The sequence below is a fragment of the Aeromonas sp. R2-3 genome, from assembly GCF_040908375.1.
In the GTDB taxonomy this organism is placed as follows: Bacteria; Pseudomonadota; Gammaproteobacteria; order Enterobacterales; family Aeromonadaceae; genus Aeromonas; species Aeromonas veronii.
Genome location: NZ_JBFODP010000032.1, coordinates 55,200 through 281,053 on the forward strand (window position 1 = coordinate 55,200; position 225,854 = coordinate 281,053).

At 58.4% G+C, this 225,854-nt stretch carries 225 protein-coding genes, 1 pseudogene and 1 other annotated feature (2 of these 227 cut by a window edge); of the genes and pseudogenes, 135 read left to right on the forward strand and 91 right to left on the reverse strand.

Annotated elements, in window-relative coordinates:
* Window positions 1-23, reverse strand: partial view of a DMT family transporter gene (locus tag AB5Z02_RS17795; RefSeq protein ID WP_069528158.1) — the 5' end (the start) only. It extends 868 nt beyond the left edge of the window; 23 of the gene's 891 nt are visible here — the first part of the coding sequence; its start codon is at window positions 21-23; its stop codon lies beyond the left edge, outside the window.
* A gap of 226 nt (window positions 24-249) precedes the next feature.
* Here AB5Z02_RS17795 and AB5Z02_RS17800 point away from each other — a divergent pair, with 226 nt between their 5' ends.
* On the forward strand, window positions 250-837 hold the full coding sequence (locus AB5Z02_RS17800) for an FMN-dependent NADH-azoreductase (RefSeq protein WP_005352326.1): 588 nt from the start codon (window positions 250-252) through the stop codon (window positions 835-837).
* A 183-nt stretch (window positions 838-1,020) separates the two neighbouring features.
* Here the strand turns inward: AB5Z02_RS17800 and AB5Z02_RS17805 are convergent, their stop codons facing one another.
* The 4 genes from AB5Z02_RS17805 to AB5Z02_RS17820 form a co-directional block, all read right to left on the reverse strand.
* Window positions 1,021-1,200: a hypothetical protein gene (locus AB5Z02_RS17805; protein ID WP_075115065.1), complete on the reverse strand. Its 180-nt coding sequence runs from the start codon at window positions 1,198-1,200 to the stop codon at window positions 1,021-1,023.
* A 163-nt stretch (window positions 1,201-1,363) separates the two neighbouring features.
* The gene (locus tag AB5Z02_RS17810) at window positions 1,364-1,552 is read right to left on the reverse strand and encodes a DUF4250 domain-containing protein (protein ID WP_019445848.1); all 189 of its coding nucleotides are present in this window, start codon (window positions 1,550-1,552) and stop codon (window positions 1,364-1,366) included.
* A 2-nt stretch (window positions 1,553-1,554) separates the two neighbouring features.
* On the reverse strand, window positions 1,555-2,019 hold the full coding sequence (locus AB5Z02_RS17815) for a MarR family winged helix-turn-helix transcriptional regulator (RefSeq protein WP_005336856.1): 465 nt from the start codon (window positions 2,017-2,019) through the stop codon (window positions 1,555-1,557).
* 170 nt (window positions 2,020-2,189) lie between these two features.
* The gene (locus AB5Z02_RS17820; protein WP_368216569.1) at window positions 2,190-3,404 is read right to left on the reverse strand and encodes a UPF0149 family protein; all 1,215 of its coding nucleotides are present in this window, start codon (window positions 3,402-3,404) and stop codon (window positions 2,190-2,192) included.
* A gap of 231 nt (window positions 3,405-3,635) precedes the next feature.
* Between AB5Z02_RS17820 and AB5Z02_RS17825 the strand changes: the two genes are divergently transcribed.
* Window positions 3,636-4,496 (forward strand): S1 RNA-binding domain-containing protein, encoded by an 861-nt coding sequence (locus tag AB5Z02_RS17825; RefSeq protein WP_005336853.1) that lies wholly within the window; start codon window positions 3,636-3,638, stop codon window positions 4,494-4,496.
* Between the two features lies 1 nt (window position 4,497).
* Window positions 4,498-4,809: a DUF1289 domain-containing protein gene (locus AB5Z02_RS17830; protein WP_108614012.1), complete on the forward strand. Its 312-nt coding sequence runs from the start codon at window positions 4,498-4,500 to the stop codon at window positions 4,807-4,809.
* A 55-nt stretch (window positions 4,810-4,864) separates the two neighbouring features.
* On the opposite strand, the gene AB5Z02_RS17835 is transcribed toward AB5Z02_RS17830, so the two are convergent.
* Window positions 4,865-5,188 (reverse strand): HI1450 family dsDNA-mimic protein, encoded by a 324-nt coding sequence (locus tag AB5Z02_RS17835; protein WP_005336851.1) that lies wholly within the window; start codon window positions 5,186-5,188, stop codon window positions 4,865-4,867.
* Between the two features lie 147 nt (window positions 5,189-5,335).
* Between AB5Z02_RS17835 and AB5Z02_RS17840 the strand changes: the two genes are divergently transcribed.
* Complete coding sequence (locus tag AB5Z02_RS17840) at window positions 5,336-5,464, forward strand: hypothetical protein (protein ID WP_019445852.1); 129 nt, start codon at window positions 5,336-5,338, stop codon at window positions 5,462-5,464.
* 3 nt (window positions 5,465-5,467) lie between these two features.
* On the opposite strand, the gene mtgA is transcribed toward AB5Z02_RS17840, so the two are convergent.
* The 5 genes from mtgA to minC form a co-directional block, all read right to left on the reverse strand.
* Complete coding sequence (mtgA, locus tag AB5Z02_RS17845) at window positions 5,468-6,259, reverse strand: monofunctional biosynthetic peptidoglycan transglycosylase (RefSeq protein ID WP_162517549.1); 792 nt, start codon at window positions 6,257-6,259, stop codon at window positions 5,468-5,470.
* Complete coding sequence (locus AB5Z02_RS17850; RefSeq protein ID WP_005352317.1) at window positions 6,244-6,570, reverse strand: HI1450 family dsDNA-mimic protein; 327 nt, start codon at window positions 6,568-6,570, stop codon at window positions 6,244-6,246. The genes mtgA and AB5Z02_RS17850 overlap by 16 nt, the downstream gene beginning before the upstream one ends.
* A 197-nt stretch (window positions 6,571-6,767) precedes the next feature.
* Window positions 6,768-7,034 carry a cell division topological specificity factor MinE gene (gene minE, locus AB5Z02_RS17855; RefSeq protein ID WP_005336848.1) on the reverse strand — a complete coding sequence of 89 codons (267 nt, stop codon included), beginning with the start codon at window positions 7,032-7,034 and terminating at the stop codon, window positions 6,768-6,770.
* A gap of 2 nt (window positions 7,035-7,036) precedes the next feature.
* Window positions 7,037-7,849, reverse strand: coding sequence for a septum site-determining protein MinD (gene minD / locus AB5Z02_RS17860; RefSeq protein WP_005336847.1), 813 nt, complete (start codon window positions 7,847-7,849; stop codon window positions 7,037-7,039).
* 18 nt (window positions 7,850-7,867) lie between these two features.
* Window positions 7,868-8,587 carry a septum site-determining protein MinC gene (gene minC / locus AB5Z02_RS17865; protein ID WP_219263829.1) on the reverse strand — a complete coding sequence of 240 codons (720 nt, stop codon included), beginning with the start codon at window positions 8,585-8,587 and terminating at the stop codon, window positions 7,868-7,870.
* 107 nt (window positions 8,588-8,694) lie between these two features.
* Here minC and AB5Z02_RS17870 point away from each other — a divergent pair, with 107 nt between their 5' ends.
* Window positions 8,695-8,973 (forward strand): YcgL domain-containing protein, encoded by a 279-nt coding sequence (locus AB5Z02_RS17870; RefSeq protein WP_005360946.1) that lies wholly within the window; start codon window positions 8,695-8,697, stop codon window positions 8,971-8,973.
* A gap of 854 nt (window positions 8,974-9,827) precedes the next feature.
* On the opposite strand, the gene AB5Z02_RS17875 is transcribed toward AB5Z02_RS17870, so the two are convergent.
* From AB5Z02_RS17875 to AB5Z02_RS17885, 3 genes are all read right to left on the reverse strand, one after another.
* Window positions 9,828-11,198, reverse strand: coding sequence for an L-serine ammonia-lyase (locus tag AB5Z02_RS17875; protein ID WP_005336844.1), 1,371 nt, complete (start codon window positions 11,196-11,198; stop codon window positions 9,828-9,830).
* A gap of 275 nt (window positions 11,199-11,473) precedes the next feature.
* Complete coding sequence (locus AB5Z02_RS17880; RefSeq protein WP_159143780.1) at window positions 11,474-12,859, reverse strand: L-serine ammonia-lyase; 1,386 nt, start codon at window positions 12,857-12,859, stop codon at window positions 11,474-11,476.
* 153 nt (window positions 12,860-13,012) lie between these two features.
* On the reverse strand, window positions 13,013-13,297 hold the full coding sequence (locus tag AB5Z02_RS17885) for a pyrimidine/purine nucleoside phosphorylase (protein ID WP_005336842.1): 285 nt from the start codon (window positions 13,295-13,297) through the stop codon (window positions 13,013-13,015).
* Window positions 13,298-13,567: 270 nt separating this feature from the next.
* Between AB5Z02_RS17885 and AB5Z02_RS17890 the strand changes: the two genes are divergently transcribed.
* The gene (locus AB5Z02_RS17890) at window positions 13,568-14,809 is read left to right on the forward strand and encodes a dicarboxylate/amino acid:cation symporter (RefSeq protein ID WP_005352303.1); all 1,242 of its coding nucleotides are present in this window, start codon (window positions 13,568-13,570) and stop codon (window positions 14,807-14,809) included.
* Between the two features lie 1,625 nt (window positions 14,810-16,434).
* Here the strand turns inward: AB5Z02_RS17890 and pfkA are convergent.
* The 3 genes from pfkA to elyC form a co-directional block, all read right to left on the reverse strand.
* Window positions 16,435-17,406: a 6-phosphofructokinase gene (pfkA, locus tag AB5Z02_RS17895; RefSeq protein ID WP_005336840.1), complete on the reverse strand. Its 972-nt coding sequence runs from the start codon at window positions 17,404-17,406 to the stop codon at window positions 16,435-16,437.
* 149 nt (window positions 17,407-17,555) lie between these two features.
* Entirely contained in the window at window positions 17,556-18,311 is a 756-nt protein-coding gene (gene tpiA, locus AB5Z02_RS17900) for a triose-phosphate isomerase (RefSeq protein WP_139734732.1), read from the reverse strand.
* Between the two features lie 135 nt (window positions 18,312-18,446).
* Window positions 18,447-19,217, reverse strand: a complete 771-nt coding sequence (gene elyC / locus AB5Z02_RS17905) for an envelope biogenesis factor ElyC (protein ID WP_368216570.1) — start codon at window positions 19,215-19,217, stop codon at window positions 18,447-18,449.
* Window positions 19,218-19,318: 101 nt separating this feature from the next.
* Between elyC and cmoM the strand changes: the two genes are divergently transcribed.
* The 6 genes from cmoM to AB5Z02_RS17935 all read left to right on the forward strand — a co-directional run bounded on the left by cmoM (window position 19,319) and on the right by AB5Z02_RS17935 (window position 27,992).
* On the forward strand, window positions 19,319-20,095 hold the full coding sequence (cmoM, locus tag AB5Z02_RS17910; protein ID WP_236095562.1) for a tRNA uridine 5-oxyacetic acid(34) methyltransferase CmoM: 777 nt from the start codon (window positions 19,319-19,321) through the stop codon (window positions 20,093-20,095).
* A gap of 100 nt (window positions 20,096-20,195) precedes the next feature.
* Complete coding sequence (gene mukF, locus AB5Z02_RS17915) at window positions 20,196-21,530, forward strand: chromosome partition protein MukF (RefSeq protein ID WP_368216571.1); 1,335 nt, start codon at window positions 20,196-20,198, stop codon at window positions 21,528-21,530.
* Entirely contained in the window at window positions 21,511-22,230 is a 720-nt protein-coding gene (gene mukE / locus AB5Z02_RS17920; protein ID WP_005345759.1) for a chromosome partition protein MukE, read from the forward strand. The genes mukF and mukE overlap by 20 nt, the downstream gene beginning before the upstream one ends.
* Before the next feature lie 3 nt (window positions 22,231-22,233).
* The gene (gene mukB, locus AB5Z02_RS17925; protein ID WP_201973177.1) at window positions 22,234-26,661 is read left to right on the forward strand and encodes a chromosome partition protein MukB; all 4,428 of its coding nucleotides are present in this window, start codon (window positions 22,234-22,236) and stop codon (window positions 26,659-26,661) included.
* 258 nt (window positions 26,662-26,919) lie between these two features.
* Complete coding sequence (locus tag AB5Z02_RS17930) at window positions 26,920-27,306, forward strand: septal ring lytic transglycosylase RlpA family protein (RefSeq protein ID WP_201973201.1); 387 nt, start codon at window positions 26,920-26,922, stop codon at window positions 27,304-27,306.
* A 158-nt stretch (window positions 27,307-27,464) separates the two neighbouring features.
* Window positions 27,465-27,992, forward strand: coding sequence for a hypothetical protein (locus AB5Z02_RS17935; RefSeq protein ID WP_234923643.1), 528 nt, complete (start codon window positions 27,465-27,467; stop codon window positions 27,990-27,992).
* A gap of 36 nt (window positions 27,993-28,028) precedes the next feature.
* On the opposite strand, the gene AB5Z02_RS17940 is transcribed toward AB5Z02_RS17935, so the two are convergent.
* The 3 genes from AB5Z02_RS17940 to AB5Z02_RS17950 all read right to left on the reverse strand — a co-directional run bounded on the left by AB5Z02_RS17940 (window position 28,029) and on the right by AB5Z02_RS17950 (window position 30,877).
* Window positions 28,029-28,460 (reverse strand): heme-binding beta-barrel domain-containing protein, encoded by a 432-nt coding sequence (locus AB5Z02_RS17940; RefSeq protein ID WP_320657505.1) that lies wholly within the window; start codon window positions 28,458-28,460, stop codon window positions 28,029-28,031.
* A 492-nt stretch (window positions 28,461-28,952) separates the two neighbouring features.
* On the reverse strand, window positions 28,953-29,156 hold the full coding sequence (locus tag AB5Z02_RS17945) for a hypothetical protein (RefSeq protein ID WP_201973178.1): 204 nt from the start codon (window positions 29,154-29,156) through the stop codon (window positions 28,953-28,955).
* Between the two features lie 479 nt (window positions 29,157-29,635).
* Window positions 29,636-30,877 carry an alpha/beta hydrolase gene (locus AB5Z02_RS17950; RefSeq protein ID WP_201973179.1) on the reverse strand — a complete coding sequence of 414 codons (1,242 nt, stop codon included), beginning with the start codon at window positions 30,875-30,877 and terminating at the stop codon, window positions 29,636-29,638.
* 212 nt (window positions 30,878-31,089) lie between these two features.
* Here AB5Z02_RS17950 and AB5Z02_RS17955 point away from each other — a divergent pair, with 212 nt between their 5' ends.
* The gene (locus AB5Z02_RS17955; RefSeq protein WP_201973180.1) at window positions 31,090-32,094 is read left to right on the forward strand and encodes a Wadjet anti-phage system protein JetD domain-containing protein; all 1,005 of its coding nucleotides are present in this window, start codon (window positions 31,090-31,092) and stop codon (window positions 32,092-32,094) included.
* 41 nt (window positions 32,095-32,135) lie between these two features.
* Here the strand turns inward: AB5Z02_RS17955 and AB5Z02_RS17960 are convergent, their stop codons facing one another.
* Window positions 32,136-32,729 (reverse strand): hypothetical protein, encoded by a 594-nt coding sequence (locus tag AB5Z02_RS17960; RefSeq protein ID WP_268012138.1) that lies wholly within the window; start codon window positions 32,727-32,729, stop codon window positions 32,136-32,138.
* A gap of 610 nt (window positions 32,730-33,339) precedes the next feature.
* Between AB5Z02_RS17960 and ygeW the strand changes: the two genes are divergently transcribed.
* The 6 genes from ygeW (at window position 33,340) to AB5Z02_RS17990 (ending at window position 40,832) form a co-directional block, all read left to right on the forward strand.
* Complete coding sequence (gene ygeW / locus AB5Z02_RS17965) at window positions 33,340-34,527, forward strand: knotted carbamoyltransferase YgeW (protein ID WP_043820254.1); 1,188 nt, start codon at window positions 33,340-33,342, stop codon at window positions 34,525-34,527.
* A 137-nt stretch (window positions 34,528-34,664) separates the two neighbouring features.
* Window positions 34,665-35,864, forward strand: coding sequence for a diaminopropionate ammonia-lyase (gene dpaL, locus AB5Z02_RS17970; protein WP_368216572.1), 1,200 nt, complete (start codon window positions 34,665-34,667; stop codon window positions 35,862-35,864).
* 139 nt (window positions 35,865-36,003) lie between these two features.
* Window positions 36,004-37,221, forward strand: coding sequence for a YgeY family selenium metabolism-linked hydrolase (locus AB5Z02_RS17975; protein WP_201973183.1), 1,218 nt, complete (start codon window positions 36,004-36,006; stop codon window positions 37,219-37,221).
* A 105-nt stretch (window positions 37,222-37,326) separates the two neighbouring features.
* Window positions 37,327-38,748, forward strand: coding sequence for a dihydropyrimidinase (gene hydA / locus AB5Z02_RS17980; protein ID WP_368216895.1), 1,422 nt, complete (start codon window positions 37,327-37,329; stop codon window positions 38,746-38,748).
* Window positions 38,749-38,804: 56 nt separating this feature from the next.
* On the forward strand, window positions 38,805-39,737 hold the full coding sequence (arcC, locus tag AB5Z02_RS17985) for a carbamate kinase (protein ID WP_368216573.1): 933 nt from the start codon (window positions 38,805-38,807) through the stop codon (window positions 39,735-39,737).
* 171 nt (window positions 39,738-39,908) lie between these two features.
* Window positions 39,909-40,832 carry a DMT family transporter gene (locus AB5Z02_RS17990; RefSeq protein WP_368216897.1) on the forward strand — a complete coding sequence of 308 codons (924 nt, stop codon included), beginning with the start codon at window positions 39,909-39,911 and terminating at the stop codon, window positions 40,830-40,832.
* Window positions 40,833-40,900: 68 nt separating this feature from the next.
* On the opposite strand, the gene yqeB is transcribed toward AB5Z02_RS17990, so the two are convergent.
* Together yqeB and yqeC are read right to left on the reverse strand one after the other, a co-directional pair.
* Window positions 40,901-42,493, reverse strand: a complete 1,593-nt coding sequence (gene yqeB / locus AB5Z02_RS17995) for a selenium-dependent molybdenum cofactor biosynthesis protein YqeB (protein WP_368216574.1) — start codon at window positions 42,491-42,493, stop codon at window positions 40,901-40,903.
* A gap of 27 nt (window positions 42,494-42,520) precedes the next feature.
* A complete protein-coding gene (gene yqeC, locus AB5Z02_RS18000) occupies window positions 42,521-43,369 on the reverse strand; it encodes a selenium cofactor biosynthesis protein YqeC (protein ID WP_368216575.1) in 849 nt (282 codons plus the stop codon).
* Between the two features lies 1 nt (window position 43,370).
* On the opposite strand from yqeC, the gene mocA reads away from it, so the two are divergent.
* From mocA to xdhC, 11 genes are all read left to right on the forward strand, one after another.
* Entirely contained in the window at window positions 43,371-44,006 is a 636-nt protein-coding gene (mocA, locus tag AB5Z02_RS18005) for a molybdenum cofactor cytidylyltransferase (RefSeq protein ID WP_368216576.1), read from the forward strand.
* Between the two features lie 344 nt (window positions 44,007-44,350).
* Window positions 44,351-47,461 carry a putative selenate reductase subunit YgfK gene (ygfK, locus tag AB5Z02_RS18010; RefSeq protein WP_323935359.1) on the forward strand — a complete coding sequence of 1,037 codons (3,111 nt, stop codon included), beginning with the start codon at window positions 44,351-44,353 and terminating at the stop codon, window positions 47,459-47,461.
* Window positions 47,462-47,491: 30 nt separating this feature from the next.
* Complete coding sequence (gene ssnA, locus AB5Z02_RS18015; protein WP_368216577.1) at window positions 47,492-48,820, forward strand: putative aminohydrolase SsnA; 1,329 nt, start codon at window positions 47,492-47,494, stop codon at window positions 48,818-48,820.
* Window positions 48,821-48,900: 80 nt separating this feature from the next.
* Window positions 48,901-49,677, forward strand: coding sequence for a molybdopterin-dependent oxidoreductase FAD-binding subunit (gene ygfM, locus AB5Z02_RS18020; protein WP_201973193.1), 777 nt, complete (start codon window positions 48,901-48,903; stop codon window positions 49,675-49,677).
* Window positions 49,674-52,571 carry a molybdopterin-dependent oxidoreductase Mo/Fe-S-binding subunit gene (locus tag AB5Z02_RS18025; RefSeq protein WP_368216578.1) on the forward strand — a complete coding sequence of 966 codons (2,898 nt, stop codon included), beginning with the start codon at window positions 49,674-49,676 and terminating at the stop codon, window positions 52,569-52,571. The genes ygfM and AB5Z02_RS18025 overlap by 4 nt, the downstream gene beginning before the upstream one ends.
* A 95-nt stretch (window positions 52,572-52,666) precedes the next feature.
* Window positions 52,667-54,190, forward strand: a complete 1,524-nt coding sequence (locus AB5Z02_RS18030) for a nucleobase:cation symporter-2 family protein (protein ID WP_257696236.1) — start codon at window positions 52,667-52,669, stop codon at window positions 54,188-54,190.
* 53 nt (window positions 54,191-54,243) lie between these two features.
* Window positions 54,244-55,560 carry a guanine deaminase gene (gene guaD / locus AB5Z02_RS18035; protein WP_257696237.1) on the forward strand — a complete coding sequence of 439 codons (1,317 nt, stop codon included), beginning with the start codon at window positions 54,244-54,246 and terminating at the stop codon, window positions 55,558-55,560.
* Window positions 55,561-55,957: 397 nt separating this feature from the next.
* Window positions 55,958-57,259 (forward strand): NCS2 family permease, encoded by a 1,302-nt coding sequence (locus AB5Z02_RS18040; protein ID WP_180343373.1) that lies wholly within the window; start codon window positions 55,958-55,960, stop codon window positions 57,257-57,259.
* Between the two features lie 373 nt (window positions 57,260-57,632).
* Window positions 57,633-59,951, forward strand: coding sequence for a xanthine dehydrogenase molybdenum-binding subunit XdhA (gene xdhA, locus AB5Z02_RS18045; protein ID WP_368216579.1), 2,319 nt, complete (start codon window positions 57,633-57,635; stop codon window positions 59,949-59,951).
* Entirely contained in the window at window positions 59,944-60,822 is an 879-nt protein-coding gene (gene xdhB / locus AB5Z02_RS18050) for a xanthine dehydrogenase FAD-binding subunit XdhB (RefSeq protein ID WP_368216580.1), read from the forward strand. The genes xdhA and xdhB overlap by 8 nt, the downstream gene beginning before the upstream one ends.
* Window positions 60,819-61,304: a xanthine dehydrogenase iron sulfur-binding subunit XdhC gene (gene xdhC, locus AB5Z02_RS18055; RefSeq protein ID WP_368216581.1), complete on the forward strand. Its 486-nt coding sequence runs from the start codon at window positions 60,819-60,821 to the stop codon at window positions 61,302-61,304. The genes xdhB and xdhC overlap by 4 nt, the downstream gene beginning before the upstream one ends.
* A 108-nt stretch (window positions 61,305-61,412) precedes the next feature.
* On the opposite strand, the gene AB5Z02_RS18060 is transcribed toward xdhC, so the two are convergent.
* Complete coding sequence (locus AB5Z02_RS18060; protein ID WP_368216582.1) at window positions 61,413-61,952, reverse strand: glycine zipper 2TM domain-containing protein; 540 nt, start codon at window positions 61,950-61,952, stop codon at window positions 61,413-61,415.
* 502 nt (window positions 61,953-62,454) lie between these two features.
* Between AB5Z02_RS18060 and AB5Z02_RS18065 the strand changes: the two genes are divergently transcribed.
* Both AB5Z02_RS18065 and AB5Z02_RS18070 read left to right on the forward strand, forming a co-directional pair.
* On the forward strand, window positions 62,455-62,643 hold the full coding sequence (locus AB5Z02_RS18065; protein WP_005345660.1) for a hypothetical protein: 189 nt from the start codon (window positions 62,455-62,457) through the stop codon (window positions 62,641-62,643).
* A 234-nt stretch (window positions 62,644-62,877) separates the two neighbouring features.
* Window positions 62,878-64,500, forward strand: a complete 1,623-nt coding sequence (locus tag AB5Z02_RS18070) for an acyl-CoA synthetase (RefSeq protein ID WP_110303742.1) — start codon at window positions 62,878-62,880, stop codon at window positions 64,498-64,500.
* An 86-nt stretch (window positions 64,501-64,586) separates the two neighbouring features.
* Here AB5Z02_RS18070 and AB5Z02_RS18075 read toward each other — a convergent pair whose 3' ends face one another.
* Window positions 64,587-65,876: a diguanylate cyclase gene (locus AB5Z02_RS18075; protein ID WP_368216583.1), complete on the reverse strand. Its 1,290-nt coding sequence runs from the start codon at window positions 65,874-65,876 to the stop codon at window positions 64,587-64,589.
* A 363-nt stretch (window positions 65,877-66,239) separates the two neighbouring features.
* Here AB5Z02_RS18075 and AB5Z02_RS18080 point away from each other — a divergent pair, with 363 nt between their 5' ends.
* On the forward strand, window positions 66,240-67,631 hold the full coding sequence (locus AB5Z02_RS18080) for a P-loop NTPase fold protein (RefSeq protein WP_368216584.1): 1,392 nt from the start codon (window positions 66,240-66,242) through the stop codon (window positions 67,629-67,631).
* 170 nt (window positions 67,632-67,801) lie between these two features.
* Here AB5Z02_RS18080 and hisIE read toward each other — a convergent pair whose 3' ends face one another.
* The 8 genes from hisIE to hisG are packed head-to-tail and all read right to left on the reverse strand — an operon-like array spanning window position 67,802 to window position 75,052.
* Window positions 67,802-68,452: a bifunctional phosphoribosyl-AMP cyclohydrolase/phosphoribosyl-ATP diphosphatase HisIE gene (hisIE, locus tag AB5Z02_RS18085; RefSeq protein WP_368216585.1), complete on the reverse strand. Its 651-nt coding sequence runs from the start codon at window positions 68,450-68,452 to the stop codon at window positions 67,802-67,804.
* Window positions 68,445-69,218: an imidazole glycerol phosphate synthase subunit HisF gene (hisF, locus tag AB5Z02_RS18090; protein WP_110303738.1), complete on the reverse strand. Its 774-nt coding sequence runs from the start codon at window positions 69,216-69,218 to the stop codon at window positions 68,445-68,447. The genes hisIE and hisF overlap by 8 nt, the downstream gene beginning before the upstream one ends.
* A complete protein-coding gene (gene hisA, locus AB5Z02_RS18095; RefSeq protein ID WP_265062826.1) occupies window positions 69,218-69,979 on the reverse strand; it encodes a 1-(5-phosphoribosyl)-5-[(5-phosphoribosylamino)methylideneamino]imidazole-4-carboxamide isomerase in 762 nt (253 codons plus the stop codon). The genes hisF and hisA overlap by 1 nt, the downstream gene beginning before the upstream one ends.
* A 5-nt stretch (window positions 69,980-69,984) precedes the next feature.
* Window positions 69,985-70,626 carry an imidazole glycerol phosphate synthase subunit HisH gene (gene hisH, locus AB5Z02_RS18100; RefSeq protein WP_110303736.1) on the reverse strand — a complete coding sequence of 214 codons (642 nt, stop codon included), beginning with the start codon at window positions 70,624-70,626 and terminating at the stop codon, window positions 69,985-69,987.
* On the reverse strand, window positions 70,626-71,735 hold the full coding sequence (gene hisB / locus AB5Z02_RS18105; protein WP_216948580.1) for a bifunctional histidinol-phosphatase/imidazoleglycerol-phosphate dehydratase HisB: 1,110 nt from the start codon (window positions 71,733-71,735) through the stop codon (window positions 70,626-70,628). Before hisB ends, hisH begins: the two co-directional genes overlap by 1 nt.
* A gap of 15 nt (window positions 71,736-71,750) precedes the next feature.
* Entirely contained in the window at window positions 71,751-72,821 is a 1,071-nt protein-coding gene (hisC, locus tag AB5Z02_RS18110) for a histidinol-phosphate transaminase (RefSeq protein ID WP_209298580.1), read from the reverse strand.
* Window positions 72,818-74,143, reverse strand: a complete 1,326-nt coding sequence (hisD, locus tag AB5Z02_RS18115; protein WP_368216586.1) for a histidinol dehydrogenase — start codon at window positions 74,141-74,143, stop codon at window positions 72,818-72,820. Before hisD ends, hisC begins: the two co-directional genes overlap by 4 nt.
* Window positions 74,144-74,155: 12 nt before the next feature.
* Entirely contained in the window at window positions 74,156-75,052 is an 897-nt protein-coding gene (gene hisG, locus AB5Z02_RS18120; protein ID WP_071910208.1) for an ATP phosphoribosyltransferase, read from the reverse strand.
* A 28-nt stretch (window positions 75,053-75,080) separates the two neighbouring features.
* Window positions 75,081-75,205: a sequence feature (His leader region), on the reverse strand.
* Window positions 75,206-75,392: 187 nt separating this feature from the next.
* Here hisG and AB5Z02_RS18125 point away from each other — a divergent pair.
* From AB5Z02_RS18125 to rnd, 7 genes are all read left to right on the forward strand, one after another.
* Window positions 75,393-75,638, forward strand: a complete 246-nt coding sequence (locus AB5Z02_RS18125; RefSeq protein ID WP_231720804.1) for a hypothetical protein — start codon at window positions 75,393-75,395, stop codon at window positions 75,636-75,638.
* A 67-nt stretch (window positions 75,639-75,705) separates the two neighbouring features.
* Window positions 75,706-77,616, forward strand: a complete 1,911-nt coding sequence (locus AB5Z02_RS18130) for an ATP-dependent DNA helicase (RefSeq protein ID WP_231720803.1) — start codon at window positions 75,706-75,708, stop codon at window positions 77,614-77,616.
* Between the two features lie 90 nt (window positions 77,617-77,706).
* Entirely contained in the window at window positions 77,707-78,408 is a 702-nt protein-coding gene (tsaB, locus tag AB5Z02_RS18135) for a tRNA (adenosine(37)-N6)-threonylcarbamoyltransferase complex dimerization subunit type 1 TsaB (RefSeq protein WP_206875079.1), read from the forward strand.
* A gap of 118 nt (window positions 78,409-78,526) precedes the next feature.
* Window positions 78,527-79,042, forward strand: a complete 516-nt coding sequence (locus AB5Z02_RS18140) for a Slp family lipoprotein (RefSeq protein WP_041202708.1) — start codon at window positions 78,527-78,529, stop codon at window positions 79,040-79,042.
* A gap of 8 nt (window positions 79,043-79,050) precedes the next feature.
* Window positions 79,051-79,929, forward strand: coding sequence for an alpha/beta fold hydrolase (locus AB5Z02_RS18145; RefSeq protein WP_368216587.1), 879 nt, complete (start codon window positions 79,051-79,053; stop codon window positions 79,927-79,929).
* A gap of 198 nt (window positions 79,930-80,127) precedes the next feature.
* Window positions 80,128-81,804 (forward strand): long-chain-fatty-acid--CoA ligase FadD, encoded by a 1,677-nt coding sequence (gene fadD / locus AB5Z02_RS18150; protein ID WP_322112886.1) that lies wholly within the window; start codon window positions 80,128-80,130, stop codon window positions 81,802-81,804.
* A 108-nt stretch (window positions 81,805-81,912) separates the two neighbouring features.
* Complete coding sequence (rnd, locus tag AB5Z02_RS18155; protein ID WP_058059758.1) at window positions 81,913-83,025, forward strand: ribonuclease D; 1,113 nt, start codon at window positions 81,913-81,915, stop codon at window positions 83,023-83,025.
* A 189-nt stretch (window positions 83,026-83,214) separates the two neighbouring features.
* On the opposite strand, the gene AB5Z02_RS18160 is transcribed toward rnd, so the two are convergent.
* Genes AB5Z02_RS18160 through selD form a run of 3 tightly spaced genes read right to left on the reverse strand, consistent with a single transcriptional unit; the run spans window position 83,215 to window position 86,031 of the window.
* A complete protein-coding gene (locus tag AB5Z02_RS18160) occupies window positions 83,215-83,859 on the reverse strand; it encodes an MBL fold metallo-hydrolase (protein WP_236284471.1) in 645 nt (214 codons plus the stop codon).
* Between the two features lie 22 nt (window positions 83,860-83,881).
* Window positions 83,882-84,997: a tRNA 2-selenouridine(34) synthase MnmH gene (mnmH, locus tag AB5Z02_RS18165; RefSeq protein ID WP_368216588.1), complete on the reverse strand. Its 1,116-nt coding sequence runs from the start codon at window positions 84,995-84,997 to the stop codon at window positions 83,882-83,884.
* Window positions 84,994-86,031: a selenide, water dikinase SelD gene (gene selD / locus AB5Z02_RS18170; RefSeq protein ID WP_368216589.1), complete on the reverse strand. Its 1,038-nt coding sequence runs from the start codon at window positions 86,029-86,031 to the stop codon at window positions 84,994-84,996. The genes mnmH and selD overlap by 4 nt, the downstream gene beginning before the upstream one ends.
* 405 nt (window positions 86,032-86,436) lie before the next feature.
* On the opposite strand from selD, the gene AB5Z02_RS18175 reads away from it, so the two are divergent.
* Window positions 86,437-86,865, forward strand: a complete 429-nt coding sequence (locus AB5Z02_RS18175) for a GNAT family N-acetyltransferase (RefSeq protein ID WP_368216590.1) — start codon at window positions 86,437-86,439, stop codon at window positions 86,863-86,865.
* Between the two features lie 34 nt (window positions 86,866-86,899).
* Here AB5Z02_RS18175 and AB5Z02_RS18180 read toward each other — a convergent pair whose 3' ends face one another.
* Window positions 86,900-88,084 carry an acyltransferase family protein gene (locus tag AB5Z02_RS18180; protein WP_368216591.1) on the reverse strand — a complete coding sequence of 395 codons (1,185 nt, stop codon included), beginning with the start codon at window positions 88,082-88,084 and terminating at the stop codon, window positions 86,900-86,902.
* Window positions 88,085-88,433: 349 nt separating this feature from the next.
* Window positions 88,434-89,627 (reverse strand): class I SAM-dependent methyltransferase, encoded by a 1,194-nt coding sequence (locus AB5Z02_RS18185; RefSeq protein WP_005336736.1) that lies wholly within the window; start codon window positions 89,625-89,627, stop codon window positions 88,434-88,436.
* 292 nt (window positions 89,628-89,919) lie between these two features.
* Here AB5Z02_RS18185 and AB5Z02_RS18190 point away from each other — a divergent pair, with 292 nt between their 5' ends.
* Entirely contained in the window at window positions 89,920-91,488 is a 1,569-nt protein-coding gene (locus AB5Z02_RS18190; protein ID WP_368216592.1) for a flagellin, read from the forward strand.
* A 129-nt stretch (window positions 91,489-91,617) separates the two neighbouring features.
* Here the strand turns inward: AB5Z02_RS18190 and AB5Z02_RS18195 are convergent, their stop codons facing one another.
* A complete protein-coding gene (locus AB5Z02_RS18195; RefSeq protein ID WP_368216593.1) occupies window positions 91,618-93,048 on the reverse strand; it encodes a methyl-accepting chemotaxis protein in 1,431 nt (476 codons plus the stop codon).
* Window positions 93,049-93,130: 82 nt separating this feature from the next.
* On the opposite strand from AB5Z02_RS18195, the gene AB5Z02_RS18200 reads away from it, so the two are divergent.
* Entirely contained in the window at window positions 93,131-93,403 is a 273-nt protein-coding gene (locus tag AB5Z02_RS18200; protein ID WP_005345583.1) for an acylphosphatase, read from the forward strand.
* 15 nt (window positions 93,404-93,418) lie between these two features.
* Entirely contained in the window at window positions 93,419-94,219 is an 801-nt protein-coding gene (locus AB5Z02_RS18205) for a CHAD domain-containing protein (RefSeq protein ID WP_368216594.1), read from the forward strand.
* Window positions 94,220-94,418: 199 nt separating this feature from the next.
* Here AB5Z02_RS18205 and metG read toward each other — a convergent pair whose 3' ends face one another.
* Window positions 94,419-96,452, reverse strand: coding sequence for a methionine--tRNA ligase (gene metG / locus AB5Z02_RS18210; RefSeq protein WP_368216595.1), 2,034 nt, complete (start codon window positions 96,450-96,452; stop codon window positions 94,419-94,421).
* Window positions 96,453-96,638: 186 nt separating this feature from the next.
* Here metG and apbC point away from each other — a divergent pair, with 186 nt between their 5' ends.
* The 5 genes from apbC (at window position 96,639) to AB5Z02_RS18235 (ending at window position 101,852) form a co-directional block, all read left to right on the forward strand.
* Window positions 96,639-97,721: an iron-sulfur cluster carrier protein ApbC gene (gene apbC / locus AB5Z02_RS18215; protein WP_058057670.1), complete on the forward strand. Its 1,083-nt coding sequence runs from the start codon at window positions 96,639-96,641 to the stop codon at window positions 97,719-97,721.
* 110 nt (window positions 97,722-97,831) lie between these two features.
* Complete coding sequence (udk, locus tag AB5Z02_RS18220) at window positions 97,832-98,476, forward strand: uridine kinase (RefSeq protein ID WP_005352133.1); 645 nt, start codon at window positions 97,832-97,834, stop codon at window positions 98,474-98,476.
* Window positions 98,477-98,539: 63 nt separating this feature from the next.
* Window positions 98,540-99,121, forward strand: coding sequence for a dCTP deaminase (gene dcd, locus AB5Z02_RS18225; RefSeq protein ID WP_005336719.1), 582 nt, complete (start codon window positions 98,540-98,542; stop codon window positions 99,119-99,121).
* A 377-nt stretch (window positions 99,122-99,498) separates the two neighbouring features.
* The gene (locus AB5Z02_RS18230; protein ID WP_019445142.1) at window positions 99,499-100,968 is read left to right on the forward strand and encodes an inorganic phosphate transporter; all 1,470 of its coding nucleotides are present in this window, start codon (window positions 99,499-99,501) and stop codon (window positions 100,966-100,968) included.
* 305 nt (window positions 100,969-101,273) lie between these two features.
* Entirely contained in the window at window positions 101,274-101,852 is a 579-nt protein-coding gene (locus AB5Z02_RS18235) for a glucose-6-phosphate isomerase family protein (protein WP_270820360.1), read from the forward strand.
* Between the two features lie 32 nt (window positions 101,853-101,884).
* Here the strand turns inward: AB5Z02_RS18235 and AB5Z02_RS18240 are convergent, their stop codons facing one another.
* Window positions 101,885-102,892: a LacI family DNA-binding transcriptional regulator gene (locus tag AB5Z02_RS18240; protein WP_368216596.1), complete on the reverse strand. Its 1,008-nt coding sequence runs from the start codon at window positions 102,890-102,892 to the stop codon at window positions 101,885-101,887.
* A 211-nt stretch (window positions 102,893-103,103) separates the two neighbouring features.
* Here AB5Z02_RS18240 and AB5Z02_RS18245 point away from each other — a divergent pair, with 211 nt between their 5' ends.
* The 6 genes from AB5Z02_RS18245 to AB5Z02_RS18270 all read left to right on the forward strand — a co-directional run bounded on the left by AB5Z02_RS18245 (window position 103,104) and on the right by AB5Z02_RS18270 (window position 108,714).
* Window positions 103,104-104,870 carry a class I mannose-6-phosphate isomerase gene (locus tag AB5Z02_RS18245; RefSeq protein WP_368216597.1) on the forward strand — a complete coding sequence of 589 codons (1,767 nt, stop codon included), beginning with the start codon at window positions 103,104-103,106 and terminating at the stop codon, window positions 104,868-104,870.
* A 5-nt stretch (window positions 104,871-104,875) separates the two neighbouring features.
* Window positions 104,876-105,304: a PTS sugar transporter subunit IIA gene (locus AB5Z02_RS18250; protein ID WP_368216598.1), complete on the forward strand. Its 429-nt coding sequence runs from the start codon at window positions 104,876-104,878 to the stop codon at window positions 105,302-105,304.
* 9 nt (window positions 105,305-105,313) lie between these two features.
* Window positions 105,314-105,808, forward strand: coding sequence for a PTS sugar transporter subunit IIB (locus AB5Z02_RS18255; protein WP_041207847.1), 495 nt, complete (start codon window positions 105,314-105,316; stop codon window positions 105,806-105,808).
* Between the two features lie 12 nt (window positions 105,809-105,820).
* Window positions 105,821-106,624, forward strand: a complete 804-nt coding sequence (locus AB5Z02_RS18260) for a PTS sugar transporter subunit IIC (RefSeq protein ID WP_064336030.1) — start codon at window positions 105,821-105,823, stop codon at window positions 106,622-106,624.
* Window positions 106,624-107,472 carry a PTS system mannose/fructose/sorbose family transporter subunit IID gene (locus AB5Z02_RS18265; protein ID WP_064336031.1) on the forward strand — a complete coding sequence of 283 codons (849 nt, stop codon included), beginning with the start codon at window positions 106,624-106,626 and terminating at the stop codon, window positions 107,470-107,472. Before AB5Z02_RS18260 ends, AB5Z02_RS18265 begins: the two co-directional genes overlap by 1 nt.
* A 75-nt stretch (window positions 107,473-107,547) precedes the next feature.
* Window positions 107,548-108,714, forward strand: a complete 1,167-nt coding sequence (locus AB5Z02_RS18270) for an AGE family epimerase/isomerase (RefSeq protein ID WP_368216599.1) — start codon at window positions 107,548-107,550, stop codon at window positions 108,712-108,714.
* 15 nt (window positions 108,715-108,729) lie between these two features.
* Here AB5Z02_RS18270 and AB5Z02_RS18275 read toward each other — a convergent pair whose 3' ends face one another.
* Complete coding sequence (locus AB5Z02_RS18275; protein WP_368216600.1) at window positions 108,730-108,981, reverse strand: DUF1289 domain-containing protein; 252 nt, start codon at window positions 108,979-108,981, stop codon at window positions 108,730-108,732.
* Between the two features lie 150 nt (window positions 108,982-109,131).
* Between AB5Z02_RS18275 and mltA the strand changes: the two genes are divergently transcribed.
* Window positions 109,132-110,283: a murein transglycosylase A gene (gene mltA, locus AB5Z02_RS18280; protein ID WP_005336713.1), complete on the forward strand. Its 1,152-nt coding sequence runs from the start codon at window positions 109,132-109,134 to the stop codon at window positions 110,281-110,283.
* Window positions 110,284-110,400: 117 nt separating this feature from the next.
* Here mltA and yfaE read toward each other — a convergent pair whose 3' ends face one another.
* The 5 genes from yfaE to ubiG form a co-directional block, all read right to left on the reverse strand.
* Window positions 110,401-110,724, reverse strand: coding sequence for a class I ribonucleotide reductase maintenance protein YfaE (gene yfaE, locus AB5Z02_RS18285; RefSeq protein WP_005345363.1), 324 nt, complete (start codon window positions 110,722-110,724; stop codon window positions 110,401-110,403).
* On the reverse strand, window positions 110,721-111,854 hold the full coding sequence (nrdB, locus tag AB5Z02_RS18290) for a class Ia ribonucleoside-diphosphate reductase subunit beta (protein WP_005336708.1): 1,134 nt from the start codon (window positions 111,852-111,854) through the stop codon (window positions 110,721-110,723). The genes yfaE and nrdB overlap by 4 nt, the downstream gene beginning before the upstream one ends.
* 80 nt (window positions 111,855-111,934) lie before the next feature.
* Entirely contained in the window at window positions 111,935-114,202 is a 2,268-nt protein-coding gene (nrdA, locus tag AB5Z02_RS18295; protein ID WP_368216601.1) for a class 1a ribonucleoside-diphosphate reductase subunit alpha, read from the reverse strand.
* Between the two features lie 610 nt (window positions 114,203-114,812).
* Complete coding sequence (locus tag AB5Z02_RS18300) at window positions 114,813-115,508, reverse strand: HAD family hydrolase (RefSeq protein ID WP_204381913.1); 696 nt, start codon at window positions 115,506-115,508, stop codon at window positions 114,813-114,815.
* Complete coding sequence (gene ubiG, locus AB5Z02_RS18305; RefSeq protein WP_108571790.1) at window positions 115,508-116,224, reverse strand: bifunctional 2-polyprenyl-6-hydroxyphenol methylase/3-demethylubiquinol 3-O-methyltransferase UbiG; 717 nt, start codon at window positions 116,222-116,224, stop codon at window positions 115,508-115,510. The genes AB5Z02_RS18300 and ubiG overlap by 1 nt, the downstream gene beginning before the upstream one ends.
* 198 nt (window positions 116,225-116,422) lie before the next feature.
* On the opposite strand from ubiG, the gene gyrA reads away from it, so the two are divergent.
* Window positions 116,423-119,170, forward strand: coding sequence for a DNA topoisomerase (ATP-hydrolyzing) subunit A (gyrA, locus tag AB5Z02_RS18310; protein WP_368216602.1), 2,748 nt, complete (start codon window positions 116,423-116,425; stop codon window positions 119,168-119,170).
* A gap of 107 nt (window positions 119,171-119,277) precedes the next feature.
* Here gyrA and AB5Z02_RS18315 read toward each other — a convergent pair whose 3' ends face one another.
* On the reverse strand, window positions 119,278-120,675 hold the full coding sequence (locus AB5Z02_RS18315) for an alpha-amylase family protein (RefSeq protein WP_231720785.1): 1,398 nt from the start codon (window positions 120,673-120,675) through the stop codon (window positions 119,278-119,280).
* A 262-nt stretch (window positions 120,676-120,937) separates the two neighbouring features.
* Between AB5Z02_RS18315 and AB5Z02_RS18320 the strand changes: the two genes are divergently transcribed.
* The gene (locus AB5Z02_RS18320; RefSeq protein ID WP_162895351.1) at window positions 120,938-121,093 is read left to right on the forward strand and encodes a hypothetical protein; all 156 of its coding nucleotides are present in this window, start codon (window positions 120,938-120,940) and stop codon (window positions 121,091-121,093) included.
* A 157-nt stretch (window positions 121,094-121,250) separates the two neighbouring features.
* Here AB5Z02_RS18320 and AB5Z02_RS18325 read toward each other — a convergent pair whose 3' ends face one another.
* Window positions 121,251-122,306 carry a PA0069 family radical SAM protein gene (locus tag AB5Z02_RS18325; RefSeq protein ID WP_368216603.1) on the reverse strand — a complete coding sequence of 352 codons (1,056 nt, stop codon included), beginning with the start codon at window positions 122,304-122,306 and terminating at the stop codon, window positions 121,251-121,253.
* A gap of 173 nt (window positions 122,307-122,479) precedes the next feature.
* Here AB5Z02_RS18325 and AB5Z02_RS18330 point away from each other — a divergent pair, with 173 nt between their 5' ends.
* Both AB5Z02_RS18330 and AB5Z02_RS18335 read left to right on the forward strand, forming a co-directional pair.
* The gene (locus AB5Z02_RS18330) at window positions 122,480-123,067 is read left to right on the forward strand and encodes a tetratricopeptide repeat protein (protein WP_368216604.1); all 588 of its coding nucleotides are present in this window, start codon (window positions 122,480-122,482) and stop codon (window positions 123,065-123,067) included.
* A 386-nt stretch (window positions 123,068-123,453) separates the two neighbouring features.
* Window positions 123,454-124,692 carry a tyrosine-type recombinase/integrase gene (locus AB5Z02_RS18335; RefSeq protein WP_368216605.1) on the forward strand — a complete coding sequence of 413 codons (1,239 nt, stop codon included), beginning with the start codon at window positions 123,454-123,456 and terminating at the stop codon, window positions 124,690-124,692.
* Here AB5Z02_RS18335 and AB5Z02_RS18340 read toward each other — a convergent pair.
* The 15 genes from AB5Z02_RS18340 to AB5Z02_RS18410 all read right to left on the reverse strand — a co-directional run bounded on the left by AB5Z02_RS18340 (window position 124,620) and on the right by AB5Z02_RS18410 (window position 132,265).
* Complete coding sequence (locus AB5Z02_RS18340; protein WP_043851906.1) at window positions 124,620-124,865, reverse strand: AlpA family transcriptional regulator; 246 nt, start codon at window positions 124,863-124,865, stop codon at window positions 124,620-124,622. The two genes, AB5Z02_RS18335 and AB5Z02_RS18340, sit on opposite strands and share 73 nt — an antisense overlap.
* 10 nt (window positions 124,866-124,875) lie before the next feature.
* Window positions 124,876-125,355: a single-stranded DNA-binding protein gene (ssb, locus tag AB5Z02_RS18345; RefSeq protein ID WP_368216606.1), complete on the reverse strand. Its 480-nt coding sequence runs from the start codon at window positions 125,353-125,355 to the stop codon at window positions 124,876-124,878.
* Window positions 125,352-126,008: a hypothetical protein gene (locus AB5Z02_RS18350; RefSeq protein WP_368216607.1), complete on the reverse strand. Its 657-nt coding sequence runs from the start codon at window positions 126,006-126,008 to the stop codon at window positions 125,352-125,354. Before AB5Z02_RS18350 ends, ssb begins: the two co-directional genes overlap by 4 nt.
* A complete protein-coding gene (locus AB5Z02_RS18355) occupies window positions 126,001-126,417 on the reverse strand; it encodes a hypothetical protein (protein WP_368216608.1) in 417 nt (138 codons plus the stop codon). The genes AB5Z02_RS18350 and AB5Z02_RS18355 overlap by 8 nt, the downstream gene beginning before the upstream one ends.
* A gap of 86 nt (window positions 126,418-126,503) precedes the next feature.
* Entirely contained in the window at window positions 126,504-126,740 is a 237-nt protein-coding gene (locus AB5Z02_RS18360) for a hypothetical protein (RefSeq protein WP_368216609.1), read from the reverse strand.
* Window positions 126,737-127,582 carry an MT-A70 family methyltransferase gene (locus AB5Z02_RS18365; protein WP_368216610.1) on the reverse strand — a complete coding sequence of 282 codons (846 nt, stop codon included), beginning with the start codon at window positions 127,580-127,582 and terminating at the stop codon, window positions 126,737-126,739. The genes AB5Z02_RS18360 and AB5Z02_RS18365 overlap by 4 nt, the downstream gene beginning before the upstream one ends.
* Window positions 127,579-128,277: a hypothetical protein gene (locus AB5Z02_RS18370; protein ID WP_368216611.1), complete on the reverse strand. Its 699-nt coding sequence runs from the start codon at window positions 128,275-128,277 to the stop codon at window positions 127,579-127,581. Before AB5Z02_RS18370 ends, AB5Z02_RS18365 begins: the two co-directional genes overlap by 4 nt.
* Window positions 128,274-128,933 (reverse strand): hypothetical protein, encoded by a 660-nt coding sequence (locus tag AB5Z02_RS18375; RefSeq protein ID WP_368216612.1) that lies wholly within the window; start codon window positions 128,931-128,933, stop codon window positions 128,274-128,276. The genes AB5Z02_RS18370 and AB5Z02_RS18375 overlap by 4 nt, the downstream gene beginning before the upstream one ends.
* Entirely contained in the window at window positions 128,930-129,547 is a 618-nt protein-coding gene (locus AB5Z02_RS18380; protein WP_368216613.1) for an Nmad5 family putative nucleotide modification protein, read from the reverse strand. Before AB5Z02_RS18380 ends, AB5Z02_RS18375 begins: the two co-directional genes overlap by 4 nt.
* Window positions 129,544-129,885: a DUF4406 domain-containing protein gene (locus AB5Z02_RS18385; RefSeq protein ID WP_043851898.1), complete on the reverse strand. Its 342-nt coding sequence runs from the start codon at window positions 129,883-129,885 to the stop codon at window positions 129,544-129,546. Before AB5Z02_RS18385 ends, AB5Z02_RS18380 begins: the two co-directional genes overlap by 4 nt.
* A 125-nt stretch (window positions 129,886-130,010) precedes the next feature.
* Complete coding sequence (locus AB5Z02_RS18390; RefSeq protein ID WP_268842307.1) at window positions 130,011-130,307, reverse strand: TM2 domain-containing protein; 297 nt, start codon at window positions 130,305-130,307, stop codon at window positions 130,011-130,013.
* 47 nt (window positions 130,308-130,354) lie between these two features.
* Window positions 130,355-130,672 carry a hypothetical protein gene (locus AB5Z02_RS18395; RefSeq protein ID WP_279975890.1) on the reverse strand — a complete coding sequence of 106 codons (318 nt, stop codon included), beginning with the start codon at window positions 130,670-130,672 and terminating at the stop codon, window positions 130,355-130,357.
* 58 nt (window positions 130,673-130,730) lie between these two features.
* Complete coding sequence (locus AB5Z02_RS18400) at window positions 130,731-131,105, reverse strand: hypothetical protein (RefSeq protein ID WP_368216614.1); 375 nt, start codon at window positions 131,103-131,105, stop codon at window positions 130,731-130,733.
* A 56-nt stretch (window positions 131,106-131,161) separates the two neighbouring features.
* On the reverse strand, window positions 131,162-131,833 hold the full coding sequence (locus AB5Z02_RS18405; protein WP_368216615.1) for a WYL domain-containing protein: 672 nt from the start codon (window positions 131,831-131,833) through the stop codon (window positions 131,162-131,164).
* A gap of 15 nt (window positions 131,834-131,848) precedes the next feature.
* A complete protein-coding gene (locus tag AB5Z02_RS18410) occupies window positions 131,849-132,265 on the reverse strand; it encodes a hypothetical protein (protein WP_368216616.1) in 417 nt (138 codons plus the stop codon).
* Between AB5Z02_RS18410 and AB5Z02_RS18415 the strand changes: the two genes are divergently transcribed.
* A complete protein-coding gene (locus AB5Z02_RS18415) occupies window positions 132,264-132,539 on the forward strand; it encodes a hypothetical protein (protein ID WP_043851893.1) in 276 nt (91 codons plus the stop codon). The genes AB5Z02_RS18410 and AB5Z02_RS18415 overlap by 2 nt on opposite strands.
* An 18-nt stretch (window positions 132,540-132,557) precedes the next feature.
* Here the strand turns inward: AB5Z02_RS18415 and AB5Z02_RS18420 are convergent, their stop codons facing one another.
* Together AB5Z02_RS18420 and AB5Z02_RS18425 are read right to left on the reverse strand one after the other, a co-directional pair.
* A complete protein-coding gene (locus AB5Z02_RS18420) occupies window positions 132,558-132,986 on the reverse strand; it encodes a LexA family protein (RefSeq protein ID WP_368216899.1) in 429 nt (142 codons plus the stop codon).
* Window positions 132,987-133,034: 48 nt separating this feature from the next.
* A pseudogene (locus AB5Z02_RS18425) lies at window positions 133,035-133,310 on the reverse strand (helix-turn-helix domain-containing protein); the annotation flags it as partial.
* On the opposite strand from AB5Z02_RS18425, the gene AB5Z02_RS18430 reads away from it, so the two are divergent.
* The 57 genes from AB5Z02_RS18430 (at window position 133,309) to AB5Z02_RS18710 (ending at window position 180,655) form a co-directional block, all read left to right on the forward strand.
* Entirely contained in the window at window positions 133,309-133,515 is a 207-nt protein-coding gene (locus tag AB5Z02_RS18430; RefSeq protein WP_182951238.1) for a helix-turn-helix transcriptional regulator, read from the forward strand. The pseudogene AB5Z02_RS18425 and the gene AB5Z02_RS18430 sit on opposite strands and share 2 nt — an antisense overlap.
* A gap of 31 nt (window positions 133,516-133,546) precedes the next feature.
* On the forward strand, window positions 133,547-134,068 hold the full coding sequence (locus tag AB5Z02_RS18435) for a phage regulatory CII family protein (protein ID WP_052497104.1): 522 nt from the start codon (window positions 133,547-133,549) through the stop codon (window positions 134,066-134,068).
* A 77-nt stretch (window positions 134,069-134,145) separates the two neighbouring features.
* A complete protein-coding gene (locus AB5Z02_RS18440; protein WP_368216617.1) occupies window positions 134,146-134,376 on the forward strand; it encodes a hypothetical protein in 231 nt (76 codons plus the stop codon).
* Window positions 134,369-135,358: a hypothetical protein gene (locus AB5Z02_RS18445; protein ID WP_368216618.1), complete on the forward strand. Its 990-nt coding sequence runs from the start codon at window positions 134,369-134,371 to the stop codon at window positions 135,356-135,358. The genes AB5Z02_RS18440 and AB5Z02_RS18445 overlap by 8 nt, the downstream gene beginning before the upstream one ends.
* Window positions 135,358-136,026: a replication protein P gene (locus AB5Z02_RS18450; protein WP_368216619.1), complete on the forward strand. Its 669-nt coding sequence runs from the start codon at window positions 135,358-135,360 to the stop codon at window positions 136,024-136,026. Before AB5Z02_RS18445 ends, AB5Z02_RS18450 begins: the two co-directional genes overlap by 1 nt.
* On the forward strand, window positions 136,013-136,285 hold the full coding sequence (locus tag AB5Z02_RS18455) for a hypothetical protein (protein WP_368216620.1): 273 nt from the start codon (window positions 136,013-136,015) through the stop codon (window positions 136,283-136,285). The genes AB5Z02_RS18450 and AB5Z02_RS18455 overlap by 14 nt, the downstream gene beginning before the upstream one ends.
* Window positions 136,285-136,566 (forward strand): hypothetical protein, encoded by a 282-nt coding sequence (locus AB5Z02_RS18460; protein WP_368216621.1) that lies wholly within the window; start codon window positions 136,285-136,287, stop codon window positions 136,564-136,566. The genes AB5Z02_RS18455 and AB5Z02_RS18460 overlap by 1 nt, the downstream gene beginning before the upstream one ends.
* A 76-nt stretch (window positions 136,567-136,642) precedes the next feature.
* On the forward strand, window positions 136,643-137,092 hold the full coding sequence (locus tag AB5Z02_RS18465) for a hypothetical protein (protein WP_368216622.1): 450 nt from the start codon (window positions 136,643-136,645) through the stop codon (window positions 137,090-137,092).
* The gene (locus tag AB5Z02_RS18470; RefSeq protein WP_368216623.1) at window positions 137,089-137,793 is read left to right on the forward strand and encodes a phage antirepressor KilAC domain-containing protein; all 705 of its coding nucleotides are present in this window, start codon (window positions 137,089-137,091) and stop codon (window positions 137,791-137,793) included. Before AB5Z02_RS18465 ends, AB5Z02_RS18470 begins: the two co-directional genes overlap by 4 nt.
* Window positions 137,790-138,380: a 3'-5' exonuclease gene (locus tag AB5Z02_RS18475; protein WP_368216624.1), complete on the forward strand. Its 591-nt coding sequence runs from the start codon at window positions 137,790-137,792 to the stop codon at window positions 138,378-138,380. The genes AB5Z02_RS18470 and AB5Z02_RS18475 overlap by 4 nt, the downstream gene beginning before the upstream one ends.
* Window positions 138,377-138,577: a DUF3283 family protein gene (locus AB5Z02_RS18480; protein WP_368216625.1), complete on the forward strand. Its 201-nt coding sequence runs from the start codon at window positions 138,377-138,379 to the stop codon at window positions 138,575-138,577. Before AB5Z02_RS18475 ends, AB5Z02_RS18480 begins: the two co-directional genes overlap by 4 nt.
* The gene (locus tag AB5Z02_RS18485; protein WP_368216626.1) at window positions 138,574-139,566 is read left to right on the forward strand and encodes a DUF968 domain-containing protein; all 993 of its coding nucleotides are present in this window, start codon (window positions 138,574-138,576) and stop codon (window positions 139,564-139,566) included. The genes AB5Z02_RS18480 and AB5Z02_RS18485 overlap by 4 nt, the downstream gene beginning before the upstream one ends.
* On the forward strand, window positions 139,553-139,939 hold the full coding sequence (locus tag AB5Z02_RS18490; protein ID WP_368216627.1) for a RusA family crossover junction endodeoxyribonuclease: 387 nt from the start codon (window positions 139,553-139,555) through the stop codon (window positions 139,937-139,939). Before AB5Z02_RS18485 ends, AB5Z02_RS18490 begins: the two co-directional genes overlap by 14 nt.
* Window positions 139,936-140,439: a hypothetical protein gene (locus AB5Z02_RS18495; protein WP_159158937.1), complete on the forward strand. Its 504-nt coding sequence runs from the start codon at window positions 139,936-139,938 to the stop codon at window positions 140,437-140,439. The genes AB5Z02_RS18490 and AB5Z02_RS18495 overlap by 4 nt, the downstream gene beginning before the upstream one ends.
* Window positions 140,430-140,756, forward strand: coding sequence for an MFS transporter (locus AB5Z02_RS18500; RefSeq protein ID WP_139734811.1), 327 nt, complete (start codon window positions 140,430-140,432; stop codon window positions 140,754-140,756). Before AB5Z02_RS18495 ends, AB5Z02_RS18500 begins: the two co-directional genes overlap by 10 nt.
* Window positions 140,753-141,043: a hypothetical protein gene (locus tag AB5Z02_RS18505; protein WP_139734812.1), complete on the forward strand. Its 291-nt coding sequence runs from the start codon at window positions 140,753-140,755 to the stop codon at window positions 141,041-141,043. The genes AB5Z02_RS18500 and AB5Z02_RS18505 overlap by 4 nt, the downstream gene beginning before the upstream one ends.
* 4 nt (window positions 141,044-141,047) lie before the next feature.
* Window positions 141,048-141,572 (forward strand): N-acetylmuramoyl-L-alanine amidase, encoded by a 525-nt coding sequence (locus AB5Z02_RS18510; RefSeq protein WP_368216628.1) that lies wholly within the window; start codon window positions 141,048-141,050, stop codon window positions 141,570-141,572.
* Window positions 141,572-141,802, forward strand: a complete 231-nt coding sequence (locus AB5Z02_RS18515) for a hypothetical protein (RefSeq protein WP_368216629.1) — start codon at window positions 141,572-141,574, stop codon at window positions 141,800-141,802. The genes AB5Z02_RS18510 and AB5Z02_RS18515 overlap by 1 nt, the downstream gene beginning before the upstream one ends.
* On the forward strand, window positions 141,793-142,341 hold the full coding sequence (locus AB5Z02_RS18520; RefSeq protein ID WP_368216630.1) for a DUF2514 domain-containing protein: 549 nt from the start codon (window positions 141,793-141,795) through the stop codon (window positions 142,339-142,341). The genes AB5Z02_RS18515 and AB5Z02_RS18520 overlap by 10 nt, the downstream gene beginning before the upstream one ends.
* Before the next feature lie 138 nt (window positions 142,342-142,479).
* Window positions 142,480-143,001 carry a terminase small subunit gene (locus AB5Z02_RS18525; RefSeq protein ID WP_368216631.1) on the forward strand — a complete coding sequence of 174 codons (522 nt, stop codon included), beginning with the start codon at window positions 142,480-142,482 and terminating at the stop codon, window positions 142,999-143,001.
* Entirely contained in the window at window positions 142,994-145,036 is a 2,043-nt protein-coding gene (locus AB5Z02_RS18530; protein WP_368216632.1) for a phage terminase large subunit family protein, read from the forward strand. Before AB5Z02_RS18525 ends, AB5Z02_RS18530 begins: the two co-directional genes overlap by 8 nt.
* Before the next feature lie 122 nt (window positions 145,037-145,158).
* Window positions 145,159-145,575, forward strand: coding sequence for a hypothetical protein (locus tag AB5Z02_RS18535; protein WP_368216633.1), 417 nt, complete (start codon window positions 145,159-145,161; stop codon window positions 145,573-145,575).
* On the forward strand, window positions 145,575-147,143 hold the full coding sequence (locus AB5Z02_RS18540) for a phage portal protein (protein WP_368216634.1): 1,569 nt from the start codon (window positions 145,575-145,577) through the stop codon (window positions 147,141-147,143). Before AB5Z02_RS18535 ends, AB5Z02_RS18540 begins: the two co-directional genes overlap by 1 nt.
* Window positions 147,130-149,208 carry a phage major capsid protein gene (locus AB5Z02_RS18545; protein ID WP_368216635.1) on the forward strand — a complete coding sequence of 693 codons (2,079 nt, stop codon included), beginning with the start codon at window positions 147,130-147,132 and terminating at the stop codon, window positions 149,206-149,208. The genes AB5Z02_RS18540 and AB5Z02_RS18545 overlap by 14 nt, the downstream gene beginning before the upstream one ends.
* Window positions 149,209-149,269: 61 nt before the next feature.
* Window positions 149,270-149,599 carry a hypothetical protein gene (locus AB5Z02_RS18550; protein ID WP_368216636.1) on the forward strand — a complete coding sequence of 110 codons (330 nt, stop codon included), beginning with the start codon at window positions 149,270-149,272 and terminating at the stop codon, window positions 149,597-149,599.
* The gene (locus AB5Z02_RS18555) at window positions 149,600-149,956 is read left to right on the forward strand and encodes a hypothetical protein (protein ID WP_368216637.1); all 357 of its coding nucleotides are present in this window, start codon (window positions 149,600-149,602) and stop codon (window positions 149,954-149,956) included.
* Window positions 149,956-150,297, forward strand: coding sequence for a hypothetical protein (locus AB5Z02_RS18560; RefSeq protein ID WP_182951204.1), 342 nt, complete (start codon window positions 149,956-149,958; stop codon window positions 150,295-150,297). The genes AB5Z02_RS18555 and AB5Z02_RS18560 overlap by 1 nt, the downstream gene beginning before the upstream one ends.
* A complete protein-coding gene (locus tag AB5Z02_RS18565) occupies window positions 150,284-150,835 on the forward strand; it encodes a hypothetical protein (protein ID WP_368216638.1) in 552 nt (183 codons plus the stop codon). The genes AB5Z02_RS18560 and AB5Z02_RS18565 overlap by 14 nt, the downstream gene beginning before the upstream one ends.
* Window positions 150,832-151,509, forward strand: coding sequence for a hypothetical protein (locus tag AB5Z02_RS18570; protein ID WP_368216639.1), 678 nt, complete (start codon window positions 150,832-150,834; stop codon window positions 151,507-151,509). Before AB5Z02_RS18565 ends, AB5Z02_RS18570 begins: the two co-directional genes overlap by 4 nt.
* Entirely contained in the window at window positions 151,506-152,069 is a 564-nt protein-coding gene (locus AB5Z02_RS18575; RefSeq protein WP_368216640.1) for a phage baseplate assembly protein V, read from the forward strand. Before AB5Z02_RS18570 ends, AB5Z02_RS18575 begins: the two co-directional genes overlap by 4 nt.
* A 17-nt stretch (window positions 152,070-152,086) precedes the next feature.
* Window positions 152,087-152,545 (forward strand): GPW/gp25 family protein, encoded by a 459-nt coding sequence (locus AB5Z02_RS18580; protein ID WP_368216641.1) that lies wholly within the window; start codon window positions 152,087-152,089, stop codon window positions 152,543-152,545.
* Window positions 152,546-152,555: 10 nt separating this feature from the next.
* Window positions 152,556-154,049: a hypothetical protein gene (locus AB5Z02_RS18585; protein WP_368216642.1), complete on the forward strand. Its 1,494-nt coding sequence runs from the start codon at window positions 152,556-152,558 to the stop codon at window positions 154,047-154,049.
* A complete protein-coding gene (locus AB5Z02_RS18590; protein ID WP_368216643.1) occupies window positions 154,046-154,360 on the forward strand; it encodes a hypothetical protein in 315 nt (104 codons plus the stop codon). Before AB5Z02_RS18585 ends, AB5Z02_RS18590 begins: the two co-directional genes overlap by 4 nt.
* Before the next feature lie 2 nt (window positions 154,361-154,362).
* Entirely contained in the window at window positions 154,363-155,262 is a 900-nt protein-coding gene (locus AB5Z02_RS18595) for a baseplate J/gp47 family protein (RefSeq protein ID WP_368216644.1), read from the forward strand.
* A 7-nt stretch (window positions 155,263-155,269) separates the two neighbouring features.
* On the forward strand, window positions 155,270-155,821 hold the full coding sequence (locus tag AB5Z02_RS18600; RefSeq protein WP_368216645.1) for a phage tail protein I: 552 nt from the start codon (window positions 155,270-155,272) through the stop codon (window positions 155,819-155,821).
* Entirely contained in the window at window positions 155,821-156,921 is a 1,101-nt protein-coding gene (locus AB5Z02_RS18605) for a phage tail protein (protein ID WP_368216646.1), read from the forward strand. Before AB5Z02_RS18600 ends, AB5Z02_RS18605 begins: the two co-directional genes overlap by 1 nt.
* Window positions 156,921-157,532 carry a tail fiber assembly protein gene (locus AB5Z02_RS18610; RefSeq protein WP_368216647.1) on the forward strand — a complete coding sequence of 204 codons (612 nt, stop codon included), beginning with the start codon at window positions 156,921-156,923 and terminating at the stop codon, window positions 157,530-157,532. The genes AB5Z02_RS18605 and AB5Z02_RS18610 overlap by 1 nt, the downstream gene beginning before the upstream one ends.
* A 135-nt stretch (window positions 157,533-157,667) precedes the next feature.
* Entirely contained in the window at window positions 157,668-159,101 is a 1,434-nt protein-coding gene (locus AB5Z02_RS18615; RefSeq protein WP_368216648.1) for a phage tail sheath C-terminal domain-containing protein, read from the forward strand.
* Window positions 159,102-159,608, forward strand: coding sequence for a phage major tail tube protein (locus tag AB5Z02_RS18620; protein ID WP_368216649.1), 507 nt, complete (start codon window positions 159,102-159,104; stop codon window positions 159,606-159,608).
* Window positions 159,609-159,659: 51 nt separating this feature from the next.
* Window positions 159,660-159,944 (forward strand): phage tail assembly protein, encoded by a 285-nt coding sequence (locus tag AB5Z02_RS18625; RefSeq protein WP_368216650.1) that lies wholly within the window; start codon window positions 159,660-159,662, stop codon window positions 159,942-159,944.
* Between the two features lie 123 nt (window positions 159,945-160,067).
* Window positions 160,068-162,158, forward strand: coding sequence for a phage tail tape measure protein (locus AB5Z02_RS18630; RefSeq protein WP_368216651.1), 2,091 nt, complete (start codon window positions 160,068-160,070; stop codon window positions 162,156-162,158).
* On the forward strand, window positions 162,155-163,063 hold the full coding sequence (locus tag AB5Z02_RS18635) for a phage tail protein (RefSeq protein WP_368216652.1): 909 nt from the start codon (window positions 162,155-162,157) through the stop codon (window positions 163,061-163,063). The genes AB5Z02_RS18630 and AB5Z02_RS18635 overlap by 4 nt, the downstream gene beginning before the upstream one ends.
* Window positions 163,060-163,272, forward strand: a complete 213-nt coding sequence (locus AB5Z02_RS18640) for a tail protein X (RefSeq protein WP_368216653.1) — start codon at window positions 163,060-163,062, stop codon at window positions 163,270-163,272. Before AB5Z02_RS18635 ends, AB5Z02_RS18640 begins: the two co-directional genes overlap by 4 nt.
* Window positions 163,263-164,306 carry a contractile injection system protein, VgrG/Pvc8 family gene (locus tag AB5Z02_RS18645; protein WP_368216654.1) on the forward strand — a complete coding sequence of 348 codons (1,044 nt, stop codon included), beginning with the start codon at window positions 163,263-163,265 and terminating at the stop codon, window positions 164,304-164,306. The genes AB5Z02_RS18640 and AB5Z02_RS18645 overlap by 10 nt, the downstream gene beginning before the upstream one ends.
* 217 nt (window positions 164,307-164,523) lie before the next feature.
* Window positions 164,524-166,452 (forward strand): threonine--tRNA ligase, encoded by a 1,929-nt coding sequence (gene thrS, locus AB5Z02_RS18650; protein WP_231720782.1) that lies wholly within the window; start codon window positions 164,524-164,526, stop codon window positions 166,450-166,452.
* A 21-nt stretch (window positions 166,453-166,473) separates the two neighbouring features.
* Window positions 166,474-167,004, forward strand: coding sequence for a translation initiation factor IF-3 (gene infC / locus AB5Z02_RS18655; protein WP_196783562.1), 531 nt, complete (start codon window positions 166,474-166,476; stop codon window positions 167,002-167,004).
* An 86-nt stretch (window positions 167,005-167,090) separates the two neighbouring features.
* Window positions 167,091-167,288: a 50S ribosomal protein L35 gene (rpmI, locus tag AB5Z02_RS18660; protein ID WP_005336688.1), complete on the forward strand. Its 198-nt coding sequence runs from the start codon at window positions 167,091-167,093 to the stop codon at window positions 167,286-167,288.
* 15 nt (window positions 167,289-167,303) lie between these two features.
* Entirely contained in the window at window positions 167,304-167,660 is a 357-nt protein-coding gene (gene rplT / locus AB5Z02_RS18665) for a 50S ribosomal protein L20 (RefSeq protein WP_005336687.1), read from the forward strand.
* Between the two features lie 379 nt (window positions 167,661-168,039).
* The gene (gene pheS, locus AB5Z02_RS18670) at window positions 168,040-169,023 is read left to right on the forward strand and encodes a phenylalanine--tRNA ligase subunit alpha (RefSeq protein ID WP_005336686.1); all 984 of its coding nucleotides are present in this window, start codon (window positions 168,040-168,042) and stop codon (window positions 169,021-169,023) included.
* Between the two features lie 12 nt (window positions 169,024-169,035).
* Window positions 169,036-171,423 (forward strand): phenylalanine--tRNA ligase subunit beta, encoded by a 2,388-nt coding sequence (gene pheT, locus AB5Z02_RS18675; RefSeq protein WP_368216655.1) that lies wholly within the window; start codon window positions 169,036-169,038, stop codon window positions 171,421-171,423.
* Between the two features lie 3 nt (window positions 171,424-171,426).
* Entirely contained in the window at window positions 171,427-171,723 is a 297-nt protein-coding gene (ihfA, locus tag AB5Z02_RS18680; RefSeq protein ID WP_005300715.1) for an integration host factor subunit alpha, read from the forward strand.
* A 15-nt stretch (window positions 171,724-171,738) separates the two neighbouring features.
* A complete protein-coding gene (locus AB5Z02_RS18685) occupies window positions 171,739-175,728 on the forward strand; it encodes a transporter substrate-binding domain-containing protein (RefSeq protein ID WP_368216656.1) in 3,990 nt (1,329 codons plus the stop codon).
* Window positions 175,715-176,959, forward strand: a complete 1,245-nt coding sequence (locus AB5Z02_RS18690) for a response regulator (RefSeq protein WP_069527574.1) — start codon at window positions 175,715-175,717, stop codon at window positions 176,957-176,959. The genes AB5Z02_RS18685 and AB5Z02_RS18690 overlap by 14 nt, the downstream gene beginning before the upstream one ends.
* Before the next feature lie 3 nt (window positions 176,960-176,962).
* Window positions 176,963-177,604 carry an N-acetyltransferase family protein gene (locus AB5Z02_RS18695; RefSeq protein ID WP_368216657.1) on the forward strand — a complete coding sequence of 214 codons (642 nt, stop codon included), beginning with the start codon at window positions 176,963-176,965 and terminating at the stop codon, window positions 177,602-177,604.
* A 60-nt stretch (window positions 177,605-177,664) separates the two neighbouring features.
* Window positions 177,665-178,438, forward strand: a complete 774-nt coding sequence (gene cobB, locus AB5Z02_RS18700; RefSeq protein WP_005336680.1) for a Sir2 family NAD+-dependent deacetylase — start codon at window positions 177,665-177,667, stop codon at window positions 178,436-178,438.
* 91 nt (window positions 178,439-178,529) lie between these two features.
* Window positions 178,530-179,006 carry a hypothetical protein gene (locus AB5Z02_RS18705; protein ID WP_043820367.1) on the forward strand — a complete coding sequence of 159 codons (477 nt, stop codon included), beginning with the start codon at window positions 178,530-178,532 and terminating at the stop codon, window positions 179,004-179,006.
* Entirely contained in the window at window positions 179,006-180,655 is a 1,650-nt protein-coding gene (locus tag AB5Z02_RS18710; protein ID WP_368216658.1) for a diguanylate cyclase, read from the forward strand. Before AB5Z02_RS18705 ends, AB5Z02_RS18710 begins: the two co-directional genes overlap by 1 nt.
* Window positions 180,656-180,741: 86 nt before the next feature.
* Here AB5Z02_RS18710 and AB5Z02_RS18715 read toward each other — a convergent pair whose 3' ends face one another.
* The 12 genes from AB5Z02_RS18715 to potA all read right to left on the reverse strand — a co-directional run bounded on the left by AB5Z02_RS18715 (window position 180,742) and on the right by potA (window position 193,877).
* Window positions 180,742-181,746: a substrate-binding domain-containing protein gene (locus AB5Z02_RS18715; protein ID WP_368216659.1), complete on the reverse strand. Its 1,005-nt coding sequence runs from the start codon at window positions 181,744-181,746 to the stop codon at window positions 180,742-180,744.
* Window positions 181,746-182,678, reverse strand: coding sequence for a ribokinase (gene rbsK, locus AB5Z02_RS18720; protein ID WP_368216660.1), 933 nt, complete (start codon window positions 182,676-182,678; stop codon window positions 181,746-181,748). The genes AB5Z02_RS18715 and rbsK overlap by 1 nt, the downstream gene beginning before the upstream one ends.
* Before the next feature lie 108 nt (window positions 182,679-182,786).
* A complete protein-coding gene (gene rbsB / locus AB5Z02_RS18725) occupies window positions 182,787-183,662 on the reverse strand; it encodes a ribose ABC transporter substrate-binding protein RbsB (RefSeq protein ID WP_041207819.1) in 876 nt (291 codons plus the stop codon).
* Between the two features lie 35 nt (window positions 183,663-183,697).
* Entirely contained in the window at window positions 183,698-184,666 is a 969-nt protein-coding gene (rbsC, locus tag AB5Z02_RS18730; protein WP_236271436.1) for a ribose ABC transporter permease, read from the reverse strand.
* Window positions 184,663-186,192: a ribose ABC transporter ATP-binding protein RbsA gene (rbsA, locus tag AB5Z02_RS18735; protein ID WP_139730691.1), complete on the reverse strand. Its 1,530-nt coding sequence runs from the start codon at window positions 186,190-186,192 to the stop codon at window positions 184,663-184,665. Before rbsA ends, rbsC begins: the two co-directional genes overlap by 4 nt.
* Before the next feature lie 36 nt (window positions 186,193-186,228).
* The gene (gene rbsD / locus AB5Z02_RS18740) at window positions 186,229-186,648 is read right to left on the reverse strand and encodes a D-ribose pyranase (RefSeq protein WP_021230086.1); all 420 of its coding nucleotides are present in this window, start codon (window positions 186,646-186,648) and stop codon (window positions 186,229-186,231) included.
* Between the two features lie 233 nt (window positions 186,649-186,881).
* Window positions 186,882-187,499, reverse strand: coding sequence for a glutathione S-transferase family protein (locus tag AB5Z02_RS18745; RefSeq protein WP_019446367.1), 618 nt, complete (start codon window positions 187,497-187,499; stop codon window positions 186,882-186,884).
* A 246-nt stretch (window positions 187,500-187,745) separates the two neighbouring features.
* Window positions 187,746-189,662, reverse strand: coding sequence for an AAA family ATPase (locus AB5Z02_RS18750; protein ID WP_368216661.1), 1,917 nt, complete (start codon window positions 189,660-189,662; stop codon window positions 187,746-187,748).
* Window positions 189,663-189,983: 321 nt separating this feature from the next.
* The gene (locus tag AB5Z02_RS18755) at window positions 189,984-191,051 is read right to left on the reverse strand and encodes an extracellular solute-binding protein (protein ID WP_337072227.1); all 1,068 of its coding nucleotides are present in this window, start codon (window positions 191,049-191,051) and stop codon (window positions 189,984-189,986) included.
* Between the two features lie 81 nt (window positions 191,052-191,132).
* The gene (potC, locus tag AB5Z02_RS18760; protein ID WP_005336644.1) at window positions 191,133-191,903 is read right to left on the reverse strand and encodes a spermidine/putrescine ABC transporter permease PotC; all 771 of its coding nucleotides are present in this window, start codon (window positions 191,901-191,903) and stop codon (window positions 191,133-191,135) included.
* Window positions 191,900-192,787 (reverse strand): spermidine/putrescine ABC transporter permease PotB, encoded by an 888-nt coding sequence (gene potB / locus AB5Z02_RS18765; RefSeq protein WP_005351941.1) that lies wholly within the window; start codon window positions 192,785-192,787, stop codon window positions 191,900-191,902. Before potB ends, potC begins: the two co-directional genes overlap by 4 nt.
* Window positions 192,774-193,877 (reverse strand): spermidine/putrescine ABC transporter ATP-binding protein PotA, encoded by a 1,104-nt coding sequence (gene potA / locus AB5Z02_RS18770; RefSeq protein ID WP_042083132.1) that lies wholly within the window; start codon window positions 193,875-193,877, stop codon window positions 192,774-192,776. Before potA ends, potB begins: the two co-directional genes overlap by 14 nt.
* A 201-nt stretch (window positions 193,878-194,078) precedes the next feature.
* Here potA and AB5Z02_RS18775 point away from each other — a divergent pair, with 201 nt between their 5' ends.
* Window positions 194,079-194,816, forward strand: a complete 738-nt coding sequence (locus AB5Z02_RS18775; RefSeq protein ID WP_005351939.1) for a hypothetical protein — start codon at window positions 194,079-194,081, stop codon at window positions 194,814-194,816.
* Window positions 194,817-194,832: 16 nt separating this feature from the next.
* Entirely contained in the window at window positions 194,833-195,519 is a 687-nt protein-coding gene (locus AB5Z02_RS18780) for a DUF2987 domain-containing protein (RefSeq protein WP_368216662.1), read from the forward strand.
* A gap of 103 nt (window positions 195,520-195,622) precedes the next feature.
* Here AB5Z02_RS18780 and ttcA read toward each other — a convergent pair whose 3' ends face one another.
* The 11 genes from ttcA to ccoN form a co-directional block, all read right to left on the reverse strand.
* Window positions 195,623-196,531 carry a tRNA 2-thiocytidine(32) synthetase TtcA gene (gene ttcA / locus AB5Z02_RS18785; protein WP_005336634.1) on the reverse strand — a complete coding sequence of 303 codons (909 nt, stop codon included), beginning with the start codon at window positions 196,529-196,531 and terminating at the stop codon, window positions 195,623-195,625.
* Between the two features lie 74 nt (window positions 196,532-196,605).
* Window positions 196,606-197,553, reverse strand: a complete 948-nt coding sequence (gene uspE, locus AB5Z02_RS18790) for a universal stress protein UspE (RefSeq protein ID WP_042083128.1) — start codon at window positions 197,551-197,553, stop codon at window positions 196,606-196,608.
* A gap of 150 nt (window positions 197,554-197,703) precedes the next feature.
* A complete protein-coding gene (locus AB5Z02_RS18795) occupies window positions 197,704-198,459 on the reverse strand; it encodes an FNR family transcription factor (protein ID WP_005351934.1) in 756 nt (251 codons plus the stop codon).
* A 68-nt stretch (window positions 198,460-198,527) separates the two neighbouring features.
* Window positions 198,528-199,214, reverse strand: a complete 687-nt coding sequence (locus AB5Z02_RS18800; RefSeq protein ID WP_206876927.1) for a sulfite exporter TauE/SafE family protein — start codon at window positions 199,212-199,214, stop codon at window positions 198,528-198,530.
* Window positions 199,198-199,386, reverse strand: a complete 189-nt coding sequence (gene ccoS / locus AB5Z02_RS18805; RefSeq protein ID WP_005336630.1) for a cbb3-type cytochrome oxidase assembly protein CcoS — start codon at window positions 199,384-199,386, stop codon at window positions 199,198-199,200. Before ccoS ends, AB5Z02_RS18800 begins: the two co-directional genes overlap by 17 nt.
* Window positions 199,387-199,505: 119 nt before the next feature.
* Window positions 199,506-201,905, reverse strand: a complete 2,400-nt coding sequence (locus AB5Z02_RS18810; RefSeq protein WP_368216663.1) for a heavy metal translocating P-type ATPase — start codon at window positions 201,903-201,905, stop codon at window positions 199,506-199,508.
* 86 nt (window positions 201,906-201,991) lie between these two features.
* Window positions 201,992-202,492 (reverse strand): FixH family protein, encoded by a 501-nt coding sequence (locus tag AB5Z02_RS18815; RefSeq protein ID WP_204379776.1) that lies wholly within the window; start codon window positions 202,490-202,492, stop codon window positions 201,992-201,994.
* Between the two features lie 140 nt (window positions 202,493-202,632).
* A complete protein-coding gene (ccoP, locus tag AB5Z02_RS18820) occupies window positions 202,633-203,616 on the reverse strand; it encodes a cytochrome-c oxidase, cbb3-type subunit III (RefSeq protein ID WP_107682983.1) in 984 nt (327 codons plus the stop codon).
* The gene (locus tag AB5Z02_RS18825) at window positions 203,616-203,795 is read right to left on the reverse strand and encodes a CcoQ/FixQ family Cbb3-type cytochrome c oxidase assembly chaperone (protein ID WP_005336620.1); all 180 of its coding nucleotides are present in this window, start codon (window positions 203,793-203,795) and stop codon (window positions 203,616-203,618) included. Before AB5Z02_RS18825 ends, ccoP begins: the two co-directional genes overlap by 1 nt.
* Window positions 203,796-203,805: 10 nt before the next feature.
* On the reverse strand, window positions 203,806-204,420 hold the full coding sequence (ccoO, locus tag AB5Z02_RS18830; RefSeq protein WP_005336618.1) for a cytochrome-c oxidase, cbb3-type subunit II: 615 nt from the start codon (window positions 204,418-204,420) through the stop codon (window positions 203,806-203,808).
* 16 nt (window positions 204,421-204,436) lie between these two features.
* The gene (gene ccoN, locus AB5Z02_RS18835) at window positions 204,437-205,861 is read right to left on the reverse strand and encodes a cytochrome-c oxidase, cbb3-type subunit I (protein ID WP_005336616.1); all 1,425 of its coding nucleotides are present in this window, start codon (window positions 205,859-205,861) and stop codon (window positions 204,437-204,439) included.
* Between the two features lie 282 nt (window positions 205,862-206,143).
* Between ccoN and AB5Z02_RS18840 the strand changes: the two genes are divergently transcribed.
* The 9 genes from AB5Z02_RS18840 (at window position 206,144) to AB5Z02_RS18880 (ending at window position 219,815) form a co-directional block, all read left to right on the forward strand.
* On the forward strand, window positions 206,144-206,605 hold the full coding sequence (locus AB5Z02_RS18840) for a hypothetical protein (protein WP_005351925.1): 462 nt from the start codon (window positions 206,144-206,146) through the stop codon (window positions 206,603-206,605).
* Between the two features lie 93 nt (window positions 206,606-206,698).
* Entirely contained in the window at window positions 206,699-207,157 is a 459-nt protein-coding gene (locus AB5Z02_RS18845) for a GAF domain-containing protein (RefSeq protein WP_005336610.1), read from the forward strand.
* A 102-nt stretch (window positions 207,158-207,259) separates the two neighbouring features.
* Window positions 207,260-207,898 carry an RNA chaperone ProQ gene (proQ, locus tag AB5Z02_RS18850; RefSeq protein WP_005351923.1) on the forward strand — a complete coding sequence of 213 codons (639 nt, stop codon included), beginning with the start codon at window positions 207,260-207,262 and terminating at the stop codon, window positions 207,896-207,898.
* Between the two features lie 8 nt (window positions 207,899-207,906).
* Window positions 207,907-209,922, forward strand: coding sequence for a carboxy terminal-processing peptidase (gene prc / locus AB5Z02_RS18855; protein WP_139441338.1), 2,016 nt, complete (start codon window positions 207,907-207,909; stop codon window positions 209,920-209,922).
* Between the two features lie 144 nt (window positions 209,923-210,066).
* Complete coding sequence (pepN, locus tag AB5Z02_RS18860; protein ID WP_236292771.1) at window positions 210,067-212,691, forward strand: aminopeptidase N; 2,625 nt, start codon at window positions 210,067-210,069, stop codon at window positions 212,689-212,691.
* Between the two features lie 70 nt (window positions 212,692-212,761).
* Window positions 212,762-212,983 carry a DUF2835 domain-containing protein gene (locus AB5Z02_RS18865; RefSeq protein ID WP_033136823.1) on the forward strand — a complete coding sequence of 74 codons (222 nt, stop codon included), beginning with the start codon at window positions 212,762-212,764 and terminating at the stop codon, window positions 212,981-212,983.
* A 278-nt stretch (window positions 212,984-213,261) separates the two neighbouring features.
* Window positions 213,262-218,100: an NAD-glutamate dehydrogenase gene (locus AB5Z02_RS18870; RefSeq protein ID WP_368216664.1), complete on the forward strand. Its 4,839-nt coding sequence runs from the start codon at window positions 213,262-213,264 to the stop codon at window positions 218,098-218,100.
* A 77-nt stretch (window positions 218,101-218,177) separates the two neighbouring features.
* Window positions 218,178-219,188, forward strand: a complete 1,011-nt coding sequence (gene pyrD / locus AB5Z02_RS18875; protein ID WP_368216665.1) for a quinone-dependent dihydroorotate dehydrogenase — start codon at window positions 218,178-218,180, stop codon at window positions 219,186-219,188.
* Between the two features lie 90 nt (window positions 219,189-219,278).
* On the forward strand, window positions 219,279-219,815 hold the full coding sequence (locus AB5Z02_RS18880) for a cell division protein ZapC (protein ID WP_005336600.1): 537 nt from the start codon (window positions 219,279-219,281) through the stop codon (window positions 219,813-219,815).
* Here the strand turns inward: AB5Z02_RS18880 and AB5Z02_RS18885 are convergent.
* Entirely contained in the window at window positions 219,803-219,946 is a 144-nt protein-coding gene (locus AB5Z02_RS18885; protein ID WP_368216666.1) for a hypothetical protein, read from the reverse strand. The genes AB5Z02_RS18880 and AB5Z02_RS18885 overlap by 13 nt on opposite strands.
* 249 nt (window positions 219,947-220,195) lie before the next feature.
* On the opposite strand from AB5Z02_RS18885, the gene AB5Z02_RS18890 reads away from it, so the two are divergent.
* The 6 genes from AB5Z02_RS18890 (at window position 220,196) to rmf (ending at window position 225,476) form a co-directional block, all read left to right on the forward strand.
* Window positions 220,196-220,459 carry a type B 50S ribosomal protein L31 gene (locus AB5Z02_RS18890; protein ID WP_368216667.1) on the forward strand — a complete coding sequence of 88 codons (264 nt, stop codon included), beginning with the start codon at window positions 220,196-220,198 and terminating at the stop codon, window positions 220,457-220,459.
* Window positions 220,460-220,585 (forward strand): type B 50S ribosomal protein L36, encoded by a 126-nt coding sequence (gene ykgO, locus AB5Z02_RS18895; protein ID WP_005336596.1) that lies wholly within the window; start codon window positions 220,460-220,462, stop codon window positions 220,583-220,585.
* Window positions 220,586-220,725: 140 nt separating this feature from the next.
* Window positions 220,726-222,921: a bifunctional 23S rRNA (guanine(2069)-N(7))-methyltransferase RlmK/23S rRNA (guanine(2445)-N(2))-methyltransferase RlmL gene (gene rlmKL / locus AB5Z02_RS18900; protein ID WP_236292778.1), complete on the forward strand. Its 2,196-nt coding sequence runs from the start codon at window positions 220,726-220,728 to the stop codon at window positions 222,919-222,921.
* The gene (locus AB5Z02_RS18905) at window positions 222,921-223,151 is read left to right on the forward strand and encodes a glutaredoxin family protein (protein ID WP_139734863.1); all 231 of its coding nucleotides are present in this window, start codon (window positions 222,921-222,923) and stop codon (window positions 223,149-223,151) included. Before rlmKL ends, AB5Z02_RS18905 begins: the two co-directional genes overlap by 1 nt.
* Before the next feature lie 73 nt (window positions 223,152-223,224).
* On the forward strand, window positions 223,225-225,138 hold the full coding sequence (locus AB5Z02_RS18910; protein WP_368216668.1) for an ABC transporter ATP-binding protein: 1,914 nt from the start codon (window positions 223,225-223,227) through the stop codon (window positions 225,136-225,138).
* 161 nt (window positions 225,139-225,299) lie between these two features.
* Window positions 225,300-225,476 (forward strand): ribosome modulation factor, encoded by a 177-nt coding sequence (gene rmf / locus AB5Z02_RS18915; RefSeq protein WP_010674759.1) that lies wholly within the window; start codon window positions 225,300-225,302, stop codon window positions 225,474-225,476.
* An 84-nt stretch (window positions 225,477-225,560) separates the two neighbouring features.
* On the opposite strand, the gene fabA is transcribed toward rmf, so the two are convergent.
* Window positions 225,561-225,854: the 3' portion of a 3-hydroxyacyl-[acyl-carrier-protein] dehydratase FabA gene (fabA, locus tag AB5Z02_RS18920; RefSeq protein WP_196783564.1), read on the reverse strand. Its footprint extends 246 nt past the window's final position; 294 of the gene's 540 nt are visible here — the last part of the coding sequence; the start codon falls outside the window, past its right edge; it ends in the stop codon at window positions 225,561-225,563.

Sequence of the window (225,854 nt, forward strand, 5' to 3'; positions counted from 1 at the left end):
GAGTGCCTGCGCGAGGGTATCATGGGATCCGGGTCGCTGGAAAAAAGTGCGGCGGATCATAACGGCAATCGTTTGTTCTGCCAAGGGTTGAAGCGCGGCCGCAGGGTTGGCTGGCGAGGAAGTGGCCTTGCATCAAAAAATTTGAACAAGTTGAGCATCTATTTTCGCTATCAGCAAATAAGCACAATGTTTAGAGTGACCTCCATCGACAGCAACGCTGTTCAACCGACAACCAAATGGAGTTTCACCATGGCCAATATCCTCGTACTCAAATCCAGCATCCTGGGTCAATATTCCCAATCCAACGCCCTGATCGATGGCTTCCTGGCTGACCATCAGGATGATGCCGTCACCGTGCGTGATCTGGCAGCACTCAACCTGCCGGTGCTGGATGGCGAGCTGGCCTCCGGCCTGCGCGGTGGTGATAACCTCAATGAACGTCAACTGGCGGTGATCGCCCAGTCCGACGAGCTGATCGCCGAACTCAAAGCAAGCGATCTGGTGGTGATTGCGGCCCCCATGTACAACTTCAACATCCCGACCCAGCTGAAAAACTGGATCGATCTGGTGGCTCGTGCTGGCGTCACCTTCCGCTACACCGAGACCGGTCCGGTCGGTATGGTTGAAAATACCCGTGCGCTGGTGATCAGCCCCCGTGGCGGCATGCACGTTGGCAGTGCCACCGATCTGGTCACTCCCTACATGCGTACCGTGCTCGGTTTCATCGGTATCAAAGAGGTGGATTTCATCTACGCCGAGGGGATGGGTATGGGCCCGGATGCCCAGAGCAAGGGGATGGAAGCGGCCAAAGCGCAGCTTGAGGCTCTGGCTATCTAAGGGCTCTCTCTATAAGGGCTCTCTATCCCGTCAGGGGTTATCTCTTCAAGGAGTTGCCCAGCCAGAAACAATAACGCAGCCATCAGGCTGCGTTTGTTTTTTGGCTCGATATGATTGCGACAGACGTTGCTGCTACAGAGAGTATCGCGGCAAGTGGTTGGTATAGATGTTCTGGCGGAGTCACTACTCCATCATAAAGCGGCGACAACCACGCACCAGCAGCAATGCCACCGCGACCAGCAGGCCAAGCAAGAGGGTGGTCAGCCACTGTTCGGTACTTTGCGGCATGTGGGGCGTGAAGAGGCTGATCATCAACAGGGTACAGAGCGTGATCAACAGGCTCTGTCGGGTCATCAATATCATGGGGTCATCCTTGGTTTGCTCACCTGAAACGATTTTAATGCCCTCTTGTGACAGGGTGATGTATCCGTGCATCACCCTGTTGGGGCTCTTCAGACCATATCAGGTTTTTACCGCAGAGCCAGCGCCATCACTGGCGCTGTGATCCCGATCCCGCTAGCTCTCTTTATCTGAACTGTTTCTGCGCTGGCTGGTAGTGAAAATCGCCGCTGGCGAGCCGCGCTTCCAGTGCCGCCTGATCGATCTCCTGCGCTTTGCAGAGATCATCCAGATCGTCATAGCGATCACGCAGCTGCATATTGACGACGCTCAGCAGCATGTTGATGTCCATGGTGGCGAACTTTTTCAAATCCATGATTATTTCTCCCGATCCAGTGATTGCAACTGCTCGATGGCGGCGCTGACGCTGTGCAGATGCTGGCGGATCGCCTCGCGGGATTCGCTAGGCAAATAGTCGGTCAGGGTATGTTGCCAGCTGCCCGCTTCACTCTTGAGCTGTAGGAAGAGGGCGAGCCCGGCATTGGTGAGGGAGACCAGGCTGATGCGTTTATCCTGCTCGCTGCTCTCGGTAAAGATGATCCCTTTTTCGACCAGACGGCGGATCTCGCGGGAGATGCGCACCTTGTCCATGCCGCTCGCCTCGACCAGCTCTTTCTGGCTGATGGGGTAGTTGGGGCCGAGCACCATCATCAGGCGCCATTGCGGCACGGTCAGCTGGTAACGCTGTTCATAAAACTGTTCGAAGGTATCCCGTAGCATCTCGGCGGCATGTACCAACTGATAGGGCGGGTAGTGAGCGAGTAACGCTATGATTTTTGACATATTACACCCTGCTGTGACGGCTGCATCAGATGCAGTTTCTTTTGATACTTTGACATTGATGATACGAAACTCAAGCTGATTTGTCTGACCCGGTTGCGATGAAATGTGCGGTGGCGCACGCCCTCAAGGAAAAACCGGGTCTGACCGACGGGATTTTAAGCCAACGCTGTTCAGCCTTTACGCAACCAGATGAGGGCGTTCTGCTTGAGCCAGGCTTCGCGAGTGTGGATGGCGTAGAGTGCGGCCTCGTCTCGGCTGCCTGCTTGCCAGCTTTGTGGCTCCTGTTTGGGCAGCTTGCGCTGACCCAGCAGGCAGGCCGGAATGTGCGGGTTGGCCTCGATGGCGGCCAGCAGATGGGGCTTGGCTGCCTCGGCACCCTCGGTAGCAAAGACCATCAGCGCCTTGTTGTAGAGCAACCAGCTGGAGGCTTCATCGAAGCGCACCAGCAGGGCGGCCAACGCCTGCCAATCCCCTTGCAGTGCATAGAGGGTGGAGAGGTTGTAGCGGCAACCCAGCTCATCGGCCATGCAGATTGTCAGCAGCGCCAGATATTCGGCTTTGGCCTCGCCCAGCTTGCCAAGGCGCAGCAGGCAGTCGGCGCGGCCGGCTCTGGCGGCCAGCAGAGGACGCAGCTCGGGGGCACTCCAGCCGTGGCCGTCGATTTGCTGCCAGAAGGCTTCATCAAAGAGCGGAGTGGCATCGGCGATGATCTTCTCGAACCAGCCGAGGCGGGCCTGATGATCGCGGCAGCTGTCGGCCAGCTCGAACCAGGTCTGCCACTGTTGGGCCTGCTCGCCATTGAGGGCCACATCGGCGCTGGGGGCGGCCTGATACTGGTCGAGGTTGAGCAACTGGTTGAGGGCGGTTTTCATGTTCTGGCGCTGGCGTTTGCAGAACTCGACAAAGGGGAGTTCGCTGGCGGCTGCGCTATAGAGCATCTGGGCCATCTGCTTGTCGCGAAACAGGCTCAGCTCGGCGGCCAGACTGAAGCGGTACTGGGTGGTCGGGTCGTTCAAATCCTTCGGCTTGGGCCAGGTGGCAAAACCCATGCTGAAGCCATAACACCATTGACCGAGGGGGTGGCTCTGTTCGAACACCTGCTCGGGGTTATCGCTGGGCAGGCGGCACTGGCTGGGCAGGGCCAGCTGAGCTTCGTCGGCCTGGGATTCCAGCTCGGCGATCAGGTGGTTGAGGGCTTCTGCGCTTTTTTCATCCAACTCGGCATCCTGTTCCAGCAGACCAGCCAGCGGGCGTTGCCAGTCAGGGCTTTCCGGCCCCACCAGACGAGCACAGAGAAAACCGTGCAGGGCCGGGTAGGTCATGTCCTGATCGCTGTTGCTCTGGATCCATTGATTAAGATGGCGGGTGCGAGTGGATGGGTTCATCGACAGTTCCTCTGGATTTGAACAGCCGCGAAGTCTACCTAAAAGTGGGGTTATTTGCAGCAAATGGCCGCCTGTTTGGCGATTTAATCACCATTGGCGGATAAGATAGGGGCGAAAGGGCGGCTCGTGGTGGCTTGGGGACTAGGCCGGATCACCGCTCTTGAGGTAACATGCGCGCCCATAGGGGCCATGTTCAGTTGGCCCATCCGGGTAATGAAAAAAGAGAGCACCATGATACAGATTGGCAAGATGAACACCCTCACCGTTGTTGAACTCGAAGACCGTGGCGCCTGGCTTGCGGCCGATGAGTACGGTGAACTGCTGCTGCCCAAGCGTCAACTGCCGGAAGGGGTGAAAGAGGGGGATAGCGTGCAGGTCTTCCTCTATCTGGATGCCGATTGCGAGCCGGTGATCACCACCGACAAGCCATTTGCCATGGTGGACGAATTTGCCGGTCTGAAAGTGGTCAATGCCAACAAGATTGGTGCTTTCCTCGACTGGGGCATGAAAAAGGATCTGTTTGTGCCCAGCCGCGAGCAGAACAAGCCGATGCAGGTGGGCCACGTTTATCTGGTGCGTCTGCAACTGGATAACGAAGGGCGCATGGTCGGCACCAGCCGCATCGAGCGTTTCCTGACCCCGGCCGGCAGCAACTTCAAGGTTGGTGACGAAGTGACCGCGCTGCCGGGCGAGCACTCGCCCCTTGGCATCAAGGTGATCGTCAACGGTCAGTATCCCGGCATGCTGTTCAAGAACGAGGTGTTTGGCCGGGTGATGACCGGTCGGCCGCAAACCGCCTGGGTCAAGCAGGTGCGCGAAGATGGCAAGCTCGATCTGACCCTGCAAAAGCCGGGTCTTGCGCGGGTTGATGACGCTGGTGAGCGCATTCTGAGCCGGATGAAAAAGCAGGGCGGCAGTCTGGCGGTGGGTGACAAGAGCGAACCCGAGCTCATCTACAAGCTGTTCAGCATGAGCAAGGGTACCTTCAAGAAGGCGATCGGCGGCCTCTACAAGCAGGGCAAGATTGTCATCGAAGACAATGCCATCACTCTGGTGGCCACAGAGACCGACTCGGCAGTGGATAGCGAATAAGATGCCGAGTCCCTGTGTTGGTCTCTGCAAGGCGAAAGACGGGCTTTGCCTTGGTTGTGGCCGCACCCTGAGCGAGATCGGCCACTGGTCGGCGATGGATAGCAAGGCCCAGCTGGCGGTGATGGCCGAGCTGGATGGCTCGAAAAGCACTCACCGCTGTCCGGGTTGTGGCGAACCGGCCTATTGCGCCGTCTCTGCCGGTCAGACCATTGCGCAGTGCTGGTGCAGTCAGTTGCCGGTACTGCCGATGCAGGAGGCCAGCGCTTGCTGGTGCCGCCGCTGTCTGGCCAAGGCCATCGCAGCGCAGGATTAGCAGAGAACAGCAATAAGAGTGCACAGAAACAAGAAAGGCGCCGATGGCGCCTTTTTTATGCCTGCTGCTGGCGATGCCAGCGCACATGCACTTGATCTTCGGTCAGCAGACGGGGCAGCAGGAAGGTGGCGAAGATCACCTCAAACTCATCCTGATGATCCAGCAAACCGACCCACACTTCGACCCAGCGCTCCATATCGACCGGCTCACCCAGCTCGGTCGACCAGTCGGCATTGGGCAGAGTCGCCTCCACGGCGCCACGCTGCTCAAACTCCAGGGTGATGTCGACTATTTGTTCGGGGGCCAGCATATCGGCGGCCTGCTCAAGAAACTGATCATAGGCCCATTCGACCAGCTGATCCGGGGTACGCTGTTCCATGAAATCACTCCAGATACATCGAGGTTCGCTACTGTAACAATTATTGGCTGTGGCGGCCAGACCAGTGCGCCGGGCGTGCCTGACCTGTCCAAGTTGCCGTTGGGGGAGTATGGTTAAGGCGCGGATCATCTGGCAGGGAGTAAGGGGATGAAGCAGCGGGGACGGCGGCAACAGATCAAGCGACGGCGCGAGGCCTGGTGGTGGCACTATCTGCCGCTTCACCGCGAGACGGTGGGCGGCCATCTGGGCCCACCGGAGAAACCCGATGAGCCCTGAGGATCAGTCGGCCTGATGCACCCGATTGAGGGTGATCTGGCCCAGTTGTCCCATCTGGCGGCGGATCCAGACCGAGCGCTTCTGCACATAGGGTGACGGGGGCTTGACCCGATAACGCCACGGATTGGGCAGGGCGGCGGCCAGCAGGGATGACTCGTAGCGGGTCAAGCGGCTGGCCGGTTTGCCAAAGTAGGTGCGGGCGGCGGCTTCGGCGCCATAGATGCCGGGGCCGAACTCCACGATATTGAGGTAGACCTCGAGAATGCGGGCCTTGTCCCAACCCAGCTCCATCAGCAGGGTAAACCAGGCCTCCAGCCCCTTGCGCAGGAAACTGCGATCACTCCACATAAAGAGGTTCTTGGCGGTCTGCTGGCTGAGGGTGCTGGCACCGCGCACCCGTTCGCTGTGCTGGTTGTGCTTGAGTGCGGCGTTGATGGCATCCATGTCAAAGCCGTTGTGATCTGCAAAGCGCTGATCCTCGGCGGCGATCACCGCCAGTTGCAGCTCCTTGGAGATGGACTCCAGATCTACCCATTGATGGCGCACCTGGGTGATCTTGGCGGGCGGAAAGAGGGCCCGCTCGATACGCCAGCTCCACATCGGCGGATCGATAAAACGTAGCAAGGCGACCGAGCCGACCGAGCAGAGCAGCCCGGCCAGCGCGATCTTGCCTGCCCACCTCAACACCCGGCGCCCAAACGATGCAGATGCGCGCACTGGGGCCACGGCGTCAGGGCCAGACTCCCACTGATAGTGGCTGGGATCATCGGGATCCGGAATTATTGGGGCAGCCATTCGATGTGGCAGAACTTCTCGTCAACACGGCGGGAGAGCAGCATGCGGGCAAACAGATGCTCATACTCTTGTTCTTCATTGCCAAGGCCAACCCAGATCTCGGCATAGTCGGTGTCGCTCACCGCAAAACCCACGTCCGCTTCCCAGTCATCGGCCGGATCGGTTTCGGCCAGCAGGCCGCGATCGTTGAACTCCTGATTGAAGCGGGCGATCTCCTGCTCCGGCAGGTTGTCAGAGGCCAGCTCCATAAAGAGTTCGAGGGCGGTATCGAGCAGTTCCTCGACGCTGTGCATTTCGTCATTCATAGACATAAGCGGTCTGTTCCAGAAAAGAGAAAAAGGTGCCATCGCAGATCACAGCCTGCGGGGCGGCGCTATTCTAGCGGTCGGCAGACCCCTTGGCGAGATGAGGCGAGCCGCTGTGGCCTGTTTTTGTGCCAATAAAAAACCGGATCCAGTGACAGGATCCGGTCTTCATTGGGGGAAGGGGTCACGCATAGGGCGTCAGCTCATCCCTTCTTGTCATCGGCGAAGGTGATGTTGAGCTCCAGTACCGACAGCTCATCACTCTTCTGATCCAGTTGGACGGTTATCTTCTCCGGATCAATGTTGACGTATTTGCGGATCACATCGAGGATGTCCTGCTTGAGCTGGGGCAGGTAATCCGGCCCCCCTCTGGATGAACGCTCGTGAGCAACAATGATCTGCAACCGCTCTTTGGCCAGTTGTGCGGTGTTCTGTTTCTTGTTGGAACGAAAATAATCCAATAATGACATGTTTAACTCCCGAACAGTCGGCTAAAGAAGCCCTTCTTCTCTTCTTCCAGAAAACGAAATTCCTTGGCATCGCCCAGCAGGCGGGACACCGCATCTTCGTAGGCCTGACCGGCATCGGACTCCTTGTCCAGAATGACCGGTTCGCCGGAGTTGGAGGCGCGCAGCACCGCCTGGGACTCCGGGATCACCCCGAGTAGCGGGATGGCCAGGATCTCCTGCACATCCTGCACGCTCAGCATGTCGCCGCGGTTGACGCGGGTCGGGCAGTAGCGGGTCAGCAGCAGGTGCTCCTTGATGGGGTCTTCGCCACGCTCGGCGCGACGGGACTTGGAGGCCAGGATGCCAAGGATGCGGTCGGAGTCACGCACGGAAGAGACTTCCGGGTTGGTGGTGACGATCGCTTCATCGGCAAAATAGAGCGCCATCAGCGCGCCCGCCTCGATCCCCGCCGGGGAGTCGCAGACGATGTAATCGAACTTCATCTCCGCCAGTTGATCCAGGATCTTCTCGACCCCCTCACGGGTGAGGGCATCTTTGTCCCGGGTCTGGGAGGCGGGCAGGATAAACAGATTTTCCGAGCGTTTGTCCTTGATCAGCGCCTGATTGAGGTTTGCTTCCCCATTGATGACGTTGACGAAGTCATACACCACGCGCCGCTCGCAGCCCATGATGAGATCCAGGTTTCTCAGACCGATGTCAAAGTCAATGACCACTGTCTTGTGACCACGCTGGGCTAAGCCGGTGCTCAGGGCCGCACTGGTTGTGGTCTTGCCAACGCCACCTTTACCCGATGTAACGACTATGATTCGCGCCATTCTCGCTTCCTTGTAACTCTATTTGATACGGTCTATTCGGAGTTGTTCATTGTCCAGCCGGACGTGTACCGGTTGCTGGATCAGGCCTGCCGGCAATGCATCGCTCAGCTGGAATGTGCCCGCGATGGAGAGCAGCTCGGCCTGTAATTGCTGGCAATAGATCCGGGCCTGGGTGTTGCCCCGGGCACCGGCAATGGCTCTGCCACGCAGGGTGCCATAAATATGAATGCTGTCGTCGGCGAGCACTTCGGCTCCCGGACTGACGGACCCCAGCACCACCAGCGAGGTGCCGGCTGCGTAAATCTGCTGGCCGGAACGAACCGGTCCCACATGTACCTTGCTCGGGATCAAGGGGGCGGGTTCGGGCTCGGGAGCCACCTCAGGGGCGGTTGGCGCGGGGGCAGGCTCGGGTTCCGGTTCGCTCTTGCGACTCTTGCCCGAGGCCATCACGGCCAGTCCCACCGCCTTGGCGGCTGTCTTCATCTCTTCACTGCGCGCACCCGTGATGCCGACCAGCACAAACTCTTCGGACTCCACCAGCTCCTTGAGCTGTTCGAAATCGGGAATATGTTCCAGTCGGGAAACATTGATCACCAGCGGCGCACAATTAAAAAAGTAGGGTGCCTGGGCCACTTTTTCGGCCAACAACTGACGTATCCGCTCAGGCTCGCCATCGCTGATATGCAACACAGAAATAGTGAAGGTGGTCCCTTTCAATTCGTTATCGCGCTCAACCATGAATCTTCCCCGAGGCAGAGATGCTAATCCGTTATTGTTATTCAATTCCTGATGTTATAGTTTGCCCCCATCAGAGGCAATAAACTCGTCGGATTATATCAATTTCCATGTTGTGTGCAGTCTATAAAAGTCGCAAAAAAGCCGAGACCTACCTTTTTGTTGAAAAAAGAGAGGATTTCTCCCGCGTTCCCGAGCCACTGCTGAGCGCATTCGGGCGTCCCGAGCTGGTGCTGATGACCAAGCTGGATCCGGCCAAGCCCTTGGGGCTGGCTGATGTCGGCAAGGTGATGGCCGCGCTGACCAACCAGGGGTTCTACCTGCAGGTGCCGCCGCCTCCCGAGAATTTGCTGGAGCAGCACAAGGCCAGCCTGAAAAAACCATCCTGAATATCCAGCCCCGTTGTGCGTTCTGCCAAGCGGGGCTAATTCTTTGTGACTCTGCATGACACATTCCGGCCCCGGTGAGGTGGCCTGCGATAATCCCGTGACAGGATCTGGCCAAATTAAACCCTCCCTTTGGTGATATTCACTTTTCGCTGTTTAAATAGAAAGTCAATCTGCTCCCAACACCATATCCTCAACCTTTGCTGGCGCTCACAAAAATAGCGAGTGGCGCGTACTCATATCCGCCATTTCAACGGCTATTGGCTCATTCATCGATTATTTTCAGCCTCTTACTTGGGCGCTTTTTTGGCCTCCACTGTGCGATGAGTTATCCATCAAATGGGGTGCAAAGAGGGCGGTGATCACTGCGCTAAAACCAGTTTGAGTGATGCGCTGTGGCCAAAATGATGAGCTAATCCCCTGTTTGTGTGCTTGATTGTTTGCCTTGATCACGAAAGTGCCACATAGGTTGAAATCAATGTGGCGGCGTGATAATCCGCAGGGTGAGTGGAACCGCGTCTTGCCAAACAAGGGTATGACCAAAGGGGGGATATTGAGCTGAGGGACCATCTCGATATCGATTAGTTGTGAAATTGTGACTGGGGCAAGATAGCAGGTACAGGTTTCATGTAGGGGCGTAATGTCCCTTTCAATGCATTGAGAAGAGTGAATCAAGGTATGTAATTAGAGAGGCATTTAGATAAGGCAATCAGCATTGCTGTGGCGTAGCAGGGGTATATCCGCGACGCCATGCCGTGAAATGACTGGTATACCGGTATAAGTGCCCAGCATTCCATTCGGGCAATAAAAAAGGCGGGATATCCCGCCTTTGTGCAGATGAGGGTCGCAACCCTTATTTATTCGCAGGCAACCTGCATCACCTTGATGGCCAGACCGCCACGGGAGGTTTCACGATACTTGGAGTCCATGTCCTTGCCGGTGATGTACATGGTCTCGATCACCTTGTCTAGGGAGACGCGCGGCTTGGAGGTACGACGCAGGGCCATACGGGAGGCGTTGACCGCTTTCATGGCTGCGATGGCGTTACGCTCGATGCAAGGCACCTGTACCTGACCGGCAACCGGATCACAGGTCAGACCCAGGTTGTGCTCCATGCCGATTTCGGCGGCTTCGCAGACGTGCTCCGGGCTACCGCCCATCAGCTCGGTCAGACCGGCAGCGGCCATGGAGCAGGAGACACCCACTTCACCCTGACAGCCCACTTCGGCGCCGGAGATGGAGGCGTTCATCTTGTAGAGGATACCGACGGCACCGGCAGCCAGATAGAAACGGGTGTACTCGTCGCGGCCAACCGGCTGGATGAACTTGTCGTAGTAAGCCAGTACGGCTGGGATGATACCGGCAGCGCCGTTGGTCGGTGCAGTGACCACGCGGCCACCGGCAGCGTTCTCTTCACTCACGGCCAGAGCGAACATGTTGACCCAGTCAACGATGTTCATCGGATCGCTCGAGAGGTTCTCGTTGGTGTTGAGCTGGCGGTAGAGCGGCGCGGCACGACGGGGTACGCGCAGCGGGCCGGAGAGAACGCCTTCGGTACGGCAGCCTCGCTCGATACCTTCACGCATGGTGTTCCAGATCTTGCCGAACTTCTTGTAGATCTCTTCCGGAGTGTTGAAGCACTTCTCGTTTTCCATCATCAGGGCAGAGATGGAGAGACCGGTCTGGCTGCAGTGGGCAACCAGCTCAGCGGCGCTCTTGAACGGATAGCGTACGGACATGTCGCCGCTGTCAGCCTTGCCGAAGTTCTCTTCGTCAACGATGAAACCGCCACCGATGGAGTAGTAGGTCTTGCTGTAGACCACTTCATCTTCGATCAGAGCAGTCAGCTTCATGCCGTTTTCGTGCAGCGGCAGGGCTTCGTCGTGGAATACCATGGCGTCACGCGGGAAGCTGACGGTGTGGCAGTGCAGGCCGATCGGCAGGCGCTCGGTCTGCTCAACACGTGAGATAAACTCGGGGATGGCATCGATATCGACATTTTCCGGCAGGTTGCCAGCCAGGCCCATGATGATGGCAGTGTCGGTATGGTGGCCTTTGCCGGTCCAGGAGAGGGAGCCGTAGACATCGACATTGATCCGGGTTACATCGCGGATCTTGCCGCCCGCGCGCAGCTCGTCAACAAACTGTTTGGCCGCTTTCATCGGGCCAACAGTGTGGGAAGAAGAGGGGCCTACACCGATTTTGAAGATATCAAAAACGCTGATCATGTCACTATTACCTCAGGGTAGAAGGGGGCGGCATGCCCACTCACAGAAATTTGGGAGATCCATGGAGCGCGCTTGTCAGCGCAGGTCACAGAACCAGATAACCGTAGTGTAACGGCTCCAGACCTAAAAAAAGTTGAAATAGATCTATTTTTGTTGAATCTGAGGCGCGAGTATAAAATTTATTTTTGTGCTTATCCATTTTGTTAAGCGTTTGCCCATAAAAATACCCGGCGATGCCGGGCATTTCGGAACCAAATGGAGTCATTTGCCGTTTTTTAACATTCGGTAATGTTAACGGCGAGGCCGCCACGGGCCGTCTCCTTGTATTTGGTCTTCATGTCGTTGCCGGTCTCCCACATGGTCTTGATCACCTTGTCCAGCGACACCTTGTGCTCGCCGGTGCCGCGCAGGGCGAGACGGGCGGCATTGATCGCCTTGACCGCCCCCATGGCGTTGCGCTCGATGCAGGGCACCTGTACCAGCCCGCCAATAGGATCGCAGGTGAGCCCGAGGTTGTGCTCCATGCCGATCTCGGCGGCGTTTTCCACCATGGCTGGGCTGCCCCCCAGCAGTTCGGTCAGCGCGCCGGCCGCCATGGAGCAGGCCACGCCAACCTCACCCTGACAGCCCACTTCCGCTCCCGACAGGGAGGCATTCTTCTTATATAAGATGCCGATGGCAGCCGCGGTGAGGAAGTAGCGGATCAGCGTCTCGTCATCCACCTTGTGCACGAAGCGATCGTAGTAGTGTAGCACGGCGGGGATGATGCCCGCAGCGCCATTGGTGGGGGCGGTGACCACCCGGCCACCGGCGGCGTTCTCCTCGTTGACCGCCAGCGCAAAGAGATCGACCCACTCCATCACCATCAGCGGATCCTTGTTGAAGTTGGTCTCGCAGCTGAGCTGGCGGAACAGCCCCGGGGCGCGGCGCCGTACCTTGAGGCCGCCCGGCAGCACCCCTTCGCTCTTGCAGCCTCGCTCGACGCAGCCCTGCATCGCCTGCCAGATCTTGCGTAGCCCCGCTTTTATCTGCTCATCGCTGCGAAATACCCGCTCATTGGCGAGGATCAGCCCCGAGATGGAGAGGCCGCTCTCCTGACAGTGGGCCAGCAGTTGGGCGCCGCTGTCGAACGGATAGGGGACAGGGTGTTCGGCATCGGATTTGGCGGCCTCTTCTTTGGCGGTGGCAAAGTGGCTCTCTTCAATGATGAAGCCGCCCCCGATGGAGTAGTAGGTCTGGCTGAAGCGCAGGTTTTCCTCTTTATCAAAGGCCCGCAGAGTCATGCCGTTGGTGTGGGCCGGCAGGGTTTTGCGGCGGTTGAAGATGATGGCACCGGTGCGCGAAAAATGGCTTGGTTGCTCGCCTGCCAGCTGCAGGCTCTGCTCCTTTTCCACTCGAGCCAGAATGGCGGGAATCGCATCGATATCGACCGATTCCGGTTCAAAGCCCGATAACCCCAGAATGATCGCCTTGCCGGTACCGTGCCCTTTGCCGGTCTGGCCCAGCGAGCCGTAACACTCCACTTCGACCCGCATGACTTGTGGCAGATGCCCTTGCAGCTTGAGCTGCTGGACGAAGGCATAAGAGGCACGCATGGGGCCGACGGTATGGGAAGAGGAGGGGCCAATTCCGATGGAAAACAGGTCAAACACGCTGATCATGACATCAATCCGGTGATGGTTTATGTCTGTTTATTCTAGGATTTTTGCCATGGATAGGAAGCGGGGATGTGCAGTGCTGTGACATGGACACAGATAATGGGGCTGGGGGGGACCAAGAAAGTTGAAGGGGCTGATCCCCTTCAACCGGCCTGATCAGTCGAGAAATTCGCACAGATAAGCTGTGGGGGTTTTCACTTCCAGTTTGAAGGAGGAGTGACCGGCCACCAGGAAGGATTCACCCTGGCTGTAGGTGTGCCACTCATCTTCATCAGCCAGCTGGATGGTGAGGGCGCCCTTGATCACTGTCATCCGTTCGGGGGCGGCAGTGTTGAACAGGTAGTCACCGGCGTTCATCACCCCGACGGTTGATTTCTCCCCTTTTTGTTCGAAACCGATGGATTTTACATTTCCGTCGAAATACTCGTTAACTTTCAGCATCTTTACATCCCTGTGTGTACGTTTGTGCAGCCAAACTAGCACAATCTTTTGCCAGTTGTCATGGGGGATGAGGTAAAAATCGCCGAGACCGCTTTGAATCTTCACTTTTTCGCAAACTTATTAATAGCCAAGGTTAATGATTTGCTGATTTAAAACAGCAATTAAATGTGAGATAACACGCGCAAACAGGGGAATGGGCAGCCGCTCATTCCCCTGTTTGGTTAATTGCACTGGGAAAAGTGTGAATTTTGCTACATAAAGGAACATATTGTGTTAACTAAAGGACTCATTAAAAACATCGGCTTCCAGGTTGTGGTCGCCATGGTACTGGGCGCAGTGGTCGGCGCGTTCATGGGTGAACAAGCCACCGTGTTTGCACCGCTCGGTACCCTGTTTATCCAGCTGATCAAGATGCTGGTGATCCCGCTGGTGGCGGTTGCCATCCTCTCCGGCGCCGCCAATCTGGGCGCCAGCCCGGCTGCGGGCAAGATCGGGGCAGCGACGCTGGCCTTCTTCCTCGTGACCTCCGCGTTGGCCGTGTTGCTGGCGCTGGTGATGGGGCAGATCTTCAAGCCGGGTGTCGGGGTCGATTTCGCTTCCGTTGCCTCCATGTTTGGCGGTGACTACGCCGATAAAGGGGCGCTGCCGGATGCAGTCGCCACCTTGCTTGGCATGATCCCCACCAACGTCTTCAACTCCCTCAACGAAGCGAACATCCTGCAGATCCTGGTGTTCTGCATGTTCCTCGGCATTGCGCTGGCCAAACAACCACGCGAGCGGGCCAAGCCACTGGTCGATGGGCTCAATACTCTGGTGGATGCCTTCGTCTGGATGATCAACAAGGTGATGATCATCGCACCACTCGGGGTGTTCGGTCTGATGGCTGAGGCCATCGGTACCTATGGCTTCGACGTGCTGACCCTGGTGCTCAAGCTATTCGTGGTTTATGTGGCTGCCATCCTTATCTTCGGCTTTGTGGTCTACCCGCTGCTGGTGATGATGTTCTCCAACACGCCGGTGATGAAGTACCTATCTGCCATGAAAAAGCCGCAGATCGTGGCCTTCTCCACCGCCTCTTCCATGGCGACCCTGCCGGTCAATATGGAGACCTGCGAGCATGATCTGAAAGTGACCAACGCGACCGCCTCCTTCGTGTTGCCGCTGGGTGCCACCATCAACATGAGCGGCAACGCCATCTATTACGGTCTGGTCGCCATCTTCTTCGCGCAGGTTTACAACATCGATCTGAGCGTCGGTGCCTGGGCGGCCATCATTGTGACCTCCACTCTGGGGGCGATCGGCCAAGCCGGTGTACCGGGCCCAAGCTTCCTGGTGGTTGCCGTGCTGCTGGCGGCCGGGATCCCCATCGAAGGGTTGCCGCTGCTGTTCGCGCTGGATCGTCTGTTCGACATGATCCGCACCTCCCTCAATATTACCGGCGATGCGGCCTGTGCTGTCATTGTTGACCGCTTCAGCCCGGAATATGACCCACAGCGCTGGAACAAGGCATAACTGCTTTGAGCTGGGCTGAGATATAACAGCCTTAAGCTGACACTGCGTAACGCGAGCCCCTGCCATGATGGCGGGGGCTTTTTTATATTTGCCGGACAAGTATCAGAGCAAAGGTGTGCACAAGAGATTGCTGACGGATGTAGCTGTGTTGAATGGAGAGCACGGGAGGGAAAACATCAGTTGTGGGCATGGGCCGTATGGCGTCAACCGGCCTGTTGTAGATGCCGGGGGAGGGGATTGTCAAACGGCGGGTAACAAAAAGGGGAGCCTTGCTCCCCTCGGATATGATCTGCTGCTGGTTCTACTCCATCAGGCCATATGGTTAAACCATCCTGGTTACACCCTTGTGGCGAAAGAAACAGCGTCAACGTGATGAAATCATATCTATGTTGACCATCTCGGCATTATTACTGAAAAGCGCCAGTTGGTGGCGATTAAACAGACATGGCAAAGAGGGTCGGTCCGGATTGATGCCTCTCTATCCGGCTCAGAACTGTGACAGTGAGGGCAGAGAGACAGCAACCAGGGTGAAAAACACCGTGAAAACGGCAGTAACGACAAACTCTTTCATTTTTCTCTCCCTAAGTTGTTGGTTGATGTAATCAAGATACCATATCAAGGGGGTAAAACAAGGTGTAAATTGATAAAATAGCTGTTTTATGTGCGTGGTTGGTTGAGATGGTTATTTTTGTCATATTGAGCTGATTTTATCACCTGCTCTGGTATGTCAGGCATTCAAGGTTCTGTTTTTATGATTATTTCATTTAAATTCAATTGGTTGGTGTGCTACTGGTTGGTTTGGTGGTGGGTTTTATGTGGGGCTCAAATGGCATTTTATAAGTTTTCACCCTCGCAATAGTGTCATTGAGGCCATAAAAAGTGCGCAAGGCAATGATTTGACGATTCCTGACGTAGATAGCCCATCCAAAAGAAGTCTATGGAGAGAGTCGGGTTGCCAACCCTTGTCACACCATCACTTTATCAGTCCAGAGTCTCCGCATTTTTACAGCAATACACTGGGGGCATAGGGAGGAGAGCCGTGCATCGAGGGGATACAGAGTGGCAGCTGGCTGTTTTATCACCGCCAATTTCCCCGTCGGCCTCGGAGTAGACATGGCCGTAGCAAGAGTGAGGTGCGCAATAGGCCAGAGGCGTATTCTCTGGCTGGGTTGGGCTGGGCTGGGCTGGGCTGGGCGGGAGGGGTGAGCAGCTATTTGCGTGGGCGATGCACCAGCGTGAGTCATGTGATTGCAATACGAGATCAGAGCCGGAGTATGGTTGGGTAAGATATCTGAGTCCCTTCTACAAGATTGAGATATAAAAAGTGGCGTATGACGAGGAGGCTGAACAAGCTCGTTTCAGGGGCGACAGAGCGCAGGCCAACGCAATCCGGTTCGCAGTAATAAAACACATCCACGACGATACCGGCACTCTGTTCGTAGGCTGATGCCGGTTGGTGTGAGGAGGGGCAGGTTAGTAATCTGTCCGATGGCGCAAGGGTTGGGATCAGGCAACCCGTAAGGTGAGGGCCACACAGCGTACCGATGCACCAGTTTGTGTAAGATATAAAAAAACCCTCCGATGGAGGGTTTTTGTCATCAACAGCCGGTTAAAAGCCGCGTGGCTTAGAACAGGGTGGTGGAGAGGTTGTAAAGCTCCTGATCGAACGGACGCTTCATGTTCTCGATGCAGTCGATGATGTCGTGGTGTACCAGCTCGTTGCGCTGGATACCGACGCAGCGACCACCGTGACCAGCCAGCAGCTGCTCAACGGCGTAAGCACCCATACGGCTGGACATGATGCGGTCACGGGCAGTCGGGGCACCGCCACGCTGGATGTGGCCCAGGATGGTGGCGCGGGTTTCACGACCGGTCAGGGCTTCGATGTCTTTAGCCAGTGCGTTCACGTCGGTAACGTGCTCGCAGATGGTGATGATGGCGTGCTTCTTGCCCTTGGCTTCGCCTTCCTTGATCTGCTTGAGCAGCTTCTCTTTGTCGAAGGCTACTTCCGGCACGATCACATACTCGGCACCACCGGCAACGGCGGCAGACATGGCCAGATCGCCACAGTGGCGGCCCATGATCTCGACCACGGAGATACGGTGGTGGGAGCTGCAGGTGTCGCGCAGGCGGTCGATGGCGTCAACCACCACGTTCAGGGCGGTATCAAAGCCGATGGTGAAGTCGGTACCGGCGATATCGTTGTCGATGGTGCCCGGCAGGCCGATGCAGGGGAAACCCTCTTCGGTCAGCTTCTTGGCACCCATGTAGGAGCCGTCACCACCGATGACGACCAGCGCATCGATACCGTGCTTTTTCAGGTTTTCGATCGCTTCGGCGCGCACTGCGGGGTCTTTGAAGGCAGGGAAACGGGCGGAGCCGAGGAAAGTACCACCACGGTTCACCACGTCGGAGACGCTGTGACGCTCCAGCTTGACGATACGATCCTGGTGCAGGCCGAGGTAGCCATCATAAATACCGTAAACTTCCAGGCCATGATGCAAACCGGCGCGAACCACGGCGCGAATGGCTGCGTTCATACCCGGTGCGTCGCCACCACTGGTCAAAACACCAATACGTTTGATTTGTTTGGTCATGAGTGCCTCTGGATCTGAGTTGTCAAATACGAATGTTTAAATAGACAAGCCACTTTTACTATATCGGCTTTCATATGGGATGCGGGGGCCACCATAGGAAAAGCGATACAAGAGAGGGGACGAGCCCCTCTCTTTGCCGTAATCAGCGATTACTTGGCAGCGCCAGCGATGATCTGGGAGAAGTCGTCCACTTTCAGGGACGCACCACCGACCAGGCCACCGTCGATGTCCGGCTGACCGAACAGGTCGGCTGCAGTGGCGCCAGTGACGGAACCGCCGTACAGGATCTGTACTTTGGCAGCAACGGTGGCATCAAAACCGGCCAGGTACTGACGGATGTGAGCGTGAACGGACTGAGCGATCTCCGGCGTGGCAGTCTTGCCAGTACCGATGGCCCATACCGGCTCGTAAGCGATAACGGCGTTGTTGAAGGAGGCGATGCCGCAACGGTCGATAACGGCTTTCAGCTGGGTCTCAACCACGTTCTTGGTCACGCCGGCTTCGAACTGCTCCAGAGTTTCACCGATGCACAGAACCGGGATCAGGCCGCCTTTCTGGATCGCTTCGTACTTGGCAGCAACCACGTCGTCAGTCTCTGCGTGCAGGGTACGACGCTCGCTGTGGCCGACCAGAGAGTAGGTGCAACCAAAGGCTTTCAGCATGGAGGGGGCGTTTTCGCCGGTGAAGGCACCAGACTCGTGAACGTCAGCGTTCTGGGCACCGTAGGCAATTTTGCTGCCAGCGGTCAGTTGTTCAACCAGACCCAAAAAGATAACCGGCGGGCAGACGGCGACTTGCACAGAAGGATGAGCGGCAGCAGCCGGGGTCAGTCCTTTGATCAGAGCTTCTACAGAAGCTTTGGTGCCGTTCAGTTTCCAGTTACCCATTACCAGGTGCTGTCTCATCTTGTATATCTCCTAGGCATTTGATTGCGCGACATTATATGAATTGAACCGAGCCCAAGATAGCTGACCCGGCGGCAAATGACGTAATTTTTTTTCGCTTTCCTGATCCAAATCAGGAATGAAACGCTTGATCGCTCATTCGTTAACCTGCCCCCGCAAGCGAGCCCACCATACCCCAATCCATTCGTGGATGGCAGCTTCGGAATACATCAGATAACGCCCTTTGGGTAAATAACTGTAGAGCGGCTGGGGTACCTGGCTCTGCTTGGCGGTGTAGTCGGTGGGGGCCGGCACGGCCTTGAGTCCCTGACCCTGATAGAGGGCCATGGCACGTGGCAAATGAGTGGCCGAACTGACCAGCGCCACCTCTTTTCCCTTGAGGTGACGACTGATACTGACCGCTTCATCATGAGTGTCTTTGTTGTTTTCAAACAACGTCATCCGCGAACGGGGAATGCCGAGGCTCTCGGCCATCCGGGCATTGACCTCGGCATTAGAGAGGGTATCCCCCGATACATAGCCGGAGAAAACCAGCTCGGCGTCGGGATAGGCCTGGGCAAGGCGAACCCCCTCTAGAGTCCGTGCCAGGGCGATATTGTTTTGCCAGGAGCGCACGGGCACTGCCGGGTCGCTGACATGGCCGTTGCCGAGCACCACGATGGCCTCGATGTTGGGATGCTGGCTCACCTCGAACGGCGGGAAGGTCTGCTCCAGCCCGCGGGCCAGTTCATAGCTCATCGGCCGCATCCCCATCAGCGCCACAATGAGCAGCGAGAGGGTGGCCAGCAGCTTGCCGGTTTTCTGAAAACGGGTGAACCAGAGCAGCAGCAGGGCGACCAGTAGCAGGGAGAGGGAGAAGGGGAGCGGCATCAACAGCTGACCCAGCCACTTTTTAATCACAAACACGACAGACACTTCCTTGAGTTTTCAGCAAATTCGGGATGTGACAGAATACCTCTCTTTTTTGGGATGGCCACAACCCTGTGGCGCTAATGTTGAGTTTCTCCTTGAAGCACGATCAGAGTTTTGACGGGCGCGCCGACAAGTTCGCCCGCAACATTTACGACTCCACCAAGGGGCGCATCCGCACCACCATTGTCTGGAGCGACATCGAAGCCTGCCTGGCCCGCCTTGGCAACCGACCGCTGCGCATCCTCGATGCGGGGGGCGGTTTTGGCTATTTCGCCCAGAAGCTGGCGGCCATGGGCCATCAGGTGGAGCTGTGCGATCTGTCAGCAGAAATGCTGGAACTGGCCCGCAGCCAGATCGTCGAGAAGGGGCTGGAAGACAAAATTCGTCTCATCCATTGCCCCATTCAGGATCTGAAGCAACATGTGACCGGGACCTTTGATCTGGTGCTCTGCCATGCGGTGCTGGAGTGGCTTGCCGAGCCGCGCCAGACCTTGCTGGGTCTGTTCCCTTTCGTCAATGCCGGGGGCATACTGTCGCTGCTTTTTTACAACCGTCATGGCTTGCTGTTCCAGAGCCTGGTGGTGGGCAATTTTGACTATGTGCGCCTTGGCCTTCGCAAGAAGCGGCAGACTGCGCTTACGCCCACCAATCCCCAGTTGCCGGAGCAGGTCTATGACTGGATTGGTCGCGGGGGGCTGCGCATCATCGGCAAGACCGGGGTGCGGGTGATCCACGACTATATGCGTCACAAGCAGGATCAGGTGGAGAAGTTCGACGATCTGCTGGCCATGGAGCAGCAATATTGCCGTCAGGAGCCTTTTGTCTCCCTCGGTCGCTATATCCATGTGATGGCCCAGAAGCCGGCCAGCTGATTGCTCGCGGTTCACGTCGATGTGAACCATGTTTTCGATGCTACCGGATGTAGCCGCGCGCATGATTTTGCGCCCAATACAACAACGAGATGACAACATCATGATGAGTACATCCCGTACCCTGCCAGAGCGTTCTTTGCCGGAGCTAGTAGGGTGGGTCAGGCAGGAGGGGTTGGCGCTGAGCCTGCCGACCGACCGGCTGGCCTTTCTGATTGCAATCAAGACCCTGTCCGAAGATGAGTCGGACCTGTCGGAAGCGGCGCTGCACGATGCCTTTGGCTATGTCAGCAGCGCCTTCGGCCAGATGGACGAGACCCTCACCGGTCGCGCCAACAACGCTATCAACGATCTCATTCGCCAGCAGCTGCTGTCGCGTTTCAACACCGACATGGTGGCGGGGGAGAGCCTCTACCGCCTGTCGCGCCTGGGTGTGAGCATCGTCGACTTCTTTATGGATCAGCGTCAGGTTGACTCCATCAAGCTCTCCATCCTGCTCGAGCACCTGGCTTCCGAGCTCGACACCGCCCGCAAGGCGGCGCTTGAGACCAACACCCGCGAGCAGTGGGATGCCGAGGTGCTGCCGCGCCTCACTTTCTCGCTGGAAGAGACGCTGGGGCGGATCGATCTCACCCAGCGCGCCATGGATGAGCAGCAGAATCAGGTCAAGAGCGAGATTGCGGCCCTGCTGACCCAGAACTGGGTCGATGCCATTCACAGCTGCGAAAAGCTGCTGCACGAGACCGGCCAGACCCTGCGCGAGCTGCAAGATACTTTGGATGCTGCTGGCCACCGCCTGCAGGCGGGACTGCTCAACATTCAGGAAGCGGCGCAGGGGCGCGACGATCTGTTCCACGTCGAGGAGCTGACTCACGCCTTGCAAGGTCGTCTTGACGTCATCACCAGCTGGGGTCAGCAGTGCATCGAGCTCTGGTCCCGCTACGACAGGCACGTCCACAAATTTATCCGCAACGCCATCGACATGGACAAGAACCGCGCCTTCAGCCAGCGGCTGCGCGACTCCATCCGCAATTTCGAGCAGCACAACTGGCTGCTGCGTATCGCCGAGGAGCCCCGTCTGCTGGAGCTGCGCGACGAAACCATCGCTATTCATGACGAGGAGGTGACCGGCGAGGTGCCCCTCGAGATGGAGTACATGGAGATGGTGGACATCAACCAGGAGCTGGCGGAGCGCATCGAGCGCTATCTGGCCCGCTACCCCGAGCAGGGCCAGCAGCTGGATCTGGCCGATGTGCTGCGGGAATACCTGCTGGACTACCCGGCCCATGCCCACTTCGATGTGGCGCGTCTTCTGATCGACCAGGCCGTGCGCCTGGGCCATGCCAGCGGCGAGCGCGAACTGCATCGCCAACCCGCATGGAAACCCATTAACCAAGCTGGATCCAAGGTTCAGGCCTATGTCATTGATCAATACTGAGTTTCCCTTGCCGCTGAGGCTCGCAGAGGCGATTGCCAACCCCTTGTTTCCGCGCATCGACACCGCCTTGCGCTCCGGTCGCCACATCAGTGCCGACGAGTTCGAGCAGCACTCGGCGCTGGTCGAATATCACAGCGAGCTGGAGATCTTCTACGGCCGCTATCAGGTGGAGCTGATCAAGGCGCCGGAAGGCTTCTTTTACCTGCGCCCGCGCCCGAGCTCCGACATCGGCACCACTGTGCTCTCCGAGCTCGATATGCTGGTGGGCAAGGTGCTCTGCTACCTCTACCTGAGTCCGGATCGTCTGGCTTCGGAAGGGGTATTCGCCATGGCTGAGCTGCAAGAAGAGGTGCTGAGCCTCGCCGACGAGAAGCAGCTGCTGCGGATGGTCAACAGCCGCTCCGGCGGTACCGATCTCGACAAGAAGAAGCTGCTCGAAAAGATCCGTACCTCCATGCGCCGTCTGCGCCGCCTTGGCATGATCACCGCCCTTGGCAACGGGGATAAATTCCGGGTCAACGAATCGGTGTTCCGTTTCGCCGCCGATGTGCGCTCCGATGAAGATCCGCGCGCCGTTCAGCTGCGGATGATCCAGGAGGGTGAAGCCATCTTCCACGACGACGAAATGCCGAGCAGCGACTCGCTCTTTGATGACATCGAGGCGGATCTCGATGAAGAACAACTGGATCTGGAGGTATAACCGGTGCGAGGCAAGTTCAAATCCCTGACTATGGTCAACTGGAACGGCTTCTTTGCCCGGACCTTCGATCTCGACCAGCTGGTCACCACTCTTTCCGGCGGCAACGGCGCGGGCAAGTCCACCACAATGGCGGCCTTTATCGCAGCGCTCATCCCCGACCAGTCACTGCTTCACTTCCGCAATACCACGGAAGCGGGATCGAGCAGCGCCTCCCGTGACAAGGGGCTCTACGGCAAGCTGCAGCGGGGTCCCTGCTACTCGCTGCTGGAAGTGATGAATAGCCGCGAGCAGCGGATCTGGGTCGGTGTCCATTTAGAGCAGATTCTCAATCGTGACAGCAAGGTCAATATCACCCCGTTTGCGCTGGTTGATGTGCCAGAACATTTGGTGCCAACCGACTTGCTCATGGAAAAACTGGATGACGGTCGGGGTAAGGTTCGAGCTTTTACCGATTTGAGTCGGGCTGCGGCGAATCTTGGTGCACTGAAGGTCGCCAAGTTCAATACGGTGACCGACTATCACAACTTCATGTTCGAGTTCGGTATCACCCCGAAGAAGCTGCGGGATCAAAAAGATCGCGGCAAATTCTATCGCCTGATTGAAGCCTCCCTCTATGGCGGTATCTCCTCGTCCATCAGCCGTTCCCTGCGTGAATACCTGCTGCCGGAAAACTCCGACATGCGCAGGGTATTCAAGGATATGGAGGCGGCCATCTATGAAAACCGCCGCACGCTGGATGCCATCAAGGAGACCCAGGGTCAGCGGGATCTGTTCAAGAACCTGATCACCGAGACCACCCACTATGTGGCCGCTGACTATGTGCGCAACGCTGCCGAGAAGAGTCGCCTCTCCGAGCTGGCCCTCAAGGCGCGCCAGGAGCTGGCGGACAAGCGCCGTATTCTGGCCGAAGAGAAACAGCGCGCCATCTATCTGGCCGACGAGGTGGAGCAGCTCACCAACCGTGAAAAATTGCTGACCGACGAGCTGGAGTCTGCCTCCGAGCATCTGGCCAAGGTGATGGCGGCGGTTTCCTTGCAGAAGAAGATCGAGATGTACCGCGCCGATCTGGCGGATCTCTCTGACAAACTCGAACAGCAGCAGGCGGTGGTGGAGGAGATCCACGGCCAGCTGCTGGAGGTGGAAGAGCGCAAGGAGCTGGCACAGGCAGAAGTCGACAGCCTCAAGACCCAGCTGGCCGACTACCAGCAGGCGCTCGATATCCAGCAGACCCGCGCCATCCAGTACCGTCAGGCGGTGCAGGCCCTCGATGCTGCCCGCGAGCAGTGCGAGCTGCCGGGGCTGACCGCCGAGCAGGCGAGCGACACCCTGCACCAGTTCCGCGCAGCCGAGCAGAGCCTCACCAGCCGGGTGCTGGGGGCCGAGCAGCAATTGGCGCTGGCCAAGGCAGCGGTAGCCGAGCACGAAGCGGCGCTGGCGCTGCTTTTGAGCATCGCTCCGGAAACAGTGCGCGAGGCCGCCTGGCCCACCGCGCAGGCGCTGCTCAAGCGTCACATCGAAGACAAGGCCCGTATTGCCCAGGGGCAGGGGCTGCGCGCTGCGCTGGCTCGCCTCGAGAAAGAGAGCGAAAGCCAGAAGAGTCTCTTCAAGTTGCGCGACGAGCTGCAGCAGGCCTCTGGCCAGCTGATTGCCAGCAGCGATGAGCTGGAGATCTTCCTCGAAGCCCAGCGCACCCGTCAGGAGGAGCTCTCCGAGCAGCAGGCGGAGGTGAACCAACGCCGCGCCAGCCTCGAGCATCAGGGCACCCAGCTGGGTCGCGATATTGCGGAGCTGACCAAGCTGGCGCCGCGCTGGCTCAAATCCTTTGAAAAACTCGAGCAGCTGCGCGAGCAGAGCGGCCTGCCGCTCGCCACTGCCGAAGAGCTTTCGGCCGGTATGCAGACAGTGCTCGACATGGAGCGCGAGTTCGAGCAGGAGAGCAATCGCATCGCGGCGCAGAAACAGGCGCTGGAGCTGCAAATTCGCAACCTGCAGCTGGGTGCTGGCGAGGCGGATCCGCGTCTTGCCCGCATTGCTGAGCAGGTGGGGGGCGTGCTCCTCTCCGATGTCTATGACGACATCTCCATCGACGATGCCCCTTACTACTCCGCACTCTATGGCCCGGCTCGCAGCGCCCTGGTGGTGCTCGACCTTGAGGGCGCCATCGAGCGGCTGAAAAAGCTGGAAGATTGCCCCGAAGATATCTACCTGATTCAGGGTAACCCCGACTCCTTTGACGAGGATCTGGTGGAAGCCGACGAGCTGGGCGATGCCGTGCTGGTGCGCACCAGCAAGCGTCAGGTGCGCTTCTCCCGCTACCCGGAGCTGCCGCTGTTTGGCCGCGCTGCGCGGGAAAAACGGATCGAGCAGCTCGACCTTGAGCGCGAAGGGCTGATCGAGGGTTACGCCAAGGCCGCCTTCGAGCAGCAGAAGTACCACCGTCTCTACGGTCACTTCCGCGACTTTATCGGCCAGCATCTGGATATCGCCTTCCGCCCCGACCCGGAAGCCGAAGTGCAAGCCAAACAGGCCGAACTGCGCGCGCTGCAAGGGGCTATCGGCGAGTGCGACAAGCAGCTGAGTGATGCCAAAGCTGCGGCCGCCCAGCTGACCCGCCATATCCAGCTGGTGCAGGGGATGCTGCCCTTTGCCCACCTGTTTGCCGAGACTGATCTGGCGGCCCGCCTCGAGGCGGCTCACGCCGATGTGGAAGCCCTGAAACAGGCCGAAGCCTTTATCGCTACGCACGGCAAGTCGCTGGAAAAACTGGAAACCATGGTGCAGGTGCTGCGTCAGGATCCGCAGGATCTGGCCGCGCTGCAGGCTGCCTATGATGAGGTGAGCGACCTGCTGGCCGAGCAGAAGCGCCGTTGCTACGCCCTCGATCAGCTGGTGGCCCGTCTGCCGCACTTTGCCTATCAGGATGCGCAAGACCTGCTGGGCAAGGCCTCCGAGATGAGCGAGCGACTCAAAGAGAAGCTGAAAGCGGCCGAGCTGGCAGCCCGCACCGCTGGCGAGCAGCACAAGCAGATTGCCCAGCGCCACACCGAGGCGTTGCAGCTGCGCACCGCGCTGAACTCCAGTGTCGAGGCCAAGCGCCAGACCCTGACCGAGTTCGAGCAGGAGCTGGCGGCCATGGGCCTTACTCTCTCTGCAGATATGGAAGAGAAGGCACGAGCCCATAAGCAGGAGACAGATGAGCTACTCACACGAACTCGCAGTCGGCGTAATCATGCTGTGCAGCAGTTAGGGTTTTGCAAGAAAGATATCGAGAGTCTTACCGAGCGGCTCAAATTGGAGAGCAGGGATTACTATAGCGCTCGTAAATCTCTGGTTGGTCACAAGGCGAACTGGTCGCGGGTGGTGCGGCTGGCGCGGGAGACCGACGTCGAGAAGCGCCTCAACAAGCGCGAGCTGGCGTACCTTGACAGCGACGAGTTGCGATCCATGTCAGACAAGGCGCTCGGTGCCCTGCGGCTTGCAGTAGCGCACGACGAAGATCTGCGCGATGCGCTGCGCCTCTCCGAGGGCAACCGCAACACCGAGCAGAAGGTGGCCTTCTATGTGCAGGTCTACCGTTTCCTTAAAGATCGCATCCGCAACGACATCATCCGCTCCGATGATCCGGTGGAAGCGATCGAAGAGATGGAGATCGAGCTGGCCCGTCTGGCCGATGAACTGAAACTACGAGAAGAAAAGTTGTCGCTTTCCTCCCATGAGGTAGCAGCGAAACTCACCAACACCATACGCCGCGAGCAGAACCGTATCCGGGTGCTCAACCAGGGCTTGCAAAACATCGCTTTCGGTCTGGTTCGCGGGGTACGTCTTAGTGCTAATACTCGCGAGGCCCATACCCGTCTGCTGACGGCGCTGGCGGATCAGAGTTCCATGCATAATGATTTGTTCGCCGACAAGGAGCTCAGCTTCTCCGAGGCGCTGGCCAAGCTGTTCCAGCGCCTGAACCCGCAGATCGAGCAGGGCGATCGCAGCTATCAGGTGATGGGCGACGTGCTGCTCGACTATCGCAACTATCTGGAGCTGGAGATCGAGGTGCAGCGCGGCGCCGATGGCTGGCTGCGGGCCGAGAGCGGTGCGCTCTCCACCGGCGAGGCGATCGGTACCGGTCAGGCCATCCTCTTGATGGTGCTGATCAGCTGGGAGGAGGAGTCCCGCCGTCTGCGCGGCAAGGATATCGCCCCCTGCCGTCTGCTGTTTCTCGACGAAGCGGCCCGTCTGGATGGCAAATCCATCGCCACCCTGTTCGAGCTGTGCGAGCGGCAGGATATGCAGCTGCTTATCGCGGCGCCCGAGAACATCAGCCCCGAGAAGGGCACCACCTACAAGCTCATCCGCAAGGTGCAGGGCAAGCACGAGCATGTGCATGTGGTGGGTCTGCGCGGCTTCGGCTTTGCCGACGACAAGCTGATTGCCTGAGAGGTCTCTGGCCCATCCGACACGGGATGACCGGTAACTAGTTGAAAGGGAGGCATTTGCCTCCCTTTTTACATGGAAGATATGGCAAAGTAGCCGCACGGTCGCTGCTGCCTGACAACAAGGCGAGTAACATGGTGAGTGCCTTGGACCGATGGCAAGGTGAGAGCTCCCGCCTGCAAACGTGTCGCCAGCGTCACCGGCCGTATCGAAGAAGAAAAATTGCGCATAGCGAAAAGAAGAAGAGAGGAGAGGGGAAAGGTGCAACATTTCCAGAAAGGGCTGCTGTTATCTCTTTGCCTGCTGCTGGCGGCCTGTAGCAGCCGTTATGACGAGAGCCACGGCGGCAGCTGGCGCGGCTATAGCGAAACCGGCTATGCCAGCTATTATGCTGACCGCTATCACGGCAAAAAGACCGCCAGCGGCGAGCGCTATCGCAACAACCTCAATAGCGCCGCCCATATGGAATTGCCCTTTGGCTCCATGGTGCGGGTCACCAATCTCGCCAACGGCAAGAGTGTAGTGGTCAAGGTCAATGACCGCGGCGCTTTTAAAAGGGGACGTATTATCGATCTCTCCAAATCTGCGTTTAGTTCCATCGGCAATATTCGCGACGGGATTATCAAAGTAAAAATAGAGGTGCTCTAGGCTGGGTGAACCCGTTTATACACGAAAATGGATGTTGATGAATGATATTGGAAGGCTGACATCGACCAGTCAGCCTTTCGGTAGATAAAGATATAACATTGACATGGATCAATATTTAATTCAGCTAAAAATGGATTTGTTATCAATGGAAAAAATCGATGATCGTGATTGATATTTATTTTAGCTTATCTCGCCTGTTCGGCCTTACTATGGGGCAAACGGAGGGATTAGTGATGATTATCTATGGTAAATATGGTGGTGCAGCGCTGAGAGCTGTTCATCTGATGGTGCAGAATAATTATGGGCATGCCACCGCCTGGGATATGGCTATTGCTGAAGCATTTGGTGGTGATATCAGTACAGGAAAATTCAAAAATAATCCAAAGGTAACTTTTTTGACTCTTTGCAGTCTTGGTTGTATCAGTTGCATCATGCCAGTTCATTATGTAGCTGCGACCAAAACCAGAGAATATGTGTTGGCTGCCATTGATTTATTGTCACACAAGGATATTACCAAACCGATTAATCCCGAGCAGTTATGGCTGGAGGTGATCTCGGCCTGTAAGAGCGGCAAGGTTGTGAAGCATAACAATCAGATGGATGTCATTCTGACACTCTGGTATGCCGGTGTGCTCAATCCCGAGTGGGATAGGGATGCCATCAGGATAGACTATCGACGAATATAAAAAAGCCAAGGTAATGAATACCTTGGCTATGAAACATCAATTGGTTCTGGTCAGGGATGCACTATCGGAGTGTGCGAATGGCTTGCCATACACCATCAGGTTGGTGGTTTGACTGTATTTGAGAAGATCTTTCTCTGAGAAGTCCAGAGTCATCGAGAAATCCGTGGTGGAATCATTAATGGTCATATAATTGCTTTCCGCAATACCGCGCTTGCCCGTCTTGAACTCGATTTTGTTACCCGCTTTGCCTTCAGTGACCACACAGACTGCACGGGGTATACAGTATGAGTTGTAAACAAGCTGATTAGTCTTGTCATAAATCAGATAGCCGCGTTGGTCATGAAATTTCCCATTATCGCTTTTTCTGAATACTTCCTGTTTGTAATACATGGCTACCAGATATTGTTCGCTGGCATTTTTAGCATCGGCTGCCGGTTCAAAAGTAATGACTTCGTAAAAGGGTTCCACTGCCGCCCCCCTTTGCCAACTTTGCTACCCTCCTGGCCGGGTGCTACATCTACACCACCAGCATCGGTGCTTTTCCATGTGCCAGCCAACTGAGCTAATGGACCAAAATCCAGACCGTTGATAATAGTGCTGGACTCTGCGTGAGCGAGCGTGGCACAGGTAATTAATGCTATGGGTAAGATAACTTTATTCATTATGATAACTCCATCACTAATAATGACTTGCGAATAAATATGTTCAGCAAAGTAATTGTTATAACGCACCAAGGATGTGGTCAATGATATTGAGTGATGGTGGTTCGTTTTTGTGAGGTATGATTTGCTTTTTCGTGGCTAAATAAATTGAATTTGATATAAGACAATGTTGTATTTTTTCATCGCGCTTCCTCAGATATATCGTGATAGCGATAAAGGAACATTGACATGATGCGATGATCATTATGTCTCCGGCGTGAATATTTCACTCAGCCCCATCAATTGAAGGCGATAGCCACTAACTCTGCGGCACCCTGACCCCTTTATCGAGATAGAGGCTACTGTAGTTGGCCCTGTGGGTGACAAACATCACCTGATGGCGGCTGCCGTCGGAGAGGATAAGGAAATCGCCCGCTTGGGCAGGGCTTTGCAAGGAGACCTCCTGCTCGGGGGCGGTCAGGCGATCGACATCTTCCTTGAAGGTGAGGGTGTAAGAGAACATATGGCGCTCCACTGCTGGCTCATATCAAACACTCCGTTGAAGGTAGTTGCTGGCATGGGCGCGCGCGGCGCCCGATTGGCGCTGTTAGACCAAATATCAGCGATGAGAACGTGCGTGGCTTCAGTCGGGTTGTTCTGCCGAGGTGCGCTTGAGGCGTTTACATCAAGGCCATTGGTATCAAAACGATGGTAAAGGGGCGAAAGGGGGATGAAAAAACCGCCTATTGGCGGTTTTTCTTATGCGATGGGCCCTACTTCAGGGCCTTCTTCAGCTTCTTGATCTTGCCTTCATGCTTGGCAATTTTCTCAAGACGAGCGGCGATCTTCTTTTTGATCTCTTTCTTGCTTGCTTTGGCCATCGGTGGCGCTCCTTTGCAGTGGGGACACATGAGGTGTCAGTGTGGGTCTTCCCTTTGACGTCCCAGAGTGCCACAGGGCTCCTTTATGAACCAGCACTCTGTTGCTTTAATAGCCAGCTCGCTATAACTGCAAGGGGCTGAGCCAGCGCAGCAGTTGCTGGCCAACCTGCGGGCTGCCGAGCAGAGCCATATGGCTGGTGCGATAGACAATCAGGGTATGGGCGGGCAGGAAGGCAAGCTGATGGCGCGCCTCGCTGTGCTGACCGAGGGCGCTGCGTAGCGGCACCAGTCCATCGCCAATCAGCCGGTCGGCCAGCAGGCTGCGCTTGGCGGCAGTGGTCGCGGCGATGGCATAGCAGTTGACGCCACCGGGCAAGGGGAGTGGGACGCGGGGATCGCGCAAGGGCGCGGCGGGGTCGGGTTGGGCCACTTCATCGATCACCTTGCCGTGGCGCAGATCCTTGATGCCAGCACTGCGCAGCCGCGCCAGTCTGACGAAGGGTTCGCTGTAGGCTGTGGCGGGCAGCAACTGCTCCAGCCAGTGACCGGCATGTTCGAGCGGCGCGCCGTGGTGTGGTGTGCCGAGAAAGATCAGGTTGGCAAGGTGCGCAGGCCAGGTGAGCCCGGCCACGCCGGCATGCTGGCAGGCGCTGCGGGCAATTAGTCCCCCCATGCTGTAGCCCATTATCGTTATCTCTTTGAGCTCTCCCGGCCAGTGGGCGAGCAACTGCTCCAGCAACAGGGCAAGTTGCTGCCCGTTTTGTGTGATGGGCAGGCCCGAGTTGTAGCGCAAATAAAGAGGCTGATAGCCAAGCGCGTTGGCAAGTTGCTCTCCGTGATTGACCGGTTTGCCTTGATGCTCGGTCTGCCATTGCAGATCGTTCATGCAGAGGCCATGGATCATCAGCAGCACCCGTCCCTCGCGGGGTAGATCCTTTGGCATCGCCTGCCAATCGAGGGGCTTGCCCTGATAGCGCAGGGTCATGGGGGTGGCGAGAGCATTGTGGTGCTCAACCAGCTTGTCCCCCAACACGCCGTTGAGCGTGGCGATCAGGGCCGCGCGTTTCGGGGTTTCGGGGATCTGGTGGGGCGGCGGTGTGGCTGGCAGGCGGCTGAGCAGATGGTTGATGCCGCTGCTTAGGTTGTTGGCGGTGCCATGTACCCCCTTGTAGACCAGTCCGGTGATCCTGGATGTCTTCCCCTCATCCCGTCCCTTGAGCCCCATACCGCTCAGTACCGCCTGATGTACCGCTTCAGTGATCTCTACCGCGGCGGGCAGCGCCAGAGTCAGCAGGTGCGCCAGCTCGCGGATATCCGAAAGATGCCAGGAAGAGGATGGCGAGGGGTCTGTGGCGTCGGTCATGGCAAGCCCTTGTGAAAGCGGGTATCGCGTTGTCGTGCCGCGAAGAGCGCAGTGTATCTCTATATCAAACCAGCTTGCGCCCTTTGTGGCGGGTTTACCAGTAACGGGCCATGCATGGCGGGGCTGATAAGAACCGCTTGCGAAGCCGGTCACGGTAATGACAGGGAAAATCATCTCTACTTCGTCATATGAAGCCACATGGAGAGGTGAGGATGTCGCTGTTTAATGAGGTGCGGGTACAGGATTTGTGTGCACGGTTGCTCGATAGCCAGAACGAGAAGGGCAGCTCCCTTGAGAGTCGGCATGGCCGCGAGTTGAAGGAGTTGCTGCAGGCTGTGGGCGGAGTCGAGTCAGTTGGGCGCAGTTCCCGTCATATATTGACCGACGCGGGGCGGACTTTTCTGACCAGACAACTGGCACGGGCTGCGCCCCCCGAACCGGACAAGGGGGAGCAGCTGCAACGAATGGGAGTGAGTTTGCCTGCACGGCTCAATCAGGCCTGCTTTTATGCCCTCTGGCATGGGGACAGCAAGCATCCGCGATCAGCATCCCTTGCCGCGCCACTGCTTGCGAAATTGTCGCTAACTCAAGATGAGGTGATCCGCATCCGTACCCTCGAACCGCTCTCACTGGTCGATCAGCAGGGTCAGCAGCACGATATGACGGCAATGCTGGCGCTGCTGGGGGAATTGGCGTTGCCGGAGCGGACTATGGACATGCTGGCGGCCATCGGCTGGCAAGGGGAGCGGGTCATTACGGTGGAGAACAAGGGTGCCTTTGTCGACTACCCGCTGCAACCCGGGCAACTGCTGCTCTTTGCCCCCGGTCGCAATACTACCCTGGCCAAACAGCTGATCCCGCTGCTGCCTGCGGGCGTGCAGTGGGCCCATTTTGGTGATCTCGATCAACGGGGTATCGATATTGCCATCGAGCTGGCGCGTGAGCTAAATCGACCGGCCATGCTCTGGCTTCCCTGTGAGTTGCGGCCTTATCTGGATCACTATGCCCGTCCGGTGCGCACCTTTGCAACGGACAGTGGCAAGGTGCCCTGGCGTTTGACGACGCAGGCTGATCAGGTTGATGGTCATGGCGCGTCGGCAGGCGTTCCCTGGCTTGAGAAACTGATCACAGACGGGACTTGGTTGGAGCAGGAGGTATTGATTCTGGCCCCTCACTGGCGGATCTGGTCATTGGAAGAGATGGGCAATCAGGTGTGAAACGGGGAGCCCGCGCTCCCCGTCATTTCGTGGTCAGCTGTTTACTTCGCGTTGATGGGCCCCTTGGTGCCGGCATCATTATCGACCCAGCCATCTTCACCCTTGATGCGGCGATCCCCCTGAATGGTGTAGATGACCATGCCATCCTTGAACACCAGCGCGCCATCGGATTTCTTGGCATTGACCTTCTTGTCGTTGACCCATACCTGATCCTTGCCATCGATGCGGATATTGGCCACGGTGGCGCCGGTTTGGGGGAAGGTGGCGATCCAGTTGCCCGCATAGGGGCTGGCGCTGGTTGCCGCGGCCGGAGCATTGCCAACACCGGCAGCCGCGTTCTCAGCCTTGGTTTTGTTGATATCGCAGCCATTAAGCTCGCTCACCTGAGTGCAGCCCGAGCGCTCCAGCTTCTGCTCATAGCTCAGATCCAGACCGCCCTCCGCGGCTGGGGCGGCCGTGCCAAATCCCGCCTTGGCATTTTCCGCTTTGGTTTTGTGAATGTCACAGCCCTGCGCCTCGGTAACCTGGGTACAACCGGAGCGCTCCAGCTGCTCGGCATATTTGGCGCTGATGGCGTGGGCAGGGGTGATACCGAGCAGGGTCAGGGTGATGAGCAGAGCAGCATTCCTGGACATAGATAATCCCTCAAAGATGTAAGTCATGCAGGTTCATCCGCGCAGTTGCGGTAGTGAACGTCGGCCTCTCCTGAGCATCCGAGACAGATGCACAGCTGGCGTATTCACGTTAGCACCTTGGGCCAACCGCGCCCAGCGATGTGGCCGGAAGATAAGGCGAGAGGTGATACGGGCGGGGAGCGAAGGGGAGACGAGATAGCAGCAGTGTCAACGCTGGAGAGATCCTTCCAAGAGAAAAGGTGTTGCGGGCATTATCATAATGATAACGACAGCCCAGCTGATATCATTTCAGCCCCTGAAACTGACCTTTGATGATAATTCTCACCGATGCCGAGATATCGCCTCTGATTATTATCACCCGGCTATTTTATGGCTTGGCTGATCCGCTCACCTTTTTATTGAATAAACCGCTTAAATAGCCGCTGATTTTGTGGGTGGGATCACACACTTTCGCCATTTATTAATATCTGCCTGCATTTTATTGGTTTGGCATGGTTATTGATTGCCTCATATCGACGCTAACCGACGCGCTCACCCACAACCGGGATGCTGGTGACATCGTGAGTGAAAGGGGAGCTATCCATATCTCATCCAATGATTGGGGCGAACGATGAAAGCAGTTAACGAATTAATCAAAGAGATCAGAGCACTCAAATCCAACCTGCATGAAAAAGATTTTCTGCTGACCTGGGAGCAAACGCCTCAGGAGCTGGAGCTGGTATTGAAACTGGCCGAATCCCTCAAGACACTGCGCGCCGAAAATATCTGCACCAAACTGTTTAACAGCGGGCTCGGTATCTCGGTTTTCCGCGATAACTCCACCCGAACCCGCTTCTCTTACGCCTCTGCACTGAACCTGCTCGGTCTGGCCCAGCAGGATCTGGATGAGGGCAAATCCCAGATCGCCCACGGCGAGACCGTCCGTGAAACGGCCAATATGATCTCCTTCTGCGCCGATGCCATCGGCATCCGTGACGACATGTTCCTCGGCGCCGGCAACGCCTATATGCGCGAAGTGGGCGCCGCACTGGATGAAGGGTTCGAGAAGGGCGTGCTGCCCCAGCGTCCGGCGCTGGTCAACCTGCAGTGTGACATTGATCACCCGACCCAGTCGATGGCTGATCTCGCCTGGTTGCAGGAGCACTTCGGCAGCCTGGAGAGCCTCAAGGGCAAGAAGATTGCGATGACCTGGGCCTACTCCCCGAGCTACGGCAAGCCGCTCTCCGTGCCGCAGGGCATCATCGGTCTGATGACCCGCTTTGGTATGGATGTGACCCTGGCCCACCCGGAAGGGTATGACCTGATCCCGGACGTGATCGAAGTGGCCAAGGAGAATGCCAAGGCATCCGGCGGTAGCTTCCGTCAGGTCACCTCCATGGAAGAGGCGTTCAAGGATGCCGATATCGTCTATCCCAAGTCCTGGGCCCCCTACAAGGTGATGGAGCAGCGCACAGAGTTGCTGCGTGCCAATGACCACGCCGGCCTGAAAGATCTGGAGAAACACTGCCTTGAGCAGAACGCCAAGCACAAGGATTGGCACTGCACCGAGGAGATGATGAAGCTCACCAAGGGGGGCGAGGCGCTCTATATGCACTGCCTGCCCGCCGATATTTCCGGCGTCTCCTGCAAGGAAGGGGAAGTAACCGAAGGGGTATTCGAGAAATACCGTATCGCCACTTACAAAGAGGCGAGCTGGAAGCCCTATATTATCGCCGCCATGATCATGGCCCGTAAATTCTCAGCCCCGGCAGAAACCCTGGAAAATCTGATTAAAGAGGCGCAAAAGCGGGTGAAATAAATAACGGAAGGGCAGGGTGAATATTCATCCTGCCCACACTGTCGAACCCATTATTTCGAGTTTTCTCCCCGTGGTATCTGAATAACGGATCTCCCGGCGAGGCAGCTCTTTGTCAGGTAACGCCTAGTGAGGTAAGCATGTCCCAATTTTCGCTGAAGATGGATATTGCCGATAACCGCTTTTTTACCGCTGAGTCATCTCCGCTGTTTTCTCGCGCCGAAGCACAAAAGGCTCGCGCTTTTCATAAAAAACTGGCCGGTTATGAACCGACCCCATTGTGCGACCTGAAAGATCTGGCCGCCTATATCGGGGTGAAAAATATATTGGTCAAGGACGAGTCAAAGCGCTTTGGCCTCAATGCCTTCAAGATGCTGGGTGGCGTTTATGCCATCGCCAACCTGCTCTGTGAAAAGTACGGTGTGGCCATCGAGGATTTCTCATTCGATCTCATCAAACGCACCATCAAGGAGCCGATGACTTTCGCCACCACCACAGATGGCAACCACGGTCGTGGCGTTGCCTGGGCCGCCAAGCAGGTGGGTCAGCATGCGGTGGTCTACATGCCCAAGGGCTCCGCCCAGGAGCGGGTTGACCACATCCTCAACCTCGGTGCCGAGTGCATCGTCACCGACATGAACTATGACGACACCGTGCGCCTGACCATGAAGATGGCCGAAGAGCGCGGCTGGCACATAGTGCAGGACACCGCCTGGGAGGGTTACAGCAAGATCCCGACCTGGATCATGCAGGGTTACTCCACCCTGGCCGACGAAGCGGTTGAGCAGATGCAGGATATGGGCATCAGGCAGCCGACCCACGTGCTGCTGCAAGCCGGGGTCGGGGCGCTGGCGGGCGGGGTGCTCGGTTATCTGGTGGACTGCTTCGGGGCGAAAAACCTGCACAGCATCGTGGTCGAGCCGGATCAGGCCGACTGCATCTACCGCTCCGGCGTGGCGGGGGAGATGGTCAACGTGGGGGGCGACATGCGCACCATCATGGCCGGTCTCGCCTGTGGCGAACCCAATCCGCTTGGTTGGCCGCTGCTCAAGAGCTGTACCACCCAGTTTATCTCCTGCCACGACAAGGTGTCGGCATTGGGCATGCGGGTGCTGGGCAACCCTCTTGGCAATGACCCCCGCATCATCTCCGGTGAGTCCGGCTCGGTTGGTACCGGCGTGCTGGCGGCAGTGCGCCACCACCCGGATCGCGCGGCGCTGATGGAACGTCTGGGGCTGGATAGCAACTCGGTGGTACTCATCATCAACACCGAAGGGGACACCGATGTGAAGCACTACCGGGAAGTGGTGTGGGAAGGCAAACATCCTGCCTGCGATTAACCCCGGCTGTGAGTAATCCCTGCGAGAGCAGAGACTCGAATTGAAGCATTGATCGCGCCTCGCCAACGGGGCGCGGTAACGGGCACAGGGCGCTGCCGACGAACAGGCCGCGCACTCTCAGTTGTTATGGAGAATCACAATGAGCAAGCAAATTCCGTTTGAAATGGTGTTGGAGAAGGCCTACCAGTACAAGGCCGAGATGAGTCAGTTCCTGCGCGACATGATCGCCATCCCGAGCGAGAGCTGCGATGAAGAGCGCGTCGTGCTGCGCATCAAGCAGGAGATGGAGAAGGTTGGCTTTGATAAGGTCGAGATCGACCCCATGGGCAACGTGCTGGGCTATATCGGCCACGGCCCGCACCTGATCGCCATGGATGCCCACATCGATACCGTGGGCGTCGGCAACATGGCCAACTGGACCTTCGACCCCTATGAGGGGATGGAAGATCACGAGATCATCGGTGGTCGCGGCGCCTCCGATCAGGAAGGGGGCATGGCCTCCATGGTCTATGCGGGCAAGATCATCAAGGATCTGGGGCTGGAAGATCAGTACACCCTGTTGGTGACCGGTACCGTGCAGGAGGAGGATTGCGACGGCCTCTGCTGGCAGTACATCATCGAGCAGAGCAAGATCCGCCCCGAGTTCGTGGTCAGTACCGAACCCACCGACTGCCAGATCTACCGTGGCCAGCGTGGCCGCATGGAGATCCGCATCGATGTGCAGGGGGTCAGCTGCCACGGCTCCGCACCGGAGCGCGGTGACAACGCCATCTTCAAGATGGGCCCGATCCTTGGCGAGTTGCAGGAGCTCAGCCACAACCTCGGCAACGATGACTTCCTCGGCAAGGGTACCCTGACCGTCTCCGAGATCTTCTTCACTTCGCCAAGCCGCTGCGCCGTGGCGGACAGCTGCGCCGTCTCCATCGACCGTCGTCTGACCTGGGGAGAGACCTGGCAAGGTGCGCTCGACGAGATCCGGGCCCTGCCTGCGGTGCAAGCCGCCGGTGCCGAGGTCTCCATGTACCAGTACGACCGTCCGGCCTACACCGGTCTGGTCTACCCGACCGAGTGCTACTTCCCGACCTGGAAGGTGGAAGAGGATCACATCACCGTTAAAACCCTCTCCAAGGCTTATCGCGAGCTGTTCAACAAGGAGCCGGTGGTGGACAAGTGGACCTTCTCGACTAACGGGGTCTCCATCATGGGTCGCCACGGCATTCCGGTCATCGGTTTTGGCCCGGGTAAAGAGCCGGAAGCCCACGCCCCGAACGAGAAGACCTGGAAAGAGCATCTGGTCAAGTGTGCCGCCATGTACGCCGTGATCCCCATGCTCTATCTGGCCGAGCTGGACAAGTAAGGGGTCTGCCGGGTGGTGACTGCCATCGCCGCCCAGCTGTTGAAAGTGCCCCGTCTCCATTGAGGCGGGGCCTTGCTGTTTGAAGTGATGTTCGAGGTGGTGGGGATGAAACGGCTGATCAAAAACGGTGTGCTGGTCGATGCGCAGGGGGAATATCGTCAGGATCTGCTGATCGATAACGGGGTGATCTGCGCGCGAGCCGCCGCTATCCAGCCCGATGGCGAGACCGAAGTGATCGATGCCAGCGGCTGCTACGTGATGCCGGGTGGCATCGATGTCCATACCCACTTCAACATCGATGTCGGCATTGCCCGCAGTTGCGATGATTTTTTCAGCGGTACCCGTGCCGCCGCCTGTGGTGGTACCACCACCATCGTCGATCACATGGGATTTGGCCCGGCGGGGTGCAACCTGCATCACCAGCTGGCCCGCTATCACGACTATGCCGCCGATCAGGCGGTGGTCGATTACAGCTTTCACGGCGTGATCCAGCATGTGGATGACGCCATCCTCCACGAGATGGCCGCCATGGTGCAGGAGGAGGGGATCAGCAGCTTCAAGCTCTATCTTACCTACCAGTACAAGCTGGGTGATCACGACGTGTTGCGCGCCCTGGCCCGCCTCAAGGAGGTGGGGGCGCTTGCCACCGTCCATCCCGAGAACGACGCCGCCATCGCGGCGCGCCGGGCGGCCCTATTGGCCGCCGGTCACCATGAGCCCTGGTATCACCCGCAAAGCCGCCCGCTGGAGTGCGAGGCGGAGGCGATCGCCCGGATGATCAACCTGGCGGGGCTGGCGGGCAATGCGCCGCTCTATATCGTTCACCTTTCAAACGGACTGGGGCTGGAGTATCTGAAATTGGCGCGCCGTCAGGGTCAGCCAGTCTGGGTGGAGACCTGCCCGCAATATCTGCTTTTGGATGATTCCTGCTACTACCGGGAGAACGGAGTCGACTATCTGCTCAGCCCGCCGCTGCGCTCACGCCGCGAGCAGGACAAGCTGTGGGTCGGCATCGCTGCGGGTGACATCGACACGGTGGCGACCGATCACTGCAACTTCTCCCACGCCCAGCGCATGACCCTCTCGGGCGGGGATTTCAGCCGCTGCCCCAACGGCTTGCCGGGCGTCGAGAACCGGATGCTGCTGCTGTTTGCCCACGGGGTGTTGGGGGGGCGCATCTCGCCGTCCCGCTTCGTGGCCCTCACCAGCGCCAACCCGGCGCGCCTGTTTGGCCTCTGGCCGCGCAAGGGCAATCTGCAACCGGGGTCTGACGCCGATCTGGTGCTGATGGATCCACGTGGCGAGACCCAAATCCGTCACGCCGCCCTGCACGACAACGGCGACTACAGCCCCTACGAGGGGATGCGCTGCCCCGGCCGGCTCAGGCTGACCCTCAGTCGCGGCGAGACAGTGGCCCGCGATGGCGAGTTTCTGGGGCAGCGTGGTCATGGCCGTTTTCTGGCCAGAGCACCCTTTGATCCACTGCTGGGCGAAGCGGTCAGAGAACAGCAATCAGCACAGCAATAGACAGAACAACAGAGTCGGTATGACACCGGCCCACCCTTATCATTGGAGAGCACAAGATGAAACAGAGAATCGTACTGGCCCTGGGGGGCAATGCTCTGGGCAATAACCTGCCCGAGCAGATGAAGGCGGTGCAGAGCACGGCGGGCACTATCGCCGACCTTATCGCCCAAGGGCACGAGGTGGTGGTCACCCACGGCAACGGGCCGCAGGTGGGGATGATCCAGCAGGCGTTCGAGGTGGCGGCTCGCCATGACTCCAAGGCGCCCCATCTGCCCATGTCGGTCTGCGTGGCCCTGAGTCAGGGTTATATCGGTTATGACCTGCAAAATGCCCTGCGCGAGGCACTGCTTGAACGCGGCATCCACAAGCCGGTCGCCACTTTGGTGACCCAGGTTGAGGTGGATAAAAACGATCCCGCCTTCCTCGACCCGAGCAAACCCATCGGCGGCTTCTTCAGCAAGGAGGAGGCCGAAGCATTGATGGCCAAGGGGGAGCGGCTCAAAGAGGATGCCGGTCGCGGCTATCGCCGGGTGGTGGCATCCCCCAAACCCGTCGATATCATCGAGAAAGAGACCGTCTCTGCCATGCTGGCTGCCGGTCAGGTGGTGATCACCGTCGGTGGCGGCGGCATTCCGGTGCTGCGCGAGGGCAATCACCTGCGCGGTGCCAGTGCGGTGATCGACAAGGATTGGGCCAGTGCCAAGCTGGCGGAGCTTATCGACGCCGACATGCTGATCATCCTTACCGCGGTAGAGAAGGTTGCCATCAACTTCGGCAAGCCCGAGGTGCAGTGGCTCGATCAGCTGAGCGTGGCCGATGCCAACAGCTTTATTGCACAGGGACAGTTTGCCAAGGGCTCCATGCTGCCCAAGGTGGAGGCGGCGCTCTCGTTCGCGACCTCCATGCCGGGGCGCAAATCCCTGATCACCTTGCTGGAGAAGGCTGCCGACGGCATTGCCGGCAAGACGGGAACCCTTATCAGCCGCTAGGTGTTCCAGCTCGGGTTGAGTGTGATTGCGGGGGCCGTCGGCCCCCTTGTTCATTTTGGGGCAGTCATGGTCAGCGGAGGATGAGCGGCGTAAGATGGCCGCCTTCAAGCGCGGGCAAGACGCCGAGAGCAGACCCGGCGCAATGAGTGACAAGAGGTGAGTAACAAACAAATGAGCGGAAGGATCAATATGGCGGCGCTGGTGGGATTGATCCTGCTCACCGCTATCTGGAGTTACAGCTGGATCGTGATGAAGCAGGTGATGCTCTACGCGGGGGCCTTCGAGTTCACCGCCCTGCGCTGCCTGTGCGGTTCATTGGTGTTGTTGCTGGTGTTGGCCCTACGTGGCCGCCGTTATCTCAAGCCCACCCCGTTTCGCTATACCCTGGCCATCGCCCTGTTCCAGACCTGCGGCATGGTGGGGCTGGCCCAGTGGGCCCTGATCAGCGGCGGGGCGGGCAAGGTGGCCATTTTGAGTTACACCATGCCGTTCTGGGTGGTGATCTTCGCGGCGCTCTTTCTCGGCGAGCGGATGCGCAAGCTGCACTATCTGGCGGTCGGGGTGGCAGCCTGCGGGCTGCTGCTGGTGATCGAGCCCTGGCAGTTGCACTTGGATTCCATGAAGAGTGCGCTGCTGGGGATTGCCTCCGGCATCTGCTGGGGGATCAGCGCCATCATCGCCAAGCGGATGTATGTCCGCCACCCCGGGGTGGATCTGATGTCCCTCACCACCTGGCAGATGATCTACGCCACCATGGTGATGGCCGTGGTGGCGGCGCTGGTGCCGGAGCGACCCATCGACTGGCAGCCCTATGTGTTTGGTGCGCTCGCCTACAGCGCCATCTTCGCCACTGCCATCGCCTGGAGTCTCTGGCTGTTTGTGTTGAAAAAACTGCCAGCGGGGATTGCCAGCCTCAGTACCCTGGCGGTGCCGGTGACCGGTGTGCTGCTCTCATGGTGGCTGCTTGGTGAAAATCCGGGGCCGGTGGAGGGGAGCGGCATCGCCCTTATCGTGCTGGCGCTTATCGTCATCAGCCGCAAGGGCAAGCGCTCTGTGGTGTCGGTGGCGGGGGAGACTCGCATCAAGCACGGCTGAGTCGATTGTCGGCAACGAAATAAAAAGGGCCCGCCATGATGGCGGGCCCTTTGTGTTGGCACACAGCCTTATCTACGCTGGGCCAGATGCATCATGGCCTCCAGCACGGCGCCGCCGATGGCGCGTGCCTTGTCCGATACCGTGGTGGCGTCGGCCCGCTCGCCTCTGGGGTCGATGTCACCGATCTTGAAGCCGACCGGCACCTCGATGCCATCGCTGAGCAGACCTCGCACCATGCCGGAGAGCGGCGCGATAATGGGGGCGTCCCCCACGTGAGCGATCACATCCCCCTCCTGCACCAGATCACCGAGCTTGATAATGCTCTTCATCACTCCGGCGACGGGGGCGCGTACCACCCGGCGGGCGGAGTGTCCCTCGATCACCCCGGGAATGCCGGTATTGGGCTGGGCAGGGCCCTGATAGATGACCCGGCCCAGATGATGACCGCGGTTGGTCTCGATCACCGCATCGCAGTCGCGCCCCGCCTCAAACCCCGGGCCGAGGGCCACCGTAATGGGGGCCATCTCCTTGTGGGTGCCGAGATTCTGCTTGGCGAGGATGGCATCCACCAGATAGCGGGGCTTGAGCTCGGCGAGGGTGGCACAGTCGGGGTCAACCAGCAGCGGAATGATGCCCCGATCCAGCTGCTCGAACGCTTGCTCAACGCTCTCGACCCGCTTGGCGCGCACACCCTCGACACTGGTTTCACCATCGAACATCCCTTGCGCGAAGGCGACGGTGCGGCGGATCACCGTGGGTTTGTCGAGATCCAGCATCACCACCTTGAAGCCGGCATTGTGCAGGCGCAGCGCGACGCCGGTGGCGATGTCGCCGGAGCCGCGCATCACCACCAGTTGATCCCGCTTGAGGCGCACGTCATCCTGCATCAGCCCACCCGATTTGCCGTTTTTCACTTGCAGCAGCTCGGCGAGAATGCTGATGGCGATCTCCTCGGGGGTCTCGGCACCTATGTTGTAGCCGATGGGGGCGTGCAGCCGCTGCAGTTGTTCCTGGCTCACCCCTTGCTGGCGCAGGGCCTGGGTGAAGGTCTGCACCTTGCGCTTGCTGGCGAGCAGCCCCAGATAGGCGAGGGGACGATTGATGAGCCGATCCAGCGCCTCCTTGTCCTGATGGTTGGTGGCGATGATGACGAAGTTGGCGGGCTCGATGGCCAATGTCTCGATCACCGCGCTGATGGTATCGGCCTGTTTGAGGTGAGTGCCGGTTGGGAAGTGATCGGGGTTGAGGCTCCCTTCAAAACAGTCACCGACATGGATATCAAAACCCAGTGGCGCGGCGGCATGGGCCAGCGCCCGGTTGACGTGACCGGCACCAATGAGCACCAGTCGTGGCCGCAGGCCATAGACATCGATATAGACCGACATGGCGCCGCCGCAATCCGACCCGACCGCATGTTCGCCGTTGCGGGCCATCCGGCCGTGGAAGATGCGCGGCTTGCGCTCTGCAATGGCCGCCACGGCCTCTTCGATCACCAGCCGCTCGATCATGCCGCCGCCGATGGTGCCGAGGATCTGGCCATCGGCCATCACCAGCATCTGGGCCTGATGGCGCGGGGTGGAGCCCCGGCTCTCGATGATCTGGGCCATGGCAAACGGCGTGTTCTCCTGTTCCAGTCGGGCTGCGTGTGCAAACAGATTCATAAGGTACCTCTTCTTATCCTTAAACCATCATGGGCGAGGCGGCTGTGCCTCATCCTGAGCGAAGTAACCGAGTGCGAGGCGAATGGGTTGTGGTTCGCGAACAGCCCCCTGCCAGATGGCGTGGATCTCGGGGTGGCGGGTATGCAGCTTTATCAATTCATCGAGCCACAACGCCTCATTTTGATAATCCCCATTGATAAACCAGATCCGGCGCGCCCTGGCCGGGGTGCCTTTGAACAGCCCCTCGGGGTGGGAGAGCAGCTGGTGAAACAGCGCCCAGTCGAGGGGGTCACCGGCCTCTATCCCGCACAGGGCCTGAAGCTCTGCCCAGCGGTGGATCTGCTGCGGGTCGGCCTTGGCCCCTACCATGGCGCCGCCTGTCAGGGCGATCACCCAATCACTGTGCTGAGGAATGCAAGGTTCGTGCAAAGCGGGCACTTTCAATAACTTGTGATGGGCGCCATCCGCTTCGACCAGGATGAGATCGAAGCGCTGCTGTCCCTTGATGAGATCAATCTGCTGGGGTGTGGGGCCCGCCACCTTGCCGCTGGCCTGATCGATATGGCTGAACAGGGCGACCAGCGCCGGGCCATCCGGCAGGGCCTGACAGCGGGTAAGTTGACGAACGGGATCCGTCTCGATAATCAATTCCCGATAGTGTGACGGGGCTGGCAGAAACATCCGGGTGGTGGTGGTAATTAGCACCCTTTTACCCTGTTGATAAAAATATTCCGCCAGCCAGAACAGGGTGCTGGTTTTTCCACCGGCGCCGCAGAGGCTAATTAAGGTGGTATGGCTATCAATATTTTTGGTGAGCGAGTTTAATAGTGGAACTATATCTGGAAATGCGACAGCAACAACGTGTGGGTGCGACATAATGACGACCAAAATAAATATCGAAGGGAGTGGAAAACAACGTTGCCAGGAACAAGTGCAGTGTGACTGTATAATAACGGCGGCGGGTTTATCTTCCCGAATGGGTACTTGGAAAATGATGCTACCTTATTGCCAGGGGACAATGCTTGATGCAAGTCTCAAAAATGCCCTGGCTTTTTGTCAGCGGGTTATTCTGGTGGTGGGCCATCGTGGCGAGGAGCTTCAAGCCCGCTACGGATCACGGCCGGATATTGTTGTCGTCCACAATCCCGACTATCGGCAGGGGCTGGGCAGCTCCATCCGCTGCGCCCTGGCGGCCAGTGACGCTGACTACCTCTTTATCAGCCACGGGGATCTCCCCTGTATCCCGCGCGATGTCTATCAACAGCTCTGGCAGACACGGGGCTGTGAGACACTCTTTCCCACCTGGCAGGGGGAGGCGGGTCATCCGGTGTTGCTGCCAAAATCCATCGCAAGGGAGCTGGCTACCGCGCCGGCACAAGGTTCGGTGCGCCGCTGGTTGCAAGGGCATCCACACCGTATGGTGCCAGTTGACAGCCCCGCTATCCTGTTTGATGTGGATACCCCGGAGCGCTATCAGGCGCTGCTGGGTGGCATTCTTGAAAATGAGAGTTAGCCCACGAAATAACCCTGTTTTAAAAAGATAACGGGGAGATAAATGGCGTATCAAAGTGATATTTCTCGCACTTGATCTGATAGGGTGAGTTCTTTTTAATCAGCTCATTAAGTAAATTCCAGAGTGATTGATAACTACTCGCAATACCCATAATGGTGGCATCGTAAATTCTCATCATTAATTGGAGCTGCCTCACGCTTTCACCCTAAAAAATAGTTTTGTAACTCGTTTTGTAACTGTAGTGGCCTGATTGTTGCTCTTCTCCTTGCCAAGGGGGAACACCCGTGCGGGATACCCCATTTATTCATGCTGCCAATGGGCAGAACAGCTGCAAGGAGATAGCCATGGGCGATATTATGCGACCCGTTCCGTTCAAGAACCTGCTGACCCGTATTTTTGCGGAATATAAAGAAAGTCAGAGCATTTTCGGTATTCCCGCCGCGCAATTCTATCGCAAGCAGGACGAGCGCAAGATCAAGGTGTTCGGTGAAACCTGCGAGACCCCCATCGGCCCGGCAGCCGGCCCCCATACCCAATTGGCCCAGAACATCGTCACCTCTTGGCTGACCGGCGGGCGCTTTATCGAGCTCAAGACGGTGCAGATCCTGGACCGTCTCGAACTGGAAAAGCCCTGTATCGACGCCGAGGATGAGTGCTTCAACACCGAGTGGTCTACCGAGTTCACCCTGCCCAAGGCGTTTGACGAGTATCTGAAAGCCTGGTTTGCCCTCTATCTGCTGGAGGAGGTGTTTGACCCCCGCCTCGATGGAGAGGCCAAATCCTTCATCTTCAACATGAGCGTGGGCTACAACCTTGATGGCATCAAACAGCCACCGATGCAGCAGTTTATCCACAGCCTGATGGATGCTAGCAGCACTCCGAAATTTGCCGAGTACCAGCAGGTGCTGCGCGAGCTGGTGTCCGACGAGCAGTTTATCGCCGAGCTGGGGCTGGGGGCGCGCCGCGATCGTCTGCAACAGCTGGTGGATCGCATCCCGGCCAATCTGGTGCACGGCGTCACCCTCTCCACCATGCACGGCTGCCCGCCGAACGAGATCGAGGCCATCTGCCGCTACATGCTGGAGGAGAAGGGACTCAACACCTTCGTCAAACTGAACCCGACCCTGCTGGGCTACCCGCGGGTGCGCGAGATCCTCGATACCTGCGGCTTTGATTACATTGGGCTGAGTGAAGAGTCGTTCGATCACGACCTCAAGCTGGATCAGGCCAAAGCCATGCTGACTCGCTTGATGGCGCTGGGGGCCGAGAAGGGGCTCACCTTCGGGGTCAAGCTCACCAATACCCTTGGCACCATCAACCGCAAGGGGGCGCTGCCGGGGGATGAGATGTACATGTCCGGCCGGGCGCTGTTCCCGCTCTCCATCAACGTGGCCGCCGTGCTGTCCCGTGCCTTCGATGGCAAGCTGCCCATCTCCTATTCGGGCGGCGCCAGCAAGTTCAACATCGCCGAGATCTTCGAGACCGGTATCCGTCCCATCACCATGGCCACCGACCTGCTGAAACCGGGCGGCTACCTGCGTCAGATCGAGTGCCTCAAAGAGATCGACGCCTCTGACAGCTGGGGCATGAGTCAGGTGGATGTGGCCAAGCTGGAAGCGCTTGCCGCCAAGGCGCTCACCATGGATTACACCCAGAAGGAGTGGAAGTCCGAGGACCGCATCGAAGTGGGTGGTGGCCTGCCGCTGACCGACTGCTACGTGGCGCCCTGCGTCACCGCCTGCGCCGTGCATCAGGATATCCCCGAGTACATTCGTCTGATGGGCGAGGGAGAGTATGTGGCAGCCCTTGAGCTGATTTATCAGCGCAACGCCTTGCCTGCCATCACCAGCCACATCTGCGATCACCAGTGCCAGTACAACTGCACCCGTCTCGATTACGACAGTGCGCTCAATATCCGCGAGCTGAAAAAAGTGGCGCTGGAGCGCGGCTGGGAAGGGTACAAGGCGCGCTGGCACAAGCCGGCAGGCAGTGGTGACAAGCACCCGGTTGCAGTCATTGGCGCCGGCCCGGCTGGTCTCTCCGCCGGTTACTTCCTGGCCCGTGCCGGCCACCCGGTCACCGTGTTCGAGCGCGAAGCGGATGCCGGTGGCGTGGTCAAGCACATCATCCCCGAGTTCCGCATTCCGGCTGAGCTTATCCAGCATGACATCGACTTTGTCGCCGCCCACGGGGTCAAGTTCGAGTTTGGTTGCGATCCGGCGCTCACCGTCGACAAGCTGCACGCCCGGGGCTTTAGCTATGTCTTCGTCGGCATCGGTGCCGACAAGAACGGGGGCATGCGCCTCGATGGGGGTCATGAGCGGATTTATAAGTCTTTTAACTTCCTGCGCAGCTTCAATCAGGGCAAACCGCTGCCGCTGGGCCGCCATGTGGCTGTGGTTGGTGCCGGCAACACCGCCATGGACTGCGCCCGCGCCGCCCTCAAGGTGCCCGGTGTCAGCGATGTCACCGTGATCTACCGTCGCAGCGAAAAGGAGATGCCCGCCTATCGCGAGGAGTATCTGGAAGCGGTGGAGGATGGGGTGCGTTTCTGCTTCCTCACCAATCCGGAGCGTTTTGAGAAAGATGGCAAGCTCACCGTGCGGATGATGGCGCTGGGGGATCCTGACGAGCAGGGCCGCCGCCGTCCGGTGCCCACCGAGCAGACCGAAGTGATGCAGATGGATGCCCTGATCACCGCCATCGGCGAGCAGCCTGACTGCGAGGTGCTCAAAGCGATGGGGATTCCCCTTGGCAGCGATGGCTGGCCCGAGGTGGATAGCCAGACCGGCGAAACCAGCCGTCGCAACGTCTTCCTCATCGGTGACGTGCAGAGTGGCCCGTCCTCCATTGTCGGCGCCATCGGTGGTGCCCGCCGCGCCGCGGATCTGGTGCTCTCTCGCGAGCATATCGCCAGCCAGCAGAGTGAAGTGACCATCCAGCCGTCGGGCAAGGATGAGATCTACCGCCGCAAGGGGAGCATCGCCGTCACCATGGTTGACAAGAACGAGCGCGATGCATTCGTGGCGCAAGAGGCGCACCGGTGCCTCGAGTGCAACTACCTCTGCAGCAAGTGCGTGGATGTCTGCCCCAACCGGGCCAACATCGCCATCGCGGTACCGGGCTTCAAGGATCAGTTCCAGACCCTGCACCTGGATGCCTACTGCAACGAATGTGGCAACTGTGCCCAGTTCTGCCCGTGGCAGGGCAAGCCCTATCAGGACAAGGTCACCATCTTCAGCCTGCCCGAGGACTTCGACAACAGCCGCAACCCCGGTTTCTATCTGGCTGACGGGGGCGAACTGCGGGTGCGTCAGGATGGCGAGACCTATCGCCTGACCATAGATGCCCAGAGCCGGATCAAGGATGCGCCAGCGGCCCTTGGCGACATGTGCCGGATCATCAGCCATGTCCATGCTCATCACCACTACCTGCTGGGGGCCGTCGAGGCCTGAGCGAACCACGAATAAGCGAAGGAGCAAACCATGTTTATTCTGAAGAACGTCACCGCGGTCCAGCTGGAGCCGACCCGGGTGCTGGAAGGGGTGGATATCGCCATCGAAGGATCGCTTATCAAAGCGGTGGGGCCCAATCTGCGGGCCCTCTACCCGGAGGCCAACTATCGGGAGATGGGGGGCAAGCTGGTGATGCCGGGCATCGTCTGTGCCCACAACCACTTCTACTCCGGCCTGTCGCGGGGGATCATGGCCAATATCGCCCCTTGCCCAGATTTTATTTCCACCCTGAAAAATCTCTGGTGGCGGCTTGATCGGGCGCTCGATGAAGAGTCCCTCTACTACAGCGGCCTCATCTGCTCGCTGGAAGCGATCCAGAGCGGTTGCAGTGCGGTGATCGACCACCACGCTTCGCCCAACTTCATCAAGGGTTCCCTGAATGTATTGCGCAAAGGGTTTGTGGAGGCGGGTCTGCGCGGCATGACCTGCTTCGAGACCACGGATCGCAACGGCGGCCTCGCCGAGCTGCAGGCCGGGGTAGAGGAGAACATCCTGTTCGCCCAACAGATCGATGCGACCAAAGCCAAGGGGAGCGAGCCATATCTGGTGGAGGCCCATATCGGTGCCCACGCCCCCTTCACCGTACCTGACGAGGGGCTGGCCATGCTGCGCGAAGCGGTGCAGGTCACCGGTCGTGGTCTGCATATCCATGTGGCGGAAGATCGCTACGACATGGCCCACGGCCACCACCACTATGGCAAGGAGCCCATCGCCCGGCTGGACGAGTTTGGCCTTATCGACAGCAAGACCCTGATCGCCCACGGTATCTACCTGAGCCCGGCCGACATCGAGCTGCTCAACAGCCGCGATGCCTTCCTGGTGCATAACGCCCGCTCCAACATGAACAACCATGTGGGCTACAACATGCACCTGCCGGAGTATCGCAATCTGGCGCTTGGCACCGACGGCATCGGCTCCGACATGCTCGAAGAGCTCAAGTTCGCCTACTTCAAACACAAGGATGCCGGTGGCGCGCTCTGGCCCGACAGCTTTGCCCGCTTCCTGTGGAACGGCAACACCTTGCTGGAACGCAACTTCGGCGCCAAATTTGGCCGCCTGGAGCCGGGCTACAAGGCCGACCTCACCATCTGTGATTACGACGCACCGACCCCGCTGGCGCCGCGCAACCTCGGGGGCCATCTCGCCTTTGGTATGGGATCGAACAGCGTCAACAGCGTGATGGTGGAGGGGCGCATGGTCTATCAGGATCGCGAGTTCCCGTTCGATGTCGCGCCCATTTATGAGCAGGCCAGCAAGGTGGCGAGCCGCCTGTGGCAACGGATGGATCAGCTGGCCTAAGGCCACCTTCCACAGTTTTGGACCGGATTGCCCGCCCTGTGGATTTTCCCGGCGGCGGGCAGCAAGAGTAAGGACGACACATGATTGAGCAATTCTTCCGACCCGAGCAACTGGGTCAGGCTTTGGAACTCAAGGCCAGTTTCGGCAACGACGCCGTCTACATGGGGGGCGGCAGCAAGCTTAACGCCGCCCCGACCCGCACCGACAAGAAGGTCGCTATCTCGCTGGACAAGCTGGGACTGAACCAGATTGAGCAACAGCACGGCCAGCTCCATATCGGCGCCACCGTCACCCTGCAGACCCTGAAAGATGATCCCCGCACCCCGGCCGCCCTGTGCGAGGCGCTGGGGTTTGTCTACTCCCGCCATCTGCGCAATCAGGCCACCATTGGCGGCGAAATTGCCTGCCAGCAGCAGGACTCCCCGCTGCTGCCGGTACTGCTGGTACTCGAAGCCGTGGTCGTGCTGGAGAACAACCTGCTGCAACCCATCGATGCCTATCTGGCGGGCCAGCGCAATGCCCTGGTGCTGGGGATTGTGCTGCCGGAGCCCGAACTGCGCTGCGCCACTCGCCGCATCAGCCGCAATGCCGATGGCCTGGCGGTGATGACCGCCGCCGTGGCCCTCGACAGCATTGGTGAGATGCGGGTGGCCGTCGCTGGCGTCACCCCGCAGCCGATGCGTCTGCGGGACCTGGAGCGCCGCGAACTGCACGATGCCGCGCTGGAGGCCGCCGTAAGCGAGCTGATTGCGCCCCGTGAAGATCTGGCGGGCAGCATAAGTTACAAGCGGTATATCACCGGCGTGGTAGTGGCGGATCTGCTGGTGGATTGCCAGCAGCAGGAGGTGCAAGCATGATGGAACTCAACTTTACCCTGAACGGTGCCCTGCGCACCGTCATCTGCAAAGCCGGCGACAATGCCCAGCGGGTGCTGTTCAATCAGTGCCGGATGCACTCGGTGCGCAACAGCGACGACGGCTTCGGTTTTGCCGGCTCCGACGCCATTCTCTTCAATGGCAAGGTGATCAACGCCTCCCTGCTGATCGCCGCGCAGCTGGATGGATCAGAGGTGCGCACCGCCGAGTCGCTGGGCAGCTGGAACCAGCTCAGTCTGGTACAGCAGGCGATGGTGGATGTGGGGGTGGTGCAGTCCGGCTACAACGATCCGGCCGCCGCGCTCATCGTCACCGACCTGCTTGATCGCCATCCTGAGCCTACCCGTGATCAAATCGACGATGCCCTCTCGGGCCTGTTTCACCGCGATGGCGGTTATCAGCAGTTCTATCAGGCCATCGAGCTTGCCTGTTCACGGATGAAGGATCCCGATTACCTGTGCCAGATCGCCCCCGAGTTTCGCGACGATTTGCGCCATATCGGCAAGAGCTGTCCGAAAGTGGACGCCGCCAAGATGGTGCAGGCCAAGCCCTGCTACGTGGAGGATCGGGTTACTGAAGATGCGCTGATCATCAAGATGCTGCGCAGTCCCCATCCCCATGCTGTGATCACCAAACTCGACGTGAGCCGCGCGCAAGCGCTGCCGGGCGTCGTGCATGTCATCACCCACCTCAACTGCCCGGATGTGTTTTACACCCCGGGTGGCCAGAGTGCTCCCGAGCCGTCACCGCTCGATCGCCGCATGTTCAGCCGCAAGGTGCGCCACGTAGGTGACCGGGTGGCCGCCGTGGTGGCCGAGAGCGAAGCCATCGCATTGGCAGCCCTGAAACTCATCGAGGTTGAGTATCAGGTGCTGCCAGCGGTCATGAATATCGATGAGGCGATGGCCCCCAATGCACCGCTGGTCCACGACGAGCCCATTGTCTACATGGCCGGTGCGCCGGCGGATCTCGAGCAGCAGAACGCCTGCTCGGTACGCCGTGGCGACGAGCACATGATCATCAACTTCCCCATCGGCTCCCGCCCGCACGAGAACCTGGCCGCCAGCGTCCATGGCCAGATCGGTGATGTGGCCAAAGGCTTTGCCGAGGCGGACGAGATAGTCGAACGCACCTACGAATCGACCCAGGCCCAGCAGTGCCCGACCGAGCCGCACATCTGCTTCACCTACATGGATGGGGATCGTCTGGTTATTCACGCATCCACTCAGGTGCCGTGGCACGTGCGCCGTCAGGTGGCGCGCATTGTCGGCATGAAGCAGCACCAGGTGCATGTGATCAAGGAGCGGGTAGGGGGCGGCTTTGGCTCCAAGCAGGATATCCTGCTGGAAGAGGTGTGCGCCTGGGCGACCAAGGTCACCGGCCGTCCGGTCACCTTCCGCTACACCCGTGAAGAGGAGTTCATCAGCAACACCTCCCGCCACGTGGCCAAGGTGAAGGTGAAAGTGGGGGCCAAAAAAGATGGCACCATCACCGCCATCGACATGGATTTTCGCGCCAACACCGGCCCTTACGGCAACCACTCATTGACGGTGCCGAGCAACGGCCCGGCGCTCTCTTTGCCGCTCTACCCGTGCGACAACGTGCGCTTTACCGTCAACACCTACTACAGCAACATTTGCCCGACCGGCGCCTATCAGGGTTACGGCGCGCCCAAGGGCAACTTCGCCCTGACCATGGCCATTGCCGAACTGGCCGAGAAACTGGGGATCGATCAGCTCGACATGGTGGAGCACAACCGGGTGCACGAAGGGGACATCCTCAAGGTGCTGGGCGCCATCGGCGAGGGCAAGATGCCCACTTCTGTGCCCCACGCTGCCAGTTGCGCCCTCGAACCCATCCTCAAACAGGGTCGAGAGCTTATCGCTTGGGACAGTCCCAAACCCGCCGACGGGGATTGGCGCATCGGCCGCGGCGTCGCCATCATCATGCAAAAATCGGGAATCCCGGATATCGATCAGGCCAACTGCATGGTCAAGCTGGAATCGGACGGCACCTTTATCGTCCACTCCGGTGGCGCCGATATCGGCACCGGCCTCGATACCGTGGTCGCCAAGCTGACCGCCGAGGTGCTCGGTTGCCCGCTCAGCGATGTGCATGTGATCTCTGGCGACACCGACCATGCCCTGTTCGACAAGGGAGCCTACGCCTCGTCAGGTACCTGCTTTTCCGGCAACGCGGCCAAGATGGCGGCCGAGAACCTCAAGGCGAAGATCCTGTTCCACGGCGCCGCCATGCTGGGCGAGCCGGTCGAAGACGTAGAGCTGGTTCACCCGGGCATAGTACGCGGCAAGCAGGGGGAGGTGAGTCTCGCCAAGCTGGCCCACAAGGCGGAAACAGGTACCGGCTTCGGTATCCTGGTGGGCACTGCCAGCTACATCACCTCGGAGCTTGCCTTCCCGTATGGGGCCAACTTCGCCGAGGTGGCGGTCAACGTCAGAACCGGCGAGATCCGACTCGACAAGTTCTACGCCCTGCTCGACTGCGGCACCCCCATCAACCCGGAGCTGGCCCTCGGCCAGATCTACGGGGCGACCATGCGGGCCATCGGCCACACCATGAGCGAGGAGATCTGCTACGACAGCAAGGGCATCCCGCTAACCCGGGATCTGAAGAGCTATGGCGCGCCCAAGATTGGCGACATTCCCCGCGACTTCCGGGCCTTCCTGGTACCGAGTGATGACAAGGTTGGCCCCTACGGCGCCAAGTCCATCTCGGAGATCGGGGTCAACGGCGCGGCGCCCGCCATCGCTACCGCCATCCACGACGCCTGCGGTGTCTGGCTGCGCAAGTGGCACTTCACGCCGGAGCAGATCCTGCGCGAACTGGGCAAGCTGGAGCAAAAAGTGTCGGCATAACAAAAGAAAAGGTGAGGGGCGGGCGCCAGCTCGCCCCCAGCGCCTGACGGCGGAATGAGTACTCCGCCTACATTCTGTGTGATGGGACAAACACGATGTCTAAAACAACACGCAAGCACTCGGATCTCATTTACGAGCTGGAAGACAAACCCCCGTTCTATCAAACCCTGATGGGCGCAGTGACCCATCTGCTGGCGATTTTTGTCCCCATGGTGACTCCGGCGCTGATCGTCGGCGGCGCCCTGGGCCTATCCACCGAGATCACCGCCTATCTGGTCTCCATGGCGATGATCGCCTCCGGTATCGGCACCTGGCTGCAGGTAAACCGTTATGGCCCCATCGGGTCTGGGCTGCTCTCCATCCAGTCGGTCAACTTCTCCTTCGTCACCGTGATGATCGCGCTCGGCGGCGCCATGAAAAAAGATGGCATCCACGAGGAGCTGATCGTCTCGACTCTGCTCGGGGTCTCCTTTGTCGGTGCCTTTCTGGTGATGGGCTCCTCCTTTGTGCTGCCCTACCTCAAGCGGGTGATCACCCCGACCGTGAGCGGGGTAGTGGTGCTGATGATTGGTCTGAGCCTTATCAAGGTGGGGATCATCGACTTTGGCGGCGGCTTCTCCGCCATGAGCAGCGGCACCTTTGGCAAATACGAGCACATCGGGCTGGGGCTCTTGGTGCTCTGTGTCATCGTCGCCTTCAACTGCAGCCGAAGCCCGCTGCTGCGGATGAGCGGCATTGCCATCGGCCTGATGGTGGGTTATGCAGTGGCCCTGATGCTCGGTATGGTGGATTTCTCCGCCCTTGAGGACCTGCCGCTTATTACGGTGCCGATCCCGTTCAAGTACGGTTTCTCCTTCGATTTTCACGCCTTTATGTTGGCGGGCACCATCTATCTGTTGAGCGTGCTGGAGGCGGTGGGGGACATCACCGCCACCGCCATGGTCTCTCACCGGGATATTCAGGGCCCCGAGTTTCAAAAGCGGCTCTCCGGCGGCGTACTGGCGGACGGTCTGGTCTCGGTGATCGCCTCTGCCCTCGGCTCTTTGCCACTCACCACCTTTGCCCAGAACAACGGCGTCATCCAGATGACCGGGGTGGCGTCACGCCATGTGGGCAAGTTTATTGCCGTCATTCTGGTGCTGCTGGGGCTCTTCCCGGTGGTGGGGCGCTTCTTTACCACCATACCGTCACCTGTGATGGGGGGCGCCATGGTCATCATGTTCTCCATGATCGCCATCGCTGGTGGTCGCATCATCATCAGCCACGGCTTCGATCGGCGGGAGACTCTGATTGTCGCCACCTCGCTGGGTCTTGGGCTTGGCGTTTCCTATGACCCGAACGTCTTCAAGGTGCTGCCGGCGGGTATCTACATGCTGGTGGAGAACCCCATCTGCGCTGGCGGCATCACCGCCATCATCATGAATCTGGTGCTGCCGCAAAGCCGCAAACGCAAGGCGGCCGTCAGGGATGCCGAGGCGGTTGAAGTGATCCAGCTGAGCGACAAGCCGGATGTGAGCTTTACCGCCCGCAGTGCGGGCCAGCCATCGGCCAGCAAGGGGGAGGGTTCACCAGAGCCAGTGCCCGGGCAGGCGGTGGCGCCACAAGTGGAACGGATCTGACGGTTAAATCGGCAAAAAAACGTCAACAGAACAAGAAAAACAGGGAAACGGTTATGAAAAACGACAACTCTGTCAAAGCGGTACGCGGCAGTTTCTTCGATATCACCCGGGTGGTGGATCAGCCCGAGGAGATTGAGTCCAACGCCCGTCTTATCGAGGATGGTCTGCTGATCATTCGCAACGGCTGCATCGACTGGTTTGGTGAGTGGGAGGAGGGCAAGGATCGCATTCCGGCCGAAGTGCGGGTGCGCGATTATCGCGGCAAGATGATAGTGCCGGGCTTTGTCGATACCCACATTCACTATCCCCAGAGCGAGATGGTAGGGGCCTATGGCGAGCAGCTGCTGGAGTGGCTCAACCGCCACACCTTCCCGGCCGAGCGGCGCTACAACGATCTCGAGTATGCCCGCGAGATGTCCACCTTCTTTATCAAGCAGTTGCTGCGCAACGGCACCACCACGGCGCTGGTGTTCGGCACAGTGCACCCCGAGTCGGTAGACGCCCTGTTCGAGGCGGCCAGCCGCATCAATATGCGGATGATCGCCGGCAAAGTGATGATGGATCGCAATGCACCCGACTATCTGCTCGACACCGCCGAGATCAGCTATGTGCAGAGCAAGCAGCTTATCGAGCGCTGGCACGGCAACGGTCGACTGCTCTATGCCATCACACCACGATTTGCACCCACCTCGACACCCGAGCAGCTGGCGATGGCGCGGCGACTGCGCGAAGAGTTTCCCACCACCTATCTGCACACCCATCTGTGCGAAAACAATGATGAGATCGCCTGGGTCAAATCTCTTTTCCCGGCGCACAAGGGTTATCTCGATGTCTATCACCAGCATGGGCTGACCGGCCACAACTGCGTGTTTGCCCACTGCGTCCATCTGGAAGAGCAGGAGTGGGATTGCCTGAAGGAGACCGGCTCCACCATCGCCTTCTGCCCCACATCGAATCTTTATCTGGGCAGCGGCCTGTTCAAGCTGCACAAGGCGTGGCGCAAGCAGGTGAAGGTGGGGATGGGCACCGACATAGGCGCCGGCACCACCTTCAACATGCTGCAGACCCTCAACGAGGCCTACAAGGTGATGCAGTTGCAGGGCGAGCGGCTCTCGGCCTATCAGGCCTTTTATCTGGCGACCCTGGGCGGCGCTCATTCGCTGGGGCTGGACGAGAAGATCGGCAGCTTTGCGGTGGGCAAGGAGGCGGACTTCGTGGTGCTCGACCCGGTCGCCACCCCGCTGCAGCAGCTGCGTTATGACAACTCCACCACCCTGCGGGACAAGCTCTTTGTGCTGTTGACCCTGGGGGATGACAGATCCATCTACCGCACCTATGTGGATGGCCAACTGGTGCATGAACGGGGGTAGGGCTTGTAGTGGGCTGCCGCGGCGCAGCCCCAACGAATACGGCGGCTGGCGTGCCCCACAGGGGCGCCAGTCTTGCCGCACCACAGGGGATCTCCCCGCATAGAACGTGAAATGGCCCGGTTTTTTTGACCAGCAAGGCAAACGTTTGAGTCAAGGCTGCCTGCCCTGGTCTGTCTGTCGCATCTTCTGCCACCATCGCCTGTTTCTCATCAGACTGGCGCTCGGCAGACCCGCAGATCCTGTCGCCATTTCGTCATGGAACATTCAGGCGCGTGTGAAGGAGTTGGGTATGACCCAAGCAAACAGCAGGACAAACAGCGTGGAACAGCTGGCCAATGATGACGCCAGCCAGAGCGCAGCAAAGCAACAGCCGCTCACGGCTCTTGATCGCTACTTTATGATCAGCGAGCGGGGCAGCAATGTCAGACAGGAGGTGCTGGCGGGCCTCACCACCTTCCTTGCCATGGTCTACTCGGTGATCGTGGTGCCGAGCATGCTCGGCAAGGCGGGCTTTCCCCCCGGCGCCGTGTTTGTCGCCACCTGTCTGGTGGCGGGGTTCGGTTCGCTCTTGATGGGGCTCTGGGCCAAGTTGCCGATGGCCATCGGTTGCGCTATTTCCCTCACGGCGTTTACTGCATTCAGTCTGGTGCTGGGGCAGCAGATCCCCATTCCGGTGGCGCTGGGGGCCGTCTTCCTGATGGGGGTACTCTTTACCGCTATCTCGGTGACCGGGGTGCGTAGCTGGATCCTCGACAACCTGCCGATGGGAATTGCCCACGGTACCGGCATCGGGATTGGTCTCTTCTTGCTGCTTATCGCCGCCAACGGGGTGGGGCTGGTGATCAAGAACCCGCTCGAGGGGCTGCCGGTGGCGCTGGGGGCTTTTACCTCGATGCCGGTCATTATGTCCCTGATCGGCCTTGCGGTGATCTTCGGGCTGGAGAAGCTCAGAGTACCGGGGGGGATCCTGCTGGTGATCATCGCCATCTCCATCTTCGGCCTTATCTTCGATCCGGCGGTGAAGTATCAGGGGCTGTTCGCCCTGCCGAGCCTCTCGGACGATCAGGGCAAGTCCCTCATCTTCAGTCTGGATATCATGGGGGCCCTCTCGCCGCTGGTGTTGCCCAGCGTGCTGGCGCTGGTAATGACGGCGGTATTCGATGCCACCGGCACCATCCGCGCCGTGGCGGGGCAGGCCAACCTGCTCGATAAGGATGGTCACATAATCAACAGCGGCAAGGCGCTCAGTGCCGACTCGGTCAGCAGCATCTTCTCCAGTCTGGTGGGGGCGGCCCCCGCGGCCGTCTATATCGAATCGGCGGCTGGCACGGCGGCGGGAGGCAAAACCGGCCTCACCGCGACCGTGGTTGGTGGCCTGTTCCTGCTGATGCTGTTCCTCTCGCCGCTCTCTTATCTGGTGCCGGCCTATGCCACCGCACCGGCCCTGATGTATGTGGGTCTCCTGATGCTGAGCAACGTCACCAAACTCGATTTCGATGACTTTGTCGGGGCCATGTCCGGGCTGGTGTGCGCCGTCTTTATCGTACTCACCTGCAACATCGTGACCGGCATCATGCTTGGCTTCAGCTCGCTGGTGATCGGCCGTATCTGCTCGAAGGAGTGGCACAAGCTCAACGTCGGCACCGTGGTCATCGCCCTGGCGCTGGTGCTCTTTTATGCTGGGGGGTGGGCTATTTAGGGATAACCCTCCCGTTTGGGGTCGCTCTGGCGGCCCCATTTTTATGCCTGTTATTTTTAGCCCGCCCATGCAGGCATTATGCCTAGGCTGTCTCCGCAGTTGGGGGGCATCGCGATACCATTTTGATAAATCCCCCTACCAGATTGATAGGCTCTCGCCCTTGTTGTCCTCGCCATGCCGATTTTTTCACCGCCGACGGGCCACATTTGCTCAGGGGCTGCCCCTGGCTTGTCGCTGCGGGCCAACAAAAGCGGGCTAGATGGGATCCCCTTCACACTTCTCCCCATTCTCCTGACGATGGCGGGAAACAGGCGCATATCTTGCTGTTTTTTATGCCGGTTCCAGATTTTTCCATTCGAAAAAGGACTTGCATATGTCCATAGGATTACCGCTCAAGCGGGTGGATGCCGAGGCCAAGGTGACCGGCAGCGCTCGCTATACCGATGACAACATCATGCTCGGGATGCGCCACGCCAAGTATGTGCGAAGCAATATTGCCCACGGCAAGGTGCTTGCCATCGATGCGACCGAAGCACTGGCCCTGCACGGGGTCGAAGCCGTGTTTACCCATGAAGATGTCCCCACCACCTGTTTTCGTACCGCCGGTCACGCCTGGTCTCTCGATGAGGCGAAACGGGATGTGAAAGACCGGCGTCTGCTCACCGACCATGTACGTCACTTTGGTGATGGAGTTGCCATCGTGGTGGCCCGCGATCCGCTGGTGGCCGAAAAAGCGGCCGCGCTGGTCAAGGTGACCTACGAACCGCTACCGGTGATGACGGATGCCGAAAGTGCGCTGGCCGACGGTGCCTATCCCATTCACCCGAGCGGCAATTTGCTGCGCCAAAGTCAGCTTCGCGCCAATGACCCGGAGCATGCTATCGCTGCGGCCGATCTGCAGTTTCAGGGGCACTACCGGACGCCGGTGGTGCAGCACTGCCATCTGGAGACGGTGACCTGCTACGCCTACATGGATCAGCCGGACCACATCATAGTGGTCAGCAGTACTCAGATCCCCCAGATAGTGCGCAGCCGGGTGGCCAAGTCCCTCGGTCTGCCCTGGTCGAGCGTGCGGGTGATCAAGCCCTATATGGGCGGCGGTTTTGGCAACAAGCAGGACGTGCTGGAAGAGCCGATGGCGGCGTTTTTGAGCTACAAGCTCGGCGGCGTGCCGGTCAAGGTGACCCTGAGCCGGGAGGAGTGCTTTTTTGCCTCCCGCACCCGCCACGGCTTTGCCATCGACGGCAAGATGGGCCTCAATCGCGACGGCACCCTCAAGGGCTATCAGCTCGACGTGCTCTCCAACACCGGCGGCTATGCCTCTCACGGCCATTCCATCGCCAGCGCCGGTGGCAACAAGATCAGCTACCTCTATCCGCGCAGCGCCTTCGGTTATGACGCCAAGACCTTCTACAGCAACCTGCCCACCGCCGGTGCCATGCGCGGTTACGGCGCGCCCCAGGTGATTTTTGCCCTCGAGTGCATGCTGGATGATGCCTGCGCCGAACTGGGGCTGGATCCGCTCGATGTGCGGATCGCCAACGTGGCGCGCGAGGGGGATGTCAATCAGGTCAACCAGAAGACCATCTACAGCGCCGGGTTGCCGGACTGTCTGCTGCGTGGTCGCGAGATGTTCGAGTGGGATCGACTCAAGGCCGAGTGTCTGGGGCAGGATCCTGCCAGCCGGGTGCGGCGCGGCATCGGGGTTGCGTGCTTTAGCTACGGCTCCAACACCTATCCGGTGGGGGTCGAAATTGCTGGCGCCCGCATGCTGCTCAATCAGGATGGCACCGTCAATCTGCAGATCGGTGCCACCGAGATAGGGCAGGGGTCGGATACCGTATTTGCCCAGATGGCGGCCCAGACATTGGGCATTCCGTTTGAGCAGATCCGGGTCATCTCGACTCAGGATACCGACATTACCGCCTACGATCCTGGCTCGTTCGCCTCGCGTCAGAGCTATGTGGCGGCCCCCGCGATTCATCAGGCGGCGCTGCAACTGCGGGCCCGCATTCTGTCGCTGGCAGCCCAGCTCTGCCATCAGGATGTAGGGTCGCTGACCCTGATCGACGGCTACGTGGTGCTGGCCGGTGCGCCGGACAAGGTGCTGATCAGCGTCGCCGAGGTGTCGGTCAACGCCTACTACCACCTCACTATCGGCGGCCAGATCACCTCCGAGGTCTCCCACAAGACCACCACCAATCCGCCGAGCTTTGGTTGCACCTTTGTCGATCTCAGCGTCGATATCGATCTCTGCAAGGTAACCATCAATCGCATCATCAACCTGCACGATGCAGGCAAGATCCTCAATCCGCAGCTGGCGGAGGGGCAGGTGCATGGCGGCATGGGGATGGGGATCGGCTGGTCGCTGTTCGAGGAGATGATCATCGACGCCAAGAGCGGCGTGGTGCGCAACCCCAACCTGCTCGACTACAAGTTCCCCACCATGCTGGACTTGCCCGAGCTCGAATGCGATTTCGTGCAGACCTACGAGCCCCAGTCGGTCTATGGCCACAAATCCCTGGGGGAACCGCCCATCATCTCGCCGGGTCCCGCCATCCGTAACGCCATTCGCATGGCGACCGGGGTAGCCATCAACGAGCTGCCCATCACCCCCAAGACCCTGTTCCGGGAGTTTGTCGCGGCGGGTTTGATTGGCAAGGGAGCAGGGGAGGAGCAACACCATGTTTGATATTGCCCGTTACTACAAGGCGCACAGTGTGGCCGAGGCGGTCGCCCTGCGTCAGGCTGACCCCGAGGCGCGTTTGCTGGCCGGTGGCACCGATGTGATGATCCAGCTGCATCACCTCAACGCCGCCTATCGTCATATCGTCGATATTCACGACTTGCCCGAACTCAAAGGGGTGAGCGAGCTGGCTGACGGTTCTATCCGCATCGGCTCCGGCACCACCTTTACCGAGCTCATCGAAAACGAACTGGTGCAGCGCCGCCTGCCGATGCTGGCCGAAGCCGCTGCCACCATCGCCGGCCCGCAGATCCGCAACGTCGCCACCTATGGCGGCAATATCTGCAACGGCGCCACCAGTGCAGACTCGGCGGCGCCAACAGTGGCGCTGGAAGCGGAGCTGGAGATCGCCGGGCCAGACGGCACACGCCGCATTCCCATCGCCGGTTTTCACACTGGCCCCGGCAAGGTTGCGCTGCAACCGGCGGAGATCCTGGTGGCATTCCACTTTGCCCCGGACTCGCCCCCCCATGTGGGCTCCCACTACTTCAAGTACGCCATGCGCGATGCCATGGATATCGCCACCATCGGCTGCGCCGCCTACTGCCAGATTGAGGATGGTCACTTCAAGCGCCTGCGGCTGGCCTATGGGGTGGCGGCCCCGACCCCGGTGCGTACCCCGCACGCAGAAGCGGCAGCCGAAGGGCAACCGCTGACTCGCGCCACACTGGCCGCCATTGCCGAGGCGGTGGTGGCCGATGTGGCGCCGCGATCCTCCTGGCGGGCGGAAAAGGAGTTTCGCCTGCACCTTATCAAAACCCTGGCGCAGCGGGTGGTCGCCTGCGCAGTCGAACGTGCCGGAGGGAAGATCCTATGATGCAACCGCAAAGCTGTCCCGCCGTGGAAATCCAGTGCGAGATCAACGGCAAGCCTTACTCCTATGCAGTGCCGCCCACCATGTCGCTGCTCCACTTCCTGCGCGGGCAGGGGCTGATCAGTGTGAAAGAGGGGTGCAGTGTCGGTGAGTGCGGCGCCTGTACCGTGCGGGTGAATGGCACTGCCATCGACAGCTGCCTCTATCTGGCGGTCTGGGCCGATGGCAAATCCATTCGCACCGTGGAGGGGGAGCGCAAAGGCAATGATCTCTCCGATGTGCAGCAGGCCTTTATCGACGAGGGGGCGGTGCAGTGCGGTTTTTGCACCCCCGGCCTCGTGATGGCGAGCGCGGCCCTGCTCGACAAGACCGCGCGCCGCCCCTTGACCGATGCGGAGATCCGCCGCGGGCTATCGGGGAATCTGTGCCGCTGCACCGGTTATCAGAACGTGGTGCGGGCGGTGAAAAAGTGCTGCAAGGGGTAGCAGACTGAGCGCAAGTGCCGTTGTGTGAAAAAAGGAAATCAAGCCGCCCAAAAACCACAGGCCCGCCTCGAAAGAGGCGGGCCTGCTGCTGACTGGCGCCAGGAGCAATCACACTTTTGGCTGGTCGATCACCAGTTTGCCATCCTTGACCGGAATGGTGGCGCCGGGGGATTGCTTCATGCGGATCACCCCCTCCTGACCGGCGAGGCGATAGGTCACGTCATAGCCGATGGTGCGGGTACTGCTATCCTGCACCGTCTTGCAGCGCTGCTCGGTGGTGGTATAGGTGTCGCCCGCCTGCATATTGCCCTGCACCTGATTGCCGGCGTAGCCACCCGCAACCGCTCCGGCGGCTGTCGCCACCTTCTTGCCGCTGCCACCGCCAAACTGGTGGCCGAGCACACCACCCAGCGCGGCGCCAACCACGGTGCCGAGGATCTTGTTCTCATCCTGCACCGGTTTGCGGTGGGTGAGCGTGACGTTGTGACACTCCTGACGCGGGGTCTGGATGGTCTCTGTGACCGGCTTGCTGGCAATCACCTCGGCAAAGGTGGGGGTCGGTGTAAAGAGCGAGCCACTGGCCGCCGCCGACAGCGCCAGTGCGGAAGCGACGCCAATACCTATACCTGCCATCATGGATCTGTTCATTTTGTTGTTCTCCTGCAATGTCCATTCGAGCTGTTCCAATCTGGCGCCATCTTGTCATAACCGGTTGGCCGGACAAGGCGAGGGGGATGGGCTTGCGACAGGCACTGGCAAGGTCAAAAAACAGCCACCATGAAAAAGTGTCTGGCTTTGGCGACAACGGACTAAAAGTGACCGGTTTCCGACGTGTGGTGAACTTAGCAAGTGTGATAAGGAGCAATTCGAGTCGCAATTTGCAAGGCGGGCGGTGAGCAGAATGCCAGAGTGGCAAAGTGCTGACGGGGGCAGGTCAAGGGAGGTCTTGAGCAAGGGCTCTGTTCGTTGAGATGGCGACGCAAGTGGTTGATAAATGGCTACAGCCCCATCGGATGTTGGCCGATAAGAGATCACGGCAAGCATTTTGCTTTGATTGGGTGAAGCAGAGGGTGAACGGGTCGGCAGACAACTGCGTAAGACCTGATATGAAGACGTTCACCCGAGATCACCGGATCAACGAGGGGGAGATATGTCAATGTTACCCAGCTGGATCACCCCGGCCATCCAGGCCAACATCATCACGGTGCAGCAGGCCGAACGTCTGCTCTCATCCCTCTACCGACCCCTGGCCGAGCAGGGAGAGGAGCTTCCTGCTGATATCGCCGACATCAGCCTCAAGCTCTACTGCTTCCGCCAGCAGGGGCGGGTGCGCCACTAACGATGATTGAGGTAAAGCCTTCGCCATTGGCGGGGGCTCGCTTGCCCGTACTCGCACCGAATACCTCTTCCGCTCTTCCTCTAAGACGTTTTGCTAATACCTGCCGCCACAGGCTCACTGTTAGGCTGTCATCCCCATAAGAGACCAGTGACGGGCAGGATGCCCATGTCGCTTGCTGATCTCTGATTGATCCCGAAATAGCCCGTTTTGTGCCACCTGTGAGGAAGGAATCCGATGACAGTGCAGAACATCTATGAGCGCGACCTTGCCAAAACCGCCGCCAATTTTGAGGCCCTGACCCCCATCAGCTTTCTGGGGCGGGCGGAGCGGGTCTATCCCGACTATCCGGCGCTGATCCACGGCCCGCTACGCCAGAGCTGGGGCGAGACTGCCCGCCGTTGCCGCCAGCTGGCCTCGGCCCTGCGGCTTCGCGGTATCGGGGAGGGGGATACCGTCTCCATCGTTGCGCCCAATATCCCGGCGATGTTTGAAGCGCACTTTGGAGTGCCCATGAGCGGCGCCGTGCTCAACACCATTAATACCCGCCTCGATGCCGAGTCGATGGCCTTTATCTTCCAGCATGCCCAGAGCAAGGTGGTGCTGGTGGACAGGGAGTTTGGCCCTGTGGTGCGCAAGGCGCTGGATCTGCTGGAGCGCCAACCGCTGGTCATCGCCATCGACGATCCCCTCTACCGGGAAGGGGCGCTTGTCAGTGACCTCGACTATGAGACCTTTATTGCCACTGGTAACGGCGATGAACCCGGCTGGCTGCCACAAGATGAGTGGCAGGCCATCTCCCTTAACTACACCTCCGGCACTACCGGCAATCCCAAGGGGGTGGTCTATCACCATCGCGGCGCCCACCTCAACGCCATCAACAACGTGCTCTCCTGGGAGCTGCCCAAACATCCCGTCTATCTCTGGACCTTGCCGATGTTTCACTGCAACGGCTGGTGCTTCCCCTGGACGCTGGCGGCCACCGCCGGGGTGAGCGTCTGCCTGCGCCATGTGCAGGGCGCCGCCATTTATGAGGCGCTGCACGAGCACAAGGTGAGCCACTTCTGCGCGGCGCCCATCGTGCTCAATATGCTCAACAATGCCGAACCAGCGCTCAAGCAGGGGCTGGATCACCCCATCAAGGTGATGACCGCCGGCGCTGCGCCCCCCGCCACCGTGATCGCCGGGATGGAGGCGATGGGGATCGCCGTGACCCACGTATATGGCCTCACCGAAACCTATGGCCCCTGCGTGTTGTGCGAACCGCAAAGAAGTTGGCAAGGTCAGGATGCCACGGCGCTCTCCCGCCTCAAGGCACGGCAGGGTGTTGCGTCGCCCCTGCAGGGGGAGATGAGGGTCATCAATCCGGTCAGTGGCGAGCCGGTGGCCAAAGATGGCAAAACCATGGGGGAGATAGTGCTGCGGGGCAATGTGGTGATGAAGGGCTATCTGAAAAATCCGGCGGCCAGCGCCGAGGCGATGGCGGAGGGGTGGTTTCGCAGTGGCGATCTGGCGGTGTGGCACCCGGATGGTTATGTGGAGATCAAGGACAGATCCAAGGACATCATCATCTCCGGCGGAGAGAACATCTCCAGTCTGGAGGTAGAAGATGTGCTCTATCGCCATCCCGATGTGGACGAAGCGGCGGTGATCGCCATGCCCGATGAGAAGTGGGGGGAGGTACCCTGCGCCTTCGTGAAATTGAAAGAGGGGCGAGAGACTACCCAGGCGGAGCTGATCGCCTTTTGTCGTGAGCAGATGGCCCACTTCAAGGCCCCCAAACGCATCATCTTCACCCCGCTGCCGAAGACCTCGACCGGCAAGGTGCAAAAATTCGTGCTGCGCAAACAGCTGGGGTAGCAGCCTGTTCGTAAGGAGCCAGCACAGCCATTCATAGGAGGGAGATACAAGGGGTCTGGAGGGCTGCTGGCCCTCCCGTTGTATGGCTAGGGAGCCTTGCAAGCGACGCAGTTGCGGCCGCTCTGTTTGGCCTGATAGAGCATCTGATCGGCGCGGGCGTAGAGGCTCTCCATCAGCTCCCCTTCGCCATTTTCCACCAGTCCGGCGCTGATGGTGATGACCAGCTTATCTCCATCTGGCAGGGGGAGCGGGCTTTGCATCACCTGCAGGCGCAGCCGCTCGGCCAGAGATGCGGCGGCCGAGAGGGTGGTGTTGGGTAGCAAGATGGCAAACTCGTCACCGCCGATGCGGGCCAGCACATCTTCGCTGCGCAGCACTGATTGCATCACTCTGCCCAGATGCACCAGCGCGCTATCCCCAAGGGGGTGACCGAAGCGATCGTTGATGCACTTGAACTGATCCACATCCAGCACCATCAGCACCGAGGTGAGGTGGTGGCGCATGTCCAGACTGAGGTTCTTCTCGCACAACTCGAAAAAGAAACGGCGGTTGTAGAGACCGGTGAGGCCATCGCGCACCGACTGCTGGTGTAGCTGTTCCTTGAGCTGGTGCAGTTCGGTAATGTCGGAGGAGATCCCGATCAGGGTCGGGGTGCCATCCCCCAGCAGAAAGGGCACCTTGACCGACCAGTAGTAGTGCTGATTGCCTTCGGGATCGGTCAGCATCTCTTCCCCGGCTTGCAGCTCGCCGGTTTCGAATACCCGGTTGTCCAGTCGCCACAGCTGGCAGGCGCTGGCCGCGGGTATCACCTCATCATCTCGCCGGTTGATGATCTGCTCGGCAGGAAGGCCCAGCAGATCGGCGACCTTTTGGTTGACGTAGAGAAAGCGGTGCAGGCTGTCCTTCATATAGATATGGGCATCCACGTTGGCGAGGATGATTTCCAGCAGCTGATGCTGCTCCGCCATGCGGGCCTCAATCAGCTTGTGTTCGGTGATATCGGTGGAGATGCCGCACAGGCCGATCAGGTTGCCATCCTTGTCATGGATGGGCTTTTTAACGGTCCAGTAGCAGCGCTTTTCCCCGGTGGATTTGAGGTAGTTGATCTCCTCCTGGGCGATGGCGAGTTGTTGCTCCATTACCAACCGGTCGTTGCGTTGAATGGTGTCGGAGAATTCGAGATCAAAAAAGGCCCGATCATCCTGCCCCTGCAACTCGGCGAGGGTGCAACCAAAGAGATCCAGCACCGCCTGATTGGCATAGGTGTAACGGCCCGCCAGATCCTTGGTAAACATGTAGGCGTCCGTCTCGTTGAAGATGGCTTTGAGGTGATCCAGCTCATGCTGTAACTGGATAGAGAAGGGTTCATCCTTCATGGGGCTAGCCATCCTTGGGTCGCTACGATGGGTCGGTTGAACAAGACGCGCAACAGAGATCAACAGCTTTAAATAAAGCACCGAACAGGTCAGGTTTCGCGTTTATTTCCGCAAGTTCTGCGCCATGTCACACGGTTGTCATCGTTGTCGAGCTCAAAGGCAATCAACCGAGTCTGTGGTTGTGCAGATCACCCTGTTCCCCCCTTTATCGGCCCGGCATTATTGGTTAGCAGCAGAGAAATTAATCGGCAATCAAATACGCCACTCCGAGCGGCAGAAAGGGCAACAAACAGGTCTTTAATCAAACTATTTTCATTGTGTCCTTGATATCATCCTCAGCAACGCAATATGGAGAGATACGAGATGGCAGTGGCACCGTTTAATTGGGATGACGCAGTTCAGTGGGACGGGCCGGGGGCCATTGCGGGCAGTGAAGAGTTGGCTGGTGATCGGCTTGAACGTGCCCGCTATGCCGACTTTCTGACCAACTACCTCGCCGCCGAAGGCAAGCAACGCAACTATGTGCTTAACCTCAATGCCGAATGGGGGGCGGGTAAAACCTGGTTTATCAAGCGCTGGTATATGGAGCTGAAAGCGCACTATCCCACCGTCTATATCGATGCCTGGCAGCAGGACTTTTCCGATGATCCTTTATTGACGGTTATTTCATCGATTATCGATCAATTGAGAGATGCAACAGGAAATAAGGTTGCCATACCTGATGGCATCAAGTCCAAACTATTGGGTTTGCTCAAAGTTGGCGGGAAATTGGTGCTCAAGTCAGCCATTAAAAAAGCTGGATGGGAAGATAATGATTTTTCTGTGGAAGGCGAAGATGCAGATAAGCTGGTTGATACGCTTTGTAGCAATCACAAAGAGCGTTATGAATCTATTCAGTATCTTAAACAAGAAATTCGGCAATGGGTTGAAGCTGCGGTTTCAGCAAACTTAGACCAATTGGATGGCCAAGGTCGATTGGACTATCCCGCCTTTATTCTGATTGATGAGCTGGATCGCTGTCGCCCCTCCTATGCGGTAGAAATGCTGGAGACCATAAAACATATTTTTGATATTCGCGGCGTGGTGTTTGTACTTGCAACCGATACCGAGCAGTTACAGCATGCTATCAAGGTAATTTATGGCGATGGTTTTGATGCAGAAAGTTATCTTGGCCGATTTTTTCATAGACGATTTACGTTAGGCAGTATCTCTCGACGAGAGTTTATTCAGCAGGCAATTGTAGATAAAAAATTGCATTTTGAGCATATCAATGCATGGCCGAAAATAACTGATAGTCAAGTGTTGGTAAATGTATTAACAGCTGTCTGTGATCATTTTTCATTGAGCTTAAGAAGAACAGAGCAAGTGTTGGACCGAACGATTGCTTCCATCGTTAATTACGAAGGTTGCACATTAAATCTGATTTTTCTTGTCTATCTGTTCTCTCTATGCGAGAAAAATAATGAAGATTATCGGGCTGTAGCGGATGGCAAAATGCCTACGACAGATAACCATCCTAAGCTAAAAGGTTTCAATACTCTTACAAGTGAGTATGAAGAACAACATTTTCAATGTTTTATAAAAGCAGGGAGTGCAATAGGAAGTTATATTGAGGATGTCGTTCATGAACGATATCTAAATCCTTTTATAGATGGAATATATATGGTTTCATTAAAAAATATGTTAGCCATTTCTTATGGAAGTCTATTAAAATCGACTTCAGATGATGAGTGTTCATATCGTTTATCACGTTAGCAAAAGATTGTGTTAAGCGAATGCGAAATTTGACTGTAGAAGAAAATACTATTTTGGCAGAAAAGGAACTCTCACTATTGGAGCGACGTTTAACAACGTATAAAAATTTAGTTGAGCTGGCTGTGCATCTTGACTAAATAAAGCCGGGAAATCCCGGCTTTATTATCAGTTTATTTATTGTGCCGCTCATAAAGCCGCTGAACGACATCCTGTAACCCCAGCCCCTCGTTTTGCAGCAGCACGGTCAGGTGGTAGAGCAGATCGGCGGATTCGTTGATGAGCTCCTCCCGATCCTTGGCCATGGCGGCCAGCGCCACTTCAACACCCTCTTCACCTACCTTCTGGGCGATGCGCTTGGTCCCTTTGCCGTAGAGGCTGGCGGTGTAGCTGGTTGCCGGATCGGCCCCTTTGCGTGCCGCCAGCACCTGCTCCAGCTCTGCCAGAAAACCGAGCGGTGGCAGCGGGTGACCGTGGAAGCAGGAGGTTGTGCCCTTGTGGCAGGTGGGGCCGACGGGGTTGGCGGCGATCAGCAGGGAGTCCTGATCGCAGTCGGTGCTGATGGCGACGAGTTGGAGCACATTGCCCGAGCTTTCACCCTTGGTCCAGAGCCGCTGTTTGCTGCGGCTAAAGAAGGTGACCTGACCGGTAGTCTGGGTCTTTTCCAGCGCTTCACGGGTCATAAAGCCCTGCATCAGTACCTCGCCGCTGGCGGCGTGCTGGACGATGGCGGGGATCATGCCATCGCATTTTTCCCAGTCGAGCTGCTCGGCAAGGGGGCGCGCGCTGGCGGTGGTTGGTGCATTTTCAGAGAAGTTATTCACGGATGGCGACTCCTTCGGTTTTCAGCCAGCGTTTCAATTCGGGAATGGGGATAAGACCCTTGTGGAATACAGAGGCGGCCAGCGCCCCGTCCACATCGGCGAGGGTGAAGGCATCGCGAAAGTGCGCCATGGCACCGGCGCCGCCGGAGGCAATCAGCGGCACCTTGCAGACACTGCGCATCAGCTTGAGCTGGTCGAGATCATAACCCTGACGCATGCCGTCCTGATTCATCACGTTCAGCACGATTTCACCCGCGCCGCGTTTTTGCACCTCCTGCACCCAATCGAGAGTGTGCCAGGCGGTGGTGCGGGTGCGGCTCTCGTCACCAGTAAACTGTTTGACCTGATAGTGGCCTGTTTCGGCATCGAAGTAGGAGTCAATGCCCACCACTACGCACTGCACGCCAAAGCGCTCGGCCAGTCGGCTGATCAGAGTCGGATCGGCCAGCGCCGGAGAGTTGATGGAGACCTTGTCGGCGCCAAATTCGAGGATCTGGCGGGCGTCTTCGACGCTCTTGATGCCACCGGCGACGCAGAAGGGGATATCGATCACCTCAGCTACCCGGCTCACCCAGCTCTTGTCTACCACCCGGGCATCGCTGGAGGCGGTGATGTCATAGAACACCAGCTCGTCAGCGCCCTCTTCGGCGTAGCGGCGCGCCAGCTCGACAATGCCGCCCATCACCTCGTGGTTGCGAAACTGCACCCCTTTGACCACCACGCCATCTTTCACGTCGAGGCAGGGGATAATGCGTCTTGCCAGCATCAGTTGTCTCCTGTGGTATCGGCAGCGGGGGCTTGCCAGCAGGCGATGGCGTCACCTACCGAGAATTTGCCCTCCAGCAGGGCGCGGCCAAGGATGATCCCCTTGACGCCGGAGCCCTTGAGCGCCTCGATATCCGCGATGCCGCCAATGCCACCGGAAGCCTGAAAAGCCACGCTCGGATAGCGGGCGCAGAGATCACGATAGAGCTCGACGTTGGTGCCAGCCAGGGTGCCGTCACGGCTGATGTCAGTGCAGAGCACGTGCTTGAGACCGGCGGGGAGGAAGCGTTCGATCAGCGCTTCGATGGTCACCCCGCTGTTCTCCTGCCAGCCCGCCACCGCGATATGGCGATTGCCCTGCTTATCGATATTGACGTCCAGCGCCAGCACGATTTGCTCGGGACCATATTTCTCCATCCAGCTCGCCACCAGATCCGGGGATTTGACCGCGGTTGAGCCGATCACCACCCGGCTAGCACCGGCGGCCAGCAGATCCGCCACATCCTGTTCGGTACGCACGCCGCCGCCGACCTGCACTGGCGCTTCGGTGGCTGACAGCAGTTGGGTCAGCAGGGGCAGCTGGCGCGCCTTGGCATCCTTGGCTCCGTCCAGATCTACCAGATGGAGCTGCACCGCCCCCTGGGAGACATATTCATCGAAGCGGGCCTGCGGGCTGCTGCTGTATTCGGTCTTCTGGTCGTAGTCCCCCTGATAGAGGCGAACTACCTGACCGTTGATAAGGTCAATTGCGGGAATGATCATGCTAGTCACAGCTCCAGAAAATTTTGCAGCAAACGGGCACCGGCTGCGCCTGAGCGCTCCGGGTGGAATTGGGCGCCGAAGAAGTTGCTGTGCTCTGCAACCCCACCGACGATGGCGGTAAACGGCTGGCCGTAGTCACAGGTCGCCAGCGTTGCTTCTGTCACCTCCAGCGCATAGGAGTGAACGAAGTAGAAGTAGCTGCCGCTCGGGATCCCTTTGAGCAGAGGATGGCTCTCGTCATGCTCAATCTGGTTCCAGCCCATATGGGGCAGGCGCAGATTACCCACCTCCATCAGCCGGATCTTGCCCGGCACTATGCCAAGGCAGTCGATAAGCCGCGCTGACGAGTCATCCGTACCCATGCTCTCTTCGGAGGCCTCCGCCAGCATCTGCATGCCGAGACAAAAGCCCAGCAGCGGCTGCTTGGCGGCGCGAATAAGGGGCACCAGCCCCCGTTCGTTGAGGTTTTTCATGGCGGCCACCGCGGTGCCGACACCGGGCAGGATCAGCTTGTCCGCCTGCTCGATATCGGCCGCCTGGCTGGAGACCAGCGGCCGCACGCCGAGGCGCTCGAACGCCATTCTGACCGAGGCCAGATTGGCGCAGCCGGTATCGATAATGACCAGCTTCTGCTTGCTCACATCCATCACAGCACTCCCTTGCTGGAGGGAAGTTCGCTCCCTTCCACCCGAATGGCCTGACGCAGGGCGCGGCCAAAGCCTTTGAACAGCGCCTCCACTTGATGGTGGGTGTTGCCGCTGCCCACCTTCATCTGCAGGGTGATGGCCATGGCATCCGACAGCGAGCGGAAGAAGTGGGGCACCATCTCGGTGGCCATCTCGCCCACGTTGTCGCGACCAAAGCCGCTCGGGCAGTCAAATACGAAGTAGGGGCGACCGCTGAGATCCAGCGCTGTGCTCACCTCCTGCTCGGTCAGCGGGCGCGCATCGATCACCGCCTGTACCTCGTCCATCGCCAGCACAAAGCCGAAACGGCCGATGCCGCGCTTGTTGCCAAGGGCCTGACGCAGCGCCTGACCCAGCGCCAGCCCCACATCTTCCACCGTGTGGTGATCGTCGATATGCAGATCACCGCTGACGTTCAGCTTGAGCTGGAAACCGGCGTGGGTCGCTATCTGATCCAGCATGTGATCAAAAAAGCCGATACCGGTGGAGATCTGGTTGCCGCCGCTCTTGTCTAAGTCCAGCGCCACCTGAATGCGGGTCTCCTTGGTGTAACGCTCCACCGAGGCCGCACGCCCTTTGGACAGCAGCTGATCACGGATGGCGAGCCAGTCGTGATCCTGCGGGTGGTAGCGAATACCGCCAATGCCCATATTCTCGGCAAGCTGCAGATCGGTCTGGCGATCGCCAATCACGAAGGAGTTGGCAAAGTCGATACGACCGGAGGCGAGGTACTCCTTTACCAGCCCGAGGTGAGGCTTGCGGCAGCTGCAGCCGTCGGTAGGGAAGTGCGGGCAGATCAGCACCTGTTCCCACTTCACCCCTTGCGATTCAAACAGGTGCATCATCAGGTCGTGGGGTGGCTGGAAGTTCTCCAGCGGCAGGCTGGCGGTGCCCAGCCCATCCTGATTGGTCACCATCACCAGCGCGTAGCCAGCGGCCTGCAACTCGCGCAGCACCGGAATGACCATGGGCTCGAAGCGTAGCTTGGCGAGGCTATCTACCTGCTTGTCGGTCACCGGCTCTTCAATCAGGGTGCCGTCGCGGTCGATAAACAAAAACGGGGTCTTCATCGCTACATCCTTGTCTTACAAAGTGGGAGAGGGCAGATCACGCAGTACCGCCAGCACGGCATCCATCTCGCCCTGATAGCCGATGGTGACGCGAATGCTGTTGTCCAGACCCGGCTTGCTGGAGAAATCCCGCAGTATGATGCCGGCGGCCTTCATGGCAGCAAAGACGGCGGCGCCATCCACAAAGCGCACCAGCACGAAGTTGCCCTTGTCTTCGAATACTTCCTTCACGCAGGCAAGCGTTGTCAGCTCTGCCTTGAAAGCGGCTTTTTGCTTGTTGAGCTCTACCACTCGCTCGCGCATCAGCTCCAGCCCCATGGGGGAGAGGGCCTGCGCCGCGATCTGGGCGATGGGCTCGGGGATGGGATAGGGGGCGATCACCTTGGCCAGCATAGCGATCACCTCGGGGCTTGCCAGCGTAAAGCCGCAGCGGATCCCCGCCAGGGCAAAGGCTTTGGAGAGGGTGCGGGTCACCACAAGATTGGGGAAGCGGGTCAGCAGGTCCACCACGGACGCATCAGGACAGAACTCGATATAGGCCTCGTCCACCACCACGATGGCGCGATCCCGCGCTTTCTCCAGCAGGGCGATAAGGCCGTCGCGCCCCACCAGATCCCCGGTGGGGTTGTTGGGGGAGCAGAGAAACACCAGTTTCACGTCGGACAGGCGATCGGCGATGGCGGGCCAGTCCGGTTGGCGGCTGGCGGTCAGCGGCTGTTCGACGATGCCAACGCCACAGGTCTCGGCGCTGATGGCGTACATGCCGTAGGTGGGCGGGCAGATGAGGATCTGATCTTCACCCGCTTCGCAGAAGGTGCGAATAAGCAGCTCGATGGCCTCGTCGGCGCCACGGCTCACCAGCACCTGATCGGGATTGACTCCAGCGTAGGCGGCATAGCCGTTCACCACCTCGGCCGGTTGGCACTCGGGGTAGCGGTTGAGGCGGCTTCCCTCGATGGTGAAGGGATAGGCCAGTGGCGCCTCGTTGGCATTGAGCCAGACGTGGCCCTTGCCGCCGATGCGGCGGGCGGATTGATAGGGGGTGAGGGCCCGCACCACGCGGCGCGCCAGGTTGGCAATGCTCATGACAAATCCTTCTGCTGTGCTGTTGGTTGGGGCGCGGCGGCCAGGGCGTTCAATCTCAGCGTCACGGCGTTCTTGTGGCCATCGAGCCCCTCGGCCTGGGCGATGCGCTCGACGATGGGGCCAAGGCCCTGAATGCCGCGCTCGCTCAGTTCCTGCACCGTGTAGCGGCGCTGATAATCCGCGAGACCAAGGCTGGAACAGGTGCGGGCATAGCCATAGGTAGGCAGAGTGTGGTTGGTGCCGCTGGCGTAATCGCCGACTGACTCGGGGGTCCATGCTCCCAGAAAGATGGAACCGGCATTCTCAAGCTGGTCCAGCAGCTCGCGGGGTGCGCGGGTCTGAACGATCAGGTGCTCCGGCGCGTAGGCGTTGGAGATGGCACATGCCTCGGCCAGATCGTCACAGAGGATCACCAGACTGCTGCCGAGCGCCTGGGCGGCGATATCGCGGCGGCTCAGCTTGGCCAGCTGGCTCTTGATTTCCCCTGCGATGGCATCGGCCAGCAGCGGCGAGGTGGTCACCAGCACTACCTGACTGTCTGGGCCATGCTCGGCCTGGGAGAGCAGATCCGCCGCCACGAAGGCCGGGTTGGCGCTCTCGTCGGCAATCACTAGCACCTCGGAGGGGCCGGCGGGCATGTCGATGGCGGCGCCGCGCCAGTCGCGGGATACCTGCCCCTTGGCTTCGGTCACATAGGCGTTGCCCGGGCCGAAGATCTTGTCCACCTTGGGAATGCTCTCGGTGCCGTAAGCCATGGCGGCGATGGCTTGGGCGCCGCCAATGGCGAACACCTTCTCGACCCCACAGGCGCGGGCGGCAAACAGGATCTCGTCGCTCGCCGGGGACGGGGTGCAGAGCACCACTTCACGGCAACCGGCGATCGCCGCTGGAATGGCCAGCATCATCACGGTGGAAGGGAGCGGTGCGCTGCCGCCCGGCACATAGAGACCGACCCGGCTGATGGGCTGGGTGCGCAGCTCGCACACCACCCCGGGTTGGGTTTCCACCCGCACTACCTGCTGCAGTTGCGCGGCGTGGAAGGTGCGAATATTGGCAATCGCCGCTTCGATGGCGCTTTTGATGCCGTCATCCAGCCGCGAGCAGGCGGCTTCAATCTCATCCTTGCTAACACGCAACTGTTCACGGGGGGCACGCTCGAAGCGCTGGCTCAGCTCGCGCAGGGCCTCGTCGCCACGGCTTCGCACCGCTGCGATGATCTCTTTGACCACGGCGCCGATATCGGCCTCGTCATTGAGAGCGGGCCGGGTCAGTACATCGGCCTGCTGGGCGGGCGAGAGGGTCTTCCAGATCAAGGTCTGCATGATGTCCCTTCCTTATTCCATCATCTTTTCGATGGGCAGCACCAGAATGGAGCTGGCACCGAGCGCCTTGAGCTGCTCCATGGTCTCCCAGAACAGGGTCTCGCTGGAGACGACGTGCAGCGCCACCTGATTGGTGTCACCGGCCAGCTGCATGATGGTGGGGCGCTCGGCACCCGGCAGCAGATCGGTGATGGCATCGAGCTTGTCTTTGGGGGCGTGCAGCATGATGTACTTGCTCTCGCGGGCCTGCTGCATCCCCTGAATGCGGGGCAGCAGTTTGTCGATGAGCTTCTGCTTGGCATCGGACAAGGGGTTGGGGGCCTGTACCAGCACAGCCTTGGAGCGGTAGATCACCTCCACCTCTTTGAGGCCATTGGCTTCCAGCGTCGCGCCAGTGGAGACCAGATCGCAGATGGCATCGGCGAGACCCGCGCGCGGGGCTACTTCCACCGAGCCGCCCAGCATCACGCTCTTGAAGCCGAGCCCTTTTTCGTCAAAGAAGCGCTTGAGCAGCCCGGGGTAGGAGGTCGCGATGCGCTTGCCGGCAAGACTTTCTGGCCCTGTGTAGGTCACATCTTCCGGCACCGCCAGCGAAAGGCGGCAGCCACCAAAGTCCAGCTGCTTGAGGGTTTTGACCTCGAAGGGGAGGCCTTGGGAGGCACGAATAAGCTGCACCTCTTCCAGCACGTTCTCGCCGATGATGCCAAGGTCGACGACCCCTTCCATCACCAGACCCGGGATGTCATCATCACGCACCCGCAGGATATCGATGGGCATGTTCTCGACATGGGCGATAAGGCGCTGCTCGCGCAGGTTGATCTTGAGGCCACAGCTCTTGAACAGGGCTTGGGAGTCCTGGCTCAGACGACCGGACTTTTGCATGGCGATACGCAGACGTTGTGTTTCCATTGCTCGATTTCCTTCTAGTCAAAAACGAAAAAACCCTCGGAAGTGTGTGCTTCCGAGGGTTTATGAATCTTGCGGTCCTTTTGGAAGTCACCAGTTAAGTGTCTTCCAGCAGTCAACCTCCTGAAAGACTAGTCGGGATGATGATGGTGGTGATGAGTCTTCAGGGTGGTGAACTTCATGTAATCAATCCTTTACAAAATAAGATGTCGTAATTGACGCCTGATTTAAACTACCTGCCTTGACAGAAAATGCAACCCGAAATTTTAATTTGATCGATTAAAGTGGCGAAAACGGTTTTCTGGTCGATAACTAGACAATAACCCCTGCAGGAGTCGCCATTATGCCCAGCCAGGACCTGTTGTTCCCCATTTTGCCCCGGGCTCCCGCCGCGCCCGGCAGCGAAGAGATCAAGCGGGAAGTGAACCAGATCAGCAAGAAACATCAGCTGCGCAAGACCAGCACTGACAACAGTGACTCCCAGCAGCGCCAACAGGCGTATAACATGCCCGCCAAACGTGATCAGCCAAAGGCGGAAGAGGACGATCACAAACCGGATCCCGAGCATCAGATCGATCTGTTCGTCTAGGCAGATTATCTGTCCCGCTTTTGCCGCGCTTTTGGCATAATGGCCGCTTTTGCTGCGGGACGCCCTTTTGACCATCCAGACCCTGTTCAAGCCAGATGGCCCTCTGGCCAGCCATATCGACGGTTTCAAAGCCCGCGCTCCCCAACTGGAGATGGCCGAAGCGGTCGCGCTCGCCATCAAGAGTGGTGGTCGTCTACTGGTGGAGGCAGGAACCGGTACCGGCAAGACCTACGCCTATCTGGTCCCTGCGCTGGAATCCGGCAAGCGGGTGGTGATCAGCACCGGCTCCAAGAACCTGCAGGAGCAGCTCTTCTATCGGGATCTCCCGACCATCACAGGGGCGCTCTCCTACACCCCGCCGGTGGCCCTGCTCAAGGGGCGCAGCAACTATCTCTGCATCGAGCGTATGAACCGGCTCTTAAGCGAATCCCATCTGCAAAAGCCTGAAATCCTGAACGATCTGGTGAAGGTCAAATCCTGGTCCACCGCTACCGATAACGGCGATGTGGGGGATATTCCGGGATTGCAGGAGAACGCCGAGATCCTCGCCCATGTCACCAGCACCAACGACAACTGCCTCGGTCGCGACTGCCCCTATTACGACGATTGCCATCTGGTGGTGGCTCGACGCCGCGCCATGGATGCCCAGGTGGTGGTGATCAATCATCACCTCTTCTTCGCCGATATGGCGGTGAAAGACACCGGATTTGGCGAGTTGGTGCCGGAGGCGCAAGTCTATGTGTTTGACGAGGCGCACCAGCTGCCGGAGATCGCCACCAACTACTTCGGCAAGTCGGTAGGCAGCCGAACGATTCAGGATCTTGCGCAGGATATCCAGCTGGCCTATCGGGCCGAGGCCCACGACATGGCCCAGCTCGGCAAGGCGGCGGACCGGCTCGCTATCGCCAGTCAGGATCTGCGTCTGGCCTTCGGGGTAGATGGCGGTCGCGGCAATACCCGCGACATGCTGCGCCAGCCGCTTTGGGGGCAGGCTTTGGCTCGTCTCAACGACGCCATCGGGCTCTGCTACGAAGTGCTGAAACTGGCTCTCGGCCGTGGCGAGCAGCTGGATCACGCCTTCGAGCGCATCAGTGAACTGCGCACCCGCCTGGGTGAAGTACTGGCGGTCAACCAGACCGGTTTCTCCTACTGGTACGATTGCTCACGGCTTCATTTCACCCTCAATCTGACGCCGCTCTCGGTAGCCGAGCGATTCAGTGCCGAGGTGCAAAGACCGGAAGTGGCCTGGGTCTTTACCTCTGCCACCCTGACGGTGGATATGCGGTTTGATCACTTCAAGGCCGAGCTGGGGCTGGCGGGCAGTGCCGAGCTGATCCTCGACAGTCCGTTCGACTATGGCGAGCAGGCGCGGCTCTGTGTGCCCCGCTATCTGCCGGAGCCCAACGCCTTTGGCCGTGGCGAGCAGCTGGCCAATCTGATGATCCCGCTCATAAACAAGACGCCGGGGGGCTGTTTCTTCCTCTGCACCAGCCATCAGGTGATGCGTCAGGTGGCTGAGGTGCTGCGCCGGGAGATTGGCCGCACCGTGCTGCTGCAGGGGGAGGACAACAAGCAGCGGCTGCTCAAGGAGTTTGTCGAGAATGGCCGCGCCGTGCTGGTGGCGACCAGCAGTTTCTGGGAGGGGATCGACGTGCGAGGGGCGGCGTTGTCGTGTGTTATCATCGACAAACTGCCGTTTGCCAGCCCTGATGATCCGCTGCTCAAGGCGCGGGTGGATGATTGCAAGCTCAAGGGGGGTGATCCCTTCGCCGAGCTGCAGTTGCCCAAGGCGGTGATTGCCCTCAAGCAGGGGGTGGGGCGGCTTATTCGTGATCGCAGTGATCACGGGGTGCTGGTGATCTGTGATCCACGAATGGTCAACAAGCCTTACGGCGCCACCTTTATCAAGAGTCTGCCCGCCATCCCCCGTACCCGGGAGTTGGGAACGCTGGGGAGTTTTTTCGATCGCAGTGAATAAGTGTGCCGCCAGCTAACAGATTTGAACAACGGGTGAGCATATCTCGCTTGCCGGTTATGTAATTGACTGATTTTATAGAGATTGGAAAGCATGAACGAGTTGAAGATCCTGGCCGTTGATACCGCCACCGAAGCCTGCTCCGCCGCCTTGCTGGTGGGTGACAAGCTGTTCTCCCGCTGGGAGGAGGCGCCACGGGATCACACCCGAAAAATCCTGCCCATGGTTCAGGCTGTGTTAGAGGATGCCGGGATAAGTTTGAGTGACCTCGATGCCATCGCGTTCGGCCGCGGCCCGGGCTCCTTTACCGGCGTGCGGATCGGTATCAGTGTGGCGCAAGGTCTGGCGTTTGGTGCGGGTGTGCCGCTGATTGGCATCTCGACCCTGGCCGCCATGGCGCAAGGCGCCTATCGACTGGAGGGCGCCGAGCAGGTGCTGACCGCCATCGATGCGCGGATGAACGAGGTCTATTTCGGCCGCTATGAGCTGATTGATGGCCGCATGCAGCTGGTGGGGGACGAGGTGGTGAGCGAGCCCGCGGCACTGGTTGACGTCCGTGGCAAGCTGGCGGGCCCTGTGACCTGCGTCGGCACCGGTTTTGAAACCTATGGCGAGACCCTGAGTGGTCTGGCCGATGAGCTGGCGGAGAGTCAGGTGCGCTTCCCGGCGGCAGAGGACATGCTGCCGCTGGCCCGCGCCGCCTGGCTGGCGGGGGAGGCGGTACCGGTTGAACAAGCAACGCCGGTCTATTTGCGTGACAAGGTGACCTGGAAAAAGCTGCCGGGTCGCGAATAAGGGCAGGAGCACTGACGTCATGTCGCTCTTGCCGCTCATCAGCTGCAATAAAAGCGGATGGCCCGACGGGCCACGCCGGCAACAGGAGAGTGACATGATGCGTAATAGCAGAAGCGACATGATGAAACGCGGGATGGTGGTCGGGGCGCTGGCCCTGCTGCTCGGGGCCTGCAGCTCGGTCCCCAAAGAGCTGGCTTATGAGCCAGAAAACCAGCTGGTGGCCTATCAACCCGCCCTTGGTGGGATGGAGGGCAAACCGGCCCGCTGGAGCGGCGTTATCTCGGCGGTGCACAACAAGGCGGATCAGAGCGTCATTGAAGTGGTCTATTTGCCGCTCAAGTCCAACGGCGTGCCGGAGCAGACCGAGCAGAGCCCGGGCCGTTTTCTGGCCATCATGAAGGGCTTTGTCGACCCGACCCTCTATGCCAAGGGGCGCAGCCTGACTGTGCTTGGCACCATAGGCAAACCGGTTGATAGCCAGATTGGCGAGCACAAGTACCGCTTCTCTGTGCTCAATGTGACGGGCAGCAAGCTGTGGCCGCCAGTCAAAGAGGTGGAGGTACGCTATATGGACCCCTACTTCTATGACCCCTTCTATGATCCCTTCTGGCCGAGACGGCCGCTGCGTCGCTAAGGCTTGCCATGATCAAGAGCATCAAAAGCACTCTGCACGAACGTCTGCTCACCTTGGCAGATGGTCGGCAGGTGGCCCTGCTTGAGAATCAACTCGCGGATCAGGCTCAGCAGGGCAAACCCCTGCTGATTGCCCTGCACGGCTGGCTCGACAACAGTGCCAGCTTCTTGCCGCTGGCGCCGCATCTAGGTGATTTTCACCTCATCTGTATCGATCTGCCGGGGCACGGTCACTCCGATCACAAAACCACCCCTTATGTCTTTGTCGACTGGCTGGACGATCTCTACCAGATCGTGCAGGCGACAGGGTGGTCGCGTTTCACTCTGCTCGGTCACTCCCTCGGGGCGCTGATCGCCTCCGCCTATGCCGGGGTGTTCCCCGAACAGGTGGAGCGGTTGATCATGCTGGAGGGGCTGGGGCCGCTGAGCCAGCCCGATGAGGAGGTACCTGCCCAGCTGCGACGTGCAATTTTAAACCGCAGCCGCACCCGGGAGCGCAGTGCCAACGGCTTTGCTTCCATCGATGAGGCTGTCGCCGCCCGTTGCAAAGTGGCGGATATCACGCCGCAGGCGGCGCGTCTTATCTGTGAGCGGCAGCTTGAAGAGCGGGCAGGGCGCTGGCACTGGCGCAGCGACCCCCGTTTGCGGGATCTGTCGCCCCTGAGAATGAGCGAAGGACAAGCTCGGGCACTGATGGCAGTTATCCGCTGTCCGGTGCTGTTGATTCAGGGGGAGCAGGGCTTTGCTGCGCTTGAAGCCCAATGGCAGGCCCGTCAGGATGCCTTCCAGCAGATCGAGCGGGTCATATTGGGTGGAAACCACCATTTTCATATGGAAAATTCGGTTGATACGGCCGTTTGTATCGTAAAGTTTTGTCAAGTTCGGTAGAATCGCCAGCTTTCAATAATTCCAGGTTTGTTTTCTCCCTCACATTTTTCTGTTGTTAATTTGCTGTTAATTGATGTTGCGCTGTGTAAATATGTGCGGCATTAGAGCATCAGCTTAAAACAACCGATTAAAATGGATGTGAACCGGGACGGAGGCAACACAGTGAGCGCACAGGTGCTAGTTATGCAGGAGAAGTTTGTGGAAAAAGTCTGGCTGAAACGTTATCCGGAAGGGGTCCCCGCCGAGATCAATCCAGACCAATACAGCTCCCTGGTCGAGATGTTCGAATCCTCGGTGACCCAGTTTGCCGATCAGCCCGCCTTCGTCAACATGGGCCAAACCATCACCTACCGCCGGCTGGAAGAGCAGTCCCGCGCCTTTGCTGCCTACCTGCAAAACGAGCTGAAGCTGGAGAAAGGGGATCGGGTTGCGGTGATGATGCCTAACCTGCTGCAATACCCCATCGCCGTGTTCGGCATCCTGCGCGCCGGCATGATAGTGGTCAACGTTAACCCGCTCTATACCCCGCGCGAGCTGGAGCATCAGCTCAAAGATTCCGGTGCCAAAGCCATCGTCATCGTCTCCAACTTCGCCCATACCCTGGAAAAGGTGGTCTACGACACCCCGATCAAGCACGTTATCCTGACCCGGATGGGGGATAACCTGGGGCTGGCCAAGGGGACCCTGGTCAACTTCGTGGTCAAGTACGTCAAGAAGCTGGTGCCGAAATACAATCTTCCCCACGCCACCACCATGCGTCAGGCCCTCTCCAAGGGGCGTTTCCTGCAGTACATCAAGCCGGAGATCACCAACGACGATCTCGCCTTCCTGCAGTACACCGGTGGCACCACCGGCCTCTCCAAAGGGGCCATGCTGACCCATCGCAACATGATTGCCAACGTCGAGCAATGCCTCGGCGTCTACGGCCCCATGCTGGAGCGCGGCAAGGAGTTCGTGGTCACCGCGCTGCCGCTCTATCACGTCTTCGCCCTGACCGTGAACTGCCTGCTCTTTATGCGTATCGGCGGTTACAACCTGCTGATCAGCAACCCGCGCGACATCCCAAGCTTTGTCAAAGAGATCAAGAAGTACCCCTTCACCTGCATTACCGGGGTCAACACCCTGTTCAATGCGCTGGTCAACAACGAGGAGTTTCAGGGGATCGCCTTTGACAAGCTCAAGCTGACCATCGGTGGCGGCATGGCGGTGCAGCGCGCGGTCGCGGAGAAGTGGAAGACACTGACCGGCACCCCGCTGCTGGAAGGCTATGGTCTGACCGAGTGCTCACCACTGGTGAGCGTCTGTCCCTACGATCTGACCGATTACAACGGCTCTATCGGTTTGCCGGTCTGCTCTACCGAGATCCGTCTGGTAGATGACAACGGTCAGGTGATCCACGCCCTCGGCACCCCGGGCGAAATGCAGGTGCGCGGCCCGCAGGTGATGGTTGGCTACTGGCAGCGCCCCGAGGCGACCGCCGAAGTGATGCAGGATGGCTGGCTCTGTACCGGTGATATCGCGGTGTGCGACGAGCAGGGCTTCTTCAAGATCGTTGACCGCAAGAAGGACATGATCCTGGTCTCAGGTTTCAACGTCTATCCGAACGAGATCGAAGATGTCGTCGCCCTGCACCCGAAAGTGCTGGAAGTGGCTGCCGTTGGCGTGCCGCACAAGGTCTCCGGCGAGCTGGTGAAGATCTTTGTGGTCAAGAAAGATGCAAAATTGCAGGAGGACGAGATTATTGCCCACTGCCGCAAACATCTGACTGCCTATAAGGTGCCGAAACTGGTAGAATTTCGTGACGAACTTCCCAAGACCAATGTGGGCAAGATCCTGCGCCGCGTACTGCGCGACGAGGAGATTGCCAAGCAATAACCGGACTGCGGCTGCAGAATCTTCTGCAAACCAGCACCGTCGTTATGCAAAACCGTGGGTCATCCCACGGTTTTTTCTTTTTGGCCCTGATCAACCGCGCAGGCACAGATGCACTATCAACTTATCACTCAGCAAGACGAACTTGAGCAGTATCTCGCTTCTCTGGCCGACGTTCCCCTGGCTATCGATACTGAATTCGTTCGCACCCGTACCTACTACCCCCAGCTTGGCCTGTTCCAAATCTATGACGGCGAGCATCTGGCGCTGCTGGATCCGCTGACGCTGGATCTCTCCGCCCTCTGGCAGCGACTGGGCAGGGAAGGGCAGATCGCCATCCTGCACGCCTCTGGCGAAGATCTGGAGCTTATCCAGCATCAGGCGGGCCACCTGCCCAACCAGATGCACGACACCCAGCTTGCTACCGCCTTTCTCGGTTACGGCGTCTCGGTCGGCTTTGGTGCGCTGGTGAACGAATTCCTCGGGGTCGAGCTGGAAAAAGATCAGGCGCGCACCGACTGGCTGGCACGCCCGCTTACACCGCGTCAGCTCGAATACGCGGCGGCGGATGTCTTCTACCTGATGCCGCTCTACGAGAAAGTGATGGCCAAACTGCGTGAAAGCGGCAAGTTTGCCTGGTTCGAGCAGGAGTGTCAGAACCACTCCGCCCGCAAGACCCAGGGTAGCGATCCCCGTCAGGCATATCTTGACATCGTCAACGCCTGGCAACTGGGTCGCCGCGAGCTCGCCATTCTGCGCGAGCTGGCCGCCTGGCGCCAGCAAGAGGCGGTGCGCCGCGATCTGGCCCTCAACTTTGTGGTCAAAGAGCTGCACCTGTTCAAGGTGGCGGAGCGTCGTCCTGCCTCTCTGCGGGATCTCAACGAGCTCGGCCTCTCGCCCATCGAGATCAAGATCCACGGCAAGCGGATGCTCGATATTGTCGCCAAGGCGCAGCAGAGCGATCCTGACAGCTGGCCCGAGCCCATTCGCCGGCTGGTGGACTTCCCCCAGTACAAGGCCGAGCTCAAGCGCATCAAAGCCATGGTGGAAGAGAAGGCCAAGGCGAGCAATATTCCGCCCGAGCTGATTGCCAGCAAGAAGATCATTCACCAGTACTTCACCTGGAGCTGGCGGATGAACGACGAAGAGCGGGCTCGCAGCGACAAACCGATGCTGCTGCAAGGGTGGCGTCATGAGCTGGTCGGTCACCTGCTGGCACAATAAGCCACCAAACGGTTGCACCTATAAATCAATCCTCACCCTCGAGTGGGGATTTTTATTGGGTGAAAGAGACAAATGGGCATGCTGAAATGTGGAACGCAGGTGGGACGTGGCTGGTCGGATGGCAGGAATCGAGAATGAAAAAGAGAGCAGAGAAGGAAAGGCAGCGGCTAACACCGCTGCCTTTTTTGATCACCAGATAGGCTGGGTCAGATAGGGGTTGCTCACCTTCTCGCGACCGAAGGTGGAGCTGGGGCCGTGGCCCGGGATAAAGACGATTTCGTCACCCAGCGGCAGCAGGGTCTCGGTGATCGACTTGATCAGCGTACCGTGATCGCCACGGGGGAAGTCGGTGCGGCCGATGCTGCCGGCAAAGAGCACGTCGCCAACCCAGGCGAGTTTTTCGGCCTGGTTCAGCAGCACGATATGGCCCGGGGTGTGGCCGGGGCAGAAGTAAACATCCAGCTCGCACTGGCCAAGCAGCACCTTGTCACCCTGCTCAAGCCAGCGATCCGGCGTGAAGGCGGGGGTATGGGCGAAGCCGAACATCTGGCTCTGCTGGGGTAGCATGTCGAGCCAGAAGGCGTCTTCCTTATGAGGGCCGGTGATGGCGACGCCGGTTTTTTCCCGCAGCTCGGCGGCGGCACCGACGTGATCCAGATGACCGTGGGTCAGCAGGATATGAGTCAGGGTCAGGCCGCGCTTGGCGATGGCAGCCAGCAGTTTGTCCGCTTCGCCGCCCGGATCGATCAGGGCGGCCTGATGGGTCTCGTCACACCAGATGAGGGAGCAGTTCTGGGCGAACTGGGTGACCGGGATCACCTCGAATTTCAACATAGAGTTCCTCTCTTGGGATGGGTCAGCCGCGCAGCGCGCTGGCATGCTGCTCGGCGAAATAGTCGAGGCAGGCCTGTTTGTCACCGCGGAATACGATGCGCTCCTGCTTGTTGCCAAGTTGGTAGAGATACATGGGGTCGTAGTAGCGGGTCAGCAGCAACGTGATCCAGGCCAGATGCAGCGTGGTATCGCCGCTCTTTTCCTGCTCGGTGAGGGCGGTCTGCATCAGGGCATCCAGCTCACGGTGGGCCAGATCGCCAAGACGGCGCTTGAGGCGGGCCAGCGCATCGGTGAGGTAGGCGGCAAACAGCGGCCATCCCTCTTCTTGGCCATACATGGCTTGATAGCGCAGCCAGAGATCGTGCACGTAATCTTCGCGGATCTGCTCGGCGCGATCGATCTGCGGTACATCTACCACCACCAGCGGTGCCTGACTCATGGCCTCATGGAGGGAGAGGGGCAGGCAGCAGCGGCCGATCAGGCGACTCTCATCTTCGACCACGAAGGCATGCTCGCCCTGATGGCGGCGCTTGAGCAGTTCGATGGCCATGTTGTTTTCAAAGTTGATGTTGCTGGGCTGACCGCCGGGCAGCTGACCAAACGACGAGCCCCTGTGATGGGCGTGTCCTTCCAGATCGAGCGCCTGGGCCACATGGTCCAGCATATGGGTCTTGCCGGAGCCGGTCATGCCGGTCAGCACAGTCCAGCGGCACTCGGCAGAGGCCTTGTCCTGGGTGTCGATCAGGAAGCGGCGCAGCTCCTTGTAGCCACCGGCGACGCGGGGGCGAGTCACCCCGGCATCTGCCAGCCACTGTTGTACGGTTTGCGAGCGCAGGCCGCCGCGAAAGCAGTAGAGCATGGCATCGGGCTGCTGGCGCAACTGCGCCAGCCAGCCTTCGAGTCGTTCGGCACGTACTGCGCCCCCCACCAGCTTGTGTCCAAGCTCAATGGCGGCGGCCTGACCCTGCTTCTTGAAGCAGGTCCCCACCTGGGCGCGCTCATCGTCTGTCATCAAGGGCAGATTGGTCGAGCAGGGGAAGGCCCCCTCCTTGAACTCGATGGGGGCGCGCACATCAATCAACGGCACATCGCCTAAAAAAATCTGGGCGTAGTCCGTGGCCAGTGGCAATTCACTCATTGGACAATCTCGATAAAGCGGGAGCCCTCAAGAGGCTTGATCTGACCGATGGGCGAGAGTTCTAGCCCAGCGTCTTGCGCGATGGCGAGCAGCTCGGCTTCGCTCTCTTTACCCACGGCAACCAGCAGGCCGCCGCTGGTTTGTGGATCGCACATGATGTTGCGGGTGCGATCGTCCATGGCATCCAGCTTGTGGCCGTAGGAGTCGTGGTTGCGCAGGGTACCGCCCGGGACGCAGCCCTCGGCGAGGTAGTAATCCACCTCATCCAGCAGCGGCAGCGCCTTGAAGTCGAGGCGGGCGCTGACATTGGATCCTTCGCACATCTCCAGCAGATGGCCAGCCAGACCAAAACCGGTGACGTCGGTCATGGCGTGGACACCCGGCAGCTCGGCAAAGCGTTGACCGATCTTGTTGAGGGTGCACATGGCGTTGGGGGCCAGCTGCTCGTGTTCGGGCTTGAGCTTGCCCTTCTTCTGGGCGGTGGTGAGGATACCGATACCAAGGGGCTTGGTCAGATAGAGGGTGTCACCCACCTTGGCGGTGTCGTTCTGCTTGATGGCATTCAGAGGCACGATACCGGTGACCGCGAGGCCGAAGATGGGCTCTGGGGCATCGATACTGTGACCACCGGCTAGCGAAATGCCCGCTTCGTGGCACACCTGACGGCCGCCGTCGATCACCTGCTGGGCCACTTCCGGCGCCAGGGTATTGATGGGCCAGCCGAGGATGGCGATGGCAACGATAGGCTTGCCGCCCATGGCGTAGATATCGCTGATGGCGTTGGTGGCGGCGATGCGGCCAAAGGTGAAGGGGTCATCGACGATGGGCATGAAGAAGTCGGTGGTGGAGACAATGCCCTGACCGTTGCCGATATCGACCACGGCCGCGTCATCCTTGCTGCTGTTGCCAACGATCAGGGTCGGGTCGTTGAAGCCCGGGATCTGGCTCTTGAGAATGGTGTCGAGTACCTTGGGAGAAATTTTGCAGCCGCAGCCAGCGCCGTGGCTGTATTGGGTCAGACGAATGGAAGACATACTTACCCCTTTTATTTGCAAACAGAGCAGAGGCTCTGTGGAGCCGTCTTGGTCAATGGGCGGCCTTGTAGTGAGGAAGACAAGAAGCCGCAAATATGGGTGGCCTCGGTGCCAACAGGGGCAGCGATGACTGGCAGTTATGAAAGACCGCCAGGCCGGACGGGGAAGAAATGGGCGACAAGGTACGCCAGCGCAGCCCCGCCAAGGGCCACAGGACGGGGCATTATGCCACATTTGCCCCTTGGGGTTCGAACAGGAATTCACATAAACAGCAGGGAATTGCCCGCACTTGCCTGTCATCGGTCTGGATCCGGCGCTGGCTGATTGATTGCAGTACAGATGCAGCAAAAAGAACGCCAAAGAGACCAAAAGCACGCAACCGCCGATCTACAACAGGAGAGCTTAGTGTCCACCACATTTTTGGTTAACCACCCCATCACCACGGCGCAGTTTGGGGCGTTGTTGGCGCAGACCTCGCTGGGGGCGAGACGGCCGCTGGACCATCCGGACACCCTGCAGGGCATGCTGGATAACGCCAATTTGCTGATCACCGCTTGGCAGGGCGAGACCCTGGTCGGGGTGGCTCGCTCGGTGACCGATTTTCATTTTTGTTGCTACCTCTCGGATCTGGCGGTAGCTGAGTCAGTGCAGGGGCAGGGGATTGGCAAAGCCCTTATTCGCGAGACGTTTTTACAATTGCAGCCCGGCTGCAAGCTGATCCTGCTGGCCGCGCCGCAGGCGGTGGCGTACTACCCCAAGCTCGGATTTAGCCAGCACCCGAGCGCCTGGGTGATGAGCAGTCTGGATGAACTGGTACTGGATGAGTTGGCATAAAGCCGTCAACTCATCCAGACAGGGCGAGATTAGCTTATCCGGCTTGCTCCAGCGCCGGTTGCCGTGACTTGCCCCAGCGGCGCAGGCGCCGTTGCAGTGGCCGCTCCAGCAGGTTGTAGCTCAACGCCGAGAGTCCGATCAGCACCACCAGCATCAGCAAGGTTGCCACTACCCCCAGCAGCGGGTTGGTCTGGCCATACCACCATTCGGTGCTCCCCGGCGCCAGATAGTGGATGAGCTCGCAGCCAGTGAGCAGCACCAGCGTATGGAGCAGGTAGATGGAGTAGGAGAGATCTCCCAGCCAGTTGGTGAAGCGGTTATCCAAAAGGCGCAGCAGCGGACTCCGGCGCTCCCCCTGAGCGGTGGCAATCCAGATCAGCAGCACGTAGGAGGCGATCAGCAGCAGTGTCAGCTGCGGCGTCATGGTGAACTGCATCAGCGCGAAGGGCAGCACAAAGGCTACCAGCAGCGGCAGATCATGCTTCATCATGGGCAAGCCTTGCGCGGCCTTGACCCTTGGCAGCAGCCAGAGGCCGAGCACAAATTCACTCACCCCGCGCCCCACCGCCAGCGCGCCGCTGGTGACATCCAGGGTGCCGCGACTGTGTACGATAAAGGCCAGCACCGTCAGCGCCAGCAGGGGGGCGAGATGGCTCCAGCGACTGCGGGTCACCGCCAGCGGGATAAGCAGCGGGAACAATAGGTAGCTGATCCACTCTACGCTGAGCGACCAGGCGGCGAAGTTCCAGGTCAGCCCGTGATCGGTCACCACCTGCAGCAGCAGGAAGGCGCTTGGCAGCGCCTCGGCCGGGGTGAATGGTGAACCGAAGGGCGGCATCCCTTCCCACTCCCACATCTTGAACAGGGGGCCAGCATAGAAGCCCACCCCGTGCTGTGCCTTGTAAAGCTCCCAGCCAACCAGCAATAGCAGGGTCACCATATAGAGGGGGTATACGCGGGTCAGCCGCAGCCAGAGAAAGCGGCCATAACCGATAGTGCGGGGCGTGCGGGTGAAAGCCTCGCCATAGACATGGGCCAGCACCACGCCGCTCAAAATAAAGAACAGGTCGACCCAGAGGTAGCCGTTCTCGATGAGTTGGGTGTGGCCTGCGATCGACTCCATCCACTGAGGAAAGAGCAGCAAGCGGGCATGAAACAGCACCACCATCAGGGCAGCGATGCCCCGCAGCGGCGTTAACAGCGGCAATGATTGATTCATAACGGGATCCCTTGTGATGTTCAGCTTGGCCTGACATCTATTTTGTTGTTGTGCCGCCCATCAATCCTGACGGGACGGTTGCCCTGGCTCGGCTGCCGCAGGCGGGATCACACTACGGAAAAGAGAGTCATACGGATGTGATTTAAATCATAAATGTGCAGTTATTGTGCAAAAAAATGTAAACAGAGAAGAAGTGGGGCGCTGGCAGCAAAAGAGGAGGAGAAGGAACGCGAATAAAGCAGAGAGGGTGGTCATCGGGGCGAGCGTCAGGTTCAGGCCTATACGGCGCGAGCAAAACAATCAGGCCCACAAGGGGCCTGATTGATCACAAGGGGAGGGTGGTTGCCGATCAGCGGGCGCGTACCACCAGACCCTTGAGGTAGAAGCCTTCCGGATAGGCGGTACCGATAGGGTGATCAGAGGCCTGGGAGAGCAGCTCCAGGATCTGGGCATCGCGACCGGCATCGAGCGCCGCATCGGCAACGATCTTCTGGAACAGGCTCTGCTCCATCAGGCCGGAGCAGGAGTAGGTCAAGAGCACGCCACCCGGTGCCAGCAGCTGGAACGCCAGCATGTTGATGTCCTTGTAGCCGCGGCAGGCACCCAACAGCTGCGCCTTGCTCTCGGCGAACTTGGGCGGATCCAGCACGATGACGTCGAACTTCTCGCCCTTCTCGCGATATTCACGCAGCAGCTTGAACACGTCATGACGGACAAACTGGGTGTTGCTGGTATCCAGCCCGTTCAGCTCGGCATTCTGGCGGGCGATATCCAGCGCATTCTGGGAGAGATCGACGTTGACCACCTCTTTGGCGCCGCCCTTGAGGGCATAGACGCCAAACCCACCGGTGTAGCAGAAGCAGTTGAGCACCCGCTTGCCTTCGGTGTACTTGGCAGCAGCCTGACGGTTATCCCGCTGATCCAGATAGAAACCGGTTTTGTGGCCGTTGCGAATATCCACCAGGATCTTGACGCCGCCATTCTCCTCGATGACCACCGGTTCGTTCGGGGTCTCGCCATAGATGACGCCGGTGCGCTCTTTCAGCCCTTCCTTCTTGCGCACTGCCACGTCGGAGCGCTCATAGATGCTGCACTCGGGGTAGAGGGTACGCAGCGCTTGCGTTATCAGCTCACGCTGGAACTCGGCACCGGCAGAGAGGATCTGGCACACCAGAAAATCGGCATAACGGTCGATGGTCAGACCCGGCAGGCCATCGGATTCGGCGGCGCAGAGGCGATAGCCGGTGAGGCCCTGACGCTTGATCAGCGGATCGCGAGACTCCTGCGCATATTTGAGACGACGGATAAAGAAGTCGAGATCGACGGTCTCATCCTTGTCGAAGGTCCAGACCCGGGCACGGATCTGGGAGCTGCCTGACCAGGCGCCACGGGCGAGCCACTTGCCATCGTTGGCATAGATCTCGACGGTATCGCCGTCAATGGGGTTGCCCTGAACCCGCTCAATCCCCTTGGAGAAGATCCAGGGGTGGCGACGCAGCAGGGATTTTTCGCGGCCTTTGACGAGATAGATGGAAGCGCTCATGAATGTTTGCCGATGGTAGAAAGAAAAGGGGCCACATTCTATGTGCAATAGTGCGGCTAAGCCAGCCTTTGCTGGTATATGGCAGAGTGACGAATTGTACAACTGGACAACGCCCGAGTGTTGCATATGCAAGATTTGCAGAATCTCAATGTTGGCGTTTCACGCTGTTTATCTTATATGCCACAGTTGGTTGTGCTTTTTTTTGTTCAGCACTGGTCGCTATGTGTGCGCAATGTAGTCAATAAAGCGTTTTAACCTTACTTTATAGTGATTTTCGCTAAAGAGTCATTTGATGATGTCGATAGTGGGGGAGACCATTTTGAATCTTTCCTGTATCGAGCTGTCCATGTCCCTCTCCATCGCTACCAATATTTCTGCCCTCAATGCTTCTCGCCATCTTGGTCAATCATCCAACATGCTTGATTCGGTATATCGACGACTCTCATCCGGCTTGCGCATCAACAGTGCCGCTGATGATGCTGCAGGCTTGCAGATCAGTAATCGCCTCACCAGTGAAGTGAACGGGACCAACACCGCTATTCGCAACGCCAATGATGGGATCTCGGTGATCAACGTCGCCGATGGGGCGCTTGATGAGTCGGTGAACCTGATGCAGCGGATGCGCACCCTGGCACTGCAGTCGGGAAGCGGTGCCAATACGGCAGAGGATCGCGTAGCCCTGAATGCGGAGTTCAAGCAACTGCAGTTGGAGATGGACCGGATTGCCACAGGCACCCGGTTTGCCGGACAGGACCTGCTGGCGGGGAGTTACGAAGGTATCTTCTTGGTCGGTGCCTATGCAGGACAGAATACCGTCATTACCGATCTCAATGCCCAGACCAAAAATCTGGGGGAGATGGAGTGGCAAGCGCGCAGTCCGGCAGGAAGCAAGCCAGGGGCGTATGACATTGCTGATCTCAAGCTTTCATCTCAGCCTATCACCCTTAATGGCGTCACTTTTGACAAGGACTATTCAACCCTGGAAGCGTTCGTGGCAGATATTAATGGCACCACCTTTCCCAATAATCAGGGGCCGGTACAAGCGCAACAACTGCCATTTTCTGTCGCCTCCGCGGTCGATTTATCCGCATTACCCTCCTATATCGATGTGGCGGGTCACTCTGTGGATTTGACCACAGGCATTGATATGACCGGATGGGATCCGGTCAATCCGACAGCAAAAAATAGTGCCATCATGGCAACCGTGGTTCAACGCATCAACAGTACTGCGCAATCGGCAGGTCTAGGTTTTTATGTGAGTGCCTCCAACAACAGCAATCCCGCCAGCAATGCGCTGACCATGCATAGCGCTCAGGGCAACAGCCTTGCGCTGGCCAATGGCACAACCCCCCCTCCGCAGCCAGCACCACCGGCGCCTCCGGTGATCAGTAGTTCCTCTCTGAGCTCTCTGTTACCCGATGTTACATCGACGACGTATATCGGTCAGATGGCGCTGCGCTCATCAGGCGACAAGTATTCCAATATTGATATGCAGGGATCCAGCTTGCATGCGCTTGGCTTTTATCAAGAGGACAAGAAGAAATATACCGTTGATAATATTGATGTTCTTAGTGAAGACAACGCCAGCAGGGCCATCAAAACCCTGGATGTGGGTATGAAACAGCTGGGTGTTCAGCGCGCTCGACTCGGTGCCCAAGCCAACGCGCTGGATTCACGGGTACGCAATCTGGCCAATGCCAATGAGAACCTCAGCGCTGCCCGCTCAAGGATCCGGGATGCCGACATGGCTGTGGAATCGGCGCGCTTGGTCAGCACCCAAATCTTGCAGCAGGCGAGTGCTTCGATTTTGAGTCAGGCAAACAGTCGCCCCAATGCGGCCCTGAGTTTGCTGCAATCCTGAGCGGGACTGCCAGCCGGCATAGCAATTGGTCGCTATCATTCATGGTCACTATCCATAAAGACAAAGAGGCCACCCAATGGGTGGCCTCTTTTCTTATTGCTTCTTGTTGCCGGATGCTATTCGGCAGCGTCAGAGAGTGATCCCCTTGAGTGCCTGGGTCAGCTCGCTGGCGGTGGCTTTAAGCCCCTGCGTACCGGCTACCGAGGCGCTGGCGGACTCTTCCACCTGCGCCGCTTCATGGCGCACCTGATCGAGATTGTGGGTGATCTCGGCGGCGACCGAGCTCTGCTCCTCGCTGGAGGTGGCGATCTGGGTGCTCATCTCCAGCACCGCATCGCTATGGTTGCTCAGCTTCTCGATATCGAGCCCCACCTCGCTGATGAGCTGCTGGCTGCTGGCGGCGCGCCCTACAGTCTTTTCCATGATCTCGTTTAGCGCCCCGGTACCGGTCTGCAGCTCTTCGATCATCTGCTGGATCTCCACCGTCGCCTGCTGGGTACGGCTGGCGAGAGTACGCACTTCATCCGCCACCACTGCAAAGCCGCGACCCTGCTCACCGGCACGGGCCGCCTCGATGGCGGCGTTGAGGGCCAGCAGGTTGGTCTGCTGGGAGATGGCGTTGATGACGTTGACCACCTCGTTGATCCGGTTGGCGTTGTGGGTGAGCCGCTCGACCGCGCCGGAGGCGTTGCCAATCTCGTCGGCCAGAGTACGGATCGCTTCGATGGTGCGGGCTACCCGGTTGGCGCCATTGGCCGCCTCTTCGCTCGACTGGCGGGTCTGCTGCAGGGTGTCGTTGGCATTGCGCGCCACTTCGCGGATCGCTGCCGACATCTGCTCCATGGCGGTGGCCAGTGAATCCATGTGCTGGCGCTGGGAACGCGCCATGGTCTCGCCTTCGCGGGCATGGTCACGAAACTCGTCGGCGGCCATGGTCAGCGCTTCGGCAGACTCCTCCACCAGTTTGACGATCTGGTGCTGGCGGTCGGTAAAGTGGTCGATGCTGCCCGCCAGGGTGGAGAACTCGTCCCGCACCGGGAAGAAGTTGAGTCGGAAGGTGAGATCGCCGTCCGCCACGGTTTGCAGCGCCTTGTTGGTGGAGTAAAGCGCACCGGAGACAAAGGTCATCATGTAGTGGATCACCAGCGCCATCAGGGCGGCCAGCGCGCCGATCAGGAGTAGGGTCGAGCCCTGACCCTCCCACATGGAGAGGTTGCCGGTATCGAGATCACCGGTGACGTAGCCCGCCTGACCCGCTGGCGCGGTAAAGAGGTAATGCTCCCCTTGCTGTTGCAACCCGCTGCTGCCTTGCCCGGTCAGACGCAGATCAGCAGGCAACACCAGAGTGGGCTGCTGGCTGACCAGCTGCGCCGTGGTCTCGACCCGTTGCTGCAACTGCGCTACCCGCAGGGAGATCTCCTGCTGATGGCTGGCCGCCAGCATATACCAGCTGAGGAAGGCGATGATGAAGAGAGGTAACCAGAACGCGATATGGAATTTTTCACTGATGGTGAGGTGAATGAGATAGCGGTCAACCCACCGGAATTTAACTTCTTTCATAATGGAGCTGCATCCTGCAGAGATAGAGTGTCGGGCACATTATCGTCTCGGGAATTTTTTTCTTAAGCGGAAGGTGTGAGAAATGGGAGAGCAATCGTTTGTCATCCGGGTGTGGGGGCAGGTGCAGGGGGTGGGATTTCGCTATTTCACCCGCGAGCGGGCGCTGCAACTGGGTTTGCGGGGCCATGCCTACAACCTGGAGGATGGCTCGGTGGAGATCCTGATCAGCGGCCCCGCGCAGGGTGTGCAGATGATGCTGGGCTGGCTGGAACATGGCCCGCGCACCGCCCGGGTGACCCGGATGGAGTATGAAGAGGCACTGCCGCCCACCGGTCAGGGCTTTCACACCAACTGAAGGGGCGGAGACGAGATGGACGCTGACAAGGAAGGTCTGTTGCTGACTCAGGCAACAAGCTGGGTCGCCCGTTATCAGGAGGCGGCGCGGGCGGTGCGCGAAGAGGCCAGTGAACCGGCCGTGCATGGCTACCGTATCGCAGCGCGCCGCTTGCTGGCGCTGCTCGCCCTGTGGCGGCCACTCACCTATCATCCCGAGCTGGAGCGGCGTCTGCTGCGCTCGGTCGGGCGGCTCTCGGCGCTGCGGGATGCGCAGGTCTACGCCGAGCGTTTTGGCAAGCCGCCTGCCAGCACGGGCAATACCCACAAATCGGCCTGTCGCGTGCCCCTGTTGTCGCGGCGACTGGCCCGCTGGCTTGCGGCGGTGGCGCAGGTGCAGGATGCGTGGGCATTGGCGTTCCTCTATCAGCAGCATCTGGCCCTGCGCCTTGATGAGGCACAGAGCGCTCTCGATGAACCTATTCCCTGCGTTGGGAAATCTGCCAGCTCCCGTCAGCAACAGTTGCGCCGCTGGCATCGGCTGCGCCTCGAGATCAAGCAGGCCCGTTATGGCGTGGAACTGTTGCTGGATCTGGGGAGTGGAGATCCGGGCTGGTTGAGCACTCTGACTCACTGGCAGGAGCGACTCGGCCAGTTGCAGGATTGGCGTCAATGGCGGCGGAGGTTGCGAGCAGAGCAGGGGAACACCCGCAAGCAGACGAAACTGCGGCAGCAGTTGAAGGGGAAGATCACCGCCCGTTTGTGTCAACTGGACTGCCAGCAGGCGGAGCTGGTGGCGCTCAAACTGGCGATGCGGGCAGGCTCACAACACGGATAAGATGCCAGGTCGGGTGGTCAGGTATGCAGGACCAAACGTATCGCCCGCCAAGCCCAGTGGTGGATAACCCCTAGGCTGCAATCTGCCGCAGCCATTCGCGACCAGCATCTACAAATACAATCCAAGCCAAAGATGTGAGACAAAAAAAGAGAGGCCGTTTGGCCTCTCTATCTAGCTGTGGTCGCAGTCAGCGATACGCTTACTTGACGCGCATGCCTGGCTGGGCGCCGTCTTGCGGCTCCAGGATCCAGAGATCCTTGCCGCCCGGGCCTGCGGCCAGCACCATGCCTTCGGACATGCCAAAGCGCATCTTGCGCGGCGCCAGGTTGGCCACCATTACGGTCAGCTTGCCTTCCAGATCTTCCGGGTTGTAGGCGGATTTGATACCGGCAAACACCTGACGGGTCTCGCCACCGATATCCAGTTGCAGCTTGAGCAGCTTCTCGGCTTCCGGTACCGCTTCGGCCTTCTTGATCAGCGCGACGCGCAGGTCAATCTTGGCAAAGTCGTCATAGCTGATGGTTTCGCTGATGGGATCGTCTGCCAGCGGGCCGGTCACTTTCGGTGCCTGCTCTTTGGCCAGATCTTCCTTGGAGGCTTCTACCATGGCTTCTACCTTGGCGGGCTCGATGCGGGAGAAGAGCGCCTTGAACGGGGTCAGCTGATGGTTGGTCAATGGCTGGGCCACGCCATCCCAGGAGAGGGTTTCACCCAGGAAGGCTTCGGCGCGCTCGGCGAGCAGCGGCATGACCGGCTTGAGGTAAGCCATCAGCACACGGAACAGGTTGATACCGACGGAGCAGACTTCCTGCAACTGGGCGTCAGCCCCTTCCTGTTTGGCAATCACCCAGGGGGCCTTGTCATCCACGTAGCGGTTGGCCTTGTCGGCCAGCGCCATGATTTCACGGATGGCGCGGCTGAATTCGCGTGACTCATAGGCTTCGGCGATGGTGGTGCGGGCGTTGGCGAATTCGGCGTAGAGCTCCGGCTCGGCGCAGGTGGCCGCCAGCTTGCCGTCGAAACGCTTGGCGATAAAGCCTGCGTTGCGCGACGCCAGGTTGACCAGCTTGTTGACCACGTCGGCGTTGACGCGAGCGACGAAGTCATCGAGGTTCAGGTCCAGATCGTCGATGCGGCTGTTGAGCTTGGCGGCGTAGTAGTAACGCAGGCACTCCGGATCCAGGTGGTTCAGGTAAGTGGATGCCTTGATGAAGGTGCCCTTGGATTTGGACATCTTGGCGCCGTTGACGGTCACATAGCCGTGTACGTTGACCTTGGTCGGCTTGCGGAAACCCGCCCCTTCCAGCATGGATGGCCAGAACAGGCAGTGGAAGTAGGCGATATCTTTACCGATGAAGTGGTAGAGCTCGGCGCTGGAGTCTTTGCTCCAGTAGCTGTCAAAGTCGATGTCGCCGCGCTTGTTGCACAGGTTCTTGAAAGAGGCCATGTAGCCGATGGGGGCATCAAGCCAGACGTAGAAGAACTTGCCCGGCGCGCCGGGGATTTCGAAACCGAAATAGGGAGCGTCACGGGTGATGTCCCACTGCTGCAGGCCGCTCTCGAACCACTCCTGCATCTTGTTGGCCATCTCTTCCTGAATGGCGCCGGAGCCGCGCACCCACTCTGAGAGCCATTTTTCAAATTGCGGCAGGTCGAAGAAGAAGTGCTCGGAATCCTTCATCACCGGTGTGGCACCGGAGACGGCGGATTTCGGATCGATCAGCTCGGTCGGGCTGTAGGTGGCGCCGCAGCTGTCGCAGTTGTCACCGTACTGTTCCGGGGATTTGCACTTGGGGCAGGTGCCTTTGACGAAACGGTCCGGCAGGAACATCGATTTTTCCGGATCGAACAGTTGGGTAATGGTGCGGCCCTTGATAAAGCCACCCTCTTTCAGACGACCGTAGATCAGTTCCGCCAGCTCGCGGTTTTCGTCGCTGTGGGTGGAGTGATAGTTGTCAAAGCTGATGTTGAAACCGGCGAAATCGGTCTGGTGCTCCTTGGAGACGGCCGCAATCATCTCTTCCGGGGTGATCCCCATCTGTTGCGCTTTGAGCATGATCGGGGTGCCGTGGGCATCATCGGCACAGATGAAGTGCACCTGATGACCGCGCATTCGCTGATAACGAACCCAGATATCGGCCTGGATGTGTTCCAGCATGTGGCCAAGATGGATGGAGCCATTGGCATAGGGGAGGGCGCAGGTTACCAGCATTTTACGAGGATCAGTTGCCATATTACGTTCTTGATGTGCTTGTTGGGATGATAGAGTGCCGTGCATGTTACCCGAATTGGGGGTAGCCTGCCTAGGGTTGTGGCTGTGCCAACCTTGGCAGAACCTGCCGTGACGATGGCAGGCAAGCCACTGATTTGTGTGCGGTAACCGTTCACCTCAAGATAAAGACAAGATAATGAGGAGTTAATGGTGATTGATTCAGTAAAACAGATCCTCGCCGAATTTAAGCCAGCAGGCTGGCACAAGGATCTGGTGGATGCCGGATTCGTTCGCGAGATCATCAATCAGGGGCAGGGGCTTACTATCCGGCTGGTATTGCCGTTTGCCGGTCTCTCGCTGCTCGATCAGCTCAAAGAGAACTACGATGCCAGGCTGCGCAGCGCCACCGGCGCCGCCCGTATCGACTGGGCACTGGAGATTGACGTCGCCAGCATGCCGCGGGCGCAGGGCCTCAATGCCGTGCAGGGCATTCGCAACATCATCGTGGTTGCTTCCGGCAAGGGGGGGGTAGGCAAGTCCACCACCGCGGTCAACCTGGCGCTGGCCCTGCAAAAAGAGGGCGCGCGGGTCGCTATTCTCGATGCCGATATCTATGGCCCTTCCATTCCCACCATGATGGGCACCCTCAAGGAGCGCCCGGTCAGCCATGACGGCAAGCTGATGGAGCCGGTGATGGCCTGCGGCCTCAAGAGCAACAGTATCGGCTATCTGGTCTCCGAGCAGGATGCCACCATCTGGCGTGGCCCGATGGCGAGCAAGGCGCTGGCGCAGATCCTTCATGAGACCCGCTGGGGCGAGGTAGATTATCTGGTGGTAGACATGCCGCCGGGCACTGGCGATATCCAGCTCACCATGGCCCAGCAGGTGCCGACTTCGGCGGCGGTGATCGTCACCACCCCGCAAGATGTGGCGTTGGCCGATGCCCGCAAGGGGATCGCCATGTTCAACAAGGTCGATGTGCCGGTGCTCGGCATCATCGAGAACATGAGCTACCACGTCTGCAGCGCCTGCGGTCACCATGAGCCACTGTTCGGTACCGGTGGCGGCCAGAAGATGGCTGAGCAGTATCAAGTGGCGCTGCTTGGTCAATTACCGCTGCACATCGATATCCGCCAACACATGGATGATGGTTGCCCGACGGTGTTCGGCGCACCGGAAGGGAGCCTGGCTCAGGCCTATTTGAAGCTGGCGCGTAGGGTAGGGGCTGAACTCTTTTTCAGCGCAAAACCGATTGCGACCCCCCTCTATGCCATGGCGCTGGATGAATAATCGGCGGTCGGTCACTTGAAAGGGAATTGAGGGTGGGCATGACCCACCCTTTTTTATATAATGGATCGGTTTAAACCATCCCCACTGCTCTTCTCTTTTAGGTATTTGTCATGTCTGATACTCAACATTCGTGTGTGATCATCGGTATTGCGGGCGCATCTGCGTCTGGCAAAAGTCTTATAGCCCAGACCATTTATGAAGAGCTGGTGGCCGAACTGGGCGCAGGTCAGATTGGTGTGATCACCGAAGATTGCTACTACCGTGATCAGACCCACCTGACCATGGAAGAGCGGGTCAAGACCAACTATGACCACCCTAACGCGCTGGATCACGACCTGCTGGTACAGCACCTGAGCCAGCTGGTCAAAGGTGACGCGGTTGCCATTCCCCAGTACTCCTACACCGAACACACCCGGATGAACGAAGTGACCCCGTTTGCGCCGCGCCGGGTGATCATTCTGGAAGGTATCCTGCTGCTGACCGACAGCCGTCTGCGGGATCTGATGGATGCCTCCATCTTTATGGATACCCCGCTCGACATCTGCCTGCTGCGCCGTCTGGTGCGTGATGTGCAGGAGCGGGGCCGTACCATGGACTCCGTGCTCAAGCAGTATCAGAAGACGGTGCGTCCGATGTTCCTGCAGTTTATCGAGCCGTCCAAACAGTATGCCGATGTGATCGTGCCTCGTGGTGGCAAGAACCGCATCGCCATCGACATGCTCAAGGCGCGTATCCGCCACATGTTGATCGGTTAAGATGAAACAAGCCGGGTGATGCCCGGCTTTTTTAAAAGCACAATTTGTCAGGAGAGTCGCCCAATGCGTCTGTGTGATACCGATATTGAACGCCATCTGGATGAAGGCAAGATCGTCATTGAGCCACGGCCCGGGGTAGAGCGGATCAGTGGTGTCAGTGTCGATGTGCTGCTGGGTAACGAGTTTCGGGTGTTTCGCGATCATACCGCACCCTATATCGACCTGAGCGGCCCGAGCAGCGAGATGGCCGATGCCATCGATCGGGTGATGAGTGACGAGATCCACATCCCCGATGGCGAAGCCTTCTACCTGCACCCGGGTCAGCTGGCGCTGGCGGTGACCTACGAATCCGTCACCCTGCCTGCCGATATCGTCGGCTGGCTGGATGGCCGCTCTTCATTGGCGCGCCTGGGTTTGATGGTGCACGTGACGGCGCACCGGATCGATCCGGGTTGGTCCGGTCGTATCGTGCTGGAGTTCTACAACGGCGGCAAATTGCCGCTGGCGCTGCGTCCGAAGATGAAGATCGGCGCCTTGAACTTCGAGATGCTCTCCGGCGTCGCGGCCCGCCCCTACAACAAGCGGGAAAATGCCAAGTACAAGAGCCAGCAGGGCGCCGTTGCCAGCCGCATCAATCAGGACTGATAACTGGCAACACAGCAACGATTCAAGGGAGCACAAGGTGCTCCCTTTTTGCATCTGGAATCAAACGGATATGGGGTTGATGGTGCTGGTCTGATGAGATTGGTGAGGCTGGGACGTTTTATCACCACTTCAGCCCGTTTTTCTGTCATAAAAACGTCATAAAAATGAAATTATTGGCTTAATTGTCAGCTATTTTTGCCCTTTCCCGCAATCATTGATGGCTTTAATTAATCGATGGCAAGCCGCATGAAGGCTGGCTCTAGGATATTTTTTTCCAAAAAGCTCTTTTTTTTTATGGCTGAAATATTTCAATGGTGGCTATGGTGTTGGCCGCCATCTGGCATAATCCGCCGCAACTCATAAACAGGCTTTTTTTTATGTTTGAAATGTTTAGTGGTTTGGGTTTGTGGTGGTCAATCGGTTTGGTATTGGCCGTTTTTTTTGTGCTTGCCTATGAATTTATCAACGGCTTTCACGATACCGCCAACGCGGTAGCAACGGTTATCTATACCAAGGCGATGCCAGCTCACCTGGCGGTCGTCGCATCGGGGATCTTCAACTTTTTTGGCGTGATGTTTGGTGGACTGGGTGTGGCCTATGCCATTGTCCATCTGCTGCCCATCGACCTGCTGCTTGGGATGGACTCCACCCAAGGGTTGATCATGGTCTTCTCCTTGCTGTTTTCCGCCATCGTGTGGAACCTGGGCACATGGTTCTTCGGGATCCCGGCCTCCAGTTCACATACCTTGATCGGTTCCATTCTGGGGGTAGGCGGCGCCTATGCCTGGATCACCCATAAACCGGTGACAGAAGGGATCAACGTGGGCAAAGCGATCGACATCATGCTTTCCCTCATCATCTCTCCCACCATCGGCTTCATCATCGCGGCGCTGCTGCTGCTGGCGATGAAACGCATCTGGACCAGCAACAAGATCCACAAAACGCCGGAAGAGCGTCAGCTGGTGGATGGCAAGAAGCACCCGCCATTCTGGGCGCGTCTGACCCTGGTGGCCTCGGCCATGGGCGTCAGCTTCGTTCACGGCTCCAACGATGGCCAGAAGGGGATCGGTCTGGTGATGCTGGTGCTGATCTGTATGGCGCCCGCCTATTTCGCGCTGGACATGAACAGCCGCTCTTATGACCTGGATCGGACCCAGGATGCCAACCAGCGCATCATGGAGATATACCAGCGTAACCAGTCCGCCCTCTCTGGCGTCATCAACTTCTCTGCACCGGCAACGGCTCAGGAAGAGCTGATGACCCACTGCTCCGCAGATGGCGTGCTGCAGGCGATGGCCACCCTGGATGCCCGTCTGGGTGCCGTGCGTACTTATGATCAGATGAGCCTGACCGACCGCCGCGAAGTGCGTCGTCTGCTGCTCTGTATCGATGACACTGCCCGCAAGGCTGCCAAGCTGCCGCTGCCCGCCAAGGAGCTGACCGATCTGGCCAAATGGCGCAAGGATCTGACCGCGACCGCTGAATACGCACCGACCTGGGTGATCGTCTCCATCGCACTGGCGCTGGGTTGCGGCACCATGGTGGGCTGGCGTCGTATCGTTCATACCGTGGGCGAGAAGATCGGCACGACCGGCATGACCTATAGCCAGGGTATCGCGGCCCAGATCACGGCTGCAACCTCCATCGGAGTCGCCAGTCTGACCGGTATGCCGGTGTCCACCACCCACATCCTCTCTTCTGCGGTGGCGGGGACCATGATTGCCAACAAATCCGGCCTGCAGAGCCAGACTATCAAGACCATCCTGATGGCCTGGGTGTTGACTTTGCCGCTGACCATGCTGCTCTCCGGCGGTCTGTTCATCGTCAGCCACCATCTGTTTGGTTGATCTGCCGCGCTCATAACGCGCATCACCATGACAATGCCGCCCGGTCGAAAGATCGGGCGGCATTTTTTGTGTAATTTTCAGTGGAGTTGTATCTCCACCTGATGTTTTTTGTTCTTGAGGTAAACAGATAAGAAGGCTCTTCTTCATTATTTGATTGACGACTCGTTATGGTTTTTCTGGATGAACTTTCGTCATCGAATATCTCTTTCTAATAGTGTGCTTCTCTTGTGATTAATGGATTAACCAATTAGCGTGTTTTGGCGAGGTGCAGATGCACCATCTGATAAAGCGCCACTGAGGAGTAGATGATGAAGCTGATGATCCCGCCCATGGTGGATTTTGCGACCGGCAGCTTGTCCGGTGCCGAACTGGTGGAGAAGTGTACAAGGTTGGCTGATCTGTATGGCTTGTTTGCCGATCCTGCTTCTGAAGCAGGGGTTGACCCGCAAACTGTGCTCTATCGTGTGGCGATGTTGCCCAGCAGTGGCGTGGAGGGGGATCTCAACATGGGTGTTACCCATCTTGAGGCCGGCATGATAGGGAACGAGTTTTTTATGACCCGCGGTCATATCCATGCTCGCGCCGAGCAGGCGGAGTACTACTTCGGGTTGTGCGGAAGGGGACTATTGCTGTTGCAGGATATGGCCGGTGTTTGCCGGTTGGAGCAGGTCTTTGCCGGCAGCGTTCATCATATCCCTGGCCACGTTGCCCATCGACTTGTCAACACTGGCGAGACGCAGCTCTCGGCGTTGGCGGTCTGGCCTGCCATTGCCGGTCATGATTACCGGCTGATGGCAGAGCGGGGGTTTGGCCTGCGGGTGGTCGCAGGGAAGAAAGGGGAACCTTGTGTTGTGAGCAGCGAGGTGAGTGTCTCAATCACCTAACCATCAGCCTGCATGGGTCGTGAGCGACCCCGTTAGCGGCTGCCGCAAGATTGGCGTACCACCAGAGTTGGGGGCAGAATGATGCTCTTGGCCGGCTCGTCGTTGCCGGCAATCCGCTCGAGCAGCAGTTCACCCGCCTTGCGGCCAATCTCCCGCGCCGCCACCGAGATGGTGGTGAGCGCCGGTTCGACCAGCGCTGTCTCCGGCAGATCGTCAAAGCCCACCAGTGCAAAGTTCTGGCCGATGAGCCGCCCCTGCTTGCGCAGCGCCAGCATGGCACCGAGCGCCACCACGTCCTGATAGCAGACCGCCGCCGTCACCTCGGGGTGCTGTTCCAGTAGCGCCGTCATGGCGCGGGTGCCCTCTACCCGGCTGGCGCCGCAACCGATGATCCACTCCGGTTTGGGGGAGATGCCGTGTTCGAGCAGCTTGCTCATATAACCACCGAGGCGTTGGGATCGGCTGATGGAGGTGGGGGCGCCCCCGACAAAGGCGATATGACGGTGGCCGATTTTCAGCAGGTGCTCGGTCGCCAGCTGACAGCCCAGAAAGTTGTCGGTGCCGACAAAGTCGATCGCTACATCCGGCACCGGTCGCACCACCAGAATGGTGGGCATATGGCGACGTTGCAGGCTCTCGAAAAAGCTGTGGGGCGTAGGCTGGGCAGCGCAGATCACCATGCCGGCGGCGCTGTTGCGTTGCAGCGAATCCATAAATTGCTGCTGCCTTGCCGCCGACTCCTCGCTGTTGGCGAGAAACAGCATCAGGTCGTGGTGTTCCATCTCCCGGCTCAGGCCCGCTGTCATCTCTGCATAGAAGGGGTTGGTAATGTCGTGCAGCAACAGGCCAACCTGATTGCTGCTCTTGTTGCGCAGGTTGGCGGCAGTCTGGTTGTAGACATAGCCGAGCTCGTCGATGGCCTTGAGTACCCGCTGGCGAGTGTGGTCGGAAATGCGTCCCTTGTTGCGCAGGGTCATGGAGACGGTGGCGGTGGAAACGCCCAAGTGGCGGGCAATATCGGCAAAAGTCACATTGCTCATGGTGTGGGTCCAGTCATGATCGTGCCATCAAGATATATCGATTAACCTTGATTTCAGATGAGAGAAGGTCGCAAGTGAGCGGTTGATCACGAATTTCACCGCCCATGCCGATGATATATCCCAATGTTTGAGGTTAATCGTGTTTATCAGGTTGTGGTTAACGGGTTAATCGATTTATCTCTGTCGTAGGTGTCAACGAGAGAGCAAGCCAATGATTCATTCGAGTTACGTTTCCAACTACGACAAATATCCAGAAGTGACCGTTGTTGGATATGAGCGGTCCGCCTGTGCGGGATGGGATGAGATTGCCCATCAGTTGCAAGCCAAAGTGAACGGGCAAGACAAGGCGAAAGTGGTACTGGTGATCGACTGCTATCACGGTGTGGATCAGACCGAGCTACGCACCCAGCTGCTGACCAGATTCGGGCCTCACACGCTCATTGATGTGGAACAGGCGCGCCTGCCCGAACCCAAAGTGCTGGCGATGCTGGATCGTTTCATCACCGATGACAGGGTCTTTGGCGTGCTGGCACCCCACAAGATGGTGGAGTTTTTTGACCCGGTCGCCTTGGCGCGCCTGCAACAGCAGGTCGCAGAGATAGCCGAAGGTCTGGTGGTGGTGATGGGCTGCGGCGCCTCGTTGGTGGCGAAAGGGAATGTGCGAGTCTATGCCGATCTTGCCCGCTGGGAGATCCAGCAGCGTCTGCGCCGTAAAGAGATTGGCAACTGGGGCGCTGATAACACCGAAGAGGACATACTGCGCCGCTACAAGCGCGCCTTCTTCATCGAATGGCGGGTGTTTGACCGCCATAAATTGGCCCAGCTACCCACCATCGATTTCCTGCTCGACACCAACACCAGGGACAAGCCGACCATGGTAACGGGGGCGGCACTGCAACAAGGGTTGCATCAGGCGGCGCGCCAGCCGTTCCGGGTTGTTCCCTTCTTCGATCCTGGGGTCTGGGGCGGGCAGTGGATGAAGCAGGTGTGTGATCTGGACCCAGCCCAACCCAACTACGCCTGGTGCTTTGATTGTGTGCCCGAGGAGAACAGCCTCTACTTGCGCTTTGGCGAGGTGCGGGTAGAGATCCCGTCGCAAAACCTGGTGCTGTGCCAGCCAAAAGCCCTGCTTGGGGAGCAGGTACACGCCCGCTTTGGCGCCGAGTTCCCGATCCGGTTCGATTTTCTCGATACGGTTGGGGGGCAGCCGCTCAGTTTGCAGGTGCATCCGCTGACCGAATACATCCAGCAGGAGTTCGGCATGCACTACACCCAGGACGAGAGCTACTACCTGCTCGATGCCAAGCCGGACTCCTGCGTCTACCTCGGCACCCGTAACGGTATCGACCCGCAGGAGATGCTGGCGGATCTGGCTGCCGCCCAGCGCGGTGAGAAGCCCTTCGACGACGAGCGCTTCATCAACCGCTTCCCGGCCCGCAAGCACGATCACTTCCTGATCCCGGCTGGAACCGTCCACTGCTCGGGAGAGGGCGCCATGGTACTTGAGATCAGCGCTACCCCCTACATTTTCACCTTCAAACTGTGGGACTGGGGCCGGGTCGGGCTCGACGGCATTCCGCGCCCCATCCATCTGGAGCATGGCAGCAAGGTGATCCAGTGGGATCGGGATACCGACTGGACCCGTGAACATCTGGTCAATCGCATCGAGCTCATCGCCGAAGGGGAAGGTTGGCGTGAAGAGCGCACCGGACTGCATGAGCGGGAATTTATCGAGACCCGTCGCCACTGGTTCAGTGTGCCGGTGGAGCACGACACCGGCGGCACGGTGCAGGTGCTCAATCTGATTGAGGGACGAGAGGCGACGGTGGAGAGTCCCGACAATGCGTTCACACCGTTTGTGGTGCACTACGCCGAGACTTTCATCGTACCGGCCTCGGTCGGGCGTTATCGCATCCGCCCGAGTGGCGAGAGTGAAGGGGCGACCATCGCCACCATCAAGGCCTATGTGAGGGGGTAACCAATATGCTGAGGATCCTTATCGCAACCCATGGTTCACTGGCGCCGGCCCTGCTGGCCAGCGCCAGCATGGTCTACGGCGAGCTGCCCGCCGTAGCCACAGTCTCTCTTACCGAAGAGGGGGGAATAGAGGCGTTTCGCACCGAGTTTGAACAGACCCTGCGCCGTCATGGCGCGGGGGCTGACGGGGTGCTGGTGCTGTGCGACATGGAGTGCGGCAGCCCCTACAACGTGGCATGCCGTTTTGCATTTGACCCCGACTGGCCGCAGCCGGTAGCCGTGGTGACCGGGGTGAACTTTCCCATGCTGCTGATGAGTGCCGACTGGCTGGCGGCGACCGATGTGCACGAGGCGGCCCGCCAGTTGCTGGCCCAGGCACTGGAATCCATGGTGATCGCGGCCCCGGCGGCGCACCAGCAAGATGACAACTTCTAGGAGAGCGAGATGGCGATTTCATTTGTACGCATTGACGATCGGGTGATCCATGGCCAGCTGGTGACGCGCTGGGCCAGAGAGCTGCCCTGCGACGGCATCGTCGCGATTGATGACGAGGTGGCGGCCGATCCGCTGCTCTCCCAGGTGATGATCGGCGCGGTGCCGGACACCAAGGTGTGGCTGTTCGACGTGGCGACGGCCATTGCCAAGCTGCCCAAGGTGATCGCCAGTGACAAACGTTACTTCGTGATTGGCAAGTCGCCGGTCACCCTGCAGCGACTCTGCGCCGCCGGCATCTCTCTTGAGAACCACAATGGCAAGATCAACGTGGGGCCCATGAGTGCCCGCGAGCAGACCACCACCATAGGCCCCAACCAGTCGGTGACGGCGCAGGAGATCGCCGCCTTTGACTATCTGGCCAGCCTTGGCCACGAGATTGACTTTCGGCTGGTGCCGGACGCCAGCCACTACAGCTGGGCGGATGCCCAGAAAAAGCTGAAATAGGGAGCAGACATCATGTTTCTGGAAGCAACACTTATCGGGATACTCTGTTATCTCGGTGCCCTCAGCAGCCCCTGGCTGTTGGGATTGACCGGGGGCTGGTACACCATTACCCGCCCGCTGGTTTCGGGCATGCTGGTCGGTGCCATTCTGGGGGATATTCAGACCGGGATCCTGATCGGGGTGGCGGTGCAGGCAGTCTATATCGCCATGGTGACGCCGGGCGGTTCCATGCCGGCGGATCTCAACTTCGTCGCCTTTCCGGCCATTGCGCTGGGCATCATGTCGGGCAAAGAGCCGTCGGTTGCCGTGGCGATTGCCGCCACCATCGGCATCGCCGGGACCATCCTCTTCAACTTCATGATGGTGTTCAACTCCTACTGGAACCACAGGGCCGATGTGGCGCTGGAGCAGGGCGATGAACAGGGGGTTTACCTCAACAGCGCCATCTTCCCGCAGGCCAGCAACTTTGTGCTGCGTTTCGTGCCGACCTTCATTGCCGTCTACTTCGGCAACCAGTACATCGAAGGCTTCATGAACAGCCTGCCGGAGCTGGTGATCCGTACCATGACGGTGGTAGGCGGCATTCTGCCTGCTGTCGGTATTGCCATCTTGCTCAAGCAGATCATCAAGCAGAACAGCATGCTGATCTACTTCCTGGTGGGCTTTGTCGGCATCGTTTTTCTCAAGCTCAACATGGTGGGGCTGGTAATGATTGGGGCCCTGCTGGCGCTCATTCACTACAACTACAAGCCGGAACAACGCCCTGCAGTCGCTGCCTGTGCTGCCACCCAAACCGATGATGAGGATGAATTCTGATGAACACAGAGCTGCAATCAGCGGAGCTGGCGGCCAAGCAGCCGGTTGCTCTTACCCCACGGGATCTGCGTGCCTGCTGGCGTTCGTGGATGATGTACAACCTCTCCTCCATGAGCTTCGAGCGTCTCGAATCGTTCGGCTTTTGCCTTGGCATGATGCCGGCGCTCAAGAAGCTCTATCCCGGCAAGGCTGAACGGATGGAGGCGATGAAACGCCATGCCTCCTTCTATAACACCGAGCCCCAGATCGGCGCCATTATCAATGGGTTGGCAGTCGGGCTTGAAGAGAAGCGGGCCAATGGCGAGAAGATCGACGGTGAGACCATCAACACCCTCAAGGTTGGCCTGATGGGGCCCATCGCTGGCATCGGTGATTCCATGATCCCCGGTATGCTGGTGCCCATTCTGCTCAGTATCGGGATGGCGCTGGCGGCAGGGGGGAGTGTACTGGGGCCGCTGTTTTACATCATCAGCTTCAACGCCATCGCCATTACTGGCTCCTACATGTTGTTTATGAAGGGCTACAAGCTGGGCACTGGTTCGGTGGAGTCTTTGGTCAGTTCCGAGTCGGCCAAGCTGCGCGAGGCGCTCTCCCTGCTTGGGGTCTTTGTGATGGGCGGGGTGGCGGCCAGTTATGTCAACCTCTCAACCGGACTCGATTTTGTCACCTCGGACGGGGTCAATATCCAGGTGCAGAGCATGCTGGATGGCATCTTCCCCAAACTGATGCCGCTGGTGGTGGTGCTGGGTACCTGGTATTTGATGGCCAAGCGCAACGTTTCGCCGGTCAAAGCGATGCTCGGGCTGTTGGTGCTGGCCTTTGTCGGGGTCGCCATCGGTCTGTTCTGATGGGGTCAAGGCCATTTGGTCAACAATGGGAGAGCTTGGCTCTCCCTTTTTTATCGCCGTTGCGAGAGGTAATTTATGCATATCGAGGTGACTGAGGCCGCACAGCGTTGCCATCGCTGGCTGGTCTCCGAGGCGCTGCCCCTTTGGGGCGCGAAGGGGGTTGACCCCGAGCGTGGTCTGTTTGCCGAGGGATTGGATAGTGCTGGCCAGCCTTTGTGGCAGCCGACCCGTTTTCGGGTACAGAGCCGCCAGATCTATGTGTTCAGCCACGCCACCCTGCTGGGGTGGTACGACGGGCGCACCCTTGCCGAGCGTTCTGCTTTGGTCGGTATGGGTCATTTTGACGATGGGGCGGGGCATAGCGTTTTCTCCATTAATCGGGATGGTTCGATTGCTGACGCATCAGTCTGCAGCTATGAATACGCGTTTGCCCTGCTGGCTGAGTGTTGGCTCTATCGTCTGAGTGGCGATCCACGCTGGCAACAACAGGCCGAGTCGCGCTATCAGGCCATTGAGCAACTCTTTTTGGACCCGCTGCACGGCGGATTTCACTCCAGTTGGCCATCTTGCCCACTGCGCAGCCAAAATCCCCATATGCATCTGTTCGAGGCGCTGCTGGTGGCGGCAGACAGCTTTGATGATGTGATATGGCAGCAGCGGGCAACAGCGCTGTATCGGCTGTTTCGTCAGCGTTTTCTGGAGCGCGGTTTATTGCGCGAGTTTTTCGACGACGCGCTGCTGGTGCGTCATGCCGATTCCCGTCTCATCGACCCGGGTCATCACTACGAGTGGTGCTGGCTGCTGGCACGCTACCGGACTCTTGCCAGCAGCTGGGAAATCCAGCCAACCAGCACCGAGATTGACGAGGCAATCGGGATATTGACCCGCTTTGCCATCCGCCACGGGCACGGGCAAACCGGGCTGGTGATCGATGAGCTGACCGATGATGGGCAACCCTATCGCGATACCAGCCGGCTCTGGTGCCAGACCGAACATCTCAAGGCGCTGCTGGTGGCCTACGAGCGGCTAGGGGGAGCAGAGATTGCCCATCAGATTGGCGAGGTGGTGAGGCGGATCTTCCACTACTACCTGAAGCCAGCCTTGCCCGGCCAGTGGGTCGATCAGGTCGATGTCACCGGTCGGCCGCTGACAGCTCATGCCCCAGCCAGCACCTTCTACCACCTGTTTGTGGCATTCAGCGAGCTGGCAAGGGTGGCAGAAAGGAGAGGGGAAAGTGGGTAACAGACCAAGAGAAGGTCAAAAATCCCAGCCCGGTTGTTCTGGCTGCTCGGGTTGGGTTCCCTCCTGTGCCTTGCGCTGCGCAGCCTCGACCCTGCGTTTGCGATCCCGGCACAGGCGCATCACCTCTTGTTGCTGGGCAGGGGTCATGGTGAGCCAGTTGAAACGCTCGTCGCGGTTACGCAGGCACCCCTTGCAGTAGCCCTTGTTGTTCACTTCGCAGACCCCGATGCAGGGGCTCTGCAGCGGGAATATTTCGAGCTGTTCCATTCATCACCTCGCACATCCTGTCACCTTGTTATAACCCAGCGGATCCCCTTTGGAGAAATCCTGCTTCAAGTGATTGATGTCGTTTGCTTTCCCCCTGCAAATTTGGCATCTTCCCCGCCGAGCATGGCTCTTGGCGTTATATGAGGACATATGAACAAACACGCGTACTGGCTGACCGCCGCAGTGCTGGGGCTGGCCGGTTGTGCGGGCAACTCTGACAAAGCAGAAGTGCCCAAAAAACAGACCGACAACAGATGTTTCCTGAACTGCGAGGTGCCGGAAAATCTGGGCAAGCAGTATCTGGACGGAACCTTGCCAGAGGATCTGGTGAGGGTGGAGCGGGTCAATAGCCGTGCGCGTGCCGACTACAGCAAGTTTGGCCCGCAAAGTAGACTGGTATTGGAGCGCTCCGGCAAGATGACCCGCCGTTATGGCGAGCTCTATCACCAGCTCTCCCGCTGGGTAGCGAGCGGCGGCAATCCTGCCGATATCACTCGTTACGGTATCAGCCTAGCTCAGCTGGGCGGCGCCGATCGCATGGGCAACGTGCTGTTTACCGGTTACTACTCGCCGGTGCTGGAGGTGCGTCACCGCCCGGATGCCAAATACAAATATCCCATCTATGCCATGCCAAAATGTGGCGGTCGCTGTCCGACCCGGGCCGAGATCCATCAGGGGGCCTTGGCCAATCGCGGGCTGGAGCTGGGTTACAGCAAATCCCTTATCGACAACTTCCTGATGGATGTGCAGGGCTCGGGCTTTGTCCATTACGGGGATGACGATCGGCTGCAATATCTGGGCTACAGCGGCAAGAACGGTCACGGTTACGTCAGTATCGGCCGGGTGTTAATCGATCGCGGTGAAGTGCCCAAAGAGCAGATGTCGATGAAGGCCATCAAGGAGTGGGCCAACCGTCAACCGGAGGAGAGCGTCAAGGAGCTGGTGGAGCAGAACCCCTCCTATGTCTTCTTCGAGCGTCGCCCGACCAATGATGTGATCGGTGCGGCCGGTATCCCGCTGCTGCCGCTGGCGGCCGTCGCTGCCGACAAGACCCTGCTGCCGATGGGTACCCCGATCCTCGCCGAAGTTCCCTTGCTCGATAAAGAGGGCAACTGGACCGGCAAGCACCAGCTGCGGCTGTTGATTGCGCTGGATGTGGGCGGGGCGGTGAAGAAGGGGCACCTCGATCTCTACCACGGTATGGGTGAGAAGGCCGGTGTCGCGGCCGGTCACTACAAGCACTTTGGCCGGGTCTGGAAGTTGGGCCTGCACCACGGGCCGACCGCTGCCCCCTGGTTGTAATCCTCTGAGGGGTTGGGCGTCTGTCATCGGGCGCCCGAGTAATGTGAAGAGACAAAAAAAGCCGCCGGATTGCTCCGGCGGCTTTCTATTTTGTGAGAGTGGCAGCTGGTGGCTGCGTCAGCTCTTCTGGATATCCAGCCGGATAGCACCGACCGGTTTGCAGCAGCAGGGGAGGCACTCCCCTTGGGCGACAAATGCCAGCGGCACCGCAGGATAGTGCACCTTGCCAGCCATCAGCGGAGTGCGGCAGGCGCCGCAATAGCCGCTGCGACACTGGAACTCCACATGATGACCGTGGCGTTCCAGGGTCTCCAACACGCTTTCGCCGGGATGGGCGTGCAGCACGGCACCATCCCGGGTATGTACCCGTGGTGCCACGACCGCATGCTGTTCGGCAGGTGCGTGCGGGGCAGGGGTCAGCGTGTTGGTGGCGTCACTCACAGCTCGAAATCACCCAGGTCGTCGGCATTGACTTCGCTGTCGATCTGACCGACCAGATAGGAGCTGACCTCTACCTCTTGCGGGGCGACCTGTACGTTGTCGGAGGAGAGCCAGGTGTTGATCCAGGGGATCGGGTTTTGCTTGGTGCCGGCAAAGGCTGGCTGCAGGCCGACTGCGCTCATGCGCAGGTTGGTGATGTACTCCACATACTGGCAGAGGATGTCCTTGTTAAGGCCGATCATGGAGCCGTCCTGGAACAGGTACTCGGCCCACTCTTTCTCCTGAATGGCCGCCTCCTTGAAGATCTCGAAGCAGGCCTGTTCGCACTCGGCGGCGATCTCGGCCATCTCCGGGTCATCCTGGCCGGTGCGCATCAGGTTCAGCATGTGTTGGGTACCGGTGAGGTGCAGCGCTTCGTCGCGGGCGATCATCTTGATGATCTTGGCGTTGCCTTCCATCAGTTCGCGCTCGGCGAAGGCAAAGGAGCAGGCGAAGCTGACGTAGAAGCGAATTGCTTCCAGCGCGTTGACGCTCATCAGGCACAGATAGAGCTTCTTCTTGAGCTCGCGCAAGGTGATGGTCACCTCGCGGCCCGCGACGGTGTGGGTCCCTTCACCATGCAGGTTGTAGAGGGCGGTCGCTTCGATCAGGTCGTCGTAGAAGTGGCTGATGGAGCCGGCGCGCTTCAAGATCTGCTCGTTGGTCACGATGTCGTCGAACACCTGGGCGGGGGTGTTGACGATATTGCGGATGATATGGGTGTAGGAGCGAGAGTGGATGGTCTCGGAGAAGGCCCAGGTCTCAATCCAGGTTTCCAGCTCAGGAATGGAGACCAGCGGCAGCAGGGCCACGTTGGGGCTGCGGCCCTGAATGGAGTCCAGCAGAGTCTGGTACTTCAGGTTGGAGATGAAAATGTGCTGCTCGTGGGGCGGCAGGGCCTGATAGTCGATGCGATCACGGGAGACATCCACCTCTTCCGGGCGCCAGAAGAAGGAGAGCTGCTTTTCAATCAGCCGCTCGAACACTTCGTGCTTTTGTTGATCATAACGGGCTACGTTGACCGATTGGCCAAAAAACATCGGCTCTTTGAGCTGGTCGTTTTGGGTTTGGCAGAAAGTTGAATAGGCCATGGTTACCAGAATATGTGAATAGAGAAAACAGGAGAGCGGGAGCTTGTCGCTCCCGCCCGGTTATCAGTTCTTGCCGTGACTTAGATTTTGCAAGCCCCGCCAGCGCAACCGTCATCTTGCAGATCGGTCTGGGCATCGTCTGCACCATCACGGGTGTTGTGATAGTACAGGGTCTTGAGGCCGTATTTGTAGGCGGTCAGCAAGTCCTTGAGCAGCTGTTTCATCGGGACCTTGTTGCCTTCGAAACGGGCAGGGTCGTAGTTGGTGTTGGCGGAGATCGCCTGATCCACAAACTTCTGCATGATACCGACCAGCTGCAGGTAGCCGTCAACGCTCGGTTGCTTCCAGAGCAATTCGTATTGATCTTTCAGGCGATCATACTCGGGCACCACCTGTTTGAGAATGCCGTCTTTGGAGGCCTTGACCGACACCAGACCACGCGGCGGCTCGATGCCGTTGGTGGCGTTGGAGATCTGGCTGGAGGTCTCGCTCGGCATCAGGGCGGTCAGGGTGGAGTTACGCAAGCCCACTGACTTGATCTCTTCACGCAGACTTTCCCAATCCAGATGCAGCGGCTCGTTACACAGCGCATCCAGATCCTTCTTGTAGGTGTCGATGGGCAGGATGCCCTGGGCATAAGTGGTCTCGCCAAACAGCGGGCAGGGGCCGAACTCGCGTGCCAACTGCACGGAGGCTTTCAGCAGGTAGTACTGAATGGCCTCGAAGGTGCGGTGAGTCAGTGCCAGACCAGTGCCGTCAGAGTAGCGGGCACCGTTCTTGGCCAGGTAGTAGGCGTAGTTGATGACGCCGATCCCCAGGGTACGACGACCCATGCTGCCCTTCTTGGCGGCGGCGATCGGGTAGTCCTGATAGTCGAGCAGGGCGTCGAGGGCACGCACGGCCAGATCGGCCATCTCTTCCAGATCTTCCAGCTTCTCGATGGCACCGAGGTTGAAGGCGGAGAGGGTGCACAGGGCGATTTCGCCACTCTCGTCGTCGATGTTGTTGAGCGGCTTGGTCGGCAGCGCAATCTCGAGGCAGAGGTTGGACTGGCGTACCGGCGCCACGCTTGGGTCGAACGGGCTGTGGGTGTTGCAGTGATCCACGTTCTGGATGTAGATGCGACCGGTACCGGCACGCTCCTGCATCATCAGGGAGAAGAGATCGACAGCTTTGAGGGTCTTCTTGCGAATGGCCGGATCCTGCTCGTACTTGACGTAGAGCTCTTCAAACTTGTCCTGATCGGCGAAGAAGGCGTCGTACAGACCCGGCGCATCGGACGGGGAGAACAGTGTGATGTCACCGCCCTTGATGAGGCGCTGGTACATCAGCTTGTTGATCTGCACGCCGTAGTCCATGTGACGAACACGGTTCTCTTCCACGCCGCGGTTGTTCTTCAGCACCAGCAGGCTTTCCACTTCGGTGTGCCACAGCGGGTAGAACAGGGTCGCAGCACCGCCGCGCACGCCGCCCTGGGAGCAGCACTTCACGGCAGTCTGGAAGTATTTGTAGAAGGGGATGCAACCGGTGTGGAACGCTTCGCCGCCACGGATGGGGCTGCCCAGACCGCGGATGCGACCCGCGTTGATGCCGATACCGGCGCGCTGGGAAACGTAACGCACGATGGAACTGGCGGTGGCGTTGATGGAATCCAGACTGTCGTCGCACTCGATCAGCACGCAGGAGCTGAACTGACGGGTCGGGGTGCGCACGCCGCTCATGATCGGGGTCGGCAGGGAGATCTTGAAGGTCGAGACCGCATCATAGAAGCGCTTGATGTAGTCCAGACGGGTATCTTTCGGATACTTGGAGAAGAGGCAGGCCGCAACCAGCATATAGAGGAACTGCGGGCTCTCGTAGATCTCGCCGGTGACGCGGTTCTGGACCAGATATTTGCCTTCCAGCTGTTTGACTGCCGCGTAGGAGAAATCCATGTCACGCCAGTGATCCAGATGGGTGTTCAGCTCTTCGAATTCAGCCTGGGTGTAGTCTTCCAGCAGGTGTTTGTCGTACTTGCCCATGTCCACCAGACGAGCCACGTGCTGGTAGAGGTGGGGCGGTTCGAACTGGCCGTAGGCCTTCTTGCGCAAGTGGAAGATGGCCAGACGGGCTGCCATGTACTGGTAGTCCGGGGTCTGCTCGGAGATGAGGTCAGCCGTTGCCTTGATGATGGTTTCGTGAATGTCGGCGGTACGGATACCGTCATAGAACTGGATGTGGGATTTGAGCTCTACCTGGGAGACCGACACGTTGTCGAGCCCTTCGGCGGCCCAGTCCAGCACGCGGTGAATTTTATCCAGATCGATGGGTTCTTTGTGTCCGTTACGCTTCGTCACAAACAAGTTCATTGGCTGATGACCTTCAGTTGATTCCCGAAAAACCATCGCACAATGGCGCCACCCAGGCCCCGGCGGTGTGCGGGAGTTGGGTAGAGATTGTGCGATGAATCACAAGATGTAGTGTTATTTTAAGTTCGAGCTACAAGATAGTGAGGTCAGCCCGCCATTGCAATGTGTGGATAAGTGACGAGCTGTGGATAAATTGTGAGTCTTGCCCCATCAGTTAGTGACCGCTCACAGTGAGCGGGTTTTCATTCGTCCGCTCCGCTAAATGCAAGTCTCCCGATCGAAGATGGAAAATTTAAATAACTTTTTTTGCTTGCGAAACGGGGGGCTTTTTACTAGCAAACGGCGGCTGATTATCCCTTATGCAACAAGGGTCAAAAGCTGTCCAGTTGTCGCAGCTGCGGGCTCAGCGTGGCAAGGGCTTTGCATCAGATGACGGTGGTTTGTGGCCGCTTTGTGACGGCTGCGAGCTTGTCAAATGGGTATCCAACAGGCAGAAAGCTGCCTTTATTATCCATGAATAGACGAGTGATGGTGGCGCAGGAGGCAGGAGCGTAAAGGAAAGATGCAAGGGGCGGAGAGTCTCTTCGCCCCGTTATCGCATATCAGCGCGTTACGCCTTGGCCGTCAACTCATAGCGCAGCCAGTGGTGCAGGGCTTGCACGGTATCGAATTGCAGATCGGCGCCCCACTGGGCGGGATCTTCCTCATCATTGAGATAGCCCCAGCCAGCGACCGCGGTGCGCATGCCAGCATTGCGGCCTGCTTCGATATCCCGCACATGATCCCCCACATAGAGGCAGTGAGCCGCCTCGACCCCCAGCTTCTCACAGGCAAAGAACATAGGGGCGGGGTCGGGCTTGCGTACTGGCAGGGTATCGGCACTGACAGTGACGCCGCAGCTGGCAAGCTGTGGCAGGGCTGCCAGCAGCGGCTCGGTGAGAAAGCCCGGCTTGTTGGTGACTATGCCCCAGGGGAGCTGTTTCTCGTCGAGCCACTCGATTAGATCCACCATTCCCTCATAGGGGCGGGTACCGACGCAGAGATTGGCCGCGTAGTAGTCGAGTAGGGCATTGCGCAGGCGCGTGGCCCCCAGCTCTTCGAGCAGTTCATCGCCGAGGCCCGCTTTCAGCAGCCCGAGCGCTCCGTGGGAGGTGGTCTGACGAATAATGTCGTCAGAGAGCGGCGCAAAGCCTTCGCTGATCAGTACATGGTTGACGGCGGCCCCCAGATCCGGGGCTGTGTCGAGCAGGGTGCCGTCCAGATCGAACAGCACACCGCGCAGGGGCAGAGGGTGAGAGGCACTCATCAACCGTGCTCCGGGCGGACAAACTCCACCATATAGTTGACGTCGACATTTTTGCCGAGCTTGAACTGGTTGGTGAGGGGGGCGTAGTGGACGCCGCTCATGTCCCGCACCAGCAGGCCAGCTGCTTCCCCCATGCGACACAGTTCGGCCGGGGTGATGAATTTTTTGTGATCGTGGGTACCCTTGGGCACCATCTTCATCAGGTATTCGGCCCCGATGATCATCATCAGATAGGATTTGGGGTTGCGGTTGATGGTGGAGACAAACACCCGGCCGCCCGGGCGCACCAGGGTAGCGATGGCGCGCAGCACGGAGGCGGGGTCCGGCACATGCTCCAGCATCTCCATGCAGGTGACCACGTCATACTGGCCCGGCACTTCGGCAGCATGGGCTTCGGCGGTGATCTGGCGGTACTCGAGCTCGACACCCTGCTCCAGAGCGTGCAAGCGGGCGACGCCGAGGGGCTCCTTGCCCATGTCGATGCCGGTTACCCTGGCACCACGGCGGGCCATGCTCTCGGAGAGAATGCCGCCACCACATCCGATATCGAGCATGCGCTTGCCAAACAGACCGCCACTTTTGTCGGTGATCCAGTCAAGGCGTACCGGATTGATTTGATGCAGGGGTTTGAATTCACCTTCCATGTCCCACCAGCGGGAGGCGATGGCTTCAAACTTGGCGATTTCTGTCAGATCGACATTGGCATCACTGTTCATTTTTCGAAGATCCTGTGGCAGGGCGCCCGCTTCTGAGTCATGGGCGCAATCTATTGTCCTGGCGGGCATTATAACGGACGGACTTTGTCACACCAGCCCGATCTGATACCCGATTTGTGGCTTAAGGTATTTGGCTCAGTGTGTTACCATGTCGCGCTGTTTAAGCCAAAGAACAACTAATTAGGGATAAGGCTTTCTATGAGCGATCTGGCCAGAGAGATCACGCCGGTCAACATCGAAGAAGAGCTCAAGAGTTCCTATCTTGATTACGCCATGAGCGTGATCGTAGGACGAGCTCTGCCGGATGTGCGTGATGGCTTGAAACCGGTTCACCGCCGCGTTCTGTTTGCTATGAACGAGTTGGGGAACGACTGGAACAAGCCCTATAAAAAATCGGCCCGTGTGGTCGGTGACGTAATCGGTAAATATCACCCGCACGGCGATATCGCTGTGTATGACACCATTGTCCGGATGGCGCAGGATTTTTCCATGCGTTACATGCTGGTCGATGGTCAGGGCAACTTCGGTTCAGTCGACGGCGACAGCGCCGCGGCGATGCGTTATACCGAAGTGCGGATGGCCCGCATCTCCCACGAGCTGCTGGCTGATCTGGACAAAGAGACCGTGGACTGGGTGCCGAACTACGACGGCACCGAGATGATCCCGGCGGTCATGCCTACCAAGGTTCCCAACCTGCTGGTCAACGGCTCCTCCGGTATTGCGGTGGGCATGGCGACCAACATTCCGCCTCACAACCTCACCGAGATTGTCAATGGCTGCCTGGCGCTGATCGAAAACGGCGACCTCACCATTGACGAGCTGATGACCTACATCACCGGCCCGGATTTCCCCACCGGCGGCATTATCAACGGTCGTTCCGGCATCGTGCAGGCGTACCGTACCGGTCGTGGCTCCATCTATGTGCGGGCCAAAGCTGAAGTGGAAGTGGACGAGAAGACCAGTCGCGAGACCATCATCGTTCACGAGATCCCCTATCAGGTGAACAAGGCTCGACTGATCGAGAAGATCGCCGAGCTGGTCAAAGAGAAGAAGATCGAGGGCATCAGTGCCCTGCGCGATGAGTCTGACAAAGACGGCATGCGCATCGTTATCGAGATCAAGCGCGGCGAGTCCGGCGAGATTGTGCTGAACAATCTCTACAAGCACACCCAGATGCAGACCACGTTCGGCATCAACATGGTGGCGCTCGATAACAACCAGCCCAAGGTGATGAACCTTAAAGAGATCCTGGATGCGTTCCTGCTGCACCGCCGTGAAGTGGTGACTCGCCGGACCGTGTTCGAACTGCGCAAGGCGCGGGATCGGGCGCACATTTTGGAAGGTCTGGCGGTTGCGCTGGCCAATATCGATCCCATCATCGAGCTGATCCGCCACAGCGCGACCCCGGCCGACGCGAAAGCGGGCCTGGTTGCCAAGGGCTGGGAACTCGGCAACGTGGCCGCCATGCTGGAAAAAGCGGGCGACGACGCGGCACGGCCAGAGTGGCTGGAGCCCGAGTTCGGTATCCGTGAAGGTCAATACTTCCTGACCGAACAGCAAGCCCAGGCCATCCTTGACCTGCGTCTGCACAAGCTGACCGGCCTCGAGCACGAGAAGATCCTGGAAGAGTACCAATCTCTGCTGGATCTGATCGCCGAGCTGCTGCACATCCTGGCGAGCCCGGCTCGTCTGATGGAAGTGATCCGCGATGAACTGCTGGCCGTGCGTGAGCAGTATGGCGACGAGCGTCGCACCGAGATCAGCATGTCCAGTGCCGAGATCAACATCGAAGATCTGATCACCCCGGAAGATGTGGTGGTTACCCTGTCTCACCAGGGCTATGTGAAGTATCAGCCGCTCTCTGACTACGAGGCCCAGCGCCGCGGTGGTCGTGGCAAGTCGGCCACCCGGATCAAGGAAGAGGACTTTGTGGAGCGTCTGCTGGTGGCCAACACCCACGACACCATTCTGTGCTTCTCCACCCGTGGCAAGGTCTACTGGCTCAAGGTTTACCAGCTGCCGGAAGCGTCCCGTGGCGCCCGTGGTCGTCCGATCATCAACCTGCTGCCGCTGGAAGAGGGTGAGCGTATCACCGCTATCCTGCCGGTGAAGGAATATGACGCCGAGAAGTATGTGTTCTTCGCCACCGCCAACGGTACTGTGAAGAAGACCAGCCTCTCTGACTTCAGCCGTCCGCTCTCCTCCGGTATCCGCGCCATCAACCTCAAAGAGGGCGATGAGCTGATCGGGGTGGATATCACTGATGGCAGCAACGAGATCATGCTCTTCTCCGATGCGGGCAAGGTTGTTCGCTTCGCCGAAGGTAGCGGTCGCGCCGATGCCGATGTCAGCGATGAGGTCGAAACCGACGACGATGCCGGCAACGACGATGATGGCAGCGACAACGGTGAAGGCACCGAAAGCAAGGGTACCTTCAAGGGTGTGCGTCCCATGGGCCGTACCGCCGCCGGTGTGCGCGGCATCAAGCTGGGCGCCGGTGACAAGGTGGTTTCCCTCATCGTTCCGCGCGGCGAAGGTGCCATCCTCACCGCCACCGAGAATGGTTACGGCAAGCGGACTGCGTTGGCCGAATACCCGACCAAGAGCCGTGGTACCCAGGGTGTTATCTCCATCAAGGTGGATGAGCGCAATGGCAAGGTGATCGATGCGATCCAGGTCGAAGATACCGACCAGATCATGCTGATCACCAACGGCGGTACCCTAGTGCGTACCCGTGTTGCCGAGGTGAGCGTCATTGGCCGTAACACCGGCGGTGTCCGTCTGATCCGTACCGGTGAAGACGAGACCGTGGTTGGCCTGCAGCGTATCGCCGAGAGCGACGAAGACGAAAACGACGCTTTGGCCGTTGACGGTGAGGTATCTGAAGGTACTGATACCGCGACCGGCACTGATGCGGTCGATGCTGGGGACGCGGGCGACGAGTAATCGTCACCTGTTACCCGAGCAACGTCTCTGAGCAAAAAGAGCGGCCCTGGTGGTCGCTCTTTTTATTTGTCTGCTTTTTATGACTCTACGCTGCTCTTACGGCTGGATCACTCCTGCAGCCACATTCTGGCGCTGCGGGCAGGAATGGCGACCCGTACCCACTGGCTCTGCACGTTGACTACGGACCCTTGGTCGAGCACGTCCCGATAGTTGCGATACCAGTTCATCTCGAACCTGGCGGTATCGAGCCAGTACTCCTGCTCATAGTCGCACTTGTTGATGCCGACCAGCCCCTGTTTGCCCCGTTTGAACAGCACGAAGCAGTCACCGCTGCCGACAAGCTGCATGGGTTGGCCCTGCACCGCATTGTGGAAGCGGATCATCCCCTTGAGATCGGCACGCTGGTAGTAATCCTGCCAGCGTAGTCCATCCTTGGCCTGGGTCTCGCCGTGATCGGAGTAGACCAGCGGCGAGCCACCATCGCGGCTGAGCAGGTAGGCATAGGCCAGCTTCTCGTCAGTCTGGCTCAGGATCTGATAGCGGAAGCCGTCGTTGGTGGGGATGTCGTGGGTCACGGCAAAGGTGACGGCGCGACTGCCCGGTAGCGCCTGACCATAGGCGCCCGGATCCGCCAGCAGGTTCATGCTGCCACCGTAACTGAAGGCACCGCGCAGGGAGGCAAACAGCGGAAAGTCATAGGCTCCCTGGCCGCTGCTGTCGAGGTAGGGTTTGAGGAAGCGCTCGTAATCGGTACTGCCAGCACCCCCTGTGGTGATCACCTCGCCAAACACGTGCATCCCCTGTTTGATCTCGGGGGTGAATACGGCGTTGATCTGGTAATCGCTCATATGTTTGACCGCATCGACCCGAAAACCCTTGATCCCCATCACCTTGAGCGCCTTGAGATAGGCCTGTTGCTGGCTTACCACCCAGTTGTTGGGATCCAGATCCGGCAGCCCCTTGTCACCGGCACCGCCACAGAGTCGCCAGTACTGGACATGACCCGGATCGCTCCAGTCGCTGATGCACCCTTCCGGATGAAAATCCTGACCGGAGAGGAAGTTTTGCCCGAGATCGCCAAACAGTTTCTGGCGCTCGAAATAGGCCGGGTTGCTGGCGTAGATCTGCAGCAGCTCGTTGCCGGGATAGTTGAGGTCCTGGCGTTTCCAGCTTTCGTTGGCCATGTGGTTGAGCACCACATCGGCATAGACGGCGATGCCACGCGCCTTCATGGCGGCGATCAACTGCTCTAGATCCTGTTTGTTGCCAAGAGGGGAGTCGACAAGACGCAGATCCTGGGGTTGGTAACGAGCCCACCACTCGTTGCCTGATGACTTGAGAGGCGGCGAGATGAGTACCTGTTTGTAACCGGCCGACTTGATAAGGTCGGCTTTGGCGGTCACTTCACTGTACTTCCAGTTGAAGGCGTGCAGTATGACGTCGGCTTGCGCCAAGGGGGCGATCAGCATACCTGCGATCGCCCATATTCCCGCTGTGTGTTTCATTATTGTGTCCCTGTTTTTATAGATGCCTGAATGGGCAAGCCAGCTTTGGCGGGAACAGAGTGAGCTGCAATCCACAACCTGCAGATTTGTGACCGCTTTCAGGATGATTTCGCCGAATATGTGAACTGTTTCGGCTTTTCCTCGCCACCGCCAGTTGCCTTTTTACAAGTGATTTTTTTGTCATTTCCCTGTCATTCCCAGCCGCTATCCTGCCGGGCGAGTGGTGCGTTGTTGCTATCACCTTCACCGTCAGGAGCTGCATATGACCAGTTGGATCACGTGGGAAATTTGGTGGAGCCGGGTATGGGGCGAGTCAGAGGTGCCGCAGTATAAAGAGGATGAGCACGAAGTGGCTCATGAGCCCTCGCGACTGCCGGTTGAAATGGTGCAACAGGGTCGGGATCAGCGCGCAGGCTAAGGCGTTAACCTTCTCTTTACCGGGTAGCGCTTTCTTGTCGCGACATGGCTACTTCGTTGGCCAATTTGGAAAGCGGGATTTCCACGGGATGTGTTGCGGCATATCTTCCTCTCAACCTATTGGCACGCCTGATGTGTGAAGGGCGTGAACAGGGGGATTAGAAGAGCGACAGCTGTTCCCCGGGGCGGATAAACCCATCCAGTCTGAGCTGAATATGACGTTTGCCCAGATCGAGGCGCTTGCTGATGAGGCGAAAGCGCTGGGCCAGCAGATCGGCAAAGTGCCCCCCACCGCGCATGCGGGTACCGAAGGCGGTACTGTTGAGCCCGCCACCGCGGCTGGCTCGCAACTGATTCAAAATAGCTTCCTTCTGGCCCGGATAGTGGGTATCGAGCCAGTCATCAAATAGCGGCGCCAGTTCGTGGGGCAGGCGCAGCAGGATGTAATCGGCGCAACTGGCGCCTGCCTCGGCCGCCGATTTGATGATCTGCTCCAGCTCCGGCTCATTGAGCCGCGGGATCATGGGGGCGGCCAGTACCCCCACCTGCACGCCAGCGTTGGCCAGCTTCTCGATCACTTTCAAGCGGCCTGCACCCGTGCTGGCGCGGGGCTCCAGCTGTCGGCGCAGGGTTTCGTTCAAGGTCGTCACCGACACCATCACCTGACACAGTCCCTCTCTGGCCAGCTCGGTCAACAGATCGAGGTCGCGCAAGATCATGGCGCTCTTGGTAATGAGCCCGACCGGATGGCGGTGGGCCAGCATCACTTCCAGCAACTGCCGGGTGAGGCGATAGCGCTGCTCGATGGGTTGATAGGGGTCGGTATTGGCGCCAATGAAGATGGTCTGTGGCTGATAGGCCGGTTTGGCAAACTCCCGGCGCAGCAGGTCGGCTGCATTGCGTTTGGCAAACAGCTTGCTCTCGAAATCGAGGCCAGGGGAGAGCTCCAGATAGGCGTGACTGGGTCTGGCATAGCAGTAGATGCAGCCGTGTTCGCACCCCTGATAGGGGTTGATGGAGCGACCAAAGGGGACATCTGGCGAGCTGTTGTAGCTGATGATGCTGCGTGCATCGATCTCCCGCACCTCGGTGCCAGGCACAGAAGGAGTGAAGGTGGCATCCCAATCGGACGATTGCCAGCCGTCATCAACCGCTTCGACAAGGGGGGCGCTAAAACGGTGATCGATATTGTGGGGGCTGCCTCGTCCTGCCATGGTGTGCACCGACACTGTTTATACATACAGTTGTTTTGCTGGTGCCCCGGATAAATGACAACTACTGCTGAGCGACCGGGTGCAAAAAGGGTTGTTGCAGGGATCTCTTGCTTGATTGCGGCGCTACATTTCGTTTACATAGACGAAATGAGAACTGGATCACGGAAATTATCATGAGTCCCACTACTTCCCGTTGGCTATTTATCGGTCTGATTGCGCTGGTTATCTGGCGTCTGCTTCCGCTCTCCACCGAGCAGGAGATGGCTGCTGCCAACCGTGCTTGGCGTACCGGTCACTTTGATGAGGCGACCCGGATCTGGTTGCCACTGGCCGATCAAGGCCAACCTCGGGCACAGGCACTCATGGGCTGGAGCCATGAAGTGGGGCAGGGGAGCGAGCAGGATATCCATCAGGCCATCAGCCTCTATCGCCAGTCGGCGCAGGCAGGGGATCCCTTCGGCCAATATCGGCTGGCAGAGCTCTATCTGCGCGGTGTCGGGGTCAAGCGAGATCTGCGCCAAGCCTTTCACTGGATGGATCAGGCTGCCCGCAATGGTGATGTCCCGGCCATGCTGAAAGTCGGCGTCCTTCATCTGATGGGGGTCAGCGGCAGGGTCGATCTGCCTCAGGCGAAACAGTGGCTCTATCAGGCGGCACAAAAGGGCAACAAGCTGGCGCTTCAGGTGCTGCAAGAGCTGGCGCTGGCCGAGGAGGGGAGCAGTGACTTTGACTTCAACTGGCAATCTCTGCTTGGTGAATAGTCGGCAGGCGACTCATTTGACTGTAGAAAATATCTGCAAATCCGATACAGCACGCCCGACTTCTGGTAGCATGGGGCCGTTTTGGCTTGGTTTGTCACGTTAGACACGCTGTTTGCGTGTCAGGCCGTCTTCGCAAAGTGCTGTGGAGAACCAGAACATCACCTTTTTGAATCTCTTTTCCATCCCGCATGTGACCTTTGGTAGTAGTCACCAATCCTGATCCATCCTGTTTATTTCCATTCATTTCCGCACTCTAACTCATTGTTTTATCATGGCCTGAGTGTCATTCCTGTTCCAAGCTGTTCGCGTTGGTTCTGGCTTGTCTATTTAAAATTGTGCACCAAAGTGTGTACCATGGACACATTACACCAGACGAGAGCAGTGCAATGGCATTGAGTGACGCGAAGCTGCGCAAGATTGCAGGCAAGCCGTATGACGGTCCGACCGAGTTGCCGGACGGGCAGGGGCTGTCTGCCCGCATCAGCCCATCTGGGCACATCAGCTTTCAGTATCGGTACCGGCACGGCCAGCGGGCCCGCAGGATGTCGCTCGGTGCTTATGGTGACGTCAGCCTCAAGGAGGCGCGGGAGCGCCATGCCGAAGCGCGCCGGATATTGCAGACCGGCAGCGACCCCGCCACGGTGCGGATGATGGAGATCAGAGATCGCCATGCCGCCGTGACGGTCAGCGACTGCCTGAATGCCTGGCTGGAAAGTCCGCAGGCGATCCGGCTGGTCAAACTCAACCAGTGGCGACGGCTGTTCGATCTGCACGTTGTGCCGGTTGTCGGTCAGTTTGTCGTGGACGAGATGACTACCCAGCACTGGGACAAGGTCTTTGCCCCGATGCAGGAGGATGCCAGCACCCAAGCCGGGATCCTGCTCGGCAAGCTCAAGGAGGTACTGGATTACGCCCAGCGCCGCAGCATGATCAGCAGCAACATCCTTTCCAGCTGGAAGGTGAAGGACGTTGGCACCCCTATCAAGTCGCGCTCTCGCTACCTGAGCGATGAGGAGATCGGCCAGTTCTGGCAGGCTGTGGACATCACCGACATGACCGATGCCCACAAGATCATGATGAAGCTGATACTGCTCACCGGTTGTCGTGGGGTAGAGATCCGGATTGCCAAGAAGGCTGATTTCGATCTGGCGAAGGGGATGTGGCGCGTGAGTGATGACGATTCAAAGACGGGGATCGGGTTTGTGCGCGGCATGTCGCAGCAGGCTTGCGATCTGCTGGCGGAGGCCTTTGCATTCTTCCCTGACCATGTCTATGTGTTCCCGCCAGCGCGCAGCCTTGACGATCGGCCCATGGCGGCCAGTGTACTGCTGAGCCTGGCAAAGCAGGTCGGCAAGGTGATGGGGGTGAATGACTGGGGCAACCACGATCTGCGCCGCACCATGAAAACGGTGATGAGCCGGATCGGGGTTCACCCCCATGTGTCTGAAAAGGTGCTCGGCCATAGACTGGCTGGCATTCTTGCCGTCTATGACCAGCACGATTATCTGGATGAGCAGCGGGCGGCCCTTGAGCAATGGGCCGCACATATCGCTCAGTGCGTGGTGCTGGTGGCTGACTCCGCAGGCATCAGCCCGCGGGCAACCAGGAATGCGATCACTTCGTGACGGCGCCACAGGGTGCCGCCCTTAGCCATCCAGTTAAGCGGCTCCGGGAACGGGGTGCCGGCGGCGGCCCACTCCTGACGGCGTCGGTAGAAGGTGGTTCTGCCGATCCCGCCTAGCAGCTGTTCGATGTCACAACGGCGGATCAGTGCCGGGGTTTGGGTGTGTTGTGCCATATGTCCTCCGTCAGAACGGGATATCATCGTCAAAATCAATCGGCGGCTCGTTGTAAACGGGCGGTGCCGGTTGCTGTGATTGGCGGTTATGTCCGCCCTGTGGCTGTGATGCTGGTGGCTGTTGCGGCTGGCCCTGCTGCTGCCTGCTGCCAAGCATCTGCAGTACGCCGGTGAAGCTATCTACCAACACCTCTGTGGTGTAGCGGTCGCTGCCGTCCTGCGCCTGCCATTTGCGGGTTTGCAGCTTGCCTTCGACGTAGACCTGCGTTCCCTTCTTGAGGTGCTGGCCTGCCACCTCGGCCAGCTTGCCCATGAACACCACGCGGTGCCACTCGGTGCGCTCTTTCTGCTCGCCTGATAGCTTGTCGCGCCATGATTCGGAGGTGGCAAGAGTGATGGATGTCACCGCTCCGCCGCCCTGGTTGTAGCGCACTTCCGGATCCTGCCCCAGATTTCCGATCAGGATGACCTTGTTGATGCCTCGTTTCATTCTGCGATCCTTTTGAATTCGACTACCCACACCCACGGATTGCTGTCCCAGCTCTCCTGTCCGTAAATCCGCTCCCACAGCCTGCGGAATGCTCGGCGGGGCTTCTCAAACCACCCAGCCGCAATGGCCGCTGGTGATGTGCCATCGTCCACCCCCTCGGCGAGCGCGTCCTGCTCGTTGATGTCGTTCAGGCGCTCAACTCGAACGGAAGTGATCTCAAGCTGGATGCGGCTCGCCCAGCGCGGCATGTGGATTGATGGAGTTCCGCGCCACTCTCTGTGTAAAGTCAATCCGTTAGTTGGCTTCTCATCCGTGGCCTGATACGCAACCTTTTTACCAATTGGGTAGAAGCGCTTCCTGTAATACTCGCTCTCTGGCTGCCATCCCCCGTACACCCAGCAACTCTCCCGTACCCACAGGCGATCTCCTGGTTGGCCGAACGGGCAGAATTGCCGGTAGTATGGCTGACTGCGCTCGTCTGCCGGATCCCCGCTGTTGAGGTGGTGGCATTCGCCTACCTTCGCGGCCACATCAAACAGGTGGAGAGTCTTGGCAGTAATGGTCCGCCGTGTCTGGGTCTTCTTCCCGCTCAGGATGGCCCTGACCATCTCGCCGTTGAAAATTACAGGTCTCTCTTTCATCTCTTCACCCATGCTGTTCTGTTGTTGCGACCTTCCAGCGGTAGCCGCGGTGGTGCTTCTGCTCGCCGCGCAGGCATCGTGAGATCATCTCCCGGTCAAACCCCATCTGGCGGTGTGCCTCGTGGATGCTGCCGAACTGGACGGTCTTGCCGTTGCGATAGGTGCCGATCACCGGCTTGCACTCCCACTGTGACGGGGTGACCTTGTCCACATAGAGGCGGCGGCCTGATGCCGGTACCCCGAGCGAGTTGCAGATCTGGCATTTTTCAACCCGGGTATCGAATCTCGGTTCGCGGTGAATGGCCGCGATGATCCCGCTGGCCCGCGAGGTGCTGACGTTGAACTCGGCCGCCACGTCAGCGCTGACGACCCCCTGCGCTATGGTGTGAACCCACTCTGCCACGTCTTGAACGATGCTCATGCAGACCCCTTAAATCAGTGCCAGCGCCACGAAGGCGGCCAGTGTGTTGAGTGCCAGAATGGTGAGTCCGGCGGCTTGTTGTTTGGTCATATCTTCCATCCGTCCTGGTCTAGTGTGGGTGCAATGGTCACCATGTCTTGCCACACCCGCGCCACCTGCTCATCGCGCAGGGTAGGGGCGTTATCGTCGGCATGCTGGCCAACGGCGATCATGGTTGGCGTGGCCTGTTTCGGTACCAGCACCCAGCCTTCCGGCAGTTCAATCTCGAGCGATTCGGCATAGAACAGCTGCATGCGCATTGCCGGGGTGAGTTGTATTTTCATGCTGCCTCCACGTTGTCGATGTGCTGTTCTTCATCAGGATGCAGCAGGCGGCTGGCCATATCGGTTGCGCAGGTCAGGGTGGTGGCGTCATCGCTACCGCTGTCGATGATGTCGCGAACGTAGCCGGCCAACAGGTTGGTGTTGCTCGGGGTGAGCAGTTCAACCTCATCAACCTGGTACATCACTGCCTTGACGGCAGGAAAGTTGCGCCAGTCGGCCAGCGGCTCGATATCGGCCAGCGGGTTAACCGGTGCGCTGGTGGCCTCTGCTTCAGGTGCTTCATTGCCCCAGCAGTCCCAACCGGCGGCGGATTCGCGGGCGAACAGCTCGATGCGCGGCACTTCTCCTTCAAGTGCACCGCACATTTTCTCGATGGCAGCGCGAAACTCGTTCGGCTTCTGGCTGTGTTTTCCAACCTCTGCCTCGATGACGGCCCGCACGGCCCGATCTTTGATGAGCTGCTTCAACTTACCGCGCACCCCAATCAGGGCAGATTCAGACCCCGCCCGGGTGGTGAACCCCATACCGAAGTGCGGGTTCCAACGCTTGGTCATCTTGCGCCAGACAAAGCCGTTCATGTTGACCAGGCGGAAGCCCCACGCCTTGCACAGGTCGATGGCTTCTTGCGGCATGCTGCCGACCCACCACATCACCAGCAGGCAGTGATCGTCAGCGAGCTTGGCAACCGGCAGTGCGGCCATGTCGGCCAGACTAGTGACGGTGTATTGCGCCTCGGCAGAGCTGGTCATGCTGCCGCCGGTGTTCTTGTTGTTGAACTGCCAAGCTGGGTCGGCGTAGATGACGCGGTATTTGCGATCTGTGTTGAAGATGTCGATGTTCATGACAGCTCCTTTGCAAATGCAACTGCTGATTCGCAGTCTTCTAACCAGTCACCACAGCCGTGTTTTTCGCGAACAGCCTCAGCGCAGGTATACAGCCGATGCGGGTTGAACCCCCATGTCACCCGTCCGCATTTCGGACAGTTGCCACGGTTACGACCTGTTGTCTGACGCTCACGACGGCGTTTTGGCTTACGAACACCGGCGGCTGTCACCATTCTGCGTTCGTTGATGCGGTTAACCTGGAATGTGCGACGACTGATGGATTGCACATACTCCAGCCGATAGATGGTCACTGAATTGAGCACTCTCGCGGCCGCTTCTACTTCTGCTCTGGTTAGAACGAGTGCATCCGAAAGGTTTACAGAGCTGCCGCCTTCATCGGCTTTCCAGTAAACGTCGTTTCCGTCGAAATCGCCGATACAGCAGTGGATCACATACTGATCGCAGCCTGTTGCCAACCCTGCCATGCACTCATCAAGGTGCTGGTGATCCACCCGCACGGTAGCGAGCTCATCGACCAAGGTTTTGCTGAGCGGAACATCTGTGTGCCGACGGTCGATGTAGTACTGAGCCTCTTCCTGCGTGTAGACGTGAGCCTTATCGAGGTTTGTTGTATAGCCATTTCCATTAAGCGCCCAGAACATGCAGGAGCTTCCTACGTTGGATCTTGCGTCACGAAGGTAGAAGCTGCTCATGCTGCCACCCCCGAAGGATCAACATGACACGGCATGATGATGGCTTTGGCGCCAGCGTAGTGGCGGCTCTGCAGATCGACCTCGATAGCAGTTGTCGCACCTCGCAGGTTGACGGCACATTGCGCGTAATGGCTGCCAAGCTCCTTGCAGGCCTTGGCCACGGGAGCGCAGAAGTCGAAGTTGATCCCGATGCGGTCGGTAGGTATGGCCTCGCCAGTTGGCACAACACGCTCCCAGTCAGGGAACTTTCCATCAATCTTGTGGAAAAAGGCGCATTGCTGGTGGCCCTGACCATCAAGGACTGCTGCCGCTGTCGGTGGTACATCCTCAAACTCGCCGGTGATGCGGTTTCTCACCTTCATGTTGAATGGTGTCACTTCAACGCAGCGCGCTACACCGATATTGCTCTCATCGTCATAAAACAGTTCGAGGTTGTGAGCCTTCGCCGGGATCTTACCTTTGATGGCAATAATCATCTGCTCATCAGGGCGCAGGTCTGACTCGTATGGTGAGACGAACATCACATGACCATCGGTAGCGACGATGTGTGATTTGGTGATCATGATGCCGTTCAGGTAGTAGCGCACATCATTCTTGGCCTGAAACAGCATGGCGGCCTTGACCAGTGCGGCAGGTACGGTGGCGATGTGTTTCATGCTGCGATCTCCTTCTCACTCGGCAGGCCGATAAGCGCGTTCAGGTCTGCGGTTTGAACTGCCGGCAGTTGCACCTTCTTGATCTCTTTCGGCATCAGTTCGGCTGCTTCCGGCCACACTTTCAGCAGCTGGTTATCTGTGTTGATGCCGCTCATGGCTGCAGCCACGCTGTTTTCGATGTGCTCGCGCTTCTCCTTGATCGATTTGGCATCCTGCTCAAGCTGGTGGAACTCGATGGCAAGCGGATGATCTGCCGCCAACTTGCATGAACGGCACGGCTTTCTTACCGACTCATGGCAAGAGTCATAGCCAAAGGTGCCGTTAAAGCGCGGGCGAATGCTGATCCCGCCGCAGTTCAGGTAAAAGTCGCTATCAACGTTGATTGGTTGGTATCCGGTAGTTACACCTTCCGGCAGCGCCTTCGTGATGGCCTTGATTTGCTCGATGGCCTTATCGACAGCCTCAGCACCTTCTTTGCCACCAAGGGAATCGACACGCACCGCCTCTGCCCAATCAACGCGGCGCAGGCGCAGCGCTTCTTCTGCTGCAGGAATGCCAGCCTTGACGGCCGCGGCCTTGATGATCTGGAGCTTTATTTCGTTGGTGAGTCTCATGCTGCATCCCCTGTGTTTTCCGGATACCAGACAAAGCCATCTTCGGCTTGGCGGATGACCTTGCCGCACTTCATGGCGTAGTGAAATTCAGCGGTGGCGCCTTGGGAGTTAACCCAGTTCGGCAGCATGATCACCTCGTCAGCGATCTTGACCATCTCGATGCAGATGCCCATGTATTGTTGCTGGGTGAGGCCGTCCGGCAGGGTTGCCGGGTTGAGTACGACGTGGCCTTTTTGCTGCTGGTGGAGCGCTTCGGTGTTGAAGGCAGGGCGGTTGTATTCCGGCAGGCCAGACATTGGCCCTGCGATGTAGACGATTTTGCGTTGTTGGTTCGACATGGTTCATCCCGTTTACTGGTGTAACTGGGATAAAGATATGCGCTATGCGCAAATGCGTCAAGCGCATATTTGCAGATGTAAAAAAGCCCACCGTGCTGGTGGGCTTATCCTTGGGTGGTTACCGGTTATGCCTTGGCGTACTTCTCGGCAAACTTCTCATCAGACATGCAGATGTAGATGATGAACTCGATGAAGGCGATAAAGGCCGGGATAAACGTCCAGCAGAAGATCAGGTAGAGAAAACCCTGCAGGGCCTTGCCAAGGTAAAACTTGTGAATACCAAGCCCACCAAGGAAGAAAGCGAGAAGGGCAGCCGTGATCCGGCTCTTGCTCGCACCATACACAGCGCCACAATGCGGGCAAGACACCGCTGTTTTGTGAATTTCTTTACCGCACCCGCGACAAAAAACCATATCTGACATATTAACTCCATATTATTTGTAATATTAAAATACAAACTACTCTGCATCTATCGATTATATGTCTTTCCGCCAGTAGAAATTCCGTAGAGCCACGAGCTGTAAGGAAAGCGCCCCAAAATCGTTGCATTTTCGCCAACGGCAGCCAGAGCCATTCCCCTGCAAAGGAGGCTAACCCCACCTTGCATTCTTTCACACATAGCATCCGGGCTATCTATGAACTCAGTTTTATTCAAGCGCATCATAATAGCAGTCTGACCTTTAGGAATTGCTCCAATTGGCGGTATGACAAATATGGTTAGTTGCGTATAGCAGACCACTGCTGTCACTGCGAGAATAGCAATACCTGCGATCATCATTTTTTTCATAATTGGCTTCCATTTTTCCATATTTATAAAAAATAATGGCACTACGGCTTTACCATTACTACCAACTCAATTGTTTTTTGCTTGCCTTAAGGTTCTCGTTGTACATCATCAACAGATTGTCGTAGTTGCACATGTCAATTCCGCTATTGCAGTAATCGTTGATAACCCGATCCATTATTTTGCGATCAGTGGCCTGCGTCGCTTTCTTGAATGAGTTGAGGTTCTGATCTTCCATCATGCGCAGCATTGACGGCTGGCACATATCTAGCTGGCTTTCACAGTAGTCTTGCTGGACGCGATCCTTGATGTACTGGATTACTTCCTGCTTCTGGGCCTCTGAACCATCAAAATCCATCGGGTGGATAAAGCCAGCCATTGCAGAGATCGGGAATAACATCATCCCGAGAATTACCGATTTGTTTTTATATCCCATTGCAATCTCCATATTTTTCTGTTTTTTTATTATGTACATAACACATAAAAATAAACTCACACAAGTGAGTCTACGTCAACGCCTAGTTTTTGGTTGCACCAGTCATCAAAGTCAAATCGCTTGCTTCCTGATTTTATCTTTGTGTCTATATTAGACACCTTAAAGGTTCTGTCTTCATGCCTTACATGACAATAACCCTTTATGTAAAAACCTGAGCCATTGCCCATCAACACCTCATCAACAGTAACCCGCCTGCGAGTTCGCTCGCGCTTTTTGTTGATATAGGTGAACTCAACATCATCGGTGTCGCCAGCCCATACCGTGGTCAGCGTTGATTCCCAGCTTTTGAATGATGGATCGAACGCGGGTCGCCGAGCTGCACCACTGCCACTGCGCGGTTCCTGCCTTGGCGGTCTGCTGGCTTGCGCCTGCTTATTTGCTTCATTGGCATCAAACACCGTTTGTGCGAGCGTTTTTGGTGCTGCTTTATGGGTTGGCTTGTTTATGGTCAGCAGGGTGATGATCAATGGCAGCGCAAACCAGAAGGCATCCCAAAACATGAAGCGGCCATCAGCATACATGCCAAGGCCAATACAGCAGACCGAAGCGGTAAAACCGATAACGAGTGCGCTGATACGTTTCTTTTGCCACAAAACAGACGGTTTAAATAAGCCAACCACTGCCAGAATAAGAAACACAAACGATAAAATACCGAGAAGAGTCCCCATTGCTCCTTTCCTTTTTTATTTTAAGGCGTTGATGCCAAATCCTATGGCCATTGAAGCAAACGTTCTGACCTTATCCTGATCACCCTCATCGATAGCGGCTGTTAACCTATAACCAAGCGTCAGCGTGTACGGCAGGGCCATTGATTTGAGAATGGATATCCCTTTGGCAGACAGCACCGCCTCTTTCAGGCCGATATCATCCTGCACGTTCGCGTCGATATAGTCAGCCTCCACCAGCCATGACCATGACGCCATGATCAGTGATGCCTCTTCGGTCATCGCCTCAATCCCATCGCCCCTGTCTTCACTGGCCGATCCATGTACTGTATATTCTTCCAGTGCTATATCTATTGGCATCGGAAAGGCCTGATAGAGCGCGGCAAAGGTCTTACCGGCAATCATGTCGAACTGTTCAATATTGGAGGTTGTCATGTCTGATCCTGATGTTAAGGGTAAGGATGAAGTGCAGGGCGGGGCCACGAAACGGGATTTTTTGCGGGCCGATCTGCTGCGGGTAATGAATTACGGGGTGGTGGGTACTTGGGACAGCCAGCGGTGCGGAGAGTATTTTGCAGCCAGGCTGCCGGAGATTGAGCCAGCGCTGTTGTTTGATGTGCTGGCCGAGGTGATGGTGAGCGGGCCGAAAAAGGCCTACCAGCGTGGGCAGGATGATGCGCTGGCAATGATAAGGAAGGCGCTGAAATAAACCATCCATGGTCTATCCCTAGCGGCGCCGTCTGCGGCGGCGGTGTTCCACCATGGTGCCGATGATTTGAATGGGCTGGCGATCTGATCGCATGGTGGCGTAGTCGTCATTGAGCGGGGCCAGCTCGAAGATCTCTCTTCCATCCTCACTGAACCCGCGAGGACGGTACTTCTTGAAGGTGGCCTCTTCTTCGCCGTTCTTGGCAACTACGAAGTCGCCAGGGTGGAGTGGTTCGTCCGGGTCAATCAGCACCAGATCGCCCTCGGTGAATTCCGGCTCCATGGAGTTACCACGGATCACGATGGCAAAAGCACGATCGCCAAGCTCAAGATCGGTGGTGATATAGGCCATATTGCCATCGCACTCGCGGATCTCGTTCGGCGCTGTCCATACCCCCGCCTGCACATAGCTGATCACCGGGATCCGGTGGATATCTGGCTGGGCCATTTCCATGTTTTGGTGGGGAGAAGCGGGCGAGTCATCAGAAAAAAGCTCTGAAACAGGCACGCTCAGTGCGTCCGCGATCTTGGATAGCAACTGTGGGCTGAAGCCCTGCAGGTCACGTTCCAATCGAGAAATATTGCCAACATCACTGTCCACCTGAGTGGCCAGCTCGTTGATCGTCATTTTGCGCGCTTTTCGCAGCGCCCTGATCTTTGCTCCAACTTTCATTTGTCCATGATGGCAATTTATATGCGGTGTGCGCAAAGCGTGACACGCATATGTTTCTGTGCTTGAATATGCGTGTAGCGCATATAAGGGGGCGTTCATGCTTACACCTCTTCGAAAGCTGCGAGAGCAGCAGAAGGTAACGATCAATCAGCTGAGTCAGGCGGTAGGGATTGACGTTGGAAACCTGAGCCGCATTGAGCGTGGCCTTCAAAAGGCATCGTTAGAGCGAGCCCAACGGATTGCTGATTTTTTCTCTCAAGAAATCAGCGTTATGGAAATCATCTACCCAGAGCACCGCCAGTGATTACCGCCAGGCCTGCTCTACGGAAACCATCATGACAGAAGCCAAAAAAACAACCACGAGAGTCAAGCGGGATCACTCCCACGCATCTGACCCTATTGACGCCGCTTATCAGTTGAGTCGCCGGTACAACATCACCGAGCTGGCCAAGCTGATGGGCAACAAGCGCCCGACCACCTTGAACAACAAGTTCAACCCGCAGTGCGAAGACCATCACCTGACCCTGTCTGAGGCCATGGCTGTGACCGAGCTGACCGGTGATAACGCCATTCTGCAAGCCTGGGCGCTGTCTCGTGGTCATGTGCTGGTGGCTCTGCCGGATAGCACGGTGAGCGAGGAAGAGCTGGCCGACCAGGTGATGACTGTCACCTCAGTGGTTGGTGCTGTATTCGGCGAGCTGCATCTGGCGCGTCAGGACGGGGTGATTGACCCGATCGAGCGTCAGGCGATTACGGCGGCAGTGCATCGCGCCATCAGGGAGCTGTTGAGTTTGGAAGAGTCAGTGGCAAGTCAGGTTCGCCCGTTGCCAGTGGCTGTGCAAGGAGGAGCGAAGTGATGAACGTCGTTGAAATGAATCGGGCCCGCGCTGCGCGAACAGCCGGACCCACGGTCTATTTCACTGGAGAAAACAACATGGATAAGAGTACCGAAGCTGGCACCAAAGCGCAAGGCAAGCGCCGCAACGTGATCCCGGCAACCCTGCCGAAGCTGGTGGCCAGCCTGAGCGGCACCTTTCTGGTTTACGGCGGCATGCGTCTGCCCATCACCACCCAGCAAGCCATTTGCCATGTCACCTGGATGCAGAACCACCTGCGTGATGCCGCTATGGCTGCGCAGATGGGTCAGGGGGTGGCTCATGGGTAACGTCGTTAGCCTGGCACCGGCCAGCGCACCCACCACACAGCGAGGCTGCAACGTGAACGAGAACCGCCGCAGCGGGTTTGTGCTGCTGTACAAGAGCATCAAGGATGCCACGTTTTACCGTGACCCTGCTCGCAAGTCCCTGTGGCTGCACCTGCTGCTCGAGGTAACCCACGAGCGCACCGAGGATACCTTCAACGGCAACCGCGTCACCCTGAGCCGTGGCCAGCTGGTTGGCTCTGCTCGTTCGCTGGGTGAGGCCTGCGGCATCTCCGAAGATAGCGCCCGCCGTTCTCTGGATGCCTTCGAGCGTGACGGGATGATCACCCGCACCAGCAAGCAGGGTACCAAGGGTTACACGTTGATAACCGTTCTCAATTACGACCAGTATCAGCGCGGAGTTTCAGAACACGATGGCGCGGAGTTAGGCGCGGAGTTCAAAGCCGCATCTGATATGGGGTTGCAGGTGGTATCGCAATCTGATTGCGCGGAGTTAGGCGCGGAGTTTCACGCCGAATCTCTAAACAATATAAACAATAAAACAAAAACAAAAGATCAAAACACTAGCGCCGAGCCCGCTATCGCGGACTCCACGCCGGTGGTGATTGAATCTGTTTCTGCTGAGCCGGTTTCACTGCCAGCCAAGCAGCCAGCACCGCAAGAGCCAGTGGTGATCACCATGCCGCTCAACAGCGGTGAGCATCAGGTCACCGAGTCGTTCGCTGCCCAGATGCAAGCCCTGTATCCGGCGGTGGATGTGGCCCAAGAGCTGCGCACCATGACTGGCTGGCTGATTGCCAACCCGACCAAGCGCAAGACCAAGACCGGCATCAACCGGTTTATCAACGCCTGGCTGTCGAAGTGCCAAGACCGTGGCGGCAGCAATGGCCTGCAGGGCTTCACGCCGCGCCGCAATGATCACACCGACCTGACCCAGACCATGACCGCCGCTGAGCTCAACCAGCGCATGCAGGAGGGTTTCTGATGACCATGAAACCACTCAGCACCGTGCTGCACGAGATCGCCATCGCGCCGACCGTGGAGACCATCACCCATCAGCAGCGCCCGCTGACAGATCGGGATTCCAAGATGGTTGCCACCCTGTTCGAACAGCTGAAAGCGGTGTTCCCGGCATGGAAACAGGCATTCCCCACTGACGACCATCAGCGCCGCGCGCTGGCCGAGTGGACTCGCGCCCTGGTCGATGCCGGTTGCACCACCCGCGAGCAGTTGCAGCTTGGCATGCTGATGGCCCGCAGCCACGGCGGGGACTTCTTCCCGAGCACCAGCAAGTTCATCAAGTGGTGTGAGGTGACGCCGGAGTCACTGGGCTTGCCCACGCTGGATAGCGCGCTGGTTGAGGTGCGCACCCGCCGTTACACCCATCCCGCAGTCGAGCTGGCCGCCAAGGCGACTAGCTGGGAGCGCCAGACCCTGAGCGCAGACGCTTACCGCGCCGTGTTCGATCAGGCCTATGCCCAGCTGGTGCGCCGGATGATGGCAGGTGAAGACCTGAGCGCCGAGGTGATGAAGGGACTGCCGACCAGAGCGCAGATCCAGCACAGCCCGGAGTTTTACCAGCAGACCGGCCAGCGCGCCGTGGCAAACCTGAAAAAGCTGTTCAAGCGGGGAGGTGAGCATGGTGGCCAATAAACACGAGCTGATCGCCAATGCGGCCATGGCTCAGCTGCACAAGATGTGGCCCTGCACCTTCGATATCGAGATCCCGGAGGCGCCCGCCGGCTGGAGCTGGACCATGGCGAACAACGCCGGTGAGTTCGAGCTGGTGCTGGCCTGTGTCGGTGAAGGAGACGATTTCGAGCTGTCATCGGTCGAGGTGATCACCAAGGAGTCAGTGGCGCTGCAGGCCTCGCTGCTGAGAGCAAACATCAGTTGTCTGGGGGTGCAGTGATGGCAGTGACATTCAGTGAAGCCTGCGAGCGGGATATCAAGGCCGCCAAGCATGTGCGGGTGGCGGTGTACCCCGAGGTGCCGGATTGGCTGCCGGTACAGGTGCGCCTTGAGGTGTCGGATTGTCCGCATCAGCTGGGATCTACCTCATGGTCACACAACGCCGGTTATTACCTGGTGGTGGATGACGACCCTGCAGATGTAGTTGAGGCGGTAAACGCCCTGCGCGGCCAGCAACAGCGGCCTGCCACGTTGGAGATGATCAAATGCGCGATTTCATGAAGAGCACCCTGATGGTGGTGGTGATGGTGGGTCTGGCTGTGTATCTGGCCGCGAATGTGTCGATGGGGGTGAAGTGATGAAAAAACATGGAAACGAGCCTTGGAGCTCAGTTGAAGTCACCAATGATGAAGATCAGCTGATTAAGATCCGCGCATCAAATGGAGCAAACATCGCTCGCATCATGATTGATGCTGATGACAAGTATTTCAGTGACGAACAGCGTGAAAACGCCCGCCGAATCGTGGCCTGCGTGAATGCTTGTCGTGGTCTTACGGCTGATGAGCTGGAGCAAAAAGGGCTTGTCGCTGCCGTTGGAACCCAGCTGCTGGAGGGCGATCAACTGGGCGCTGAGCTGCTGGCGGCACTGACCTTATCGCTTGAGCAGATGGAGGTTGACGCCATATTCATTGATGGCGAATACAACTCATCGAGAGATCTGGATGAGCTTGAGCAAGATGGCGACTTGCCAAACGCAATACTGGTTGCCCGCGCTGCCATAGCCAAAGCCAAAGGCGGTGCAGCATGAACATGACCGCACTGACCAATCCGGTGATGAGCAGCATCGAGATCGCCGAGCTTACAGGAAAGCGCCACGACAACGTGTTGGCCGATATACGCCGGATGCTGGTGGAAATTCAATCTCCTGAAAAGTCAGGAGATTATCAGGATGGCCGTGGCCGCACCCAGCCGTGCCTGATGCTGGACAAGGAGGAGACCATTTGCCTGGTCTCCGGCTACAGCGCTCAACTGCGGATCCGCATCATTCGCCGATGGCAGGAGTTGGAGCAGCAGGCCCACCAGCCCGCGATGATGATCCCCCAGACGTTGCCGGAGGCGCTGCGTCTGGCTGCCGAGCTGGCCGAGCAGAATATGGAGCTCGAGCGCAAGGTGGCGCTGGATGCCCCGGCGGTGGCGTTTGCGAAGCAGATCGCCAGCGTGGAGAAGGGGATCACCCTGTCTGCATTCGCCAAGACCGTTGGCCTTGGCCCCACCAAGCTGTTTGCCATGCTGCGCGAGCGCAAGATCCTGATGAGTTGCCGCGGTGAGCGATGGAACCTGCCGATGCAAGAGTTCGTGGATCGCGGTTACTTCGCCACACGGGAGAGCACCTTTGATTCGAACGGGGAGAAGAGGATCAGCTTTACCCCGCTGATCACCGGTAAGGGCCAGCAGTGGCTGGTGGAGCGGTTGATCCGTGAAGGCGTACTGCGTGGGGTGGCGGCATGATCAAGCAAAGCCTGATTGCAGTTGTTGACCTTGAAACGCTTGGCAAAGGACCTCGCGCCGTTATCGGTGAGATCGGTGTGGTTATCGTTGATGTCGAGCAGCTGGTGGCTGTTGATGAGTTCTATTGCCGAGTATCACTCCACCAACCGCGCCAGCGAGATGATGGAACAATGACGTGGTGGGAGCTTCAAAGGAGCAATAGCCCGCAGGCGTGGCTTGAGATGTTCAAAAACACCGATCGCTTATGCCTTGCTGATGCTCTTGATGCGCTGAAAGATTTTCTGTCTCGCCACTTCCCGCGCGCTCTGGCTGTTGAACTGATGGGCAATGGCCCAGAGTTCGACAACGTGATCCTTGAGGATGCCTATTCGCAATGTGGGATTGAACTGCCTTGGTCATTCCGTGGCAACCAGTCACTGCGAACAGTTGTGCTGATGGGGCGCTTACTGCTCGACATTGACCCCAAGTTTCAGATTGAGTTTGAGGGCATCCGCCATCACGCGCTGCACGATGCTCGCCACGAAGCCGCCTACCTGATCAGCATCCTGCGTTCCTTCAAACAGGCGATCGGCAAGGAGGTGGCATGACTCACAACCTCGCCAAACTCCCCGAGCACGACCGCCAGCGTATCGAGCTGGAGAAGCAGGCTCATCTGCTTTTCTGGCGCCGTCGTCGCAACGATATCAGCCGGCAGGATGTGATCGACGCCATCGATGCGGTGGATGAGCAGCATCGCGAGTGGTTCCGCCAGCTGATGAACCAGATCCGGAGTGCCGCCTCGTGACTACCAACGCCGTTTTTGTTGATGCTATGGGGCTTGCACTGGTGCAGCTGGGTGAAAACCTGGCTGCCACCAAGCGCCATCTGGCTGGACATCCGGTGCGGCTGGTGCGCGACCATGGCGCCGATCTGCTGCGTCAGTTCCCCGAGCTGGTGGCCGCGCTGGCTTGTGCCGAGGTGGTGAATGCCGCCGGCGGTGAGTTGCTGACCGCCAATGCCGGGCACTGCGTTATCGGCCATGACTGCGCCGGTGAGTCGGTCACTGCCGAGGTGGAGGGGGTTAACCTGCCGCTGTGCTGGCACCACGACAACGAGCGCCACGATGGGCAGTTGCCGATCTCCCTCTCTGCGGTGTCGGATTGGGTTGCCCGGGTGGTGCTGCAGAAGGTGGCTGGCTGGTGCGGGGTGTCTCAGGCCGATCTGGGTGTGCGGGATCTCTGTTGGTGGGCGACCGTCTACAAGGTGCAGCACTGCCTGCCGACCTCCGTGCTGCGCGATGCCTGCCGCTTGCCACCGCTGGAGCCTGAGCGGGTGCTGGTGCCAGGGCGCGGCTACAAGGAGACCGACACCCGCTATCGCGTCAACAAGGCCGATCTGCTGGCAGATGACCCGCTGGCCGATCTGCGCGCCCGCATCAAGGCCAAACCGGCCGTTCGCCATATCAATCCTGAACCCGCCGCCCTGTTTATGGGCAAGCCGAAGCGCAAGCGCTGGGAGTGCGAGCCCTATCTGGCCTTTGTGCGCCAGTTGCCATGTGTAATTACCGGAAGCCGCGAGGGGGTGGAAGCGCACCACGTCGTGGGCCACGGCATGAGCGTGATGGGCAGCAAGGCCCACGACATCTTCACCTTTCCGCTCGCCCACCAGCCGCACGTGGAGTTGCACCAGATGGGATGGAAGGCGTGGGAGGCCAAGCACGGATCGCAGCTGCAGCACGTTATCAACACACTGGAGCAGGCCTGCTCCTTGGGAGTGTTCAATGAAAAAGCCTGAGTCATTCACCGTCACGCTGCCGTGGCCACCTTCAACCAACCGGATCTGGCGCAATGTTGCGGTGAAGGGCAAGCCGAGAACCCTGCTCAGTGAGGAAGGGCGCCGCTTTCGCACCACGGCCGCGCAGATGTGCATGCTTGGCGGGGTCAATAACCGCCAGCTGGCTGGCCGCCTTGCGGTGTCTATGGTTGCCTGCCCACCGGATCGCCGGGCGCGAGATCTCGATAACGTGCTCAAGGCCACGCTGGATGCCCTGACCCATGCCGGGGTGTGGCTGGATGACAGTCAGATCGATCTGTTGAGCGTGGAGCGCGCCCAGGTGGTGAAGGGTGGCGAACTGCGGGTGACCATTTCAGTGAAGGAGGCGGCATGAGGAGCGCGCTGGCCGAGTTGCCCCGCAGTGTGCGGGAGATTGCCGAGGTGATCGGGGTGGAGCGGGCGCTTTACCTTGTTGGCCAGCTGCCGCGCTGCTATGAGCGCGATCACCGCTACCCTGGCGCCAAGCGCTCTTGCGTGATCCTCTACGTGCCCAAGACCCTGCGCCCCGATCACCCGCTGGTGACCATTCTCGGCTGGAAGGATGCTGACAAGCTGGTGAAGGAGTTTGGCGGGGAGATCCTGCAGCCAGGCAACTGCATGGACATCTACCGCCGCTTTCGGGATCAGGCCATCGTGAAGATGCTCAAGGAGGGCACTCCATCGGCCTATATCGCTGAAATCATGGGGCTATCCGAGCGTCAAATCCGCAATCTGGCGCGGGCAGAAATCCCCCAAGAGGAACGAAAAGCCACGATTGGCAACACTCCGAAAGGTAAGAGCACCGGAGCTATGCCAATGAAAAATAACATGGGGGCCCGCACTGTATGGGCCTAATCGAGCGGATCCTCACAAATGCCGAATGGGCCCTTGCTGGCCTTATCGGCGCATTGGTGGCCGTACCATTTCAGGAGGAGCTGAGCACCTGGCGAGGTCGCTTGGTATTCATCGGTTCTGGCGCGGCTTGTGCGTATTTCACCACGCCTCTGGCGATCAGCATGTACAACATCGACCCCGGCTTATCAGGCGGGGTCGGCTTTTTGCTGGGCGCGTTTGGTGGCTCGCTGCTGGCCGCTGGCCTGCGCACCATCAGGGGGCTTGATCTCATTGAGCTGGTGAAAGAGCGCTTCAGTCGAACAGGAGGCGGTCAATGATGTTCATCAACTCCATCGCCGTGACAGTCATTGTGCTGTGGGCCTTCTGGTGCTGGCTGTCGCCAGATATCCACGATGGGCTCATCGGCAAGGTGCTGTGTTTGTTGCTGATGCTGGCTGCGTTGGGGGTGTTGAGCAATCCCGGGCAGGATGCCGAGGTGCTTCTGAATATATCTGTCGGCGCCCTCGCTATCCGCCATTGGTGGATGAAAACCTATTACCCACGGGTGCGTGATTTTGTGCTGAGCCATCTCAGGTGCAAGAACTGCCCTAATAAGCCGGAGTGATGATATGCGCGTTTTTGTTGTGAGTGCCGGGCACTCTGATGTTGACCCTGGGGCCGTGGCTAACGGGGTGAAAGAGGCTGATATCGCAGAGGACCTGCGCAATATCGTTGCCAGCAAGCTTCGGGAAGCCGGGCACACCGTGATCACCGATGGCGATGGTGACGTTAACCAGCCGCTATCTGATGCCATCAAGCTCATCAATCGCGGTGAGTTGGCTATCGAGATCCACTGCAATGCAGCGAGTGCGCCCACCGCTACCGGTGTTGAGTCTATTTCCTTGCCAAAGCTCAAGGGGCTGTCTCAGCGGCTCAGCAAGGCCATTGCGGCCGTCACCAAGGATAAGGTGCGCGGTGATGATGGTTGGATTGACCAGTCGAAGTCTGCGCGCGGCCGCCTTGGGTTCGTCAACGCAGGCGGCATCATCATTGAGCTGTTCTTTCTGAACAACAAGCAGGCGCTCGAGCAATACAACGCCACCAAGTGGTTGGTTGCCAGCGCGATCGCTAACGAGCTGGTGAAGGGGGCGTAATGCTGAAAATCAAAGCACTAGCCATTTTCATCATCGATTTACTGACTCCGAGATACATCACGGAGGATGTTGCCATTGAGCTTCGTGATGACGGTTATTACCCGGTATGCAGCATGGCTGACATCGAGGAAGGAGAGCGCTTCGATGGTGTTGTTGCCATGCGCTCATTTACATGGCTTGGCGTTGCCTGGCCTTCGAAGTTGGTGGGAGAGGTTAGACCATGGGAATAGATGCTTTGCGCCGCCTTATCCCGATCCTATTCGGTATCGCCCTGATGCTCGCTATCGGTGTTTGCGGGTGGTGGTTGCATTACTCAGGGTATCAGTCAGGCGCTGATGCCAAAGAGCTGGAATGGTCAGCTAAGTGGGATAATCAGGCCGAACAGCAGGCGACAGCCAAGGCCAAGGCAACCATGGAGGCGCGGGAAGAGGAACTGCGCCGCCAAGCCTCAATCGACAAGGTGAGAGACGATGCAGAAAAACAGATTGCCCTGGCTGAGAGTGATGCTCTTGCTGCCCGCGATGCTGCTGATGGCGTGCTCGAGCAAGCCAAGCGATTGGCAGCCAGAGCAGGTAAGTGCCCCAGCAATCCCGCAGCTACCCAGTCAGGCGCGCCAGCAGCAGAGCCCAGCGTGGTGCTCGCCGACGTGCTCGGCAGGGCTGACGCGAGAGCGGGGGAGCTGGCAGCAGCTTATGACCGTTCAAGAGCCGCAGGATTAGCCTGTGAACGAGCCTACGACGCGCTGCGCGCTGGGCGTGTGGAACCATGACTCTGCCCATGATTTTCGGCTGGGTCCTTCCTCCGCCCCCCTCCCTTGCGGGGGCATTGACTCCGCGGCATTTGATATCTGCGTGGGCCGCCAGATAAGAATTTTTAATTATAACTAAAGCCTCGATAAGGGTTCGTTATGGCAGTCAAGAACGCCGGCCAGAATGTCAACAAGGCCGCGCTGTGCGTGATCATGGGGGTGAGTCCCCCGACTGTTGACGGATGGGTGCGAAACGGCTGCCCGATCACTCAGAAAGGATCCCGTGGGGTTGCCGCCACTTTCAATACTGCAGATGTGATGAAATGGCTGCGCGACAAAGCCCGAGATGAAGGCCGCGGCACGGCGCAGGCGTCAGAGGAAGAGCTAAAGCTGCGCAAGTTGGCGGCGGAGGCTGAGAAGGCCGAGCTGGAGCTGGCGAAGGCAAAGGGGGAGGTCGCTCCCGTCCGTGAGTTCGAGCGAGCCACCGCGGCATTGATGGCGGTGATCAGGCAGAACGTGATGCAGGTGCCAGGCCGCGCTGTGATGCAGCTGATCGGATGTAGCGATGAAACCGAGTTCAAAACCAAGCTGAGAGCCGAGCTGGTGCTGGCGCTGGAGACAGCGGCAGAAGATGACCAGCTGCTCGATGATGACGAGGAGCAAGACGGGGACGATGACTAAGGCGCACCAGTTCAGCAATCCGGTTGCTGTTGCCGAGGCGCTGCGCCGTGCGACGGTAAACCTGATCCCACCTGCAGATGTGCTGCCAAGCGTCTGGGCAGAGGATAACGTCCGCATCCCGGTCGGTAACGCCAAGCCTGGCCCGATCCGGTTTGATAACGCCCCGCCACAGCGCGGGATGATCGATGTCATCAAACAACCCGGGATCCGCCGCGTCACCTACAAGCTGGGCGCCCAGATGGGCAAGACCACCATTCAGCAGTGCATCGCGGCTTACTTCATCAAGCACGAGCCGAAATCCCAGATCTTCGCCCAACCATCGCAGGGCGATATCCAGACATTTCAGGAGACCAAGCTGCGCCCGATGCTGGATGCCAACCCAGAGCTTTCCAGCGTCATGGCCAAGCAGCGCGGGCGGGAAGGGGTAAACAACAGCCGGATGATCTCCTATATCGGCGGCTGGCTGATGTTCTGCTGGTCAGGCTCACCGAAAACAGCCCGCGGCCGATCTGCGCCGGTGATCCATCAGGACGAGATCGATGGCTATGACCCGCTGCCAGAGGGTGATTTCAGTGAGCTGCTGGCCCAGCGGGCGGCATCGTTCGGGGATGAAGCGCTGCGCACCGAGTCAAGCACCCCCACCATTGAAGGCTCGAGCCGGATCTCCATCGCCTACGAAGAGGGGGATCAGCGCCGCTTCTATGTGCCGTGCCCGCACTGCGGCCACGCCCAGGTGTTGAAGTGGGAAAACGTCACCTGGCAAGGTCGCCTCTCCACCGGTATTGATGATGCAGAGGAGGATATCGGCAAGGAGCACCTGCCTGAGACGGCTGGCTATGCCTGCGATGGATGCGGCGCGATCTGGACTGATGGCGAGCGCATCGCCTCGATCCGGGATGCAGAGAAGAACGGGGGAGGGTGGCGCGCCGCCAAACCATTCAGGGGGCATGCCTCATTCCACGGCCCCGAGATGCTGAGCACCTTCCGCAAGATGCGGGATATCGTCCAGTCCTACCTCGACAAGCTGTCAGTGGGGGATATGCAATCCTTCGTCAACGTCTCGCTGGCAGAGGTCTATGCCGAGAAGGGAGAGAAGGCTGATCCATCCGGGCTGCAACTGCGCGCAGAAGAGTACCGCGCCGATGTGCCGATGGGCGGCCTGTACCTGACCGCCGGGATCGATATGCAGATGGACCGCCTCGAGTGCGAAATCGTGGCATGGGGCGAGGCAGATGAAAGCTGGTCTGTCGCCTACTACGTGCTGTGGGGTGACCCGCTGCAGCAGGATGTCTGGGACGATCTTGATGATGTGCTGGCCGGCACTTATCAGCACGAATCCGGCGCGATAATGTCGATCAGCTCTGCCTGTCTTGATACCGGCGGTACCAACGGTATGACCCAGGCGGCCTATGACTACGCCAAGGGCAAGACGGGACGCCGCCTGTTCGCCATAAAGGGGATCCCGGGTTGGGGCCGCCCCATTGTTGAAAAGCCGCAGCGCAAGCAGTCAGGCAAGAACTCCCGCAAGGTCGATCTGTTCAGGGTTGGCGTTGATGAAGGCAAGCTGATCGTGATGCGCCGACTGGCCGCCACTGTCGGTGCGGGTGAGAGAACCAGCGGCCCAGGCTACTGCCACACCCCGACAGATCGTGATGCTGAGTGGTACAAGCAGATCACCGCAGAAAAACTGGTCACCAAGTATGTGAAGGGTCAGCCATACAGGGAGTGGCACAAACCGGATCGGGCCCGCAACGAGGCGCTTGACTGCCGGGTGTATGCCTATGCCGCGCTCAAGATCATGAACCCGTCATTCAAGCGGCTGGCCGAGCGCTTCGCCAATCCGGATGAAGACTCTGCGCCAACCCATAAACCCACCGCCAAGCGGCCATCGCAGGGCGGCCACATCAAGCCGGAAGGGCCAAAGGAAATCCCCCAAGAGGAAGCAAAACCACCACAAACCCAGACTAAACCCACGATCAAGCGCTCCAAATCCGTCTCGGGGCGCAATAAAGGCGGATGGGTGAGGGGCTGGTGAGCTGCAATTTTCCTGCAAAAATCGGAGCCGGGTTAACGTTTAACCTGTTGCTGACATTAACCGCATACCCTGCTCCCGCGTGGAGCGTCTTTGTATCCCTGCGCGGCCCCGGCGCGATGACCATGACTGCCACCTCGGAAGGGTCGCAGCATCGCTTTCGTGCCGAAGTCACCGAAACTGCAGGCTGGGTGCCCGGTGATTACTGGTACACCCTGCGCGCCGTTGATGCCGCGACCAGTGAAATGGTCGAGGTGGAGTGTGGGCAAGTCACCATCACCCCTGATCTGATCAATGCCCCTGTTGGTTTTGATGGCCGGACACCAAACCAGATCGCCCTCGATGCCATCGAGGCGGTGATCGCCCAGCGGGCCACGCTGGATCAGGAGCGGTACCGCATCAACAACCGCGAGCTCTATCGCACCTCTATCCCCGATCTGCTCAAGCTGCGCGACCACTATGTTCGACTGGTCAAGCGTGAGCAGGATCTCGCCTGCGGCCGTAACCCGTTCGGCAACACCGTCAGAGTGAGGCTTCGCTGATGACCACCATGGTTTTCAAATGGCAGCAACGGCTGATGGAGCAGCAGGCTGCTGAATCGCCGCCAAAGCGCCACTTTATGCGCAACCGCACCGGCGCCCGCATGTTTGCCGCCGCCAGACAAGACCGGCTCGGTACCGCATGGGGTGGCACCCCGCTCACCGCAGATGAAATTGTTGATCGCAATCAGGTTGTGCTGGTGGCCCGCTCCCGCGAGCAGTCAGCCAATAACGATTACGGCCGCTCGTTCCTGCGGATGTGTCGGCAAAACATCGTCGGTCCGAAAGGGGTGATGCTGCAGGCCCAGAGCATGACCGCCCGCGGCAAGCTCGACAACGCCGCCAACCAGGCGATCGAAGATGGTTGGCTGGAGTGGGGAAAGCGCCAGAACTGCGATGTGACCGGCCGCCGCTCATGGCGCGCCATTCAGAACAACTGCATCACCAGCGCCGCCAAAGATGGCGAGTTCATGGTGCGACTGGTGTTTGGTGCCGATGGCGGGCCGTGGGGCTTTGCCCTGCAAGTGCTGGATCCGCAGCGCTGCCCGATCAACCTGAACGACCAGCGCCCGCGCACTGGTGCCTTTATCCGGCAAGGGGTCGAGTTCAACCGCTACGGCCGCCCGCTGGCTTACTACTTCACTACCACCGACGAAAGCGAGGCCGGTTACCACTGGGGCGGCAAAAGCTATGTGCGGATCCCGGCGGAAGAGATAGTTCACGGCTTTCTCGAGGATATGGTGGGCCAGAAGCGCGGCCTGCCGTGGATGGCGACCGCCCTGTTCCGTATGCGCCAGCTCAGTGCCATGGAAGAGGCGGCCATCATCAAGGCCCGCACCGGCGCCAACCAGATGGGCTTTATCGAGTGGGATGATGGTTTTGGCCCAGAGACAAAAGAGAAAGACGATGAAGATCTGACCATCGAGAGCGAGCCCGGCGAATGGCGAGTGCTGCCGTCAGGTGCTCGCGTCAAAGAGAGCAATCCGCAATACCCCACTGGGGAATATGCCCCCTTCTACAAGCAGGCCCTGCGCGGCATGGCCGCCGGATTCGGCGTGCTTTACAACAACCTCGCCAGCGATCTGGAGGGGGTCAACTTCTCCAGCATCCGGCAGGGCACCCTCGATGAGCGGGAGCATTGGAAGGATCTGCAGGAGTGGCTGATCGAAAGCCTGATCGAACCGGTGTTCGAGGCGTGGCTGCCACGCGCGCTGCTGGCTGGCCTGATCAAGGTCAAAGGCAAACCGTTGCCCGCCGAGCGCATCGATCAGTATCGGGTGGTGGAGTGGCAAGCCCGCCGCTGGCAGTGGATCGACCCGCGCGCCGATGTGAACTCCGCCGTCGAGGCCAAGAACAACATGTTGACCAGCCCGGGCAAGATTATCCGCGAGCAGGGTCAAGACCCGCAAACAGTCTGGCAAGAGTCGGCCCGCGATGTCGCCGCGATGATCGAGGCCTACAAATCGGAAGGGATCGACGAAGCCACCGCCAAAGAACTGGTATTGCTCTCCATGGGCAGGCCACAACCGAAAGTTGCACCCACCGGAGGGAACACCAATGAAGCCGCGTAGCCTGAGTAGCCTGATCGGCGCATACATGACCCGCGATGGCGGCCAAGGCAAGGCACTGCCTGACTTCAACGCCAAAGGCTCCATGCACCGCGACATGGAGGTTGACAGCTTTGACGTCGATAAACGCACCGTGTCGCTGGCTTTCTCTTCCGAGCTGCCAGTTGAGCGTTGGTTTGGCTTTGAGGTGCTGGATCACTCTCCGAGCAGCATCCGCCTTGACCGCCTGCGCGATGGCGCACCGCTGCTGCTTAACCACGACTGGGATGACCAGATCGGCGTGATTGAATCGGTAACTATCGGAGATGACCGCCGTGGCCGTGCCATTGTTCGATTCAGCCGCAACAAGGATGCCGACGAGATTTTTCAGGACGTGATGGACGGCATCCGCCGCCATGTGTCCGTTGGTTATCGGATCCTGGCTGCGAAGCTGGAAGAGATCGAGGGAGGGGATGACACCTATCGGATTATCGATTGGGAGCCCTACGAAATTTCCATCGTCAGCGTTCCTGCAGATCCCTCTGTTGGCGTGGGCCGCTCACTGGAAATCCCCCAAGAGGATGGGAAACGGCGCATTGGTGAAACTGCAATCACTGAAAGTGGCGCGACCGCTAAAGACTCAACTACTGAGGAAGTCAGAAAGATGGAAAAAACACTGCGTGACGGCAAGGGCAATCTGGTACGCGCCCTGGTTGATGCCGAAGGCAAGATCCTCGAAGTGCTCGAGGTACTGGAAGAGGCTGGCGCAGATGTTCGTGCGGCCCAAAACAACGCGGCCAAGGCAGAGCGCGAGCGTACCGCATCCATTCTGCAAATGGGTGAGCAGTACGGCTGCCGCTCCATTGCTGATAAGGCTGTTGCCGAAGGCAAGACCGTTGATGAGTTCCGTGCCGAGGTGCTCGATTACATCAACACCCGCGACGCGCGGGCCATTGTTGGTGTTCTCGGTGGCCGAGGCCAACCGGCCCGGCCTTCCCAGCGCTCCGGCACTCCGCTTTCCGAGATGCCCAGCCCGCTGATCGGCTTGTCTGATCAGGAAGTGCGCAACTACTCCATTTTCCGCGCGGTGCGCGCCCTGCAACCGAACGCCTCCAAGGCTGATCGTGATGACGCAGCATTCGAGATCGAGTGCTCAGAGACCGCCCAGCGCCAGCTCGGCAAAACAGCCAAAGGTATTTTGATCCCGCAGGACGTACTGAACTCCCGCGCTTTCAATGCTGGCGGTGCAGCCAATACCCCGAACGGTGCCCAGTCCGGCCAGAATCTGGTTGATACCACCTTTATGGGCGGCAGCTTTATCGAGATGTTGCGCAACCGTACCACCATCATGCGCCTGGCAACCACCATGGGTGGGCTGGTTGGTAACGTGGATGTGCCACGTCAAACCGGAGGCGCGACCGCCTACTGGCTGGGTGAAGGTGAGGATGCGCAAGAAGGCACCCCGACCATCGGCCAGCTCACTCTGTCTCCCAAGACCCTTGCCGCCTATACCGATATCACCCGCCGTCTGCTGATGCAGTCCAGCATGGATGCCGAAGGCATCGTGCGCCGCGATCTGGTCAATGCCATGGCGCAGGCCATCGACTTTGCAGGTTACTACGGCAGCGGCGCAGGCAACCAGCCGCGTGGCATCAAGAACTACACCGGGATCAACGCCGTTGATTTCGCCGCGCTGTGGCCAACCTATGCCGAGCTGGTGGCAATGGAATCCGAGATCGCGGCTGACAACGCCGATATCGGCCAGATGGGTTACATCGGTAACGCCCGTTTCCGCGGCAACTGCAAGTCAACTGCCAAGTTTGGCACCGGTACCGAAGCGACCATCTGGGAGCCTGGTAACACCGTCAACGGCTACCAATGCGAGATCAGCAACCAGATCGCCCAAGGCGATGTGTTCTTCGGCAACTTCGCCGACATGCTGATCGGTATGTGGGGCGGTCTGGATCTGACCGTTGACCCGTACAGCCTGAGCAAATCCGGCGGCCTGCGCATCGTGGTGTTCCAGGACGTTGACTTTGTCCTGCGCCGTGTGGAGTCGTTCTGCTGGGGCAGCCAGAACGTCGCGTAATTAATAGGTGGCCGCCTTTCATTCGATAGGGCGGCCATCTTCCATCCAAGAGGGTGACTGGATGAAAAGTTATGTATTGAAGCTGACCTGTGCGATCGCCATCGATGGCCAGATCCACAAGGCCGGTTCGCTGGTTGAAGTAAGCGAGGCGGAGGCCAAAAACTTCCTCCATCGCGGCAAGGCGGTATTGGCCACCGAAGAAGATGGCGTGGAGCTGCAGGAAGAGCAGACCAGCACGGATTACTCCAGCTGGACCAAGCCTGCCCTGCTCGAGTATGCCAAGCAGCGCGGTCTGGAAGTGGCCAGCGGCATGACCAAGGATCAGATCATCGATGTTATCGAGGCGGCCCCTGCTGCTGGTGATGACACCGACAAGAAAGAGGGCGAGTAAATGCGCGGTGTAACCCGAATCGTACTGGCCGTATCGGCCTCCATCACTGCCACCGGTAACGGCGCGGCGGTCAACGTCAGTGATTTTCAAGGCATCTGCCAGATCATCATGAACTCTGGCCCCACCAACGCTGGCACCAGCACCACCAAGCTGCAACACAGCGATGATGGCTCGACCAACTGGACTGATGTGCCCAACGGCGCATTCCCGGCTGTCGGTACCACTGCCGCCGCCCCGTCGATCACCATGAACTCGGACGCACTGAAAAAGTTCGTGCGGGTAGTGGATACCCTGGCTGGCGGCGCCAACGCCGTGGTGCGCGGGGTGTCGCTGGTCGGCCGTAAGCAGTACACCTGATGCGCGGGCCGTCCTGGGAGAACCTGGACGCCTTCCTGCAATTGGATAGTAGCGGCGGGTTTGCAACACCCGCCGTTGTTCATTTTGGGGATGGCAGCACCAGAACCATTTCGGTGATCTTCGATGATCCCTATCTCAACGCCCAGCTCGGCGAGTATGAGGCCGATACCAGCGAGCCGCGCATCAGTGGCAAAGAGGTGGACATGGTCGGCATCAGCCGGGGTGATGAAGTGGTGGTGGCCGGAGAGCGGTTTGATGTGATGACCAGCCCGCAGGCAGACGGCACCGGCTGGGCGCTGGTCACCATGGCACGGCAGGGGCCGCAGCATGCTGCACTTTGATATTGATTGGCAAGACCTGCTGCGCATTGGTGAAGAGCTGCAGGCCAGCGACAAGCAAATCAAATTCGCGCTATCCAGAGCGCTGCGCCGCACCGAGGCCAGCTTGCGCAAACTCTCATCAAAAGGCTTGCCGAAAGTGCTTGGCTTGCGAGTGGCAACGGTTCTGCGCAAGCGGTTGCGTTCCATCAAGCTGAGAGCGACGCCTGGATCTGATGGTGTGGCGCTCTGGTATGGGCTTAATCCACTGCCTGTCAGCAGCTTCAAGGGGCGCATTCAGCAGGACGACGGCGGGGCATGGAAGAAGGATTATTACTTTGACGATGCCTTTGTTGCCAAAAGCAGCAAGAAAGGCCAGAACACCATTTTCAAGCGCAAAGGCAAGGATCGGCTACCTATCGTTGAGCAGTCGATAACCATTGAAGATGCCGCATTTGTCTATATCGAGGATGATGTTTTCGAGCAGACCCTCGATATTTTTTGGCGCCACTTTCAGCGCGACCTCAAGGCCCGCGTCAAATTCCAGATAGGTGAGCGATGAACGCCAATACCAATATCGATCTCTCTGTGGTGCACGATGCCATCGTGGCAGATATCAAGGCTGCTTTCCCCAACCTGCAAACAGTCGAGTTCTACCGCGAAGATCGCAAATCACTGGTCACCCCGGCATGCCTGCTGGAGCTCACCGAGCTGGAAGCCGATCCAGATAACGACCCCGGCACCGAGCAGCTTGCCGTGCTGGCAAAGTTCGAGGCTGAGCTAGTGATCGGGTTCAGGCCGCAGGCTGGCAGCATGGCCAAGGCCAAACTCTCCATCCGGATGCTTGCCGCCGCATTGGAGGCGTGGCTGCGGATGCGCCGCTGGACCAATCCTGCCGACCCCACCAAGAAGCTGACGACTGGCGAGGCGATGGTGATCGGCGCCTATCAGGATGACTTCTCGGTGATGGGCCGTCGGCAAGATCAGGATCTCTCCCAGTTCGAGGTGTGGCGGGTAGAGTGGCAGCAGCGGCTGCACCTTGGCGAAACCGTCTGGACTGATGAAGGGGTCACCCCTGGCCGCGTCTTTGTACGTGAGGATGTCAGCGCAGACCTTGACGGCACCGCTGTCTATTTCGACTTCGAAGAGTGGGCCGGTGATGTGGCCTGTATCGGTGGTCAGCTTGGCTTTGGCGATTGCCAGCCTGGTGATGACATCACGGAGATTACCCCATGAGCGATTACAGCCTGGGCGAGCTGTCGCGCCAGATTGCCAACCTGATCAGAGTAGGGGTGGTCGTAGATAAAGATTTCTCAGACCCTGATGCGCCGCGGGTCAAGGTGGCTGTCTCCGGTTTCGAGTCTGATTGGTTGCCGTTCGGTGCAGATCGGGCAGGGCACACCAAGACGTGGAGCCCGCTCAGCGTTGGCGAGCAGGTGCTAATCCTGTCGCCATATGGCGATCTTGGTCAGGCGGTCATCGTCTGCAGCTTGTACTCGGAGAGTAATCCCGCTCCGTCCAGTGGTGGAAACGTTGAAAAGACGGTCTTTCATGATGGCACCACCGTCAGTTATGACAGCGTCAGCCATACCCTGAACGCCACCATAGGCGGCACTACCATCACCGCCGATCGCGGCCAGATTGCCCTTGGCGTGGGTGGTGTGACCTTCGTCATCACCGCTGGCGGCATTGATATGCAAGGCGGGCAGCTTACCCACAACGGCAAGAATATCGGGTCAGATCACGCCCACAGCGGCATTCAGCGCGGCAGCGAGAACTCATACGGCCCAATCTAACGGAAATCCCCCAAGAGGTGCTGCACGTGGTGGCTGGCAACAATGCAACCATGAACGGCACCAATTCATTCACAGGCAAGCGCCTGAGCGGGATCCAGCACCTGCGCCAAAGCATCACAGATATATTGGGGACCCGTATCGGCACCCGAGTGATGCGCCGCGCCTATGGCAGCCGGATCCCCAGCCTGATTGATGCCCCCATGAATCGCGCCACGCTGATCGACATCTACGCCGCTACGGCGGAGGCGCTGCAGCAATGGGAACCACGTTTCAGCCTCGAGCAGGTGCAGGCTGTCGTCGCATCCCCAGGTTATATCGAGCTGGATCTGTATGGCGAGTATCTGCCAGGCGGCCAGAAGGTAACCATCGACGGGATTGTGATCGACAAGCAGGCCCAGCCAGAGGCGAACGTCTGGAACTTTACATCGTGGGCTGCGCAAGTCGAACGCTGCTGCCTGCTTGGATTCGCAAGCTGAGGTTTTATCTATGACCACCACTGCCGCCGGGGATGCCGCCGTTGCCCGCCTGAACAAGGCGACAGAAGCCTTTGAGAAGATCATCACTGGCGCCAGCAATCAGGTGGTTGATGTACCTGGTTACGGCAACCAGCCAACACTGGCCGCCCGCGTTGATCAGCGGCTTGATGAAACCACCGCCACCGCCGCAGCGGAGGCAAACCGCTCCCGCGATGAAGCCGACCGCGCCACCACTCAGGCAAATGCCGCCGCCAACTCGGTGACGCTTGCTACTGCAGAATACAACAAAGCCAAAACCCAAGCAGACCGTGCGCAGTCTGAGGCGGATCGCGCCGCGCAAATCACCGGGCTGGAAGACGTATCTGATGCAGTAGCTCTAGCAGCGCTTCCCCTGCCGGATGTGTGGGCGCCGCTCTCTGATAGCCTGCGACTGATCACCGGCTATGGGCGGGATGTCAAAGTTGGTGATGATGTTGTGGCCAGCTATGTGACTTTATCCCGCTCCACCCCAGCGGCGTACATGGATAAGAACGGCTATCCGCAGCTCGCTCAAATTAACGCCCCCAGATTTGAGAGAGAGGGGCTGCGAATCAGTGGGCAGAGCACAAACCTGAATATAAATGGCAGCGCATTTTTAAACTGGTTCTCAGCAGGCGCGCTCATATCAGCGACCCAAGAAATCGTGTTAGGGCGTCCGGTTTTCCGTGTGAATTTTGATAGTGCATCATCAGATAGCCGAATTGAGAGCAACATAGATGTAAGCGTCACGGGTGCTATTACGTCTTCGGTGTTAGTACGGGGGGCGCGTGGGCGAACTATCGCGACATCTGTACAGGTGGTCGGCAGAGATTTGATCACTGTTATTCATACGCTAACCGGTGAGTGGCAACAATTGCCGGTCACTGCGCAGGGTGTGACACCAGGTCGAGTTTATTTCCATATTCGAGGTACTGGCGCCGCCGACTCTGCCCTTAGCGTCGATGTGGCCGTGCATCAGCTGGAAAATTTGCCGTATGCCACACCACCGATCCCGACAGATGGCGCTGCCGCCACCAGAGCGGCCGACATTGCCTCGCTTCCTCAATCGCTCAACCTAGGCGAGAGCCAGCTGGGGTTTAGTCTGGCCGTGGAGTTTGACTCTGTTAACCCGGGCTCGTACCGAGTTATCAGTCTGAGTGATTATTCCGGTGTGCAGGGGGGCGGCGGCACTGTTTATATCCGACATGCGGGTCGAGAGACTGGGCCGTTTCCGGCGCCGCTGGGGAAACGGCATCGGATAGCCTACACAGTGGATTACAGTGGCGCGATCACAGTGTGCATTAACGGTCAGCAGATGACAGCCACATCATGGGACGCTGGATCAGCAACTAGTACAGAGAAAATCACGCTGGGAAACCGCTGGGATGGCGCCAATAACATGGCGCTAGAGGGGCATCTGCGTGATCTGAAGATCTGGACTAAAAACCCCCTCACTACCGATCAACTCAAGGTGGCATCAGCATGAACTTCATAGACCTTAACTTAAAGGCGGCCGATAAGGCCGCCATGACCAAGGCCCTGATCGCCGCTGGATTTATCAAAGATGGCGAGACAGGAACTATCTATCACCCCACCGCATCGTTGCAGCTTCTGCCGCCCGGCATGGTGACGCGACCGACTGGCGAGGTGCAGGTTGTCGATGGGGTGGAGATCGCCGTGCGCGAGCCAGTCCTGGGCTATCACGCCAACGTTCGCACCACTGACGCCGAACTGGCCGCCGCGCTGGCGCCGGTGACAGTTACCGTTGCAACCCCACAATACGTCTGGGCGGGGTGACGATGGCCAACGCATTCACCGCCGTCAATCTGTCGCAACTGCCGCCGCCGGTGGTGGTGGAGCAGCTCGACTTCGAAACCATCTTTTCAGAGATGCTGGCTGACCTGATCAGTCGTGACCCGTCTTTCTCTGCGCTGGTGGAGAGCGACCCTGCATTCAAGATCTTAGAGGTTGCCGCATATCGTGAGCTGCTTATCCGCCAGCGGGCCAACGAATCCGCCAAGGCGGTGATGTTGGCGTTTGCCAAGAAGGCTGACCTCGATCAGATCGGAGCCAACTGCAATGTACCGCGCCTGATTATCACGCCTGGCGATCCAACCGCCATCCCGCCAACTGATGATGTGATGGAGGAGGATGAGGATTACCGGCTGCGCATCCTGTTGTCGTTCGAGGGTTACACCACGGCAGGCCCGATCGGGAGCTATGTCTATCACGCCATGAGCGCATCCGGTGATGTGCTGGATGTGGGGGTTGATAGTCTGGTGCCTGGCCGCGTCAATATTGCAGTGCTCTCTCGCACCGGATCCGGGGTGCCGCCACAGGCCACGCTGGATGCAGTGATTGCAGCTACAAATGCAGAGGAAGTGCGGCCGCTGTGCGACACGGTGGAGGTGTCTGGCGCTGATGTTGTGAATTACCAGATCACCGCCGCGCTCGACTTCTTCCCGGGGGTTGGGCAACAGCAGGCGCTGGATGCAGCCACCTCCAGCGCGCAAGCCTATGCCGCAGAGATGCACAAGCTCGGGCTGGATATCACCCTCGATGGGGTCTATGCCGCGCTGCGCCGCCCGGGGGTGCAGAAGGTAAACCTCTCTTCACCGGCTGCTGATATCCCTATCCAGTGGAATCAGGCCCCGCACTGCACCGCCATCAACATCACTGCCGGGGTGATCCGTGAGTAGCGGATCCATGCTGCCATCCAGCGCCAGCGCCCAAGAGGTTGCGCTGGCGATGACGGTCGCGCGGCTTTCTGATGTTCCGATCCGCACCCGCGAGATATGGAGCCCTGACAACTGCCCATCCGATTTGCTGCCGTGGTTGGCGTGGGCGTTCGGGTGTGATGAGTGGTCACCAGATTGGTCTGATGAGGCCAAGCGCCAGACCATCCGCGAGGCTGTATCGGTGCAGCGCCGTAAGGGGTCGGTGTGGTCGGTGCGCCGCGCGCTGTCAAACGCTGGTTATGGCACCGCCCAGATCATCGAGGGTGTTTACGGCTCAACCTATAACGGAACCCTCAAATATAACGGCCTTTCAACGTTCGGCTCGCCGGATGAGTGGGCCAAGTATCGGGTCATTCTCGATCGCCCAATTACCAACCAGCAGGCCGAGCAGGTGCGCCGCATCCTGAAATATACCGCGCCAGCACGCTGCCACCTGGTATCACTGATTTTCACCGAGGCTGCCAACCTGTATGACGGGGCACTTCGTTATGACGGCACCTATAACTACGGGACTGCATAATGGCAAACGTACCAGAGACCCCCAGCTTTGATGCTGGCATCTATCAAATCGAAACCACCGATCCGGTGCTGGGCGGGGTAAATGGCATTGCCAACGCCCAGGCCAAGGGTTTGGCCAACCGAACTGCCTTTCTGAAACAGCAGATCGATCAGCTAAATTCAGGCCAGTTCAAGCCTAGCTGGATTGCATCAACTGACTATGTGCAGGGTGAGCTGCAGAAGCTGGACGCCAAACAGAGCGTGCGCGCGGCCACCGTGGCAAATATCACCCTATCCGGCGCCCAGACCATCGACGGCGTGACGCTAACGGTTGGCGATCGGGTGCTGGTAAAAGATCAGACTACCGCCGCCCAAAACGGCATATACCTGGTTGCTGCTCAAAGCTGGACCCGCGCCTCAGATGCGGATAATGGCACCAAGCTGAGCAGCGGCGCCCGTGTGGTGGTAGAGGAGGGGACGGTTAATGCTGGCAAGGTGTGGTATCTGGCCACTGTCGGTGCGATCGCTGTTGGCACCACATCGTTGATGTTTGTGGATGAGCATCCATCTGCGACTACCGCTGTTGCTGGTGCTGTCATGCTGGCAACAAAAGCGGAAGCTGGTGCAGGAACAAACACCAGCAAGGCCGTCACTCCTGAGGGTGCTGCCGAGGCTGCTTTTATGGCGTATCCGATAGGCGCCCCCATCCCATGGCCTTCTGCAGTACCTCCAGCTGGGTTTATCGTCATGATTGGCCAGTCATTCAGCGCCGCTACTTATCCAAAGTTGGCGCTTGCCTATCCAGGTCTTGTATTGCCAGACATGCGTGGTGAGTTCATTCGCGGCTTTGATGCTGGCAGAGGAAAGGATGCTGGGCGCACCATTATTTCAGCACAACCAGGATCAATCGCAATTGCTGAAACAGTTGACAGAACTGTCTCTTTTTCTCGGATGCAAAACATCAAGTCAATATTTTTTGATTCTTCAAATGATACATCTACATCACTAAATTCCGGTGGTATAGCCTCAACACTGAATACTGTGATTACGCCAAACTCGCCATATGTTGGCGTCGTTCGTCCCACCAATATCGCATTTAACTACATAGTAAGGGCTCTGTAATGATGAATGAACCGCGCGTTGTTTGGGGTAATGATGGATTTGCCTCCGCTGATGGATGGGCAGTTGCTCATTGCGTCAACGAATACTCAAAAGAATATATTGGCTCTTGGGATGTATGGGTGTCTGTTGGAACAGGGATGCCTGCCGGCGCTTTCATTGAGCAGCCGCCTATTGGTGAGCCAGGAAAAGCCATTGTGCGCCAGAATGGCGCGTGGGTATTGGTAGAGGATCTACGCGGGACAGTTGCGTATAACAAGCAGACCCGTCAATCAGAAGTAGTAAACGCACTTGGCGAACTTCCAGAGCAACTTACACTGCTTGTCCCGCAATCACAGTTTGACGAGTGGAATGAGGACGCCAATCAGTGGGTAAAGGATGTAAATGCCGAACATGAGTGGCTGACTCAGCAGGCTCAATCACAGAGAACCAGTCTGCTTGGTGAGGCGAGTATCGAGATTGCTGCGCTGCTCGATGCGCTTGACCCGGCCATCATCTCAAACCCTGATGATCAGGTTCAGGCAAAACTGATGGAGTGGAAAACTTATCGGGCAGCGCTGGCAGTCATTGATTGCAGCGTTCACCCGGTTAGCTGGCCGCAAAAACCGCAGTAACCAGAACAACAAAAACCCCGCTCAGGCGGGGTTTTCTATTGCTGCCACCACTGGAAATCCCCCAAGAGGATGGGAATTCACCGCAACGCCATGATGACGGCACGATCATAAACCGTGTCCATCGAGGCCCAGCAAATGTCTGAAACCTTCCTGCATGGTATCGAGGTCATCGATATTGACTCCGGTCCCCGTCCTATCACCACCGTTCGCTCCAGTGTTATTGGCCTGATCGGTACCGCCCCGAACGCTGATGCAACCAAGTTCCCGCTCAACACCCCTGTGCTGATCGCGGGCAGTCGCCGTGAAGCGGCAGGGCTTGATACGCTGGGCACCGGTCAGGGCACATTGCCTGCGGCCATCGACAGCATCTTTGACCAGTGCGGCGCGGTGATCATCGTGGTGCGGGTGGAAGAGGTGACGGGCGCTACCGACACGCTCGCCAACATCCTTGGCGGCGTCAATGCGACCACCGGCAACTATGAAGGGGTTCACGCCTTCCTTGGTGCAAAATCCGCCGTTGGCTTCTCACCGAAGATCCTGATCGCTCCCGGCTTTACCGATAAGCGGGTCACTGGTGGTGTAACTGCCATCAGCATGACCACTCAAGGCACTGGCTACACCAGCGCCCCGACTGTCACCCTGTCTGGTGGCGGCGCTGGCACTGGCGCCAAAGCCAAGGCGGTACTCGGTACCGGCACCAACGCGGGCAAGGTAGTCTCTGTCATCGTGGAAGATGCCGGCAGCGGCTACACCGCCGCGCCGACCGTCGCCTTCTCTGGCGGTGGTGGTACCGGCGCAGCAGCGACTGCTTCTTATGGCACCGTTGGCAACGCCGTAGTGGCCGAGCTGATCGGCATCGCCGAGAAGATGCGAGCGGTCATCATTGCTGATGGCCCCAACACCACAGACGCCGATGCCATCGCCTACGCGGGCGACTTTGGCAGCAAGCGGGTTTTCCTAGTTGATCCCAAGGTAATCAAGACCGGCGAAGACGGCAACAACGTCACCGAGTGGGCATCCCCCTGCGTTGCGGGGCTTATCGCAAAGAGCGATAACGAGCGAGGATTCTGGTGGTCACCGTCGAACCAGAACATCAACGGCATCATCGGCACGGCTCGCCCCATCGATTTCACCCTGGGCGACACCAGTAGCCGGGCCAACCTGCTCAACGAGAAGAAGGTCGCCACCATCATCCGCGAGGATGGCTATCGCCTGTGGGGTAACCGCACCCTGTCGAGTGATCAGAAGTGGGCCTTCCTCTGCGTGGTGCGTACCGCAGACATGATCAATGAGTCCATTCTGGTGAATCACCTGTGGGCAGTGGATCGCGGCATCACCAAGAACTACTCCACCGATGTGATCGAGGGGGTTAACGACTACCTGCGAAATCTGGTCACTAAGGGAGCGATTCTAGGTGGGGAATGCTGGATCGACCCTGACCTGAATACACCGGACCAGATCGCCCAGGGTAACGTTGTGTTTGATTTTGATTTCACACCAACGTACCCGGCTGAGCGCATCACCTTCCGCAGCCACATGGTCAATGACTACTTGACGGAGATCTTCTAAATGGCAGCCCGCGACATTCGCAAGAATTTTAACGCCTTCGTCGATGGCCGCGGCTTTGCCGGGCAGGTCGATGAATTCAACGCCCCCAAGCTGACCCTGCAGACCGAAGAGTTTCGGGCCGGCGGGATGGATGTGCCCATTGATGTGACCATGGGCATGGAAAAGATGGTGACCGATTTCAGCCTGATGGCCTATGACCGCAACGTGCTGGCCCTTTTTGGCGTGACCGAAGGAGCCCGGGTGCCGCTGGTGCTGCGTGAACAGCTCGAATCGTTCGATGGCACCACCACCGCAGTGGTACACACCATGCGCGGCAAGATCACCGAACTCGACCCCGGCACCAGCAAGCCTGGCAGCCTGCCGCCGCTCAAGGTGGCCATGAGCCTGACCTATTACAAGATGCAGCACGGCGTTCAAGTGGTGCACGAGATCGACGCCGAGAACATGGTGCGCATCATCAACGGCGTAGACATTCTGGCCGCTGCCCGCAACGCACTTGGCATCTAACCATGCTGGCAGGCCAGCCCTGCCGGCTCATCCATTAAAACCGGTGAGACCATGGAAAACAAACTCCCTGAATACCTGAAATTCAACGATGACGGCAGCGCCGATATCACCCTGTCACGCCCGGCAAGCATTGGCGGCACCAAAGTGGCCGTGCTGCGCATGCGCGAGCCGACCGTGGGCGATCAAGAGATCACCACCCAGATGACCGGCAGTGATGCAACCCGCGAGATCACCGCCTTTGCCAACCTGTGCGGGCTGGCACCGGACGATATCCGTAAGCTGCCGATGCGAGACTATGGCCGCCTGCAGCGGGCTTACACCGCTTTTCTCGACTAGCACCTGACTACATCCGCCAAGGGGTGTTAGCACTGGCCTCGCATACAGGCTGGTCACTGGCGGAAATCAGCGCCCTGCGCACGTCACGGTTTATCTGGTGGATAAAGGGGCTGCCCAAAGACGATGGCTAATAAAAAACTCTCGGCAACCATCACCATTGGCGGGGCGGTTGCCTCCAGTCTCAAATCTGCATTTGGTTCGGTAAAGGGCGGAGTCGCCGAGGTTGGCTCCGCCATTCGCAATGCCGAACGGCAGCAAAAGCTCCTGTCTCAGTCAATCCAGACATTCGGCAAGCAAGGCCGCAATGTGGATGGTATGCGCGCGCGTTACGCCCAGCTCACCCAGCAGATCGACAAGATGCGCGCCGCGCAGCAACGCCTTAATCAGGTACAGCAGGCGCAGAAGGCCAACCTTGACGCCCGCGAGAACTACCGCGGCCAAATCCTTGATACCGTCGCACTTGGCGCCACAGTCGCCTCCCCGGTGGTCATGGCCGCCAGATTTGAAACGGCCATGCTTGGGGTTGCCAAGCAGGTTGACGGCGCCCGCGACTCAAGCGGCAAGCTCACCTCTGTCTATTACGAGATGGGCAAGCAGATCCAGCAGCTCGGCCGCGAGATCCCGCTCGCCACCAACGAAATCGCAGACATGGTCACCGCAGGTTCCCGCATGGGTGTTGCGCGCGACCAGCTGATTGACTTCACCCGCACCTCGGCCATGATGGCAGACGCCTTCGAGCTGCCAGCTGGCGAGCTTGCCGACAACATGGGCAAGATTGCCGGTCTGTTCAAGATCCCGATCCCGGCGATCGGTGAACTGGCCGACTCCATCAACTACCTGGACGATAACGCCATCAGCAAAGGCGGCGATATCATCGAGTTTCTTACCCGCACCGGTGGCGTGGCCTCTGCCGTCAAGGTGACAGGGCAAGAAATGGCCGCCCTCGGCTCGACCCTGCTCACCCTTGGCGAGCGCACTGAAACGGCAGGCACCGCAGCCAATGCGATGTTCCAGAAGTTTGCCGCCGCCGATAAGGGAACCAAGAATTTCAAGTCAGCCCTGAAAGAGTTGGGTATCTCTTCCGCGTCCGTTCAGAAGGGCATGCAGCAAGACGCCACCGGCACCATGATGAAGGTGCTGGCCGCGATCGGTAAGCTGCCGAAAGAGAAACAGCTTGGCGTCATGGTCGAGCTGGTGGGCCTTGAGCACTCCGACACCCTAGCTAAACTCGCCAACAACACCGAAGAGTGGCGCCGCCAGCTGGCTCTTGCCAATAGCGAAGCGGCCAAAGGCAGCATGTCGCGCGAGTTCGCCGCCCGCCTGCAGACCACCAACGCCCAGTGGACGCTGATGAAGAACCGCACCTCAGAGGTGGCGGTCAATCTCGGGTCTGTGCTGCTGCCAGCTATCAATGACACCTTCAAGGCGATCTCCCCGCTGGTGAATGTGGTGGCCGATTTCGCCAGAGAGAACCCCAAGGTGACCAAGGCGATCGTTGGCACTGTGGTGGCGCTGACCAGCTTGAAAGTGGGCGGCCTTGCGCTTGGCTATGCCTTTACCTTTGTCAAAGGGGCGGCCTTGTCCACGGTCGGCCTGTTTTATCGCGTATCCGCTGGCGCTGCTGTTGCTGGTGCATCAACCGCTTCCGCCGCCGCAGGCCCAACACTGCTGGGCAGGGCCTTCATGTTTGCCGGAAAAGGGATCATCTGGATAGGACGAGCCCTGTTGATGAACCCGATCGGCCTGGCTATCACAGCCATTGCCGGTGCGGCATACCTGATTTACGAAAACTGGGACAAGCTTAAGCCGTGGTTCACTGCGCTGTGGGATGACATTGTTGCCAAGTTCGAGACAGCCGTGGTCAAGATAGGAGGCATGATCGACAGCGTTAAGCAGAAGTGGAATGACACCAAGGACGCGGTCACTGGTGGCGTTGGCAGCGCATGGGCGTCTACCAAGGAGTTTTTTGGCTTTGGCGATAATAAATCCCAGAGCAAACCAGCCAGCCTGCCGAGCAACTTGCCGTTGCCAGCTATCGCCTCAAGCCGCAGCCGTGGCAACACCTATCAGGACAACAGCCAAACTACCGTGCAGGTAACCCAGTTACCAGGCGAAAGCCAGCAGGCGCTGGCCAAGCGCATTGTGGCTGAGCAGGAGCGCATGCGCGCTGTCCGCCAGCGCAGCATGATGACAGACGGAGTGATCGCCCAATGATCGGCCTTTCCCTTGGCCCCAGCGTAATGATGCAGCTCGGGGCCTTCCAGTTCAGCATCAGCACCGCCGCCTATCAGGAGCTGACCCGCCGCAGCGAATACCGCTGGGCATCACAAGATCGCTTCGGCAAGCAGCCAAACCTGCAATACACCGGCCCTGCCAGCGAGGCGATCTCGCTGGTGGGCGTCATCTATCCGGATTACAAGGGCGGCGGCGGTCAGCTCGACAAGATGCGCCAGCTCGCCGGCGGCGGCCAGCCGCTCAATCTGGTGGGTGGGGCAGGGCAGATGATGGGGCGATGGGTGATCGAGAGCCTGGAAGAGAAGCAGGGCACCTTTGCCGCCGCCGGTGCCCCGCGCAAGCAGGAATTTACAGTTGCGCTCAAGCGATTCCCCGATTCAGCAACCAACCAGATCGACGCGCTCGGCAAGCTGGCCACTGGTACCACTGCCAGCTCAGGCCTTGGCAGCTTCTCAGATGGGGCTATTGCCACGGTCGGATCGGCGATCAGCTCGATGACCAGCGCCCTCGATGCGGTGCAGGCCAAATCCGCCGAGATCGGCAATGCGGTGGGGCCGGTCATTGCCACGGTGCAAAACAGCATCCGCACCGCCCGGGATCTGCAAAGTCATGTGAGCAACCTCAAGGAGGCCAGCAAAAACCTGAACTCGCTGGAGAACGTGCAATCCGCCATCTATGACGTGATGTCGGCGGCCTCGGCGGCATCCAATGCCGGGGCTGTGGCCTCCGGCGCGGCCACCTTGCTATCCAGCACCATGACCACCACCGATCCGGAGGCGATCACCGCAGTTCGCAGCTGCACCAGCTCGTGCAGCCGGTCGGCCGTTGAATCAACCCGGGTGCACGCCGAAACATCCAACTTCAACCAGACGCTGGGGGCATGATGCAGACCTATCGCACCAGTGACGGCGACACCCTGGACTACATAGCGTGGAAGTTTTATGAAACGCTCGAGGGGCGGGTGGTCGAGCAACTGCTCGATGCCAACCCCGGCATTGCCGATCTCGGCCCTGTTCTGCCAGCCGGTGTGCTGGTCAACATGCCTGACATCGCCCCGCAACAGCAGGAGCAGGGAGTCAGGCTGTGGAGCTGACAGACCGCATCGCACCGACATGGCAGATCATCGCCAACAAGGCCGACATCACCGCCCAGATCAGCGAGCACTTTGTCAGCCTGACCCTGACCGATGCGGTAGGGCTGGAATCGGACATGCTGGATATCACCCTGGACGACTCCGATCCTGACAAGCCGTTGCTGATCCCGCCAGAAGGGGCTGAGCTTGAGCTCTATCTCGGCTATGACGGGGTAAACCAGTACATGGGGCTGTTTGTGTTCGACGAGGCCGAGCTGGCCGGCTGGCCGTCTCAGCTGATCATCAGAGCCCGCGCCGCCACCTACGACAAGAGCAAGGGCGGCAAGACCAACCTGCAGACCCAGAAAAACCGCAGCTGGAAGAAGGGCACCACACTGGGTGACATGGTAAAGACCATCGCCACCGAGCACGGCATGGAGGCGGCTGTGGCGCCGTCACTGGCCGCCATTGCGCTGCCCCACACCGATCAATCAGACGAGTCAGATATCAACCTGCTGGTGCGCATGGCCAAGCGCTATGACGCCATCATCAAGCCTGCTGCTGGCAAGCTGATCCTATCCAAGCGAGGGGAGTCCCGCTCGGTAAGTGGCAAGCCGCTGCCACCTGTGACCATCACCGCCGGAGACTGTTCGAGTTACCGACTGGTGAAGTCGAAGCGGGAAACAGCCGGGATGGTGGTCGCCTACTGGCATGCGGTGAAGAACTCCAAGCGCAACGAGGTCAAGGTGGGGCAGGGGGAGCCAGTGCGCCGCCTGCGCCAATACTACCCGACCGAAGAGATGGCCTTGGCCGCCGCCCGCGCCGAGCTGTCGCGCAGGGAGCGGGCACAGGAGACGCTGGCACTGTCAGCAGTCGGCGACCCAGGCTATCTGGCAGAAGCGCCGCTGACCACCACAGGATTCCGGCCAGACATAGACAGCCAATGGCTGATCTCCCGCGTCACCCATTCGCTCGACTGCACTGGCGGCTACACCTGCGACATCGAGGCAGAGAAGCCGAACAGTGGAGATGTGCCAGAGGTAGAGGTCGGATAATGCGACCTATGCCGCTTGCCCGATAGGTGACATTTGATACAATCCCCGCCGGATCCCGAGATTTACAGCACGACACACAAAACAAAGTGTGTATCACGCAGTGTACTAACCGTTTGGTTGATGGTGAAACACTAGCGCGATGAGCTTGAAATCAACGGAATTATCGCTCTTACATGTGGCCTTTGGTAGGGGTCACCACTGTATAAGGAAACACATAATGCCAATCATTACTCTGCCTGACGGCAGCCAACGTCAATTTGCCCACTCTGTTTCCGTCATGGATGTGGCTGCGGACATCGGTCCCGGTCTCGCCAAGGCGTGCATTGCCGGTCGGGTAAACGGTGAACTGGTAGATGCGTGCGAGCTGATCGAAGCCGATGCTGCGCTGGCCATCATCACCGCCAAAGACGAAGAAGGTCTGGACATCCTGCGCCACTCCTGCGCCCACTTGCTGGGTCATGCTATCAAGCAACTCTGGCCCCAGACCAAGATGGCCATCGGTCCTGTCATCGACAACGGCTTCTACTATGACGTTGATCTTGACCGTACCCTGACCGATGAAGATCTGGCTGCCCTGGAAGAGCGCATGCTGGCGCTGGTAGCCAAGGATTACGACGTCATCAAGAAGAAAGTCTCCTGGCAAGAAGCGCGCGATGTATTCGAGGCGCGCGGCGAGTCTTACAAAGTCGAAATCCTGGATCAGAACATTGCCCGTGATGACCAGCCAGGTCTCTATCATCACGAAGAGTACATCGACATGTGTCGCGGCCCGCACGTGCCCAACATGCGTCACTGCCACCACTTCAAGTTGCTGAAGATGTCCGGCGCCTACTGGCGTGGCGACTCCAACAACAAGATGCTGCAGCGTATCTACGGTACCGCCTGGGCTGACAAGAAGCAGCTCAAGGCCTATCTGCAGCGCCTGGAAGAGGCCGCCAAGCGTGACCACCGCAAGATCGGCAAGCAGCTCGACCTGTATCACATGCAGGAAGAAGCACCCGGTATGGTGTTCTGGCACAACGATGGCTGGACCATCTTCCGTGAGCTGGAAACCTTTATCCGCGGCAAGCTCAAAGAGTACGACTATCAGGAAGTGAAAGGTCCGTTCATGATGGACCGTGTCCTGTGGGAGCGTTCAGGTCACTGGGAGAAGTATGCCCAGGCCATGTTCACCACCCAGTCCGAAAATCGCGAGTACGCCATCAAGCCGATGAACTGCCCGGGTCACGTCCAGATCTTCAACCAGGGTCTGAAGTCCTACCGTGATTTGCCGCTGCGTATGGCCGAGTTTGGTTCCTGCCACCGCAACGAGCCGTCTGGTTCCCTGCACGGTCTGATGCGGGTGCGCGGTTTCACTCAGGATGACGCTCACATCTTCTGTACCGAAGAGCAGATCATGGAAGAGGTCTCCGGCTGTATTCGTATGGTCTATGACGTCTACGGTACCTTTGGCTTCGAGAACATCGTGGTCAAGCTCTCCACTCGTCCCGAGCAGCGTATCGGCTCCGACGAGATGTGGGATCGCGCCGAGAAAGCCCTGGCCGAAGCGCTGGAGCTCAACGGTCTGAAGTACGATCTGCAGCCGGGTGAAGGGGCGTTCTACGGTCCCAAAATTGAATTTACCCTGCACGATTGCCTTGATCGTGCGTGGCAATGTGGTACCGTGCAACTCGACTTTGCCCTGCCTGGTCGTCTGGGTGCCACTTATGTGGGCGAAAACAACGATCGCCACGTACCTGTGATGATCCACCGGGCCATCCTGGGTTCTATCGAGCGCTTCATCGGTATTCTGACTGAAGAGTACGCCGGTCTGTTCCCGACCTGGTTGGCACCGACTCAGGCTGTGGTCATGAATATCACGGACAATCAGGCCGATTATGCGGTGAAAGTAGCCAAAGCATTGAATGAAGCGGGCCTTCGCGCAAAAGCGGACTTGAGAAATGAGAAGATTGGCTTTAAAATCCGCGAGCATACTTTGAAGCGAGTACCTTTCATGCTGGTCTGCGGCGATAAAGAAGTTGAAGCCGGTAAGATTGCAGTACGGACTCGTAAAGGGGCTGACCTGGGCACTTATCCTGTTGAAGAGTTCATCGCTCTGTTGACCCAGGAAGTTCAGACCCGCGGACAAAAGAAAGTGGAGGAATAAGCTATAAAAGGCGGAAAAAAACTGGGCAAGCAACCGCAAGCCCGCGCTCACCGGATCAATGAAGAGATCCGTCTGAAAGAAGTTCGTCTGACTGGTCTGGATGGTGAAGCAATTGGCATCACCTCCATTCAGGATGCTCTGAACTTGGCCGCAGAGGCCGGAGTTGATCTGGTCGAGATCAGTCCAAATGCTGAGCCGCCCGTTTGCCGGATCATGGATTACGGCAAATTCCTCTACGAAAAGAGCAAAACAACCAAAGAACAGAAGAAAAAGCAGAAAGTCGTCCAGGTCAAGGAAATCAAATTCCGTCCTGGCACTGACGAAGGCGACTATCAGGTAAAACTACGCAACCTGGTTCGCTTTCTGGAAGACGGGGACAAGGCTAAGGTCACCCTGCGCTTCCGTGGTCGTGAAATGGCCCACCAGGATCTTGGTATCAAGGTTCTGGAGCGCGTCAAGAACGATCTGGAAGAGTTGGCCGTAGTCGAGTCGTTCCCGAAAGTCGAAGGCCGTCAAGCTGTGATGGTTCTCGCACCTAAGAAGAAATCTTAAGGCCCACAAGAAATTGACTCATGGGGCCTGCCCCATGAGTTGGTTCGCCTTGCGATTTTGTTGTCACTCACAATGCGGAGTATGAAATGCCGAAGATGAAAACCAACCGGGGTGCTGCAAAGCGCTTCAAAAAGACTGGCTCGGGTCGCTTCAAGTGCAAGCACAACCACCTGCGTCACATCCTGACCAAGAAGAGCAGCAAGCGTAAGCGTCAGCTGGGACCGAAATTCATGGTTTCTGCTGCCGACCACAAACGTGTTGTCGCTTGTCTGCCGTACGCATAAGGGGGGATGTGAAAAATGCCAAGAGTTAAACGTGGTGTGACTGCTCGAGCTCGTCACAAGAAAGTAATGAAAGCCGCCAAAGGTTACTACGGCGCCCGTTCCCGTGTTTACCGCGTAGCGGTACAAGCGGTAACCAAAGCGGGTCAGTATGCCTACCGTGACCGTCGCCAGAAAAAGCGTCAGTTCCGTCAGCTGTGGATTGCGCGTATCAACGCTGCAGCCCGTCAGAACGGTCTGTCCTACAGCCGTCTGATCAACGGTCTGAAGAAGGCTTCTATCGAGATCGATCGCAAGATCCTGTCCGATATCGCCGTTCACGACAAAATGGCTTTCACCGCCCTGGTTGAAAAAGCTAAAGCAGCTCTGGTTTAATCCAGTTCTGTTATAAACGCTAAAAGGAGGCTCAGGCCTCCTTTTTTGTATCTGTCATTTGCGGTTTTACATTACTTTTCCCTTTGTCCTATCCATATTCTGTCCACTATTTTACACGCGCTACAGTTTTCTCCACACAAGGCGATATGTGCGAGATGACCTGTTCTACAAATTCTTCATATGCCAACAAACTAGATGTTTTTTCTAATATTTCAGGAATAGCGGTGAACCGATGAGACTCGCTTGATATAACAAAATGATTTGTAGGGAGAAAAGCCCACCTTAGCTATGGTCAGCGAAGGGGCTTTTTTTGTATTATTCCCCTCTTGACCTTATTTAGCCTAAAGGCTCCTGTACCGGGAGTGGTGACGAGGAAGACATGCAACAGCTTGAAGAAGTAGTCGGCCAAGCCAGAGCCGAAATTGAGGGCGTGAGCGATATCGCGACCCTCGACGAAATCCGGGTCAAATATCTGGGTAAAAAGGGCTTTTTTACCGAGCAGATGAAGGGCCTGGGTGCCTTGTCTGCCGAAGAGCGTCCCGCCGCGGGCGCCGTGATCAACCAGGCTAAACAGCAGGTTCAGGATGCGCTGAACGAGCGTCGTGAAGCGCTCGAAGTCGCCGTGCTGAACCAGAAGCTGGCTGCCGAGACCATCGATGTCAGCCTGCCGGGCCGCCGCATCGAGAATGGCGGTCTGCACCCGGTAACCCGCACCATCGAGCGCATCGAGCGCCTGTTTGGTGAGATGGGCTTCAAGGTGGCCCGTGGTCCCGAGATTGAAGATGGCTTCCACAACTTCGATGCGCTGAACATTCCGGCTCATCACCCGGCGCGTACCGATCACGATACCTTCTACTTCAATCCTGATCTGATGCTGCGTACCCACACTTCCGGTGTGCAGATCCGCACCATGGAGCATCAGCAGCCGCCGATCCGCATCATTGCACCGGGCCGCGTCTATCGTAACGACTACGACATGACCCACACCCCGATGTTCCATCAGGTTGAAGGCCTGCTGGTTGACGAGCATGCCAGCTTTACCGAGCTGAAGGGCATTCTGCACGACTTCCTGCGCAACTACTTCGAGGAAGACCTGACCATTCGCTTCCGTCCTTCCTATTTCCCGTTCACCGAGCCGAGCGCTGAAGTGGACGTGATGGGCAAGAACGGCAAGTGGCTGGAAGTGCTGGGCTGCGGCATGGTTCACCCGAACGTACTGCGTTCGGTCGGCATCGATCCGGAAAAATACTCGGGCTTTGCCTTCGGCATGGGCGTTGAGCGCCTGACCATGCTGCGTTACGGGGTCAACGACCTGCGTGCCTTCTTCGAAAACGACCTGCGCTTCCTCAAGCAGTTCAAGTAAGGGCGAGAGAACATGAAATTCAGTAAATCCTGGGTGATGGAGTGGGTCCGCACCGAGTTGAGTGACAATGCACTGGCCGAGCAGATCACCATGGCCGGTCTGGAAGTGGATGCCGTGGAAGCGGTGGCTGGCCAGTTCAACAATGTGGTTGTGGGTGAAGTGGTCGAGTGCGCCCAGCATCCGGATGCCGACAAACTGCGTGTGACCAAGGTCAACGTGGGCGAAGCCGAGCTGCTGGACATCGTCTGCGGCGCACCAAACTGCCGCCAAGGCCTGAAAGTGTGTGTGGCCAAAGTAGGGGCGACCCTGCCGGGTGATTTCACCATCAAGAAAGCCAAGCTGCGCGGTCAGCCGTCTCACGGCATGCTCTGCTCTTTCAGCGAGCTGGGTATCGATGTTGAAGCCGATGGCATCATTGAGCTGCCAGCCGATGCCCCCATCGGTACCGATATTCGCGACTACCTCAATCTGAACGACGTCTCCATCGATGTGGATCTGACTCCGAACCGTGCCGATTGCCTCGGTATCGCCGGTCTGGCCCGCGAAATCGGCGTGCTCAACAGCGTGGACGTGGTCGAGCCGACCTGGGCACCAGCTGTTGCCACCATTGATGCAACTTTCCCGATCCGGGTTGAAGCACCAGCTGATTGCCCCCGTTATCTGGGGCGCGTCATCAAGGGGCTGAACCTGCAGGCCCAGAGCCCGCTCTGGATGCAAGAGAAGCTGCGTCGGGGCGGCATTCGCTCCATCGACGCCATCGTCGACATCACCAACTACCTGCTGCTGGAATACGGTCAGCCGATGCACGCCTTCGATCTAGCTACCCTGGAAGGGGAACTGGTGGTACGTCGCGCCCACGCTGACGAGCCGATGACCCTGCTCGACGGCAACGAAGTGAAGCTCAAAGAGACCACCCTGGTGATTGCCGATGCCAAAGGTCCTGCCTGCATGGCCGGTATCTTCGGTGGCAACCGCACCGGTGTATCCGAGACCACTACCGACATCCTGCTGGAGTGCGCCTTCTTTGCGCCGCTCTCCATCACTGGCCGTGCTCGTGCTTACGGTCTGCACACCGACTCCTCCCACCGCTTCGAGCGCGGGGTGGATCCCGAGCTGCAAGCCAAGGTGATGGACCGTGCAACTCGCCTGCTGCTGGACATCTGCGGCGGCGAAGCGGGTCCGGTCATCGAGGTCAAATCCGATGCCCATCTGCCGAAAGCGGCACCCATCAAGCTGTGTCGCAGCAAGCTCGACAAGGTGATCGGTATCAGCGTGGCGGATGCTCAGGTGGTCGAGATCCTGACTCGCCTTGGCATGCAGGTTACTGTGGATGCTGACGGTTGGACTGCGCTGGCACCCTCCTGGCGTTTCGATATCGCCATCGAGGAAGACCTCATCGAGGAAGTGGCTCGCATCTACGGCTACAACAACATCCCGAACCTGAAACCCGCTGCCTCCTTGGCGATGGTGGAGCAGGCAGAAGGGCAGGTGACCCTGAAGCGCGTGCGCGACCTGCTGGTTGACCGCGGTTTCCAGGAAGCGATCACCTACAGCTTCGTCGATCCCAAGACCCAGCAAACCCTATTCCCGCAGAGCGATGCCATCGTACTGCCGAACCCGATCTCGGTCGAGATGTCCGCCATGCGTGTCTCTCTGTTCCCGGGTCTGGTGCAGGCCGTCGTTTACAACCAGAATCGTCAGCAGCCGCGTGTGCGTCTGTTCGAGCAGGGTCTGCGTTTCATCAAGGATGAAAGCGCCGAGAACGGTATCCGTCAGGAGCCGATGCTGGCCGGTATCATCACTGGCAACCAGAGCGACGAGCACTGGGACATCAAAACCCGCGCCGCCGACTTCTTTGATTTGAAAGGGGATCTGGAAGCGGTGCTGGATTTGACCGCCGAAGGGGCCACCTTTACCTTCGAGCGCACCGAGCACAGCGCCCTGCACCCGGGCCAGAGCGCAGCCATCCTGCGTAATGGCGAGATCATCGGCCACATCGGCGTGATCCACCCGAGCCTCGAGAAGAAGCTGGGCCTCAAGAGCCGCGCGGTGATGTTTGAGCTGGAGCTGGACAAGCTGACCCCGGCCAAGGTGCCTGTGGCAGCCGAAGTTTCCAAGTTCCCGGCGAACCGTCGCGACATCGCCGTCGTGGTCGATCGTCAGGTTCTGGCAGGTGATGTGCTTGCGGTAATTAAAAAAGTTGGCGGAAATCAGGTAGTTGGAATAAACTTGTTTGACGTATACCAGGGTGCTGGTATGGCAGAGGACAAGAAGAGCCTGGCCATCAGTCTTGTATTGCAAGACACCCAGCGCACCCTGGAGGAGAAAGAGATTGCCGAGACCGTAGACAATGTCGTGCGGGCCCTTGGTGAAGAGTTGAATGCATCCTTGAGGGATTGATCTATGGCGCTTACCAAAGCCGACATTGCAGAGCACCTGTTCACCCAGCTCGGGATGAGCAAGCGTGAAGCCAAAGATATGGTGGAAGCCTTCTTTGAGGAAATCCGACAGGCGCTTGAGCGTGGTGAACAAGTCAAGATTTCAGGCTTCGGTAACTTTGACCTTCGTGAGAAGAATCAGCGTCCCGGACGCAACCCCAAGACGGGCGAGGATATTCCTATCAGCGCCCGCCGTGTGGTGACCTTCCGGCCTGGCCAGAAGCTCAAGGCCAGGGTAGAAAATGTTGAACCCAACGAGTGATAAAAAGCCAGGCAGATGCCTGGCTTTTGTTTTCAGATGACCAAATTCCCCGTTTTTCTTCTGGGTGCCGTACTGGCACTGCCGTTGCACGCCAAGCCTTTGCAGACCACAGTGCTGCCGTTGGCGCCGGCGACCCAAGCCTATGTGAATTCACTGAGCCAGCTTTCGCTCTGCTATCCTGCGACGCTTCCTCCACCATACCTGATGGCTGAGGGAGGACTGCTCAAGGATCGCCTCGCCCGGTTGCAGGCGCTGTTCCCGATTCCGCTGGTGCTCAAAGAGTTGCCCGATTGGCAGACATTGCGCAACGGGCTCGCAGAGGGGGAATGCGACATCATTCCCTATGTCGGAACCCGCAAGAAGGCCGTGGAGGGCATGCGGTTAAGCCGTCCGATGATGGAGACCGATGCCGCCATCCTCTACAAGGGTGAAAATCTCAAACAGGCCCGCTTTCTGGTCTACTCGGTGGCAGACTCTGCCCGCCTGCTGCACGAGCTCTATCCCCAGGCACGCATTATTTCCCTAAAAAGCGGAGAGAAGGTCTACGACGCGCTGCAGAGTGGCAAGGGTGATGCCTATCTGGGGGACTATCTGCAACTGCGCTATCTGATGCGCGAGTTTCCTGCCGATGGTTTGCGCCTGCGCCGCCTGTTTGGTGAGGATCGGATCATCAGCTATCGCCTGATGATGCGTGATCAGCCTGAGTTGGCCAATCTGGTGGACACCCTGATCCGTCATATGCCCGCCGGTACTATCTATACCGATCTGGCCCGTTATCTCGATCAGGGGTCGCTCTACGTCAATCAACCCCACTTCAGCGATACCGAGCAGGCTTGGTTATCCGGCCGCGGTCGCACCATTCGCCTGGTGGTCAATCCCGAGTTGATGCCCTATAGCGGCGTCAATGATCTCGGGGAGGCGAAAGGGTGGAGCGCGGATGTGCTGCGCTGGGTCACCCAGGAGACCGGCCTGAAATACAAGCTGGTGCCTGCCGCCAGCAAGGCGGAGGCCGTAGAAAAGCTGCGCCGTGGTGAGGCGGACATGATGGCCGGCTTGCCGGAATCCCCGGCATTGACGGATCAGTTCATTTTCAGTCGGACGATCTCCACCAACCGGTTTGCTTTGATCAGCAAGCGCAAACTGGCTGCCGATCGCATCACCCAACTCAAGCGGCAGCGTATTCTGGTGCCGGAATCCCTCTACGATCCCTCCTTGCTCGCCCTGCTCGGTGATCAGGAGTGGCTTCGCACCGACGGCCTCGAGCAGGGGCTTGCCGCGATCAAACAGGGCAAGGCTGACGCCATGCTGAGCGAGCTATATCAGCTGCAATATCCCCAGCGTACCAACTTGCTGGAAGGGCTCGATATCGAGGAGCTGGAAGATCGCTTCAGCCTTGGCTTTGCCATCAACAAGAGTCAGACCGAGCTGGCCGGGGTGATGGATCGCAACCTGATGGCACTGACCAGCACCCAGATTGACGAACTTAACCAGCGCTGGCGCCGCTTGCTCGTCGTGCAGCAGCCCGGCGTGAGCTACGCCGCCTGGTTTGGCTCCATTGCCATGGCACTGCTGATCAGCGGCATTGTCATCGGCGGGATCTGGCGTTCCCGCCAGCAACTGGCACGGGAAGTGGCCCAGCGTCACGCCGCCGAGAAGGCGCTGGCCATCGAGAGCGAGCTGCGGGAAACCATGTTTCAGGCGTTGCCGGTGCCCGTCTATCTGCGCAACAGCCAGGGCAAGGTGATCAAATCCAATAAACAGGGGCGACGTCTGGCCCTGCGTTATTCGCAGCAGTTGATGTTGCCGCCGGTGCAGCCTCAGAAGAGTGAAGGGGAGCTGGTGCTGGGGGATCAGGTCTTCGCCTATGCCCAGCATCCGCTGCGGCTGGACAAGCAGGCACCTGCCACCGATCTTATCGCCCTGTCGGATATCAGTGTGCTGCGTGAGCAGGCCCGTTTTCTGCGTCAGGCAGAGCGCCGCCTGCGTGCCCTGACCAATACCGTTCCTGGTGTGGTGCTGCAGTTTATGTTCGAGCGGGGACGGGTAGGGGGGATCGAGTTTATCAGCCGGGGCTGTTACGAGCTGCTGGGGCTGGCGAGTCAGCAGATCCGTCGTGAGCCCAAACGGGTGCTCATTATGCTGGAGCGCGAGGATCGTCGTCGGGTAAGCCGTGAGATGTTCGCCATGTTGCAGGCTGGCAAACCCTTCGCGTTCACCATGCGCTATTACCATCCGACCAAGGGTCTGCGCTGGTTGCAGCTCTATGGCCGTGGCCGCAGTCAACCGCAGGGGTGGCGAATTTATGCGGTGATGCAGGATGCCACTGCCCGGGTCGAGCAGGATCAAGCATTGCAGCACTCCCATGAGCAGGCGCAACAGGCAGTTCTGGCCAAGGGGCGCTTTTTGGCCGCCATCAGCCACGAGATCCGCACGCCGATGAACGCCATGCTCGGCTTGCTGGAGTGGCTGGCCAGCACCCCTTTGTCCAGAGAGCAAGACTCTGCGCTGGCGCGGGTGCGTCAGGCGGGGGATGAGCTGCTCGGCCTGCTCAACGATGTGCTCGACTTTAGCCGCAACGAAAACAGCAAACTCTCCCTCTCGCCCCAGCCCACCGATTTTGCCGAGCTGTGTGAGCACGTGGCGGCGGTGCACTGGACCAAGGCGCGGGCCAAGGGATTGCAACTGCGCCTTAAGTTGGATCCGGCTCTGCCAGCCCTGCAGACTCTCGACCCTCACCGGGTACGGCAAGTGCTCCACAACCTGCTCTCCAATGCCATCAAGTTCAGCCTGCGTGGGGAAGTGGTGCTGTGGGCCGAGGTGGTCGCATCGACCTTGCGCTTTGGTGTGGATGATCAGGGACCGGGGATCACCGCCAAGATGCGCACCACGCTCTTTATGCCGTTCGAGCAGTTTGCCGTTGAAGGGCAGCTGCGGGCGCCGGGCACCGGTCTTGGTCTGGCGATCTGCAAGCAGCTGGTCGAGCAGATGGGGGGGCTTATCGATGTGGAGGGGCGCGTCGGTGGCGGTAGCCGCTTCTATTGCGAGTTGCCCCTGAAGCGGGTGCAGCAGGAGCCGGACTGGCAGCCCAATGTGCGGCAGCTGGCACTCTCTTTACCCCACGATGAGGCGCAAGCGCTCTCGCCCTGGCTTAGTCGATTGGGGATCGCCACCGTCAGCAACGCCGTTGATACGCTGCAAGCGGAGGTGGACGAGAAGGGGCTCTACTATTGGGCCTGGCAAGGGGAGTCCTGGGTGCCCGGGACCATCATCACTCTGTTGCAGCCACGGTTGACCCCGGATCAACCGGTGGCCGGCACCCAGCCCGGGCTCGGCATGCGGGTACTGCTGGTTGAAGATCACGATGTCAATCGCGAGCTGATCAGCCTGCAACTGGGCCAACTTGGTGCCAGCGTTATCACTGCCGCCAACGGGCAGCTGGCGCTGGAGATGCTGGCGCAGCAGGAGGTGGATTTTGTGCTGACCGATCTGCAGATGCCGGTGATGAACGGGGCCGAGCTGTGCAGGCAATTGCGCCAATCCGCCCGTTGGGCCCGTCTGCCGGTCTATGTGATCACCGCAGATCTCAGTGATCAGGCGGCAAGGGAGCTGCAATCCTGCGGTTGCGATGGCCATCTGGACAAGCCGGTCGCCCTCAAGGAGCTGGCGACCTTGCTGCGCCATATTGCCAAAGTTGGGAGCAATGCTGTCGTCCCGACACCGGTTGCCTCGCTGCTGACCGATGAACTGGCCGCCCTTTATCTGAAGGCTACCCGTGATGATTTGGCCGAACTTGAGCGCTGCAGCACAGAAGAAGATGAAGTTGGCGTGAATGCTGCTTTACACAAGTTGAAGGGGGCCGCCAGAATGGTAGGGGCGACTGCGTTGGTGGCGGTCATTGAAGAGTGGCAACAGGCGCCCCATCCGATGCTGCAAGCCAGATTGAACCGGGCACTGGATGAGTTCAGCCAGCAGTTTTCAAAGAGGGCTCAAGATGATCATCACTGATGAAGAATTACTGGCGTTGCTCGATTCGGAAGAGCATGAGGCGGCAGGATTTTGCCCCATTGTGCTCTATGCCCTCGACAGCACCGCCCATGAGTTGGCCAGCACCATGACATTGCCCTCCTATGTCACGCTGCACCGTACCCGACCGGATGCCTGCTGGCAGTGGGAAGGGTTGTTTGCGGCAGGTGCCATTGCCCTTTACGACCCCGCCGCTCATCAGCAGGCGGACTACTTCCCCCAGTTGCAGCAGCATGAGGGAATTTACGCTATTGGCGAGGATTGGCTGGGGGGGCTTGCCGCCAGTTACCGTAACTGGTGCAACTGGCTGGCCGCTAACAAGGTGCTGCTGCTCGAGGATCACCCGTTTCAGGGGATGCAACTGCAACAGACCATCGCCGGGTTGGGACTCTCCTGTCAGTGGGTACAGGATGAATCGGCCTGTCTTGCGGCATTGTCGGCGGGCGACATCAGCCTGCTGGTGTGCGATCTCAGCCTAGTGGAGCAAGATGCCATCAGTCTGCTGATGAACCAGCCCCAGTTGCAGGAGGCTGGGCTGCCCATCGTGCTGCTCTCGGCCCATGAGCAGACGCTGATCGACGGTGCCCGCCGCCTGCTGCACGATGCCGGTTTCAATATTCTGGCGGCGCTGGCCAAGCCGCTTGATTGCGACGAGCTGCTCAGGTTGCTGCGCCGACTCTATCTGGGCCCGCTGCGTCAACAGCGCTTGAGCGGCCAGCGCCGCTCTATTCGCCGGTGGCAGGGGGAGGTGCAGGGTCAGCTTGGGCTGCTCTCCAGTCCCGCGACACCTCATCCGGTCTGGCTGGCGGTAACGGGTTTGCCCAGCCGCTGGGAGGCGCTCAAGGATTGGCTGACGGAGCAGTCGCGCACCCCAGCCGAACTGACCCTGCTGATCCACCGTCGTGACCACCTGCTCGGCAATGCCGATCGCTTCGCGCTGGTGCTGCAAGCCAGTCTGGCGGGGAGCAAGCTGGCGCTGCTGCTCGATAACAGCCAGCATCTGCCATTCGATCTGCTGGAGCGTTTGCCGCTGCAAGCCTTGCTGCTGGGGCAGGGGATCTTGCCGGAGATGGAGTCCTTGACCGGTGACTCCCTGCTGGGACGCTTTATGGCCCGGGTTCGGGAGCTGGGGATCGCCGTCTATCTGGATGATCCTTACAACCTGCTCGACGTCGAGGTGTGGCGAGAGCGCGGTATGACGGGGCGCTGGTAAGCCATGCCGCGCTACCTCTGCTGGCCCATGCACCGGGAGCGCCTTGGCAAAGGACTGGAGGGCTGGCCCCATCCGGTTTCCCGAACTGCGCTGCCACTGGCTATGGAGGTCTCCGGGGTGCCTTGCTTGCTGCGCGAGCTGCATGGTGTGGCGCCTGCCCGCATGCTGGCCGCTTACGATGCATTGAGTGAAGAGAGCATCTATCTGCGCTTTATGCGCCCGAAACGGACACCGCCACCGGAACAGGTGGCCCAATTTCTCAATTACCACCCCGAACAACAGATTTCGCTGTTGCTGACCGATCTGGCCGGTGAGCCGCTGGCTCAGGCGCAATCAATCCGCCGTCGCCTTCATCCCGATCGGGCGGAGTTCTCCTGCATCGTGGCGGATCACTTCCAGCACAAGGGGGCGGGGCGACGGATTCTGCTGGCGCTGGCACTGCTGGCCAGGAAGGACGGGATCCGGGAGTGGACGGCGGAAGTGCTGGCCCAGAACCGGCCCATGCTGACCCTGCTCAAGCGCCTTGGCTTGCCGCTGACCCTGGTAACCGGGCGGGAGATGGTCTTTGTCAGGCTGGATCTGTCGGTACTGGATGCCTGGTTGCCCGCACCGCCAGCGGCGCCGCTTAAGACCAAGGGCGAATAGTGAGACTTTTTTCCCTGTGCTAAGGTCACATTTATTGTGCGGGGATAGACGGAGCAGCTTATGGCGCAGTCATATAAACATATCGTGATCCTGACCGGAGCGGGGATCTCTGCCGAATCCGGCATCAAGACTTTTCGTGCCTGCGACGGTTTGTGGGAAGAGCACAAGGTCGAGGACGTGGCGACCCCCGAGGGGTATGCCCGGGATCCCGAACTGGTGCTGCGCTTTTACAACTCCCGCCGCAAACAGCTGCAACAGCCCCAGGTTCACCCCAATCCGGCCCACTATGCGCTGGCCCGCCTCGAACGACTGCTGCCCGGTTCGGTGACGCTGGTCACCCAGAACATCGACAATCTGCACGAGAGCGCTGGCAGCAAGAACCTTATCCATATGCACGGCGAGCTGCTCAAGGCCCGCTGCCCCGAGTCCGGTCAGGTGATCGAATGGCGTGGCGATCTCCATCAGGACGAGCTCTGCTCCTGTTGCCAGTTCCCTCAGCCGATGCGTCCCCATGTGGTCTGGTTTGGCGAGATGCCGCTCGGGCTGGATCGCATCTATAGTGCGCTGGCCCAGTGCGATCTCTTCATCTCCATCGGCACCTCTGGCGCTGTCTATCCGGCCGCCGGGTTTGTCCATGAAGCGGGATTGAACGGGGCGCACACCATCGAGCTCAATCTCGAGCCGAGCGAGGTGGGTAGCCAGTTTGACGAAAAACGCTATGGCCCAGCCTCCCTGCTGGTGCCCGCCTATGTCGATGAGTTGCTGGAGGCGTGCGGCATTCATCAACCGAGGCAAGTCGAGGGGCACAACTGGATGGAGATGCGCGGTCCCTGAGCTAGTGTGCGACGGGACAGTTGCAATGGTTCGGTGAAATAGCCACACTGGCAACCATTTAAAAAATGGGACGCAGTTGGCGCAAATTACCATGACCGCAGTAAAGCAATGGATCGCTTTTTTTCTCCTGGTGCTGGCCAGTGCCAGTGCATCGGCCTCCATCCCCCTGATGACCCTGATACTGCCAGATGGCCAGCAGGTGAACCTCGATGAGGCGGCTCTCTCCGCCTTGCCACAGACCGAATTCACCACCACTACCCCCTGGACTCAGGGCGCCCACCACTATCGCGGGCCGACCCTGTCAGCCGTGCTTGCGGCGCAAGGGATCCCGGATGCTCGCAAGATCGCCGTCTCGGCCCTCAACGGCTATCAGCAGGTGGTGGATCTGGCCCTGTTCGACGGCGTGCCGCTGACCCTGGTGCGTCAGGAGGACGGCAAACCGCTGACCCGGCGCAACAAGGGGCCGCTCTGGCTGCTCATCCCGTTCACCACCTATCCCAAGCTGGACGTGCCAGCCATTCACAACTGCATGGTGTGGCAGGTGACCCGCATCGAGATCGTCGACTGATGGGGCTATCCCGCCAAAATCTGCTGTTGGTTGCGGTGTCGCTGCTGTTTCTGCTCTCGTCGGGCAGCAGCCTCTATCTGCAGCATCGGCAGGAGCAGCTGGTCGATACCTTCTACCGCAATGTCCACTGGAACATCAGCCAGGTGATGCTCGAATCCCAGCGTTTTCTCTACGACCTGCAGCTCTATCGGGCTGGCAGACTGTCGATGGAGACCCTGAGCCTCGATTACGATCTGCTGTGGAACCGGCTCGACATCTTCCTCATCAGCAGTGAAACCGCCGAGATGCGCCAGCGGCATGGGCTCGGCAAAGTGCTGGCCACCCTGTTCGAGCAGATCAAGCAGCTCGAACCCCAGATGGAGGCCGGTGCGCTGCGCGAGGGGGCTGAGCTTGCCCGCTTGCAGGAGGCGATCGCCAGCCAGACCCGTCTCATCGAACAGATAGGGGATCAGATCCTCTCCGGCCAGGAGCGGGAGCATTCGGTCAGCCAGATCCGCAACAGCCTGTTCTGGCTGCAGGTCTGGCAACTGATCCTGTTGCTGACTGGCGGCGCTCTGGTCGCTGCCCTCATTCGCGCCAATCTGGCGAACCGTCGGCTTGCCCTGCTCGATCCCCTGACCCAGCTTGGCAACCGCCGTGCCCTGCAGGAGCAGCTCTCTCGCGCTCTGCATGCCGATGATGTGAGCGCTTTGGTGGTGCTTGATCTCAAGCGCTTCAAGCAGGTCAATGATCTGCTGGGTTATCAGGTCGGTGATCGGTTGTTGCAGATGGTGGCCAACAAGCTGCAACAGGCTCATGGCAGTCACGCTTACCGCCTCGGTGGTGACGAATTTGCCGTGGTGCTGACCAAGGCGAATGATGCGCTGGAAACCGCCATTCATGAGCTGGTGGATCTGCTCCATTTCGAGTTCGTGACCCGAGAGTGCAGCTTCGATCTGGCCTGTCGGCTCGGGGTCGCCAAGGCGCAGCAACAGGATGCCGCTCGGTTGCTGGATCAGGCCATCCTGGCCCTTAACCAGGCCAAGCGTAGCCAGGAGGGGGCGATCAGCTGGTTTGAGCCAGCCATGCTGCAGCAGTTGCAGTTGAGTCAGCAGCAGCTTCATCAGATGCGAGAGTGGCTGGTTGGGCGCGAGCCTGCACCGCTGCGAGTGGCATTGCAGGCGCTGACGGACGGACAGGGCAACGAGATGTGGCTGTTGGCACTTGAGTGGCGTGAGCAGGGAGTGCCCTGCCACATGCGCTGGCTGCAGGAGTGCGGCGTACTGGGGCCCGTGTTGGCCCGTGTGCTGCAAGCGCACGAGGCGCAGTATGCCGATGGCCGGGCACTGCTGGTCCCGCTCGACAACCAGGCCCAGCTGACCCATCTACTGGCCTATTTGCCGGAGGCTTCCCGTACGCCGCCAGTGTTGCTGGTGCCGATGCTGCAGCCGGATGGTGTCTTGCTGGCGGGATTGCGGCAGCTGGGTTGCACTCTGGCGCTCAGAGAGATTGGCAGTACTACCTCGGCGCAGCTGGCAGCCGGCTGGCCTGTCCGCTACTGGCTGCCGCAGGGTGATGAAGATGGCGAGTTGCTGCAACCTCTGGCCCGACGATTGGGGCTGGTGCCACTGCAAGTGCTGGCAGCCAGGGAGACCCGGTCGCTGGCCTGAGGGCAAAAGCGATATTGCATCGGCAAGAGACAAAATGAAACAAGGCGACCTCGGGGTCGCCTTGTGTCATTTATTGCCCCTGAAAATCAGGGGCGAGGGGCGCAGGACTGTCTGATCACCAGGTCCGGGTCGACGGTGATCAGGTGGTTCTCCACCGCTTCGCCGTTGATGCGGGCCAGCAGGCGGGTGACGGCGAGGCGCCCCAGCTCCTCTTTGGGCTGGTTGATGGTGGTGAGCGGCGGCGACATAAATTCTGCCAGTGCCACATTGTCATAGCCAACGATGGAGATATCCCGCGGGATCACCAGCCCCGCCTGATGGGCGGCACTGATGGCCCCCATCGCCATCATGTCGTTGCAGACAAAGAGGGCTGTGGGACGCTCGGGCAATGCCAACAGACGGGTCATCGCCTGATGGCCGCTGGCGCAATCAAAGTCCCCCTCCTGGATCCAGTCAGGATTGAGTGTGAGACCTGCCTCCTGCAACGCCTGCTCAAAGCCAGCTTGGCGCTGGTTGGCGGGGGCGCGGCTGTGGGGGCCTGTGATGCAACCGATGGCGGTGTGGCCAAGCTCAATCAGATGGCGGGTCGCCAGATAACCGCCGTGGAAAGAGTTGTCGGCGATAAGATCCACATCTTCGCTGACCAGACCCCAATCCATCACCACCACCGGCAGGCTCTTGAGCCAGTCGAGCTGATTGAACACCTCTTGTTGGCCCTCGCTACACATGATCAGCAGGCCATCGACCCGCTTGCGCAGCATCATCTTGAGGTAGGAGAGAGCGGTTTCCGCCTGACCTTCGGTGTTGCCCAGCATCAGGTTGTAGCCCTGCTCGAAGCAGTAGCGCTCCACCCCGCGCACCACTTCGGCAAAGAATGGGTTGCTGGAGGTGGTGACCAGCATGCCGATACTGTTGGTCTCCTTCACCTTGAGGCTGCGGGCCACCAGACTCGGGGCGTAGTTGAGATCGCGCATGGCCGCAAAGACCCGCTCACGGGTCTCCTCGGCCACGAAACGGGTCTCGTTGATGACGTGGGAAACGGTGGTGGTCGAGACCCCCGCCAGCGCCGCCACCTCCTTGATATTGGCCATCAGTGCCCCTGTGCAGTCTGCTCAAGCAGGAAGGTGTCTACCTCCTGCTTGCTCGGGATGGAGCTCTGGGCACCGAAGCGGGTGACGGAGAGTGCCGCCGCCCCGTGGGCAAAGCGCACCGCGCTGTGGAAATCGGCTCCCGCCAGTTCCGCCGCCAGCAGGGCGCCGTTGAAGGTATCGCCCGCGGCTGTGGTATCCACCGCCTTGACCCGAAAGCCCGGGATGAGTTGTTGCTGCTGGGTGTTGCTGCAATAGACCCCCTGCGACCCCAGGGTGATCATCACGTCCGCAATACCCATCTGGTGGAAGCGGGCGGCCGCCTCGCGGGCACTCGCTTCATCGGTGACTTTCACGCCGGTCAACAGCTCGGCCTCGGTCTGGTTGGGGGTGATAAGGTCCACCAGCGCCAACAGCTCAGCGGAGAGCGGACGGGCAGGGGCGGGGTTGAGCACCACCCGGGTGCCGTGGGCGCGAGCCAGCCGTGCAGCCTCATGAACGCTTTCCAGCGGCACTTCCAGCTGCAACAGCAGGGTGTGGGCGTCGGCGATCATCGCTTCGTGGTTTTTCACCACGGCAGGGGTGATGGCACCGTTGGCTTCGGCTGAGATGCCGATGCTGTTCTCCCCCTCATCGCTCACATAGATGATGGCGATACCGGTCGGGAGCTCGGGATCGAGTTCGACGGCGCTGACGTCGATACCATCTTTGGCAAAGCCGCTCTTCATCTGATGGCCGATGGCGTCATCACCGATGCGGGCGATAAAGGAGACGGGGGCGCCGAGGCGGGCGGCGGCAACTGCCTGATTGGCCCCCTTGCCACCGGGCACCACCTGATAGCTGTGGCCGGTCAGGGTTTCACCCGGGCGAGGAAAGTGGGGAACGCGCAGCACATGGTCTGCATTGACACTGCCCAGAACGACGAGACGATTCATGTTGACTACTCCTGATGCATCTTGGCTTGAACACTGTGATGGCGTGAGCCCAAGCCGGGAGGCACCTGAACGAGAGGGAAAAGGGGAGGCGAACCTCCCCTCGAGAACTTACTTGCTGACCACTTGCAGCGGTACCGGAATGGATTTCTCGACCGGCTGACCTTTCAGCACCTTGTCGGCAGTCTCGACGCCGATGGCACCGATCAGGGCAGGCTGCTGGGCCACGGTGGCGGCCAGTTTACCCTTGGCTACGGCGGCTTTGCCATCGTCAGTGCCGTCGAAGCCAACGATCATCACCTCTTTACCGGCAGCCTGTACCGCGCGGATGGCACCCAGCGCCATCTCGTCGTTCTGGGCGAACACGGCCTGTACGGTCGGATGGGCCGCCAGCAGGTTTTCCATGACGTTCAGACCCTTGGTGCGGTCAAAGTCGGCAGGCTGGGAAGCCAGTACCTGCAGCTTGTTGGCTGCCACGGCCAGGGCAAAACCTTCGCCACGGTCACGGGCGGCGGAGGTACCGGCAATCCCTTCCAGCTGAATGACCTTGGCACCGGTACCCAGTTTTTCGGTGATAAAGTCACCGGCCAGCTTGCCGCCCGCCACGTTGTCGGAGGCAATGTGAGCCTTGACCTCACCCTGCGCGGCGCCGCGGTCCAGGGTCAGCACCGGAATGTTGGCGCGGTTGGCCAGACGGATGGCGTTGCCCACCGCTTCGGAGTCGGTCGGGTTGATCAGGATGGCGTTGACCTTGCGCACGGTGAGATCTTCCATGTTGGAGAGCTCTTTGGCCGGGTCATTCTGGGAGTCCAGCACCACCAGCTCGTAGCCAAGCTCCTTGGCTTTGGCTTCGGCACCCTCCTTCATGGTGACGAAGAAGGGGTTGTTGAGGGTGGAGACTACCATCGCCAGGGTATGGTCAGCAGCCTGGGCGGTGCCCAGCACGGACATGATGGCGGCAGCGAGCAGGGTATTGAGCTTTTTCATCATTTCATTCCTTGTGTGTGGCGTGTTTTACGTTGTTATCGGGTACTTTTGTTGTCGACCATCACGGCAAGCAAGATCACGCTGGCCTTGGCGATCATCTGGTAATAGGAGCTGACATCGAGCAGGTTGAGGGCGTTGTTCAGGAAGCCGATGATCAGCGCACCAATCAGGGTGCCCATGATGCGGCCCTTGCCGCCCATCAGGCTGGTACCACCCAGCACTACGGCGGCGATGGCGTCCAGCTCGTAACCCATGCCGGCGGTCGGCTGGGCAGAGGAGAGACGGGAGGTGACGATAAGACCTGCCAGTGCCGAGAGCGCGCCGCACAGACCATACACCGCCAGCTTCACCCGATCCACATTGATACCGGAGAGGCGGGTAGCAGACTCGTTGCCGCCCAGCGCGTAGATGTAGCGACCCAGACGGGTGTGGTTGAGCATGAACCAGGCGAGCAGGAAGACGATGGCCATTAGCCAGATGGGCACCGGCAGACCGAACAGGTAACCGGTACCAAGCCAGGCAAAGTGATCGGCGCCGTCACTGAAACCGGTGGAGATGGGGCGCCCCTCGGTATAGACCATGGTGATGCCGCGCAGGGCGGTCATGGTGACCAGAGTGGCGATAAATGCCTGAACCTTGCCCTTCGCAATGATGAGACCGCTGACGCCGCCCAGCAGGGCACCGGCCCCCAGAGTGAGGGGCACCACCAGCCAGATCGGTAGCTCCATGGCGACCATAGTCGCCGCCAGCGCACCGCACAGGGCCAGTACCGAGCCGACCGACAGATCGATACCGGCGGTAAGGATAACCAGCGTCATACCGACCGCCATGATGGCGTTGACCGAGGTCTGGCGCAGGATGTTGAGCAGGTTGTCGGCGGTGAAGAAGTTGGGGCTCAGAAAGGAGACCACACCAATCAGGACCAGCAGCGCGACCAGGGATTTATTCTCGATCCACCACGCCTTGCTCATGACGCCACGGCGGGAAAGGGTTTGGGTTGTCATTGGGATGCCTCTTGCTCTGCTTGCCACTGTTTACCGACTGCCGCCGCCATCAGCTTCTCCTGATTGGCATCGCGGGTGTTGAACTCTGCGCTGATGCGCCCTTCGTGCATCACCATGATGCGATCACTCATGCCGAGCACTTCCGGCATCTCGGAGGAGACCAGAATGATGCTCATCCCCTCCTTCTTGAACTGGTTGATCAGCTGATAAATTTCCTTTTTCGCCCCCACGTCGACGCCGCGGGTCGGCTCGTCGAGGATCAGCACCTTGGGCCTTGTCAGCAGCCCTTTGGCGATGGCCACCTTCTGCTGGTTGCCTCCAGAGAGCAGCTTTATCAGCTGATCCTGACTCGGGGTCTTGATGTTGAAGAGGCGCACATAGTCGCTCACCGCCTGCCGTTCGGCCTTGCCATCGATCTTGCCGTTGCTGATGAACTCATCGAGGGCGCACAGACTCATGTTTTCGCGCACCGACAGCTCCAGCACCAGCCCATCCCCCTTGCGATCCTCGGAGATATAGGCGATGCCTGCGGCCAACCCATCCGCCGGGCTTTTGGGCACCAGAGCATGGCCGTCAACTTGCACTTCACCGGCGCTGATGGGGCTGGCGCCATAGATAAGCTTCATCAGCTCGGTACGGCCGGATCCCATCAGGCCGCTAAAGCCAAGAATTTCCCCCTGACGCAGGGAGAAACTCACCCCGCGCACGCCGGGACCGGCCAGATCCTTCACCTGCAGGCTGACGGGGCCGAGCTCGCGTTCAAGGCGCGGATACTGCTCTTCCAGTCGGCGACCCACCATCATCTCGATGATCTTGTCTTCATCCAGATCGCTCACTGCCTTCTCGCCAATCCACTTGCCATCGCGCAGCACAGTGACCCGATCGCAGATCTCGAAGATCTCCTTGAGGCGGTGGGAGATATAGACGATGCCGCAACCCTGCTCACGCAGCTCGCGGATAACCTTGAACAGCTGCTCGGTCTCGGTATCGGTCAGCGCATCGGTCGGTTCATCCATGATGATGACGCTGGCATCGAACGACAGCGCCTTGGCGATCTCCACCATCTGCTGTTCGCCGATGGAGAGATCCCCGAGCCGGGTATCCGGCCCGTGTTTGACGCCAAGTCGTGCCAGCAGGCCGCTTGCCCGCTCGCGCAGTTGTTTGTGGTCGATGCTGCCAAAACGGGTACGGGGTTCGCGCCCGAGGAAAATGTTGGCGGCAATCGACAACTCCGGCAGCAGGTTCAGCTCCTGATGGATGATGCTGATCCCCTGATCCTGAGAGTCGCGGGGGCCCTTGAAGTGAACCGGTTGACCGCGGTAGCTGACGCTGCCCGCATCGGCCTGATAGATGCCGGTCAGCACCTTCATCAGGGTGGATTTGCCGGCGCCATTTTCACCGAGCAGGGCCATCACCTGGCCCGGATAGACCCGCAGACCCGCTTCGTCGAGGGCGCGTACACCGGGGAAGGTCTTGACGATCCCGGTCAGCTCCAGAATGGGTGAGAGGGGGGAGGTTGTGCTCATTTGCAGCTTCCTTGAAGAGGCCTTCTTTGAAGAACGTCAGAACGCCACACCGGCGCAGAGGATCAGGTTGGCGTAGGGAGTCACCTCGCCGCTGCGCACGATCGCCTTGCTCTGGCGGGAGCGGGTTTTGAACTCCTCATGCAGACAGTATTCGATGGCGATGGGCTTGCCCTGGGCGGCTGCGTGAGCCTCAAGCTGATCGACCAGCGCCTGATGGGCGGCGGGGCTGATCTGCTTGATCTCGCTTGCCATGATCACCTTCTCCACCACCAGATCGGTGAGCAGCGCGGTCAGTACGGTTGCAAGGCTGGGCGTCCCCGCCATCAGCGCCAGATCGATCCGCTCCGGCCCTGCCGGAATGGGCAAGCCTGCATCGCAGACGGTGATCTCGTCGGTGTGGCCCATCTGTGCCACCAGAGCACTCAGGGGAGCATTGAGCAGTACGCCTCGTTTCATACAGCACCTCATCAGGCCTTGGCCCGTCAATCTGTGAACCGCTAGGCAACCGGTTACGCAACCGGTTGCGTCATGGCGCAAAGATAGGCCTTTTACTAAGGAAGGGCCACGGCAAAACCACGGAAATGTGAAAACGATCTCAAAGGCGGGAGAAGAAGTGCAGGGGAGGAGGCAGGAAGGGTGTCAGCAGAGCCCTGACACCCTTGTTATTCATCGAGCTATTGATTTTATGGTTAGTTGGCCAGAGCTTTGGCGACCGCCGGACGGCTCAGCATGCGCTGATAATGACCGGCAACCTTGGGGAATTCACTGATCTCGACCCCATCGCTTTTCAGCCAGCCTGCGACCACGAACAGATAGATATCCGCCACGCTGAACTGCTCGCCCAGCACCCAGGGGCCTGCCAGATAGTGCTGCTCAATCTGGGCAAAGCCATCGCGCATATTGCTGGCGACTTTCTGCTGCATGGCGGCAATGGCCTGCTCGTCATCGGCCCAGCGGCTGCCACGGCGACCGTGGGCATGGGAGACATGCACAGTGGAGGCGAGGAAGCTGTTGACCTCCTGCATGCGGGCCAGCAGGAACGGGTTGTCCAGCGGCGCCAGTTTGGCATCGGGGAAGCGCTGTGCCACATAGAGCAGCAGTGCTGGGGTCTCGGTTAGGGTGCCCTGCTCGGTGACAAGGGCAGGCACCCGCCCTTTGGGGTTGATGGCAAGATATGCGGGGTCACGCTGCTCCCCTGCGGCGAGGTTGACGAGACGGGGTTGGAACGGGGCATTTGCTTCCAGCAGGGCAATCTGCACGGCCATGGCACAGGTGCCGGGAGCGAAATAGAGGGTCAGATCGGACATGAATACTCCTGATTGGCTCAGGCCACCCGCAATATCGGCGAAAGATTGCTTCGCGTAGCACCACGGGCAGTCATGAAAAAAGAGAGGGGGCAACGTTTGCCCCCACAGCCAATCTACACCCCTAAAGGATGATAAAAAAGCGCAGAATTAATCGGCTTTGGCAGCCTTGTTGGTTAAAGGCTGGGGGATAGTTGTTACCTTGATTGATGTTATCCTAACGTTGTAATATGTCCGTTGTTCGCTTTTTTATTTTTGAACATCCAAAATTACTTTTTCATAGGCTTTAGGTATAAGAGCGCCATTCGTTAATGTGAGCATTATCTTGCTTACAATTGAGTATTTTAACTCACCATCCTTACCTTTTTTACAATGGGCCCTCAAACCTGGGTATTTATTCTTAACGATTGTTTCTAAATCATGCCCATTCATCGTCAAGTATTCAGTGTCAGTGAACAGTATTTTTCCTGATACATATGACAGCTGAGAATCCTTTTTATTTTCTCTTTCTAAAACGCTATAGATAAAACGATCAACCAATTCCTGAAGAATTTCATCATTATTTAGGCAATCTTGCCAATTAATGTTCCGACCACAAAAGTCAACCATCTTGTACAAGTCTGGATTGCATGTGTTTAATAGAAAAACTATACATATTGGGTCTAAAGTTATATTCTCGATAGAGTATGCATAATTTTGTGCTAGTACAGCTACACGGTGTGATGGACGATTTTTCAAGTCCCAGTCTATTATCCCTCTAACAGTTTCGTGCTCGTTTTGTTCCAACGATTCAACTTGACCAACAACTTGGGCACAGTTACCTATACCATTTATTGCCTCAATAAATTCTTTCAGAATTACACTGTCATTTATATTAAGTATTTTTCTTGCTTTCTCAATTATTTGTTGTTCTGGCATTTTAGGTCCAGAGCTTACGAAATTGAGAGATATTTTTGAATCGACTAATTCAGAATTGTGTACGAGCTTTGAAAAAATAGCTTGGTATACATCTGCATCATATTGACTTTCAACATAGACTTGTCTGCGATTTTCTGGATTTATTGAAATTTGAGTAATGCCATCCAGAAGTTCAGCTATACCTTCATCCTTAGTAATGGAGATAACGTTATTACTACAAACCATGAAGGTACTATTTTCTGGGGAAAGAGCGACGGTTGTTGGAGAATGGGTGGTAATTATGATTTTGACAGAAAAATTTTCAGAAAATACTTTTAATACATTGTACATTTTAACAACCATTTTCGGGTGTAAAAATGCATCAGGTTCATCTAACAACAATAATTTAGGAGCTGTAATTGCAGAAGGATCATAATATTGGCTATTAAATAGTGTTAGTGCCAACCATAGAAGGGTTTTTTCGCCAGATGACAAAACATCGGTTGTTACATTTTGACCAGTATCGTTTTGAATTAGAGTCGCATTATATGTATAGCTATGAGACTTTTCATCTGGAATGGAGAAATAAAATTTCCCATCAAATGTTGAGTTAATTATATCGTTTATTACAATCCAAGGTTCATTGCCAAATTTTTGAACAAACTGCTCATCTGTTAAGTAGGCGACTTCTTCTCGTTCTTGTTGCGCAAGATAACGATAGTATTTATTTAAACGCTTCCGTTGTATGTAATGATTACAGATTAAAGATAGGTTTTGGAATCCAAGTATGCTGTGGAGATGATCCTCAAAGTAAATTTTAATTTCATCATGTGTTAGTTCGCTGGCTTTCTTACCTAATTGACGCGAAATTGAATTGCAGAGTTTATAAAGCGATTCGTAAGGTATGCCTCCTTCCTGCATTCTGCTATAGCTTCTCACACTATCTTGAGAAAAAGGATTGTCTAATTGATCCTTGATGCGATCATACATTTGGAGAGTTGATGTTATTTTTGTTTGAAATTGAGAATCACTATATGCTCCGCCAAAATTCGGGGTTAAATTGGCTTGTCCTACTAGTATTATGTCTTGAGGGGATAGTTTTTCTCCATTGATTTCTGTAAGTGACATGTTCTTTTGAATGCTTTCCAAAAAGCGTGTTTTACCACATCCGTTCTTACCTGTTAGAACAACAATATCACTATGAAAAGCAACGGGTTCTGAAAGAATAAACCCATTGTGTTCATTTTGACCGACTAGATTAAGTGGCACAACAATCTCCTTGGAAAATTAACAGTGACTAGATGGATGGCGGTATAAATTTGATAATAGATTCTTCCGTATAACGCCGTTTTCTACGTGTAACCGCTATGTGAAAATCATTTCTAAATCATGGTATTACCATTCTATTCCCACTGTCGAGGCGAATTTTATGTATAAGCCATCAGGCCAGCTTGATGTGCGTTTAGTACAAGGTGCGCTATATGTCCGATCTGTGTACAGTCGTGATGCCGCTCGCAGACCCGAAAGACGAAAAAGGGGGCAATTGCCCCCTTTATCCATTAAGCCCATAAGGGCCGATTAACCGCAGACTTAGCCCGCCTTGGCCACCATGGCTTTCAGCTGCAGGAAGTACTGCTCGTAGAGGCGGGAGGCATCACCCACATCGGACTGGAACTCTCCCTTGCGCTTGATCTCGTCGCTCGGGAAGACCATGGGGTTGTTGCGAAACGCCGGGGTGAGCAGGGGAATGGCATCCTTGACCGGGGTGGGGTAGCCAATCGCCTCGGCCACCTTGGCGGCCACATCGGGGCGCATCAGGAAGTTGATCAGGGCGTGGGCCTCTTTGACATGCTTGGCCTTGGCCGGGATGGCGAGGTTGTCCATCCAGAGTACCGCTCCCTCTTCGGGATAGGTCATCTGGATGGAGGGATATTCGCGCTGGGCGCCGTAGGCCGAGCCGTTCCACAGCATACCGATATTGACCTCGCCAGCGATAAAGGGGTCGGCCGGGTTGTCGGAGTTGAACGCCTTGACGTTGGGCATCAGCTTTTTCAGGTATTCGAAGGCTTCGGCAATTTGCGCCTTGTCCTGGGTGTTGGGGCTATAGCCCAGCTGCACCAGCGCGATATGGAACACCTCGCGGGCATCGTCCATCAGCAGCAGGCTCTCTTTCCACTCCGGTGCCCAGAGCTGCTTCCAGCTGGTAACCGGCTGTTCGATGATGTCAGTGTTGGTGCCGATCCCGGTTGCGCCCCAGATATAGGGGATGGAGTAGCGGTTGTCCGGGTCGTACTCGTGGTTGAGCAGGGTGGTGTCGAGGTGCTTGAAGTTGGGCAGCTGGGCGCGATCCAGCGGCTGCAGCATCCCCTCTTTGGCCATTTTCGAGATGAAGTAGGTGCTGGGCACGACCACGTCATAGCCGTCGCCATGGGTTTTCAGTTTGGCGTAGAGGGTCTCGTTGGATTCGTAGGTGGAGTAGATCACCTTGATGCCGGTCTCTTGCTGGAACTGCTCCAGCAGGCCGTCCGGCACATATTCCGACCAGTTGTAGAAGTAGACCACCTTGTCGTCGGCTGCGTGAGCGCTCTGGCTCAGCAGCGGGGTGGTGAGGGTGAGGGCGGCTGCCAGCAGGGCGCCGGCCTTGTGTTGGATTGTCATCAACAACTCCTTGGGGTTATGGGGCCTTGCGGCCCACCGTGACAGAGTTCGCCAAAGATGGCGGGGACGAAACGGGCAGGGTCAACCCTGCCGTTTGCGCAGTAACAGTTGTGCCAGCAGCACCATCCCGAGGGAGGCGACCAGCATCAGGGTGGCCAGGGCGTTGACCTCGGGGGAGACGCCCACCTTGACCATGGAGTAGATCTTGAGCGGCAGGATCTCGTAGGCCGGGCCGGTAACAAAGGAGCTCACCACCACGTCGTCCAGCGACAGGGTAAAGGAGAGCAGCCAGCCCGCCATCACAGCCGGCAGGGCCAGCGGCAGTATGATGCGGCGCAGGATGATCCACTCGCCAGCTCCCAGATCCCGCGCCGCCTCCAGCATCCGCACATCAAAACCGCACAGCCGCGAGTAGACGGTGATCACCACGAACGGCAGGCAGAAGGTGATGTGGGCGATCAGTAGCGACCAGAAGCCCAGCGCAATGCCGGTCACTACAAACAGGGTCAGCAGCGAAATGGCCATCACGATATCGGGGGACATCATCACCACGAACAGCATGCCGCTCACGTACTGTTTGCCGCGAAAGCGGTAGCGAAACAGCGCCACGGCGGTGAGGGTGCCGATCAGGGTGGCGGCGGTGGCGGTGAGGGCGGCGATGGTCAGGGAGTGCTGGGCCGCCTGCATCAGGCTGGCGCTGGCAAACAGCTTCTCATACCAGCCCAGAGTAAAGCCGCGCCAGTCGATACCATATTTCGACAGGTTGAAGGAGTTGGCGATCAGCACCCCGATGGGCACATAGAGATAGCCAAACACCAGCAGCAGGAACAGAGCTTTCAGTGCGCGCATCATGCCAGCTCCCCCTTCTTGCTCAATAGCTTGCCTGCCCGCCAGTAGCAGTAGACCAACAGCGCCATCAGCACCGTCAGCATCACGCTGATGGCAGCACCAAAGGGCCAGTCACGGCTGTTGAGGAACTGGGTCTTGATCAGGTTGCCAATCAGCAGGTGCTTGGCGCCTCCCAGCAAGTCGGAGACGTAGAACATCCCCATGGCGGGCAGGAACACCAGTAGACAACCGGCGATGATGCCGGGCAGGGTGAGGGGCAAGATGATCCGCACCAGCCGCTGCCAGCCGTTGGCGCCAAGATCTCGCGCCGCCTCCAGCAAACGGCCATCCAGCTTCTCGATGCTGGAGTAGAGCGGCAGCACCATAAAGGGGAGCAGCACATAGACCAGCCCGATGATGACGGCAACCTCGGTATACATCATCTGCAGCGGCCGCTCGATAAGCCCCAGATCCAGCAGCCAGCCATTGATCAGCCCCCGGGTGCCGAGCAGCACTTTAAGCGCATAGGTGCGGATCAGGGAGTTGGTCCAGAACGGCACCACCACCAGAAACAGCAGCAGCGGGCGGATACGCGCTGGCAGATGGGCCAGCAGCCAGGCAAAGGGGTAACCCACCAGCAAGCAGATGCTTGTAGCGAGCAGCGCCAGCCAGAGGGAGTGGAGCAGCACCTCGAAATAGAGGGGGTCCAGCAAGCGGCCATAGTTGCTCAGGGTAAAGAGCGGTGCGATAAGCTCGGACTCGTCACGGGTGAGGAAGCTGACGCCGATGATCATCAGGTTGGGCAGGAAGACAAACAGCGTCAGCCAGCCCAGGATCAGCGCGATGGCCCCGTTACGAAAGCCATTGTGGGCAAAGCTGTGCGGTACCCGCAGATTAGTGAGGCTCATAGGGCAGCACCACCTCCCAGCTGTCGACCCAGTGGATCGCCACCTCCTGACCCAGACGGTAGTCAAAGTCGGGGTCATCCTCGTCGAAGAACTCGGAGATAAGCAGCTGTTTGCCACTTTCGAGCTCGATCACCGAATCCAGCGTCGCCCCCTTGTAGTTGCGCTCGCGGATATTGCCCCGCAGCGCGCCACTCTGATCGTCATCCTGATCGAGAATGCGCAGATCTTCCGGGCGAAGCAGCACCAGCACCTTGTCGTCTGGCTGGAACGGCAAGGCAGTATGGAGCAGGCATTCGCGCCCCTCCACCTCGGCCTGCCAGATACCGGGCTCGCGCTGGCTGATCAGCTTGCCATCCATCACGTTGATCTCGCCGATAAAGCGGGCCACGAACAGATTGGCTGGCGATTCGTAGATATCGCGCGGGGTGCCGCGCTGGATGATCTTGCCGCCCTCCATCACCAGGATGCGATCAGACATGGTGAGCGCCTCTTCCTGATCATGGGTAACGAAGACAAAGGTGATGCCAAGGCGACGTTGCAGCGCCTTGAGCTCGCTCTGCATCTGCTTGCGCAGCTTGTAGTCGAGCGCCGAGAGGGATTCGTCGAGTAGCAGCAGGCGGGGCTTGTTGACCACGGCACGGGCGATGGCGACCCGTTGCTGCTGGCCGCCGGAGAGCTGATCCGGGCGGCGGTTGGCCAGCTCGGTGAGCTGCACCATGGCGAGGGTCTCCTCGACCCGCTGGCGGATCTCGCTGGCCGGTACTTTCTGCATCTCGAGGCCAAAGGCGACGTTTTCAAACACCGTCATATGGGGGAAGAGCGCATAGCTCTGGAACACGGTGTTGATGTGCCTGTGTTCGGCGGGGATATGGGTGATCTCGTCACCGGCCAGATGGATGGTGCCACCGTCGACCGATTCTAGCCCGGCCAGCAGGCGCAGCAGGGTCGTCTTGCCACAGCCGGAAGGGCCCAGCAGGGTAAGAAATTCACCGTCATAGATTTCAAGGTCAAGGTCACTCAGGATCACCTTGCCATCGTATTTTTTGCTGATCTTGTTCAGCGCGACAATTACCTGTGGATTGTTCATCATCCGCCAGTCTCACCCCAGCCAGTGGCCATCGTGTTGAAAGAGGGCCGCATTCTATGCAGCCGACACATGAAATTAAAGGCTTTTTGGCCCGAATTAGCCGCAAGTGCGCAGGAAAAACGGCTACGAATAGCAGACCAAATCGCTATAATGTGCCACCTGATTTGGTCGTTTTCGATATTGGATAGTCAATTGAGTAATAAAATGCGTATTGGCGGCTCCCTTGAGCAGTCTCTGAACCAGGGCTACCGCCTTGATCTGAAAGGGGTCATCCAGGAGGGATGGCAACAGACCCGCCGTACCGGATTTGGCCTGCTGCTGGCGATTGTCGGGGTGACGGCGATCTGGATCCTGCTCAGCAATGTGCTGCTGTTGCCCTACCTGGGGGATGACAGCCAGATGAATGTGGCCATGGTGCTGAGCTTGCTGATGACGGTGGTGATGGCCCCCATGACCAGCTCCCTCGATATGCTGGGGTTGCAGCAGTCGGTCGGGGTGCGTGCCCGTGCCAACCAGGTGTTCGACTTCTTCCGCCACTTTGTACGCCTCGGCATGTTGAGCCTGCTTGGCAGTCTGCTCACCAGCCTGTTTGGCCCGCTATTCGATCTGCTGGGATTGCCTGCCGTACTCTCATTCATTCCCTCGGCTCTGATCGGCATGGGGCTGCTCTTTACCGTACCTCTGGTGCTGGAGCGTGGCCTGACGCCGCCCCAGGCCATTCTGGTTTCTCTTAAACTCTTTGCGCGCGGCTGGCCCAGCATTGTGCTGTTCCACGGCGTGATGACCGCGCTCTTCTTCCTGGCTCTGATCCCCATGGGGTTGGGGCTTATCTGGGTGGCACCGCTCTATTTCAACTGCAAGGGGATCCTCTATCGGGATCTCTGCGGGGTGGGGGTAGAGGTTAACGAGGTGACAGAAGGCCCCAACCATTTCAATGCATGATGCAAAAGGACGTTGAATGACCCGTCGATATGGAGTGACCAAGGCTGTGCGCCAGAGCCTGCTGGCAACGCTATTGCTGCCAGGGCTGGCGCTGGCTGAGCCGGTGCTGGATCTGCAATACAGCACCTTTTACAGCCAGATGAAGACCTTTGCCAAAGGGGAGTTTGGTCACGCCAGACTGGGGTTTTATCTGACCGATCCGCAAAATGGTCAGCGCTGTGGCCTCACCTTTGCCCGGGTTGCAACCGACAGCAAGGAGGTCGCAGGAGAGGTAACGGTTGATAGCGAACTGCGCCTGCCTTTTGATGAGGATCTCAACCTCGACAAGGGGATCGTGACCGTCGGCCTGAAAGAAGAGCACGCCACATGCGATATGACGGTACAGGTGATGGCCGACGCACCGAACGGGCCCGAGCTGCCGGTGGCCGAGCTGGCGGCCCGTCAGCAGCAGATGCAATCGTTGCTCGACAAGATGGCGGGCATGGTCGGCAAGCACTTCCTGCCGAAGATGGAAGGGGTGCGCATTACCCTGGTGCAGCAGAGCGGCACCGCTTATTTGATTGATGGCGCCCGTCAGGAGGCGCTGCCCTGGGAGGAGGGGCAGTTGCTGCTGAGCAATGAGCAGCTGGCCGCGTTCGCCACCGGGCAACTGAGCTTGCAGGGTGACGTGTTGCGACTGACCCCTTGGCTGCACAAGGGGTGAGGCCGGTGGCAGTGTCACCGCAGTGACAGGCCGATAAAGAAAGCAAAAAAGGAGCGATCATCGCTCCTTTTTTATTGCGTGGCGTTTGCCCTGTGACGGCGGCTTAGCGCACTTCAATCACATCCAGCATGTCCATCTCGTCGATGTCCAGCAGCGGCGCCTTTGGCATCTCGGGCGGATCAAACGCCTTGTCGCCGCCATCGATGATGCCGGAGTCGCGGTTGATGCTCTTGAAGTCAAACAGCTTGTGGTCGAGCAGGTGGCTCGGGATCACGTCCTGAATGGCGGTGAACATGGTCTCGATACGACCGGGGAAGCGGCGATCCCAATCCTGCATCATCTGCTTGATGGCCTGACGCTGCAGGTTCTCCTGCGAGCCGCACAGGTTGCACGGAATGATGGGGAAGGCTTTGACGTCGGCGTAGCGGATCAGATCCTTCTCTTTGCAGTAGGCCAGCGGGCGGATCACCACGTTCTTGCCATCGTCGCTCACCAGCTTGGGCGGCATGGACTTGAGCTTGCCACCGTAGAACATGTTGAGGAACAGGGTCTCGAGGATGTCGTCGCGGTGGTGGCCAAGGGCAATCTTGGTGCAACCCAGCTCCTGGGCGGTGCGGTAGAGAATACCGCGGCGCAGCCGTGAGCACAGGGAGCAGGTGGTTTTGCCTTCCGGTACCTTCTCCTTGACGATGGAGTAGGTATCCTCTTCGACAATCTTGTACTCGATGCCGAGGGAATCCAGATACTCGGGCAGCACATGCTCGGGGAAACCGGGCTGCTTCTGATCCAGGTTGACGGCAACCAGATCGAAATGGATGGGGGCGCTGGCTTTGAGGCTCATCAGTATGTCGAGCATACCGAAGCTGTCCTTGCCGCCGGAGAGGCAGACCATGACCTTGTCGCCCTCTTCAATCATGTTGAAGTCGGCAATGGCCTGACCTACGTTGCGCCGCAGGCGCTTCTGCAGTTTGTTGAAACTGTATTTTTCTTTGGCGTTCAGCTCTTCTAGCATGCTCGTAAAACCCGGGACACAAATAAGCGCGTTATTATAGCCATGTCCCGGGGGAGGGCAAGGTGCCAGGCACCTTATGATTGATTGCGACGACTGTCGACCGGGCAGCTATAGTCCGCCGGTTTGAGGATCAGGATGTCGCAGGAGAGGCGGTCAATCACATGTTCGGCGGTATTGCCGAGCAAAGCTGCAGAAAGCCCGGTACGGCCGACGCAGCCCATGATCATCAGGGTCGCCTTGAGCTCTTCGGCCATATCCGGCAACACCTCTTCCGGTAGTCCTTCAGCTACCCGGGTCCAGAGATGGCCGATCCCGAACTTGTCGGCGTGGCTGAGCAGCAGGCTTTCGTGGTGCTTGCGGATCGCTTCGTTGTAGGCGTTGGGATCAAACTCCGGCAGCTCTATGGCCACGTTGACCGGGGTGCCCGGGTAGGTGTTGACCAGATAGAGGTTGGAGCCCAGCAGCTCGGCGATGTCGCTTCCCTCCTGGGTGATCCGTTCGTTGAGCACTTTCTGATCCGGATCGTCGCTTGAGCAGTTGATGGCGGCGATGATGTTGCCGCCCCGTTGCCAGTGACCCTCCTTGACCAGCAGCACCGGACAGGGGCATTTGCGCAGCAGGTGCCAGTCGGTGGGGGTAAAGATGAAGGTTTGCAGGAAGCTGTGATGGTGAGTGGCTTTGACTACCAGATCGTGGCGCTGCTCCAGCACTTCCTGAATGACACACTCGAAGGGGCGATTGTGCCAGACTACCTTCACTTCGCATTCGATCCCCTGTGCCCGATAGGGGGTCAGGATCTCGTCCAGCCACTCACGTCGCTGTGAAATGACGCCGTCGCGCATCTCTTGCCGCTCGTCCACCGAGAGCATGGCGGTCATTTCATACGAGAAGTCATAGATGGTGAGCAGCAGGGTCAGATGGGCGTTTTCGTCCAGCTCGGCGACTTTGACTGCCCGTTCGAGGGCGATTTGGCGCTCCTCTTCTGGATTGATAACCACCAGAATATTCTGATATTTGACCATCTTCTCCTCCTTGGAAAAGTCCAATGACAGCAGAATCTTAGCCATTACAGCTTAGCGCAGGAGGAGGGTATGGGGAACGTACCGGATCACATTCCAGAGGAAAGGATCCGGCAGGGAAAGCAGGAGAAAAGCGAGAGGGTAAGCGGAAAATCAGCCGCAGGGCGGGCGAGTTGCACCGGCCATCATGCCCAGCGCGACCTGATCCAGCACGGTAATGTATTTGCCTTTGACGCTGATGAGACCGGACTTCTGGAAGCGGCCGAGCAGACGACTGATGGTCTCGACGGTCAGACCCAGATAGTTGCCAATGTCACCACGGGTCATGGAGAGACGGAACTCCTTGGCAGAGAAGCCGCGTTCGGAGAAGCGTACCGACAGATTGTGCAGGAAGGCGGCGAGGCGCTCTTCGGCATTTTTCTTGGAGAGCAGCAGGATCATCTCCTGATCGCCCATGATTTCGCTACTCATCAGACGCATGATCTGCTGGCGCAGTTTGGGCATCTTGCCGGAGAGATCATCCAGCACTTCAAAGGGGATTTCGCACACCATGGCCGTTTCCAGCGCCTGGGCGAAGGAGGGGTGGGCCTGCTTGTTGATGGCATCAAAACCGACCAGATCGCCAGCGAGGTGGAACGCAGTGATCTGCTCATCCCCTTGCTCGGTGATGGTGTAAGACTTGATGGTCCCGGAACGGATGGCATAGAGGGATTTGAACTCATCGCCAGCCTTGAACAGCTCTTCACCCTTCTGGATCGGCTTCTTGCGCTCGATGATGCTGTCCAGCTGATCAAGCTCGTTATCGTTCAGAGTGAAGGGGATACAGAGCTGACTGATGCTGCAATCCTGGCAATGAATTGCACAGCCACCGCTCTGGATACGTCTGCCAGGTTTCTTTTCCGGGATCATAGGCTCATACGAATAATTGATTTATATCAAACAAGTTTACCATCAACTCATCCGTTTTGGATAGGGTTTCAAAAGGAAGCAATGCCAATCCAGAAGGTATGCACCCCGAACAAAATGAGCAGCAGGGCACCGCCAAGGCGCAAACTGCGCAGGGTGAGCCAGTATCTCAGGCGATCGGCAAGCCCCCCCAAGGCAAACAGGGTGGGCAGGGTGCCGAGACCAAAAAAGAGCATGATGAGCGCCCCGCCGCTGGCCGAACCGGCCGCCGCGCTCCAGGTCAGCATGGAGTAGACCAGCCCGCAGGGGAGCCAGCCCCACACCATACCAAAGGGCAGTGCCTGCACAGGTGAGGTGAAGGGGAGAAATTTGCCCGCCAACGGTTTGATTCGGGGCCAAATTCTGGCGCCGAGCCGTTCCAGCAGCAAGATCCCTTGCCACCAGCCCGCCAGATAGAGACCAAGCGCAATCATCAATAGCGCTGCCACGAGGCGTAATCCGGCGATGGCGTGCTTGCCAGCGCCCAGCTCGCTGGTGGTGGCGAGCAGGCCGCCCACCAGTGCACCTGCAATGACATAGCTCAGGATCCGACCGAGGTTGTAGTTGAGCAGATAGGCAAGCCGCCCCCAGAAGTGCTGCTTGTTGGCGGGGATCGCCATTGATAGCGCGGCGGAGACGCCACCGCACATGCCGATACAGTGGGCGGAGCCTGCCAGTCCGACCAGCAGGGCGCCGGCCAGATCAAGGTTGTGGGTCATGGTCAGCAGGCTTTACGGGTTTGTGGGCAGGTTGCTCTTCGTCAAACAGGATGTTGGAACCCTGCCGGTCGAGATCTTCAAACTGTTCGGAGCGAATGGCCCAGAAGAAGACGACCCCGGCGATGATCACAAACAGGATGGCGATGGGGATCAGGACAAAAATTATATTCATGAGGGGTACCTTGGCGTTCATCCTTGGCAAGCGTCCCCTATGGTAACCCTGTTCGGGCAGGGGGCCAGCCGCTATCGGTGAGAAATGTGGCCTGCATCGGAGGCAGGCCACATTTTCAGCTATTTTCCGCCACCAGCTCGGTTGAGGCGCATAGAATTGGTCACCACGATGAGTGAACTGAGCGACATGCCCGCCGCCGCCAGATAGGGGGGCAGCCAGCCGCAGGCTGCCAGCGGCAGCACCAGCAGGTTGTAACCGATGGACCAGGCGAAGTTCTCGATGATGATCTTGCGGGTACGCATTGCCAGCACTCTTGCCTCGAGCAGGCGGCTCAGGTCATCGGCCAGCAGGATGGCGTCGGCGCTGTTTTTCGCCAGATCGGTGCCACCAGCCATGGCAAACGAGGCGTGAGCGCCTGCCAGTACCGGGGCGTCGTTGATGCCATCGCCCACCATGATGCTGATATCCCCTTGTGCTTCCCGAGCCTTGAGGTAGGCAAGCTTGCCATCGGGCGAGACCCCCTTGACCAGCTCATCCACCCCCAGCTCGCGGGCAATCTCGTCTGCCTGCAAAGAGCTGTCGCCAGTCAGCACGGTAGTTTGCAGACCTGCTGCCTTGAATGCCGCGATCAGCGCCTTGGCATCGGGGCGCAGGGTATCTTCCAGATTGAAGCGGGCCAATACCTGCTGCTCGTTGGCCAGATAGATAGCCAGACCGCGGCCGTGCTCTTGCGCCGGATCCAGCCCAAGCCAGCGGGCACTGCCGATGCGGTAGCGCACGCCATCCACCAGCGCTGTGATGCCGTGACCGATGACCGGGGTGATCTCGCGAACGGATGGCAACACGGCGATGCTGTCGGCGGGCAGTCGGAAGGCGCGGGCAATGGGGTGCTCGGATTGCGCCTCCATGGCCCGGGCGATGGCGAGGCAGTGCGTCTCGTCCATCTCTGCCAAGGTGGTGGTGCCTGTCAGACTGATCTCCCCTGTGGTCAGGGTGCCAGTCTTGTCCATCACGATCCGGTTGGCCTTGGTCAGCACGTCCAGCACATGACCACGGCGCAGCAGAATGCCGTTGCGGGTCAGATTGGCGGTGGCCGAGGTCAGCGCCGTCGGAGTCGCCAGCGACAGGGCACAGGGGCAAGTGGCAACCAGCACGGCGAGGGTGACCCAGAACGCCTGATCCGGTTGATGGAAGTGCCAGAAGGTCCAGATTGCAGCGGCAATGATCAGCAGCACCAGAATAAAGTGGCGCGACAGCTGATCCGCCATCTGGGCGATGGCCGGTTTGTCATCGAGGGCGTGATCCTGCAGCCGCATGATCTGGGCGATCCGCGACTCTTCAATACGGTGGCTGACCCGGATCTGCAGCGGCGCATCCGTGTTGATGGTGCCGGCATAGACCTGATCACCGCGCTGTTTGAGCAGGGGCAGCTGTTCACCGGTCAGCATGGATTCGTTGAGGCTGGCTTGCCCTTCGACAATGATGCCGTCCGCCGGCAAGGTGGCGCCAGCCAGCACCCGTACCCGATCGCCGACCTGCAAGGTCTTGGCCGCTACCTCATGCTCCCCTTCATCATCGATGCGGGTCGCCATGATGGGCACCAGTCTGGCCAGGTTGGAGCTCGATTCCGACGCCTTGCGCCGGGCCCGCAACTCGAGAAAGCGCCCCAGCAGCAGGAAGAAGACGAACATGGTGATGGAGTCGTAATAGACCTCACCGGTATTGAACACGGTGGCCCACATGGAGGCGATAAAAGCCCCGATCAGCGCCAGCGACACCGACACATCCATCGACAGGTGGCCCTGTTTCAGGCTGCGCCAGGCACCCACGTAAAAGGGTTGGGCTGAATAGATCATGATGGGGGTGGAGAGCAACAGGCTTATCCACTTGAAGTAGACCATGAACTCATCTTCAACACTGATGAAGAGGTCCATATAGAGGGCCACGGCGCACATCATCACCTGCATGGAGCCCAGCCCCGCCAGTGCCAGCCGGAACATATAGCTGCGCACCTCCTTGGCGTAGAGCGCTTCCTGTTGATGGGTCTGGAACGGATAGGCGCGATAGCCGATCTGGGCAAATCCCTTGAGAATGTCACTCAGGGAGAGCTGGTCCGGATCCCACTTGATGCGGGCCCGGTGGGTGGTGGTGTTGACGTTGATGTAGCGCAGGCCGCCAAGGGTCATCAGGTGGCGTTCGATAAGCCAGGCACAGGCGGCGCAGGTGAGCCCTTCAATTGTCAGCTGGATTTCGCGAAGGGTACCGCTGTCGGTGACAAACTCCTGTTGCACTTCTGCCAGATCGTAGTGGGTGAGGGCGGCCAGCTCCTCAGGCACCAGATCCCCTTTGGTGCCGGGAGCGGTGCGGTGATCGTAGTAACTGGCGAGGCCGCACTCCATGATGGTTTCTGCCACCGCCTGACAACCGGGGCAGCACATGGGGCGAACAATCCCCTTTATCTCGAGGGAATAGCCACTATTGGCGGCTACCGGCTCGCCACAGTGAAAACAGGGGCTCATGCGTTATGCCTCCCTGAATGCAGAATGCAAGCAGCAGGGGCGGTGGCGAGCACCGGCTCGCCACAGTGAGAACAGCCGGTCATGGCTTAGCGTCCTTTCGGGTCGAGTTCGACAGGGGCCAGGGTGGGAAGCTGGACGGTCTCTTGCAATCGCCACTGGTGATCGAAGGCATCGACCCGAATGTGCCACTTGCCGACCAGCGGCTTGTCGAAATGGAGGCGATAGGTGCCGCTCGCATCGGCGGTGATCATGTGTTCGCTGTCCTGACCGGCCAAGGTCGGGTGGAACAACGAGAGATAGAGAGCTTGCCCGGCAGGAATATCGCCGCTGATGGGTTTGAGGGTCAGCTCGTTGCCGTCAACCTCCAGCCCAAAGCGGATATTGAGGGCTTCGGAGCGGTCAAACTTGCTCAAGTCCTGATTGATTTCTTTCCCTTGTTTGTAATAGTCCTCGGCCACCAGATTGACCCCATCCTTGCTGGCGATGATGGCGGTGGCGATACTGCCGATAACGGCGGCAGTGGGGAGGGCGATGATAAACCAGGGCCAGAATTGGCGATACCACGGTTTGGATAGAGGTTGGGTCATGATTGCTACTGCCATGAAACGAATGATTAACGTGGAAGATGGTTTTTACGCAACACAAGATAACAAAAAGCCTCGAGGAGTCGAGGCTTTTTGCTGTGTAATCACGTGTTTATCACATGTTACAACGTTACGGGCGAACCTTATTTGGCAGACTGTTGATGAGACAGGCTGTAAACGTAGGAGGCCAGCAGGTGAACCTTGTCCTCACCCAGAATGTCTTTCCAGGCTGGCATCACGCCGTGACGACCGTGGGTGATGGTTTGCACCACCACTTCGCGGGAGCCACCGTAGAGCCAGGTGTTGTTGGTCAGATCTGGCGCACCGACGGCAATACCGCCCTTCGCATCGGCCCCGTGGCAGGCAGCGCAGATGGCAAAGCGTGCTTCACCTTTCTTCGCTTCCACCAGGTCGACCTTGCGACCGGAGAGGCTCAGCACATAGGAGGCCACTTCCTGAACGCCATCTTTGCCGAGGATTTCACCCCAGGCAGCCATGATCCCCTGACGACCGCCCATGATGGTGGTCTTTATTTGATCAGGCTGGCCGCCCCATTGCCATTCGCTGTCGGTCAGGTTCGGGAAGCCGCGGCCACCACGGGCATCGGAGCCGTGGCACTGGGAGCAGTTCTGCAGGAACAGACGCTGACCCACTTTCAGGGCTTCCGGATCCTTGGCGATCTCGGTGATGGCACGATAGGTTTTGCCATCCGCTTCGTAGGTGAGTTCACGGAACTTGGCGCCGTAGATCTCGTCAGCCTTGGCGACCTCGCGGTCATACTCCACCGCGCGACCTTCAGCCTTTGCCGATGCGGTTGCAGCCTTGGACTCGGCCAGCGAGCGCACGTCCTGGTTGGAACTTTGCCAGCCCAGCAGGCCTTTGAAGTTGCCAAGCCCCGGGAAGGCGATCAGATAGACCAGACCGGTGACGATGAAGAAGAGGAACATGTAAGTCCACCACTTCGGCAGCGGGTTGTTGATCTCCTCGATGCCATCGAAGGAGTGACCCATCGATTTGCCTTCTTCAACACCCATCTTGTCCTTGCGGCACCACATCAGCAGCAAGAAGCAGCCGAGGATGGTTCCCAGACTGATGACAGTCACAAAAATGCTAAACAGAGTGCTCATTATTGTTTCGCTCCTGCGTTCTTTTTATCAGCACCGGGTTGCTCATCATCGGCAAAAACCAGATTGGCAGCCTCGTCGAAAGAGGTCTTGCGGCGTTTGCTGTAGGCCCAGACGATGATGCCAATCATGATGGCCATCAACAGCAGGGTATACAGACCGCGAAATGTGCCGTAGTCCATTTTCGCCTCCTTATTTCAGGGCATGACCCAGTGATTGCAGATAGGCCACCAGCGCATCCAGCTCGGTTTTGCCCTTGACGGCTTCGCCAGCACCCTGAATATCAGCGTCGGTATAGGGCACACCGAAGTGATCGCGGAACAGCGCCAGCTTCTTGGCCGTCATCTCACCGGTCAGCACATTGGTATCAAGCCAGGGGTAGGCGGGCATGTTGGATTCCGGTACCACATCGCGCGGGTTGATCAGGTGAACCTTGTGCCACTCGTCGGAGTAGCGGCCACCGACACGGGCCAAGTCCGGACCAGTACGCTTGGAGCCCCACAGGAAGGGGTGCTCCCAGACGCTCTCACCGGCGACCGAGTAGTGACCGTAACGCTCGGTTTCGGCACGGAACGGACGGATCATCTGGCTGTGGCAGTTGGTGCAGCCTTCGCGAATGAAGATGTCGCGTCCTTCCATCTGCAGAGCGGTGTAGGGCTTGAGGCCCTCCACCGGCTCGGTGGTTTGCTTTTGGAAGAACAGCGGAGTGATTTCAACCAGGCCCCCCAGACTGATGGCGAAGATGATGCCGACCACCAGCATGGGAACGCTTTTTTCAAATATTTCGTGACGGTTATTGTTGCTCATGGGTTGACCTCTTCAATCATGCTGGCTGGGCGACAGGTTCCAGAGAACCTTTGGGCGCAGTGATGGTGCGATAGGCGTTGTAAGCCATCAGCAACATGCCGGTGACGAAGAAGCAGCCACCCAGGAAGCGCACGAAATAGAAGGGATAGGATGCCTGCAACGCTTCAACGAAGCTGTAGGTCAGGGTGCCGTCTTCGTTGACTGCACGCCACATCAGGCCCTGCATCACGCCGGAAATCCACATGGCAACGATGTAGAGCACGGTGCCCACGGTCGCCAGCCAGAAGTGAACGTTGATCAGCTTGACGCTGTACATCCGGCCCTGGCCGAACAAGTTCGGGATCAGGTGATAGACCGCACCGATGGAGACCATGGCAACCCAGCCCAGCGCACCGGAGTGCACGTGACCGACGGTCCAGTCGGTGTAGTGGGAGAGGGCGTTGACGGTTTTGATCGCCATCATCGGGCCTTCGAAGGTCGACATGCCGTAGAAAGAGAGGGAGACGATCAGGAAGCGCAGGATGGGGTCATAACGCAGTTTGTGCCAGGCACCGGAGAGGGTCATGATGCCGTTGATCATACCGCCCCATGAGGGGACGAACAGGATCAGGGACATCACCATGCCCAGTGACTGAGCCCAGTCAGGCAGTGCGGTGTAGTGCAGGTGGTGCGGACCGGCCCAGATATAGAGGGAGATCAGCGCCCAGAAGTGGACGATGGAGAGGCGATAGGAGTAAACCGGGCGACCGGCCTGCTTGGGCACGAAGTAGTACATCATCCCCAGGAAGCCAGCGGTCAGCAGGAAGCCTACCGCGTTGTGGCCATACCACCACTGCACCATGGCGTCCATGGCGCCGGAGTACATGGAGTAGGACTTCATGCCGGAGAGCGGCACTTCCATGTTGTTGACAATGTGCAGCACCGCAACGGTGATGATGAAGGCGCCGAAGAACCAGTTGGCCACATAGATGTGGGAGGTGGTGCGCTTCATCAGGGTGCCGAAGAAGACGATGGCATAGGCGACCCATACCACAGTGATGGCGATATCAATCGGCCACTCCAGCTCGGCATACTCTTTGGCGGAGGTGTAACCCAGCGGCAGAGAGATGGCGGCAGAGAGGATGATTGCTTGCCAGCCCCAGAAGACGAAGGTTGCCAGCGGGCCACCAAACAGTCTGGTTTGACAGGTGCGCTGCACCACGTAAAACGAGGTGGCCATCAGTGCACTGACGCCGAAGGCGAAGATCACTGCGTTGGTATGGAGGGGCCGCAGACGACTGTAAGTCAGCCACGGGGTCTCGAAGTTGAGGGCAGGCCAGATCAACTGGGCTGCGATCAGTACGCCAACCGACATGCCGACAATTCCCCAGACAATCGTCATGACGGTAAACTGGCGAACAACGGTGTAGTTGTACTCAGGATGGTTAGTTGTATGGCTCATCGTTATATTCCGCTTCCGATGCTGCTGTTGTTTGGTTTTGTATCCGGAGGACCGGACTGGCTTCATCAGCCACCGCCGACCAGTTGTTAACATCTGTTAACGAAAGGAAAAGCAAAAGATGGCTAAATGAAAACTGCATGGGAATGATACTGAAGTGACAGGTAAAATAACAGTATAAACAGTGATATATTTGGCTCCGTCCGGTCTCGATATGGCAGTTTTTTTACCTTGTTCGAGATCACAAAAAACTATTTTAATTGCATCTTAATCGGGCTGTTTTTGATGAAAGAGAGACTTACCGCACGTAAAGTTTTGCACCTCGTACTGGTATTGGCGCTGTTATTGGCGCTGATGGCCTATCGCACCTGGTTTTCGGCCGATAACAGCGTCTCTGCTGACCAGAAAAAAGATCAGATTTGTGATCTTTCCCACACCCCTTGCAGCGCGCTGATTGGTGACAAGCCACTGACGGTCGCCATCAAGGAATTACCGCTGCGCGCTGAACATGACTTTGCCATCGCTATTACCGGCGGCGATCCGGCCATCAAACCGGTGAAAGCGACACTCGAAGGCAAAGATATGTTTATGGGCACCATTCCGGTGAGCTTTGAAGAAATAGACGGACAGTGGCAGGGGGTGACACAGGTGGGGAGCTGTACATCACCCGTCATGATCTGGTTGTTAAATATCGAGTGGAGTAATGGTCAACGCCAGCAATTGGCGCTTTCCGTTGCCCGGGAATAACGGCGCAAGAGGTGGGGAGTGGAAAAAATATTTGAAATTTCCCGGCCAGGCGTTACCTTCCCCAAACCATCAGGGAGTGAAGTTCATTTAATCATGATTGAAAAACAACCGTTTTATCGCACCCTCAACCAGCAGGCCAAGGCGCTGCTGGAGGGGGAAACCGATCTGATTGCCAATCTGGCCAACCTCTCCGCACTGCTTAATCAGGAGCTGGAGGAGATCAACTGGGTCGGTTTTTATCTGTTGCAGGGCGAGACCCTGGTATTGGGGCCATTTCAGGGCAAACCGGCCTGCGTGCGGATCCCGGTCGGCCGCGGGGTGTGTGGTACGGCAGTGGCAGAGGGGAGAACCCAGCTCATTGACGATGTCCACCAGTTCGACGGTCACATCGCTTGCGATGGCGCGAGCAACTCGGAAATCGTGATCCCGGTGCGCCGTGGTGGCGAGATCATCGGGGTGCTCGATATCGACAGTCCGATTTTTAACCGTTTCGACCAGCAAGACCGGATTGGCCTCGAAGAAACGGTGCAAATTTTGGAAAGCATGCTCTAAGTCATTGCTAGATGGTTCGCAAAAGGCCCCAAGCTCTCTATAATGGGGCCTTTGTTGTGCTCGGGACGTGCCCGTGCGTTTATATGAAAGCCAAGGTTATACATGGAAAACACTGAGAAGCTGAAGAACAGTAAAGAGATCGTTGCCTACCTGGTCGAGAAATTCCCGGCCTGCTTCGTTGCTGAAGGAGAGGCCAAGCCGCTCAAGATTGGCATCTTCCAGGATTTGGCCGAGCGTCTTGCTGACGATGCCAGAGTCTCCAAGACCATGCTGCGTTCCGCACTGCGTCAATACACCTCCAGCTGGCGCTACCTGCACGGTCTCAAAGCTGGCCAGGCTCGCGTTGATCTGGATGGCAACCCGGGCGAGCTGCTGACCGAAGAGCACATCGAGCACGCCAAGCAAGCTCTGAAAGAGAGCAAAGAGCGCGTATTCGCCAGCCGTCGTACCAATACCAAAGAGAAGGATGAGAAGGCCAAGAAGCCCCGTCGTCCTGCTGTGCGCAAAACCGAGAAGGCTGATGTAGCTGCCAAGCCAAAAGCTGCCGCCAAGGCACCGGTCGCTGACGCTCCGCTGGTTAAAGTGGATGCCGCTACGCTGAAAGTGGGCCAGGATGTGCGCGTCGTTATGGGTAAATTCCCGGTTCCGGCAACCATCAAGGAAGTAACCAAGGACGATGTACAGGTCCAACTGCAGACCGGCATGATGGTGCGGGTCAAATCAGAGCACTTGGTTCTCTAAGGAGACAAATGTTGAAGCATGGCGTAATTCGTTTTTCCCTCGTTGCCTGTAGCCTGGCGCTTGCCGGGCTTGCACAGGCCATCGAGCCGGTGCTCAAGGAGAGTGATTTGCCTGTGTTGGCTCAAGAGAGCCAACATGCTACGGCCAGCAAGCGAATTACCAATCTGTTTACCCGCTCGCACTACAAACAGTTCAAGCTGGACGATGCCTTTTCCTCCGTGATTTTCGATAAATATCTGGAGAATCTGGACTACAGCCGCAACCTGTTTTTGGCCTCTGATATCAGCCGTTTTGAAAAGTACCGTAACGGTTTTGACACCGACCTCGAAAGAGGCCGTCTGGCTCCCGCCTACGAGATGTTCAACCTGAGTCAGCAGCGGCGTTATGAGCGGTTCGAATACGCCCTCAAACTGCTTGATACTCCTTTCGATTTTACCCAGACCGACAACTATGTGTTTGATCGGGAAGGGGCGGCTTGGCCCAAAGATGAAGCAGAGCTCAACGAGCTGTGGCGTCAGCGGGTCAAGTTCGATGCCCTGAGTCTCAAGCTCAGCGGCAAGGAGTGGCCCGAGATCAAGGAGCTGCTTGGCAAGCGTTACAACAACGCTATCAAGCGGATGTCCCAGACCGAGAGCGAAGATGTCTTCCAGCTCTTCATGAACTCCTTCGCTCGCGCCATCGAACCGCACACCAGTTACCTCTCACCGCGCAGTGCCGATCGTTTCAACACCGAGATGAACCTCTCGCTGGAGGGGATTGGTGCCGTGTTGCAGGCGGAAGATGACTTTACCGTCATCCGTTCTCTGGTGCCTGGTGGCCCGGCAGCCAAATCCAACCACCTCAAACCCGATGACAAGATCACCGGGGTGGGGCAGGAAGATGGCAAGATTGTCGATGTGATCGGCTGGCGTCTTGATGACGTGGTCGAGCTCATCAAGGGGCCCAAGGGGAGCAAGGTCAAGCTGGAGATCCAGCGCGGCAAGGGCGCAACTGCCAAGACCGAGCAGATCGAGCTGACCCGCGACAAGGTGCGCCTTGAAGACCGGGCGGCCAAGTCCAAGGTGATTAACGCCGAAGGCAAGAAGATTGGCGTCATCGAGATCCCGAGTTTCTACGTCAATCTGCATGACGACGTGATCAAGGAGCTCTCCAGCCTGAACAAGAAGAAGATCGATGGTCTGATCATCGATCTGCGCGGTAACGGCGGCGGCGCCCTGACCGAAGCTTCTGCCCTCAGCGGTCTCTTCTTTGCCAGCGGTCCCGTGGTGCAAATTCGTGATCACATGGGCCGTATCACGGTCAATGGCGATGACGATGGCAACGTCTACTACGGCGGCCCGATGTCGGTGATGATCGACCGCTACAGTGCCTCGGCCTCCGAGATCTTCGCTGCCGCCATGCAGGATTATGGCCGTGCGTTGATTCTGGGTGAAAACTCGTTTGGCAAGGGGACGGTGCAGCAGCATCGCAGCCTAGCCAAGGTCTATGACTTCTACGAGCAGCCGCTGGGTCACGTGCAGTACACCATCGCCAAGTTCTACCGGATCGACGGTGGCAGCACCCAGAACAAGGGCGTTGCGCCGGATATCAGCTTCCCGACACCGGTTGCTCCGGAAGAGACGGGCGAAAGCCGTGAGTTCAATGCGTTGCCGTGGGACAAGATTGCCTCCGCCAACTACGAGAAACTCGGCAACTTCGCCAGCGTACTGCCCAAGTTGCAGGCGGCGCACGATGCCCGGATCGCCAAGGATCCCGAGTTTGCCTATGTGATGCAGGACATCGCCGACTACAAGGAGGAGAAAGACAAGAAGTCGGTCTCCCTCAACGAGGCGGAGCGTGTTGCAGAGCAGGCGAAACAGGATGAGAAAGCGCTCAAACGTACCAACGAGCGTCTGGCACGTCTTGGCAAGCCGGCGGTGAAGAGTCTGGATGAGCTGCCCGCTGATTTTGAAGCGCCCGATGAGTATCTCATCGAAGCGGCCAATATCACGGCGGATCTGGTCAAGGTCAGCAAACGCAGCTGACAAGGCGACCTCCAATGCACAAGGGCGACTGCGGTCGCCCTTTCTTTTTGTCTGGCGTATCTGACGTAATGCAAATTGTTTGACCCCGCCAGTTGGTTGTGACAGCCTCTTTCTCGCCTTTAACAAGCGTGGAAGCAGACAATAATGACCGATCACTCCCAGGCCATGACGGCCAAATATCGCCAGGATTATCAGGCGCCGCTCTACTGGATCGACACCATCGACCTCGATTTCCAACTGCAGGAGCCGCTGACCCAGGTCACCGCCATCACCCGTATTCGTCGCAACGGCGAGCACAATGCGCCGCTCGTCCTCGATGGTGAACAGCTGACTCTCAAGAGCGTTGCCATTGATGGCATTCCCTGTGACCACTACGAGCAAGGCGAGAGCAGTCTGACCCTGTTCAACCTGCCGGCCGAATGTGTGCTGACCATTGTCACCCTGCTGGATCCGGCCGCCAACACCGCGCTGGAAGGGCTTTACAAGTCTGGCGATGCCTACTGTACCCAGTGTGAAGCGGAGGGCTTTCGCCGCATTACCTATTATCTGGACCGCCCCGACATTCTGGCGCGCTACAGCACCCGCATTACCGCCGACAAGTCCCAGTTCCCCTTCCTGCTCTCCAATGGCAACAAGGTCGACAGTGGTGATCTGGATGGCGGCCGTCACTTCGTGCAGTGGCAGGATCCTTTCCCCAAACCCAGCTACCTATTTGCGCTGGTGGCCGGTGATTTCGATGTGGAGCGCAGCCACTACACCACCAAGAGCGGTCGCAAGGTGGCCCTCGAGATCTTCGTCGACAAGGGCAACCTCGATCGCGCCGGTTTTGCCATGGAGAGCCTCATCAACTCCATGCGCTGGGACGAGCAGCGTTTTGGCCTCGAGTATGATCTCGACATCTACATGATCGTCGCAGTGGACTTCTTCAACATGGGCGCCATGGAGAACAAGGGGCTCAACATCTTCAACTCCAAGTTCGTGCTGGCCAATCCGGCCACCGCCACTGACAGCGACTACCACGGTATCGAACGGGTGATCGGTCACGAATATTTTCACAACTGGACCGGTAACCGAGTCACCTGTCGAGACTGGTTCCAGCTCAGCCTGAAAGAGGGGCTGACGGTATTCCGGGATCAGGAGTTCTCCTCCGACCTGGGCTCCCGTGGCGTCAACCGCATCAACAACGTGCGTACCGTCCGCGGCCCGCAGTTTGCCGAAGATGCCGGCCCCATGGCACACCCGATCCGCCCGGATGTGGTGATCGAGATGAACAACTTCTACACCCTGACCGTTTATGAAAAAGGGTCGGAAGTGATCCGCATGATGCACACCCTGCTGGGGGAAGATGCCTTCCAGGCCGGTATGCGTCTCTACTTCGATCGTCACGACGGCTCGGCCGCCACCTGCGACGATTTTGTGCAGGCGATGGAGGATGCTTCCGGTGTCGATCTTGGCCGTTTCCGCCGCTGGTACAGCCAGTCAGGCACCCCCGAGCTGACCGTGACCGACGAGTACGATGCCGCCAGCGGTGTTTACCGTCTGCATGTGAGCCAGCACACCCCGCCGACTCAGGATCAGCCGCAAAAGCTGCCGCTGCATATCCCCCTCGATATCGAACTCTATGACGAGCAGGGTGCCGTCATTGCGCTGCAATATCAGGGCAAGGCCATCGGCAACGTGCTCGACGTGCTGGAAGCGGAGCAGACCTTCGAATTCGATCGGGTGCCGGTCAAGCCGGTTCCCTCCCTGCTGCGGGACTTCTCTGCGCCGGTCAAGCTGCACTATGACTACAGCGACGAAGCGCTCGCCTTTCTGATGCGCTTTGCCCGCAACGAGTTTGCCCGCTGGGATGCGGCCCAGATGCTGATCAACAAAGCGGTCATCGACGGGGTGGCGCGGGTCCAGCACGGGCAGGGGGTTGAGCTCTCCCAAACCCTGTTGGCCGCCTTCGTCGCTATTCTGGACGACAGCGATCTCGATTTGGCCCTCAAGGCGGAGATCCTCGCGCTGCCCGGTGAAGCGACCCTGGCCGAGCTGTTCGAGGTGGCCGATATCGATGCCATCCATCAGGTGCGCGACGCGATCCACACCCGTCTTGCCGAGGCCTTTGGTGCGCGCTTGGCGGCGACCTATCAGAGTCTGCGTCTGAACGGTTATCAGGTGGTGCACGCTGATATGGCCAAGCGTGCCCTCAAAGGGGTAGTGCTCGGCTATCTGGCGGCGCTGGATGCGGAGCATGCCGATGCGCTGGTGCGCGAGCAGTATGCAACTGCCGACAACATGACCGACACCTTGGCGGCACTGCAGGTAGCCAACGGCTATCTGTTGCCATGCCGCGCCGCGCTGCTGGCCGATTTCGAGGGCAAGTGGGCCAAGGATGGACTGGTGCTGGACAACTGGCTGCGGCTGATTGGCAGCAAACCGGCTGCCGATGTGCTGAGTGAAGTGAAACAGGCGATGAGTCACCCCACTTTCAGCATTCGCAACCCGAACCGGCTGCGGGCGCTGATCGGCAGTTTCGCCATGAGCAATCAGGTGCAGTTCCATGCGGTGGATGGCAGCGGTTACCGCTTCCTGACCGATCTGCTGATCGAGCTCAACGAGGTCAATCCGCAGGTGGCCTCCCGCCTCATTACCCCGCTTATCCAGTTCAAGCGACTGGATGAAACACGCAAGGCCCTGATCCGCGCCGAGCTGACCCGTCTTGCCAACCTTGAGGGGCTGGCACGGGATCTGTTCGAGAAGGTCAGCAAGGCGCTGCAGCAGTAAGTGTCGACGGGGCAGGGGCGTGAATGCGCCTGCCCCCATTGTGTGATTTGTCGTGTGATCAGGAGCAAGCGTGAAGCAGTTTACTTTTCGGCTCTCATTGAGCAGTGACGAGGTGATGCTGATGTATCAGGGCCATGCCAGACGGCTGGTGGTGCGCAGCGAACAGGGATTGACCCTGGAGCTTGGCATAGAAAAAATACGGCCCTTTGTCGCCATCAATGGTGTGCATGGCTATTTTCGGCTGAAAACCCAGGACGATTACCGCTTTATCAGCCTCGAACGCATAAATTAACAAAAATCGAACAGATTACCGACTGTTTATCTGCTTTGCGTCACTATCTATCCGGTAAACTGGCACAAAGGTAGTGGGAATTTCTGTATTTTTGGTTATTTGCAAAATTTCTCACAGTTTAAGCCGTGATCTGCACCTTGTTTTTAACATCTCGTTAGCACCTTTCCTCGCCTTCCCTTATCCAAGCCATTACACTTCGCAACAACTCTGCACCAGCGGGTAACCAGGGTGGTTGCCTCTGCGTCGGTGGTTAATGTCGTCCGATAAGGAATATAAAAATGGCATTGAAAGACGCCCCTACCTCAGTTCTGCTCGAAAACGTTCTCAGCTTGATCCATCAGAAGTTGCCCAAAAACAGCGCCTCTCTGGTCGAGCGCTTCGTTGCCAAGTTCTACGGCAACATGGCGAGCTCCGATCTGCACGACCGCAATGACAGCGATCTCTATGGCGCGGCCCTGAGCCTGTGGAATGCCCTCAATCAGCGCAGCGGTATCGATCCCTACATCCGGGTCTACAATCCCGAGCTGACCCGTCACGGCTGGCAATCGCCCCATACCATCGTCGAGGTGATCCTGCAGGACTCCCCCTTCCTGGTGGACTCCATCCGGATGGCGCTTAAACGGCTCAATATCACCGCCCACATGATGCTGCACCAACCGCTGCACCTCATTCGTGGAGCGGATGGCAAGATTGACGCCATTCTGGAGCTCGACAACACCGACGGGCAGACCTCGGTTGAAACAGCATTCCTTATCGAGATCGATCACCTCACCAGCGAGGAGCAGATGGCCGCGCTGGCTACCGAGCTCAACTCGGTGGCCGGGGAAGTGGCGCTGGCAGTCGGCGACTGGCAGCCCATGCTGGCCAAGCTCAATGAGATCATTGACGAACTGCCCAAGCGCAAGCACCCGGTCAGCAAGGAGGAGGTGGCCTCCTGCGTTGCCTTCCTCAAATGGGTGGCTGCCCACAACTTCACCCTGATGGGCTATCGCCGTTACGACGTCAAGGCTGTGGAGGGGGATCACGAGATCCTGCCGCAGGCGAGCTCCAGCCTGGGGCTGATGAAAAACTCCATCAAGGAGGTGGGTCAGCGCCTTGGCAACATGCCAGCCAGCGCCCGTCACGCCGCCCTGAGTTCTGACCTGCTGATCCTCACCAAATCCAACAGCAAGTCCCGGGTGCACCGTCCGGCCTATGTGGATTACATCGGCATTAAGCGCTTTGACGAGCATGGCAAGGTGATCGGGGAAGATCGCTTCATCGGTCTCTACGCATCTTCCATCTACAACACCAGCGCGACCCAGATCCCGCTCATCAGCCATCGTCTCGAGCGCATCATGGCCGCCTCCGGTCACGAGAAGGGCTCACACGCCTACAAGGCGCTGCTGAACGTGCTGGAAACCTATCCCCGTGACGAGCTGATCCAGGCCCGTGAAGAGGAGCTGCTGGCTACCGGCCTTGGGGTGCTGGAGATGCAGGAGCGGGACATGCTACGGCTGTTCGTGCGCCGCGATGTGTACGGCCGTTTCTTCTCCTGCATGGTCTATGTCACCAAGGAGCGCTACAACACGGCGCTGCGGATCAAAACCCAGCAAATTTTGCAGAAATATTTTGGCAGCAACGAAGAGGTGGAATTCAACGTCTACTTCACCGAAGGCGTGCTGGCGCGGACCCACTACATAGTGCGGGTCAACAACAACAACGTGGATGTGGATGTGAACGAAGTACAGAACAACCTGATTGAAGCGGCCCGCAGCTGGGACGACAGACTCGACTCCGTGCTGCTTTCCCATTATGGCGAGGCCCGTGGTAACGAGCTGCGCCGCCGTTTCAGCACCGCCTTCCCCCGTGCTTACAAGGAAGATGTGCTGCCGGGCTCGGCCGTGGCCGACATCATGGCGCTCGATAACCTGAGCGAAGCCGAGCCACTCGGCATGCTGTTCTACCGCGCGCAGGAGGAGGAGAACGACCGTCGGGTACGGCTCAAGCTGTTCCACCGCACCGAACCCATTCACCTCTCCGATGTGTTGCCGATGCTGGAGAACATGGGACTGCGGGTGATCGGCGAGACCCCGTACCAGGTTCGTACTCCAGGGGGCGATCTGTTCTGGATCCTCGACTTCTCCATGCTGCTGCATGGCGAGCAGCCCTTTGATCTGGCCCAGAGCCAGCAGCGCTTCCAGCAGGCGTTTGCCGCCATCTGGAACAAGCAGCTGGAAGATGACGGCTTCAACCGGCTGGTATTGGGGGCGGGACTTACCGGCCGTCAGGTGTCGGTGCTGCGCGCCTATGCCAAATACATGCGCCAGACCGGCGTCTCCTTCAGCCAGTCCTATATCGAAGAGACCCTGACCCGTTACCCTGATATCGCCCAGCTGCTGTTTACCCTGTTCGAGCAGCGCCTCGACCCGGCTGGCAAGCAGGATGCCAAAGCAGAAGCCAAGTTGCACGAGGAGCTTGCCGCCAAGCTGGATCAGGTGGCCAACCTGGACGACGATCGCATCATTCGCCGCTATGTGGAGATGATCGACGCCACCCTGCGCACCAACTACTACCAGCTGGACAAGGCGGGCAACATCAAGCCCTACATCTCCTTCAAACTGGCTCCCTCCAGCATCACCGACATGCCGCTGCCGCTGCCGAAATTCGAGATCTTCGTCTATTCGCCGCGGGTGGAAGGGGTGCATCTGCGCTGGGGCAAGGTCGCTCGTGGCGGTCTGCGCTGGTCCGATCGCAAGGAGGACTTCCGTACCGAAGTGCTGGGTCTGGTGAAAGCCCAGCAGGTGAAGAACACCGTCATCGTGCCGGTGGGGGCCAAGGGCGGCTTCTACTGCAAACAGATGCCGGTGGGGGCAACCCGCGCCGTCATTCAGGAGGAGGGCAAGGCCTGTTATCGTCTGTTTATTCGCGGTCTGCTCGATGTGACTGACAACATCATCGGCGGCGAGGTGATCCCGCCGACATCCGTGGTGCGTCACGACGAGGATGACTACTACCTGGTGGTCGCCGCCGACAAGGGCACGGCGACCTTCTCCGACATCGCCAACGAAATAAGCCTCGAATACGGCCACTGGCTCGGCGATGCGTTCGCCTCCGGCGGCTCGGTCGGTTACGACCACAAGAAGATGGGCATCACCGCCCGTGGTGCCTGGGAGTCGGTCAAGCGGCATTTTCGTGAAATTGGCGTCAACTGCCAGACCACCGATTTTACCTGCGTCGGGATTGGGGACATGGCGGGGGACGTGTTCGGCAACGGCATGCTGCTCTCCGAGCACACCCGGCTGGTGGGTGCGTTCAACCACATGCACATCTTCGTTGACCCGACCCCGGATGCGGCCAAGAGCTTTGTCGAGCGCCAGCGTCTGTTCGATTTGCCGGGCTCCAGCTGGGATGACTACAACCGCGAGCTGATATCACAAGGGGGCGGCATCTTCCTGCGCTCGGCCAAGTCCATCAAGCTGAGCCCGGAAATGCAGACCCTGCTCGGCACCGACAAGACCAGCATGGCGCCGAACGAGCTGATCAAGTCACTGCTTTGCCTCAATGTCGACCTTCTGTGGAACGGCGGCATCGGCACCTACGTGAAGAGCGCTCGCGAGAGCGATGGGGAAGTGGGCGATCGCAGCAATGACGCATTGCGGGTCAATGGTCGCGATTTGCGGGCCCGCATCGTGGGCGAGGGGGGGAACCTCGGCTTCACCCAGCTCGGTCGGGTGGAGTACGCCAGTCAGGGCGGTCGCATCAACACCGATTTTACCGACAACGTGGGCGGGGTGGATTGCTCCGATAACGAGGTGAACATCAAGATCCTGCTCAACCAATTGGTGGCGGCAGGGGATCTGACCCTCAAGCAGCGTAACCAGATGCTGTATGAGATGACCGACGACGTGGCGCAGATCGTGATCACCAACGCCTATCGCCAGTCCCAGTCCATATCGGTCACCAGCTTCCGCGGCTCTGAACAACTGAAAGAGCAGCAGCGCTTTATTCAGGGGCTGGAGCGGGAAGGCAAGCTCGACCGTGCGTTGGAGTTCCTGCCATCCGATGAGGAGCTTTCCGAGCGGATGGCGGCAGGGCAGGGACTGACCCGCCCCGAACTGGCGGTGCTGGTGGCTTACGGCAAGATGGTGCTGAAAGAGCAGCTGAACTGCCCGGAAGTGACCGACGAGCCCTTCCTCGCCAACATGCTGGTCACCAGCTTCCCGGCCAAGGTGCAGCAGCAGTTTGGTGCCCAGCTGGCCGATCACCCGCTACGCGGCGAGATCATCGCTACCCGTGTGGCCAACATGTTGGTCAATGACATGGGGCTCAACTTCGCCAGCCGGATGAAGGACGAGACCGGTGCCTCGGTCGCCGAAGTGGCCTGCTGCTTTGCCATGGCTCGCGAAGTGTTTGGTATGAACCAGCTGTGGCGTGATATCGAAGGGTGCGACAACCTGGTTGATGCCCAGACTCAGCTCGAGCTGATGTTCTACAGCCGCCGCATTGTGCGCCGAGCCACCCGCTGGTTCCTGCGTGCCCGCAATCGCAGCTGGAGTATCAGCGAGAACATCGTCTTCTTCCGTCCGGCGTTCGAGACCTTAGGGAAGCACCTCTACGAGGTGATGGATGAGAGCGAAGTGGCCGAGCATCGTCAGGCTGTTGCCAAGTGGATGGAGAAACAGGTGCCGGAGGCCATTGCCCGTCAGGTCGCCCATATGAGCAGCCTCTTCTCCAGCCTGGATCTGGCGCAGATTGCCGCGGAGCACAAGACCGATATCCTGCGCGCCGCCAATGTTTACTATCGCCTCGGAGCCAAACTGGATCTGCACTGGTTCCTCGACCAGATTAACCATCAGCCGGTCGGCAACCACTGGCAGGCGATGGCGCGTGCCTCTTTCCGCGAAGATCTTGACTGGCAGCAACGCAGTCTCACTTCTGTGGTACTGGAAGGGTGCAAAGATCAGGGAGAATGCGCTACCATACTGGCCGACTGGATTTCGGAGCATGAGCAACTCTTGTCCCGTTGGACCCACATGTTGGCCGACTTCAAGACCACCAGTACCCACGAGTTCGCCAAGTTCTCGGTGGCCTTGCGTGAGTTGAACCTGCTCCAGTTGAATTGTCGGGCACTTTAATTGCCAGATTAAGGCATGACACCGACATTACACCCAAAGCCCCGGCCAGTTGCCGGGGCTTTCTTTAAGGAGCAAAGATGTTGTACCCCATCGCCAGGCATTTCCTGTTCAAGCTCAATCCGGAACAGGCTCACGATCTCTCCATGAAATATTTGCCCCGCCTTCTCGGTACGCCACTCGATTGTTTCTTCCGCCAGAATTTGCCGAAACGCCCCGTCACTGTCATGGGGCTTTCTTTTGCCAATCCGGTGGGATTGGCGGCCGGTCTGGATAAAGATGGTGAGTGCATTGACGCGCTGGGCGCCATGGGATTTGGCTTTATCGAAGTTGGTACCGTCACCCCCAGACCCCAGAGCGGCAATTACAAGCCGCGCCTGTTCCGGATTATTCCGGCAGAGGGGATCATCAACCGGATGGGATTCAACAACAAGGGGGTTGATCATCTGGTGGCCAAGGTAAAAGAGGCCAAATATCAGGGGGTCATCGGCATTAATATCGGCAAAAACAAAGACACTCCCATCGAACAGGGCAAGGATGATTACCTGATCTGCATGGACAAGGTTTATGATCATGCCGGTTATATTGCCGTCAATATCTCTTCCCCCAACACCCCGGGTTTGCGTTCGCTGCAATATGGCGAGGCGCTGGATGAATTGCTGGCAGCCCTCAAGGTGCGTCAGCAAGAGCTGGCCGCCCAATATAAAAAGTATGTGCCGCTGGCGGTTAAAATTGCCCCGGATTTAAGCCTTGAAGAAATAGATCAGGTGGCCGCTTCGTTGGTACGGAATGGTATTGATGGGGTTATTGCCACCAATACCACCCTCGAGCGCGAGATGATTTATGACATGCCCCACGCCGGTGAAGCGGGTGGCCTGAGTGGTCGTCCGCTGCAGCATAAGAGTACCGAGGTGATCCGTCATCTGGCCAAGGCGCTCAATGGTGCTCTGCCAATTATCGGGGTGGGTGGTATTGATAGTGCCATGGCCGCCCGTGAAAAATTGGCCGCCGGTGCCAGTCTGGTACAAATTTATAGCGGCTTTATTTATAAAGGGCCGGGGTTGGTCAAAGAGATTGTGACCAATATTTAAGAAATAGATGGCGGAGCCCTTTATTTGACGTTGCTGATTTCCTGCATATGGAATAAAGTCAACTGGTAATTATCAAGTAAGGGCTCCAACATGTTTATCCAACCGACCGATAGCTGGCAATGGCACTATGATGCCCAGAGTGACCGTCTGATGTTGGACCTGTCTGATAACATGTTATTTGCGACCGAGTATAAAGGGCGGCAATTGGTGCCCAGCTCGTTTACGACCCAACCTTTTTGTGTCGATGATGCCGCCCTCTATTATCAGTTGATGGATAAAGCAGCCGAACTTGAGTGGAGTATTCCGCATCAGGTTCAGTTGGTGCTTAATGCCATCGCGGTCAGTCGTTTTTATAAACCTTTGATGCCGCAAAGCTGGTTTTTTAGTGAACAGCATCCGCAAGTGATCCCGCAAAACGGTGATCTGGTCCTGATGAATACACCCCATGGTAACGGCGAATTTATGGTCATTGAGGCAGGGGATCAGGCCAGCGTCTGTTTGAACCTCACAGCCGATCTGGTATTGACCACCAGTAAAACTCTGCCACGTTTCGGGGTGATCAAGGTGATGAATAACCGGATGAAACCGCGTATTACCGTGACCGAGCAATATCGTCAGGTCAGTTGATATATTTTCATCAATTGTTTTATCTCTGTGATTACACGGTTGCCTGTTTTTACTGTGGTCATCTCAATAGCGCCTCGTTTCTGATACTTCATTGATCCGCGAACATCTTGCCCATTCTCATTGATCTTCATGGTTGTGATCCAGCCTATCTTGAGGCTTATTACACTCACTTGCACCTTGTGTTCTGACCCACGCAGTATCTTGGCTTTCCGTGCTGCAAGCATGGCGTCTCATTCTTGTTTCGTTCTGCTTGCGTAGTGCCTCCACCTCAGTATCAACACATCACTCACTGAAGCGATTTGCTTCATACGACATTTTATGCTTGAAACGAGAGCTATTCTCACTTACATTTTGTTATAACATAACAAAATGGGGTTGCCATGAAGCCTCATATTCACCCGGATTATCGTTTGGTGCTGTTCCATGACACGGCGGCAGATGCCTTTTTCCTGGTCGGTTCAACCATCAAGAGGGATCGCCGCTATACGTGGCAAGACGGGAAGGAGTATCCCTATGTGTCGCTCGATGTTTCCAGTCAGTCGCACTCGTTTTATACCGGCAAGCAGAAGCAGGTTTCTAGTGAGGGGAGTGTGGCCCGTTTCAACAAGCGCTTTGGCGCATTTTCAAGCAAGAAGGAGTCCTGAATGCAGGTTGTCTGTTCACTCAAATCCGCACGGGCGCGTCATCCCGATTGTCAGTTGGTACGCCGCCGCGGCAAATTGTTCGTGATTTGCAAAAGCAATCCCCGTTTCAAGGCTCGTATGAAGTGATCCGCTAAATGATGTTTGGCCTCATGATCTCGCCATCGGGTAGTCATGGGGTCTTTTACCTTTATCGCCCCCTATCAATCTGTTTCCATCCTGCTGTTTGCGCCGACTTTTGCATGCTCCAGCCCGCCTGATGAGGTATAATGCGGCACTATTTTTATGGGTTCCCCGTGAGCGTGATGAAAGAATTTTTTGCAACCTGCCCCAAGGGGCTGGAAAACCTGTTGGCCGATGAGCTGACCACCCTGGGCGCAGAGCAGGTCCGTGAGACCGTGGCTGGCGTCCACTTCAAAGGCGAACTGGCGATTGGCTATAAGGCCTGCCTGTGGAGCCGTTTTGCCTCCCGCATCGTGCTGGTGCTCTCCGAATTCCAGATGAACGACGATCTGGATCTCTATCTGGGCGCCCACACCATTCCCTGGGAAGAGCACTTCTCCGGTACCTCTACCATCGCGGTGGACTTTACCGGTACCAACCCCGCCATTCGCAATACCCAATATGGCGCGCTGAAGATCAAGGATGCCATCGTCGACCGCTTCACCAAGCGCGGTCACGTGCGTCCTGACGTGGACAAGAAGTCGCCGGATATTCGCATCATGGCGCACCTGGGCAAGGGCAAGGCCAATATCACGCTGGACTTGTCAGGCCCGGCGTTGCACCAGCGTTTCTATCGTCAAGGCACCGGTGAAGCACCCCTCAAAGAGAACCTGGCCTGCGCCATGATTGCCCGTAGTGGCTGGGCCGGTGAGCCCATGATGGACCCTATGTGCGGTTCCGGTACCTTGCTGATTGAAGCGGCCTTTATCGCCGCCGACATGGCGCCTGCGCTGCGCCGCGAGCGCTTCGGTTTCGATCGCTGGCTGCAGCACGATAGCGAGCTGTGGCAGAGCCTGATGATGGAAGCGCAAGTGCGTGCCAAACGCGGCATGCAACGTTGCGAAGTGAAGCTGTTTGGCTGTGATGCCGACCAGCGCGTGCTGCTCAAAGCTCGCGACAATGCCAAAGCGGCCGGTGTGGCCCATCTCATCACCTTCAAGCAGGCCGATGTCACCAAGCTGGAAAACCCGCTGCCGATGCCTGCCCCTGTTGAAGGGGAAGCAGGTCAAGGGGAGGCCCGCCAGGTCGGCATGCTTATCTCCAACCCGCCTTATGGCGAGCGTCTTGGCGAGTTCCCGGCCCTGCTGGAAGTGCATCAGGCGCTGGGCGATGCTCTGCGTCGCAGCTTCCAGGGTTGGAAAGTCTCCATTCTTTCTGCATCGCCCGAGCTGCTTAGCTGTCTGCGCCTGCGCGCCGACAAGCAATATCGCCTGTTCAACGGCGCCCTCGAGTGTCAGCTGCGCAATTATCAAATCGCACTGGACTCCGTGGCTTCCCAAAAAGAGGTGGCACAGGACTTTGCCAACCGTCTGCGCAAGAATCTGAAAACCCTCGAGAAGTGGGCCAACAAAGAGGGCATCGATTGCTATCGCATCTACGATGCCGACTTGCCGGAATACAACGCCGCCATCGACCGCTATCAGGACTATCTGGTGGTGCAGGAGTATGCCGCACCCAAAGACATTCCCGCTCAGAAGACTCGTCAGCGTCTGCTCGACATGGTTCAGGCCGCCATCAAGGTGACCGGCATGGATGGCGAGAAGGTGATCCTGAAGGTGCGTGAGCGTCAGGAAGGCAAGCAGCAGTATCAGAAGCTCTCCGAAGAGCAGCACCGGATGGAAGTGCAGGAGTACGGTGCCCGCCTGTGGGTCAACCTCTACGACTATCTGGATACCGGCCTATTCCTCGACCATCGTCAGACTCGCCGCATGCTGGGTCAGATGGCGAAGGGCAAGCGCTTCCTGAACCTGTTTGCCTATACCGGCAGTGCCACCGTGCACGCAGGTCTTGGCGGTGCCAGCGAAACCACCACAGTGGACATGTCCCACACCTACCTGAACTGGGCGCAGGACAACATGCGTCTCAACTCGCTGGTGGGCCGTCAGCACAAGTTTGTCCAGGCTGACTGCCTGAAGTGGTTGTCTGAAGCTGATGATCAGTACGACCTCATCTTCATCGATCCGCCCACCTTCTCCAACTCCAAGCGGATGGACGAGAGCTTCGACGTACAGCGCGATCACCTGCTGCTGATGCAGCACCTGAAGCGTCTGCTGGCGGCCGATGGCACTCTGGTCTTCTCCAACAACAAGCGTCACTTCAAGATGGATCTTGCCGGTCTCGAGGCCACTGGTCTCAAGGCCCAGAACATCACCCAGAAGACGCGACCGAAGGATTTCGAGCGCAACCAGCACATCCACAACTGCTGGATCATCACCCATGCGCCGGAGCAAGGCGAGGCGTGATGCTGACCCTGTTTCATACCGACGGTTGCCACCTGTGCGAGCAGGCCTGGGCGCTGGTGGAGGAGGCAGGTCTTGCCGCCGCCACCTGCCAGTGCGACATCATGGACGATGAGCAGTGGTTGGCAGCCTATCGGGTGCGCATTCCGGTGCTGCGTGACGAAGCAGGCCGCGAGCTCGGTTGGCCCTTCACGCTGGCCGAGCTCAAAAGCTGGGCCGCCTGTCAGGGGTGAGAGTGATTTGACGATAAAACGGGGGCAGACCCAGTCTGCTGCCCGTTTTTTTCATATGAAATAAGGAACATACATGGCTCTTTTAACATTGCACGGCGCATGTCTGTCGTTCAGTGATTTCCCGCTGCTCGACAATGCCGAATTGACCATCGAGCGGGGCGAGCGCCTCTGTCTGGTTGGCCGCAACGGGGCGGGCAAGTCCACCCTGATGAAGGTCATTGCCAGCGAATTGCCGCTGGACGACGGGCGTCTGGTGTTGCAACAAGATTTGAAAGTGACCCGCCTTGAGCAGGATCCTCCTGCTTCCAGCGAGCTGACGGTGTTTGACTATGCCGCCGAAGGGCTGGCAGGGGTGGGGGAACTGCTCAAGCAGTACCACCACATCTCCATGGAGCTGGCGAGCGATCCGTCAGACGCCAACATTCGCAAGATGAGCGAGTTGCAAGAGCAGCTCGATTATCAGAACGGCTGGCAGTTCGAGACCCGTATCAGTCAGGTGTTGACCCTGCTGGGGCTGGATCCCGATGTGACCCTCGACAGCCTCTCCGGTGGCTGGCTGCGCAAAGTGGCGCTGGCTCGCGCGCTGGCTTGCGATCCCGACTTGCTGCTGCTCGATGAGCCGACCAACCACCTGGATATCGAAGCCATCAACTGGCTGGAAGATTTCCTCAAGGATTTTCGCGGCGCTATCGTCTTTATCTCTCACGATCGGGAGTTCATCCACAAGCTGGCGACCCGGATCATCGATCTCGATCGCGGCGCCATCACCTCCTGGCCTGGTAACTACGACGAGTATCTGCAGGGGAAAGAGGAGTGGCTGCGGGTCGAAGAGCTGAAAAATGCAGAGTTCGACCGCAAGTTGGCGCAGGAAGAGGTGTGGGTGCGTCAGGGTATCAAGGCTCGCCGTACCCGTAACGAAGGCCGGGTGCGTGCCCTTGAGGCGATGCGGATGGAGCGCTCCCAGCGTCGCGAGTTGCAGGGCAAGGCCAAGCTGCAACTGGACGAGGTCAATCGCTCCGGCAAGCTGGTGTTCGAGACCGAAGGGCTGGGGCTGGACTTTGGCGATCGCACCCTGTTCAAGGGGCTCGATCTGCAAGTGCTGCGTGGCGACAAGATTGCGCTGGTCGGCCCCAATGGCTGCGGCAAATCGACCCTGATCAAGCTGTTGCTGGGGCAGCTTGAGCCGACCCGTGGCACCGTCAAGGGGGGCACCAATCTGGAGGTGGCCTACTTCGATCAGTACCGCGAGCAGCTCGATCCCGAGCAGACCGTGGTGGACAACGTCGGGGAGGGCAAGCAGGAGGTGATGGTGCGTGGCCGCTCCCGTCATATCCTCGGTTACCTGCAGGACTTCCTGTTCGAGCCCAAGCGGGCCCGTACGCCGGTCAAGGCGCTCTCCGGTGGCGAGAAGAACCGGCTGCTGCTGGCCAAGCTGTTCCTCAAGCCGAGCAACCTGCTGATCCTCGATGAACCGACCAACGATCTGGATGTGGAAACCCTGGAGCTGCTGGAAGAGCTGCTTTCCGACTACCCCGGCACCCTGCTGCTGGTCAGTCACGATCGTCGCTTCATCGACAACACAGTGACCGGCTGCTGGCTGTTTGAAGGGGATGGCCGCATCAGCGATTACGTGGGTGGTTACGCCGACATGATGGCGACCCGCGAACAGCAGAACGCTCAACAACAGGCTAAGAGTGCACCGGTCAAGGCGCCCGAGCCGGTCGTTGCCGCCTTGCCAGAAGCGCCGAAGAAAAGCAAGAAGCTCTCCTACAAGCTGCAGCTTGAACTGGAGGGGTTGCCTGCTCGTCTTGAGCAGCTGGAAGCCGAGCTGGATGCGCTGCAAAGCGAGATCAATCAGCCCGGGTTCTTCTCGCTGCCGGCAGATAAAACCCAGCCGAAACTCGATGCGCTCAATGCCGCTGAAGCTGCGCTGGAGCAGGCATTTGCTCGCTGGGAAGAGCTGGAAGGACTCAAAAATCAGGAGTAAGTTCCCTGTAATTAAAACTTAATCCAGTTCAGTGCCTTGTGTCACATAGCCCGGTTAGGGTGGAAGTTTTTGTTTGACCGAGTGCGCTCGCAGGAGTAAAGATGAAAGCGGCCGATGCAGAATTGGTCGCTTTTTTTGTTCCACGAAGAGGGTCGTAGATGATGAAGAGACAGAAGCGGGACCGTCTGGAAAGAGCTCGTGCTCGTGGTTATCAGGCTGGCGTGGTCGGCAAACAGAAAGAAGCGTGTCCGTATCAATGCCTGGATGCCCGAGGGCATTGGCTTGGTGGTTGGCGTGACGCCATGGAAGGGCGGGGCTCAGGCCTCTTCATGAAGTAGCAGGTACTTCATCACTCATTACAAAAGGAAAGGGGCCGTTGTGGCCCCTTTGCGTTAATGCTGTTTTACCACCAATCAGAGAGATCAGAATGCGGTGGTATCTTTGAACAGGCCCACTTTCAGGTCGGTGGCGCTGTAGATCGGACGGCCGTCAACTTCGACCACACCATCAGCAATCCCCATCACCAGCTTGCGGTTGATGACGCGCTTGAAGGTGATTTTGTAGGTCACTTTCTTGGCAGTCGGCAGGATCTGGCCGGTGAATTTCACTTCACCCACGCCCAGAGCACGACCCTTGCCGGGGCCACCTTTCCAGCCCAGGAAGAAGCCAACCAGCTGCCACATGGCGTCCAGACCGAGACAGCCAGGCATCACAGG

Bases quoted from the DNA above. Each gene is read 5' to 3' on its own strand.
- AB5Z02_RS17800 (WP_005352326.1), top strand. From the start codon at position 250: ATGGCCAATATCCTCGTACTCAAATCCAGCATCCTGGGTCAATATTCC.
- AB5Z02_RS17805 (WP_075115065.1), bottom strand. From the start codon at position 1,200: ATGATATTGATGACCCGACAGAGCCTGTTGATCACGCTCTGTACCCTG.
- AB5Z02_RS17810 (WP_019445848.1), bottom strand. From the start codon at position 1,552: ATGGATTTGAAAAAGTTCGCCACCATGGACATCAACATGCTGCTGAGC.
- AB5Z02_RS17815 (WP_005336856.1), bottom strand. From the start codon at position 2,019: ATGTCAAAAATCATAGCGTTACTCGCTCACTACCCGCCCTATCAGTTG.
- AB5Z02_RS17820 (WP_368216569.1), bottom strand. From the start codon at position 3,404: ATGAACCCATCCACTCGCACCCGCCATCTTAATCAATGGATCCAGAGC.
- AB5Z02_RS17825 (WP_005336853.1), top strand. From the start codon at position 3,636: ATGATACAGATTGGCAAGATGAACACCCTCACCGTTGTTGAACTCGAA.
- AB5Z02_RS17830 (WP_108614012.1), top strand. From the start codon at position 4,498: ATGCCGAGTCCCTGTGTTGGTCTCTGCAAGGCGAAAGACGGGCTTTGC.
- AB5Z02_RS17835 (WP_005336851.1), bottom strand. From the start codon at position 5,188: ATGGAACAGCGTACCCCGGATCAGCTGGTCGAATGGGCCTATGATCAG.
- AB5Z02_RS17840 (WP_019445852.1), top strand. From the start codon at position 5,336: ATGAAGCAGCGGGGACGGCGGCAACAGATCAAGCGACGGCGCGAGGCC.
- mtgA (WP_162517549.1), bottom strand. From the start codon at position 6,259: ATGGCTGCCCCAATAATTCCGGATCCCGATGATCCCAGCCACTATCAG.
- AB5Z02_RS17850 (WP_005352317.1), bottom strand. From the start codon at position 6,570: ATGTCTATGAATGACGAAATGCACAGCGTCGAGGAACTGCTCGATACC.
- minE (WP_005336848.1), bottom strand. From the start codon at position 7,034: ATGTCATTATTGGATTATTTTCGTTCCAACAAGAAACAGAACACCGCA.
- minD (WP_005336847.1), bottom strand. From the start codon at position 7,849: ATGGCGCGAATCATAGTCGTTACATCGGGTAAAGGTGGCGTTGGCAAG.
- minC (WP_219263829.1), bottom strand. From the start codon at position 8,587: ATGGTTGAGCGCGATAACGAATTGAAAGGGACCACCTTCACTATTTCT.
- AB5Z02_RS17870 (WP_005360946.1), top strand. From the start codon at position 8,695: ATGTTGTGTGCAGTCTATAAAAGTCGCAAAAAAGCCGAGACCTACCTT.
- AB5Z02_RS17875 (WP_005336844.1), bottom strand. From the start codon at position 11,198: ATGATCAGCGTTTTTGATATCTTCAAAATCGGTGTAGGCCCCTCTTCT.
- AB5Z02_RS17880 (WP_159143780.1), bottom strand. From the start codon at position 12,859: ATGATCAGCGTGTTTGACCTGTTTTCCATCGGAATTGGCCCCTCCTCT.
- AB5Z02_RS17885 (WP_005336842.1), bottom strand. From the start codon at position 13,297: ATGCTGAAAGTTAACGAGTATTTCGACGGAAATGTAAAATCCATCGGT.
- pfkA (WP_005336840.1), bottom strand. From the start codon at position 17,406: ATGACCAAACAAATCAAACGTATTGGTGTTTTGACCAGTGGTGGCGAC.
- tpiA (WP_139734732.1), bottom strand. From the start codon at position 18,311: ATGAGACAGCACCTGGTAATGGGTAACTGGAAACTGAACGGCACCAAA.
- mukF (WP_368216571.1), top strand. From the start codon at position 20,196: ATGATGAGTACATCCCGTACCCTGCCAGAGCGTTCTTTGCCGGAGCTA.
- mukE (WP_005345759.1), top strand. From the start codon at position 21,511: ATGTCATTGATCAATACTGAGTTTCCCTTGCCGCTGAGGCTCGCAGAG.
- AB5Z02_RS17935 (WP_234923643.1), top strand. From the start codon at position 27,465: ATGATCGTGATTGATATTTATTTTAGCTTATCTCGCCTGTTCGGCCTT.
- AB5Z02_RS17945 (WP_201973178.1), bottom strand. From the start codon at position 29,156: ATGTTCTCTTACACCCTCACCTTCAAGGAAGATGTCGATCGCCTGACC.
- AB5Z02_RS17950 (WP_201973179.1), bottom strand. From the start codon at position 30,877: ATGACCGACGCCACAGACCCCTCGCCATCCTCTTCCTGGCATCTTTCG.
- AB5Z02_RS17955 (WP_201973180.1), top strand. From the start codon at position 31,090: ATGTCGCTGTTTAATGAGGTGCGGGTACAGGATTTGTGTGCACGGTTG.
- AB5Z02_RS17960 (WP_268012138.1), bottom strand. From the start codon at position 32,729: ATGTCCAGGAATGCTGCTCTGCTCATCACCCTGACCCTGCTCGGTATC.
- ygeW (WP_043820254.1), top strand. From the start codon at position 33,340: ATGAAAGCAGTTAACGAATTAATCAAAGAGATCAGAGCACTCAAATCC.
- dpaL (WP_368216572.1), top strand. From the start codon at position 34,665: ATGTCCCAATTTTCGCTGAAGATGGATATTGCCGATAACCGCTTTTTT.
- AB5Z02_RS17975 (WP_201973183.1), top strand. From the start codon at position 36,004: ATGAGCAAGCAAATTCCGTTTGAAATGGTGTTGGAGAAGGCCTACCAG.
- hydA (WP_368216895.1), top strand. From the start codon at position 37,327: ATGAAACGGCTGATCAAAAACGGTGTGCTGGTCGATGCGCAGGGGGAA.
- arcC (WP_368216573.1), top strand. From the start codon at position 38,805: ATGAAACAGAGAATCGTACTGGCCCTGGGGGGCAATGCTCTGGGCAAT.
- AB5Z02_RS17990 (WP_368216897.1), top strand. From the start codon at position 39,909: ATGAGCGGAAGGATCAATATGGCGGCGCTGGTGGGATTGATCCTGCTC.
- yqeB (WP_368216574.1), bottom strand. From the start codon at position 42,493: ATGAATCTGTTTGCACACGCAGCCCGACTGGAACAGGAGAACACGCCG.
- yqeC (WP_368216575.1), bottom strand. From the start codon at position 43,369: ATGTCGCACCCACACGTTGTTGCTGTCGCATTTCCAGATATAGTTCCA.
- mocA (WP_368216576.1), top strand. From the start codon at position 43,371: ATGACGACCAAAATAAATATCGAAGGGAGTGGAAAACAACGTTGCCAG.
- ygfK (WP_323935359.1), top strand. From the start codon at position 44,351: ATGGGCGATATTATGCGACCCGTTCCGTTCAAGAACCTGCTGACCCGT.
- ssnA (WP_368216577.1), top strand. From the start codon at position 47,492: ATGTTTATTCTGAAGAACGTCACCGCGGTCCAGCTGGAGCCGACCCGG.
- ygfM (WP_201973193.1), top strand. From the start codon at position 48,901: ATGATTGAGCAATTCTTCCGACCCGAGCAACTGGGTCAGGCTTTGGAA.
- AB5Z02_RS18025 (WP_368216578.1), top strand. From the start codon at position 49,674: ATGATGGAACTCAACTTTACCCTGAACGGTGCCCTGCGCACCGTCATC.
- AB5Z02_RS18030 (WP_257696236.1), top strand. From the start codon at position 52,667: ATGTCTAAAACAACACGCAAGCACTCGGATCTCATTTACGAGCTGGAA.
- guaD (WP_257696237.1), top strand. From the start codon at position 54,244: ATGAAAAACGACAACTCTGTCAAAGCGGTACGCGGCAGTTTCTTCGAT.
- AB5Z02_RS18040 (WP_180343373.1), top strand. From the start codon at position 55,958: ATGATCAGCGAGCGGGGCAGCAATGTCAGACAGGAGGTGCTGGCGGGC.
- xdhA (WP_368216579.1), top strand. From the start codon at position 57,633: ATGTCCATAGGATTACCGCTCAAGCGGGTGGATGCCGAGGCCAAGGTG.
- xdhB (WP_368216580.1), top strand. From the start codon at position 59,944: ATGTTTGATATTGCCCGTTACTACAAGGCGCACAGTGTGGCCGAGGCG.
- xdhC (WP_368216581.1), top strand. From the start codon at position 60,819: ATGATGCAACCGCAAAGCTGTCCCGCCGTGGAAATCCAGTGCGAGATC.
- AB5Z02_RS18060 (WP_368216582.1), bottom strand. From the start codon at position 61,952: ATGAACAGATCCATGATGGCAGGTATAGGTATTGGCGTCGCTTCCGCA.
- AB5Z02_RS18065 (WP_005345660.1), top strand. From the start codon at position 62,455: ATGTCAATGTTACCCAGCTGGATCACCCCGGCCATCCAGGCCAACATC.
- AB5Z02_RS18070 (WP_110303742.1), top strand. From the start codon at position 62,878: ATGACAGTGCAGAACATCTATGAGCGCGACCTTGCCAAAACCGCCGCC.
- AB5Z02_RS18075 (WP_368216583.1), bottom strand. From the start codon at position 65,876: ATGAAGGATGAACCCTTCTCTATCCAGTTACAGCATGAGCTGGATCAC.
- AB5Z02_RS18080 (WP_368216584.1), top strand. From the start codon at position 66,240: ATGGCAGTGGCACCGTTTAATTGGGATGACGCAGTTCAGTGGGACGGG.
- hisF (WP_110303738.1), bottom strand. From the start codon at position 69,218: ATGCTGGCAAGACGCATTATCCCCTGCCTCGACGTGAAAGATGGCGTG.
- hisA (WP_265062826.1), bottom strand. From the start codon at position 69,979: ATGATCATTCCCGCAATTGACCTTATCAACGGTCAGGTAGTTCGCCTC.
- hisH (WP_110303736.1), bottom strand. From the start codon at position 70,626: ATGGATGTGAGCAAGCAGAAGCTGGTCATTATCGATACCGGCTGCGCC.
- hisB (WP_216948580.1), bottom strand. From the start codon at position 71,735: ATGAAGACCCCGTTTTTGTTTATCGACCGCGACGGCACCCTGATTGAA.
- hisC (WP_209298580.1), bottom strand. From the start codon at position 72,821: ATGAGCATTGCCAACCTGGCGCGCCGCGTGGTGCGGGCCCTCACCCCC.
- hisD (WP_368216586.1), bottom strand. From the start codon at position 74,143: ATGCAGACCTTGATCTGGAAGACCCTCTCGCCCGCCCAGCAGGCCGAT.
- hisG (WP_071910208.1), bottom strand. From the start codon at position 75,052: ATGGAAACACAACGTCTGCGTATCGCCATGCAAAAGTCCGGTCGTCTG.
- AB5Z02_RS18125 (WP_231720804.1), top strand. From the start codon at position 75,393: ATGCCCAGCCAGGACCTGTTGTTCCCCATTTTGCCCCGGGCTCCCGCC.
- tsaB (WP_206875079.1), top strand. From the start codon at position 77,707: ATGAACGAGTTGAAGATCCTGGCCGTTGATACCGCCACCGAAGCCTGC.
- AB5Z02_RS18140 (WP_041202708.1), top strand. From the start codon at position 78,527: ATGATGAAACGCGGGATGGTGGTCGGGGCGCTGGCCCTGCTGCTCGGG.
- AB5Z02_RS18145 (WP_368216587.1), top strand. From the start codon at position 79,051: ATGATCAAGAGCATCAAAAGCACTCTGCACGAACGTCTGCTCACCTTG.
- rnd (WP_058059758.1), top strand. From the start codon at position 81,913: ATGCACTATCAACTTATCACTCAGCAAGACGAACTTGAGCAGTATCTC.
- AB5Z02_RS18160 (WP_236284471.1), bottom strand. From the start codon at position 83,859: ATGTTGAAATTCGAGGTGATCCCGGTCACCCAGTTCGCCCAGAACTGC.
- mnmH (WP_368216588.1), bottom strand. From the start codon at position 84,997: ATGAGTGAATTGCCACTGGCCACGGACTACGCCCAGATTTTTTTAGGC.
- selD (WP_368216589.1), bottom strand. From the start codon at position 86,031: ATGTCTTCCATTCGTCTGACCCAATACAGCCACGGCGCTGGCTGCGGC.
- AB5Z02_RS18180 (WP_368216591.1), bottom strand. From the start codon at position 88,084: ATGAATCAATCATTGCCGCTGTTAACGCCGCTGCGGGGCATCGCTGCC.
- AB5Z02_RS18185 (WP_005336736.1), bottom strand. From the start codon at position 89,627: ATGAGCGCTTCCATCTATCTCGTCAAAGGCCGCGAAAAATCCCTGCTG.
- AB5Z02_RS18190 (WP_368216592.1), top strand. From the start codon at position 89,920: ATGATGTCGATAGTGGGGGAGACCATTTTGAATCTTTCCTGTATCGAG.
- AB5Z02_RS18195 (WP_368216593.1), bottom strand. From the start codon at position 93,048: ATGAAAGAAGTTAAATTCCGGTGGGTTGACCGCTATCTCATTCACCTC.
- AB5Z02_RS18200 (WP_005345583.1), top strand. From the start codon at position 93,131: ATGGGAGAGCAATCGTTTGTCATCCGGGTGTGGGGGCAGGTGCAGGGG.
- AB5Z02_RS18205 (WP_368216594.1), top strand. From the start codon at position 93,419: ATGGACGCTGACAAGGAAGGTCTGTTGCTGACTCAGGCAACAAGCTGG.
- metG (WP_368216595.1), bottom strand. From the start codon at position 96,452: ATGGCAACTGATCCTCGTAAAATGCTGGTAACCTGCGCCCTCCCCTAT.
- apbC (WP_058057670.1), top strand. From the start codon at position 96,639: ATGGTGATTGATTCAGTAAAACAGATCCTCGCCGAATTTAAGCCAGCA.
- udk (WP_005352133.1), top strand. From the start codon at position 97,832: ATGTCTGATACTCAACATTCGTGTGTGATCATCGGTATTGCGGGCGCA.
- dcd (WP_005336719.1), top strand. From the start codon at position 98,540: ATGCGTCTGTGTGATACCGATATTGAACGCCATCTGGATGAAGGCAAG.
- AB5Z02_RS18230 (WP_019445142.1), top strand. From the start codon at position 99,499: ATGTTTGAAATGTTTAGTGGTTTGGGTTTGTGGTGGTCAATCGGTTTG.
- AB5Z02_RS18235 (WP_270820360.1), top strand. From the start codon at position 101,274: ATGATGAAGCTGATGATCCCGCCCATGGTGGATTTTGCGACCGGCAGC.
- AB5Z02_RS18240 (WP_368216596.1), bottom strand. From the start codon at position 102,892: ATGAGCAATGTGACTTTTGCCGATATTGCCCGCCACTTGGGCGTTTCC.
- AB5Z02_RS18245 (WP_368216597.1), top strand. From the start codon at position 103,104: ATGATTCATTCGAGTTACGTTTCCAACTACGACAAATATCCAGAAGTG.
- AB5Z02_RS18250 (WP_368216598.1), top strand. From the start codon at position 104,876: ATGCTGAGGATCCTTATCGCAACCCATGGTTCACTGGCGCCGGCCCTG.
- AB5Z02_RS18255 (WP_041207847.1), top strand. From the start codon at position 105,314: ATGGCGATTTCATTTGTACGCATTGACGATCGGGTGATCCATGGCCAG.
- AB5Z02_RS18260 (WP_064336030.1), top strand. From the start codon at position 105,821: ATGTTTCTGGAAGCAACACTTATCGGGATACTCTGTTATCTCGGTGCC.
- AB5Z02_RS18265 (WP_064336031.1), top strand. From the start codon at position 106,624: ATGAACACAGAGCTGCAATCAGCGGAGCTGGCGGCCAAGCAGCCGGTT.
- AB5Z02_RS18270 (WP_368216599.1), top strand. From the start codon at position 107,548: ATGCATATCGAGGTGACTGAGGCCGCACAGCGTTGCCATCGCTGGCTG.
- AB5Z02_RS18275 (WP_368216600.1), bottom strand. From the start codon at position 108,981: ATGGAACAGCTCGAAATATTCCCGCTGCAGAGCCCCTGCATCGGGGTC.
- mltA (WP_005336713.1), top strand. From the start codon at position 109,132: ATGAACAAACACGCGTACTGGCTGACCGCCGCAGTGCTGGGGCTGGCC.
- nrdB (WP_005336708.1), bottom strand. From the start codon at position 111,854: ATGGCCTATTCAACTTTCTGCCAAACCCAAAACGACCAGCTCAAAGAG.
- nrdA (WP_368216601.1), bottom strand. From the start codon at position 114,202: ATGAACTTGTTTGTGACGAAGCGTAACGGACACAAAGAACCCATCGAT.
- AB5Z02_RS18300 (WP_204381913.1), bottom strand. From the start codon at position 115,508: ATGAGTGCCTCTCACCCTCTGCCCCTGCGCGGTGTGCTGTTCGATCTG.
- ubiG (WP_108571790.1), bottom strand. From the start codon at position 116,224: ATGAACAGTGATGCCAATGTCGATCTGACAGAAATCGCCAAGTTTGAA.
- gyrA (WP_368216602.1), top strand. From the start codon at position 116,423: ATGAGCGATCTGGCCAGAGAGATCACGCCGGTCAACATCGAAGAAGAG.
- AB5Z02_RS18315 (WP_231720785.1), bottom strand. From the start codon at position 120,675: ATGAAACACACAGCGGGAATATGGGCGATCGCAGGTATGCTGATCGCC.
- AB5Z02_RS18320 (WP_162895351.1), top strand. From the start codon at position 120,938: ATGACCAGTTGGATCACGTGGGAAATTTGGTGGAGCCGGGTATGGGGC.
- AB5Z02_RS18325 (WP_368216603.1), bottom strand. From the start codon at position 122,306: ATGGCAGGACGAGGCAGCCCCCACAATATCGATCACCGTTTTAGCGCC.
- AB5Z02_RS18330 (WP_368216604.1), top strand. From the start codon at position 122,480: ATGAGTCCCACTACTTCCCGTTGGCTATTTATCGGTCTGATTGCGCTG.
- AB5Z02_RS18335 (WP_368216605.1), top strand. From the start codon at position 123,454: ATGGCATTGAGTGACGCGAAGCTGCGCAAGATTGCAGGCAAGCCGTAT.
- AB5Z02_RS18340 (WP_043851906.1), bottom strand. From the start codon at position 124,865: ATGGCACAACACACCCAAACCCCGGCACTGATCCGCCGTTGTGACATC.
- ssb (WP_368216606.1), bottom strand. From the start codon at position 125,355: ATGAAACGAGGCATCAACAAGGTCATCCTGATCGGAAATCTGGGGCAG.
- AB5Z02_RS18350 (WP_368216607.1), bottom strand. From the start codon at position 126,008: ATGGGTGAAGAGATGAAAGAGAGACCTGTAATTTTCAACGGCGAGATG.
- AB5Z02_RS18355 (WP_368216608.1), bottom strand. From the start codon at position 126,417: ATGAGCATCGTTCAAGACGTGGCAGAGTGGGTTCACACCATAGCGCAG.
- AB5Z02_RS18360 (WP_368216609.1), bottom strand. From the start codon at position 126,740: ATGAAAATACAACTCACCCCGGCAATGCGCATGCAGCTGTTCTATGCC.
- AB5Z02_RS18365 (WP_368216610.1), bottom strand. From the start codon at position 127,582: ATGAACATCGACATCTTCAACACAGATCGCAAATACCGCGTCATCTAC.
- AB5Z02_RS18370 (WP_368216611.1), bottom strand. From the start codon at position 128,277: ATGAGCAGCTTCTACCTTCGTGACGCAAGATCCAACGTAGGAAGCTCC.
- AB5Z02_RS18375 (WP_368216612.1), bottom strand. From the start codon at position 128,933: ATGAAACACATCGCCACCGTACCTGCCGCACTGGTCAAGGCCGCCATG.
- AB5Z02_RS18380 (WP_368216613.1), bottom strand. From the start codon at position 129,547: ATGAGACTCACCAACGAAATAAAGCTCCAGATCATCAAGGCCGCGGCC.
- AB5Z02_RS18385 (WP_043851898.1), bottom strand. From the start codon at position 129,885: ATGTCGAACCAACAACGCAAAATCGTCTACATCGCAGGGCCAATGTCT.
- AB5Z02_RS18390 (WP_268842307.1), bottom strand. From the start codon at position 130,307: ATGTCAGATATGGTTTTTTGTCGCGGGTGCGGTAAAGAAATTCACAAA.
- AB5Z02_RS18395 (WP_279975890.1), bottom strand. From the start codon at position 130,672: ATGAAAAAAATGATGATCGCAGGTATTGCTATTCTCGCAGTGACAGCA.
- AB5Z02_RS18400 (WP_368216614.1), bottom strand. From the start codon at position 131,105: ATGGGATATAAAAACAAATCGGTAATTCTCGGGATGATGTTATTCCCG.
- AB5Z02_RS18405 (WP_368216615.1), bottom strand. From the start codon at position 131,833: ATGGGGACTCTTCTCGGTATTTTATCGTTTGTGTTTCTTATTCTGGCA.
- AB5Z02_RS18415 (WP_043851893.1), top strand. From the start codon at position 132,264: ATGTCTGATCCTGATGTTAAGGGTAAGGATGAAGTGCAGGGCGGGGCC.
- AB5Z02_RS18410 (WP_368216616.1), bottom strand. From the start codon at position 132,265: ATGACAACCTCCAATATTGAACAGTTCGACATGATTGCCGGTAAGACC.
- AB5Z02_RS18420 (WP_368216899.1), bottom strand. From the start codon at position 132,986: ATGGCCCAGCCAGATATCCACCGGATCCCGGTGATCAGCTATGTGCAG.
- AB5Z02_RS18430 (WP_182951238.1), top strand. From the start codon at position 133,309: ATGCTTACACCTCTTCGAAAGCTGCGAGAGCAGCAGAAGGTAACGATC.
- AB5Z02_RS18435 (WP_052497104.1), top strand. From the start codon at position 133,547: ATGACAGAAGCCAAAAAAACAACCACGAGAGTCAAGCGGGATCACTCC.
- AB5Z02_RS18440 (WP_368216617.1), top strand. From the start codon at position 134,146: ATGGATAAGAGTACCGAAGCTGGCACCAAAGCGCAAGGCAAGCGCCGC.
- AB5Z02_RS18445 (WP_368216618.1), top strand. From the start codon at position 134,369: ATGGGTAACGTCGTTAGCCTGGCACCGGCCAGCGCACCCACCACACAG.
- AB5Z02_RS18450 (WP_368216619.1), top strand. From the start codon at position 135,358: ATGACCATGAAACCACTCAGCACCGTGCTGCACGAGATCGCCATCGCG.
- AB5Z02_RS18455 (WP_368216620.1), top strand. From the start codon at position 136,013: ATGGTGGCCAATAAACACGAGCTGATCGCCAATGCGGCCATGGCTCAG.
- AB5Z02_RS18460 (WP_368216621.1), top strand. From the start codon at position 136,285: ATGGCAGTGACATTCAGTGAAGCCTGCGAGCGGGATATCAAGGCCGCC.
- AB5Z02_RS18465 (WP_368216622.1), top strand. From the start codon at position 136,643: ATGAAAAAACATGGAAACGAGCCTTGGAGCTCAGTTGAAGTCACCAAT.
- AB5Z02_RS18470 (WP_368216623.1), top strand. From the start codon at position 137,089: ATGAACATGACCGCACTGACCAATCCGGTGATGAGCAGCATCGAGATC.
- AB5Z02_RS18475 (WP_368216624.1), top strand. From the start codon at position 137,790: ATGATCAAGCAAAGCCTGATTGCAGTTGTTGACCTTGAAACGCTTGGC.
- AB5Z02_RS18480 (WP_368216625.1), top strand. From the start codon at position 138,377: ATGACTCACAACCTCGCCAAACTCCCCGAGCACGACCGCCAGCGTATC.
- AB5Z02_RS18490 (WP_368216627.1), top strand. From the start codon at position 139,553: ATGAAAAAGCCTGAGTCATTCACCGTCACGCTGCCGTGGCCACCTTCA.
- AB5Z02_RS18495 (WP_159158937.1), top strand. From the start codon at position 139,936: ATGAGGAGCGCGCTGGCCGAGTTGCCCCGCAGTGTGCGGGAGATTGCC.
- AB5Z02_RS18500 (WP_139734811.1), top strand. From the start codon at position 140,430: ATGGGCCTAATCGAGCGGATCCTCACAAATGCCGAATGGGCCCTTGCT.
- AB5Z02_RS18505 (WP_139734812.1), top strand. From the start codon at position 140,753: ATGATGTTCATCAACTCCATCGCCGTGACAGTCATTGTGCTGTGGGCC.
- AB5Z02_RS18510 (WP_368216628.1), top strand. From the start codon at position 141,048: ATGCGCGTTTTTGTTGTGAGTGCCGGGCACTCTGATGTTGACCCTGGG.
- AB5Z02_RS18515 (WP_368216629.1), top strand. From the start codon at position 141,572: ATGCTGAAAATCAAAGCACTAGCCATTTTCATCATCGATTTACTGACT.
- AB5Z02_RS18520 (WP_368216630.1), top strand. From the start codon at position 141,793: ATGGGAATAGATGCTTTGCGCCGCCTTATCCCGATCCTATTCGGTATC.
- AB5Z02_RS18525 (WP_368216631.1), top strand. From the start codon at position 142,480: ATGGCAGTCAAGAACGCCGGCCAGAATGTCAACAAGGCCGCGCTGTGC.
- AB5Z02_RS18530 (WP_368216632.1), top strand. From the start codon at position 142,994: ATGACTAAGGCGCACCAGTTCAGCAATCCGGTTGCTGTTGCCGAGGCG.
- AB5Z02_RS18535 (WP_368216633.1), top strand. From the start codon at position 145,159: ATGACTGCCACCTCGGAAGGGTCGCAGCATCGCTTTCGTGCCGAAGTC.
- AB5Z02_RS18540 (WP_368216634.1), top strand. From the start codon at position 145,575: ATGACCACCATGGTTTTCAAATGGCAGCAACGGCTGATGGAGCAGCAG.
- AB5Z02_RS18545 (WP_368216635.1), top strand. From the start codon at position 147,130: ATGAAGCCGCGTAGCCTGAGTAGCCTGATCGGCGCATACATGACCCGC.
- AB5Z02_RS18550 (WP_368216636.1), top strand. From the start codon at position 149,270: ATGAAAAGTTATGTATTGAAGCTGACCTGTGCGATCGCCATCGATGGC.
- AB5Z02_RS18555 (WP_368216637.1), top strand. From the start codon at position 149,600: ATGCGCGGTGTAACCCGAATCGTACTGGCCGTATCGGCCTCCATCACT.
- AB5Z02_RS18560 (WP_182951204.1), top strand. From the start codon at position 149,956: ATGCGCGGGCCGTCCTGGGAGAACCTGGACGCCTTCCTGCAATTGGAT.
- AB5Z02_RS18565 (WP_368216638.1), top strand. From the start codon at position 150,284: ATGCTGCACTTTGATATTGATTGGCAAGACCTGCTGCGCATTGGTGAA.
- AB5Z02_RS18570 (WP_368216639.1), top strand. From the start codon at position 150,832: ATGAACGCCAATACCAATATCGATCTCTCTGTGGTGCACGATGCCATC.
- AB5Z02_RS18575 (WP_368216640.1), top strand. From the start codon at position 151,506: ATGAGCGATTACAGCCTGGGCGAGCTGTCGCGCCAGATTGCCAACCTG.
- AB5Z02_RS18585 (WP_368216642.1), top strand. From the start codon at position 152,556: ATGACCACCACTGCCGCCGGGGATGCCGCCGTTGCCCGCCTGAACAAG.
- AB5Z02_RS18590 (WP_368216643.1), top strand. From the start codon at position 154,046: ATGAACTTCATAGACCTTAACTTAAAGGCGGCCGATAAGGCCGCCATG.
- AB5Z02_RS18595 (WP_368216644.1), top strand. From the start codon at position 154,363: ATGGCCAACGCATTCACCGCCGTCAATCTGTCGCAACTGCCGCCGCCG.
- AB5Z02_RS18600 (WP_368216645.1), top strand. From the start codon at position 155,270: ATGCTGCCATCCAGCGCCAGCGCCCAAGAGGTTGCGCTGGCGATGACG.
- AB5Z02_RS18605 (WP_368216646.1), top strand. From the start codon at position 155,821: ATGGCAAACGTACCAGAGACCCCCAGCTTTGATGCTGGCATCTATCAA.
- AB5Z02_RS18610 (WP_368216647.1), top strand. From the start codon at position 156,921: ATGATGAATGAACCGCGCGTTGTTTGGGGTAATGATGGATTTGCCTCC.
- AB5Z02_RS18615 (WP_368216648.1), top strand. From the start codon at position 157,668: ATGTCTGAAACCTTCCTGCATGGTATCGAGGTCATCGATATTGACTCC.
- AB5Z02_RS18620 (WP_368216649.1), top strand. From the start codon at position 159,102: ATGGCAGCCCGCGACATTCGCAAGAATTTTAACGCCTTCGTCGATGGC.
- AB5Z02_RS18625 (WP_368216650.1), top strand. From the start codon at position 159,660: ATGGAAAACAAACTCCCTGAATACCTGAAATTCAACGATGACGGCAGC.
- AB5Z02_RS18630 (WP_368216651.1), top strand. From the start codon at position 160,068: ATGGCTAATAAAAAACTCTCGGCAACCATCACCATTGGCGGGGCGGTT.
- AB5Z02_RS18635 (WP_368216652.1), top strand. From the start codon at position 162,155: ATGATCGGCCTTTCCCTTGGCCCCAGCGTAATGATGCAGCTCGGGGCC.
- AB5Z02_RS18640 (WP_368216653.1), top strand. From the start codon at position 163,060: ATGATGCAGACCTATCGCACCAGTGACGGCGACACCCTGGACTACATA.
- thrS (WP_231720782.1), top strand. From the start codon at position 164,524: ATGCCAATCATTACTCTGCCTGACGGCAGCCAACGTCAATTTGCCCAC.
- rpmI (WP_005336688.1), top strand. From the start codon at position 167,091: ATGCCGAAGATGAAAACCAACCGGGGTGCTGCAAAGCGCTTCAAAAAG.
- rplT (WP_005336687.1), top strand. From the start codon at position 167,304: ATGCCAAGAGTTAAACGTGGTGTGACTGCTCGAGCTCGTCACAAGAAA.
- pheS (WP_005336686.1), top strand. From the start codon at position 168,040: ATGCAACAGCTTGAAGAAGTAGTCGGCCAAGCCAGAGCCGAAATTGAG.
- pheT (WP_368216655.1), top strand. From the start codon at position 169,036: ATGAAATTCAGTAAATCCTGGGTGATGGAGTGGGTCCGCACCGAGTTG.
- ihfA (WP_005300715.1), top strand. From the start codon at position 171,427: ATGGCGCTTACCAAAGCCGACATTGCAGAGCACCTGTTCACCCAGCTC.
- AB5Z02_RS18685 (WP_368216656.1), top strand. From the start codon at position 171,739: ATGCCTGGCTTTTGTTTTCAGATGACCAAATTCCCCGTTTTTCTTCTG.
- AB5Z02_RS18690 (WP_069527574.1), top strand. From the start codon at position 175,715: ATGATCATCACTGATGAAGAATTACTGGCGTTGCTCGATTCGGAAGAG.
- AB5Z02_RS18695 (WP_368216657.1), top strand. From the start codon at position 176,963: ATGCCGCGCTACCTCTGCTGGCCCATGCACCGGGAGCGCCTTGGCAAA.
- cobB (WP_005336680.1), top strand. From the start codon at position 177,665: ATGGCGCAGTCATATAAACATATCGTGATCCTGACCGGAGCGGGGATC.
- AB5Z02_RS18705 (WP_043820367.1), top strand. From the start codon at position 178,530: ATGACCGCAGTAAAGCAATGGATCGCTTTTTTTCTCCTGGTGCTGGCC.
- AB5Z02_RS18710 (WP_368216658.1), top strand. From the start codon at position 179,006: ATGGGGCTATCCCGCCAAAATCTGCTGTTGGTTGCGGTGTCGCTGCTG.
- AB5Z02_RS18715 (WP_368216659.1), bottom strand. From the start codon at position 181,746: ATGGCCAATATCAAGGAGGTGGCGGCGCTGGCGGGGGTCTCGACCACC.
- rbsK (WP_368216660.1), bottom strand. From the start codon at position 182,678: ATGAATCGTCTCGTCGTTCTGGGCAGTGTCAATGCAGACCATGTGCTG.
- rbsB (WP_041207819.1), bottom strand. From the start codon at position 183,662: ATGAAAAAGCTCAATACCCTGCTCGCTGCCGCCATCATGTCCGTGCTG.
- rbsC (WP_236271436.1), bottom strand. From the start codon at position 184,666: ATGACAACCCAAACCCTTTCCCGCCGTGGCGTCATGAGCAAGGCGTGG.
- rbsA (WP_139730691.1), bottom strand. From the start codon at position 186,192: ATGAGCACAACCTCCCCCCTCTCACCCATTCTGGAGCTGACCGGGATC.
- rbsD (WP_021230086.1), bottom strand. From the start codon at position 186,648: ATGAAACGAGGCGTACTGCTCAATGCTCCCCTGAGTGCTCTGGTGGCA.
- AB5Z02_RS18745 (WP_019446367.1), bottom strand. From the start codon at position 187,499: ATGTCCGATCTGACCCTCTATTTCGCTCCCGGCACCTGTGCCATGGCC.
- AB5Z02_RS18755 (WP_337072227.1), bottom strand. From the start codon at position 191,051: ATGACAATCCAACACAAGGCCGGCGCCCTGCTGGCAGCCGCCCTCACC.
- potC (WP_005336644.1), bottom strand. From the start codon at position 191,903: ATGATGCGCGCACTGAAAGCTCTGTTCCTGCTGCTGGTGTTTGGCTAT.
- potB (WP_005351941.1), bottom strand. From the start codon at position 192,787: ATGAGCCTCACTAATCTGCGGGTACCGCACAGCTTTGCCCACAATGGC.
- potA (WP_042083132.1), bottom strand. From the start codon at position 193,877: ATGATGAACAATCCACAGGTAATTGTCGCGCTGAACAAGATCAGCAAA.
- AB5Z02_RS18775 (WP_005351939.1), top strand. From the start codon at position 194,079: ATGCGTATTGGCGGCTCCCTTGAGCAGTCTCTGAACCAGGGCTACCGC.
- AB5Z02_RS18780 (WP_368216662.1), top strand. From the start codon at position 194,833: ATGACCCGTCGATATGGAGTGACCAAGGCTGTGCGCCAGAGCCTGCTG.
- ttcA (WP_005336634.1), bottom strand. From the start codon at position 196,531: ATGCTAGAAGAGCTGAACGCCAAAGAAAAATACAGTTTCAACAAACTG.
- uspE (WP_042083128.1), bottom strand. From the start codon at position 197,553: ATGGTCAAATATCAGAATATTCTGGTGGTTATCAATCCAGAAGAGGAG.
- AB5Z02_RS18795 (WP_005351934.1), bottom strand. From the start codon at position 198,459: ATGATCCCGGAAAAGAAACCTGGCAGACGTATCCAGAGCGGTGGCTGT.
- AB5Z02_RS18800 (WP_206876927.1), bottom strand. From the start codon at position 199,214: ATGACCCACAACCTTGATCTGGCCGGCGCCCTGCTGGTCGGACTGGCA.
- ccoS (WP_005336630.1), bottom strand. From the start codon at position 199,386: ATGAATATAATTTTTGTCCTGATCCCCATCGCCATCCTGTTTGTGATC.
- AB5Z02_RS18810 (WP_368216663.1), bottom strand. From the start codon at position 201,905: ATGAGCCCCTGTTTTCACTGTGGCGAGCCGGTAGCCGCCAATAGTGGC.
- AB5Z02_RS18815 (WP_204379776.1), bottom strand. From the start codon at position 202,492: ATGACCCAACCTCTATCCAAACCGTGGTATCGCCAATTCTGGCCCTGG.
- ccoP (WP_107682983.1), bottom strand. From the start codon at position 203,616: ATGAGCACTCTGTTTAGCATTTTTGTGACTGTCATCAGTCTGGGAACC.
- AB5Z02_RS18825 (WP_005336620.1), bottom strand. From the start codon at position 203,795: ATGGACTACGGCACATTTCGCGGTCTGTATACCCTGCTGTTGATGGCC.
- ccoO (WP_005336618.1), bottom strand. From the start codon at position 204,420: ATGAGCAACAATAACCGTCACGAAATATTTGAAAAAAGCGTTCCCATG.
- ccoN (WP_005336616.1), bottom strand. From the start codon at position 205,861: ATGAGCCATACAACTAACCATCCTGAGTACAACTACACCGTTGTTCGC.
- AB5Z02_RS18840 (WP_005351925.1), top strand. From the start codon at position 206,144: ATGAAAGAGAGACTTACCGCACGTAAAGTTTTGCACCTCGTACTGGTA.
- AB5Z02_RS18845 (WP_005336610.1), top strand. From the start codon at position 206,699: ATGATTGAAAAACAACCGTTTTATCGCACCCTCAACCAGCAGGCCAAG.
- proQ (WP_005351923.1), top strand. From the start codon at position 207,260: ATGGAAAACACTGAGAAGCTGAAGAACAGTAAAGAGATCGTTGCCTAC.
- prc (WP_139441338.1), top strand. From the start codon at position 207,907: ATGTTGAAGCATGGCGTAATTCGTTTTTCCCTCGTTGCCTGTAGCCTG.
- pepN (WP_236292771.1), top strand. From the start codon at position 210,067: ATGACCGATCACTCCCAGGCCATGACGGCCAAATATCGCCAGGATTAT.
- AB5Z02_RS18870 (WP_368216664.1), top strand. From the start codon at position 213,262: ATGGCATTGAAAGACGCCCCTACCTCAGTTCTGCTCGAAAACGTTCTC.
- pyrD (WP_368216665.1), top strand. From the start codon at position 218,178: ATGTTGTACCCCATCGCCAGGCATTTCCTGTTCAAGCTCAATCCGGAA.
- AB5Z02_RS18880 (WP_005336600.1), top strand. From the start codon at position 219,279: ATGTTTATCCAACCGACCGATAGCTGGCAATGGCACTATGATGCCCAG.
- AB5Z02_RS18885 (WP_368216666.1), bottom strand. From the start codon at position 219,946: ATGAAGATCAATGAGAATGGGCAAGATGTTCGCGGATCAATGAAGTAT.
- AB5Z02_RS18890 (WP_368216667.1), top strand. From the start codon at position 220,196: ATGAAGCCTCATATTCACCCGGATTATCGTTTGGTGCTGTTCCATGAC.
- ykgO (WP_005336596.1), top strand. From the start codon at position 220,460: ATGCAGGTTGTCTGTTCACTCAAATCCGCACGGGCGCGTCATCCCGAT.
- rlmKL (WP_236292778.1), top strand. From the start codon at position 220,726: ATGCGGCACTATTTTTATGGGTTCCCCGTGAGCGTGATGAAAGAATTT.
- AB5Z02_RS18905 (WP_139734863.1), top strand. From the start codon at position 222,921: ATGCTGACCCTGTTTCATACCGACGGTTGCCACCTGTGCGAGCAGGCC.
- AB5Z02_RS18910 (WP_368216668.1), top strand. From the start codon at position 223,225: ATGGCTCTTTTAACATTGCACGGCGCATGTCTGTCGTTCAGTGATTTC.
- rmf (WP_010674759.1), top strand. From the start codon at position 225,300: ATGAAGAGACAGAAGCGGGACCGTCTGGAAAGAGCTCGTGCTCGTGGT.